This is a genomic window from Variovorax paradoxus (genome assembly GCF_029919115.1).
Classification (GTDB): domain Bacteria; phylum Pseudomonadota; class Gammaproteobacteria; order Burkholderiales; family Burkholderiaceae_C; genus Variovorax; species Variovorax paradoxus_O.
Genome location: NZ_CP123990.1, coordinates 3,130,546 through 3,356,142, shown reverse-complemented (window position 1 = coordinate 3,356,142; position 225,597 = coordinate 3,130,546). Strand labels below are relative to the sequence as shown.

Sequence of the window (225,597 nt, the reverse complement as noted above, 5' to 3'; positions counted from 1 at the left end):
AGATAGCAGCGGTCGTGTCGGCATCATCCCCGAGGTTGGTCGCTGTGAGCACGGCTTCCTCGAACGAATTCGTGTGCGCGAAGCACCAGAGCGCCGCCTCGAGCGACTCGACGCAGTAGCCCGAGCCCTTTATGTGCTCGGAAGATTTCGCCGCATATTCGCCGCGCGCCAAAGCCGCAACCTTGGTGCTCAATGGCTCCAAGGGAGTGGTTGCAAGAATAAAGGCCTTCTCTTGTCCAAGCAGCGCTGCGCGCAATTGCAAGGCAAAGAGGCGAGAGCATTCGATTGCTTCCAGTGCACCGTGCGTGGTTCGTGTGCTCTCTCCGGCTTGCTGCCATGTGGCCTCGGCGCTCGACCTGAAGAACATTGGGACAGGGGCAAGCCGCATCAATGCGCCGTTGCCGGCTGTGCGTGGGTCGGGGTCACCCGCGAACGGTTCGCCCGACGCGAGATAGCGGGTAAGGGCATTCGACACCGCAATTCCAATGTCGAAGCACCGCCCGTTGCTGCTCATGTAGCCTACGTTGCGCCAGTTGCAATAGCGGTTCATCTGATCGACGGCATCGAAGCCGCGACGGTAGATCAGGCTGGCTGCGAGGCACAACGCCATCGACGTATCGTCGGTCCATTCGCCGGGCTCCAGGTCGAAGGGGCCGCCGCCGTGCATGCCGGTCACCGGCGCGAAGCTGCCGCGCGGGCTGAATTCGACGCTCGTGCCCACGGCATCGCCGCAGGCCAAGCCGAGCAGGCAGCCTTGGTAGCGCGCGGCGCTCACCGTATGGTCCTCAGAACATCGCGCGCCGCCATGAGTGCGAAGCCCAACAAGTTGAGGCCGCGCCATTCGAGAGGGTTTTGGGCCGCGGGATCGGTGGCGGCACGGCCGATGCCCCAGATGGCGTCGACCGGACTGGCTTCCACCAGCACCTGATGGCCGGTGCCCAGCAGGAAGGCGCCAAGCGCAGCGTTCTGCGAGAACTTCTCGACATTGCCGTGCGTGACGATATCGAAACGTGCTTCGACCCACGCCGCTTCGTCGAAGTGGTGGATCTCGCGACCAAGCTTCTTGGCTTCGCCAGGTGTGCGCGCCGCGACGATGCGTTCGCAGGTTTCGGTGTCGCCGAACAGGCGTGCCTTGCCGGCCATCATGAAATGCTCCGCTGTGCGATACCTCACGCCGTCGACCGTGAACCCAGCCTCGAACCACTGGCTAAAGCAGCTTCTGTTCACGCCGCTCTGCGGCGCCTGGTGGCCCCAAAACAACAGGTACTCCGGGCGATAGCCGTGCGCGAAGTACGCTGGTAGGTCCTTGGCGCTACGCGGGGTCATGGGTGGATTTGTTGTCATCTTCTTTTCCTCGTGGCTCGATGTCGAGCGGATGCTCCACTGGCAATTGCAGCTCGGAGTTGTCGTCTTGCGCCAGCGGGCGCTGTGCCTCCACAAAGGCGCGCATGTCAATCACTTCGAGCAGCTCTTCTTTTGCGAACTCCGCAAGCGTACGGCCGCGCAGGCCGAGCTGGATCGCACGGCGTTCCAGTTTGTTGCCGCTCGGCGCATGGTCAGGGTCCCATTGCAGGCGCACCTCGGATCGCTCGACCGCCGCCTGCCACGCCTCGCGGCTCCGGAAGTGCGCGGAGTCGAAGGTCGAAGGAACGGCCTCCCGCACCACCCGCTCGAAGAATGCGCGGCGCAGCCGCAGGCCGAGCGTGACTTGCTGGCCTTCCTTGGTGCCCCAGCCGGAGCGATACATCATCCAGAGGAAGTTGGGCTTGATCCAGCTCATGCGCGAAAGACTGAAGTCCGGTCCGTCCAGGCGGCCGTGCCGGAGCGCGTATTCACCGATGGCAGGGCGGTAGGCCTGGTAGACGATGACTGACTGCGCATCGCAATGCGCCAGGATGTGCCTGCCGTTCTGCGGCCAGCGCTCGCGCTGGACCACGTGTCGCTCGGTGGGCAAGGGTGGGGTGGTGTTGTTCATTGTTCTTGGTCCTCTGGTTGTAGTTGTTCTTGATCTTTATTTGTGGCTTTGTGCAACTAATTAAGGGTTGTATAATACAACTAATAGATTCGGAGTCAAGCCATCGTTGTGAATACACCCAAGTCGAACTTTCCCTCGCTGGACTTTCCCCGTCCGTTGGTCACGGTCGACGTGGTGATGTTCACCGTGCTTGACGATGCCCTGCAGGTTTTGCTGGTGCGGCGGCCCCACAACACGGCCGAGCCGTTTCCGGGAAAGTGGGCGCTGCCTGGCGGGTTCGTGAATATCGACGACGATGCGAGCCTGCTCGACTGCGCGCTGCGCAAGCTGCGCGAGAAGACCGGCGTAGTGGCGCCCTATCTCGAACAGCTCGGCAGTTGGGGCGGCGCAGGGCGCGATCCGCGCGGGTGGTCGGCCACGCACTGCTTCTACGCGCTGATTCCGGCGCAGGCGATGCAACTGCGCAGCGGCGCCAATGCCGCGGACGTGGCATGGTTCAAAGTGGAGGCCGCATCGCGCAAGCGGCTGGCTTTCGACCACGGCGAACTGCTTGACGCCGCCATCGCGCGGCTGCGCAGCAAGGTCGAGTACACGTCGCTGCCGGCCTTCCTGCTCGAAGAGCCGTTCACGCTGCCGGCGCTGCAGCACACCTATGAGGTGGTGCTCGGCCGGAGCGTGGACAAGAGCGCCTTTCGCAAGCGCATGCTTGATGGCGGGTTCATGGAAGAGGCGGGCATGCTCACCGGCAGTCTCGGCCGGCCGGCCATGAGCTACCGGCTGCGCGACCGTTCGCAGGCGGCACTGTTTCCGCGGACCTTCAACGCGAAATGATGGGGCGCTCAGAGCCGCTCGGACATCCCATTGAGATATGCGCGCACTGCGGCGCTCGCGCTCAGGCCTATCGCGCGATCGAAGGCCTGGCGCGCGGCGGCACGGGCGCCGCCTGCCGCGAGCAGGTGGCCGCGGGCCGCCCAGAAGGGTTGGTAGCTTGCCACCTCGCCAGCCGCAATGGCATCGAGCGCCTGCAGGCCCACATCGTGGCCGCGCGCCCTGGCAATGGCGCAGGCACGGCTCACCTCGGCGCCGATGCCGGGGCGCAGCGCCAGCAGGTTGTCGTACAGCGCGACCATCGTTTCGGGCGCCACCGGTGCGCCGACGCGGCGCTCGCAATGGGCCGACTGGATGGCGGCTTCCAGTTGGCACGCACCGGGGCTGTTCATGGTCGTTGCCTGCCGCAGATGCTGCTCGGCCTGCGCGAGCAGGTCCGGATCCCAGCCCGCCATGTCCTGCTGGTCGAGCGGCACGTAGGTCCCGGTGTCATTCAGCCGTGCCGCCGCCCGGCTCTCGCTGAACAGCATCAACGCGAGCAGGCCCGGCGGCTCGGGCTCGTTCGGCATCAACCTGCACAAGATGCGGCCGAGCTCGATGGCTTCGGCGGCAAGGCCGCGAGGCAAGGTGTCGGCGCCGTCCACGTCGTCCCAGCCGTTGCCGTACACGGCATGGATGCCTTCGAGCACGTGCTGCAAGCGCTGCGGCAGTTCGCGCGCGTCGGGGTATTCAAAAGAAATGCCCGCGGTGCGGATGCGCGCCTTGGCCCGGACCAGCCGCTGCCCGAGCGTGGAAGGCGACGTGAGAAACGCTCCGGCCATGCGGCCCGCATCGAGCCCGAGCATGGTCTGCAGCATGAGCGGCGCTCGCGCGGCGGCATCGATGGCCGGATGCGCGCACACGAAGAGCAGCCGCAAGCGCTCGTCCGGCAGTGCTGCGGCGTCGACCGTGCCCACATCGACCTCGCCGGCCAGCAGCAGCAGGGCTTGCGTGGCGGCATCCTGGATGCGGGTATGGCGCCAGGCGTCGAGCTTTCGGTGTCGTGCCACGCCCAGCAGCCATGCATCGGGCTGGTCGGGAATGCCGTCGGAAGGCCAGCGCTCGAAGGCCCGCGCAAAGGCCTCCGCGAGCGCGCTTTCCGATGCGGCAATGTCGTGCGTGCGCGCTGAAAGGATCGCGAGCAGCCGCCCATACGATTCGCGCGCCACCCACTCGGCGGCTCGGGGAGCCGCCAGTTCGTTCACGATGCGCCCGGAGTTCCAGTTGCACCGAAGCTGAATTGCATGGTGTTTCTCCGTCGAGGACACGCCTGCCGAGCAAGATTGCTCACCACAATGACGGCTCGCAGCCGGTCATTTCGACATGCGACTTGCATGCCCAACGATTTATTCTTCCCCTGAATATGCGCCGGCGCAATGGCGAATGCCAAGGGCCGTGCGCCGATGAAACTGCCCGGCCCTGCTAGGCGGCCTTGGCCTGCGTGGACGGCGCGAACATCGCTTCCATTTCGGCGCGCAACTGGTAGGCGTGTGTCGAGGTGTCCATGGCAACGTCGGCCCAGCAAAGGCTCTGGCCCTTCTTTACTGCGCGCACCAGCTTGACGTTGTGCGCCAGCCCGAGCGGCAGGCCGCCCAGCCGCATGGAGCGCTCGGCTGGCAGCAGCTTGCCCCAGACGGTGTAGCCGCCTTCGCCATCGAGCATTTCGCCGGGCGCCAGGTCGCGCTTGGCGGTGGCGACCACGTCGGCGTTCCAGCAGGTTGCCACGCCGGTGGGTTCCCCGCGCAAGGCCACGCTGGCCACCGACATGCCGACTTCCAGGCCGATGAGGTGCCACCGCTTGTAGAGCGTGAAGTAGCGGCCGCTCGGGTCGGTGTGGGCGTTGTATTCCTCGAAGCAGTTCTTGATGTAGTCGGTCTCGGCCTCGACCGTGACCCACACACCCATGCGGATGTCGTAGGGAATCTTTCGCCCATTGGCTTCGAGCGACGAAATCACTTCAACCATGCCCTTGCGCTCCAGCACGCCGCCTTCGCTCTGCGGGCGAGTGACAAAGGGAATGTCCTCCACGCTCGCGGGCGGGTAGAGCAGGCCGTCAGAAGGCACGGTCAGGCCGGTGGCGTTGGCCACGGCCGAGCTTTCTATCGAAGGCTTGGAGCCGTCGAGAAAGCTGTTGAACATTTTCGGGTTGAGCCCGCCGCGCAGCGCCTGTTCGGGCGTGAGGCCGTAGTTGCCCCACACCGTTTCCGGCGTCGATTCGGTGAAGTGCGGAAGCCACTTGTGGCCGCGACCGGCCGCCACCACCGGAAAGCCGCAGGTGCGCGCCCAGTCGACCAGGTCGCAGATGAGCGCGGGCTGGTCGCCGAAGGCCAGCGAATAGATCAAACCCGCCTGCTGCGCCTTGCGCGCGAGCAGCGGGCCGCAGAAGGCGTCGGCCTCCACGGTCACGTTCACCACGTGCTTGCCGTGTGCAAAGGCATCCAGGCAATGATCGACCGCGGCCACCGGATTGCCGGTGCACTCGACCACGATGTCGATGGAAGGCTCGCGCGTCACGGCCTGCCAGTCTTCGGTGATCCAGGTGCTGCCGGTCTTCAGCGCCTCCTGCACCGAGCCCGCCCCAGCGCGGGCCGGGTCCCAGCCGACACGTTCGAGATTGACGCGCGCCGCGGCGGGCGAAAGATCGGCAATCGCCACCAGCTGCACGCCGGGCGTGCGCGGAATCTGCGCAAGATACATCGAGCCGAACTTGCCGGCGCCGATCAGGCCGATGCGGATGGGGCGGCCTTCGGCGGCGCGCTGCTGCAGGCGGGTGTAGAGGCTCATGAGCTCAGGCCTCCACGGTGTCGAGAGTTTCGAGTGAAGTCTGCAGCGCGCTTTCGGGCAGGCCGTTCTTCCACGGCACCTCGACCGGGTAGGGCTTCAGCAGGCAATCGTCGGGCAGCATCTCGATGGGCGTGAAGTCGCGGTGCGCGATGTACTCGGGCCGCTTGTGGCGCCGAATATGGTTGCTGACGGCGCACAGGCTCAGGTACACCGCCACGCGGTTGAAGGGCGAAAGGTTGCTGCCCGATGCGTGCACGAGGCAGCTGTGGAACAGGATCATCGAACCGGCGGGGCCCTTGGGCGAAACGATGCCGCCATGCTGGCCGCCGGCACGGTCCACCAACTGGCGGATCAGGTCGTTGTCGACCGTCCAGAGCGGGTAGCTCGTGGTCGTGAGGTCATGTTTCGCATCGACCACGCCCTTGCGGTGGCTGCCCGGAATGAACATCAGCGGGCCGTTGTGCTCGTTCACATCGTCCAGAAAAATGGCGACATTCATCGCGCGCTCGGAGGGCATCAGGTCGTCGTTGAGCCAGGTGCCGTAGTCCTGGTGCCACTGCCACACATCGCCCTCGAAGGCCATCTTGCCGTTGATCTTGAACTGGTGCATGTAGACCTGCTCGTCGAACAGGTCCATCACCGGCTCCACCATGCGCGGGTGGCGTGCCAGCCGCGCGAAGGGTTCGCTGATCAGGTGCGCGGCAAAGTTCGTGCGCACGGCGTCCGAGCCCTTCTCGCGCACGTTGAAGGCCTCTCGCCGGCTGTAGAGCTCGGGCACCGCATCGGTCAGCATCTTCGTCTCTTCGGGTGAAAAGTGGCCGGGAAAGAACAGGTAGCCGTCGCGCTCGAACTGCGCGCGTTGGTCGGGGCTCAACTTCATGCCTTGTCTCCTTTGCGGTGGGTGGTGTGATGGGTGGCCGATGCGGTGCGCGCCAGCTGCTGCGCGAGCCGCCGGCTCAATGCTTCGCTCGCCTGCGCAACGTGTTCTTCGCTCAGCTGCGCGGCACGTTGTGCGTTGCCTGCGGCAATGGCGTCGGCAATGGCCTGGTGCTCGTCCCACAGCGACTCGCGCTGAGGCTCGGCCTGCAGCACGGCGCCCATGGCGCGGCGCAGGTGGCGCCAATGCTGGCCGGCGCTCTGGCCGATGAGCGGATTGCCGGACGCCTCGTAGATGGCCTCATGAAAAGCCATGTCGGCGTCGATCATGGCTTCGACATTGCGCCCGCGCGCCGCGCGGCGGCCACGCTCCATCAGCTTGGGGTCGATGCGAAAGCGCTGTGCCGCGGCAAGCCGGGCGGCCAGCACGTCGAGCGCGCCGCGCACCTGGTAGACCTTGCGCATCCACTCGGCATCGAGCGGCGCCACCAGCACCCCGCGGCCGGGCGCATCGAGCACGAAGCCGTCTTTCTTGAGCAGGCGCAGCGCCTGCAGCACCGGCTGGCGCGACACCGAGAGGCGCTGCGCGATGTCTTCCTGCGTGATGCGCTCGCCGGGCGCGAGCGAGCCGCTGCTGATGGCGCCGAGCAGGGCGCGGTAGACCTGGTCGACGAGGTCGGGCGAGGCTTCGATGCTGACGAGGTGGGCTGGCATGACTGGCTTTCTCTGAACTCTGTATACAGAGTACAAAGATGCGGACTCGGCGTATCCCGGGTTTTTACCCATGGGCCCTGCAAAAAAACGTAAGCCGCCGCTAAGCTCTGCGCATGCAACTACCCACCTACGACGACGTCATTGCCGCGGCCGCGCGGCTCGAAGGCCATGCCCACCGCACGCCTGTGCTGCGCTCGACCACCGCCGACGAGCGCTGGGGCGCGCGGTTCTTCTTCAAGTGCGAGAACTTCCAGCGCATGGGCGCGTTCAAGTTTCGCGGCGCCTTCAATGCGCTCTCCAAGTTCGACGCTGCGCAGCGCAAGGGCGGCGTCATCGCGTTTTCTTCAGGCAACCATGCGCAGGCGATTGCGCTGTCGGCGCGGCTGCTGTCGATGCCCGCGGTGATCGTCATGCCCAAGGACGCGCCCGCCGCCAAGGTGGCGGCCACGAAGGGCTACGGCGCCGAGGTGGTGATGTACGACCGTTTCACCGAAGACCGCGAGGCGCTGACCAGGCAGCTCGCGCAGGACCGCGGCATGACGATGATTCCGCCCTACGACCATCCCGACGTGCTCACGGGCCAGGGCACGGCGGTGAAGGAGCTGATCGAAGAAGCCGGTCCGCTCGACCACTTGTTCGTGTGCCTGGGCGGCGGCGGGCTGCTCTCTGGCTCGGCGTTGTCGGCGCGCGCGCTGTCACCCGATTGCAAGGTCTACGGTGTGGAGCCCGAGGCGGGCAATGACGGCCAGCAGTCGTTTCGCGCGGGAAAGATCGTGCACATCGAAACGCCCAAGACCATCGCCGACGGCGCGCAGACGCAGCATCTGGGCGAATACACCTTCGGCATCATCAAGCGCGACGTGAACGACATCTTTACCGTGACGGACGATCAGCTCGTCGAAGCAATGCGCTTCTTTGCCGAGCGCATGAAGATCGTGGTGGAGCCGACGGGTTGCCTCGCCTTTGCGGGTGCCATTGCCGCGGGCAAGCTCATCGAGGGGCAGCGTGTCGGCATCGTGATCAGCGGCGGCAACGTCGACCTGTCGCGCTACGCAGCCTTGCTAGCCTAGCTCAGGCGCGGATTCCTTCGGCGGTCAGGTGCAGCAGCCGGTCTGCACGCGCTGCAGCGCTTTCGGAGTGCGTGACCAGCATCAGCGAGGCACCGTGTTCGCGCGTCTGGCCGATGAGCAGCTCCATCACCTTGGCCGCGGTGGTCGGATCGAGGTTGCCCGTGGGCTCGTCGGCCAGCAGCAGGGCGGGGCGGTGCACCAGCGCGCGGGCAATGGCCACGCGCTGCAGCTGCCCGCCCGAAAGCGTCTGCGGCAGCCGATCGCCCATGCCGGGCAGGCCCACCGCATCGAGCATGTGCGCGACACGGCTCTCATCGCGCTGCTGGCCGAGCAGCATCAGCGGCAGCGCCACGTTCTGCGCCACGTCCAGGTGCGGCAGCACGTGGAAGGCCTGGAACACAAAGCCCACATGGCGGCGGCGCCAGAGTGCGCAGGCCTCACCGTCGAGCTTGCCTATATCTGTGCCATCGTGCATGACGGTGCCCGCGTCCCAGCTGTCGAGCCCGGCCATGCAGTTGAGCAGGGTCGACTTGCCCACGCCCGATTCGCCCACGATGGCGACGAACTCGCCGGGCTCGACGGTGAGCGTCACGTTCTCGAAGACGGGCACGTCGCCGTAGTGCTTGGCAAGGTTGGAAATGCGCAGTGTCATGCGGCGGTTGCAATGCGTTGAACGGCGGTGCGCACCGCATCGGCCGCGTCGCAGGCGATGACGGTGCGCTCAGGCATGCTGCGCAGCCAGGTGATCTGCCGCTTGGCCAGCTGGCGGGTGGCGGCGATGCCGCGTTCGCGCAGCTCGGCCATGGCCTTGGTGTCGGGCCTCTCGTTGCCGCAGGCATCGAGCATTTCCCACGCTTGCCGGTAGCCCACGCAGCGCATCGAAGGAAGCTCCGTCGACAAGTCGCCGCGCGCGCGCAGGGCCTTGACCTCGTCGAGAAAACCGGCGGCGAGCATGGCGTCGAAGCGATCGGCGATGCGCGCATGCAGCCAGGCGCGGTCGGCGGGTTCGAGCGAGAAGAGTGCGCCGCCGGCCAGCCCTTTTGCGGCCTTGTTTTCACCCGCGTGAAAGCTGGACAACGGTTGCCCGCTGCTTTCCCACACTTCGAGCGCGCGCTGGATGCGCTGGCTGTCTTGCGGCGCAAGGCGCGCGGCCGTGACGGGATCGACCTGCGCGAGCCGCGCATGCAGGGCGGGCCAGCCGAGCGCGGCGGCTTCGGCGTCGATGCGTGCGCGCACCGCTGCATCGGCAGCGGGCATGGCGTCGATGCCGTCGAACAAGGCCTTGAAGTACAGCATGGTGCCGCCCACCAGGAGCGGCAGCGCGCCGCGCCCGCGAATCTCTCCGACGAGACGCGTCGCGTCGGCCACGAAAGCCGCTGCGCTGTAGCTCTCGGCGGGGTCGCGAATATCGATGAGGTGGTGCGGCACGCTCGCCAGTTCGGCCTTGCTCGGCTTGGCGGTGCCAATGTCCATGCCGCGGTAGATCAATGCGGAATCGACGCTGACGATTTCTACGGGCCGCAATTGCGCCACCGCGAGCGCCACCGCGGTCTTGCCGGAGGCAGTCGGCCCCGCGAGCGCTATGTATTTCAGGTTTTCAGGAGGGCCGGAAGCGGCAACGGAGGGCGGCATAAGCGCCCGAGGGTAACAACAAAATGAAGCCGGGACTCCGGCTCAGATTGCTTGTGCGCTTGCCGCCGCCTTGGCGCGTGCTTCTTGCGGCAGGGCGGGCGAATCCGCACGAGGCGCCGCCGGCAGCACCGGCACCGGCTGGGCGCCGCGCACGATTGGCGCACCTTCCGTTTGCCTGGAGGCCAGGGTGGCCTCGGGCTTCATGCGGAACAGCTGCGAAAGGGCCGAGCGGTACTGCGCTTCGCCGACCGAATTGGTGTTGTGGTGCGACCCGCCCTCCACCAGAACGAAGAGCTTGGGCACCGTGGCCGCGTTGTAGAGCTTGCGGCCCAGCGTGGGGTTGATCAGGCTGTCGGCCGTGCCGTGCACCACCAGGAGCGGCGCCCCGATGTCCTTGACCCGGTTGATCGCTTCGAAGCGCTGCGTGATGAGCGGACCGAACGGCAGCCAGCCCCACTTGAAGCCGCTCACCACGTCGGCAATGGAGGTGAAGGTGCTTTCGACGATGGTGCCGCTCTCGTCCTTGACGTTGGCCGCCAGGTCGATGCCGATGGCGCCGCCGAGCGAGTGGCCGAAGATGTAGCGGTGCTGGCGCGGGTGGCGGGCAGCGAGCCACATCCAGGCGGCGCGGGCGTCTTCACGCGCCGATTCTTCGGAGGGCAGGCCCTTGGAACTTTTGCCGAAACCGCGGTAGTCGATGGCCAGCACCGAAAAGCCCAGTTCGTGCATGCGCTGGATGCGCGGGGCCGAACCGGCCACGTTGTAGCGGGCGCCGTGCAGGTACAGCATCACCGGCCGGTCGGTGGTTTCGGGTTCACCGCCGAGCCAAAGGCCGTGCAGGCGCGCCGGTTCACCTGTAATGGACGACTGGAAGTCGATCCAGACGTCCTGCATGCCTTCGGTCATGCTGGCGGTATTGCCCCAACTGCGGTCGCTGGGCTGAAAAATCCATTCGCGCTGCTGTTCGTCGAATGTGGAGCAGCCGGCGGCCAGAAGGGCGCACAGCGAAATAACGGAGGCAAGCAGAGACCAGCGTTTCATGGGCTAGAGGGACAGCGAAGCCGGCAGAAAGTTCATACGCTTTCGACTGAAACGCGCCGACACTGCGCTTCAGGACCTCCCCTTGGGTGCCTCAGGTGGCACTTTGTTCTACACATGCAACGCCCGTGCCCGCTTCACGGATGACTGCAAAAAACTCCGTAAAAACCCTCAAAATGCCCCGTTTTGTTACCTGCCGCGCATAAAAAGCGCGTCCAGCTCGCGGATCGACAGCTGCCGCCAGGTGGGTCGGCCATGGTTGCACTGGTCCGAACGCTCGGTTGCTTCCATTTGTCGTAATAAAGCGTTCATCTCGTCGATGGTGAGCTTGCGGTTGGCCCGCACTGCGCCGTGGCAGGCCATGGTCGAGAGCAGTTCGTTTTGTGCGCGCTGCACCACCGTGCTGGCGTCGTGCTGGGCCAGTTCGGCCAAAACGCTGCGCGCCAGCTCCACCGGATCGCCGTCGGCCAGGGTGCCCGGCACTGCACGCACCGCAAGGGTGCGAGGCGAAAACGGCGTGATTTCAAGGCCCAGCGTGGGCAGCACCGCGGCGCAGGCCTCGGCGGTGGCCACTTCTTGCGGCGTGGCCGCAAAAGTGGCCGGAATCAGCAGCGGCTGGCTGGTGATGGCGGCGCCGTCCAGTTGCGTCTTGAGCCGCTCGTACACGATGCGCTCGTGCGCCGCATGCATGTCGACCACGATCAGCCCCTGGCTGTTCTCGGCCAGGATGTAGATGCCATGCAACTGGGCTACTGCGCGGCCGAGCGGCCATGCCTCTTCGTTGGTGGCCAGGGATTCGGCGGCCGCAGGGGCCGCAGGCAGCCCGACAGGCGCCCGGAACGACATGGGCGGCGTGCCGATCACGGGCCAGTGCGAGGTTTCTGCCCCGGAATGCTCCAGCGCCGATTCGTCGGCCCGTCGCGGCCACATGGCGTCGAAGTCGCCCACGCCGCGTTCTGCTGCCGTGAAATTGATGGCCGGCTGTGCCCAGGTGGCACCCGAGGCCGGCACATTCGGCTTGAAGAAGGGTTGCTGCGCCGCAACCGGCACGACTGCATCGCCCGCACGCGGCGCTGCGAGTGCGTTTTCGATGGCGTGGCGCACCGCCTGGTGCACCTCGCGCCCGTCGCGAAAACGCACCTCGATCTTGGTCGGGTGCACGTTCACATCGACCCGCGACGGATCGATTTCGAGGTACAGCGCGTACACAGGCTGGCGCTGGCCGTGCAGCACGTCTTCGTAGGCGCTGCGCACCGCATGCGAGAGCACCTTGTCGCGCACGAAGCGGCCGTTGACGTAGAAGAACTGCTGGTCGCCGCGCGACCGGGCCGCGTCGGGGATGCCTGCGCGGCCTACCACGCGCACTGCGCCGCCGATGTGATCGACGGCCACGCTCTGTGCCACGAAATCGTCGCTGAGTGCGTCGGCCAGCCGCTGTTCGCGCTTGTCTGCGGCGCGCCACTGCTCCATCAGCTTGCCGTCGTGCCACACCGAAAAGCCGACCTCGGGCCGCGCCAGTGCATGCCGGCGCACGGCCTCGATGCAGTGGGCCAGTTCGGTGGCGTCGGTCTTCAGGAACTTGCGGCGTGCGGGCGTTGCAAAGAACAGTTCGCGCACCTCGACGGTGGTGCCGATCGTGCGGGCCACCGGGCGCAGTTCGCCGGTGCGTCCGTCGAGCGCAAAGGCGCTGTCGGCGCCGGTAAAGCGCGAAAGAATGCTGAGTTCGGCAATCGCATTGATTGCCGCGAGCGCCTCGCCGCGAAAGCCCATGGTGCCGACCGTTTCAAGATCGTTGAGGCTGGCGATCTTGCTGGTTGCATGGCGGCGCAAGGCAACGGTGAGTTCTTCGCGCGGAATGCCCAGGCCGTCGTCTTCGACAGAGATCAGCCGGACCCCGCCCGAGGCCAGCCGCACCGTGACCTGGCTTGCGCCCGCGTCGAGTGCGTTGTCGAGCAGCTCGCGCACCACCGAGGCCGGCCGCTCGACCACTTCGCCGGCGGCAATCTGGCTGATCAGCTCGTCGGGGAGCTCGCGGATCGGCCGGCGTTCGAGGGAGGGAATGGAGGAGGGAAGGGCGCTCACGCGAGCATTCTAGAAGCCCGGCGGGATGTATCGAGCTGTCATCAGGGGTCTCTGAATCCATCACGGAAGGCCTGCAGGCATGCAGCAAGGATAATCCGCCACCATGGAAATCATCAGCTTTCTCGTCGACTTCATCCTGCACGTCGACAAACACCTCGAGGCCTTCGTTGTCGCCTACGGCCCCTGGGTCTACGCGCTGCTCTTCCTGATCGTGTTCGTGGAGACCGGCGCGGTGGTGATGCCGTTCCTGCCCGGCGACTCGCTGCTCTTCATTGTGGGCGCGCTCTGCGGCTTGGGACTCATGAGCTTTCCGATCGCGTGCACGGTGCTCATCGTTGCGGCCATTCTGGGCGACCAGTGCAACTACAGCATCGGCCGCTACTTCGGGCCCAAGGTGTTCCAATGGGAGAACTCTCGCTTCTTCAACCGCAAGGCCTTCGATCAGGCGCATGCGTTCTACGAGCGCTATGGCGGCATCACGATCGTGCTTGCGCGCTTCATGCCGTTCATTCGCACCTTTGCGCCTTTCGTGGCCGGCGTGGCTGAAATGAACCGGGCCAAGTTCACCATGTTCAATGTGGGCGGCGCGCTGCTCTGGGTGCTGGGCATTGCAACGGCGGGTTACTTCTTTGGCAACCTGCCGTTCGTTCGCGAGCATCTCGACAAGATCATCTGGGCGCTGATCTTCGTGCCTGGGCTGCTGGCGATCTTCGGCGCCTGGCGAGCCTCGCGCGCAGAAAAGGCGCGCGCGCAGGTGCCTTCGAAAGCTTGATTTCCGCGCCCATGAAAAAAGCGCGCCGGTGATGGCGCGCTTCAAGAACGGGTTGGTAGAAGGTCAGTAGGTCGGGCCATTGCGCGGGTAGTAGGTACCCGGCGGATAGGCACGCTGGCTCTCGTAGTAGTTGCGCTGGTTGCGTTCGTCGACGCTGCGGCCCACTTGATTGCCGATTACACCGCCGACGGCTGCACCGCCCAGCGTACTGGCCGTGTTGCCGCCAATGGCATGGCCCACTGCCGCGCCGCCGAGTGCGCCCACGCCGGTGCCCAGGTTCTGGTTGGGACCCGATGCGCAGCCTGCCAATGCCATGACCGAAGTTGCCGCCGCAGCGGTAATCCAGATGCGTGCTTTCATGATGTCCACCTTTCTAAAGTGATGGCTCATGATGGGCAAAAGCGGTCCGGCCCCAGTGTAGGAGCCTGCCGCGCCTGACTGTGCGGTGCCACGGGCCGCCCTGCGTGGGACAGCAGGGCGGCGCGCAAGGGTTTAAAGCTGACGGCTGCGCGCCAGCGGCGGGTTCTGCGCAAAGTAGCGCTGGATGCCGCGCATGAGCGCATCGGAGAGGCTTTCCTGGTAGCTGACGCTGCGCAGGTTCGCTTCTTCTTCAGGGTTGCTGATGAACGCAGTTTCGACCAGCACGCTTGGAATATCTGGCGCCTTGAGCACGGCAAAGCCCGCCTGCTCAACCTGCGGTTTGTGCAGCCGGGCGCCAATGCCGCGTATCTCGCCGAGCATGGCGCCGCCGAGCTTGAGGCTGTCGTTGATCTGCGCGGTGGTGCTCATGTCGAGCAACGCGCGCTGTACCTGCACTTCGTGGTTGCCGACGTTCACGCCGCCCACCTTGTCGGCATCGTTCTCTTTGTTGGCGAGCCAGCGTGCCGCGCTGCTCGAGGCACCGCTCTGGCTCAACGCAAAAACGCTGGCGCCGCGCGCGGCGGGCGTGGTGAATGCATCGGCGTGGATGCTCACGAAGAGATCGGCCTGCACGCGCCGCGCTTTTTGCACGCGCACGCCAAGCGGCACGAAGAAGTCGGCATCTCGCGTGAGAAACGCGCGCATCGGGTTGCCGCCGACGCTGCTTGCGTTGATGCGATCGCGCAGGCGATGCGCGATTTGCAGCACGATGTCTTTCTCGCGCGTGCCGTTCGGGCCGATGGCGCCCGGGTCTTCGCCACCATGGCCGGGATCGAGCGCCACGATGATGATGCGGTCGGTGCGGCTTGAGGTGGCGCCGCCGCGCGAGGCTGTGACGGGCGCGGGAGAAGGCGCCACTGCGACCGGAGGCGGAGGTGCCACGGGCGGCGGTGGCGGCGCGGTGGCACCGGGCCGCGTGGCTTGTTGCGCCATCAGTTCACCGAGCGGATCGGGCGCGGTGGCGGACGGAGGCATGGCCACCGAGATTGGTGGCCGCGCAGCAGGTGCGGCAGGTGCAGCAGGTGCAGCCGGTGCAGCAGGCATGGCAATGGCGCCAGGCGCAGGGCGAGGCGCGGGCACGTTGGGCGAGGGCCGAACGAGAATCGGCGGGCCTCCATCGGGTGCAAGCCGCGAAGTGGGCGCGGCAGGCGGCGGCACGGACGGTGCGCTGGCCACTGTGGTGTCGTTGTTGCCGCCATTGCTGCCGCGCGGTGCCTCGCGCAGGCGCTCGGTGATCAGCGCTTCCATCGGGTCGATGGCTTTTTCGGGGTAGAGATCGAGCACCAGCCGGTGCTTGTACGCGGCAATCGGCGCAAGCGAAAAGACCTGCGGCACCACGGCCTGCTTCAGGTCGAACACGATGCGCACGACCTTCGGCGCATTCTGGCCGACGCGCAGGCCGTTGATGTAGGGGTCGCCGGGCTTGATCTTGCCGACCAGCTCGCGCAGCTCGGGGTTGAGGTCGATGCCCTCGATGTCGACCGCCAGCCGCGGCGGGCTGCCCACCACCAGCTGCTGCGAATGGAGCCGCGCATCGGACTCGATGGTGACACGCGTGTAATCCGCCGCGGGCCACACGCGCACCGCGAGGATGGTGGCGCCGCGCGCAATCTGGTGCACGCCGAGCATCAGCGCAATGCTGCCGCCCTGGAGCAGCACGCGCCTTTTGAGGCCGCCCGCCTTCATGCGCCGGCGTGCGTCAGCAGGTCGCTGCCGCGGGGGGTGTTTGCAAGAAGGGTCACGCTGCGTGTGTCGTCTGTCATTGCTTCTATTTTAATAGCGAGGTCCGCAATTGGAGTGCGGCCCGCAGCGTTTTCGGGCCATTCGGCGAGCTTGAGCCCCGGTCCCGCGAAAATGTCACGGAAACCGGCGTCGTCCCACTCGCGTGGATCGTTGAAACGATAGAAATCGAAGTGGAAGATGGCCAGGCCGTCCGGCGCCTCATGCGGCTCGACCACCGCGTAGGTCGGGCTCTTGATGCGGCCCTGGATGCCGAGCGCGCGCAGCAGGTGCCGCACGAAGGTGGTCTTGCCGGCGCCAAGGTCGCCATGCAGCGCAATGAAGGCATCGCGCAATGCGGGCGCAGCCGCGAGTGCGCGTGCGAAGGCGTCGGTGTCCTCCTCGCTGCGCCAGCGCAGTGTGCGGCCGGCGTTCTTCGGCGTTTCTACAATCGGCAAGTGATCGTCAGCCATCCACTCGTTGCTCGTATTCAGGCATTGGCCCGGGAACTCGGATTCTCCCAAATCGGAATCGCGGGCGTCGATTTATCGAGCGCCGAGGAAGGTCTGATGCAATGGCTGGCCCATGGGTTCCATGGCGAGATGAAATACATGGCAACGCACGGCACGCGCCGCGCGCGGCCGGCCGAACTGGTGCCGGGTACGGTGAGCGTGATTACCGCACGCATGGACTACCTGCCGCGGGGCACACAGCTGGACGACTGGCAGGCTGTCGAGTTCGATCGGCTCGCGCGGCCCGGCGAAGCCATCGTCTCCGTCTATGCGCGTGGCCGCGACTATCACAAGGTGCTTCGCGCGCGGCTCGCCAGGCTGGCCGAGCGCATTGCCGAAGAGGTGGGCCCTTTCGGGCATCGTGCCTTCACCGATTCGGCGCCCGTGCTCGAAGCAGAGCTCGCATCGCGCAGCGGCCAGGGCTGGCGCGGCAAGCACACGCTGGTGCTGGACCGCAGCGCGGGCTCGATGTTTTTTCTTGGCGAGATCTACGTCGACATGGCGCTGCCCCAGAGCGAGCCGGTCACCGCGCATTGCGGCAGCTGCAGTGCCTGCATCGACGTGTGCCCGACGAAGGCGATCATCGCGCCGCACCGGCTCGATGCACGGCGCTGTATTTCGTACCTCACCATCGAGCACGGCGGGCCGATTCCGCTGGAGCTTCGGCCGTTGATGGCCAACCGCATCTATGGCTGCGACGACTGCCAGCTGATCTGCCCCTGGAACAAGTTTGCAAAGAAAAGCGCGCTGCCTGACTTCGACGCGCGCGAAGGACTCACAGGGCAGGCGCTGGCCTCGCTCTTCGCGTGGACCGAGGAGGAGTTTCTGCGCTACACCGAAGGCAGCCCGATCCGCCGCATTGGCCATGAGCGATGGTTGCGCAACATTGCCGTGGCTCTGGGCAATGCACTGCGCGCCGGCGAGAGCGGCGCCGCGGAGGCGCTTGCCACGCGGGCAGCGGATGCGAGCGAGCTGGTGCGGGAGCACGTGGCCTGGGCGCTGGCGCAGCGCCCCGAGGCAGCAAAAACCCCCTAGCGCGGCAGCGCCAGCGCAAACGGCAGGCTGGCCACGCCCAGCAGCGTGGACAGGGTCACCAACCCGGCCACATAGGGCCCGTTGTAGCCCATGCGCGCCGCGAGCACATAGGCGCTCGACGCCGTGGGTACGGCAGAAAACGCCATCAGCACGGAAGCATGCGTGGGATCGAGCCGCAGCGCACGAGACAGGCCCCATGCGACCAGCGGCAGCAGCAAGTGCCGAATCGACAACACCGAAACGGCCAGCACCTTGCCGCGCCCCAGGGTAGCGAACTGCATGCCCGCGCCCGCCGCCAGGAGGCCGAGCGCAAGCGATGCGGCGCCGATGCGCGTGAGCGTCGGCGTGGCCCAGCTCGGCACCGTGAAGCCCAGCAGGTTTGCCAGCAGCCCCGCCACCGTGGCAACGATCAGCGGATTGCGCACCAGCTGCCGCGCAAAGCCCGACTGCGCATGCCGCGCCATCGGCCACACGGCGGCAATGTTGAACATCGGCACGCACACGCCGATCAGCACCGCAATCAGCAACAGGCCCTCTGGGCCGGCCAGCCGCTCGGCAAGCGCAAGGCAGATGAAGGAGTTGAAGCGAAACCCGATCTGCGCGCTGGCTGCGTGGTCGCGGCGGTCTATGTGCGAGCGCAGGCCAGGCACGTAGGGCAGGGCGTAGGCCAGCGCAATGCCGCTGAGCCCCACGCCGACACCCGCCGTGAGCAGGCTCGAGGTGGCGCCAAAATCGAGCGGGCTGCGCACGATCGAATGGAACAGCAGCACCGGAAAAAGAAAGTAGTACACCAGGCTTTCGACCTGGTCCCACACGCGGCGGTCGAGCGCGGTGTAGCGGCAAAGCAGCCAACCGATGGCAATGAGCGAAAAGTCCGGGAAGAGCAGCTGGGCAAAGTTCACCGCTTCGAGCATAAACCGTCGGGGGCCATGGGTAATCCACAGCACCGGCGGCCAGCGAAGCGGCTAGCATCCGGGGCTTTGCTTTTTCGACATCAGTCAATCAAGGAGTTATAGATGCAACGTCGTCAATGGGGCGCCATGGTGGGTGCCGCCGCGCTGGTCGTGGCCGCGGGCCAGAGCTTCGCGCAGGGCTATCCCAACAAGCCGGTCGAACTGAGCGTGCCCTTTGCACCGGGCGGCACCACCGACATCGTGGCGCGCGTCATTTCCGATCCGCTGGGCAAGGTGCTCGGCCAGCCGGTGGTGGTGATCAACCGCGCCGGCGGCGGCGGCATTGTGGGTGCGGCAGAAACGGCACGCGCCACGCCCGATGGCTACAAGCTCGGCGTTGCCACCGTATCGAGCACGGCGGCCAACCCGGCCATCAACCCCAAGGTGCCGTATGACCCGGTGAACGATTTCACGCCCATCATCAACATTGCGGCCACCCCGAACATCATTGCGGTGAACCCGAGCTTCCCGGCCAAGAACTACGCCGAGTTCGTGGCCGAAATCAAGAAGAACCCCGGCAAGTATTCGTACGCCTCGTCGGGCACGGGCGGCATCGGCCACCTGTTGATGGAACTCTACAAGAGCCTCACCAATACCTTCGTCACGCACATTCCCTACCGCGGCGCAGGCCCCGCGCTGAATGACGTGGTGGCCGGGCAGGTGCCGATCATGTTCGACAACATTCCGTCGGCCATGCCTTTCATCCAGAGCGGCCGCCTGATTCCCATCGTGGTGTCGGCGCCCCAGCGCCTTGCCGCGCTGCCCAACGTGCCTACCTTCAAGGAAGTGGGGCTCGAGCCCGTCAACCGCATGGCGTACTACGGCATCCTCGGCCCCAAGGGCCTGCCGAAGGAAGTGGTCGACAAGATCAGCGCCGGCGTGAAGAAGGCGGTGGAAGATCCGGCCGTGAAGAAGCGCATCGAAGACACGGGTTCGCTCATCGTGGCCAACACGCCCGAGCAGTTCGCCGCGCAGATCAAGGCCGAATACGACGTCTACAAGCAGGTGGTCGCCAAGCAGAAGCTGAAGCTCGACTGATCCGCCTTCGCCCAAGCAAAGCCGCCCGCAACCGGGGCGGCTTTTTCTTTTTGTTATCTTGCACCGCATGACCGAGGCCGCTGCCGCACAAACTCCCGAGATCGACGATTTCATCGATGCCCTGTGGCTCGAGGACGGGCTGTCGAAGAACACGCTGGCTGCCTACCGGCGCGACCTGGCGCTGTTCGCGCAATGGCTTCGCAAGGAGCGCAGCGGCGCGGTGCTCGACGCCGCGAAGGAAAACGATCTGCAGGCCTACATGGGCGTGCGGCTTTCCACCAAGGGCAAGGCCACCTCGGCCAACCGGCGGCTCACCGTGTTCAAGCGCTATTACCGCTGGGCGCTGCGCGAGCGCCGCATCTCGGCCGACCCCAGCTTGCGCCTCGCCCCCGCACGGCAAATGCCACGCGCCATCAAGACCTTGTCGGAAAAGCAGGTGGACGACCTGCTGGCCGCGCCCGACGTGGAATCGCCGCTCGGGCTGCGCGACCGCGCCATGCTCGAGCTGATGTATGCGAGCGGGCTGCGCGTGAGCGAGCTCGTCGCGCTCAAGGCCATCGACATGAGCCTGAACGACGGCGTGCTGCGTGTGCTGGGCAAGGGCAACAAGGAGCGCCTGGTGCCGTTCGGCGGCGAGGCGCGGCGCTGGATAGAGCGCTACCTGGAGGAGTCGCGGCCCGTCATCCTCGATGGTCAGCAGACGCCCGACCTGTTCGTGACATCGCGCGGCGCGGGCATGACGCGCGTGATGTTCTGGGTGATCGTGAAGAAGCAGGCGGCGGCCGCGGGCATCCACGTACCGCTGTCCCCGCATACCTTGCGCCACGCGTTTGCCACCCACCTGCTGAACCATGGCGCCGACTTGCGCGCGGTGCAGCTGTTGCTGGGCCATGCCGATATTTCGACGACCACCATCTACACGCATGTGGCGCGCGAGCGGCTCAAGCAGTTGCATTCCCAGCATCATCCACGGGGCTGAGGGGCGGGCCGAATGAACCGCACGATGCCACTGCCGTCGCTGCGCATAGGTTGCGCGGGCTGGAGCCTTCCGCGCGGCCTGTGGCCGAATTTTCCGTCCGAGGGCTCGCACCTGGAGCGCTATGCACAGCGCTTCGACGCGGCGGAAATCGACACATCGTTCTATCGGCCGCACCGGCGCGAAACCTACGAGCGATGGGCTGCGAGCACGCCCGACGGGTTTCGCTTCGCGGTCAAGTTGCCGCAATCCATTACGCACGAAAAGCGGCTGCTCGATGCGATGCCCGAATTCGAGGCGTTCATTGCGCAGGTCGACGGCCTCCGCGCCAAGCTGGGCTGCCTCGTCGTGCAGCTTCCGCCCAGCCTGGCATTCGATGCCGGTACGGTGAAGCGCTTTCTCTCGGCGCTGCGGCGCCGCCACGGGGGACCGGTTGCGCTCGAGCCTCGGCATCGCAGCTGGTTCGCCCCCGAGGCCGAGTCGCTGCTGTCGCGCCTGCACGTCGCACGCGTGCTGGCCGACCCGGTGCTGTTCGACGAGGCGGCCGCGCCGGGCGGATGGCCCGGGCTCGTCTACCTGCGGCTGCATGGATCGCCGCGGCGCTACTGGTCTGCCTACGACGACGCGCTGCTCGAGCGGCTTGCGTCGCGGCTCCGGCTGGCGCAGGGCGAGGGTGCGGAGTGCTGGTGCATCTTCGACAACACGGCGGGCGGCGAGGCCGTTGGCAACGCGACGACGTTGGCGCGGCTGCTTCAGAATTGCTGATTCATCCGAGGAGACAGAACCATGAACTTCAAGAACAAACTCTGCGCCGGGCTGGCGCTGGCCGCAGCGGCCGGCCTTGCCGCTGCGCAAGCCTTTCCGACCGCCAAGCCCATCCGGCTGATCGTGGGCTATCCGCCCGGCGGCGGCATCGACTTTGCGGCGCGCACGGTGCAGGTGCCGCTGCTAGAGGCCCTCAAGCAGCAATTGGTGGTCGACTACAAGCCCGGCGCGAGCGGCATGATCGCAGCCACCGAGCTCACGCGCCAGCCGGCCGACGGCTACACGCTGCTGCTGGCCAACACCGGCCCCTTCGCCATTGCGCCGTACCTGCAGAGCAAGCCGCCGTACGACCCGATCAAGCAGTTCACCTATATCGGCCAGATCAGCCAAGGCAGCTACATCGCGGTGACGCGGCCGGACCATCCGGCAAAGAACCTCAAGGACTTTGTCGCCTGGGCCAAGGGGCAGCCGGGCAAGGTCAACTTTGCCTCGGGCGGCAATGGCACCTCGACGCACCTGAACGGCGAGCTCATGAACCAGGTAACCGGCCTGGACATGACCCATGTGCCCTACAAAGGCAGCGCACCCGCGGTGCAAGACCTGCTCGGCGGGCAGACGCAGATCCTCATCGACGCGGGCAGCGTGCTGCTGCCGCAGGTAAAGGGCGGCAAGCTCAAGGCATTGGCGGTGACCGGGCCGGTGCGCGATCCGCAATTGCCCGACGTGCCGACGGTGAAGGAACTGGGTCTTGCAGGCATGGAGTCCGTCGGCTTCCAGGGCCTGGTAGGGCCGGCCAACATGCCCAAGGACGTGGTCGAGCGGCTTTCGAGTGAACTGGCCCGCGTGCTGGCTCAGCCCGAGGTCAAGGCCAAGTTCGCGACCGCGGGCGCCGAGGTGCATCCGCTCGGGCCCGCCGAGTTCGCGGCTTTCGTCAAGGCCGACAATGAGAAGTGGTCCAAGCTCATCCGTGAGCGCAAGCTGCAACTCGACTGAATTTCTTTCCCGCGACCTGACCGTTACCCTGACCGACATGCATTTCTCGTCACTCAAGCCTTCGTGGCTGCTCGCCGCCGCTCTCTGCGCTTCAGCCGCCGCGCAGGCACAAACCGTTCCCAAGACCATTCGCCTCATCGTGTCGTACCCCGCCGGCGGAGTGAGCGACGTGGTTGCGCGCGCGCTCGGCGACAGGCTCGCCGCGCAATTGGGCACCACCGTGGTCGTTGACAACCGCGCCGGCGCGAGCGGCGCCATTGGCATGGATGCGGTAGCCAAGTCCGCGCCCGACGGCGCAACGCTGGGCTTCTCGGCGATCAGCCCGCTGGTGCTGAGCCCGCACCTGGGCAAGCTGCCCTTCGATCCGCTGAAGGACATCGCGCCGGTTTCGAGCGTGATGTATTCGCCGGTGCTGCTCATCGCCACGCCGGCCAGCAAGTCGAAGGATTTCCGTGCGCTCATTGCCGATGCCAAGGCGCAGCCGGGCGCGGTGCGCTGGGCTACCTCGGGGCCGGCATCGCTCGGCCACATCGTGCTGGAGCAGGTGAGGGCCAGCGCGGGCGTGGACATCACGCACGTGCCCTACAAGGGCGGCGGCCAGCAGCTCAACGATGCGCTGGGCGGGCAGTTCGAGATTCTGTCGACCAACGCGAGCCCCACGCTCTCCTCGCACATCCAGTCGGGCAAGCTGCGGCCGCTGGCGGTGGGCGCACCCGCGCGGCTCGAGAGCTTGCCGCAGGTGCCTACGCTGGGCGAACTGGGCTACAACGCCGCAAACATCAACTCGCTGTTCGGCGTGTTCGCGCCCGCCGCAACGCCGCCCGCGCTGATCGCGAAATACAACGCCGAGATCAACAAGGCGCTGGCCAGCCCCGAGCTGCGCGCCAAGCTCACCGCCACCGACAACGTGCCCACCGGCGGCACCCCTGCCGCCTTTGCAAAGGAAATTGCCTCGGAGTTCGAGAGCAACGGCCGGATCATCAAGGCGGCGAACATCAAGGCCGATTGACCCCGACGCTTGCAGGCCCGTTGTTCCCTACCTTATAGTAGGTAGATGTCCAGCGCCACAGCCCTTGCCACCGGCAGCACCCGCGAGCAGATCCTCGCGGTGGCGCGCTCGCTGATCGAAACGCGCTCCTACCTGGGATTCAGCTTCCAGGACGTGGCCGATGCAATCGGCATTCGCAAGGCGAGCCTCTACCACCACTTTCCCACCAAGGAAGCGCTGGGCATTGCGGTGATCCGCGAAGCCACCCAGCTCTTCAAGAATTGGGAAGCCGCAAGGGTGCGGGCGCCGAAAGACGCACTCGAATCGTATTTCCGCATGTACCGCAACACGCTCAAGGCGGGTTCGGGCATGTGTCCCGCAGGAGCGCTGACGCCCGGCTGGGACTGCATCAATGAGGAGCTGCGCCAGGCCGTGCAGGAGTTGCGCAACACGCAGGTGCTGTGGCTCACCGGCGTGCTCGGCGCGCTGGCGCCGGCCGGGCACAAGAAGGGCGCATCGGCGGCCTCGCTGGCGTCTTATGTGTTCTCGGTGTGCCAGGGCGCGCTGCTCGCGTCGCGCATGACGGGCCGCGTCGAAGACTTCGACGAAGCCATCGCGCAGCTCAGGAGTTCATTGCCCGGTTGACGCCGGGCGGATCGCAGGCACGCATCGACGTGCTTATTTTTTGAACCTGTTGCCTACCGATTGGATGGTAGGCATGCCATAAGGAGCACCTTCATGAAAGCAGTCATTTCCGCCTACGCCCGCTCGCCGTTCCACTTTGCGAAGAAGGGCGCGCTTGCAGAGGTTCGTCCCGACTCGCTGGCCGCCGGCGTGGTGCGCGGCCTGCTGCAGCGCACCGACCTCGACCCGGCGCTGCTCGAAGACATCGTGCTCGGCTGCGCCTACCCGGAGGCCTCGCAGGGCAACAACCTGGCGCGCGTCGTCGGGCTCCTCGCGGGGCTGCCGCACGAGGTGGGCGGCATGACGGTGAACCGCTTCTGCGGCTCGTCGATGCAGGCGGTGCACATTGCCGCGGCGCAGATCGAAGCGGGCATGGGCGAAGCCTTTCTGTGCGTTGGCGTGGAGTCGATGACGATGGTGCCGCAGGGCGGCTTCAACTTTTCGCCCAATCCGGAACTGAAGGAAAGCACCGACGCCTATATCTCGATGGGTGAGACGGCCGAGAACGTTGCGCAGCGCTGGAACGTGAGCCGTGCCGACCAGGAAGCCTTTGCGGTCGAGTCGCACCGCAAGGCCGCGGCCGCGCGCGCTGAGGGCCGCCTGGCAGGAGAGATCGTGCCGGTGCGGCTGGCATCCGGCGACGTGATCGATGCGGACGGCTGCATTCGGCCGAGCACCTCCGCCGAGGCGCTGGCAGGCCTGAAGCCGGCGTTCCGCCCCGATGGCGTGGTAACCGCCGGCACCTCGTCGCCGCTTACCGACGGGGCCGCGGTCGTTCTCGTGACCAGCGATGCCTTTGCCTCCAGGCACAACCTGCAGCCGCTTGCCCGCATCAAGTCTTTTGCGACCGTGGGCGTGGATCCGGCGATCATGGGCATCGGCCCGATCCCCGCAACGCGCAAGGCACTGGCCCGCGCGGGCCTCTCGGCCGCCGAGCTCGACGTGATCGAACTCAACGAAGCCTTCTCGTCGCAGGCGCTGGCCTGCATTCGAGACCTGGGGCTCGATCCGGCCAAGGTCAATCTCGACGGCGGCGGCCTGGCCATTGGCCATCCGCTTGGCGCGACTGGCGCGCGTATCACCGGCAAGGCCGCTGCCCTGCTGGCGCGCGAGAAGGGCCGCTACGCGCTGGCCACGCAATGCATCGGCGGCGGGCAGGGTATTGCCACCATCCTCGAACGCGTCTGAAGGTTGGAGAATGCGCGCAGGCACTACAAGGAACCCTCATGGCGGCACTCCCTGACCACACCGGCGCCGAACGCGCGCTGTACCTCGAAGACCTGTCGGTCGGCGACCGTTTCCAGAGCGGTGAGCACACGCTGGACGAAGCGCAGATCAAGGCGTTTGCGCTTCAGTTCGACCCGCAGCCTTTCCACACCGACGAAGAGGCTGCGAAGAACACCTTCTTCGGCGGGCTCGCAGCAAGCGGTTGGCACACGGCGGCGCTCACCATGAAGCTGCTGGTGGAGAGCGGCATTCCGCTGGCCGAAGGCATCATCGGATCGGGCGGTGAGCTTCAGTGGCCCAAGCCCACTCGGCCTGGCGATGTGCTGCATGTGGTGAGCGAGGTGCTGGACATCACGCCTTCGCGCTCCAAGCCCGGCCGGGCGATGGTGACGATGCGCTGCCGCACGCTCAACCAGCGCGGCGAAGTGCTCCAGTACTTCACGCCCAAGCTGGTGGTGCACGCCAGGCCTGCGTAGGCCTCGCTGTTCGTCTTCTACTCAGTCTTGGCGCCGGCCGAAAGCGCGCGCATTTCTTCGGCGCTGAAGCCGGCGCGTTCGCGTGCCTCGAAGTTGAAAGGCGGCTTCAGGCGCGGCGCTTCGTAGTGCGCGACCAGCTCCGGATAGGTCAGTTCGGGGTCGCGGCCGGCGCGCTCGCAAAGCCAGCGATACCAGCGGTTGCCGATGGCCACATGGCCCACCTCGTCGCGCAGGATGATGTCGAGAATCTCGACCGCGCGCAGCGCATCGGGGGTGTTGACGCGCTTGAGCTTGGCCTGGATGAGCGGAGTGGCGTCGAGTCCGCGCGCCTCGAGCGTGCGTGGCACCAGCGCCATGCGCGCGAGCACGTCGTCCTTGGTCTTCTCGCACATGCTCCAGAGCCCGTCGTGGCCCGGAAAGTCGCCGTAGCGGTAGCCCATGCCCTGCAGGTGCGCATGCAGCAGCGTGAAGTGCTGGGCCTCCTCGTCGGCCACGCGCAGCCAGTCGCGGTAGTAGGCCTCGGGCATGCCGTCGTAACGCCACACCGCATCGAGCGCAAGGTTGATGGCGTTGAACTCGATGTGGCAGATCGAATGGATCAGCGCGGCGCGGCCCTCGGGCGTGAAGGGCGAGCGCTTTTGCACGGCCGTGGCAGCCACGCGCACCGGCTTTTCGGGGCGGCCCGGCACGCCGAGATCGTCCCCTTCGGTGCGCAGGGGTTCAAGTGCTATGGAATCGGTAGCTGCATGTGCAGCTGTGGCGCGTGTCGCGGCAACCTTGGCTTGAGGGTCGGTCAGTCGCAGCGCGGCCAGCGCGCTCAATCGGGGGTGCATCCCTACAATTCTAGTTTTTGCCCCCGGAGACTCCACGATGGCCCTTTATGAACTCGACGGCGTTGCGCCGCAACTCGGCACCGGCGCATGGGTGGCCGACAGCGCGGAAGTGATCGGCAACGTGAAGTTGGGTGAAAACGCGAGCATCTGGTTTGGCGCGGTGCTGCGCGGGGACAACGAGACGATGACCATCGGCCGAAACAGCAATGTGCAGGACATGTCGATGCTGCATTCCGACCCGGGCAGCCCGCTGACCATCGGCGAGAACGTCACCATCGGCCACCAGGTCATGTTGCACGGCTGCACCATCGGCGACAACTCGCTGATCGGCATCCAGGCCGTGGTCTTGAATAACGCCAAGATCGGCCGCAACTCGATTGTCGGCGCCGGCAGCGTCGTGACCGAGGGCAAGGAGTTTCCAGACAACTCGCTGATCTTCGGTTCGCCCGCCAAGGTCATGCGCACGATCAGCGACGAAGACGCCGCCCGCTTGCGCCACGGCTCCGACCATTACGTACAGAACGCCGTTCGCTATGCGAAGGGCCTCAAGAAAATCGCCTGATTCCATTCAGGCACAACCGAAAGAAATCCGTTTTGAGCGAGCTGCACAAATTCCTGTTCGATGGCCTGCCGGTGCGCGGCGTGATCGTGCGCCTGACAGATGCGTGGCAGGAAATCCTGGCGCGGCGTGCCTCCAACACCACCACCGGCGCCTATCCGCCGCCGGTGGCCGAACTGCTCGGCGAAATGACCGCCGCGGCCACGCTGATGCAGGCCAACATCAAGTTCAACGGCTCGTTGATCCTGCAGATCTTCGGCGACGGTCCGGTCAAGGTGGCCGTGGCCGAGGCCAAGCCCGACCTGAGCCTGCGTGCCACCGCCAAGGTCATCGGCGAGCTGCCGGCCGATGCGCGCCTGCCCGACATGGTCAACGAGAACAACAAGGGCCGCTGCGCCATCACGCTCGACCCGAAGGACAAGCTGCCGGGCACCACGCCGTACCAAGGCGTGGTTCCGCTCTTCGACGACGATGGCGAGAAGCTCGGCAAGCTGAGCGACGTGCTGCAGCACTACATGCTGCAGAGCGAACAGCTCGACACCACGCTGGTGCTGGCAGCCGACGACAAAGTGGCGGCGGGCCTCTTGATCCAGCGACTGCCGGTCAAGGGCGAGGGCAACCTCGAAGGTTCGTCGGGCGGTACTTCCGACAAGGACCACGACCAGGCGAATGAAGACGAGATCGGCCGCAACGAGGACTACAACCGCATCTCGATTCTTGCGTCGACCCTGACGCGCGACGAGTTGCTGACGCTCGACGTCGAGACCGTTCTTCGCCGCCTGTTCTGGGAAGAAAAGCTGCTGCGCTTCGAACCGCAGATGGGCTTGCTCGGCCCGCACTTTGCCTGCACCTGCGGGCGCGAGCGCGTGGCGCAGATGATCCGCGGGCTCGGCGTGCAGGAGGCCGAGGAAATCCTGGCCGAGCGCGGCGACATCGAAGTGGGCTGCGACTTCTGCGGCAAGCAGTACCGCTTCGATGCGGTCGACACGGCGCAGATATTCACGCCGCCTGGCGACCAGGTGCCCGCGAGCCCCGTGGTGCAATAGGTCGCGGGGCCTTTCCTCGCTCCCGCTCAGGCGGGCTGCCGCAGCACCTTGATCATTGCGGCCAGGCGCTCGTTCGCAAAGCCTGCGCCCAGCGCACGGTCGAACAGGCCCATCAGGAAATCCGGAAAGCTCGCATCGAGCTTTGCTTCGCGCGCCTGCTTCACGAACAGCCGGCCCGAGCCCGCGCAGGTGGCCATCGAGCTTTCGGGTTCGCCGTAGCGGCCGGTGTGAATGGCCTCGCCCTCGGCGCTGATCATTTCGCCGAGCACCGGCGAGATCGCACCGATCATCTGCGAGAACTCGTTCACCTTCAGCCCTTCGGATTCACAGATGCGCGCGCCGTGGAAGAACCCGCTCATGGCGCCGAACATGCACGAGAGCGTGGCGAGATCCCAGGCCGCCGAGTTGCCGATGGGCTCGCCCATGTACAGGATGTTTCCTGCAATGGCTTCGAGCACCGGCCGGCAACTGGCCAGCGCGCGCTCTTCGCCGGAAATGAAAAGCGGCGTATCGGGCCGGCCGATCTGGCCGGGCGTGGCGAGCAGCGCGCCGTCGAGGTAGGCCACGCCGCTCAGGGCGGCCCAGTCGTCGCGTGCATCCTGCGGCGTGCCGGTGCTCAACTGCACCAGCACCTTGCCGCGCAGCGCATCGGCCACGCCGGGCGAGGCCAGGATCGACCGGGAGGCCGCATAGTCGGCCACGCAGATCAGCACCACGGGGCTGGCCTGAACAGCGGCGAGGGCGCTGGGCGCGAGCACGGTGCCTTGGTTGAGGATGGGCTTGGCGCGCTCGGCGGTGCGGTTCCACACCGTGAGCGTGTGCCCGGGTTGAAGCGCTCGCGCGAGCGCAATGCCCATGGGGCCGAGGCCGATGAGGGACACGTCGGTCATGTGTTCGTTCTTTCTTTTTGATTGCAATTCAAGTTCAGGCCGCGGCCGGCGTGAGGTTCTGGCCCAGCCCGCCATCGACCGTGAGCCGCGCACCGGTCGTGAAGGTCGCCTCGAAGGCGAAGAAGAGCACCGCGCGGGCCACCTCTTCGGCCGTGCCGTGGCGCCGCATCGGCGTGATCTGGTCGCCCAGGCGGATGAACTCGGCGCGCTCCTCTGCCGTCGCATCGGCGATGCCGAGCGTGGGCGTGTCGATGAAGCCGGGGCTCACCACGTTGACCCGGATGCCGCGTCCCACGAGCTCTGCCGCAAAGCCCGAGGCGAAGGAACGCAATGCGGCCTTGGTCGCGCTGTAGACGCTCAGGCCGTGCATGCCGCCCTTGTCCGCGATGGACGAGGTGACGACGATTGCGCCGCCGGCGCGCATCAGCGGCACGAGGCGCTGCACGGTGAAGAACGGGCCCTTGGTGTTGATCGCGAAAGCGCGGTCGTAGCCGGCTTCGGTCACCTGCTCGAAGGGCTCCAGCGTCGAGATGCCCGCGTTGATGTGCAGCAGGTCGATGTGGCCGAGCTTTTCGCGGGCGAGCGCCGCGAGTGCGTCGATGTCGGCCAGCGAGCCCGTGTCCGAGGCTACGACATGGGCACGAGGCCCCAAGGCGCGGCGCGCGGCTTCGAGGTTCTTCGGGTTCAGGCCTGTCACGAGCACTTCGGCACCGCCTTCGAGCAGCGCCTGGGCGGTGGCCAGGCCCATGCCGATGGTGCCGCCGGTAATGACGGCCTTCTTGCCAGCGTATTTGTTGTTCGCAGGGATGTGCATGGATCGGGGGTCTTGAGTGGTTGTGTTCATGGCAGCGGATGATCCGGAAAGCGGCCGACCCGGTCGCGCACATTCGGCCGCGGTGCAGCACGAACGGACGCAGGCGCGCGAGCATGCTTTGCCGGCGCGCCGGATAATTGCCCGATGAGCGATCACGCCCCCTCCGACACCCATCTGAACGTGCACGTGCGCCACACGCCCGGCGGCGTGGTCGGCTTCGAGGCCGTGCCCGACCACCGCATCAAGGTGCATGCGGGTGCGCCCGTCAACGGCGCCTGCAAGCTGCACAAGTTCCGCTACACGCGCGGTGACATCGACATCCTGCCCGCCGGCAGCTCCGACGTCTGGCACGAGGACGCGGCCAGCACGTCGCTGGTGGTGCACATGCCGCCTTCGCTGCTGCGGCGCACCGCCGACGAAATGGGCCTGCCGGCCGACCGTGCGAGCCTGGCAGAGCGCCATCAGCTGCGCGATGCGCATATCGAACATATTGCTTGGGCACTCGACGCCGAACGGCGCGCCGGCTTTCCCAACGGCACTCTCTACGCCGACAGCCTGGGCACCGCGCTGGCGGCGCACCTGCTCGGCGGGCACCGGCTCCATGAAACGGCGCCGGTGCAGGGGCTCACACGGCCGCAGTTGCGCCGCGTGACCGACTACATCGAAACCCACCTGGAGGGCGATCTCTCGCTGGCCAGGCTGGCCGAGGTGGCGGGCCTGAGCGCGTCGCACCTGAAGACGCAATTCAAGCGCTCCACGGGCCTGCCGGTGCACGAGTACGTGGTTCACCGGCGTGTCGACCGTGCGCGCGGCCTGCTGGTGCGCAGCGGCATGGCCGCGAGCCAGGTGGCGCTGGAAAGCGGCTTTGCGCACCAGAGCCACATGGCACGATGCATGCGCCGTGTGCTCGGCGCCACGCCCAGCGAGGTTCGGCGCGCCGGCTAGGCCGCGCTGCCAGTCATAGGCGCCCAGCGGGCGCGTCGATCAGCGCGGAACCGCGTCGTCGAAATCGCTGAACGAGATATCGGGTGCGCTCGTGTTGTGGCGCGAAGGCAGGCTGCGCCCAAAGCGCATTTGCGTGCCGCTCAGCGTCTTCACTTCAGGCAAAGGCAGCACCTGCTCCGCCGCATCGGGAGATTCCCGCCACCGCACTTCGCTCACGTCGGCGTTGTCCGCCGCAACGTACATCGAGCGCAGCACCGCAAAGGGCCGTGCATCGGCGGTCGGAGTCGAGAGCCTGACATCGAGCGCGGTGCGCGCGCGGCTGATTTCGGACACCTTGGCGACGGCGCTGCCGCCCCTGGCAAAGCGCAGGTGAATGGCCAGCGGCTTGGGCACGATGCGGATCGATGCGATGTCGACCACCGGCCGGCTGCCTTGCTCGACCGGGCCGAGCAGGAACGACGAGCCATACACGCCGTCGCCGAAGCGTTCTTCCGGCAGCGGCTTGATGCGCCAGTAGCCGTCTGCGGGGTAGAGCACCAGCGCCTCGAGCACCTTGCCTTCTTCCTTGCGGAAGATCTGCAGCAGGTGAAAGCCGCGGTCGGTGCGCGCACCCACGCGCACCGGCACCTGTTGCGGGCGCCAGAAGCTGGGCAGCGTCATGCCGACGATGCGCCACTGCGCGTCGTCGAGCAGCACCACGCGGCGCGGCTTGAACTTGTGCGCGGGATCGGTAGGGTGCGCACCGCCGTCGAAGTTGCAGCCCGAAAAGTCGGGCGCGGTGACGTCGTTGCCGATGCTGCCCAGATACGCCGGCTGCAGCGCCTCGATGCGCATGCGCCGGATGCCTTCGCCGCGCAGCACCAGCGAGACGTTGTCTTCCTCGGCGCAGGCGGTCGTCGTGGTGGCGTTTTCCACGGTGGCGGCAACCGGTGCCGCCGCAGCGGTGCCGGCTGCCAGCAGGGCCGGGCCGACGAGACAAAGAAGACAGGCGAGACGAGAGAAACCAAGCGGGAACATCAGATCTCCGAACGGGGGTTTGGCGGGTTGTCGCGGCGGCCGAGCAGGTCGCTGAACAGACGATGTTCGCATTCCGGGTCGGAGCATTTCTCGCAAGGCCATGACCAGGAGGTGGGTTTCGCGTCGCCGCGGCTTCCCCGTGCCCGGGCCTGGCCCTCGTTGCCGGCGATGGAGTTGATGGCGTTCCATGCATTGGAAAGCCTTTCGCCGCCGGTGCCATGCACCACGGCGAATGAGAGTCCGGCGCCCGAAAGCGCCGCGCGCACCAGCGTGTCCGTCGGCTCGCGCGCGTGGTCGCCGTCGCGCAATGCGTCGGCAACCCAGGGGATGTCGAGCGCAGTCAGCAGCGTGATGGCGTAGCGCCGCTGTGCGGCGAGCGCATCGGCGTAAAGGGAGGTGTCGCCGAACAGCTGCTCGCTGTACACGGCAGTCATGAGCGCCGTGGTGTCGGCCACCACCACGCCCGAGGCCGCCGCGGCGTCGATGCGGCGCGTCTGTTCGTCGGCGATGGCGCGCTGCTCGTCGGGGCGAGGCGTGCGGCCTTCGCGCTCGCACCACTCGCGCAGGTACTCGGCCACCAGCGTGGCCGCAATGCCGCGCTCCTGCAGGCGCTGCGTGAGCGCGCGCGCGAGTTCAGTCTTGCCCGTGCTCTCGGCGCCGAGCAGCGCAATGACGCAGCCGGTGGGCAGCGTGGGTGTCATGCGCGCGCAGCCTCGCTCTGCATGCGCGAGCGCCATGCAACAAAACCCGCCACGCTGAGCGCCGCGAACACAGCGTAGAGCCCGACGGTGAGCCACAGGCCCTTATGGATGAAAAGGCCCACGCTCACGATATTCACCGCCAGCCACACCAGCCAGTTCTCGATGAACTTGCGCCCCAGCAGGAACTGCCCGACCAGGCTGAGCCCGGTGGAAAAGCCGTCCCACCAGGGCACGTCGCTGTCGGTGAAGCGGTGCAGGAAGAGGGCGACCGCTGGCCATGCCACCGCGCAGGCCACTAGCGCAAACGCAATGCCGCGCGGCGAAAGCCGGCTGACCCGCAGTGCGCTGCCGTCAGCCCGATGGCCTCGCAGCCACTGTGCCCAGCCCCAGAGCGCGACGATAGCGAAGAACACCTGGAGCGAGGCGTCACCGTAGATTCGCGCCTCTGCAAACACGGCCACGTAGAGCAGCGAGCTGACGATCGCGAGCGGCCAGCCCCAATGGATTTCGCGCATGTTGCAGCCGACCATGGCCAGCGCCAGCACGGCAGCCACGAGTTCGAGCCAGCTGACCGGAGAGCCCCAGAGCGCAAAGGCGGGGGCCGAGAAGAACTCGGGCATCAGCGGAGTCAGGCGTCGAGCGCCGCCGGGCCGCCCCAAGGCGCGAGCGGCCCCCTCGGGGGGCAGCGAGGACACGCAGTGCCGAGCGTGGGGGCCATATTCAGTGGGTCACTTGAACGAACACTTCGTTGGGCTTGACCATGCCCAATTCTTGTCGGGCACGCTCTTCGACCATTTCGAGCCCGACCTTGAGGTCGTTGACCTCGGAGGCCAGCCGCTCGTTGGTGACGGCGGCCTTGGCATTGGCCTCTTTCTGCGCAGCCAGCTTGGTCTGCAGCTGCGACACATCGCGCACGCTGCCGCGCCCGTTCCACAGCTGCCACTGCAGGACGACCAGCAGCAGCAACAGCACGATGGGTGGAACGAGGCGCGAGCGCATGCCGCGGAGCCGGGCGCTACTTCAGGTTGTAGAACGCGCCGCGGCCAGGGTAGCTGGCGATGTCGCCCAGGTCTTCCTCGATGCGCAGCAGCTGGTTGTACTTGGCGATGCGGTCGGAGCGCGAGAGCGAACCGGTCTTGATCTGGCCGGCGTTGGTGCCCACCGCGATGTCCGCAATGGTGCTGTCTTCGGTTTCGCCCGAGCGGTGCGAAATGACAGCCGTGTAGCCCGCGCGCTTGGCCATCTCGATGGCGGCGAAGGTTTCGGTCAGCGTGCCGATCTGGTTGATCTTGATCAGGATCGAGTTGGCAATGCCCTTGTCGATGCCTTCCTGCAGGATCTTGGTGTTGGTGACGAACAGGTCGTCGCCCACCAGCTGCACGCGCTTGCCGAGGCGTTCGGTGAGCAGCTTCCAGCCGTCCCAGTCGCCTTCGTGCATGCCGTCTTCGATGCTGATGATCGGGTACTTGTCGACCCAGGTGGCCAGCATGTCGGCCCAGTTGCCGGCCGACAGCGTGAGGTTCTCGCCGGAGAGCACGTAGTTGCCGTCCTTGTAGAACTCGCTGGCTGCGCAGTCGAGGCCGAGCGCAATCTGCTCGCCCGCCACGAAGCCGGCCTTGTCGATGGCTTCGAGAATCAGCTGGATGGCCGCTTCATGGCTTTCGACGCTGGGTGCGAACCCGCCTTCGTCGCCCACCGCCGTGCTGATGCCGCGGTCGCCCAGGATCTTCTTGAGTGCATGGAACACCTCGGCGCCGTAGCGCACGGCTTCGCGGAAGCTCGGGGCGCCCACGGGGATGATCATGAACTCTTGCAGGTCGAGGCTGTTGTTGGCGTGCGCGCCGCCGTTGATGACGTTCATCATCGGCACGGGCAGCTGCATGCCGCCCATGCCGCCGAAATAGCGGTACAGCGGCAGGCCCGATTCTTCGGCCGCGGCGCGCGCCACCGCCATCGACACGGCGAGCGTCGCGTTGGCGCCCAGGCGGCCCTTGTTGTCGGTGCCGTCCAGGTCGATCATCGTGCGGTCGAGGAAAGCCTGCTCGCTGGCGTCGAGGCCGAGCACGGATTCCGAGATCTCGGTGTTGATGTTCTCCACCGCCTTGAGCACGCCCTTGCCGAGATAGCGCTTCTTGTCGCCGTCGCGCAGCTCGATGGCTTCGCGCGAACCGGTCGATGCGCCCGAGGGCACGGCCGCGCGGCCCATGGTGCCCGATTCGAGCAGCACGTCGCACTCGACTGTGGGATTGCCTCGGCTGTCGAGGATTTCGCGGCCGACGATGTCTACGATTGCACTCACTTATTGCCTTTCGTTTTGAACTGAATCTCAGACCGGGGCGGAAACGCCCTCGACCAGAACCATATTGAAGAATTCGGTCGTTCCGGCGCGTTTGGCGCGCGCGGCACGGTACAACTCGTCGTCGTAGAAAGCCTTGGCCTTCTCGTAGCTGGGAAAGCGCAGCATGGCGATGCGCGCGGGCTGCCAGTTGCCTTCCAGGGTTTCGAACTGGCCGCCGCGCACAAGGTACTCGCCGCCCGCCGCCTTTACCGCGTCGGGCGCAATAGCCATGTACTGCTTGTACTGCTCGGGGTCGGTGACCTTCATGTCGACGATGATGTAGGCGGACGCCATGTGTTCTCCAGTCTTGTTGTTGGGGCTCAGTTGAAAGAGTTTTCCAGGAAGCCGTTTTTCTTGGCGATGCGGTCCAGTTCGAGCAGCGTTTCCAGCAGTGCCTTCATGTGCTTGAGCGGCACGGCGTTGGGGCCGTCGCTCAATGCCTTGGCGGGGTCGGGGTGCGTTTCCATGAAAACGCCGGCCACGCCCACCGCAATGGCAGCCCGTGCCAGCACCGGCACCATTTCGCGCTGGCCGCCCGAGCTCGTGCCCTGGCCGCCCGGCAGCTGCACCGAGTGCGTGGCGTCGAACACCACGGGTGCGGCAGTCTCGCGCATGATGGCGAGCGAACGCATGTCCGACACCAGGTTGTTGTAACCAAAGCTCGCGCCGCGCTCGCAGGCCATGAAGCTGTCTTCGTCGAGCCCCGCTTCCTTGGCGGCCGCACGCGCCTTGTCGATCACGTTCTTCATGTCGTGCGGCGCAAGGAACTGGCCCTTCTTGATGTTCACCGGCTTGCCCGACTGGGCCACCGCGCGAATGAAGTCGGTCTGGCGGCACAGGAAGGCGGGCGTCTGCAGCACGTCGACCACCTTGGCGGCCTCGGTGATGTCGTCTTCGGTGTGAACGTCGGTCAGAACGGGCAGGCCGAGTTCGCGCTTCACCTTGGCCAGGATTTCGAGGCCCTTCTCACGGCCCGGGCCACGAAAGCTGGTGCCCGAAGAGCGGTTGGCCTTGTCGAAGCTGCTCTTGAAGATGAACGGAATGCCGAGCGAGGAAGTGATTTCCTTCAGCGTGCCGGCCGTGTCCATCTGCAGTTGCTCGGATTCGACCACGCAGGGGCCGGCAATCAGGAAGAAGGGCTGGTCCAGCCCGATGTCGAATCCGCAGAGTTTCATGCCACTGCCTTCAGGTTTTTTGTGCCGCCCGCGCTGCGGGCCTTGTGGTCGAGCGCCGCCTTGATGAAGGCGTTGAAGAGCGGATGGCCGCTCCACGGGGTCGACTTGAATTCGGGGTGGAACTGCACGCCCATGTACCAGGGGTGCACGTCTTGCGGCAGTTCGACGATTTCGGTCAGGTGCTCGCGCTGGGTAAGAGCCGAAATCACCAGGCCTGCGGCGCGCAGTTCGTCCAGGTAGTTGACGTTGGCTTCGTAGCGGTGGCGATGGCGCTCGGTCACCACGTCGCCGTAGATGCTGTGGGCCAGCGTGCCGGCTGTCACGTCGGAGCTTTGCGCACCCAGGCGCATGGTGCCGCCGAGGTCGGACTTCTCGTTGCGCGTCTTCACGGTGCCGTCGGCGTCCTTCCACTCGGTGATCAGCGCGATCACGGGGCAGGGCGTCTCGGGGTCGAACTCGGTGCTGTTGGCGTTCTTCAGGCCCGCCACGTGGCGTGCGTATTCGATGGTGGCCACCTGCATGCCCAGGCAGATGCCGAGGTAGGGCACCTTGCCTTCACGCGCGAAGCGGGCGGCCGAAATCTTGCCCTCGACGCCGCGCTGGCCGAAGCCGCCGGGCACCAGGATGGCGTCGTACTTGGCAAGACGCGAAACGTCTTGCGGCGAAATGGTTTCGGAGTCGATGTAGTCGATCTTCACGCGCGCATGGTTCTTCATGCCGGCGTGGCGCAGTGCTTCGTTCAGCGACTTGTAGCTGTCGGACAGGTCGACGTACTTGCCGACCATCGCAATGCTCACTTCCTGCTGCGGATGCTCGACTTCGTAGACCAGCTCGTCCCAGCGGTTGAGCTTGGCGGGCGGCGTGTTGATGCGCAGCTTGTCGCAGATGAGGCCATCGAGGCCCTGCTCGTGCAGCATGCGCGGCACCTTGTAGATGGTGTCCACGTCCCACATCGAAATGACGCCCCATTCGGGCACGTTCGAGAACAGCGAGATCTTGGCGCGCTCGTCGTCGGGAATCGGGCGGTCGGCGCGGCACAGCAGCGCGTCGGCCTGGATGCCGATGGCGCGCAGTTCCTTGGCGGTGTGCTGCGTGGGCTTGGTCTTGAGCTCGCCGGCGGCGGCAATCCAGGGCACGTAGCTCAGGTGCACGAAGGCCGAGTTGTTCGGGCCCATGCGCAGGCTCATCTGGCGCACGGCTTCAAGGAAGGGCAGCGATTCGATGTCGCCCACGGTGCCGCCGATTTCGACGATGGCCACGTCGACCTCATGCGGGGTGCCCAGGCCGGCGCCGCGCTTGATGTATTCCTGGATTTCGTTGGTGATGTGCGGAATGACCTGGACCGTCTTGCCGAGGTAGTCGCCGCGGCGCTCTTTTTCGAGCACGGTCTTGTAGATCTGGCCGGTCGTGAAGTTGTTGGCCTTGCGCATCCGCGTGGTGATGAAGCGCTCGTAGTGGCCGAGGTCGAGGTCGGTTTCGGCGCCGTCGTCGGTCACGAACACTTCGCCATGCTGGAACGGTGACATCGTGCCGGGGTCGACATTGATGTACGGATCGAGCTTGATGAGGGTGACCTTGAGGCCGCGCGATTCGAGGATCGCGGCGAGGGAGGCGGAGGCGATTCCCTTGCCAAGGGAAGATACGACACCACCGGTGACGAAGACAAATTTGGTCATGCCAGTTCCGGACCATAGATCCGGGCAGTGGGAAATTCCGATTATAGGTGTCCCCTTTGCGTCCCTTCGGCCAAGGGCCATCCCATTCCTGATCTTGCCGGTATGTGAGCAACAATATGACTCATGCAAGATCTCGCCGGCAAACACATCGTCCTGGGCCTTACCGGTGGTATCGCCTGCTACAAGTCGGCGGAGCTGTGCCGCCTGTTCGTGAAGGCGGGCGCCACCGTCCAGATCGTCATGACCGAGGCGGCCGGGCAGTTCATCACGCCAGTCACGATGCAGGCGCTTTCGGGGCGCACGGTCTACACCTCGCAGTGGGACGCGCGCGAGCCCAACAACATGCCGCACATCAACCTGAGCCGTGAGGCCGATGCCATCGTGCTCGCGCCCTGCAGCGCCGACTTCATCGCGCGGCTGGTGCAGGGCAGGGCCGACGACCTGCTGAGCCTGATGTGCCTGGCCCGCCCGATGGACCGCGTGCCGCTCCTGATTGCTCCAGCGATGAACCGCGAAATGTGGGCGCACCCCGCCACCCAGCGCAACCTCATGCAGGTGGCGGCCGACGGCGCCACGGTGCTGGGCGTGGGCAGCGGCTGGCAGGCCTGCGGCGAGACGGGCGACGGCCGCATGCTGGAGCCGGCGCAGCTGCTCGAAGACATCACCGCCTTCTTTGCCCCCAAGCTGCTTGCGGGCCACAAGCTGCTTGTGACCGCCGGGCCCACCTTCGAGCCGCTCGATCCGATACGCGGCATCACCAACCATTCGTCGGGCAAGATGGGCTTTGCCATTGCGCGCGCCGCGCACGAGGCCGGCGCCCAAGTCACGCTGGTGGCCGGCCCGGTGCATCTGCCGACGCCCCGCGGCGTGAGCCGCATCGACGTGCTCTCGGCGCAGGACATGCTCGACGCGACCCTGCGCGCGGCGCAGTCTGCTAGCATTTTTGTAGCCACAGCCGCCGTGGCCGACTGGCGTCCGGCCACGCACAGCGAACACAAGATCAAGAAGGACGGCAGCGGCAAGACGCCGGTGCTGAATTTCGTCGAGAACCCCGACATCCTGCTTGCCGTGGCAAAGAGCGAGCGGGCCCAATCGCGCAAGTTGTTCTGCGTGGGTTTCGCGGCCGAGAGCGAGAACCTGGCCGAGCATGCCAAGGCCAAGCGCCAGCGCAAGGGAATTCCGCTCCTGGTCGGGAACATCGGCCCGCTGACCTTCGGCCAGGACGACAATGCGCTGCTGCTGGTGGATGCCAACGGCACGCGCGAGCTGCCGCGCGCACCCAAGCTCACCCTGGCGCGCGAACTCATGACCGAGATCGCCGCACGCCTGCCTGACTGGAGGGTCTGATGAATCCGCAATGGAACACGCCGCCGAATGGCGATTTCGCGAGCTATGTGGAACGGCTGTCTGCGCAGGCTGCATTGCCCAGGCGGGCGCCGCATGAGGGCGACCATGGGCTGGACGTCGGCATGAACCCCACGCCGGGTGCGCCCGGTGCGCAGGGCGCCGCCGCGGTGCAGCGGCGTGCGGCCTCGAATGAAGACACCCCGTCGCAGACCGGGCCGTTCACGCCCGCGGTGCTCAAGGCTGTGGCCGTCGGGGGCGCGCTGGTGTTCCTGGTGCTGTGGTCGGCCGGCGTGCCAATCGTCGTGCTGGCGGTGCTATTTGGCGCGGCGCTGTGGCTCGCCAGCAAGTTGAAGGGGCTCAAGCTCTCGCCCGGCGTGGCCAAGTGGCAGCAGGTGCTCGAGGAAGCCGCCCGCAAGCAGAAAGAACAGCAACGCAAGCAAGGCCATCAAAAGTGAAAGTAGACGTTCGTATCCTCGATCCACGCATGGTGGATCAATTGCCAGCCTATGCCACGCCCGGCAGCGCGGGGCTAGACCTGCGGGCCTGCCTCGACGCGCCGATCACGCTGGAGCCCAATGCCTGGCAGCTCGTGGGCACGGGGATCGCAATCCACCTGGCCGATCCGGCCTACGCGGCGCTGATTCTTCCGCGCTCGGGCCTAGGCCACAAGCACGGCATCGTGCTGGGCAACCTCGTCGGCCTGATCGACAGCGACTATCAGGGCGAACTGAAGATCAGTGCCTGGAACCGCAGCGACACGCCTTTCGTGCTCCAGCCGATGGAGCGGCTTGCCCAACTCGTGATCGTCCCGGTCGTGCAGGCTCAGTTTCGGGTGGTCACAGAATTTGCAGCCACGCAACGCGGTGAGGGCGGCTACGGCTCCACCGGCAAGCACTGACGCCCGAGTTCGTATCGGGCCAGTAAAGATCCGGAACCGATCAGCTTGCGGCTTGCTCCTACATGCCGGTGTGTGTCGGGCGTCATCCCCCGTGCGGGAATGGCGTTAAACACAGGCCCAGGCTTGGTGCTTCCGGATGCTCCGGATGCACTGACTATTTCCGAGGAGCCATCAACATGAAAATCTCAACGCGCTTCATTTCCATTGGCGCTTCCGTGCTGGCACTTGCCACGCTGACGGCCTGCGTCGCTCCTGCGCCGGTCTATCACACCACGCGCTATCCCTACCAGGCACCGCCGCAGGCCGTTCCGTACCAGGAAGCGGCGTACGTCGAATACGGCCATGTGGCCAACATCGAAGTGCTGCGCAGCGAAACCAGGGGCACCGGCACCACCGGCGGTGGCGCCGTGGCGGGCGGTGTCGTGGGCGGTGTGGTGGGCAACCAGTTCGGCCACGGCAGCGGCCGCGCGGCGGCAACCGCCTTGGGCATTGTGGGCGGCGCCCTCCTGGGCAACACCATCGAGGCCCAGAACAACGGCCCGCGTGCCTACGAGAGCTATCGCATCTCGGTGCAAACCGACCGCGGCGGTTATCGTGCGTTCGATGTGCAGCATCCGGGCGACCTGCGCATCGGCGACCGCGTGCGCATCGACAACGGCCAGCTCTCGCGCATGTAGGCCGTTTTTCGAGGGACTTTCCACGAGCAGCAAAAAGCCGGGCAGTGCCCGGCTTTTTGCTGACTACTGCGGTTTTCCCGCTCGCTGATCAGTGCAGCAGATCGTTGCCGGGGGCGGTCGGCGGCACCTTGAAAAAGGCCGTGCCGGCCGTTCCGCGGCCGACTTCTTCTTCGGTTGCTTCGCGCACCGAACGCACCGTGATGTCGAGCCGGATCGCAATACCTGCCAGCGGATGGTTGCCGTCGAGCACCAGGTGGTCCGGGTAGATTTCGGCCACGGTGTAGATCACGTCCTTGGGCATGTCTTCGCTCACGCCCTTGGGCAGAGCGGCGCCGTCGAAGGTCATGCCTTCTTCCGTGCCTTCAGGGAACAGCGAGCGGGGCTCGAGAAAGAGCAGCTGGTCGTTGAAGTCGCCGAAGCCCTGCTCGGGCTCCAGCTGCAGTTGCACCCGGGCGCCGGGCTCATGGCCCTGCAGGGCGGCTTCGATCACGTCGAAGAGGTCGTCGCCTCCCACCATGAATTCCACGGGCTCATCGAGCACGTCGAGCACTTCGCCCAAAGTGTCTTTCATCGTCCAGGTCAGGCCGACCACGCATTGTTCAGAGATTTCCATTGCAGAATTCTCCCATGGAGACTACACAACCGCTGCCGTTGCTCGGCGGCCTGAGCGCCGCGCAGTTCATGCGGCGGTATTGGCAGAAAAAGCCCTTGCTCGTGCGCCAGGCCATACCTGCCATGGTGCCACCGATCGAGCGCAGCGCGCTCTTTGCCCTGGCCGAGCGCGAGGACGTGGAATCGCGCCTCATCCGACACGGCAAGACCGGCTGGACACTCAAGCACGGGCCGCTCGCGCGCCGCGCGCTGCCGCCGCTCAAGCAGCCCGAATGGACGCTGCTGGTGCAGGGCGTCGACCTGCATCACGACGGCGTGCATGCGCTGCTGCAGCAGTTTCGCTTCGTGCCCGATGCGCGGCTGGACGACTTGATGATCAGCTATGCCAGCGACAACGGCGGCGTGGGCGCGCATTTCGACAGCTACGACGTCTTTTTGCTGCAGGCCCAGGGTACGCGGCGCTGGTCGATCGGCAAGCAGAGCGATCTGCGCCTGCAGCAAGGCGTGCCGCTCAAGATCCTCGAGCATTTCGAGCCCGAGCAGAGCTTTGTGCTCGAGCCGGGCGACATGCTCTATTTGCCGCCGCGTTACGCGCACGACGGCGTGGCTGTCGGCGACGACTGCATGACGTGCTCCATCGGCCTGCGGTCTTCCGCCGCGGGCGAGCTCGGTGCCGACCTGCTGGCCCGCATGGCGCAGTCCTATTCGGAAGCCCTGGAAGACGCCGGCCCCGCCGAACTGACCCGCTACCGCGATCCGGCGCAGCCCGCGGTCGATGCGCCGGCCGCCATGCCCGCCGCGCTGCAGGCCTTTGCGCGCAAGGCGGTCGATGCCGCGCTGCGCTGCGCCGGCCGCCATGCCCGCCGCGCTGCAGGCCTTTGCGCGCAAGGCGGTCGATGCCGCGCTGCGCGACCCCGGCGCCATCGACCGTGCGCTCGGCGAATCGCTCACCGAGCCCAAGGCCAATGTCTGGTTCGATGAAGGCACTGAAGCGCCGAACGTGCTGCGCAGCGTGGCGCTCGACCGCCGCACGCGCATGCTCTACGACGCGCGGCACCTTTACATCAACGGCGAAAGCTTTCGCGCCGGCGGGGCCGATGCAACGCTGATGCGCAGGCTGGCTGACCAGCGTGCGCTCGGCCCGCGCGAACTGGCGCGCGCAAGCGACGGTGCACTCGCGCTGCTGGCCGAGTGGTGCGAAGCGGGGTGGCTCCATGCCGGATGAGCGTAGGGCAGGGGCGCAGCCCCTGCCGGAAGGCCGGTTCGACGGCCGCGAAGCCTTCGACGGCATCGTGCGGGCCGCGCTCTCGGCGGCCGCGCGGCAAGGCTGGAGAGAACTGGTCTTGAGCGACCCTGACTTTGCCGACTGGCCCTTGGGCGAACGCGCGAGCATAGAGGCGCTGCAGGCCTGGTCGGCCTCCGGCCGCCGCTTCGTCTTGCTGGCACAGCGCTTCGATGTAGTCGAACGTAACCATGCACGCTTTGTGCCTTGGCGCCGCATGTGGGATCACATCATCGAATGCCGCGTCGTGCGCGCAGAAGGCAGCAATGCGGTGCCAAGCGCCATCTGGACGCCCGAGTGGTGCGCCCACCGCACGGACCCGGAGCGCAGCCGCGGCGTGAGCGGCTTCGACCCGCGGGCCCGGCGCGAGTTGCGCGAAGCCATCGATGAGTCGTGGCGGGCGGGAAGGCCCGCATTTCCGGCATCGACACTGGGCTTGTAAGCCAATGCCGCGAATGAGGGCGCGAGACACAAACGGGCAGTAATGCGGGTCTAGAATTTTTTGGTCCAGACATTCATTGCAAAGGAGTTTCCATGAAGAAGCCGTCATCCGTCCTGCTGGCCTCGCTGATCGCCGCCGCCGCACTCGTGGCTTGCGGAAAGAAAGAAGACGCCGCGCCGGCGGTTGTGACCCCGCCTCCAGCTCCGGTGACCGAACCGGCTCCCGCACCGCCCGCGGCTGCTCCGGCACCCTCGACGACCACCGATCCGTCGGCTGCAACAACGCCTTCGCCGGGTGCTTCTTCGGCCCTCGATGCGGCCAATGCCGCCACCGAGGCCGCCAAGAAGAACGAAGCGCCGAAGCAGTAACGACGAACGCCCCAGCGGGCTTTCATTCAACCAGCAAAAAAGCCGCCTCACGGCGGCTTTTTGCATGGTGCCCCATAGCGGGCAAGCGCCGAACGATCAGACGTCCAGCCAGGGCGAACCTTCCGATGCACTGGCGGTGAGCATCTCGGCCTCGTGGCCCCCGAGGGCTTCGGCCATGAGGCGCCGCACGATGTCGGGGCGGTTGTTCTGCTCGCTCAGGTGCGCCGCGACCACGTGGCGCAGGCCCTCGTGCCGAACCGCGCGCGCAATGTCCGCGGCGGCTTCATTCGACAAATGGCCATGCTTGCCGCCGACCCGCAGCTTCAAGAAGGCTGGGTAGCCCGAATTGGCGAGCAGCTCGCTGTCGTGGTTGAACTCGAGCAGCAGCGCATGAACGCCGCTCAGCCTGGAGAGCACGTGAGCCGTGGCGTGCCCCAGGTCGGTGAGCACGCCCAGCGTTCGCGCGCCGTCGGAGCAGCGCAGCTGCAGGGGCTCGCGCGCGTCGTGCGGCACGGTAAAGGGCTGCACCGCAATGTCGCCGACCGCAAACTCTGCGTCGTCCCGTGCCAGGTTGAGCCGGCCTTCGAAGTCGCGCCCGCCCGTGGCAAGCCAGGTGCCTTCGCTCATCCATACGGGAATGCGGTTGCGCCGCGACAGCGAATGGGCGCAGCCGATGTGGTCGCCATGCTCATGCGTGACAAAGATGGCGTCGATATCGGTGGCTGCGAGGCCTGCCCTGGCAAGCCGAAGATCGAGTTGCCGCAGGCCGAAGCCGCAGTCGATCAGGAGCCTTGAGGTGCGGCCGCCGCTGGTCGCTTCGACCAGCGCGGCGTTGCCCGTGCTGCCGCTGCCGAGGCTTCGGAAGCGGAGCATGCGGGTTACTTCAGGTCGTCTGCAATGACCTGGACGATGCGTTGCGCATTGGCCGAGGTTTCGGGCGCGCCGGATTCGTTCAGCACCGAGACCGTGGTCGATTCGCCCTGGCCCTTCACGAGGATGCGGAACTTGATCGGTGCTTCGTTCTTGCTGGAGCTGCTGCCGAACAGCTTGCCGAAGAAGCCGGGTTCCTTCTTGTCGGCGTTGGGGGTTACGTAGCGCACGTAGTAGATGCCGGCGCTGCGGTCGCGGTCTTCCACGGTGAAGCCGGTGCGGTCGAGTGCCAGGCCCACGCGGCGCCATGCACGGTCGAAGCCTTCGTTGATCTGCACGACCGGCTGGCCGCCCGCGTTCGAAACGGTGGCGGTCTTGGTGGGCGCGGTGGTGGCGGCCAGGATCTTCGACTGCTCTTGCGAAACGCCGAGCTTGACCATCAGGCGGCGCAGGAACTCGGTTTCGAGTTCAGGGTCGCTCGGGCGAGGCTGCCACACGGTCTGGTCCTGGCGGCTGTTGTTGTAGACCTCTTGCATGCCGCGGTGGCTCACGAAGATCTCGGTGCCGTTGGGCGTGCGCTCCAGGCGGGTGCGGAAGCGGTCGAGTTCGCCGGTCGAATAGACCGAATCGACCAGCTTGCCCAGCGTGCCGCGGATGATGTCCTGCGGCAGCTTGGCGCGGTTTTCAGCCCAGTCGGTTTCCATGATGCCGAGGTTGCGCTGCTCGGTGGTCAGCAGGAAGCCGCTTTCCTGCCAGAAGTCTTTCACCGGATCCCACAGTTGGTCGGGCGAGCGGTTGATGACGATCCAGCGCTGCGTGCCCGAGCGTTCCATGCGCACGTCGCCGATGTTGGCCACCGCGGTGGGAATGCCAGGCGCGTTGGTTGCGCCGGCCTGGTAGGCGTTGGCCGTGACTGCGCCGCCCGGAACCGCATAGCGGTTCTCGCGCGAAAGCTGCGACAGGTCGGGCGGGACCTCGAGCGTGGGGGCCTTGCCTGCGCTCTTGTAGTCGATCTTGTCGCCCTCTAGAACGGAGCAGGCGGCGAGGCTGACAACAAGGGCCAGCAGTGCGAATCGCGAGATGTGCGAAAGGTTCTTCAACGTCGTCTTCCTTGTTGGAATGGGTTCGATCAATCTATGGGGCCGCATTGCCCGCACTCTCTGAGCACGGTTCAGGCAAAAGGTTGCGTAACCTCGATGCGGCGGGGAGAAAGAGATGGGTGTTTGGGGAAAGAAAGCGGGCTCAGCCCTTGAGCAGGCCGCAGGCGCGCAGGGCAGCCTCGACCACGGGTTGGTTGGTTTCAGCCAGTTCGGTGAGCGGCAACCGCAGGCTGCCGCCGCAAAGACCGAGCCTGGACATGGCCCACTTGAGAGGAATCGGGTTGGGTTCGACGAACAGGTTGCGGTGCAGCGGCATCAGCTCGAACTGGATCTGCATGGCCTTGCGCACGTCGCCCGCGATGGCCGCAACGCACAGTTCGTGCATCTTGCGCGGGGCAATGTTGGCTGTCACGCTGATGTTGCCTTGGCCGCCGCAGAGCATGAGAGCCACCGCTGTCGGGTCGTCGCCGGAATACACGGCAAAGTGCTTGGGCAGGTCGCGAATGAGCCACTGGGCACGCTCGATGTTGCCGGTGGCTTCCTTGATGCCGATGATGCCCGGCACCTGCGCGAGGCGCAGCACGGTGTCGTGCGCCATATCGGCCACGGTGCGGCCGGGCACGTTGTAGAGCACGGTAGGCAGGTCGCCCACGGCTTCTGCAATGGCCTTGAAGTGCTGGTATTGGCCTTCTTGCGTCGGCTTGTTGTAGTAGGGCACCACCTGCAGCTGCGAATCGGCGCCCACGCCCTTGGCGAACTTGGCAAGCTCGATGGCTTCCTTGGTTGAATTGGCGCCGCAGCCCGCCATTACGGGCACGCGGCCCTTGGCCTGCTCGACCGACACGCGGATGATTTCGCAGTGCTCTTCCACGTCGACCGTGGGCGATTCACCGGTGGTACCGACCACGCCAAGGCAATCGGTGCCTTCGTCGATATGCCAGTCGATCAGTCGGCGCAGGGCCGGGTAGTCGACACTGCCGTCTTCGTGCATCGGCGTGACGAGAGCGACGATGCTGCCTGTCAGTTGCTCCAAGGGGGAATCTCTCTGTCGGGTGGACGAAAGCGCCGATTCTACTTACTCCGGCGGCCCCGGAAACCGGCGCGGTGGTGGGGTCAGTTTCCCGGCAGGAGATGGCGTTCGGGCTCGCCGGACGCGGCGTTGCCGGCACGAACCGCGGCAATGCGCTGCACGAAGCGTTCCGGCTCGGCCAGAAAGCCGTCTTCGTACGCCACCACGCGCAGCTCCCGGCATGCGGCCAACAATTCGCCCGGCTGCAGCAGAAAGTCCGCGCGCGAGGGCTTGCCCACCGTTTCGTTTCCGGCGGCAAAGGTTTCGTAGAGCAGCACGCCGCCCGGCGCAACCGCGGCCACGATGTCGGCCATGCGCGGCCGCCACAGGTAGTTGGTGACGACCACCGCACCGAAAACCTGGCCCGAGAAAGGCCAGGGGCCGGCTTCGATGTCGGCGGTTACCGTGCCGCCAAATACGCGAGCGGCCTCGATTGCTTCGGTGGAGCGGTCGACGCCGGTCACCGCATGCCCACGCCCCGCAAGCCACTGCATGTGCCGCCCATGGCCACAGGCCACGTCGAGCACGGAGGTGGCCGGCGCGAGCAGGTGCGACCACCGCACGATCCATTCCGACGGCTTCAATCCGCTGTGCAATTTTGCTATGTCTTTCATAGCAGTCAAAAGCAGGACCAGACCTGGTTGGCCAGCGTGACGAGAAAGTCCGGATGAACGTAGAGCACGAAAACGCCGCCCAGCGCCGCCGCCGCGGCGGTGAGCCAGCCGGCATGCGCGAGGCGGTGGCGTGTTTGCGGAGTCATGGCCGCCATTGTCCGCCGCCGGATCAGCCCGGCACAACCGCGGGGCGTGCCGCCCGCGCAATCGCGCCTTCCTTCACCGGCAGGTTGATCAGCGCGGCGAACACGCCCAGGGCAATTGCGATGTACCAGACGATGTCGTAGCTGCCCGTGGTGTCATACAGGTAGCCGCCAAGCCACACGCCGATGAACGAACCGACCTGGTGGCTCAGGAACACGAAGCCGCTGAGCATCGACAGGTGCGCCACGCCGAAGATGCCCGCGATGATCGCGTTGGTTGCGGGCACCGTCGAAAGCCAAAGAAAGCCCATGGCCGCCGAAAACACATACACGCTGAGCGGCGAGATCGGCACCAGCAAGAAGAGCACGATGGAAACAGCCCGCGCAAAGTAGATGGCCGCCAGGATCTTGCGCTTGGCCAGCTTCTGGCCCAGCAGCCCCACGGTATAGGTGCCGAATACATTGAAGAGGCCGATCAGTGCCAGCGCATAGCCCGCCACTTCCACCGGCAGCTTCTGGTCGCGCAGGTAGGTCGGCATGTGGATGCCGATGAATGCCAGCTGGAAGCCGCACACGAAATAGCCTGCCATCAGCAGGCCGAAACTGGGGTAGCGGAACGCCTCGCCCACTGCCTGCAGCACCGATTGTTCGCGGTGCCCCGCCAATGCGCCTTGCCGCGGTTCGCGCAGCCCCAGGGCCAACGGCACGATCACCAGCACGAGTACCGCCACCACCGCCAGGGCGGTTTGCCAGCCCAGATGTCCGATCAACCGGCCCTCGATCGGCGCCATCAGGAACTGCCCGAACGAGCCTGCCGCCGCGGCCACGCCCATGGCCCACGAGCGCCGTTCGGCAGGAATCTGCCGCCCGATCACGCCGTACACGACGGCATAGGTCGTCCCGGCCTGCGCCGCGCCAATCAGCACGCCCGCGCTCAGCGTGAACAGCAGCGGTGTCGGCGAATACGCCATGCCCAGCAGGCCCAGCGCATAGAACACCGTGCCCGCCACAAGGACCCGGAACGCCCCGAAGCGGTCGGCCACCATGCCCGCGAACACCCCGAAGATGCCCCAGGAGAGGTTTTGCACGGCCAGCGCGAACGAGAAGGTCTGCCGGCTCCAGTCCTGCGCCTGCGTGATCGGCTGCAGCCACAAGCCGAAGCCGTGGCGAATGCCCATTGAGAGCGTGACGATCATGGCGCCGCAGATCAGCACCTGCTTGATCGAGAGAGTGGGGGAAGAGGCTTGCATGCCTGTGAATGTACCGATTTGCTACTTTGGCGGGCGGTGCAGCGGGTAAAGCCATTGATGATTTGTTGCGGCCACACCGATGCACCACGCGCATCAAAGCCGCAGTTTCCTCTCAGTTCGAGGTTGTTTGTAATTGGTTACATTTGCGTTTTCTCAACGCCACCTGACTGCAAGGATCCTGACCCATGAGAAGAGCCGTCCTGAAGTTCGCCGCCCTCGCAACGCTCGCGCTCGCAGTTGCCGGCTGCGCCAGCGACCCGACCGGCCCCAAGTTCCAGGAGATGGGCAACGTCATTCCCAAGCTCAAGCCGGGCAACGGCCGCATCTATTTCTTCCGTGCCGCCGGGCCTTTCGGCGCCTCGCTGCAGCCTGGGGTGCGCATCGACAAGCTGCGCGTCGGCTCGTCGAAGCCCGGCAGCTTCTTTTTTGTGGACCGTCCGGCCGGCACCTACCAGGCCGCCACGACCAGCGACTTGCGCAAGACGCTCGAAGTGCCGCTGGCAGACGGAGAGACGAAATACGTGCGCATGTCGCCTTCGTTCGGGCTCGCGGTCGGAAGCATCGTTCTCGATCTCGAGGCGCCCGAGAAGGCCCGGGCCGAAATGGGCTGGCTCACCTACGCGGGCCAGTTCATCGGCGACAAGTAGGTTGCGCGCCGGGCGGAGCGTCGGCGGGGGCGGATCGATGCTCCTGTATGGGTATCCAGTCATTTCGCATCGACTGACTACAATCCGCCCCCATGGCGACTCCCCCCAAGACTCCCCCCAGTTCATCGTCCGCGTCCTCCGGGTACTCGGAAGGTTCCATCCGCGTGCTCAAGGGCCTCGAGCCCGTGAAGCAGCGCCCGGGCATGTACACCCGGACCGACAACCCGCTGCACATCATTCAGGAAGTGCTGGACAACGCCGCCGACGAGGCGTTGGCCGGCCACGGCAAGAAGATCAAGGTCACCCTGCATGCCGACAACTCGGTCAGCGTCGAGGACGACGGCCGCGGCATTCCCTTCGGCATGCACCCTGAAGAAAAGGCCCCCGTGATCGAGCTGGTCTACACCCGGCTGCATGCGGGCGGCAAGTTCGACAAGGGCTCCGGCGGCGCCTACAGCTTCTCGGGCGGCCTGCACGGCGTGGGCGTGTCGGTCACCAACGCGCTATCCAAGCGGCTCGAAGTCACTTCGCACCGCGAAGGCTCGGCCGCCAGGCTGGCCTTCAGCGCCGGCGACGTGATCGAGGCGCTCGAGATCCGCAAGCTCGAAGCCGGCGAACGCAAGCAGGGCACCACCGTGCGCGCCTGGCCCGACGCCAAATACTTCGAAACCGCGGCCCTGCCCATGGGCGAGCTCACCCACCTGCTGCGCAGCAAGGCCGTGCTGATGCCCGGCGTGAGCGTGACGCTCACGATCGAGAAGACCAAGGAAACGCAGCAGTGGCTCTACAAGGGCGGCCTGAGCGACTACCTGATGCAGACGCTCAACGGCGACCCGGTGATTCCGCTGTTCGAAGGCAGCGGCCATGCCGACAAGAACGCCGACAACTTCGCCGAAGGCGAGGGCGCCGATTGGTGCGTGGCCTTTACCGAAGACGGCCAGCCGGTGCGCGAGAGCTACGTCAATCTCATTCCCACCAGTGCCGGCGGCACGCACGAAAGCGGCCTGCGCGACGGCCTGTTCACGGCCGTAAAGGGCTTTATCGAACTGCACTCGCTGCTGCCCAAGGGCGTGAAGCTCTTGCCCGAAGATGTGTTCGCACGCGCTTCGTATGTGCTGAGCGCCAAGGTGCTCGATCCGCAGTTCCAGGGCCAGATCAAGGAACGCCTCAACTCGCGCGACGCGGTGCGGCTGGTGTCGAGCTTCGTGCGCCCGGCGCTCGAACTGTGGCTGAACCAGCACGTCGACTACGGCAAGAAGCTCGCCGAACTGGCCATCAAGGCCGCGCAAACACGCCAGCGTGCCGGCCAGAAGGTCGAAAAGCGCAAGGGCTCCGGCGTGGCCGTGCTCCCCGGCAAGCTGACCGATTGCGAAAGCAAGGACACGAGCCACAACGAAGTCTTCCTGGTCGAGGGAGACTCCGCCGGCGGCAGCGCCAAGATGGGCCGCGACAAGGAAAGCCAGGCCATCCTGCCCTTGCGCGGCAAGGTGCTCAACACCTGGGAAGTGGAGCGCGACCGGCTCTTTGCCAACACCGAAATCCACGACATCTCGGTGGCCGTGGGCGTCGACCCGCACGGCCCCAACGACACGCCCGACATGAGCGGCCTGCGCTACGGAAAGATCTGCATCCTTTCCGATGCCGACGTGGACGGCTCGCACATCCAGGTGCTGCTGCTCACGCTGTTCTTCCGGCACTTTCCAAAACTCATCGAAGCCGGCCATGTGTATGTCGCAAAGCCGCCACTTTTCCGTGTCGATGCGCCGGCGCGCGGCAAGAAGCCGGCTTCCAAGGTCTATGCACTTGACGAAGGCGAACTGACCGCCACACTCGACAAATTGCGCAAGGACGGTGTGCGCGAAGGCGCCTGGAGCATCAGCCGCTTCAAGGGCCTGGGCGAAATGAGCGCGGAACAATTGTGGGAAACCACGCTCAATCCGGATACCCGGCGCCTCATGAAGGTGCAGCTGGGGCGCTTCGACTTCACGTCCACCCAGGGAGAGATCACCAAGCTCATGGGCAAGGGCGAGGCAGCCGCGCGGCGCGAACTCATGGAACTGCGCGCCGACGATGTCGATATCGATGTTTGACCACCCTCGTGAAAATTTCAGATTTCATGCGTCCGTTGCTCCTGGCCTTGCTGCTTTGCGCGCAGCAGGGGCTTGCGCACGCCGCTGACATCTACGGCTACATCGACAGCAAGGGCATCGCCCACTTCGCTTCCGAGAAGATCGATGAGCGCTATCAGATCTTCTTTCGCGGCGGCCAGAGCTTCGACACGGCCAAGGGAATTTCGCCGCTCGGCCGCGGCGGGCGCAGGCTCGACGGCAAGGTGCCGCCGGCGTCGCAGACATTGCTGGCGCTCTTCGAAGCCTCGCCAAGCTACAAGACCGCAAAGGCCGCACTGCGAGACGCGTCGAACAAGCATTCGATCGACTACGAGTTGCTGCAGGCGCTCATCGCCACCGAATCGGGCTTCGACGCGCAGGCCGTCTCGCCCAAGGGCGCAATGGGCCTCATGCAGCTCATGCCGGCCACCGCGCAGCGCTACGGCGTCTCCGCGGACAAGCGCGGCACCATCGAGAAGAAGCTGTTCGATCCGCGCGTCAACATTGCCGCCGGTTCGCGCTACCTGCGCGACCTGATCGCGATGTTCCCGGGGCAGATCGAACTGGCGCTTGCCGCCTATAACGCCGGCGAAGGCGCGGTGCAGCGCGCGGGCAACAAGATTCCGAACTACAAGGAAACGCAGAACTACGTGCAGACGGTGCTGCGGCTCTACGCTTATCTCAAGCCTTCGGCAGGCATGGCGGCGGACGGCGGCAGCACCGGCGGCACCGGCAATGCGCGTGGCGGCAAGGCACCGGGCCGCATTCGCATGGAACTGGTGGTTCCCAAGGGCGGGGCCGTGGGGCGTGGCAACATGCCGTCCGACTCGCCCGCCGGCATGCCGGCAATGCCCGGGATGTCCGAACAGCCGGGGGTGCCGGACGCTGCCATGGAAACGCCTGTGTCCTGATGCCGTACACCCGCCTTTCGCCGCCATCGCCAACGAAGGAGTCCGTCATGCAGCGGCGCAGCTTCGTTCTTGCGACTGCCGCTTGCGCGCTGGGCGGCGCTGCGCGCGCGCAGCATGCGGCCACGCACGACACGCTGCCGCCTGTGCCGTCGTCGAAAGAGCCGTATGCACGGCTGCAAGGCGGCGTTCCGCATCACATGACACCCGAGCAAGAGGCCCAGCGCGTCACGGACAGCCCGGCACCCGCCGGGCTCGCCGGGCGCTGGGTAAAGCGCGCGGCCCTGCCGATTCCGCGCAGCGAGATGGCCTGGGCCACCGCCGCGCAAGGGCGCATGCACGTGGTCGGCGGCTATGGCGAAGGCGCCGTCAACCGCGACTACCATCACATCTACGACCCCGCGGCCGACCGCTGGCTCGACGGTGCGCCGCTGCCGCGCGGCGCCAACCATGTGGCGGTTGCGGCCGACGAGGGCCGTGTCTACGCGCTTGGCGGCTTCGTCGAACAGAACCGCCGCTCCGACACCAACGCCTATGTCTACGACATTGCGGCCAACCGCTGGGCCACCATTGCGCCGTTGTCGCGCCCGCGTGGTGCAGCCGCGGCCGTGATGCTGGATGGCTCGCTGCACCTGATAGGCGGCGCCTCGGAGCCCGCGGCCGAACGCGCGAGCGTCGGCTGGCACGAGGTGTACGACCCCAAGGCCGACCGCTGGAGCACCCGCAAGCCGCTGCCCGGCGCACGCGACCACGTCGGCTGCGTGGCGCACGGCGGCCAGATCCACGTGATCGGCGGGCGCTTCAACACCTTCGAATACAACACCGACCTGCACCACGTCTACCTGCCCGCACGCGACACCTGGGAGCTGCGCGCGCCGCTGCCCACCAGGAACCCACCCTCCCCGCCCATGGCGAAGAGACGGCCCCGGTACACCACCAGGCCATGCCACCGACCTGCACCACGTCTACCTGCCCGCACGCGACACCTGGGAGCTGCGCGCGCCGCTGCCCACCGCACGCTCGGGGCATGGCCTGGTGGTGTACCGGGGCCGTCTCTTCGCCATGGGCGGGGAGGGTGGGTTCCTGGTGGGCGGCGTGCCGCGCCAGGCCAAGGTTTTCGGCCAGATGGAAAGCTACGACCCCGTGGGCGACACCTGGCAGCGCCATGCACCGATGACCACGCCGCGCCATGCCGTCGGCGCCGCGGTCATCGGCGACTGGATCTACGTGGCCGGCGGCGGCGCGGTGCTCGGCGGCTCCGTGCAGTCCGCTGTGCATGAGGCTTTCACACTAGGCTGAGCGCGCAAGCGCACGGCCAGCAACTGTTTCTCTTTCTCTCTTCTCCATGGACGACTCTCAACCTCCGCTCGATCTCCAGGGTCCCACCGACGGCGACACCACCCTCACCCTTGCCGATTACGCGCAAACCGCTTATCTCGAATACGCGCTGAGCGTGGTCAAGGGCCGCGCGCTGCCCGACGTATCCGACGGCCAGAAGCCGGTGCAACGGCGCATTCTCTATTCGATGTCGCGCATGGGCCTGGGCTTTGGCGGCGCCAACGGCACCGTGGGTGCCAAGCCCGTCAAGAGCGCACGCGTGGTCGGCGACGTGCTGGGCCGCTTCCACCCGCACAGCGACCAGGCCGCCTACGACGCGCTGGTGCGCATGGCGCAAGACTTCTCGCAGCGCTATCCGCTGGTCGACGGCCAGGGCAACTTCGGCAGCCGCGACGGCGACGGCGCCGCGGCCATGCGCTACACCGAGGCGCGCCTGGCCCGCATCACCAGCCTGCTACTCGACGAGATCGACGAGGGCACGGTCGACTTCATTCCCAACTACGACGGCAGCACCGAAGAGCCGCGCCTCTTGCCCGCGCGGCTGCCGTTCACGCTGCTCAACGGCGCAAGCGGCATCGCAGTGGGCCTGGCCACCGAAATTCCGAGCCACAACCTGCGCGAGATTGCAGACGCCTGCGTGGCGCTGATCAAGTCGAACGGCAAGCTCAGCGAAGAAGAGCTGCTGCAGATCGTGCCCGGCCCCGACTACCCGGGCGGCGCACAGATCATCAGCGGCCCTGCCGACATTGCCGATGCCTACCGCACCGGCCGCGGCTCGCTCAAGGTGCGCGCGCGCTGGAAGATCGAAGACCTCGCACGCGGCCAGTGGCAGCTGGTGGTCAATGAGCTGCCGCCAGGCGTCAGCACGCAGAAGGTACTCGAGGAAATCGAGGAAATCACCAACCCGAAGGTGAAGGCCGGCAAGAAGGCCTTGAGTGCCGAGCAGACGCAGCTCAAGGCCGCGATGCTGTCGGTGCTCGATGTGGTGCGCGACGAGTCGAGCAAGGACGCCGCCGTGCGCCTGGTGTTCGAGCCCAAGACGTCACGCATCAGCCAGGAAGAATTCATCACCACGCTGCTCGCGCAAACCTCGCTCGAAACCTCGTCGCCGATCAACCTCACGATGGTGGGCATCGACGGCAAGCCGACGCAGAAGTCGCTGCGCCAGATGCTCAACGAGTGGATCGCGTTCCGCGAGATCACGGTTGAAAAGCGATCGCGCTACCGCCTGAACAAGGTGATGGAGCGCATTCACATTCTCGAAGGCCGGCAGCTGGTGCTGCTCAACATCGACGAGGTGATCGCCATCATCCGAGCGGCGGAAGAGCCGAAGGCAGCGCTCATTGCGCGCTTCAACCTTTCGGAAGTGCAGGCGGAGGACATCCTCGAAATCCGTCTGCGCCAGCTTGCGCGGCTCGAAGCCATCAAGATCCAGCAGCAGCTCGACGAACTGCGCACCGAGCAGAAAAAGCTCGAAGACATCCTCGGCAGTCCGGCGGCCCTGCGCCGCCTGCTGGTGAAGGAAATCGAAGCCGATGCCAAGTCCTTCGAAGACCCGCGCCGCACGCTGATCCAGGCCGAGAAGCGCGCCGTGGCCGAAGTCAAGGTGGTCGACGAACCCGTGACCGTCATCGTTTCGCAGAAGGGCTGGGTGCGCGCGCAGAAGGGCTGGGCCAGCGAAAAGGCCGCGGGCAACGGTTCGGCCGCACCCGAATACAGCTTCAAGTCCGGCGACGCACTCTACGGCGCCTTCGAATGCCGCAGTGTCGACACGCTGCTGGTCTTCGGCAGCGCCAAGGACAAGACCGTGCGCGTGTACACCGTGCCCGTGGCCTCGCTGCCCGGCGCGCGCGGCGACGGCCAGCCCGTGACCACGCTCATCGAGCTGGATGCCGGCACGCACGTCACGCACTTCTTTGCAGGCCCGGTGGGTGCGAGCGTGCTGCTGGCCAATACCGGCGGCTACGGCTTCACCGCCACGGTCGAAAACATGATGTCGCGCCAGCGCGGCGGCAAGGCCTTCATCGACGTGGGCGAGGGCGAGCAACTCTGCCGCCCCTCGCTGGTGGGCGGTGCGAGCGGCGCCGAGCCGATGCCCGCCGCCACACATGTGGCCTGCGCCTCCACCGGCGGCCGCATCCTGACCTTCGATATCTCGGAGCTCAAGAGCCTGCCCAAGGGCGGCCGCGGCTTGACGCTCATCGACCTGGACGCCAAGGACACGCTCGCGGGCGCCGCGGCCTACACGCGCAGCGTGAAGATCGAAGGCATTGGCCGCGGCGGCAAGGAGCGCGACGAAACCCTGGAGATCCGCACGCTCAACAACGCGCGCGGCAGCCGTGCGCGCAAGGGCAAGGCGGCCGACCTCGGCTTCAAGCCGACGAGCATCGTTCGGGTCTTGTGATGGGCGGCATCGACTTTAGCATCATCGGCCTCGTGATTGCGGTGGTCACTGGCATCGGCAGCTTCTGGTTCGGACGCCAGATGCGCCTGAAGCGCGGGGCCAAGCAGCGCGAAAAAGACCGCATTGCGGCGCAAGCCAACGAAACCCGGCAACAGCGCCGCGCGCGCGAGCGCAAGGAACGCGGCTAGGCCCCGGCGGGCGGCGCACCTATTTGAGGCCGTCCCACCAACGCTCGTTGGTGCGGGCCTTTCCTACCGTCAGCACTTCGCCGATGATCGGCGTTGCCAGTTCGATGTTCTTTGCCTTCGAAAGGTTGGCGATGCGGTCCAGCGGATCGTGCCAAGTGTGAAAGGCGAGGTCGAAGGTGCTGTTGTGCACCGAATAGAGCACCTTGCCGCGCAGGTCTTCGAAAGCCTGCACGCTTTGCTCCGGCGTCATGTGCACGGCGGGCCAGTAGGCGTCGTAGGCGCCGTTTTCCATCAGCGCCAGGTCGAAACCGCCGAAGCGTTCGCCGATCTGCTTGAAGCCCGGAAAGTAGCCGGAGTCGCCGCTGTAGAAAATGCGCTGGCCGCCGCTTTGCACCACCCATGAGGCCCACAGCGTGCGGTCGCGGTCTGTCAGCGTGCGCCCCGAGAAATGCTGCGCCGGTGTGGCGGTGAGCTTCACGCCGTCGTGTTCGCCGCCCTGCCACCAGTCGAGTTCCGTCACGCGGTCGGCCGGCACGCCCATGGCCAGCAGCCGCGCGCGCACACCCAGCGGTACGAAGTAGCGCTGCACGCGCAGTGCAAGGTACTCGATGGTCGCCACGTCAAGGTGGTCGTAGTGGTCGTGCGAGAGGATCAGGCCTTCTATCGGCGGCAATTGCTCGAGCGTGAGAGGCGGCTTGTGGAAGCGCTTGGGCCCGGCGAAGCTGAACGGCGATGCCCGCTCGCTGAACACGGGGTCGATCAGCCAATATTTCCCCTGCAGCTTGAGCAGGTGGGACGAATGCCCGAGCCGCACCACGTGGTTGGCCTTGGGGTCGAGCGCCTCCAGGTCGGCGGTGCTCAGCATCTGCACGGGAATCGGATCAACCGGCACGGTGTCGACCTTGCTGCCGACGATAAAGCGCGACCAGATTCGCCAGGCGCTGGCGGAAGGCAGAACCTCCGGGTTCGGCAGGTTCTGGAAGCCGCAGCCCTTGAACTGCGGCGATGCGTCGTAGCGTGCCTCGCACCCGCTGCTGCTCACGCAGCCGGCTGCCAGTGCGCAGCTTGCAGCGAAGAGCGAGGTGCCGTAGCTGCGAAAGCGGCTCAAGAGGTGCTTCGGAGAGAACAGGGGGCGGGCAGCTTCATTCATGAATGCGGATGTTCGGGGTGTTTGCGGCGCGAGCTTAGCCGCGGCTTCGTTGCCAATGGTTTCAACGGCAGAAACATTCGGCGCAAAGGGGCTTTGCGCGCCGGTTGTCGTATGCCGTGCGTTCTATGGCCGGTAGCGGCGGCGCGCGGCACACTGAAAAGCGCCGAACCTCGCGGCCGTTGAAAGGGCAACACCCACCATGAGCAGCAATCGCTATCCCATCATCTACGTGCGCGGCTACGCCATGACCGAGGCCGAACGCGACGACACGGCGGCCGACCCGTTCTGCGGCTTCAATGTGGGCTCCACCGTGTACCGCGCCACCGTCAAGAAGGAAGCACCGGCACAGAAGTTCGTCTTCGAATCTCCGGTGGTGCGGCTCCTGGCGGACTTTCAATACCAGAGCGTCTACCAGAACGGCCTGGACATCTTGGACAACGACTGGAAGCCCTCGCCCGACGAAACCGGGAAGGACGTAGACGGCATTCCAGCGGCATCCATCGTCATCTACCGCTACTACGACAGCGGCTCGGAGCTGCTCGGCGACGGCAAGTCGCGCGACGTGAAGATCTACGCGCAGGGCCTCGGCAAGCTGATCCTGCGCGTGCGCGACCTGGTCGCGCTGCGCGAGGGTGCCGCGTTTTCGCCCGCGGACTTTCGCTGCTATCTGGTGGCGCATTCGATGGGCGGGCTGGTCGTGCGGGCCTTTCTGCAGAACCCCACGCTCGGCGACGCGGCGGCGCGCGCCTGTGTCGACAAGGTGTTCACCTATGCCACGCCGCACAACGGCATCGACCTGGGCGGCGTCAACGTGCCGGGCTGGCTCACGGCGAACGAGATGAACACCTTCAACCGCGACAAGATGTCGGAGTTCTTGGACACCGCACCGGTCGATGGCCGCATGGACTACCTGCCGGCCGCAGCCTTTCCGGCCGAGCGCTTCTTCTGCATGGTGGGCTCCAACCGCGGCGACTACGAAGCGGCCAAGGGCCTGTCGCGCATGTTCGCGGGCCACGGCAGCGATGGTCTGGTGCGCATCGAGAACGCCTCGCTCTGGTCCATCGACGAGGCAAAGCGCAGCAAGCCCGTGGCCACCGCCTACGCCTTTCGGTCGCACTCGGGCTACTTCGGCATCGTCAATTCCGAGGAGGCGTACCAGAACCTGGTGCGTTTCTTGTTCGGCGACGTGCGCGTCGATCTTTGGTTCGACGTCGACAGCGTGACGTTGCCGCCCGACCTGCCCAAGGACGCCGATGTCGATGCGCTCTACCAAGTCGAGCTGCTCGCCGCCCCGCGCGGCAAGCGCTGGTACCTGAGCCGGCGCGTGGCCGAGGAAGATTCGCCCGCCTGCCGCACGCACAAGGAGCTCACCGGTCCGGCCAAGCCCGAGCGGCGCTCGATCTATCTGTCGACCGTATTCCTGGCCAACAAGGCCCGCGTGAAGCAGGACAGGCCGACGCTGGCCTATGCCATGACGCTCGGGGTGCGCGTGCCCGACTACCAGGTCAACAAGAAGTTCTGGCTCGACGGGCACTACGAGGGCAGTTCGCTGTTCCGCGACACGCTGGTCATCGAGCTTTCCCCGCCCCAGGCGGACGACCCCGCGCAGAACTGGAACATCAAATACGGTTGGCAGACCGACACCGCGGGCAAGGCCTCGCTGCCGATGAGCTCGACGCAACTGGCCAACGGCAAGCAGCAGTGCATCGTGCCGCTTTCGAGCCTGGGCGCGGCAGCAGCGGCACCGGGCATCAGCGGCAAGGTGCGGCTCGAAGTCAGCGCCTGGAACTGAGGCGGCTGGGCGGGTAGCAGGGGCATACTCGGGGCGGCCCCGAGTCCTTGCCTGCTTTCCACTCCCATGAAAACTGCCGTTCTCGTCATCGACATGCAACGCGGCCTGTGCGACGACCCACCGCGTCCCTACGAAGCCGAACAGGTGATCCAGCGCATCAATGCGCTGACCGAGCGCGCACGCGCGGCCGGCGCACCGGTGGCTTTTATCCAGCACGAGAATGACGTCGACCTGGAGTTCGACTCCGAACGCTGGCAACTTGCCGATGCGCTGTACGTGGATGCAGGCGACACGAAGATCCGCAAGACCACGCCCGATTCGTTCCTGCGCACGCCACTCGAAGCATGGCTGACGGGGCATGCGGTACGGCGCGTGGTCATTTGCGGCTATTCGTCGGAGTTTTGCGTGGACACCACTGCGCGGCGTGCCGCAGCGCTGGGCTACGAGGTCACGCTTGCGGCCGACGCGCACACTTCGCACGACAAGCCGCACGCCACGGGCGCCTTCATTCGCGCGCACCACAATGCCACGCTGGCTGACATCACCAGCTTCGGCGTGCGCATCAGCGCCGTGGACAGCGCTCAGATCGCGTTCGGCGATTGAACCGGAAGCTCTAGGGCATGCGCCCGGTTGCGAGCGCATGGGCCCAGTCCGGCCGCCCGTTTTTCAGCGCCAGTGCCGCCATGGCCGTGTGGTCGTAGGGCACTGCAATCAGCCGGGACGACCATCCGCTTTCGTGCCGTTCCACGATGGCATAGCGCGCGTTCGGAGAGCCGGTTTCCACGGCGTGCGGATACGGATGAATGTCGTCGTAGGCCGGCAGGCCGACGCTGCCCGGATTGACGATCAACTGCCCGCCGGATGCATGCGCCACGCGCGGTACATGGGTATGACCGCAGGCGATCAGCTGTGCATCGACCTGGCCTAGGCGCGCATCAATTTCCGCCTGGGTCGCAGCGCGGAACACCGTGGGCTCCACGGTCTCCAGAAAGTATTCGAGATCGCTGGAAGGCGTGCCATGACAGAGCAGGACTTCCGGACTGAAGCGCAGGCTGTGCCCGAGCGACGCGATCCACTCGAACTCCTTCGCGCCGAGCCGCGCATGCGCGAACGCATCGGAGGGGCCGCGCTTTTCGGCAGGCATCGTTAGCAACTGACGTTCATGGTTGCCCGCGAGTTGAACCCAGTCTTGCGCCATCAGGAACTGCGCGGTCTCCAGCGGCATCAGCGGGCCGGAGAGGCTGTCGCCCAGGTTGACGATGATGTCTGCGCCGCGGCGGGCAATGTCTTCGACCACGGCTTCGAGTGCGGGGAGGTTTCCGTGGATGTCGGAGACTAGGGCTATGCGCATCTGACAGGGCTTTTTTTGAGGGGCGGAACGATCTTAGTCCTGAGGTGCGTTTGGGTCTTTGTTCAGGGCGGGTGCAAAGGCCACCGGGTGCTCCCCTCCGCGAATGTCCCCCGCCTTCGGCTCCTCCTTTATTTCGCTGGAGGCCGCAGGCCGGGGGACATTCGCGGAGAAAGGTACCCCGTCGGCGGGCGCGCCGCCCTGAACAACGCACACGTGAAGATCAATCAGCCCCAGACCGCCAGACCCGAGCCAGCGCACTGAGCTTCCCGCGAAACCCCAGCCGATCATTCGACAGCGCATCGATGAAGTCAGACAGGCGCTGCGATTTCACCATCGTGTAGATCGTGAGCCAGGTCGTGAAGACGAAGACCACGCCGAACCAGATCGCCTTGCGCCACAGCGGCGCGTCGGCCTCAGCCAGCAGGTTCATGCCCAGAAAGCCCGTGGTGACGGTGCCGATCAGGCCGAACAGCGTGACCACCGTGAGCCGCACCACGGTGCTTGCCTGCCGGCGCAGGCTGTCCGCATCGAGGTAGGTGTTCATGTCGGCGATGCGCGACTTGACCTCGTCATAGAGCGGATCGAGCCCGAGGTGCGTGGTGCACATGTGAGAGAGCGCGCGCACCTGCGCCTGCTCCGAAATCTCGTGGAACCAGTAGCGGTGGGTAAAGCGCAGAAAACGCTCGAAGCTCGAGCGGATGGCGCGCTTGAACTGCTTCACGCTGGGCGTACTTCGAATGTCGAGCCGCTTGAGCGCCTCCACCAGCTGGTCGGAGAACATCAGGAGCGATGCCTTCTGGAAATGCGCGATGAGAAACAGCAGGAAGTGCTGGTGCCTGAACTGCGCGAGCACGCCGCGGTCGCGGCAGCAGAAGAATTCGGAGCGCGCATCGCCCACCACGATCAGCGCATGGCCGTTGCACAGGTAGCGCGTGTTCGGCGCCGCGCCTGCGTCGACCCAGAAGCGGTCGTAGCAGTACTTGTGTTCAAAGTCTGCAAGGTGCTGCTCCGCATAGGGCAGGTGGGCATCCCGCGCTGCATCGGCCTCGGCAGCGCCGGTGACCAGGCCGAGCCGTATGAAATCGTTGCGCGAGAGGCGCTTCGGGTCGTCGAGCGAAAGGTATGCCATTACGGGCATGCGGTAGTACTCGATCTGCCGGTAGCGCAGCACGCCGGGGTCGTCGGAATGGTCGCTCACCAGCGGCTGCATCAGGTAGGCCCAGTGGGCCGAGATGCGCGGCGCGCGATGCTCGGCCACGTGCGAAAGAAATGCGTCGCGCTGCTGCGCATCCGATCGCGCGAGCACGCTGCCGTCGGCGGCCAGCCACTCGACGCTGGCCATGCAATGCAGTGCGCCGCCAGCGGCGTTCCAGCCAGCGGGGTAGGCACGGCCGAAGCGGTAGAGCAGGTCTTGCGCCTGCGCAAGGCTCAGGTTGTCCGCGCCGACTTCGAGGTTGAGCAGCACCACGTCGATGTCGAAGAAGAAATACAGGTCGCAATGCACCACGTCGAGCGTGATGGGCGCGTCGCCTGCCTGCGGCACCATCCGCACGGCTGCAATGTCGCGGCGGCGAAAGATGCGCATCGGCGAATCGCCATCGTTGCCGCCTTCTTCGCCGCTCTTGCCCTTGGAGCGGCCTTCGCCGTAGAGAAAGCGCTGCACATACGGCAGGAAGCTCACGAACTCGTTGTAGTGGCGCTCGTGAAAGCGGCTGCTGTCGCCGGTGTATTCGTCGATCTCTTCGCGCCAGGGCGAGGCGTCGCCCATCTCCCGCAGCACGTGCCAGGGGCCGTGGTGCGCGGGCGTGGCATCAGGTGCCGGCATGAGCCGCAACGGCCAGAGCAGGGCTTGCCTGAAATGCTGCACGGCAGGTGCTGGGGGTGTATTCAGCATCGCTGCAGTGTAGGCAGAAGGTGCGTGGAAAAGCTGACCTAGGGGAATCCCTAGGTCGTTCTGAAACCGGTTTCATATAAGCTGCAAGCATTGCTTTTGGGGCACGCGCACGGCAACGCCCGTGCTCGCAAACATGAACTACCAGTTTCAATTCGACGCCGTCTTCGCTGCCTGGCCGCTGCTGCTCAAGGGCACCTGGATCACGATTCAGCTTTCGCTTTCCGCCACGCTGATCGGCCTGGTGGTCGCCATCTTCTGTGCCTGGGGAAAAACGTCGGGGCCGGGCTGGCTGCGCTTTGTCATCAACGCGTACATCGAGGTCATCCGCAATACGCCGTTCCTCGTGCAGCTGTTCTTTTTCTTCTTCGCGCTGCCGGCCATCGGCCTGCGCTGGTCGCCGCAAACAGCTGCGCTGGTGGCCATGGTGGTGAATCTCGGCGCGTATGCGACCGAAATCATCCGCGCGGGGATCGAGTCGATTCCCAAGGGGCAGATCGAGGCGGGCAGGGCGCTCAACCTCAAGCCCTGGGAGATCTTCCGCTTCGTCATCATCAAGCCTGCGCTCAAGGCCATCTACCCGGCGCTCACGAGCCAGTTCATCCTGCTGATGCTGAGCTCGGCCGTGGTGTCGGTCATTTCGGCCGACGACCTGACCTCGGTGGCCGCCAACCTGCAGTCGCAGACCTTCCGCAGCTTCGAGATCTACATCGTGGTGGCTGCCATCTACCTCGCGCTGGCACTGGCCTTCTCGGCCATGTTCAAGCTGATCTACAAGCGCACGCTCAACTATCCGGACCGCCGGTAACAAGCCCCGGACGGAGCCAGAACCATCATGCGTACCTTCGGTTTTCCCGAATTCCTGTTCATTCTCGAAGCGGCCAAATGGACGCTGGCGCTCTCGGCCATTGCCTTCGTCGGCGGCGCAATCCTGGGGCTGATCATTGCGCTCATGCGCACGTCCGAATCGGCGTGGGCACGCGGCGTATCGACCACCTTCATCCAGATCTTCCAGGGAACGCCGCTGCTGCTGCAGCTGTTCCTTGTGTTCTTCGGCGCGCCGGTGCTGGGGCTGGACATCAACCCGTGGATTGCTGCGGGCGTGGCGCTCATCCTCAACAGCGCGGCCTTCCTGGGCGAAATCTGGCGCGGCTGCATCGAGGCGGTTCCGCGCGGCCAGTGGGAAGCCGCGGAGGCCCTGAGCCTCAAGTACAGCGCGCGCATGCGCGACGTGGTGTTGCCGCAGGCTTTCAAGATTGCGCTGGCGCCCACCGTGGGCTACCTGGTGCAGATCATCAAGGGCACCTCGCTCGCGGCCATCATCGGCTTCGTGGAGGTAACGCGCGCCGGGCAAATCGTCAACAACGCCACCTTCCAGCCGCTCATCGTGTTCTCGGTGGTGGCCGCCATCTACTTTGCGATCTGCTGGCCGCTTTCATTGCTGGCCGGGCGCATGGAGCGCAAGCGTGCACAGGCGCTCGCACGCTGATCGTTTTTCGTTTTCTCTCTTCTCGTCGCTTCCTTCTTAATTTCAGGAGACACATCCAATGACCCGTACCACCACCCGCCGCGTTGCCCTGGCAGCCCTTGGCCTTGGCGCCGCGCTCACCGTGTTCGCACCCTTCGCATCGGCCCAATCCGTGGCCGACATCAAGAAAAAGGGCGAGATCACCATCGGCATGCTGGTCGACTTTCCGCCCTACGGCACCACCAATGCGCAGAACCAGCCCGACGGCTATGACGCCGACGTGGCCAAGCTGCTCGCGAAAGAGTGGGGCGTCAAGGCCAACATCGTGCCGGTGACCGGCCCCAACCGCATTCCCTTCCTGCTGACCAACAAGGTCGACGTGCTGGTCGCTTCGCTGGCCATCACGCCCGAGCGCGCCAAGCAGGTGCAGTTCTCGCAGCCCTATGCAGCCGCCACCATCGTGCTGTACGGCGCCACCAAGACCCCCATCAAGGGCGCAGCCGACCTGAAGGGCCTGCGCGTGGGCGTGGCCCGCGCTTCGACGCAAGACGTCGCCGTGACCAAGGCCGCACCCGAAGGCACCGAAATCCGCCGCTTCGACGACGACGCCTCGGCCATGCAGGCGCTGATTTCGGGCCAGGTCGACGCCATCGGCTGCTCGGTGACCGTGGCCGCGCAAATTGCCAAGCGCGTGCCCGCCGGCAGCTACGAGAACAAGTTCACGCTGGTGCAGCAATCGATGGGCATTGCCATGCGTCCGGGCCAGGAAGAGCTGCACAAGGCGGTCAACGAATTCGTTGCCAAGAACACCGCCAATGGCGAGCTCAACAAGCTCTACCAGAAGTGGCTGCAGGCCGACCTGCCGAAGATGCAGTGAACCGCAAGGGCTGAAGAAGAAAAGGGAATCCTGGCATGACGACGGAATCGATCATCCGCATGGAAGCGGTCAACAAGTGGTACGGTGAATTCCAGGTGTTGACCGGCATCGACCTGTCGGTGCGCCAGGGCGAACGCATCGTGATCTGCGGGCCTTCGGGCTCGGGCAAATCGACGCTCATCCGCTGCATCAACCGGCTCGAAACGGTGCAGAAGGGCCGCATCGTGGTCGACGGCATCGACCTGACGGCCGGCGGCAAGAACGTGGACGCGGTGCGTGCAGAAGTGGGCATGGTGTTTCAGCAGTTCAACCTGTTTCCGCATCTCACCATCCTGGAAAACTGCACGCTCGCGCCGATGCGCTCGCGCGGCATGAGCAAGGCGCAGGCGGAAGAGGTGGCCATGAAGTACCTCACGCGCGTGCGCATTCCGGAGCAGGCCAACAAGTACCCGAGCCAGCTCTCGGGCGGGCAGCAGCAGCGCGTGGCCATTGCGCGCGCGCTGTGCATGACGCCCAAGATCATGCTGTTCGACGAGCCCACTTCGGCGCTCGACCCCGAAATGGTCAAGGAAGTGCTCGACACCATGATCGGCCTCGCCGAAGACGGCATGACCATGCTGTGCGTCACGCACGAAATGGGCTTTGCCCGCAGCGTGGCCGACCGGGTGATCTTCATGGCCGAGGGCAAGATCGTCGAGCAGGCGCCGCCGCAGGAATTCTTCAGCAATCCGCAGAACGAAAAAACGCGCCAGTTCCTCGGGCAGATCCTGAGTTCGCACCAGGCCCACTGATGTCTTTTCAGGTACTCGTTTCTCTGTCGTCCTTCGGTGCGGCCGAGGTGGGCCGGCATGGCCAGCTCTGGTGCTCGCAACTGGCGCTGGAGGCAGGCGCCGATTCGGTCGAGGTGCGCGGCGAAATGCTGCGCAACCCCGATGCGGAACTGCCTTCGCTGGCGGGGCTTGCCTCCGTGTATTCCAGCCCCGAAGGGCTGTGGGCCGAAGGGGGCTGGCTCGACAGCGCAGCGTTGGCACGCGGCATTGCCGCCGCAACGAAGCTCGGCGCCAAGCGGCTCAAGATGTCGATCGGCGACTTTCGTGCGTCGTCTCACGGGTCGCTGTGGGGCTTGAAGGTGCAGCTCGCGGAAACGCGCGTCGAACTGCTGATCGAAAACGACCAGACGGTGCGCGCCGGCACGCTACCGGCACTGCAGACCTTCTTCGACGTGGCCGACAAGGCCGGCGTCGAACTCGGCATGACCTTCGACATGGGCAACTGGCACTGGCTCGGCGAATGCCCGCTGCAGGCGGCCCAGGCGCTGGCCCGTCGCGTGCGCTACGTGCATTGCAAGGGCGCGCAGCGCCTGCCGCACAAGTGGGTGGCGGTGCCGCTGGGCGACTCGGCCGCGCCGTGGCGTACCGTGCTGCGCGCGTTGCCGGCCGATGTGCCGCATGCCATCGAATACCCTCTGGTGGGCGACGACCTGATGGCCGTCGCACGCACGCAAATCGATTTCATCCGCTCCGCGCGAGCCTAGAAATACATGACAGAACCGACCGCTTTCGACGTTGCCCTGTTCGGCGAGGCCATGCTGCTGCTCGTGGCCGACCGGCCCGGTCCGCTGGAAAACGCAGAGGCGTTCTACAAGCGCACCGCCGGTGCCGAGACCAACGTTGCCATCGGCCTTTCGCGTCTCGGCCTCAAGGTGGGCTGGGCCAGCCGGCTGGGCACGGACTCGATGGGGCGCTACCTGATTGCAACGATGAAGGGCGAGGGCATCGACTGCTCGCACGTGATCTGCGACCCCGCGCAGCGCACCGGCTTCCAGTTCAAGGGACGCGTCACCGACGGCAGCGATCCGCCGGTCGAATACCACCGCAAGGGCTCGGCCGCGAGCCACATGGGCCCGGCCGATGTCGACGAAGCCTGGCTGCGTTCGGCGCGCCACCTGCATGCCACGGGCGTGTTCCCGGCCATCTCCGACACCAGCCTGCAGGCCGCGCTCAAGACGATGGACGTGATGCGCGCGGCCGGCCGCACCATCTCGTTCGACACCAACCTGCGGCCTACGCTGTGGCCGTCGACCGACACCATGCGCCACTGGATCAACGAGTTGGCTTCGCGCGCGGACTGGGTGCTGCCCGGCATCGAAGAGGGCCTGCTGCTCACCGGCCATACCCAGCCCGAAGACGTGGCGCGCTTCTATCGGGAGCGCGGCGCGAAGCTGGTGGTCGTCAAGCTTGGTTCCGAAGGCGCTTACTACGACAGCGACGTGGCGGGCACCGGACGCGTCGACGGTTTTCCGGTGAAGGAAGTGATCGACACCGTGGGCGCCGGCGACGGTTTTGCGGCCGGCGTGGTGAGCGCATTGCTCGAAGGCAAGAGCGTGCCCGACGCCGTGCGCCGCGGTGCATGGATCGGCGCACGCGCGGTGCAGGTGTTGGGCGACACCGAAGGCTTGCCGACGCGCGCCGAGCTCGAAGAAGCAGGACTCTGAAATGACCGACAAGAAGAACGTGCTTGTGTTCAGGGCGCTGCCTGAAGACCAACTCGCGCGCCTCCAGGCCGCGCACCATGTGACCGTTGCCGATCCGCGCAAGGAGCCCGAGGCTTTTGCCGCGGCGCTCGGCATCGCGAACGGGCTGATCGGTTCGAGCTACAACATCGATGCCGCGCTGCTCGATGCGGCGCCCCAGCTCAAGGTGATTTCGAGCGTGTCGGTCGGTGTCGACAACTATCCGCTGGCGGAACTGCACAAGCGCGGCATCGTGCTGTGCCACACGCCTGACGTGCTGACCGAGACGGTGGCCGATACCGTGTTCGCGATATTGATGGCGACGCAGCGCCGCGTGGTCGAGCTCTCGAACCTCGTGCGCGAAGGGCGCTGGACCAAGAACATCGGCGAAGAGTTCTTCGGCACGGACGTGCACGGCAAGACGCTGGGTATTCTCGGCTTTGGCCGCATCGGCCAGGCCGTGGCCCGGCGCGCGGCGCTCGGCTTTGGCATGCCGGTGCTCTACCACTCGCGCCGGCCCGTCGACCTGGCCGCACAGGCGCCAGAGCTGCGAGGCCGCGCAACCCATACACCGCTTGACGAACTGCTCTCGCGCTCGGACATCGTGCTGGCGATGCTGCCGCTCACCGACGCGACGCGCGGCATGATCGATGCCGGCTTCTTCGCGCGCATGAAGCCGGGGGCGTCTTTCATCAATGGCGGCCGTGGCGCGACGGTGAACGAAACCGCATTGCTGCATGCGCTCGACCACGGCACGTTGCGCGCCGCGGGCCTGGACGTGTTCGCGAAAGAGCCGCTGCCGGCCGATTCGCCGCTGCGCACGCATCCGCGTGTCACGCCGCTGCCGCACATCGGGTCGGCGACGCATGAGACGCGGCACGCGATGGCTGAGCTGGCGACGACCAATCTTCTGCAGGTCTTGGCCGGCGAGAAACCGACGGCGCCGTACGACACGGCGGGCGCATGAAGCCCCCGAGGATTTTCTCTCTCCCCCGCTGGGGGAGGGCAGGGTTGGGGGCAAGCGGCGTACCCATTGCGCGCTCTGCCTGTCCCCTTCCCAACCTTCCCCCAAAGGGGGAAGGAGCAAATCCATGAACCCGAGCGGGCGCGCCACCATCGCCGACGTCGCCGAAGCCGCAGGCGTCTCCAAAGCCACCGTCTCGCGCTTTCTCAACCACCGCGAGCGCCTCTTGAGCCGCGACATCGCAGCGCGCGTCGAAGCAGCCATCGCCAAGCTGGCCTACACCCCCAGCCCCATGGCGCAAGCACTGAGCCACGGTCGCTCGCGCCTCATCGGACTGATCGTGGCCGACATCACCAACCCGTATTCAGTCGCGGTGCTGCGCGGCGCCGAGAAGGCCTGCCAGGACGCGGGCTACCTGGTGATGCTGTTCAACCTGGGCAACGAGAGCGAACGTGAGCGCGAGGCCATCGATGCGCTTGCGGGCTACCAGGTCGACGGCTTCATTCTCAACACGCTGGGGCGCGGCAGCAACGTGGTCGATGCGGTCACGCTGCACGGCAAGCCCGCGGTGCTGGTCGACCGGCGGCATGCCGGCATGCACACCGATTTCGTCTCGCTCGACAACCATTCGGCCATGCGCGACACCTGCGGCCATCTGGTCGAAGGCGGCTACCGCGAACTGCTCTACGTGACCGAGCCGCAAAAGGGCGTGAGCTCGCGGCGCGAACGCACTGCGGCCTTCGGCGCCTGCGTGGCTGCGCACGAGCCGCGCGTGGCGGGCGAGGTGTTCGAAAGCGTCGAGGGAGAGAGCGATGCGCTGGACGAAGCCTTGCGCGCCTTGCATCGGCGCGCAAAGCGCGGGCGCCGTGCGGCGGTGGTCGCGGGCAATGCGGTGGTCACGCTGCGTGTCGCACAGGCCATGGCGCGCCTGGGGTGGCAGTTCGGGCAGGAGCTGGGCTTTGTCGGCTTCGACGACCCGGAGTGGGCTTCGCTCATCGGCCCCGGCCTGAGCACCGTGGCGCAGCCCACCGACGCCATCGGCCGCTGCGCCGCTACGTGCCTGATCGAACGGCTGCAGGGGCTGGATGTAGCAGCACGTCAGTTGCTTCTGCCGGGGCAGCTGGTGGTGCGGGGCTCGTCTCAGCCGGCATAGCAGCCGGCTCAGCAGCGGCCAGGTCCGCAACACGAACGACTCGGCTGAGTTCGACCCGCTGGGCAAGCCAGCGCTGGAAATTCCGTTCGGCTTGCAGCTTGAACTCGTTGCGCGTGCGGTTGCAGATTGCGTGGGCAAGGCGCCGGTGCTTCTGCTTGCGAACGCCGCCCAGCGTCGAGTCGTTCAAGTGCTCGATGGTGGCCGAGTCAGGCGTGCTGCGAGGCTCCGCAAAATCCATCGGCAAGCCGCACCAGTGGCAGTTGTTGCCGAAGGAAGAGCGCAGGGCCTGCACGCTCATGGCTGTGGCTGCCTGCGCTGAAACCGGTCAGCCGACTTCGGCAACCAGGTCGATCTCGACGCAGGCACCCATCGGCACCTGTGCCACGCCGAACGCGCTGCGCGCATGCGACCCCTTTTCGGCGCCGAACACTTCGGCAAACAGCTCGCTGGCGCCATTGGTCACCAGGTGCTGCTCGGTGAAGGTGCCGACGGAGTTGACCAGGCTCATGACCTTGACGATGCGCGTGATCTTGTTCAGGTCGCCCACGGCCGCATGCAGCGTGCCCAGCAGGTCGATGGCAATGGCACGCGCGGCCTGCTTGCCTTCTTCGGTGCTGATGTTGGCGCCGAGCTGTCCGGTCCAGACCTTGCCGTCTTTCTTGGCGATATGGCCGGAGAGAAAAACCAGGTTGCCGGTGCGCACAAAGGGCACATAGGCCGCGGCAGGGGCGGCGACGGGGGGCAGGGTGATGCCGAGGCTGGAAAGCTTGTCGTAAACGCTCATTGGAGATCCTTGTCCGAGGGTTGCGATTGAATTTGGGATTGTGTCTGTGATTGCGTCTGCGATTGTGACTGCGCCGCTTGCGCAGCCTGCGTGCGAAGCTCTTCGATGGGTTGCACCGTCACGCCCACCTTGAGCGTATGGCGCGCGCCGCCGTGCAGCACGCCGCGCATGGGGGACACGTCGGAATAGTCGCGGCCGATAGCGAGCGCCACATAGTCCTCACCCGGCTGGCGCCCGTTGGTGGGGTCGAACTCGGCCCAGCCGCCGGCGCTTTCGGGGCCGTCGCCATTGCCGGGCAGGTACACCGACACCCAGGCGTGCGAGGCATCGGCGCCCACCAGCCGCGGCTGGCCGGGCGGCGGCTGCGTGAGCAGGTAGCCGCTCACGTAGCGCGCGGGCAGGCCCATCATGCGAAAGCAGGCAATCATGATGTGGGCGAAGTCCTGGCACACGCCCTTGCGCTGCGCGAGCGCCTCGACCGCGGGCGTGCTGATCTCGGTGCTGTCGGCCTCGTAGGCAAAGTCGCGGTACATGCGCTCGGTGAGGTCCATCGCCACGTCGAAAGTCGGCCGTTCAGGCGCGAAGCTTGCGCGCGCGTAGGCCGCGAAGTCGTCGTGGCGGGGCACGTAGGGCGACGGAAAAACGAACTCCGAAGCCGCATCGAAGGTGGCGTCCTTGCGGTAGCGGAAACGCTCGCGAACGGCCTCCCAGGGCAGGTCGCGCGCCACGGCCGGAGAAAGCACGGGCTCGGAGGTTTCGACCACGCTTTCGGCGGTGACCACGAGGCTGTCGTGCGTGGCTTCGAGCGCAAAGAACGCGCGGGTGTTGCCGTACACGTCGGGCAGCTCGTTGCGCTGCGCGGGCTGGGGTTCTATGGCGAGCTTGTGGCTCACCAGCCGCTGCGAAGAGGTGGCCAGCGGCTTCAGGTGGGCCAGGTGCTGCGCCGTTTCGACCGGGGGCGAATACTCGTAGCGGGTTTCGTGCGTGACGTGAAGAAGCATGGGGTTCCTGCTGGGAAGCTACTTCGGCGCGCCGCCGAAATGTGCCGCGTAGATCTTGTCGTAGCTGCCGTCGGCCTTGATGTCGTCGAGGCCCTTGTTGATCCTGGCCAGGAGCTCCGCATTGCCTTTCTTGACCGCAATGCCGTATTGCTCGACCGGAAAGGCCGCATCGCTCACCGTCTTGAAGCCGCCCCCAGGGTTGTTGGCAAGGTAGTGCTCCACCACGCCGTTGTCAGCCACCACGGCCTGTACGCCGCCGGCCTCGAGCTCCTTGAGCGCGAGCGGCGTGGACTCGAAGCGCTTGATGTTGCCGCTCGACTTGCCCTGCAGCTTGCCGACCACCTCGTCGCCCGTGGTGCCGTTCTGCACGCCGACCTTCATGGTCTTGATGTCTTCGAAACTGGCCACCTGCGCATCGCGCCTGACGGCGATGAGTTGCTTGGCTTCGAAGTACGGCTTCGAAAAGTCCATGGTCTGGCGGCGCTCTCCGGTGATGGTGATCGCCGACACCAGCAGGTCGCGGTCGCCCTGGTCGAGCGCGTTGAAGATACCTTCCCACGGCGTGTTGACAAACTTCACCTCGAAGCCCGCCTTGCCAGCGATCGCCTTGACCACCTCGATGTCGAAACCGACGATCTCGCCCTTTTCGTTCTGCGACTCGAAGGGTGTGTAGGCGGCATCGGTGCCGACCACCAGAACCCGTGCCGCCGGCGGCGGAGGCGCGGCCGTACCCACGGCGGTGGGCTCCTGCTTGCCGCAGCCGGCCAGCGCAAGAGCGGCAAGTCCGGCGGCGATCCAGGCGATGCGGCGGTTGGCAAGCATGTGGCGGCCTCCAGGGGAAAGAGCGTGTTCAGGCGCCGACCGAACGCAGCGATTCCGACGTGAGCGTGAAATAGCGCGTGCCGATGGCGTCGGACACATGGTAGGCCGCGGTTTCGCAGTTGGCGAGAAGCTGCACCAACGCAGGGTAGTCGGCATCGGCTCCGGAGGCGCACAGGTGCTCGAGCGTCCAGCTTGCGGGGTCTGGCAGTTCGTAAGACAGGGCGGTGAGCTTGCCGGGTGCGCTGCCCGCAAGGCGCGCAATGCGCCCGCGCAGCGTTTGCGTGACCCACGCCAGCGACCGGGGATTCTCGGCATCGAGCACCAGCAAATCGACCAGCGTGGCCACGTCGCGCCGCTGCTGGTAGCGCGCGTGAAAGGTAATGGTGCTGTCGAACAGTGCCACCATGGCCTCGAAGCCGCTCACCTCGTGCACGGCGCCGTTCTCGAAGCCGGCCTCCAGCGCATTCGACAGAAAGCCCAGCCGCTCGATGTGGCGGCCGATCGACAGCAGGCGCCAGGCGTCGTCGCGCGTCATGCGGTCGGTCTGTGCGCCGGTCATGGCGGCCAGCGCGGTGCTTGCGGATTCGAGCGCGCGCAATGCGGCGCCGGTGGCAAAGCTGCCTTCGCCGGCCTGCTCGGCGGCGCGCCGCAAGAACTCGGCCTCGGCGCGCACGATCTGGTTCCAGTTGTCCTGCGAGAGGCGCTCGCGCACCGCCGCGGCGGCCTGCCGGATGCAGCGCAGGCTGAAGCCGACGCTGCCGCCGCGCTCCACGTCGCCGAGCTCGGCAATCAGCGCGCGCTCGAACACGCGGCGCGACTGCGGCGCACTGGGCACGCCGGCCGGCACCAATGCATTGCGCAGGGCCATGCGATGCAGCCAATCGAGCAGCGTACGCGACGACTGGTCTTCGCTGCCCAGGAGGTTGAGCGTGAGGCGCGCGAGCCGCACCGCGTTTTCCGCCCGCTCGGTGTAGCGGCCGAGCCAGAACATGTTCTCGGCCGCGCGGCTGGTAACCGGCGCGCGGTGCCGCGCGAGCGAGGCCGGCGTGGCATGCGGCTGCAGCAGCGTGGTGCGGTCGACCTCGCCGTGCGTTTGCACCCACACGTCGGCGCTGCTGCCGCCGCGCTGCATGGAGGCGATCTGCGCATCGCGGCCCGCGAGCCGTGCCAGCCCGCCGGGCAGCACGCGCCACGACTGCGCGCCATCGCTCACGGCAAAAACGCGCAGCAGCACCGCGCGTGGCGCAATGTGGCCCGGGCCCAGGTCATTGGCCCACGTGGGCATTTGCGACAGCGGAAGGTAGCTCTGGATGGTGTGGGCTTCGCCGTCGCGCACGATGCGGCCGGCCCATTCGTCGAGTTGGCGCCGGCTCAGTTCGCTGCCGAGCACCGCGTCGAAGCTGGTCTGCCCGTCGAATCCGGGGTAGGTCGGCTTGATGGCGCATTCGCCCAGCTGCGGCAGCACCGCCTCGAGCGCGGCACGCTCGCCGCACCACCACGTTGGCAGCGCTGGCAGCTTGAGCTTTTCGCCGATCAGGCGGCGCGCGAGGCCCGGCAAGAAGCCCAGCAGCGCGGGGGATTCGAGAAACGCCGAACCGGGCATGTTGGCCACCAGCACGTTGCCGGCCCGAATGGCTTGCAGCAGGCCGGGCACGCCGAGTGTGGAATCCGGCCGCAGTTCGAGCGGATCGAGGAACTGGTCGTCCAGCCGCTTGATGAGCCCATGCACCGGTCGCAGGCCCTGCAGTGTCTTGAGATAGAGCCGCTGGTCGCGCACCGTGAGGTCGCTCCCCTCGACCAGTGTCACGCCGAGATAGCGCGCAAGGTATGCGTGCTCGAAGTAGGTCTCGTTGTAGGGGCCGGGCGTGAGCAGCGCGATATGGGGCGGCACGCCGGCCGGGCACATGCGCTGCAGGCCGTCCATCATGGCGCTGTAGGTGGCGGCCAGGCGCTGCACCTGCAGGGCCTCGAAGGCCTGCGGAAACTGGCGCGTAATGGCAAGCCGGTTTTCGAGCAGATAGCCCAGGCCCGAAGGCGCCTGCGTGCGCTGCGACACCACCCACCAGTTGCCATCGGGTCCACGGGCGAGATCGAAGGCCGCAATGTGCAGCCAGGTGTCGCCCGGCGGCTTCACGCCGTGCAGGGCGCGCAGGTAGCCGGGGTGCCCGCGCACGAGTGCCGGGGGCAAGAGGCCTTCGCTCAGCAGTTGCTGCGGGCCGTAGACGTCGGCCATGACGCGGTCGAGCACGCGCACGCGCTGCAGCACGCCGGCTTCGATCTGGTTCCAGCTTTCGGGCGAGACGATCAGCGGAAACAAGTCGAGCGACCAGGGGCGCTGCGGGCCATCGGCGTCGGCATAGACGTTGTAGGTAACGCCGTTGTCGCGGATCTGCCGCTCCAGGTTGACCGCCCGCCGCGGCAGGTCGCCAAAACCGCCCGGGCCGAGCTGCTCGAAGAATGCGTTCCAGGCCGGCGTGAGGGGCGGCTTCTCGTTGGAAGGCTGCGGTTGCTGGACAACCTGGGTCTGTGTCTGCGTCTGGGATTGGGCCTGCGACGGGTTCGGCAGGGGCGCGGGGCGCTCGGCCGCCGCATCGTAGAGCGTGGGTGGCGTGGCCAGCGCCGGGGCTGCGCCGGTGACCTGGCGCGGCGGCGCGGCGGACGTGGCTTGGCCGCGCAGTTCGTCGAAGTGGCCGGGCAGGGCGGCCGGGGCGAGCGCCGACGCCAGGGCGGCTGGAAATTCCAGCGCCTGGGCGTCGAACAGGGATTCGTTCAAAGGTTCCACAGGGGATGGATTGTCACATCGCCGTCACCGGGTGAGGTGGCGGGCGATGTGCTAAATGTCCCCTTGCGTGCCTTTAAGGCCTTTCACCGCCGCAAATCGAGGGTGAACGGGAATTCGCGGCTGCCCGCGAGCTCGATGGTGGCCGGCGGCGTGCGCATCAGGCCGGGCGTATGGCCCATGCGCGCAAAGCGCGACATGCGCCGGCTTTCCGCCTCATAGGCGTTCACAGGCAGGGTGTCGTAGTTGCGCCCGCCCGGGTGGGCCACGTAATACTGGCAGCCGCCCAGTGAGCGCTTCATCCAGGTGTCGACGATGTCGAAGGTGAGCGGCGCGTGGGCGCCAATGCTCGGATGCAGCGCCGAAGGCGGGTTCCAGGCCTTGTAGCGCACGCCCGCCACAAACTCGCCCACGGTGCCGGTCGGCTGCAGCGGCAGCACCTTGCCGTTGACGGTGATCACGTGGCGGCTTTCGTTCAGGCCCGTTACGCGCACCTCGATGCGTTCGAGCGACGAATCGACATAGCGCACCGTGCCGCCGGCCGAGCCCTCTTCGCCCATCACGTGCCACGGCTCGAGCGCGTTGCGCAGCGAAAGCTCCACGCCCATGGCTTGCACCTGGCCCACCAGCGGAAAGCGGAACTCGAAATGCGGCGCGAACCAGTCGATGTCGAACGCGAAACCGGCCTGGCGCATTTCGCTGATCACGTCGTCGAAATCCATCTTGACGAAGGTCGGCAGCAGGAAGCGGTCGTGCAGCTCGGTGCCCCAGCGCGTGACGGGCGCCTTGTAGGGCTCGTCCCAGAAGCGCGCCACCAGGGCGCGGATCAGCAACTGCTGCGCAATGCTCATGCGCGCATGCGGCGGCATTTCGAAGGCGCGCAGTTCGAGCAGGCCGAGACGGCCGGTGCTCGAGTCGGGCGAATAGAGCTTGTCGATGCAGAACTCGCTTCTGTGCGTGTTGCCCGACACGTCGATCAGGATGTTGCGCAGCGTGCGGTCGACCAGCCAGGCCGGCATGTTCTGGCCGTGGATCTCGCGGTTCCGCGCAATTTCCTTCAGGGCGATTTCGAGCTCGTAGACCTGGTCATTGCGCGCTTCGTCCACGCGCGGCGCCTGGCTCGTCGGGCCGATGAACATGCCCGAGAACAGGTAGCTCAGCGACGGATGGTTGTGCCAGTAGAGCAGCAGGCTGGCCAGCAGCTCGGGGCGCCGCAGGAAGGGGCTGTCGGCCGGCGTGGCGCCGCCCATCACAAAGTGGTTGCCGCCGCCGGTGCCCGTATGGCGGCCGTCGGTCATGAATTTTTCGGCCGACAGGCGGGTTTCGAACGCGGCGTTGTAGAGAAACTCGGTGTGGTCGACCAGTTCCTTCCAGCTGTGGGCCGGATGGATGTTGACTTCGATCACGCCCGGGTCGGGAGTGACGGCCAGCATTTTCAGGCGCGGATCGCGCGGCGGCGGATAGCCTTCCATCACGATGCGCATGCCGAGCTGCTCGGCCGTGGCTTCGACGGCCGCGACCAGGTCGAGATAGTCTTCCAGGCGCGCCAGCGGCGGCATGAAGACGTACAGCACGCCCGAGGCGCTGCCCTTTTTCTCGGCCGCCGGGCCGTTGGCGCGGCGCGGATCGCGCACCTCGACGCACAGCGCGGTGCGCGTGACCCAGTGGGCCGATTCGCCGCGCAAGGGCTGGCGGGTGGCCGGATTCGCAGAGCGGTCTGCGGTTTCGGCCGCCGCATCGCCCTTCGCCCCATCGCCGGTCGTGGTTGCGCTGGCGCCGGGCGACTGCATGCGCAAGGCGGCGGGCACCGCGGGCGGGGCACCGAAGTCATAGGGCACGGCGCCAAGGTCGGCGCCCGTTGCACCGCCCGCAGGCACCGCGTAACGCGCGCGGTAGTCGGCCGAAGTCGGCAACGCGGCGCGCGGTGCGGTCGGGTCGCGCTCGACCAGGTAAGGGTAGTCGCCCTTGCTGGCCCAGGGCTGCGAGTCGAGCGGCAGCCGGTAGCCCATGGGCGAATCGCCCGGAATCAGGTAAAGCCGGTCGTCGCGCAGGAACCAGGGGCCGGTTTTCCAGCCCGGGCCTGCAAGTGCGGGCGCATCGGCATCGGCGTTGCCCGGTTCGAGCGGCAGCATGTAGCCGATGACCGCGTCGAGCTTTTGCGTGAACACGCGGCGCAGGCGAACGCGCTCGAGCTCGTCGTCGAGCTTCGATTCGAACGGGTCGACGTTCACCGGCAACCTGCGTTCGCGCCACAGGTAGTAGTAGACGTCTTCATAGCCGGGCTGGACGTAGCGCTCGGTAATGCCGAGCTTGTGCGCCAGCACGGTGGTGAAGCGGCGTGCGTCTTCGCTCGTGTAGTGCGTGGGCACGCGCTCGTCGGCAAAGAGCTCGGGGTTGTGCCAGAGCGTCTGGCCGTCGGCGCGCCAGAAGATCGACAGCGCCCAGCGCGGCAACTGCTCGCCGGGGTACCACTTGCCCTGGCCGAAGTGGAGAAAGCCGCCCTGGCCGTATTCGGCGCGCAGCCTGTGGACGAGCTCGGTGGCGTAGCCGCGCTTCGTGGGGCCGAGCGCATCGGTGTTCCATTCGGGCGCGTCGCGGTCGCTGGTGGCCACGTAGGTCGGCTCGCCGCCCATGGTGAGCCGCACGTCGCCGGCTTTCAGGCGCGCATCCACCGCATCGCCGAGCGCGAGCACTTCGGCCCATTGCTCTTCGGTATAGGGCTTGGTGACGCGCGGCGATTCATAGATGCGCGTGACCTTCATCTCGTGGCCGAACTCGACCTCCGACTCGTCGACGCCGCCCTCGATGGGCGCTGCGCTCGAGGGCGTGGGCGTGCAGGCGAGCGGAATGTGGCCTTCGCCGGCCATAAGGCCCGAGGTGGCGTCCAGGCCGACCCAGCCCGCGCCCGGCAGGAACACTTCGCACCAGGCGTGCAGGTCGGTGAAGTCGACCGTGGTGCCGCTCGGGCCGTCGAGCGCCTTCACGTCGGGGGTCAGCTGGATCAGGTAGCCCGAGACGAAACGCGCCGCCAGGCCGCAATGGCGCAGCAGCTGCACCAGCAGCCAGCCCGAGTCGCGGCACGAACCGCTGCCGTTGGTGAGCGTTTCTTCCGGCGTCTGCACGCCGGGCTCCATGCGGATCAGGTAGTTGACGTCTTTCTGGACCTGCTGGTTGAGGCCGACCAGGAAGTCGATGGTGCGCTGTTCCTTGCGGTCGATCTTGTCGAGGTAGGCCGAAACGAGCGGCGTGGCTTCTTCGGTGACCAGGTAGGGCGCGAGTTCTTCGGCCTGCGAGGCGGTGTACTTGAACGGAAAGTTCTCGGCCTGCGGCTCGAGGAAGAAGTCGAACGGGTTGTAGACCGCCATCTCGACCACCAGGTCGACCGTGACCTTGAACTCGCGCGTCTTTTCGGGAAACACGAGCCGCGCCTGGTAGTTGGCGAACGGGTCCTGCATCCAGTTGACGAAGTGCTCGGCCGGCTCGACCTTGAGCGAATACGAGATGACGTTGCTGCGGCAGTGCGGCGCGGGACGCAAGCGCACGACCTGCGGGCCCAACTGCACCAGGCGGTCGTATTTGTAGTGGGTGACGTGGTGGAGTGCGGCGTGAATGGACATGCGTTTGTGTGCAGTACTGCGAGATTGCATCGAAAAGATGTCTCTTGTGAGACGCATACTAGCCCAGATACCAAGCAATTAACGCGCCATTGAGCGTGGGTCCGGGGAGGGCTTGCAGCATGTGTTCAGGAGTTTGCCGTTGACGCCGGCGCGGGCGTCTGGCGGCGTCGCGGCCGGATCGTGGGCCTTTGCCGCGCTGGGCGGAACCTTGGTCGGCGCGGCATTGCAGCTGCATCAGGCAACGTTGTGGAGCGCGGCGGCTTACGCCGCCTTGTTCTTCGCAGGCTTGGCGGGGTTGGCCGTGCTCTCCAGGCGGCGATCGTCCTATTTGCCGATGCTCGTTGCGCTGGCTTGCGGCGCCTTCACAGGCGGCGGCCTTGCAGGATGGCGGGCGGTTGACTACTCGGGCGGCGCCCTGGACACGGCGCTCGAAGGTCGCGATCTTCAGGTGGCCGGCGTGGTGGCGCAAATGCCGCAGCACAACGAAGGCGGCACGCGTTTCCAGCTCGACGTCGAATCTGTCCGATGGGCCGATGCGGGCGCTGAAACTCCGGTTCGTGTACCGGCGCGAATCGCGCTTGGCTGGTATCACGACGACACCAGCCGGTGGGGACGCGCTTCGCAAGCGAGTCCAGCCGTGCCGAAAGGTGACGCAGCCCCGCTGCATGCGGGCGAGCGCTGGCGCCTCACGGTGCGGCTGAAGGCCCCGCACGGCAACCTCAACCCGCATGGTTTCGACAACGAGCTGTGGATGTGGGAGCAGGGCGTGCGCGCCAGCGGCTATGTGCGAACGGGCGCCCACGATGCCGCGCCGGTACTTCTTCAATCCACATGGCTGCATCCGCTTGAGCGTGCGCGCGAGGCAGTGCGCGATGCGGTGTTCCAGCGCGTGGCCGACGCGCGGCAGGCAGGCGTGATTGCCGCGCTTGTCACCGGCGACCAGGGTGCCATCGACCGCAGCGACTGGGACATTTTCCGCGCCACCGGCGTGGCGCACCTGATGTCGATCTCGGGCCTGCACATCACCATGTTCGCCTGGCTCGCCGCGCACGCGGTAGGGGCCGCGTGGCGGCGCAGCGTGCGGCTCATGCTGCGCTTTCCCGCGCAGCAAGCTGCACTCGTCGGCGGCGTGCTGCTGGCCGGGCTCTATGCGCTTTTCAGCGGCTGGGGCGTGCCCTCGCAGCGCACGGTCTGGATGCTGGCCACCGTGGCGCTGCTGCGGCTCACCGGCCGGCGTTGGCCCTGGCCGCACGTCTGGCTGCTGATCGCGGCGGTCGTGGTGGCTATCGATCCTTGGGCGCTGATGCAGGCGGGCTTCTGGCTCAGTTTCGTCGCGGTCGGCGTCTTGTTCACCACCGGCTTCATGAAGCCTGCCGACGAGAAGACGGGGGCAGCGGCCAGGCTGCTGGCGTTTGCTCGCGAGCAATGGGTGATTACGTTGGCGCTCACCCCGTTGGGCCTGCTGCTCTTTCAGCAGGTGTCGGTGGTCGGCCTGCTGGCCAATGCGGTTGCAATTCCGTGGGTAACGCTCGTGATCACGCCGCTGGCCATGCTGGGTGCCGCGGTGCCGCCTCTATGGGACCTTGCCGCGTGGGCCGTGCAGGCGCTGGCTGTGCTGCTGAAGTGGCTTGCCGCCTTGCCATATGCCACGCTGTCGATGGCTGCTCCCCCAGTGTGGATGGCCGGTTTTGGCGTGGCGGGCGGCGTGCTGCTGGCCATGCGCCTGCCGTGGTCGCTGCGTTTGCTCGGCTTGCCGCTCCTGCTGCCGGTGCTGCTCTGGCAGGCGCCCCGGCCTCCCGCCGGACAGTTCGAGCTGCTTGCGGCGGACATCGGGCAGGGGAACGCGGTTCTCGTGCGCACGGCAACGCACAGCCTGCTGTACGACGCGGGGCCGCGCTACAGCCTGGAGAGCGACGCCGGCCACCGCGTGCTGGTGCCCTTGCTGCGGGCCCTGGGCGAACGGCTGGACATGCTTGTGCTGAGCCACCGCGACAGCGACCACACCGGCGGCGCGGCCGCGGTGCTTGCGATGCAGCCACAGGCCGAAGTCCTGAGTTCGATCGAAGCGACCCATCCGCTGCAGGCTGTCCGGCCGAACAGGCGTTGCGAAGCGGGCCAGCGCTGGACCTGGGACGGGGTGGATTTCGAAATTCTTCATCCCGCGCCGGCCGACTATCTTTCCTTCACCAAGCCCAACGCCATTTCATGCGTGCTGCGCATCGCGAACGGACGGGCCACGGCGCTGCTGGCCGGCGACATCGAACGCCTGCAAGAGGCTGCGCTGGTCGTGCGAACCCTGGAGCTTCGCGCGGACGTGCTGCTCGCGCCGCATCACGGCAGCAAGACCTCGTCGAGCGCGGCACTGCTCGAAGCGGTGCGCCCGCGCATTGCGCTGGTTCAGGCGGGCTACCGCAACCGCTTCGGCCATCCGGCCCGAGAAGTGGTCGAGCGCTATGCCGCCCATGGCGTGCGGCTCGTCGAAAACGTGTCTTGCGGCGCAGCGCTGTGGCGCAGCCAGGCGCCTGAAGAGGTTGGCTGCGAAAGAGAGCGCAACGCCCGTTATTGGCATCACCGCCTGCCCTGAAAAGCGGCTGATAGGGCGGAATCCGCGCCAACATAGGGCTTTCACTGGCCTCGAACTTGCTAAGCTATGGCTCAAGGAGATTGGTCGTTCCATGCACAAATTCGATGAGATGTATGAGCAGTTGCCCTATGCGGGGTCTGCAATCAGGCAGCACTACAAGCGCTACGACCAATGGCTTGCAAAGCAGCCCGGCGAGGTCATGCGGGCGCGGCGCGAAGAGGCGGAAATGATCTTCCGCCGGGTCGGCATCACCTTTGCGGTGTACGGCGCCAAGGACGAAGACGGTTCGGGCACCGAGCGGCTCATTCCGTTCGACCTGCTGCCGCGCATCATTCCCGCCCACGAGTGGGAGAGCATGGAAAAAGGGCTGGTGCAGCGCGTGACGGCGCTCAACCGCTTCTTGCATGACGTGTATCACGACCAGGAAATCATCAAGGCCGGCATCATTCCGGCCGAGCAGATCCTGAACAACGCGCAGTTCCGCCCCGAGATGATGGGTGTGAACGTGCCGCACAACGTCTACTCCAACATCTCGGGCATCGACATCGTCCGCGCGCCCGACGCACAGGGCAACGGCGAGTACTACGTGCTCGAAGACAACCTGCGCGTGCCCAGCGGCGTGAGCTACATGCTCGAAAACCGCAAGATGATGATGCGGCTCTTTCCCGAGCTGTTCAACCAGAACCGCATTGCGCCCGTCGCGCATTACCCCGACCTGCTGCTCGAAACGCTGCGCGCCAGCGCGCCGCCCGCCACGGCGGAACCCACCGTGGTCGTGCTGACACCGGGCATGTACAACAGCGCCTACTTCGAGCACGCCTTCCTGGCCCAGCAGATGGGCGTGGAGCTGGTCGAGGGGCAAGACCTCTTCGTGAGGGACGACTTCGTCTACATGCGAACCACGCGCGGGCCGAAGCGCGTGGACGTGATCTACCGCCGCGTCGACGACGATTTTCTGGACCCCGAGGTGTTCCGCCCCACGTCCACGCTGGGTTGCGCAGGCCTGATGCGCGCGTACCGCGAGGGCAACGTCGTCATCTGCAATGCGGTGGGTACGGGCGTGGCCGACGACAAGTCGATCTACCCCTACGTGCCCAAGATGGTCGAGTTCTACCTCGGCGAGCAGCCGATCCTGAAGAACGTGCCCACCTACATGTGCCGCAACAAGGACGAGCTGCAATACACGCTCGACAACATGAAGGACCTGGTCGTCAAGGAGGTGCACGGCGCCGGCGGCTACGGCATGCTGATCGGCCCGGCCGCCACGGTGGCCGAGATCGAGGAGTTCAAGAAGGCCGTGATCGCCAAGCCCGACGGCTACATCGCCCAGCCCACGCTGAGCCTTTCCACCTCGCCCACCTTCGTGGATGCCGGCATTGCGCCGCGCCACATCGACCTGCGCCCCTTCGTGCTCTCGGGCAAGGAAGTGCAGATGGTGCCCGGCGGCCTCACGCGCGTGGCGCTCAAGGAGGGTTCGCTGGTGGTCAATTCGTCGCAGGGCGGCGGCACCAAGGACACCTGGATCCTCGAGGCGGACCGCGGCGCCAAGCCCAAGGCGGGGCAATCGCAAAGCCAATCGCAGTCGGCCTGAGCGCAGCAGGCAAGCAAGCAAAGCAAGGAATCAGGAGAACAAGAATGCTGTCACGCACTGCCGATCACCTCTACTGGATGTCGCGCTACACAGAGCGCGCGGAAAACACCGCGCGCATGCTCGACGTCAACTACCAGACCTCGCTCCTGCCCCAGTCGGCCGAAGTGGCCAAGTACGGCTGGCAAGGCGTGCTTTCCATCAGCGAGTTGCTGCCGTCGTACAACAAGAAGTACGAGCAGATCACGCCCAACGAGGTGATGGAGTTCATGGTCAAGGACGAGAGCAATCCGTCTTCGATCGTCTCCTGCCTGAAGGCGGCGCGCGAAAACGCACGCGCGGTTCGCGGTGCGCTCACCACCGAGGCGTGGGAAACGCAAAACACCACCTGGCTCGAAGTGAATCGCATGCTGCGCGCAGGAGATTTCGAGCGCGATCCGGCGCAGTTCTTCGAATGGGTCAAGTTCCGCTCGCACCTGTCGCGCGGCGTCACGCTCGGCACCATGCTGCAGGACGAGGCCTTTTACTTCTCGCGCCTGGGCACTTTCCTGGAGCGCGCCGACAACACCGCGCGGCTGGTGGACGTGAAGTTCCACGCCCTCAACAGCGAGTTCTTCGGCACCGCTACCGAGGAAGACCAGGAGTACGACTTCTATCACTGGAGCGCCATTCTGCGCAGCGTCTCCGCCTTCGAGGTGTACCGCAAGGTGTACCGCGACGTGATCAAGCCTGAGCGCGTGGCCGAGCTGCTCATTCTTCGCGCCGACATGCCGCGTTCACTGCACGCGAGCCTGGTCGAGGTGGTGAACAACCTTGCCAAGGTGCAGAACGAGCAGAGCGCCGAAACCCAGCGCCGCGCCGGCAAGCTGCTGGCCGACCTGCAATACGCGCGGGTCGACGAAATCCTGGCGACCGGGCTGCACGCCTACCTCACGCAGTTTCTCGACCGGGTGAACGAGTTGGGCGGCCGGATCAGCCAGGACTTTTTGGTTCCGGCGCACTGAGCACGGCGAACGCGTGCGGCTAGTCGCCCATTCGCCGCGTGCCTTCTCGATCGAAGGCTTTCTCGAGCCAGAGGAGTGCGAAGAGCTGATCGCGCTTGCCGAGCGCGAAGGCTTCGCCTCGGCCGGCGTGCGCACCGCGGACGGGCCGAAGGCCATGCCGGCCATCCGCAACAACGAACGTGCGATGCTGCCTTCGGCGCACTGGGTTGCGCTGCTATGGGCGCGGCTCGGAACAGTCTCGCTGCCCGAAGTCGCCGGACATGTGGCGCGGGGGCTGCCGAGGGACCTGCGCTTCTACAAATACTCGCCCGGCCAGCGCTTCAAGATGCACAAGGACGGGCCGTGGCATGAGGACGGGCTTACGAGCCAACTCACGCTGTTGGTCTACCTGAACGACGGCTTCACGGGCGGTGACACCGACTTTCGCGAGTTCCGCGTGAGGCCCGAAGCCGGCGCCGCGTTGCTTTTCATTCACGACACTTGGCATGAAGGTGCGGCGATCGAAGAGGGCACGAAGTACGTGTTGCGCTCCGACGTGATGTACGGCCCCGGCGCCTGAGCGCGGGCGAGGCGATGCTCAGTTCGCCGTTGCCTGCCGCACCGCGCGCTCCCAGCGCGCCATCGATTCCTCGGCCTGCGCCCGGCCCATGGTGGGCATGAAGCGGCGCTCCACTTTCCACAGTTTCGACAACTGGCGTGCATCGCTGTACACGCCGGTCGACAGGCCTGCGAGGTAGGCTGCGCCCAGTGCCGTGGTCTCGATCACTTCGGGCCGTACCACGGGAATGCCGAGCAGGTCGGCCTGGAACTGCATCAGCAGGTCGTTCACGCTGGCGCCGCCGTCCACACGCAGTTCGGCCACGGGCGTGCCGCCGGCAGCGACCGCATCGCGGCTCATGGCCTGCAGCAGTGCGGCGCTCTGGTAGGCGATGCTTTCGAGCGCGGCCCGCGCAATGTGCGCCACAGTGGTTCCGCGCGTCAGGCCGGTGATGGTGCCGCGCGCATCGGCGTCCCAGTAGGGCGCGCCCAGGCCGGTGAAGGCCGGCACCATCATCACGCCGCCCGCGTCGGGCACGCTTTCGGCAAGCGACTGCACTTCGGCGCTGCCCTTGATGGCCTTGAGCCCGTCGCGCAGCCACTGCACCACGGCGCCGCCGACGAAGACGCTGCCCTCCATGGCGTACTGCGGCGTGGCGTCTGTCTGCGCGGCGCTGGTGACGAGCAGGCCGTTGTGGGAGGGCTGGAATGCCGCGCCCGTGTGCATGAGCAGGAAGCAGCCGGTACCGTAGGTGTTCTTGGCCATGCCGGCCGTAAAGCAGGCCTGGCCGAACAGGGCGCTCTGCTGGTCGCCGGCCACGCCGCCGATGGGCAGGGCGCGGCCGAGCAGCGCGGCGTCGGTGTCTGCAAAGTGGGAGCTCGACGGTTGCACCTTGGGCATGAGTGCGGCGGGAATGTCGAGCGCCTTGAGCAGGTCGGCATCCCATTCATTGCTGTGCACGTTGAAGAGCATCGTGCGCGAGGCGTTGCTCACATCGGTCACATGCACCTTGCCGCCGGTAAGCTGCCACATGAGCCAGCTGTCGACGGTGCCAAAGGCGAGTTCACCGCGCTCGGCCTGCGCGCGTGCGCCGGGTACGTTGTCCAGCAGCCAGCGCAGCTTGGTGCCCGAAAAATACGCATCGATGACCAGCCCGGTTTTCTCCTGGATGGTGCCTGTCATGCCGTCTTCGCGCAGCTTGGCGCACAACGGCTCGGCGCGCCGGTCTTGCCACACGATGGCGTGGTGCACGGGCTGGCCGGTCTTGCGGTTCCACAGCACGGTAGTTTCGCGCTGGTTGGTAATGCCGATGGCATGAATGTCAGAAGGCTGGAGCTTGGCCTTGACCAGCACTTCGCGCGCGGTGGCCAGCTGGCTGCGCCAGATTTCCATCGGGTCGTGTTCTACCCAGCCGGGCTGAGGGTAAATTTGTGTGAGCTCTTTCTGTGCGATGGCAACGATGTGGCCTTCGCGGTCGAACACGATACTGCGGGAGCTGGAGGTGCCCTGGTCGAGTGCTAGCAAGTAGGTCATGGCTTGGATGTTCCTTCGAGTCTGGTCATGCGACTTGTGTTCTTGGCGCTGTCGTTTTCGCGCCGTTGTTCCAGGGCGTGTGCAAAGGCCACCGGGTACTCCCCTCCGCGAATGTCCCCCGGGGCTGCGCCCCTCCTCGAGGAGGCCGCAGGCCGGGGGACATTCGCGGAGAAAGGTACCCCGTCGGCGGGTGCGCCGCCCTGAAACAAGCAGCGCTAAAACGAACGATCACCCCGGCTGAGCAATCAAAGCCAGCGCATCCGAAATCGACTTGCTGTCCTCCGGCCGCACCAGCTTCGCGACCTCCTTGCCGTCGCGCATGAACACCAGCGTGGGCCACAGCCGCACGTTGAACGAGCGCCCCAGCGGACGGCCGCTGCCGTCCTCGACCTTGATGCGGGGGATATCCGGATACTTGGCAAAAGCTTCTGCGATATTGGGTTGCGCGGCCTTGCAGATGCCGCACCAATTGGTACCGAACTCGACCACCGCGGGGCCCTTCAGGGCGTCGATCTCAGCGCGGGCCGGTTGCTCGGTCTTGTATTCGGAAGTCATGGCGATCTGGCTCCTTTCTTGGGTTGCTTGGCCCATTGCACCAAAATTTTGCGGGCTTGTTCGCGGCAGGGGCTTGGTTTTTTCGGCCTGCTTTTTCAGGCGGGCTGCATGCCATGCGAGGCAAGCAGCGCGGGCAGGTCCCGCATGTCGCTGAACACCTGCAGCGCGCCGACACTGCGCAGCGCCTCGGGTCCGCTGTGGCCTGATTCGCCGGTGCTGTAGCCGAACACCGTGGCGCCCGCCGCCACGCCGGCCATGGCGCCTGTGACGGTGTCTTCGACCACCGCGCAGCGCTTCGGATCGACGCCCAGAGCCTCGGCGGCGGCAAGGTACACCTCAGGGTGCGGCTTGGAACGCGGCATTTCGTGGCCGCTGAAGATACGGCCCTGAAAGCAATCCAGCAGCCCCACCTTCGCCAGTTGAAGCTCGACCTTGTGGCGGTCGGCACCCGAAGCGCAGGCGATGCGGCCCTTGAGCCGTGCATGAATATCGCGGATGGCCGCCGGAGCGTGGGGAATGGCGGTCAGCTCGCGTTCAAGAGCTTCGTTGCGGCGAGCCCTGAACGCCCTGAGCCACTCTTCGGTAATCCGGACGCCGGTCTTGGATTCGATGAGGTCCGTTTCGTCCTTCACGGCCTTGCCGGTGAAGGTGTTCATCGACTCTTCGGTGGTGAGATGCCACCCGAGCTCGCCGAGCATTTCGGCAAGTACGCGGTTGGTGATGGGTTCGGAGTCGACGAGAACGCCGTCGCAGTCGAAGAGGACTGCGGCGAAGGGAAATGGGGTCATTGCACTGGAAGGGGTTCGGGGATAGCCCCTCATGGTAGCAACGACCCCAGGCGCGCTCAGGCCACGGGCCGTATCGGGATGTAGATCTCCCCGCCGCCCGCCATGAACTCCTTCGACTTTTCCTCCATGCCCTCGGCCATGGCTTCGGCCTCCGCCACGCCCTTCCTGGCGGCGTATTCGCGCACTTCCTGCGTGATCTTCATCGAGCAGAACTTGGGCCCGCACATCGAACAGAAATGCGCCACCTTGCTCGAATCCTTGGGCAGCGTCTCGTCGTGGAATTCGCGTGCCGTGTCGGGGTCGAGCCCCAGGTTGAACTGGTCTTGCCAGCGGAACTCGAAGCGCGCCTTGCTCAGCGCATCGTCTCGCGAACGTGCCCCCGGGTGCCCCTTGGCCACATCAGCCGCATGCGCGGCGATCTTGTACGCAATGATTCCCTGCTTCACGTCGTCGCGGTCGGGCAGGCCCAGGTGCTCCTTCGGCGTCACGTAGCACAGCATCGCGGTGCCGGCCCAGCCGATCATCGCGGCGCCGATGGCGCTGGAGATGTGGTCGTAACCGGGGGCGATGTCGATCGTCAGAGGGCCGAGCGTGTAGAACGGCGCCTCGTGGCAGTGCTTGAGCTGCTCGTCCATGTTGGCCTGGATCATGTGCATCGGCACATGGCCCGGCCCTTCGATCATGGTCTGCACATCGTGCTTCCAGGCGACTTGCGTCAGCTCGCCCAGTGTTCGCAGTTCGGCAAACTGCGCTTCGTCGTTCGCATCTGCACCCGAGCCCGGGCGCAAGCCGTCGCCGAGCGAAAAGCTCACGTCGTACGCCTTCATGATGTCGCAGATGTCCTCGAAGCGCTCGTAGAGAAAACTCTCCTTGTGGTGCGCGATGCACCACTTGGCCATGATCGAACCGCCGCGCGAGACGATGCCCGTCATGCGGTCGGCGGTCAGGTGAATGAACGGCAGCCGCAGGCCCGCATGAATGGTGAAGTAGTCGACGCCCTGCTCGGCCTGCTCGATCAGCGTGTCGCGGTAGATCTCCCATGTGAGGTCTTCGGCCACGCCGCCCACCTTTTCGAGCGCCTGGTAGATCGGCACCGTGCCGATCGGCACCGGCGAGTTGCGCACGATCCAGTCGCGTGTGGTGTGGATGTTCTTGCCGGTCGAAAGATCCATGACGTTGTCGGCGCCCCAGCGAATCGCCCACACCAGCTTTTCCACTTCTTCCTCGATGCTCGAAGTGACGGCCGAGTTGCCGATGTTGGCGTTGATCTTCACCTTGAAGTTGCGGCCGATGGCCATCGGCTCGACTTCGGGATGGTTGATGTTCGCCGGAATGATCGCGCGGCCGCGCGCCACTTCGTCGCGCACGAACTCGGGCGTGATGATGCGCGGAATGCTCGCGCCCATCGGGTTGCCGGCCACGCGCTTGGCGCGCTCCTCGTTGGCCAGGTACTCGGCCATCCACTCGCGCTTGCCGTTCTCGCGCAGTGCCACGTACTCCATCTCGGGGGTGACGATGCCGCGGCGGGCATAGTGCATTTGCGTCACGTTGGCGCCGGACTTGGCGCGGCGCGGCGTGCGCTGCAGGGCCGACGCGCCGGCGCGCAGTTCGGCCAGGCGCTGGGCGTCGCGGTCCTCGTTCTTGGCGCCGTCGTCCAGCGCGTGGTGGGTGCGGCCCTCGTAGCTTTCGGTGTCGTTTCGCTCGATCACCCATGCACCGCGCACGTCGGGCAGGCCGCGGCGCACGTCGATCTCTACCTTGGCGTCGGTGTAGGGGCCCGAAGTGTCGTAGAGCGAAACGGTCTCGCCGTTGGTCAGCAGAACGTCGCGCACCGGGACGTTCAAGTCGGGCCGGCTGCCCGGAATCAGGCACTTGTGCGAGGCGGGAAACGGCTCGCGCGTGAGCGAGAGCAGGGAGGTGAACTTGTCGGGGGCATTCATGCGGGGCACTCCTTGTTGAGGGAAAGGTGCTCCGCAATCGCTCTGAGGACTTTGGGCCGCCACGGTGGGTGGGTGGGTGGCGGGACCGGAGTCAGGGAGTGCAGCTCTTCTTACGCCGGTATGACCCGGATCAAGTTCGCGGGTCGGCAACTTTGCCATCTCAGCACGCCACATGCGTGCACCCCGGAGCGAGGCCGATTGTGCGAGCCCCGGCCCGCCGAGTCAACCAGGAGTCTGCAAGTCGCCTTCGAGGTAGAACCAGCGATCGCCTTCCCGCACGAAGCGGCTGCGCTCGTGAAGCCGCGTGGCGGTGCCGGTGCTGCTGCGCTGCCGCGCGACGAATTCGACCTCTGCGTGGTCTGCGTCGAGCACCGATCGCGAGCGGATGTCCAGGCCCAGCCATTTCACGCCGGGCTCGAACTCGATCGAAGCCGGCCGCTTCGACGCGTGCCAGGTGGCCAGCAGGTAGGGCCCCCGCTCCAACACGAAGGCGGTATAGCGCGAACGCATCAGCGATTCGGCATCCGGTGCGGGCGTGCCCTCGAAGTCTTCGAGGTAGCGGCCGCAGCACAATGCGTAGCCGATGGGCTTGTCTCGACGGTCCGTGCGGCCGCAGGGGCAGGGTCCGGTGGTGGGAACAGTGGCGCTCATGAAGGCCTCTATTGGAACACCTCGCGGCCCTGCCCCCGATGGGGCAACCCCGGGGCGTCTCCGGAGATCCACCCTTGGCGCAGTGCTTGCTAGCCGTTAGCCTTGTTTCTGCACACGAAAAGAGCGAGGCGGCGATGTACCTGACAGGCTCCGAACAGCAGGCGCTGCGCGGCGTTTTCACGCTGCTGGCGGAAGACCGAGGCGAAGGCGACATTCGCGAGCGACTCGGCCGGGCGCTGCTCGACCTGCTGCATGCGGACCAGTTCGCCTCCTTCGTCTGGAATGCCGAAAGCGGCCGATTCGATGGCCGGGTGGCTCTGAACATGGACCCCGCCAACCTCGACCGCTACGGCGAATGGCACCAGCACCACGACCCGATCACCTTCGTGCTGCAGTCGCATCGCCGCGCCACGCGCGTGACCGACGTGATGCCGCAGCGTGAACTGATGCACACAGAATTCTTCACCGACTTTCTTTCGCGCGACGGACTGCACTGGGGCATGAACCTGCATGCCTTCGAAGGCAACCGGGCGCTGGGCGACCTCCGCATCTGGCGGCGCAAGGGCCGCGGCGATTTCAGCGACCACGAGAAGGCGCTGCTCGACCTGATCGAGCCGGCTTTCATCGGTGCGCTGCGGCGTGCGCAGCGCACGGCGGCTGTGGCGCAAATGCCCGCCGAAGCCCCGTGGAGCGCCTTGAGTGCACGCGAGCAGCAAGTCGCAAGCGCTGTTTGCGAGGGCCTGACCGACAAGGAGATCGCGCGCCGCATGGCGGTGGGCGTGCCGACGGTGCGCACCTACCTGCGGCGCATCTTCGACAAGCTCGGCATCGAACGCCGCTCGGCGCTGGCCGGCCTGGCCCAGCGCTGACACGGCCGGACGCGCCCTACTTCGACTTCGGAGCCGGCAGGCGGCCCAGTACGTTTTCCACCGCAAGGCCCACGGCGAGCAGCTTTCGATCGCTGCCGGCGGGCCCGTCGAGCTCCAACCCCACAGGCAGGCCGCTCGCCGCGCCAAGACCCGAGGGCAGCTGCACGCCCGGAATACCGGCGTTGCTGCCCGGGTCGGTGTTCTGGATGAGCGCGCTGAACGTCTCGGGGCTGCTGGCCTCGGGTGCAGCCGGCGGAGCCGCCCGCGGCACGGTGGGAAACACCAGCGCATCGAGCCGGTGCTGCGCGAAGGTGTCGCGGTAAAGCTTCTGCAACGCGGGCCGGGCGACGTGCATTGCGTTGTCGTAGGCCGGCTTGGCGTCGACCATGCCGTTAGGCGCGGGCAGCTTGCGTGGAATCACGAAGGCTTCGAATGTGGCCTTGACGTCCGGGCTCGCAATGCCGGCCGTCAGCTGCGCGATGTCGATGCCGGTGCGGTATTTCGCGAGGTAGGACACCATGTCGTCGTGCGCCTCATAGAGCGCCACCGGAAAGCCGACGGCGCCATTCAGTTCCATGAGCTTCGGCATCTCCACGTCCACCAGCGTGGCGCCTGCCGCGCGCAGCTTGGCCAGCGCCGCGTCGGTCGCGGCCCGCGTGTCGGCGTCGAGGTTGGCGTAGAAAGCCGGCACCACGCCGAGCCGCACGCGCTTCAGGTCGGCGGGCTTCAGCGGGGCGCCTCCCGCGATCACGCTGTCGAGCAATCCGACGTCGGCCATCGACTGCGCCATCGGCCCGGCGGTGTCGCGGGTGTGCGAGATCGGCGCGATGCCCCGCTGCGAATAGCGGCCCATGCTCGGACGCAGCGAAGCGCAGCCGTTGAATGCGCACGGAATGCGCACCGAGCCACCGGTGTCGGTGCCCAGTGCCGCCGGCGCCATGCGTGCGCCTAGCGCCGCGCCGTTGCCCGACGACGATCCGCCGGCCACGCGGCTGGCGTCATAGGCGTTGCGCACGCCCACCTCGGGGCCGGTCTGGAATGCGGGGTTGTAGCCTGTCACGCCGAAGGCCAATTCGTGCATGTTCGTCTTGCCGAGAATGACGGCGCCCGCCGCGCGCAGCTTGGCGACCACCGGCGCATCGGCCTTGGGAACAAAGCCCTTGAGCGCCGGCGACCCGGCCGTGGCGGGCAGGCCCTGCACCTGGATGTTGTCCTTGATGACCACGGGCAGCCCGGCCAGCGGCTTGCAGGCGCCGCCGCGCTTGCGAGCGGCATCGGCGGCGCGCGCGGCGTTCAGCGCGCCGGTCTCGTCGAGGGTGATGAAGGCGTTGAGGTTCGCCCATTCCTTGGCCTTCGCAAGGTAAGCCGTCACGAGCTGCTCACTGGTCAGCGTGCCCGCACAGAGCTGTTGCACGGCGTCGCTCGCAGTCAGCGGGGCAACATCAGCGGCGGCGGGCTGCGCCTGTGCGGATGCACCCAGGCACAGCAGGGCCGCGGCAAACGAGACGGGCTTGGAGAAAATGGACATGGCAAGGACCTTCGACGAAGAGGCGCCATGCTGCACCGACGGCGCGGTCTTGTCTGTCATCAGAAACGATGACACGGCATCAACGCCTTACCGGAACATCACCCACTCGGGCCGCATGTTGAAGCGCACCGGAAGAATGCTCACGCCCAGGCCGCTGGTCACGTACACGCGCTTGTCCTTGTGCGCGATCCAGCCATAGGCCCATTCGCGCGGTGCGCGCCCCGGCACCACCAGGGCGCCGTAGCCCGGCAAGCTGATCTGCCCGCCGTGCGTGTGCGCGGCCACCACCAACCCACGGGTGGGCGGCATCGTCGCGAAGCTGAACGGGTCATGCATCATGACCAGCGTGGCGGCGCCCTTCGGCACGCCGGCCAGTGCCTTGTCCGGCTGTGAATGTCCCGTCGAGTCGTCGCCGATACCGGCCACCCAGATGTCGTGGCCAGGCAGGCGCACCGAGGCGTTTTCGAGCACGCGGATGCCCTGTGCGGACAAGGCCCGCGCCGTGCGCTCGCCGTCGTGCCACCAGTCGTGGTTGCCGAGCACCGCGTACACGCCCTGCGGTGCTTTCAGGCGGCCCAGCACGGTAGCCATCTCCTCGATCGACAGGTCTTCGTCGCCACCTGAACCCGCAAGAAAGTCGCCGGGCAGCAGGATCACGTCGGGCTGCGCGGCGTTGATCTGGTCGACGATGCGCGCGGCGCGCTCCACGCTGGTGATGCGCCATGCCGAGCGCGTGGTGAGATGCCAATCGCCCGCCATGGCCACCTTGAGCCCGGCGGGCGCCTGCCATTGCGCGGAACTCAGCGGCTCGACGCGTGCCGCGACCCACCGCGGCTCGATGGCCACCGTCCAGACGGCCAGCGCAAGCAGCAGGACCGCCGCCGCAATCCGGAACACCGGCAGCCGGCGGCGCGTGCCGGTGCTCACGCCAGCGCGCGTTGAATGAGCAGCTTCTGGATGTCCGACGTGCCTTCGTAGATCTGGCAAACCCGCACATCGCGGTAGATGCGCTCGAGCGGAAAGTCGTTCACGTAGCCGTAGCCGCCCAGCGTCTGGATGGCGGCGCTGCACACGCGCTCGGCCATCTCGCTGGCGAACAGCTTGGCCATGGCCGCTTCCTTCAGGCACGGGTGGCCGGCGTCTCGCAGGCTGGCTGCATGCCAGATCAGCTGGCGGGCGGCTTCGAGCTGCGTGGCGCATTCGGCCAGGCGAAAGCCCACGGCCTGCTGCTCGAAGATCGAACCGCCGAAGGCCTGGCGCTCCTTGGCGTAGGCCAGCGCCACCTCGAACGCGCTGCGCGCCATGCCCACGCTCTGCGCCGCAATGCCGATGCGACCACCTTCGAGCGCGCCCAGCGCGATCTTGTAGCCCTCGCCCTCCGCACCGATCAGGTTTTCCGCCGGAACGCGGCAGCCGTCGAAATTGATCTGTGCGGTGTCGCTGCTGTGCTGGCCGAGCTTGTCTTCGAGGCGCGCGACGCTGTAGCCGGGCGCATCGGTGGGCACGATGAACGCGCTCATGCCGCGCTTGCCCGCGCCCTTGTCGGTCACGGCGATGACGATGGCGACCTGGCCGTTCTTGCCGCTGGTGATGAACTGCTTGACGCCGTCGATCACGTAGCCGTCTGCGTCTTTCCGCGCCGTGGTGCGCAGGCTCGACGCATCGCTGCCGGCCTGCGGTTCGGTCAGGCAGAAGGCGCCGAGCATCTGCCCTTGCGCCAGCGGTTCGAGCCACTGCTTCTTCTGCTGCGCATTGCCGTAGCGCATGAGAATGGCGTCGACCGGGCAGTTGGTCACGCTGATGGCGGTGCTGGTGCCGCCGTCGCCGGCCGCGATTTCTTCGAGCACCAGCGCGAGCGTGAGGTAGTCGAGCCCCGCGCCGCCGTGCTCTTCCGGCACGCAGATGCCGTAGGCGCCCAGTGCCGCAAGGCCCTGGTGCGCTTCCTTCGGAAAGCTGTGCTCGCGGTCCCACTTCGGGGCATTGGGCCAGAGTTCGGCCTGCGAAAAATCGCGTACCGCGTCGCGGATGGCTTCCTGGTCGGGGGTAAGCAGCATGGCGTGTCTCCTGTTCTTTTTGTTCTTGCGTGCTTACTTGCCGGCGCCCAGGTCCATGATGAGCCGCGCGGCCATGTACAGGCGCCGTGGAATCGCGCTGATGTCGACGTATTCAGCCTTGTCGCTGTGATAGCCGAAGCCCGGCAGGCCCAGGCTTTCGATCACCGGCTTGCCCGAGAGCGCTGCGTAGGCCGCATCGGTGCCGCCGCCAGTGCGTTCTTCCACGCCCAGCGTGCCGCCGGCTTCCTTGTAGAAAGCCACGGCCTTTTCGACCAGCTTCTTGCCGCCTTCGCCCGCGTTGAAGGCCGGACGGCCGCGCGTGACCAGCACCTTGACGTCGGATTCAGGTAGCTTCTTCTGCTGCGCCTTTTCTTCCAGCGTCTTCATGGCGGCCTCGAAGTCTTCGTTCTGCGCGTAGCGCACGTCGGCATTGAGCGTGGCGCTGGCGGGAATGATGTTCGACACGCTGCCGGCCTTGGCAATGGTCCAGTTGAAGCGCAGGTGCTTGGCCTTGTCGTCGATGCTCATGGTGCGCAGCACCAGGTCGGACGCCTCCACGAGCGCGTTCACGCCCAATTCGGGCGCGGCACCGGCGTGCGACGCCTTGCCCGTGATGTTGACCTGTACGTAGGCAATGCCCGAAGTGCCGAGCGAAAGTTTCTCGTCGCCGGCTGCCGTGGGTTCGAAGGAAAGCACGTAGTCGGCCTGCTTGGCTTCTTCCTGGATCAGGTCGCGCGAGCCAAAGGAACCCTTTTCCTCGTCTGTGTTGAAGAGCACGGTGATGGTGCCGTAGTCGCGCACGCCGTAGTCCTTGAGCAACTTCAGCGTGTGCAGGATGACGGCGTTGCCGCCCTTGTCGTCCGCAATGCCGGGACCGTAGGCCTTGGTGCCCTCGACGCGGAACGGCGCCTTCGCGAGCGTGCCCTTGAGGTACACGGTGTCCATGTGCGACATCAGCAGCAGGTTCTTGCCGCCCCGGCCCTTGATCTTGCCGACGATGTTGTCGCCCACCACGAGGCCGGCCGACTTGCTGCGCGTGACGGTGAAGCCGAGGTTCTTGAGTTCGGCCTCGAGATAGTTGCCGGCGGCCGCAATGCCTTCGGCATCGCCCGTGCCGGTTTCGATGTTGACGAGCTGCTCCAGCGTCTTGAGCACCGCGGGCTGCGCATCGGTCGCGGCCTGGAAAAGCACGTTGTCGCGTTTCTGCGCCCAGCCGGCGGCGGGCGCAAGAAAAGCGCCGGCGAGCAAGGCCGTCATGACGGTACGTTGGATGGATGGGCGCATGAAGAACCTCCTGGCGTCTGCGATATTTTTGAAGAAGAACCACGAAGCGCTCCGGCAAGGGGCGCTTGTGGCGGTCGTTTTTATCAGAGCAATTCGAGTGCCACGGCGGTGCCTTCGCCGCCGCCGATGCACAGCGTGGCCACGCCGCGCTTCTTGCCGCGCGCCTTCAGCGCGTGGATGAGCGTGACCATGATCCGCGCGCCGCTGGCGCCGATGGGGTGGCCCAGCGCACAGGCGCCGCCGTTCACATTGACGATCTCGTGCGACACGTCGAGCTCATGCATCAGCGCCATGGGCACTACCGCGAAAGCTTCGTTCACTTCCCACAGATCGACGTCCTTGACCGACCAGCCGGTCTTCTTGAACAGCTTGGCCACGGCGCCGACCGGCGCGGTGGAAAACCACTCGGGCTGCTGCGCATGCGTGGCATGGCCGACGATGCGTGCGATGGGCTTGGCGCCGATCTTCTTCGCGTGCGACTCGGTCATCATCACCAGCGCCGCGGCGCCGTCGTTGATCGACGAGCTCGATGCGGCGGTGATGGTGCCGTTCTCTTTCTTGAACGCGGGCTTGAGCGTGGCAATCTTGTCGAGCTTGACCTTGCCCGGGCCCTCGTCGATGGAAATGACGGTGTCGCCGCCGCGGCCCTTCACGGTGACGGGCGTGATCTCGTCCTTGAACGCGCCGGACTCGGTGGCCGCCTTGGCGCGCTGTACGCTGGCAATGGCAAAGGCGTCTTGCTGCTCGCGCGTGAACTTGTACTTGGCGGCGCAGTCTTCGCCGAAGGTGCCCATCGAGCGGCCCGGCTGGTAGGCGTCTTCGAGGCCGTCGAGCATCATGTGGTCATAGATCTTGTCGTGGCCCATGCGGTAGCCGCCGCGGCCCTTGAGCATCAGGTAGGGCGCGTTGGTCATGCTCTCCATGCCGCCCGCCACCATCACCTCGTGCGTGCCGGCCAGCAGCAAATCATGCGCAAGCATGGCGGCCTTCATGGCCGAGCCGCACATCTTGCTGAGCGTGACCGCGCCCGCGCTGTCGGGCAGGCCGCCCTTGTAGGCCGCCTGGCGCGCCGGCGCCTGGCCTTGGCCGGCCATGAGGCAGTTGCCGAAAAGCACTTCGCCGACGCTGTCGGGTGCAATGCCGGCGCGCTCCACGGCGGCCTTGATGGCGGCGCCGCCGAGGTCGTGCGCGGAGAGGGAAGAAAAGTCGCCCTGGAAGCTCCCCATGGGAGTGCGGGCGGCGCCGACGATGACGATGGATTCGGACATGGGGGTCTCCTTCGAAAAAGTGAAAGGGGTGGCTGTGGACAGTGGCTCAATCAAAAATGCGTTGCATGTCCGTCGTGCGGAAAGCGCTGCGCTTCTTCGTACGGGAACACATCGAGCATCTGCCCGGCCTGGATGCGTTCCTTGTGGTGCTGCCAGAAGGCGGCGTCAAGCAGGTCGGCGTGGTGCGCCATGAAGGCTTCGCGCACCGCGTCGTTGCCCAGCAAAAAGGGGCCGAAGGTTTCGGGAAACACGTCCTTCGGGCCGACCGAATACCAGACCTCGCCGCTCATCTCGTCTTCCTCGTTGCGCGCCGCGGGCACCTTGCGGAACTGGCAGTCGGTGATGTATTCGATTTCGTCGTAGTCGTAGAAAACGACCTTGCCTCCGCGCGTGACGCCGAAGTTCTTCCACAGCATGTCGCCGGGAAAGATGTTGGCGGCCACCATGTCCTTGATGGCGTTGCCGTATTCGACGACCGCGTGCTCCAGTTGCTCCTGCGCGCGCTTGGCATGCGCCGGGCTTTCGGGGTTGGCCAGCGTGTCGAAGGCCTCTTGCAGAAAGATGTTGAGCGGGATCATGCGGCGCTCGATGTAGACGTGCTTGAGCACCAACTCCATCTCCCCGTTGCCGTCGCGGTCGGCAATCTCGAGCTGGCTGGGCGCGAACTTCCGGATTTCCTCGATCAGCTCGGGCTCGAAGCGGTCGAGCGGAAAACCCACGTCGCTGTACTCCAGCGTGTCGGCCATGCGGCCGACGCGGTCGTGCTGCTTCACCAGCAGGTACTTGCCCTTGATCTGCTCGCGCGTGGTGTCTTTCTGCGGCGGATAGAAGTCCTTGATGACCTTGAAGACGAACGGAAACGAAGGCAGGTCGAACACCAGCATGACCATGCCCTTGATGCCCGGCGCAATGCGGAAGCGGTCGCTCGAATAGTTGAGGTGCGAAAGAAAGTCGCGGTAGAACAGCGTCTTGCCCTGCTTTGCAAGGCCCAGCGCGTTGTAGATTTCGGCGCGCGGCTTGCGCGGCATGAGCGAGCGCAGGAACTGCACGCACGCCGAAGGCACTTCCATGTCGACCATGAAGTAGGCGCGCGCAAAGCTGAAGAGCATCTGCAGGTCGTCTTCGCCGAAGAGCGCCGCATCCACATAGAACTTGCCATGCCTGTCGTGCAATATGGGCAGCGAGAACGGCAGCTCGACAAACCCGTTCATGATCTTGCCGACCACGTAGGCGCCCTTGTTGCGGTAGAACAGCCCCGACAGCACCTGGATCTGGAAGTTGGCGCGCAGCTTCACCTGGTGAAAGCGCCCCATGATCGCGTGCGCCACCCTCTCGGAATCACGCCGCTTGTTGGCAAAGCTGCCCTGCAGGCCATAGTCGTCCAGCATCTGCTCGATGGTGTCGGCCAGCGTGTCGTGCGATGGGTAGTAGGGCCTGTACGTGGGCGCGCCGCGCGGCTCGATGTATTCGGTGCTGATGGCCGGCCGAACGAAGATGAAGTCGTTCTGGAAGTAGGCGCGGTGCAGGATCTTGGTGGTTACCGAGTTGAAGAAGCTCTCGGCCAGCTCGGGCTGGTGGTGGTCCACCAGAAGGCCGATGAAGTGCAGCTTGACCTGGTGCCACACCTCCATCGGCTGGTCGCCGGCCTTGAACTCCTTCTCGAGCCGGGCCACGGCTTCGTTCACCCGCAGGTCATAGAACTCGATGCGCTCGCGCTGCGCGCGCTGCTGGCCGTGCCAGTCGGCCGTTTCGAAGCGGTGCTTGGCACGGGCCGATTCGGCGCGGAAGAGGCTGTAATGGCGATTGAACCCATCGATCATCGCCTTGGCGATGTCGTAAGCCAGCGGCGAATCGAGGCGCTGCGGGAACATGCGTTCAGCCGGTTTTCGTTTCGCTGCCTGCGGCGGCCTGAACGACCGGAATAGCCGGAATGGCTTCAGGAGCGATTCCGTCCGCACCTGCCTGGCCGGACGGCGAGGCGCCCAGCGGCTTGCTCCACTTGTAGCGAATGCGCTGAACCGCCGCCTTGTACACCGCGTCGAGCGGCTTGGCGCCGTCGACGTTCAAGCCGAGGTCCTGCAGCAGGCCGTCGTGCACGCCGAAGGTCCAGCCATGGATCTTGACCTTCTGGCCGCGGCCCCAGGCATCGACCATGACGGTGCTGACGGCCACGTTGACCACCTGCTCGGCCACGTTGAGCTCGCACAGCGCGTCGACGCGCACGTCTTCGGGCAGGCTGTCGAGCATGACGGCGTGGCGGTCGCGCACGTCCTGGATGTGGCGGATCCAGTTGTCGGCCAGGCCGATGCGCTTGCCGCTGAGCGCCGCCTTGACGCCCGCGCAGCCGTAGTGGCCGACCACCATGATGTGCTCGACCTTCAGGTGCTCTACGGCAAATTGAATCGCCGAGAGCGCGTTCAGGTCGGAATGCACCACGATGTTGGCAACGTTGCGGTGCACGAACACCTCGCCGGGCTCGAGGCCGGTGATCTGATTGGCGGGCACGCGGCTGTCGGAACAGCCGATCCACATGTAGCGCGGCGTCTGCTGCTTCACCAGGCTGGTGAAGAAGCCGGGCCGGTCGCGTTCCATCTGTGCGGACCAGGCACGGTTGTGGGCAAAGAGGTCATCAAGAGTGTCGGACATGGGCGTGATTGTCGATGAGTCGTGATTCGGATGCGGTATATCAGTGGCCCCTGGGTCAGGCCGCCTTGGCCGCCCGTTGGGCCTTGGCCAGCGCCGCGCGGCCTTTTTTCTCGTGCTCGCGTACTTCGGCCAGGTTGGCCTGCAGTTCGGCAAGCTGCTCTTCCAGCTGGGCGCGGTGCGCGCCCAGCACGCCGAGAAACTTCTGCAGCTGCGCCACGGTGTCGCGCGGGCTGTCGTACATGTCGAGGATTTCCTTGGCCTCCGTCAGGCTCAGGCCCAGGCGCTTGGCGCGCAGCGTGAGCGTGAGCCGCGCCCGGTCTCGCGCGCTGTAAACGCGCTGCATGCCGGCCCGCTCCGGCGTCAGCAGCCCCATGTCTTCATAGAAGCGAATGGCGCGCGTCGTCAGGTCGAACTCCTTCGCGAGCTGGCTGATGGTGAAGGTTTGCGCGGACATGTATGTCTGAAATCGGTCGAAGAGCCGTCTGGAGGGGCGTTGCGGTGGCGACAGCAGGTTTGCCCCGGTCTCCCTACAATGATGCCCTTAACCCATGACGTTTACGTAAACGTCAATCTTACATGAACCTCCTCGAACGCGAACTCCACTACCCCCTGGGCGACACCCTGCCCGCGCCCGGCGAAGCACTGGAAGTCGCGCCGGGCGTGCGATGGATCCGCATGCGGCTGCCGTTTGCGCTCGACCACATCAACCTCTGGCTGCTGCGCGACAGCCTCGACGGCGTCGAAGGCTGGACGGTGGTCGACTGCTGCATTGCCCACGACGAAGCCCGCGCGCAATGGGAGCAGGTGTTCGAAACGCAACTGCAGGGCCTGCCGATCCTGCGCGTGATCGTCACGCACATGCATCCCGACCACATCGGCCTGGCCGACTGGCTGTGCAAGCGCTGGAACGCGCCGCTGTGGATCAGCTCGACCGACTACCACGTGGCGCGCGTGCTGACTTCCGCCGGCGACACGCTGGCCGGCGGCGACCAGGCCGCCAACTTCTTTGCGTCGCACGGCCTGACCGATCCGGAGGCAGTGGCCAAGATTCGCGCCCGCACCAACTACTACGCCAACATGGTGCCGTCGGTGCCCGATCGCTTCACGCGCATGATGGACGGCGACACGGTCACCATCAACGGCCACGCCTGGCGCTGCATCAGCGGCTACGGCCATGCGCCAGAGCACATCGCGCTGTACTGCGACGAATTGAAGCTGCTGCTTGGCGGCGACATGATGCTGCCGCGTATTTCGACCAACGTGAGCGTGCATTCGGGCGAGCCAGAAGCCAACTCGCTGCGGCTCTTCCTGGACAGCATCGACAAGTTCAAGGCGCTGCCCGCAGACACGCTGGGCCTGCCTTCGCACGGCAAGCCGTTCACCGGCATTCACCGCCGCGTCGACCAGTTGCAGGAGCACCACCGCGACCGGCTGGCCGAACTGCTCGAAGCCTGCACCGCCCGCCCGCTTACCGCAGCCGAGGGCCTCCCGATCCTGTTCAAGCGCGAACTCGACCTGCACCAGATGACCTTTGCCATGGGCGAAACGGTGGCGCACCTGCACCTGCTGTGGTTTTCGGGCCAAGTCAGGCGCGAACTGGGCAAGGACGGCGTCTACCGCTTCGGAGGCCGCAGCGCCGTCTAGCCAGGGATTTAGACTTGCCGGATGGACACGCTGGCTGAGCTGCGCGCCGGCCGGCTGGCTGGCGCCAAACGAATCGACCTCTCGTGCGGACTCACCGAGTTTCCGCGCGAGATTTTCGACCTTGCCGATTCGCTCGAGGTATTGAACCTTTCGGGCAACGCGCTCGATGCGCTGCCGGACGATCTGGACCGGCTGCACCGCCTGCGCGTGCTGTTCTGCTCCGACAACCGCTTTACGCAGTTGCCCGAACCGATCGGCCGATGCCAGGGCCTGGAGATGGTCGGCTTCAAGGCCAACCGCATCCGCACCGTACCCGCTGCCGCGCTGCAATTACCTTCGCTGCGCTGGCTGATCCTGACGGACAACCAGGTCGAGGCATTGCCCGAGGCGATTGGCCAGTGCGCGCGAATGCAGAAGCTCATGCTCGCCGGCAATCAGTTGCACGCACTGCCGGAATCGCTGGCGGCCTGCGACCAGATCGAGCTGCTGCGCATCTCGGCCAATCGCTTCGAGGCTCTGCCCCAATGGCTGCTCTCGTTGCCGCGGCTTTCTTGGCTTGCGGGCGCGGGCAACCCTTTCGATGCGCAAGCCGAAGACGCGGCCATTGCCGCGCAATCGGTGCCGCGCGTCGACTGGCGCGAGCTGGCGCTCGGCAAAAAGCTCGGCGAAGGCGCCTCGGGGGTGATCTACCGGGCGACGCTCGGCACGACATCGAAGCCCGTGGCCGTCAAGCTGTTCAAGGGCGCGGTGACGAGCGACGGTTGGCCGCACAGTGAAATGGCCGCGAGCATCGCGGCCGGCGCGCATCCGACATTGATTGCCGCGCAAAGCCGGGTCGGCGGGCATCCGGAAGGGACCGAAGGCCTGGTCATGGCGCTGGTGGACCCATCTTTTCGCACGCTCGCGGCCCCCCCGAGCCTGGCGTCGTGCACACGCGACGTCTACGCGGCCGACGCGCAATGGACTTCCGGCGTGGCGTTGCGCATGGCGCGCGACATCGCTTCTGCCATGCAGCATCTGCATGCGCGCGGCATCTTGCACGGCGACCTCTACGCGCACAACATCCTGTGGAGCGCACAGGGCGGCGGGCTGCTCGGCGACTTTGGCGCAGCCTGGATGACGGGCGCGCTCGACCCGGTGCAGATCGAAGCCTTGCAACGGCTGGAGATGCGCGCCTTCGGCTGCCTGCTGGAAGAGCTGCTCGACCGCTGCAGCGATGCACCGCCAGACGCCATGGCCGCATTGAAAGACCGCTGCATGCAACCCGACATTGCCGCGCGGCCGTCGTTTGCCGAGGCGCTGTCGCGGCTCCAGGGCGAGCTCTCGCAATGACGAGCCCGCGCTTGCCGCTGCCCACGCGCGATGGGGTCGGCCCGAGCTGCGTCGGCTTGCCGCAGGGCCACTGGCCCACCATCGTCGAGTTCTTGATCGAACGCTTTCCGGCGATCACTCCCGACGCATGGATGGCCCGCATCGAAGCCGGCGACGTGATCGACGAGCACGGCGTACCCGTGACCGCCCAGCGCCGCTACCAGGCGCCGCTGCGGGTGTACTACTACCGCACGCTCGACACAGAGGTGCGCATTCCGTTCGACGAGCAGGTGCTGTTCCAGGACGACCACCTCGTGGTGGTCGACAAGCCCCACTTCCTGCCCGTGACGCCCACGGGCAAATACCTGCAGGAAAGCCTGCTGGTGCGGCTCAAGCGCAAATTGAAGCTCGACGACCTGGTGCCGTTGCATCGTATCGACCGCAGCACGGCGGGGCTGGTGCTCTTTTCGGTGCGACCCGGAACCCGGGGCGCCTACCAGGCCATGTTTCCCGAGCGCCGCATCGCCAAGCACTACGAAGCCGTAGTGCCGTGGCAACCGGGCGTGTCGTCGGTGCCCGGCACCTACTGCAGCCGGCTGGTCGACGACGAGCATTTCATGCGCGTGAAGGAAGAAGCCGGCGAGCCGAATTCGGAAACGCGCATCGTCGTGCGGCAGGCGGCCGATGGCTACGCCCTGCTGGAACTTTCGCCGGTGACGGGCCGCAAGCACCAGCTGCGGGTGCATTGCATGGCGCTGGGCATGCCGATCGTCAACGACCCGATCTATCCCACGCTTCTGCCGCCCGATACCGACGACTTCGAAAAGCCGTTGCAGCTGCTGGCAAAGTCGGTGGCATTTCAGGACCCGGTGAGCGGCGAGCTGCGCAGCTTCACAAGCCCCCGGAGCCTGTCGCTGCCGCCAAGGTGACGCGCTGCGCGCACGCGGCGCACTAAGCTCGTTTCCTGAAATCTTTCATTCAGGAGACACCTGCACCATGGACACCACCCAACTCTTCTCGCTGAAGGGCCGCAGCGCCTTGATCACCGGCGGCTCGCGCGGCATCGGCCGCATGATTGCCGAAGGCTTTCTGGCCCAGGGCGCGCGCGTGTACATCTCGGCCCGCAAGGCAGCCGCATGCGACCAGACCGCCAAGGAGCTTTCGGCCTTCGGGCAGTGTGTGTCCTTGCCGGCCGACGTGTCGACACTGGAAGGTGCGCAGGCGCTGGTCGATGCGTATGCCAAGCATGAAAGCTCGCTCGACATCCTGGTGAACAACGCCGGTGCGGCGTGGGGCGCGCCGTATGACGAGTTTCCCGAGAGCGGCTGGGACAAGGTGGTGGACCTGAACCTGAAGACGCCCTTCTTCTTGACCAAGGCGCTGACGCCGATGCTCAAGAAGGCGGCGACCGATCACTTGGCGAAGGTCATCAACATTGCCTCGATCGACGGCATTTCAGTGAATCCGCAGGAGACCTATTCGTATGCGGCGAGCAAGGCCGGGTTGATTCAGCTGACTCGGCGGATGGCGCTGAGGCTCGCGCAAGAGCGGATTGTGGTGAGTGCGATTGCGCCGGGGGCGTTTGCTTCGGACATGAACAAGCTGGCGCGTGATCATGGAGATGAGGTGAAGGAGCGGATTCCTGCGGGGCGGATTGGGGTGCCGGAGGATATGGCGGGGGCGGCTATTTATTTGGCTTCGCAGGCGGGGGACTATGTGATGGGGTCTACGTTGGTGGTGGATGGGGGGGTTACGCACGCGCGCTGAGTCGTTTGCTTGGTTGCTTCTGAGGACGCGGGCTTTGTTTGGGTTCCGAGGCCGGGCCTCCGCTCCTCGGCGCATACAGAGGGGCTTGGAAACCGAACGGGCCTTTGCTTCGCTCGGCCACCAGGCCACCGCGGCGCTGCGCGCCGCAGTGGTCGGCATTGAGTCTGCTGTTGGTATTGGCTGTTGGGGCCGAGCGAGCCCCAAGTCCAACAGCCGATACCAACCACTGCGGCGCGCAGCCGCGGTGGCCTGGTGGCCGAGCGAGAGCGAAGGCTGCCCGCTCCCCACCCCTTCTGTATGCGCCGAGGAGCGCAGATGGAGGCGGGATCAGGGCCGCAGCTGTTTGAGCGAAGCGAGTTCTGCGGACCCCCGCCGGAGTCGAGCACCGCAGGTTTCCCGTAGCGAAGCGAAGGGACGCAGACAGTAGGGGTCGCCTTTCTTTGCTTACTTTCTTTGGCGAAGCAAAGAAAGTGAGTCGCCCGCCGGGGCGACACCCGGCCCCGGGAAACAAAACAAAGCAAGGAGTTCATTCCCCCTCCCCCACAAACAAAGCCTCGAACTCCCCACCCAAAGGCAACCCGACAACAACCATCCGAGCCCCCTCTTCAGAGCCAGGATCGCCAAGCCACAAAGACCCCCCCGCCCCAGGCAAAGCCAGCAACTCCATTCCCCCCTCGCGCCCCACACCACCTTGCGTCGCAACAAACAACCGCTCAAGCAAAGCATCGAACCCCAGCGCATCCATATCCCCCTCAAGCCCCTCCAACGCAGCCTGCGTCCCCCGCTCCCACCACAGCAGAAGCCCCCGCAGCGCGTCGCCCCCCAACGTCTCGCCGACAGATGCATCGAACTCGACAGCCAGCGTGATCGGAAAGTACCGCCCCACCCCATCGACCGAAGGCATCATCACGCCGATCCACGCACCTTGGCCCGCCACGCCCGGCCCCAGCGCAAAGCACCACACCGGCGCCTGCAGGTAGTGCGAAATCCAGTCTTCATGCCGGTCCTTCAGCCGCGCCAGGCCGCGCTGCAGCCAGTGGTCCCACTCAGAACGAAACGACTCGGGCAGTCGCCGGTGCGCAAAGTCCCCCATGCCGGGCAACTTGCCGAACCATCCGGGCAACGCAGCAGAAGGAAAAACAACCGCGTCGGTCACAACCCCTCCGGACAGGAGAACTCGCGCAGTTCCTTCAAGCGGATCGGATGCTGCACGCTGTTGGTCGTGACCTCGAAGCGCGTCTTGCGCGGGCCGACCTGGAAGGTGATGAAGAATTTTTCAGGCGCATCGCCGGCTTCCAGCTGGCCGTCGTCGAGCGCGCGGAACAGCGCCCACGGCCCATCGACTGCGGAGCCGGAGCTGCCGGTGGTCGAAGGCGGGCTCACCTGGATGCGCACCTGGTTGCTGCCCTTGGGGCCCGGCCATTGCACGGCCATGGGCACCACGGGGCCGTGCGCGTATTTCACGAGCTGGCCGTCCACGTCGAGAATGAACTGCGTAATGCCGGCATCCATCTCCACCGGCTTGAAGTCCAGCCGCATCGACGGGCCTCGGCCGCCGCCGCGGAAGAAGATGTCCTTGATGCGCGCGGCACGCTCGAACTGCGCCAGCGCCTGCGTGGTAACGGCGCCGCGCTCGGCCACGGGCTTGTAGCGCCACGGCTTGGTGCTGGTGTCGACCAATGCGGCCAGGCGTTTCTGGAAGAAGTCGTCCATCAATCCGCCGGCACCGAACATCTGGCCGAAGTCTTCGGGCAGCACGTCGCGCTTGCTGTTCCCCACAAAGGGGTAGCGGCCTGCAATGGCGCGGTTGCAGAACTCGGTCACGGGGCGCAGATCCTGGCTCAGGTTGCCGCGCTCGGCCACCTGGGCCTGCGCCGCGCCCGACTGGCTCAGGTTCTCGACCATGGTGCGCACGGGCTCTGGCAGCCGGCCGGCGTCCGACTTGAGCTTGCCGGCCACGTCGCCGGGCGGCGGCGAGGTGCGGCCCTTCACGGCCGTGTCTACCGCGTTGAGGTACACGTACACCTCATTGAACAGCTTGAGCGCGTCGTCGATGGGCGCGGGCTGGTTGGGTGCAACCGGCGTGACCAGGCGGCGCAGCGCCTCGAAGCGGTCGTCCACGATGCTCTCGATGCGCTTGCCGCTGGCGACTGCCTTGTTCGGATCGCCGCCGAACAAGTCTTCGAGGCCCTTGCGCGTGCTGGCGACGGTGGCGGTCGCCTTGCTCACCACATCCTTGGGCTGGTCGGCGGGAATGAGCGTGGTTTCCTTCACCACTGCGCGCAAGAAGTTGGCAAGCGGCGAGCCCACGCCCGAAAGAATGCGCGCGGCCTCGATGTTCTTCTCGAGCCCGGTGGCGCGAATCAGCCGCACGTCGGCCAAGAGCGTCTCCCACACCTTGACGTATTCCGCCAGGTAGAGCCGACGCACGCGGTCGGTCAGCGCGCCGAGCGCGGCCACGTCGCGCATGCGGTCGGTGGCGCTGCGGTCTTGCCCCAGCACCCATGGGTCTTCCTGCGCAAGCAGGCCGGTGAGCACCGTCACCTCGTTCTGAAAGCGCTTGTGATAGCCGTCGTAGGTGAACATGCCCGGCACGCCTTCGGTCAGCGGCTTGCCGCTGATGCGCTCGAACACCAGCGGCGCGGAAGGGCCCGCGGCGGTGGCGATGCTGAATGCCGGAATGTCCTTGGTGGCGCGCTGGCGCTTGAGGCGGCTGAACACGCGTTGCTCCAGCGGATAGCTCGCCAGCACGGCGCGCACGCTGCGCACCAGGTTCTCGTCCATCTTGAGCGGCGAGCGCGGCGGGCCCTGGGCAATGAGCACGTCGAGCTGGTCTTCGAGCGCCTGGCGCTGGTCTTCGGGAATGCCGCGGTCCAGGCTGCGCGCCCAGTCGAGCGTGATCCACGCCTTGAGCGCCTCGGCATCGAAGTGCTCGGGCTGGTAGAGCATGAGGTAGCTCTTGAGCGCCTCGTACGTGTACTCGAGGTTGTCCTTCTGCGCGGTTCGCAGCTGGTCCTCGATGCGCTTGGCAATCTGCGGCAAGAAGGCGTCGTTGAGAGCGCGCTGGTGCGTGAGCATGGCGGCCGCGTCGAGCTTGTCGCCCTGGTAGAGGCCGAGCGTCATCGACAGCGGCTCGTCGCCCTGGCGGTTGTCGGGCGTCTTCCAGATGTCGCGCAGGCCCTGCAGCACGGGCGCGACCTCGACCAGGTTCTGCACACGCGAGGGCAGCGCCGCAAGGGTCTGGCGTGCGGGCTCTACACGCGCCTCGACCGACTTCAGGTAGTTGACGTTCTGCAGCGTGCTGTAGCCCCAGCCGGCCAGCAGTGCGAGCGTGACCAGCGTCATGGCCGCCACGCCGGCCATGCGCAGCGCATGGCGCCGGCGCTCCAGCTTCACGTTGGCACCGGCCAGGCGCTGTTCCGGAAACACCACCTCGCGCAGCAGCGCGGTGAGAAAGTAGCTGCGGCCACTCGACTTCTGCGGCGCGAGCATGGCGCGCTCCAGGCCGAAGCTGCGGGCAAGGCTGCCCATCACGCGGTCGATTGGGCTGCCCTCTTGCGTGCCGCTGGTGAAATAGACGCCGCGCACCCACGGCGGCTGCGCAAAGCGCGAGCCGGTGAACACCTGGTCGAGCAGGTCGGACAGCATCGAGCCGATGGAGCCGAACTGCGCCGGAAAGCCAAAGATCGCCGCGCGCCGCGTGCCATCGGTCTCGCGCTGCATGCGCGCAATGAGTCCGTCGTTGACGCGGTTGTGCAGCAGCGCGAACTCGCGGTTGAAGGCGGTGGAAAGGCCCTTCTCGTCGGCTTGCACATTCTCGTCGGCCGGCAGCGTAAAGCCGAACACCTGCGCGCGCTGCTCTTTGCCAAGGTCGTCGAAGTAGTCGGTAAAGCCGTAGAGCAAGTCGCTCTTGGTGACGAGCACGTACACCGGCAGCCGCGTGGTGAGCTTCGCATCCAGCTCGAGCAGCCGCGCGCGAATGGAAGCGGCCAGCTGCGTGCGCTGCTCGGGGCCCTGGCTCAGCAGGTCGGCCACGCTCACCGTGAGGAACACGCCGTTGAGCGGCCGGCGCGGGCGCGCCTTCTTGAGCAGGCCCAAAAAGCCTTCCCATGCGCTCTTGTCTTCCGACTGGTGGCTGTCTTGCGTGGTGTAGCGGCCGGCGGTGTCGATGAGCACGGCTTCGTCGGTGAACCACCAGTCGCAGTTGCGCGTGCCGCCCACGCCGCGGATGGCGCCGGGGCCGAACTTCTCGGCCAGCGGGAACGAAAGGCCGGAGTTGACCAGCGCCGTGGTCTTGCCCGCGCCGGGCGCGCCGATGAACACGTACCACGGCAGGTCGTACAGATAGCTGCCGCCGGAGATGGAGAGCCAGTCGCGCCAGCCGGGCTTCTTGCCCGCGGCGTGCAGACGCATCTGCTTGAGCGTGGCCACGGCTTCGCTGAAGCGCGTATCGAGGATCTTCTGTTCGCCGTTGACCGGCGCGTCCGTCTTCGCGGCCGGCGCCTTCATCAGGCCGTCTGTCAGGTGCTGGCTCGCACGGCGCGCGCGCCAGCGGCGGTAGATCGCGCGCAGCACCACGATGAGCACGATGGCGCCGATCAGCAGCGCCCGCACAAGTTCGCTTTCGAGCGGCGCCCATGCGCCGATCTTCACCAGGGGGCCGATCCACCAGATCAGCAGCGAGACGATGACCAGCGCGAGGATGGTCAGCAGCAGCGGGCTGAACAGGAAGCCGAAGATTTTCTTGATCATTTCGTCACTCCCGCCGAAGCCACCCGGTCGGGCTCGGACAACAGCACGATGTCGACACGCCGGTTGCGCGCGCGGTTTGCGGGTGTGTCGTTGGCGGCCACGGGCTCGGCGTCGGCCTTGCCGTCGGAGCGCATGCGCGCCGGCTCCACCAGCGTGGTGAGCGCGCCCTTCACCGCATCGGCGCGCGCGGCCGACAGGTGCCAGTTGGACGGATAGCGCAGCGAGCGGATCGGCTGGTTGTCGGAGTGGCCGGTGATCAGCACCTCGCCTTTCACCTCGGCAAGCGCCTGGCCGATGCGGCGCAGCACCGGCAGCGATGCGGCCATGGGCTCGGCGCTGCCGGAGCCGAAGAACGAGTCGCCGCGCAGGCGCACCACGCTTCGGTCGGCCTCGTCGGTCACGGTGACCAGGCCCTGCTTGATCTCGGGCTCCAGAAAGCGCGCGAGCCGCGGCGTCTTGGCCGGCGCGGCGGGCGGCGCAATCTGTATGTTGGGCACGCGCAGGCCCGACACCGCGGCATAGGTGGTGTCGGAGCGGTAGTTGAGCGTGAGCCGCAGGCCAAACCATGCCAGCGCAAGCAGCAAGGCAAAGCCCGCTGCAAACACCCACAGCGGCAGTGATTCGCGCAGCCGCACGGTGCCCGCGCCCTGGCCGCGCCAGTGCGGAGAAAGCTCGGCCTCGACCGGCGGGCGGTCCTTGGCGATGAGGTCTGCCAGGCGCTGGCGCACCGAATCGAGCTGCGCGCGGCCGTTGTCGACCACGCGGTAGCGGCCTTCGAAACCGAGTGCGAGCACGCTGTAGATCAGCTCCAGCAGCTGGCGGTGCGTGGGCACGTCCTGCGCGAGCTTGGCGAGCAGCTGGAACACTTTTTCGCCGCCCCAGGTCTCGTTGTGGAACTGCACCAGCAGGCTCTGCTTGTTCCACCCGGCCTGCACGCCCCAGGGCGTGTTGGCCACGGCTTCGTCGAGCGCCGTGCACAGCACATAACGCGCAGCCAGAACCGATTCGTTGCTTACACCGGCGCGGCGCGCGGTGGCGTCGAACTGGTTCACCGCTTCAGCGGTGGAGGCGCGCAGGGCCGGCACGTTGGGCGGCTGCGCAAGATTGCGAAGCTTGCCGATCAGCACCAGCAGCTTGCCCGCGGCCGATACCAGCGGATTGAGCAGGCCGATCTCGCCGACTTCGGCAGCAGGCGTCGGATCGGCACCGCCGAAGAACGGCGCAGGTGCCGCGGCGGGCGGCGGCGGCGTGCCGGCCGGCGTGCGCGGCTTGGGCTTGATGACCGTGCGCTCCGACTCGAAAGCGGCGAAGGGGTCTGGTGTGGTCATGATGGTGTTCCGTTTCCGTCGGCCCGATGGGGCTAGGAACGAATGGCCCAGAACGCGAGGTCGAGGCCGGGAAAGTCGCCCGCGATGTGCATTGCGATGCCGCCCGATTGCTCCAGCTGGCGCCACAGGTCGCTGTTGCGCGTTTCGAGCTCGAAATAGTTGGCGCCGGTATGAAAGGGAATCTGGCGCGGGGCCACCGGCATCGGCGTGAGCGTGACGCCCGGCAGCGCCAGATTCACCAGGTCGCGAATGCGCTCGACCGGGCCGATCTTGACCTGCGTGGGAAAGCGCGCGCGCAGCGCCTCGCTCGGCATGTTGGCGTTCACTGCAAGCACGAAAGTCGCCTTGCGCTGCAGTTCTACATCGGTGACCACCGCCACGCGCACGCCGTGCTTGCGGTCGTGCAGTTCGATGCGGATGGCCGACTGCTCCAGCACCATCGAGAGGCTGCGGCGCAGGTCGTCCATCACCGGGCGGAAGCTCATCGCCAGGTCGTCGTGGATGTAGGGTCCGAAGTGCGTGACGCGGCGTGAATCGCGAAAGCTTGCAAGATCGCCCGCCAGCCCGAGGGCATGCTCGAAGAAATGCAGCGGGTGCAGCATGGCGCTCTTGGCCAGGTGCGCGAACACGGCCTCGTTGCGGTTGACCGTCTGCAGCAGCATGAAGTCCGCGATCTCGGCCACGCCGCCCGTTCCGCCTTGCGTCATGCGGCCGGCCAGCGCCTCGCCGCGCTGGCGCAAGAGGCCCAGCAGTTCGTCGAGCCAGGAGCGGATCACGGCATGGCCCGCCACGTCGAGCAGCGGCGGAAGCATGGCGCGGTCGAGCTGCACCTGGTTATCTACACGGCGTTCGACCACGCGCGCCACGCCCAGCGTCGTCCAGGCATCGGTCGCTTCGCTGGCGCGCATCAGGCGGGTATGAAGCTGGCCCAGTTGCAGCATGGCCGTGCGCTCGCCGGCGGTGTTGGAGTCGGGCACCTCGGACTCGAGCACGCGGTGGCGCACCAGCTCTTCGTATTCTTCGGCGTCGGCTTCGCGGGCACCGGCGCGGCGCAGCGGCAGCGCAAGCATCACGGCCTCGTCGCGCATGGTGGGCGGAATGTCGATGGGTTCGGGCAGCGGATCGACCGCCGGCATGTCGAACACCGTGCCGTCGCCAAAGATGCCTACAGCGCGCACCAGCGCGAGCTTGCCCAGCGTGAGCGCCGCCTGGTCGATCTCGATCTCCGCGAAACCCCAGGCATACGGCGTGGTCGAGCGCAAAAGCACATGCCGCGCATGGTCGCCATGACGCTCGCTCTGCTGCAGGTGCTGGGGCTGCAGCAGCATCCCCTCGCTCCAGACCACTTTTGTTCGCCAACTCATCCGCACTCCGTCAAAGGCAAGGGCTGCCCGAAAGAAGCACGGAGTTTCCGGCGCGCAAGGCCGGCGGCAAATCCGCCTAACGGCCTAGGCGGGGGGATTTGGAGCTACGGCGAAGGGCCTAGGCGGCAGCCCGCGGCGCGGTGCTCAACGCGCGGCCGCAGACGCCGCCCGCAATGTCTCAACCTGCTCCTTGTAAGCCTGCTCGATCCGCCGCAGCCGCTGCTCGCGCGCCGCATCGTTCACCCACGCAGCCGCCATCGCGTTCTGCTTGCCCAACTGATACTCAAGCGTGGCCTCGGGCAGCAGCGCACTGTCGTCGGCCGGCGCATAGCCGTAGGCCGCGCGCAGGGTCTTGAGCACTTCGCGTTCGGCATCGGCGCGGGGGCCTTTGCCTTGGCCGTAGCCGATGAGGAAAGCCTGCAGCTTGGCCTGGAACGCCGGCGGGTAGTCGCGCCGCACCACCATCTGCGCGCCGGGCGGCGGCTCCGATTCCCACACCACGTGCAGCCGCGCAGCCTCGACGGGAAACTGCTCCCTGAAGCGCTCGAAGTCGGTGGTGTTGTTGGTAGCCACGTCGGCATCACCGTTCGCAACCGCGAGTGCGGTGGCCTGGTGGTTGCCGACGATCTCGCCGCGGAAGCGGGTTTCCATCTGGATATTGCGCGGCAAGAACAGCTGGCTCTGCGGCATGAGAAAACCGGTCACCGAACGGCTGTCTCCACGCGCGAGCCGCCAGCGCTCGGGTTCGGCAAGCACCGCTTCCAGCGTGTTGGGTGCGCCGGTCTTTCGGGTGAGCAGCACGGCGCGGTGGGTGGGCATGCCGGGCCGGCGCGCGATTTGCGCGACCACTTTCATGCGCCGCTGCATCACTGCTTCGAGCGCGATCTTGGCCGAGAGGAACGCCATGTCGACTTCATCGCGCTTGATGGCGCGGTCGAGTTCTTCATACGACGCCACCGAATAAGCGGTCACCGGCATGCCGATGGCCTGGCTCATGTCGGCCAGCAGGGGCATCCACAACGCACGCGACTCGACCGCGCCCCCCAGCGGCAGCACACCGAAGCGCACGGGCTGGCTGGGCACGGCCGCTTTTTCGGCCGCGGCCGCGCTGTTCGGCGCGAGCAAAGCGGCGGCGGCAACAAGCACGGGCAGCAATGCCGCGGCAAGCCACCGGACAGCGCGAGGAGGCTCCCGGGCAGGCATGTCAGGGCGACAGGTCCCTGAGGACGGTGGCCTGCTCCACGTAGCCGCTTTCGATGCGCTTCAGGCGCGCCTGCCGCGCCTCGTCGTTGACCCATTGCGCGGTCATGGCGTTTTGCCTGGCCAGCTGATAGGCGAGCTTGGCGGCCGGTTGCAGCGAGCTGTTGTCCGCCGCCACGAACCCCGCAAGGTCGTGCAGCGACTTGAGCACTGTGCGCTCCGCATCGCCCTTGGGCCCCTTGGCGCGCCCGTAGCCGACCAGAAAGGCTTGCACGCGGCCGCGCAGTTCGGAGGAATATTCGCGCCGCACCACGATCTGCGCATGCGGAATGAGCTCGGACTCCCACAGCACCTGCAGCCGCTGGGCCTCGGCCGGAAAGCGCTGCTTGAAGCGCTCGAAGTCCGCCGTGTTGTTGGTGGCCACATCGGCCTCGTTATTTGCCACGGCCAGGGCGGTCGCCTGGTGGGTGCCGACGATCTCGCTCAGGAACCGGGTTTCCATCGCGATGTGATTGGGCAGGAAGAACTGCAGCTGCGGCACGATGAAGCCCGACACCGACTGCCGCTCGCCGCGCGCAAGACGCCAGCGCTCGGGTTCGCCGAGCAGGCTCTTCCGGGTGTTGAAAGGCGGCGCCTTGCGGGTGAGCAGCAAGGCGCGGTATCCCGCGAGGCCGTCGTGCCGCACCACCTGGGCCACCACTTTCATGCGGCGCTGGGTCACGGCGTCGAGCGCCATCTTTCCGGACAGGAAGGCCATGTCGACCTCGTCGCGGCGAATGGCCTGCTCCAGCGCTTCATACGAGTTGACGGAAAGCACGCTCACCGGCCGGGCGATGGCCCGGCTCAGCTCGGCCAGCAACGGGTCCCAGTCGCTGCGCGATTCGAAAGCACCGCCGAGCGGCAGGATGCCGAAGCGCACCGGGGCGTCGGGCTGCAGTGCAGGCTGGGCCACCGCCAGCAGCGGCAGGCCGGCGAGCAGAGTCAGCACGAGGGCGCTGCGGCGCGCCACAACAGCGGCGGCTCGCCTGAACCGCGTGCAGCGGCGCGGGGCACCAAGGGCATCAGTAGCGCCGGAAGCCTTCCGGACGCAGCTCGGGGAGGCCTGCATTTTGAACACGGGGCATGGGCCGCTGCGGGATCAGCGGGACTAACATGGACAACGCGGACACGATTAGATATCAAATACAAGCCATTTTTGTGATGTTTTTCCCATCTTTCGCTCCGTAACCAGGGCCCTTAAGCTCGCTCTTCATGCGCCACACGCCCCCATGAACTGGAACTTCCGCGTCCTCCGGGGGCTCGCGCGCCTCACGTTTGCCCAGCAACTGATCTTGCTGGCATTGGTGCCGGCCACCGCGGCCACGCTGGCAGCCATTGCGGTGTTGACGCGGCAGCACCTGGACAATCTCACCGAGCTGATGCGCGCCAATGCGCAGACGGTGGCAATGCAGGTGGCCACCGCGGCGCAAGCACCGCTGCTGCGCATGGACCGCCGCATTCTTCAGCGCACGGCCCAATCGGGTACCTACCAGCCGCACGTGCAGCAGGTGCAGATCTGGTCGGACGACGGCGAGATCGTCGCCAACTCCGAAACCGTCGACCGCGCCCGGGGTGACGGCCTGCAAGTGGTCGTGCCGATCGTGAGCGAAGACGGCAAGCACAGCGGCAAGGTCATGGTGGAAATGAGCCTGAACGCCGTGCAGGACGCGCGGCGCTCGGTGTGGCTCAACGTGGTGCTGGTGCTGGCGACCAGCCTCGTGGGCGTGGGGCTGGCGGGCTGGTGGGCCGCGCGGCGCATCAGCGAGCCGATTCGCGCACTGGGCAAGGCGGTCGACCGGCTGGGCGCCGGCGAGGCCGCGAGCGTTGCCATCGAAGGCACCTCCGAGGTGCGGCACCTGCAGCACGGCTTCAACCAGGCGGCGCGTGCCCTGGCCGAAAGCCACCGCCTGCTGCAAAGCCGCATCAGCGAGGCCACGGCCGAGCTCGCGCGCAAGAACCAGCAGTTGGAGGTTGCAAGCCAGGCCAAGACCCGCCTGCTGGCCGCCGCCAGCCACGACCTGCGCCAGCCGCTGCATGCGCTCACGCTGTTCTCCGACGGCTTGGCCAACGGCGAGACCGACCCGGTGCGCCTGCAGCGCATCGGCCACATCCGCGAATGCGTCGATTCGCTCGACCGGCTGTTCTCGGAGCTGCTCAATCTTTCGCAGCTCGATGCCGGCGTGCTGCAGCCGCAGTGGGCGGACTTTCCGCTCGACCAGCTGTTCGACGAAATCAGCCGCAACTTCCGTCCCGTGGCCGAGCAGCAGGGCCTGCGGCTGGTGGCCCGCAAGACCGACCTCTGGGTGCGCTGCGACTACGTGATGCTCTCGCGCATTCTCAACAACCTGGTGTCCAACTCGCTGCGCCACACCCTCGAAGGCGGCGTGCTGATCGGCGCCCGGCGGCGCGGCAAGGGCGTTCGCATCGACGTGGTCGACACCGGCGTGGGCATTGCCGTGCAGCACCAGGCGCGTGTGTTCGAAGAGTTCTACCAGGTGGAGGCCACGGGGCGCCAGGCGCCTCGCGGCCAGCGCGGCATGGGCCTTGGCCTTGCCACGGTGCAGCGCCTGACGGAGCTGCTCAACACGCGCGTCGAGCTGACGTCCCGGCCGAACAAGGGCACCTGCGTGCGGGTGCTGGTGCGTTCGGCGCCGGCTGCGCTGCCTGCCCCGGACGCGACCCCGGCCGTCGGCGCCGCCGAGGAAGAACCGAACCTCGAGCAGCTGCGCATCCTGGTCATCGACGACGAGCGCACCATCCTGGAAGGCTTGTCCGTGGTGCTCACCAACTGGGGCGCCGAGGTGCAGGCGGCGCAAACCCGCGCCGAAGCACTGGCGCTGGCCGACGCATGGGAGCATCCGCCCGACGTGGTGGTGAGCGACCTGCTCCTGCAGGGCGGCGACAACGGGCTCGACGTGATTGCCGCGCTGGAGCGCCATCCGCGGGGCATTGGCCCCGGCACGGCGCGCCTGCTGGTCACCGGAGAAACCAAACCCGACCGCCTGCGCGAAGTGGCCAGCGCGGGCATTGCCGTGCTGTACAAGCCGGTTTCCCCGCGCGTGCTGCGCCAGGCCATCCAGGCACAGCGCGCGGCCGCCTTGCTCAACGCCGAAGCCTAGTCCATCGGACATAGGCCAAGCAGCCGCCGCACTGTGCACTTCGTCACGCCGGCAGGCGGTGGCGGGCGCCGACATAAGCCCTCCGCCTTATCGCGCGATGAAGGGGGCTTCCGTACATTGGTACTGCCCTTCCTTGCTGCGGAAAGCAGTCCATGTTTGTTGCCGTGAACCCTTTCAAATTGCTCCTCCGGAAACGGCTGCACTACGGCGTGCGTGCCGCGCTGGCGCTGGTGACGGGCCTTGTCGCAGCACAGTTCGTCGTTGCCGATGCATCGGCGAGCAGCCTCACGGTGCTGATGGGCGACGACCTTGCCGCCCACTCGGAGTTCGTGCAACACCTTCGCACGGGCCAGGAGCCCGGCGGCCGCTTCGAGCTGGTGCGGCTTTCGCCAAGCGGCGTGGGCGGCCAGCAAACCGCCGAAGCCGCCAGCACCGAACCCGAACGCGTTGCCAATGCCGGCGTGCGCACGCGCGGGCTGCGCAGCCCGCCTGTGGACATGGGCCTGACCCTCGCAGTGGGCGTGCCGGCCGCGCGCGCCGCGCTCGACCGGCCCGGCCAGCAACCGCTGGTGCTTGCCATGCTGAGCCGGCTCGACTACGAGACCCTGCGCGCCAGCAGCCCGGCACTGCGCCGCGGCGACCGGCCCGTGGGCGTGCTGCTGCGCGACCCCGCCATGGCCGACCAGCTTGCGCTGGTGGGCGCGGTGCTGCCGCAGAAGCACCGCATCGGCGTGGTCGCCACGCCCGAATCGGAACCGCTGGTGCGTGAGCTGCAACGCGCGGCGCAAGGCGCAACCCCGGCGTGGGATGTGCAGGTGGAATACGCGCCCGATGCCAGGTCGCTGGCTTCGGCGTTGCACCTGGTGGTCCCCCGCAGCGATGCGCTGATGGTGCTGCCCGACCAGATCGGCGACAGCCAGGCGGCCACGCTCGCGGTATTGCGTGCGGGTGCCGGAGCGGGCTTGCCGGTATTCGGTGCCAGCGAGGGCCTGGTACGTTCGGGCGGGCTTGCAGCGGCGGTTTCCACACCGGCGCAGCTGGCCCGGCAGGCGCGGCTGCTCGGCCAGAAACTCGCTGACGCCAGCGGCGGACCGCTGGTTGAAGCGGCCACGCCCGCCACCGTGCGCGTCAACATGACCGTGGCGCGCGGACTCGGACTGCGCTTGCCGGAGGAGCGGGAACTGACCGAGCGGCTCACCGTGACGCGATGAGCGACAAGGGGACGACACCCGAAGGCGCGCGCGCAGATCCGCCGCAGTCGCAGCCTCCTTCCACGCCCACGCTGGTGGTGCGCGGCAACCTGCAGCGCGACCTGTTTCGGCTTGGCGTGGTGCCGTGCGCAGCGGTGGCTCTTGCACTCACGGGCTGGTTTACGCACAACCGCCTGCAAACGCTCGAAGCGGCCTTCGACGCGGAGGGCCAGGCCGTGGCGCGCCAGGTGGCCGCCATGTCCGACCTGAGCCTTTATGCCGGCGACCTGCCGGCGCTGCAGAACGTGGCCAATGCGGCGTTGCGCGGCGGGCAGGTGATGCGGGTCGAAATCAGCAACAGCGCCGGCGTGTTCGTCACCGCCGGGCCCAAGGCGTCTTCTCTTGCGCAGTTGCGCATGTTCACCTCGCCGGTCACGCTGCGCGAAGCTTCGCGCGCCAGCGCCTTTGCGCCCGCGGGCTCCACCGCGGCGGGCGAAACACCCATCGGCCTGGTGCAAACCTTTCGTGACACCACCGCCTACGCGCGCGAACGCAGCCGTTCGCTCATGGCGGGCATCGGCATTGCAATGGTTGCGTTGCTTGCGGCATGGGCCTCGGTGCGCCACATGGCACGCACGGTGGCACGGCCGCTGCGCCGCGTGTCGCGTACGGTGGCAGCGCTGGAGGCCGGGCACTTCGAAGCGCGCTGCGATGTGGTCGAAGAGGGGTCGCGGAGCACACCGGCGCCGCCCGGCAAAGGCCACACGCACGAGCTGGCCGTGCTCGCGCATGACATCGACCGCCTCGCAGAGCGGCTGCAGCGCAACCGCCAGGTCAGCGAGGAGCGCGTGCGCGAGGCCACCGCCGTGGCGCTGCAGCGCATGGCCGAAGCCGAGCAGGCCGCACTTTCCCGCGCACGGTTCCTGGCGGCGGCCAGCCACGACTTGCGCCAGCCGCTGCATGCCATGGGCCTGTTCATCGACGGCCTGCTGCCGAGCGCCACCGAAGCACAGCGCCCGGCGGTGCTGCGCCTGCAGGAGAGCACCGAGTTCATGGGTGTGCTGCTCGACGACCTGCTCGAAATCTCGCGGCTCGACGCGCAGGTGCTGACGCCGGCGATCACCAAGGTGCCGTTGGCCTCGCTCTTCGACCAGCTCGATGCGCAGCACGCCCCCACCGCTTCCGAAACCCGCGTGCGGCTGCGCTGGAGCGACCGCGGCCTTGCGGTGCGCACCGACGCGGCGCTGCTGCAGCGCATCGTGGGCAACCTGGTCGCCAATGCGCTGCGCCATGCGCCGCCGGGGGGCACCGTGCTGGTGACCGCGCGCCGCAGCCGTGCCGACGGCGACAACGTGCGCATCGAAGTGCGCGACAACGGCGTGGGCATTGCGCCCATCCACCAAGGCCGGATCTTCGAAGAGTTCTACCAGGTAGCCAACACCGAGCGCGACCGGCGCCGCGGCTTCGGCCTGGGCCTTGCCATCTGCGCGCGGATTGCCGCTCTGCTGGGCACGCGCATCACGGTGCGATCGGCGCTGCAGGCGGGCAGCACCTTTGCGCTCACGCTGCCCGCCGCCCATGCCGCCGAAGCCGCGGCGCCCCAAGCCCCGCCCCGTGCGCTCACGCCGCTGGCGGGCCTGCACTGCATGGTGGTCGACGACGACCCCGCCATTCTCGACGGCAGCCGCGCGCTGCTGGAGCAATGGGGTTGCCAGGTCGAATGCATTGCCACCGGCGCCGAGGCCATTGCGCGGCTGGGCACCGGCGACCTGCACTTCGATGCGGTGCTGTGCGACTTGCAACTGGCCGGCGCCGACGACGGCATGGACGTGATCACGGCTGCCAAGCGCTTGCAGCCGGACGCACTCGCCGTTCTCATATCGGGCGCCACGGGGCCCGAAGTGCTGCAGCGCCTGCGCCATGGGGGCGTGATGCTGCTGACCAAGCCGGTTGCGCCCGCCAAGCTGCGCGCGCTGCTTTCCACGCGGCGGCACGCTGCTTCGCCGGCCTGAGCGCCGCACACACCACACATACAGACCACCGGCCGCCGCGCCTGCCGACAGGAACTCTCCGATGCTCGACATTGCCGCCCTGAAAGACATCCGCCCCTTCGTTGCAACGCCAAGCTACGGCGGCGCCCTGGCATCGATCTACGTGCGCAGCCTCCTCGGCCTGGTGAACCTCGCGTGGACACACGGCTTCTCGATGCAGACGCGCTTCCTCGACGGCGACAGCCTGATTCCGCGCGCGCGCAACCGGCTGGTGGCCGAGTTCATGGCCGACACACGCTGGACGCATCTGTTCTGGATCGATGCCGATATCGGCTTCGAGCCCGCTGCGGCGCTGCGGCTGCTGCTGGCGGACCGCGACGTGGTGGCCGGCGTCTATCCGCTCAAGGAAGACGGCTGGCCCGCCGAGGGCCTGCGCGAGGCCCTGCCCGCGGGCAGCACGCGTGCCGATTTCGAGGCACGGCATGCGCGCTTTCCGGCCAACGCATGGGCCGGTGCGCATGAGGTCGATGCCGACGGGTTCGTGGAGGTGCTCGACGCGCCCACCGGCTTCATGCTGATTGCGCGCCCGGTGTTCGAGCGCCTGGCCGAGGCCATGCCAGAGTTGCGCTACACGCCCGATCGGTCGCGCGATGCCGCAGCCCAGGCGTGGCTGCACTACCGCTTCTTCGACCTGCTGGCCGAGCCCGGCAATGGCCGCTACCTGAGCGAAGACTATGCGTTCTGCCGCCGTTGGCAGGCGCTTGGCGGCAAGGTCCACATCGATGCGCACTCCAACCTGGCGCACCAGGGCCTGCGCACCTACACGGGCCGCTTCGGCGCTGCGGGCCAGTCCTGAGCCGGCCGCCAGCCTCTAGAAGTCGGCGCAGCCGTTGCGCTTCTCGGTGTCGACGCAGCTCGTGAGGTTGGGCCGCGAGCGCACGCGCGACCATTCGCGCGCCAGCACGTCGTTGCCCTGCGAGGCCCGGTCGCCTTCGAGCGGACCGGTCGCAAAGCAGATCGGCGGCGGTCCGATGTTGCGGTCGTACAGCCACGTGGTCGGTAGCTCGCGGATCACATCCACCTGCGGAATCTGCGGAAAGCCGCCGACCGTGAGCGTGCCCGGCACCACGTTGACCAGGTAGCCCTCGGCCGAGGTGAAGCTGCCATTGATCGCGTAGGCGCCGGGCGGGCTCGACCGCGTGGCGCCGGTGCCCACCGTGCCGCTGAAGCCGGCGCCGGTGTCGCCCAGGATCAGGCCCGTGATGCTCCACGTGAAGAGCGGATTGTTCAGGCCTGCGGGCCGCGATGCATTGCCGATCACGACGGTCGCGGTCGGCCGCTGCGCATAGATGAAATGGTTGTCGCCGGGCGACACGCCCACGCCGCACAGGCCCAGGTAGGCGCAGTTGTACAGATTCGGCAGCAGGCCCGAGCCGGCGACGCCGCCACGCGTTTCGCCGATCCAGGTGTTGGCCCACACGCGCCACGGCGCGCCGGCCAGGCTGGCACCGCCCACGTTCTGGAACCGGGCCGCGGCCACCAGGTCGGCGCCGGAGGTGCTGCTCACCGCCGTGCCCAGCTGCAGGTCGCCGCTCAGCGTGCGCACAAACACCGTGTCCGCCGCCATGGAGCCGGCCGACACCACCTGCGGCGCGTTGCCCGCCGCGTCGTAGCCGATGACAGATACCGGGCCCACGCGCAGCTCGTCCACGTCCTGGTAGCGGAACGCACCTGCAGCGCCGCCGCCCAGCGTGTTCGCACTCACGTTGTTGGCCGCCTGGTCGAGCAGCACGCTGCCGCCGCTCGAGCGGGCCAGCAGCGTGCCGGCCGTGATCGGCGCGGCCGCGGTCTGCGTGATGTTGCCCGCGGACACCAGCCCCACGCGCAGCGCCGTGATGGGCGCCTGCAGCACGATGTTGCCGCCGCCTTCGTTCTGCAGCGTGAGGCCCGAGGCCAGCGCGAGTGGACCGACCACATTGATATCGGCCGCATGGGCGTTGCTGCCGGCCACGATCGCATTGCCGGCCGAGATGCGGGAGAACTCGTCGGCAGACACCGCGAAGCCCGTGTTGGCCGTGCCGCCGAGCGTGATCGGCGTTGCGACCTGGTCGAACGCCGTGCCGTCGGCCGCCACGCCGCCGGGACGAAGGTTGACGACGTTGCCCGCACTCACGGTGCCGTCGATCACCAGCGCGTCGGTAGTGCCGCCGTTGCCTGCGCGCAGCACCACGTTGCCACCGGCCGAAGAGACGGAGACACCTGCGAGCACCGCAGGAAACAAGCCCGGCACCGGCGCTACCGGGCCGAGGCGCACGCCAGCGCCGCCGCCGTCGGCCTGGCCGGTGAGTTCGATGTTGCCGCTGCCGGTGGCCGCAATCCGCGAGCCGTTGCGCAGCAGCACGCCGTCGCCGCCCGTGCCCGGGTCTCCGGCACCCGACTGGCGCAGGCCGGTCACCGCGATGTTGCCGTCGACCGAGCGAAGCACCGCGTTGTTGAGCACCACGCCATGGCCCGGGATCTCGCTGCTGTTGCCAGTGAAGTTGCCCACCCCGGTCACGTTGATGTTGCCGCTGGTGGTTGATATGTCGGTCTGCCGGTTCGCAAAGCCTGTGCCCGTGAAGCGCGAACTGAGCCGCACGCCGCTGGTGTCGGTGCCGGTGCCGGTAATGTCGACGTTGCCGGTCGAGGTGGAGATCTGCACGCCGTTGATGTAGACCGCTGCTTCCGTGAAGCCGCCGCCCGAAGGCCCGGTGCTGTTGCCGTTGATCGTCACCGAGCCGCCAGCCCCGGCATCGGTGCGGCCGACGCGCGTGTCGATGACGTTGCCGTTGAGGCTCACGCTCGGCCCTGCCCCCGATGCGGACCAGGCGCCGTTCATCACTACATTGCCGCCGTTGGTGTAGATGTCGCCGCTGTAGCTCACCTGGCCGCCGCCGGTTGCGGCACCGCCGCCATTGACGTCGGTGTTGAACACCACGTTGAGCGGACCGCCTGCGCCCGAAGATTCGATCACCACGTTGTTGTCGCCGCGCACGCTGCGGTGGGCGTCCAGCTGGAAGGTCAACGGGCCGTTGGCCGTGTTGTAGTTGATGCGCACACCATTGAACATGCGGATGTCGCCATCCGTGGGCGAGCCCGCGCCGGGGTCGCCGGTGGTGATGCGCACGCTGGTGCCGCCGTTGAGGGCGGCGTTGATGTCGCCGTCCTGGATGGTGCTGGCCGCGAGCGGCTCGAAGGGATTGGTCGGCAGCGTGCCGGCCGCGGCGCCGGGAACGATGTCGACATTGAACGGGTCGATGAGCCAGGTGCCCGCGCTGCCCGCGGGTGCGGCAGCGTCCACGCGCAACCCGTCGATGCTGAAGCCGCCGCCCAGCCCATCGTCCGGTGCTGCAAACCCGCCCGAAGTTTCGATGAAACCGCCGTTGCCACCACCCGCGCCGCCGCGGGCCGAGATGCTTCCGTACGCACGCAGGGTGCGTTCGGCCAGTACGCGAACATCGCCGCCGTTGCCCGAGGCGACGGCATCCGCGCGCAGGATCGAGCCGGCGCCGAGTGCAATGGCGCCGGTGTCGCCAAGCTCGCCCACCGCGTTCGCGTAGACGCGGATCCGCCCGCCGCCGGCATTGCCGCTTGCGTCGATGACCCCGCGGTCGTCGTTTCCGGGCGGCGGCGGCGGGGGTGCAACGGGCGCCGAAACGTCGATGATGAGCGGAGGCGCGTAGGGCACGAGCCCGATCGCGCGGCCCTTGATGTCGATGGTGCCGCCCGTGAGGCCAGCGCCGTTGCCCGCCGCGGACACCAGGCCGCCTGTCATGCGCACGCCCTCGGACGACAGCCCGCTGTCCAGGATGATCTCGCCGTTGCGCGAAACCATGGAGTCGGCCCGCAGCACGCCGCGAAAATTGACCACGCCGTTCGACACTTCCGAGCCGCTCGTCGCCAGCAATGCCACACGGCCGCCGTTGGCCTGCATGGTGCCGCTGTTCCCCACGCCGCTGTAGATGCCGGGCGTCACCCGAAGCGTGGTGAGCCCGTCGCCGGCAAAGTCGAGCGTGACTGTTTCGCCAGAGGCGAGCGCGGCCGTGCCGCCGTCGGCAACGATGCTGCCGCTGTTGAGCACCTGCGGTCCGATGAGCGCCGCAGTGCCGCCGCTGCCTACGAGCGTGATGTTGCCCTGGTTGTCCACGGTGCCGAATGTGCCGTCCGGCCGCCTGAATTCGAGCTTGGCGGCGCCGGCCATGAATGCCTCGTTGCTGGTGGACATGTCCAGTGTCGATGCAACCAGCCCGCCTACGCTGACCGAGGAGCCTTTCGAAAACGTCACGCCGGCCGGGTTGACCAGGAAGACGCGGCCATTCGCATTGATCGATCCGGCGATGGTCGAGGGCTCTCCACCGATCACGCGGTTGAGCAGCACGCTGCTGGCACTCGGCTGCGCCACATTGACCGTCGCGCCCGTCGAAATGGAGAAGGTGTTCCATTGCGCGATGGCGCGCGCCGTCGTCTGGTTGATGTTCATCGTCGCGGCGTTCGGCGTCGCAGCGGTCACGCCTCCGGCAATGGCCGAGAACCCGGTGGGCAGGGTCTGGGCCAGCGCAGGCGCCAGGCCCATGCACACCAGTGCCAGTGCGACCGGACGCAGTTCGAGCTGCGGCTGGAATCTAGAGGAGCGGTTGTGCATTGCCATGTCAGAACACCTTTTGCGCCTGCACATACAAACGCGGGTTGCGGCCGCCGCCATCGGTTTGCGCCGGCCGTGTGCCGTCCCGCCAGGCAAGCGTCGCGCTGATGGAAAAGTCGCCGGGCCGCGACCACGAAAGGCCAATGCCGAAGCCCCGAAGGCTGTGGCGGTTGGCGGAGGTGTCGAACGGCGAGGGATCGCGCACGATCTTTCCCCGCGCGGCGTCGTAGAACACGAAGGGCGTGAACTCGGCGTTGTAAGACCAACGCCATTCGACGGTGCCGATGGCACCTTCGTCCACCAGCAGTTCACCGGACGGATAGGCGCGCACCGCGCGCGCACCGCCCAGCGAAAGCTTTTCGGAAGCGTCGAGGTTCTTGCTCGCCCATTGGCCGCCTACCGACACATAGAGCGAGTGGTTCGGAACGATGGCCTGCAGCCGCGAAAGCTGGAAGCTCAGCTTGGTGTAGCCGCCCTCGGTGTGGTGGCCCGCAACGCTCTGGTCGAACGCACGGCTTTGCTCATCGCGAATCGACAGGTCGCCGCGGTAGAGCGTGCCTGAGCTGGCCCAATAGCCGCCGCCGAGCACCTCGTCGCGCCGCTCCCAGGTCCAGCCAAGGCCTAAGCCGTGCACGCGCTTCTTCGAGGCGAAGTCGACCGCATTCATCTCGTCGGTCAGGTTCTTCACGTCGACACCCAGGCGCAAGAACAGGTTCTGCTGGCGCTGGCGGATCAACGGATAGTTGAGCGAAAAATCGAGCACGTCGGCCCTGCCCTGTGCGCCAAGCTCCGCAAACTCGCCGCCAAGCTCGTAGTTGACGCGCGCAAGCCCGACGCCGGCGCGCAGGCCGCTGGTGCCGATGGGTGCCTCGTAGGCCACGCGGCCGAACTGCAGTGCGTTGCTGTTGGACACCATCGCGCGCACGTCGAGGTTGTCGCCGATGCCGAGGGGACTGAGCCAGCGCGCGGTGCCGCCGACACGAAAGCGGCCCGATTCCTTGGTGCCATGGTTGTCGGCCTCGGCGGTAAAGGCCCAGCGCGGCCCGGCGGCGACTTCGACCGAAAGGTCGGTGGTGCCGCCCTGCGTGCCCTCCTGCAGCCCCGACGTGACGCGGATGCCGGGCTGGTCCGACAGCAGCAGCATCGCGCGCTCATAGGCGGGCGCGCTCACGGCTTCTCCGGGCTGCAGGGGCGCGAGGAAGCCACGTACACGGGCCTCGCTGATGGGCGCGTCGGGCGCAACAGTGACGTCGACTTTGCCGAGCCGGCCTTCGATGACGCTGATTTCCACAATGCCGTCGCGCACGGTCTGCACGGGCACCACGGCCTGCGCAAGAAAGTAGCCATGCTCCTTGTAGCGCGCTGTGATCGCCTGGGCCAGGCTTTCGAGGTCGCCGAGCGTGACGTCGCGCCCGATGTAGGGAGCGGTAATGCTTTGCAGCTCTTCGTTGGTCAGTGCCTTGACGCCGTTCAGGCGCAGGTCGTTGAGCTTGAACGAAGCGGCGGGCGCCTGGGGCGCGGCTGGAAGGCTTTGCGGCGCAACGGTGCCGGCGGCCTGGGCGAGCGGGCGGTCGCAGGTGCCGCAGGGGTCTTTGGTGGGAAGCAGCGCGTTGGTGTCTGCCTCTGCTGCGTGGGTGCGCTGGGCCGCTACCAGTAGCGCAGCCCCCACCAATGCGGAGACAGCAAGAGCAATCGGCGTTGAGCTTTGACGGGCGCGCATCTCGGTGCTCCACCATGTGTTCATTGTTTTGCAAGCGCTCATGTCAGCTCCCCACCGTGAGACGCCAGTTGCCGATCAGGTTGAACGGCGCCCAGAAGAAGGGATGGGACATCTTTGGGTCTTTCAGCACTGCCAGCTGCCCCGCCTGCATCGCCTTCTGCAGATCACGCCCCTTGGCGAGCTCGCCGTAGAGCGTGCCCATGAGCACGGCGGTTGCGTCGTCGGAAACGGGCCACAGCGATGCGATCAGGCTCGAGCTTCCGGCGGAGAGAAAGGAGCGCGTGAAGCCCAGCACCTCGTCGCCCTGCGCAATGCGGCCCAGGCCCGACTCACAGGCCGAGAGCGTGACAAGCGCCGTGCCGTCCATCGGCAACGCGAGAATTTCGTGTGCTTCCAGGAAGTTTTGCTTGCCGCCTTCGTTGGCCAGCAGGATGCGCGAGTACAGCGGGTCGACCGCATCGGCCTCTGCGTGGGCTGCAACGTGCATCAGCGGCGAGCGTGCGGCCACGTCGCGGAACTGCGTCTTGGTGGCTGCCGCGCCCATGTACACCGTGTTGCGCGGAAAGAGCTGCGCCAGCTGCTTCACTTCGACTTCGGCGCCGGGCAGGTCGTACTTGTCTTCGATTCGCGGATTGCCGAAAGCCGTGAGCGATGCGCTCACGCGCGGCGTGCGTTGCGCGAGCTGCACCGCAATGCTGATCGAAGGCGCCACCGCCACGGGGTGCGACTCGATCACGTAGCGGCCATTGAGCCGCAACGCCTGGAAGGGCAGGTAATGCAGCGGACCATGGGGCACGACGACCAGCCGCTGGCCGTCCGCCAAGCCCAGTGGGCCGAGCAGCGCGGCCCCCAGCTTGTCGGCGTTGGCAATGGCCGCGCGTCGGCCGCGCACGATGGAGTTGCGGAACACCTCCACCAGTTCGGTGAGCTCTTCGCGGCGCACCGCCACGGTCTTGGCCTCGATGCCGGCGGGGCCGACGACCCACACCAGCAGGCGGTCGGGCAACGCATGGAACTGCACCACGCGCTCATCGGGCGCCAGCGTGCCTTGCAGCGTGGCCAGGTCGACCGTGTGCGCTGCGCGTTCGTTGATTTTTGCGCGGCCGCGCACTGCATCGAGCAGCGCACGCGAACGGCTGCGCTCGCTCACTTCGAAGGCCTGGCGCGCATCGCCTGCGTCGCTGTAGATGGACACGCCACGCTCGAACACCGATTGCAGGTCCGAGAAGAGGCCCATCTTGAATTCTTCGCTGCGGAACCTGGCGCGCACCTGGTCGACGCTGCCGAGCGCACGGGCCACGGCTTCGGCCGCGGCGTCTTTCTGGCCCAGCGCCAGTTCGCTGCGCGCCACGCCGTCCCAGGCCCAGAGGCGGTAGTACTCGGTGTCGGTGCCCACCTGCCGCGTGGTGAGTGCGCGGTACAGGTCGCGCGCCTCGGCGGGCTTGTTCTCGGCCAGCAGCAGCCGGGCGCGGGTGCGGTCGAGCTGTGCCGTGAGCGGCGCGTCCCTGGGTGCGGGCATGCCGCCGAGCACAGAGCGCGCCCTTGCGGCATCGCCCGCCTCGATGAGCGCATTGACGAGCGACGCCTGCACCAGCGGGGCATAGCGCGCCGAGCTGTTGGCCAGCGCCTCGTCGTAGCTGATGACGGCGCCGGCGTAGTCGCCGCGGCGGGTGCGCACGTCGCCGATCACTTTTTGCACCGGGCCGACCACCAGCTTGGGGTCGCGCGCCGGGTGCTTGAGCGCCTCGCGTGCAAATTCCTCGGCCTTCTCGAGCTGGCCCGAATAGCTGTAGACGATGGCCAGGTCCCTGTTGGCCATGGCCATCAGGTTGGGGTCGCGCGTGGCATTGGCCAGGTGCAGCGCCTTGCTGGCGGCGCGCACGCTTTGCCTGAACTCGCCGGCCTCGGCCAAGGCAACCGCCTGGCTGCAGTATTGGTAGCCGGAGAGCTTGACCGCGTCTTGCCCGTAGAGCACCGCGCCCTCGCTGGTCAATGCCAGCAAGGTGTCGGTGTCGGCAAGCCGGGCCTGCTCGGCCTTGCTGGCCGCCGCCTCGGCGTTGGGCGCCTGCTGCTGCGCCAATGCCACCGGCCCGTGCGCCAGCAAGAGAATGCCAGCCAGCCCGAGAGCACCCGCGACGCCTGCACGACGTGCCGAGCGCTCCCATCTCGTTCTCGAAAACCACGTCATTGGACCCCCGCGCGCGGCCCGTGTGCCCGCGGTTGCGGGGGTCGACGCCGCGGAAGTGCGCGCCGTTCAGGCCTCGTGGGGAAAGTCTAGGAGCGCCCTCCCGCGGCGGCTATTCGCAAGAAGGCCTAGCGCAAACGGACTACTTGAGTGCCTGCCTGCTTCAGGCCGGAACCGACTCGATGTCGGCCCGGTCCCAGTGGCGATGCCTGGCAATGGCCGCGACGAAGTCCTGCGCAATCTGCGTGGCCGCGGTGTTGTCACCCAGGTTGGTGACAGGCGTGGCCGCCACCACGACCCCCGGAGGCAAGTCGCCGGGTTGCGCGTCGGCGGCAATGCCGAGCTTCGACAGCAGCTGTACGCCCTCGCCCACCGTGCAGATCGCCTTGCAGTGCTTGTACGCCTCGAGCACGAAGTGCACGGCATCTCCGGTGGCCGCAAGGGCTGCCGCGCCCACGCTGCCGCCGGGCACCAGCACGGCGTCGAACATGACCGACGGTGCGTTGCTGAAGGTCATGTCGACATCGATCTGCCGCTTCGATGCGCTGGCAATGGTGCCCAGGCGCGGGCCGACCACCTTGCAGCGCGCGCCGGCCTGCTCGAGCGCATCGCGAACCGGCTTGAGCGAGGCGGAGTCGATGCCGTCCGCCACCAGGATGGCGATCTTGCGCGTGCGGATCGTGCCGTCGCCGGTATCGGCCATGCTGAGCGCTGGAGACTCGGAGATGGGCAGCGTCATGCGGTGTTCGCGGTAGCCCGCGCGGCCTGCAGCGGCCTTGGCATCGGGCGCGCCGATACCGAGCGGCTCCGCCACGCGGCGCGCGAGCTTCTCGTCCACGTGCGCCAGGTTGTCGACCATGCGCTGGCGAATGGCCGGAACATCGACCTTCGAGAGCTCGAAGCGGAAGCCCGCGACGATGTGCTCTTTCTCGGCCGCGCTCTGGCTGTTGAAGAACAGGCGCGCCTGCGTGAAGTGGTCGTCGAAGGTCGGGCTGCGCCGGCGCACCTTGGGCGATTCCATCTCTTCGGGGTAAGACTGGAAGCCGACGCTGCCGCCGTCGACACGGAACTCCTTGCCGTCGCCCAGCGAGTTGGGCTCATAGGCCACCTGGCCGCGCGCGATGGCCTGGCGGTGCATGCCGTCGCGCTGGAAGTTGTGGAACGGGCACACGCTCTTGTTGATGGGCAACTCGTGGAAGTTGGCACCGCCCAGCCGCGAGATCTGCGTGTCGGTATACGAGAACAGGCGCCCCTGCAGCAGCGGGTCGTTGCTGAAGTCGATGCCGGGCACCACGTGTCCTGGGTGGAACGCTACCTGCTCGGTTTCGGCAAAGAAGTTGTCGGGGTTGCGGTTGAGCACCAGCCGGCCGATGCGCTGCACCGGCACCATCTCTTCGGGAATGAGCTTGGTCGGGTCGAGCAGGTCGAAGCCGAGCGACTGCGCCTTGTCTGGCGCAATGAGCTGCACGCCGAGCTCCCATTCGGGGAAGTCGCCGTTTTCGATGGCTTCCCACAGGTCGCGCCGGTGAAAGTCGGGGTCCTTGCCGGCGATCTTCTGCGCCTCGTCCCACGCCAGGCCATGGATGCCGAGCTTGGGCTTCCAGTGGAACTTGACGAAGTGGCTCTCGCCGCGGTGGTTGACGAAGCGGAAGGTGTGAACGCCGAAACCTTCCATCATTCGGTAGCTGCGCGGAATGGCACGGTCCGACATGGCCCACATCAGCATGTGGGTGCTCTCGGGCATGAGCGAGGCAAAGTCCCAGAAGGTGTCGTGCGCGCTCGCGGCCTGCGGCATCGCGTGGTGCGGCTCGGGCTTGACGGCGTGGACGAGGTCGGGAAACTTCATCGCGTCCTGGATGAAGAACACCGGGATGTTGTTGCCCACGAGGTCGTAGTTGCCTTCTCGGGTGTAGAACTTGACCGCGAAGCCGCGCACGTCGCGCACCGTATCGGCCGATCCGCGTTCGCCGGCCACCGTCGAGAAGCGCACGAAAACGGGCGTCTTCGCATCGGGGTCCTGCAGGAAGTCGGCCGAGGTGAACTGCGACATCGACTTGTAGACCTGGAAGAAACCGTGCGCCGCCGAGCCGCGGGCGTGCACCGCGCGCTCGGGAATGCGCTCGTGGTCGAAGTGCGTGATCTTCTCGCGCAGGATGAAGTCTTCGAGCAGCGTGGGCCCGCGCAGTCCTGCCTTGAGCGAGTTGTGGTTGTCGGGAATCTGAAGACCCTGGTTGGTCGTCAGATTGGGCGCATGATCGGTCGCGAAGCCTTCGAGTTGCTGCTGCTTGGCGTTGGTGCCGTCCGTGGCCTTCGATCGGCGTCCGGCGGCGGCCTTGTTCTGTGGCGTCATCGAGGATCTTTCATGGGGGGGTCAACTTCGTTATCGAGAAAAAGGTCCAGCACGTTCACCAACGCGATCAGGCAGATGAAACCCGCCACTGCGGCCACCACCCAGAACAGGATTTCATCCCCCCAAGTACCGGTGAGTGAATCGAACAACGCAGAGATATCCATGATTCGCTCCAGCAGAACAGATTGAACAAGACGTGATGCTTGCGCTGCAGCCGGTAAGGGCAATGAGAGCCGATTTGAAGGCGTTGCGAGCGATTCGAAAGGTTATGTTTGCCGCAGTCTGTTACCCGTAGTGACGCCTCGCCCTCGCTTGTGGGAGAGGTGATGCGCACAAGGTAGGAACGCGCCGACAGCACCGGGCTGGCACCTACGCGGCTTTGCGCCTCTGCCCGCATGCTGCGGCGCGGGGGTGCCGATAGCATCAACAAAGGAGGCACGAAGCCTGCTTGCGCACTTGGACAGAACACATACTCGGCCCACAGGGAAGAACGACATGCAGATAGAGATCGGTTTCGACATTGAACTCGCCGTTACGGCACCCACGGCGCTGATCTACATGCTGCAAGTGCATCCGTCGCGCGCGGCGGACCTGCAGGACGGCGAGCACATCACCATCAGCCCGCCGCTGCATACCGACTACTACATGGACGCCTTCGACAACCACTGCGCGCGGGTGCGGATTCCAGCGGGGGTTGAAAGCGTGCGGCTGCGCAACCATGCCGTGGTGTTCGATCCCGGCTGGACCGACCCGGTGGACTACAGCGCCGTGGAGCACGCAGCCGCCGACCTCCCGGTATCGACGCTGCCCTTTCTGCTGCCGAGCCGCTACTGCGAAGTCGACAGCGAGCTGCTGCAGTTTGCGTGGAACAACTTCTCCCGCGTGACGCCGGGCTGGCATCGGGTGCAGGCCATCTGCGACTTCGTGCACGCACACCTGCGCTTCGACTACCAGACAGCGCGGGCCACGCGCACGGCGCTCGAGGGCTTTCGCGAGCGCACGGGCGTTTGCAGGGACTTTGCGCACCTGGCCATCACGCTGTGCCGCTGCATGAACATTCCGGCGCGCTACGCCACCGGCTACCTGGGCGACATCGGCATTCCGCCCGTGCCGTACCCCATGGACTTCAGCGCCTGGTTCGAGGTGTACCTGGGCGACCGCTGGTACACCTTCGATGCGCGGCACAACGTGCCCCGCATCGGCCGCATCGTGATTGCACGCGGGCGCGATGCGGCCGACGTGCCGATCACCATGGTGTTCGGCGCCAACTCATTGCAGCGCTTCGAAGTGACGACCAACGAAGTGCTGCAATAGGCGGGCGGTCCGGCAAGGCGCGCCGGCTTCGCTTCACTGGGGCATGTAGCCCATCGTTTGCATGGCGGCGCGAAGGCCCGTGCGGCTGCCCTCCATGGCGTCCCACGGCGTGTTTCCCACGGCAAGGCGATCGGCAATGTTGGCCACCGTCCAGTGGGCGGCGCTGTCCAGATCGGGCAGTTCTTCCCACGCCAGCGGCACCGACACGCCCATGCCCGGCCGCGCACGTGCCGACCAGGCACTGGCCGTGGTTGCGCCGAAGCCGTTGCGCAGATAGTCCGCAAAGATCTTGCCGACGCGGTTGCGCGGACCGCTCTTGGCCACGAAGCGGTCCGGAACAATGCGCGCCAGGTGCTCGACGATGGCCCGCGAAAAGCCCCGCACCTCGTCCCAGCCAAGCTCGCGCTTGAGCGGCACCACCACGTGCAGCCCCTTGCCGCCGCTGGTCTTCAGGAACGAGGGCAGGCCGAGTTCGTCGAGCAGCACATGCACCAGCAGCGCCGCCTCCTGGATCTGCTGCCAGTCGACGCCCTCGCCGGGGTCGAGGTCGAAGGTCATGCGGTCGGGCTTGCCGATGGCACGCGAAGTCGCGTTCCAGGTGTGCAGCTCGATGGTGTTGTATTGCGCCGCGCCGATCAGCGCCCGGGCGGTGTCGATCTGCAGCAGCGGGTCGTGCCCCGGGTCGAGCGCGGGGTCGAGCAGCTTGATGCCCGCGATGTCGCTGTGCTGCGCATGCTTCTGGAAGAACAGCTCCCCGCCCACGCCCTCGGGTGCACGCACCAGCGCCACCGGGCGGCCCTTCAGGTGCGGCAGGATCAGCGGCGCCACGGTGGCGTAGTAGGCCGCGAGGTCGCCTTTGGTGACGCCGCTGGCGGCGTCGATCAGGCGTTCCGCATGGGTGATGCGCGGTGCCTGGGCCTCCATTCCGCCGCTCTCCCGGCCGTTCATGCTGCGCGGCGCCGGGCGGGGGCGGTCTTGGCGGCACTGCGCTTGCCGGCGGCACTGCCGCTGGTGCTTTTTGCAGCGGTCTTGGCGTGGGCCTTGGTCTTCGGCTTGGCCTTGGCGGTGGTCCTGCTCTTCGCGGACGGCTTGGCAGGCTCTTCTTCGTCGTCGTCGTCTTCGCCCGCGTCGGCGGCCTTGGTGGACGCCTTGGCACCGCCGCCCTTGCGCAGGCTGCGCTGCAGCAGCTCGGTCAGGTCGATGATCTTTGCGCCGCGGCCTTCCACTGCCTGTCCCTCTTCGGGCTCGGGTTGCGTCACCGTCTCGGTCTGGCCCGCGGCCACCTTGCGGTCGACCAGCCGCAGGATCTCGTCCTTGAACTCGTCCTTGTATTCGTCGGGGTCCCAGTCGGCGCTCATGTCCTCGACCAGCTGCTCGGCCATCTTGATCTCGCGTTCGTTCAGACCGGCCTTCTTCGCGTCTTCCGAAGGCAGCGGCAGCTCGGTCCACGGCCGGATGTCGGTGCCCCAGCGCAGCAGGTTCAGCACCAGCCCCGGGCCCACGGGCACCAGTGCGGCCAGGTGCTGCTTGGTCTGGATCACCACCCGCGCCACGCCGATGCGGCCGCTGCGCTGCAGCGTTTCGCGCAGCAGCGCATACACCTTGGCGCCGCGGTTGATGGGGGCCACGTAATACGGGCGCTCGAGGTAGAGAAACGGAATGCCGTTGGCTGGCACGAAGGTCTCGATCTCGATAGTTTGCGTGGTCTTGGGGTACGCGTCGGCAATTTCCTTGTCGCTCAGCACCACGTATTCGCCGTCTTCGTATTCAATGCCCTTGACGATGTTCTCGCGCGCAATCTCCTTGCCGGTCTTCTTGTTGATGCGCTTGTAGCCCACGGGGTCCATCGTGCGCTTGTCGAGCCAGTCGAAGTCGATGCTCTGGCTGGTGGTGGCCGAGTACAGCGCCACCGGGATGTGGACGAGGCCGAAGCTGATCGCGCCTTTCCACAGGACGCGCGGCGCGGGTACTTTTTTCGAGACTGCCATGGACACACTCCTTCAGGCTCGAGACTTTGCGCCAAGGGCGGCCCGCCGGTGTAGGAGTGCTGCGGCGCCTGCCGTAGGGATCGTAGGCATTTCTCCCTCCCCTTCCGGGGGAGGGCCGGGGTCGGGCAAGCGGCGTGTGTATTTGGGCGCTCTGCCCGCCCCCATTCCAGCCTTCCCCCAGAGGGGGAAGGAGCAGATGCTTCAGGCCACAGAATCGAGCACGCGCTCGCTCGGCCGCGCAAAGTAGAACCACTCGGCGCCCGGCAGCGCCAGCGCGTTCGGAAAGACTATGAATCCATCGTCCGGCGCGCTCACCAGCGTGCCGTCGTGGCGCATGCCGACGGGCTCGCCGCGCTGCACCGCGTCGAAGGTGGCCCAGTCGCGCACAAAGCTGTCTTCTTCATGAAGCCGGTCGGTCACGCTTGCCAGCCGCAGCAGCTGGGGCGGGCTGGGCGGCGCGGCTGGCATGCCTTGCGGCAGCTCCGCCATGCCGAGCAGCGCCAGCGCGCGGCGAATGGCGCGCCACGCCACCTCGGGGGCCTGCGGATCCCGGTGCTGGCCGCATTCGAGCGTGACGCCGTAACCGCCGCAATTGCGGATGTATTCGTTGGTGCCGCGGCCGAAGTCGATCACGTCATCGCCTACTGCAACTCCGGCGGAACGCTGTGCCAGCCCGGCGGCATAGATGTCGAGCCAGCCCTCCACCACGACGGGAGTTCCCAGGTGCAATGCGAGCAGCCCCTCTTCGGCGGCTCGGGCAAACGGCTCCAGCTGGCCGGCGTTGTCGCGCGGGCCGATCATCGCGAACGCCTCCCCCTCACTCTGGAATGAGTGCAGGTCGAGCAGCACGTCGTGCCGCTCGATGAGCGGGCACAGCACATTGGTCACCCGGCCTTCGTAGTCGGCCGGCGCCTCGCTGGGCTTGAACAGGCGATTGAGGTTGCGCTCGCCCTCGCGCTGCAGGCGCCGCCGCGCGAGCGGATTGGCCACGGGCAGCAAGGTGAGCTGGCCGCGCAGCAACCGGAGAGCGCCGCTGTCGAGTTCGGCCAGCACGCGCTCGATGCCCACGGTGCCGCAGGTTTCGTCGCCATGCACCCCGCCCATCACCAGCAACCGTGGGCCGGGGTTCAGCGAAGCGAAGGTGTGGATGCGCAGGCTGTCGGTTGCGGCGCCGGCAAAAGGATCATCGGAAGACATCCGGCCGATTATTGCGGAGGGGTTCCCCTGTGCGCAAAGACGCTACTGGTTTCATAGCGGCGCGGCACGCCTACAGGGCCCGCCTCGCCTGTCCTACCGGCGCCGCCGGTCCGGCGATGCACGCTCGACTCATCAGACCGATACCGAGAGGAACACGCCATGAGCAGCAGCAAGCCCCGTTCGAAAGACCCCGGCACACCGGACGACCCGGTGCGGGACGCCGGCGGCGGCAACACAAAGGTCGAGCAAGGGGGAGATTCGGCGCCGCGCCTGCCGCATGAGCGCGACCAGTCTTCCGACAGCCAGGAGGCGCAGGACGGGCAGCCGAGCGAGGTAGGCCGCAAAGGCCATGACGACATCGAACGCGGCGCCGTCGATACCGATCGCGGCCCCGTGACGGACCGCGTCTACAACGACAAGGTCAAGCGCTGAGCCAGGCTTACTTCTGCTTGCCCACGCCCGCGAGCTGGTCGCGCATGGACGAGATCACCGCGCCGTAGTCCTTGGCGTTGAAGATCGCGCTGCCGGCCACGAAGGTGTCGGCGCCCGCGGAGGCCACGCGCGCAATATTGTCGGCCTTGATGCCGCCGTCCACCTCCAGGCGGATGTCGCGGCCGCTTTGCTCGATGCGCTTGCGCGCCAGTTCGATCTTGCGCAGCGCCGAGTCGATGAAGCTCTGGCCGCCGAAACCCGGGTTCACCGACATGATCAGGATCAGGTCGATGTCGTCGATGGCCCAATCCAGCGCCTCCAGCCCCAGGCCCGGGTTGAACACCAGCCCGGCCTTGCAGCCCGCGCCCTTGATGGCCTGGATGCTGCGGTTGACGTGAGGCGATGCGTCCGGGTGAAAGCTGATGTAGTCGGCACCCGCTTCCGCAAAAGACGCAGCCAGTGCGTCGACGGGCTGGATCATCAGGTGCACGTCGATTGGCACCGGCTCGCCGTCCGCCGTCTTGGCGTAGGGCTTCAGGGCCTTGCAGATCATGGGGCCGAAGGTGAGGTTCGGCACGTAATGGTTGTCCATCACGTCGAAATGGATCCAGTCGGCACCGGCGGCGATGACCTTGGTCAGCTCGTCGCCAAGATGCGCAAAATCGGCGGAAAGAATGGAGGGGGCGATGCGGAACGGCGTGCTCATGCGCCGATTGTCGCAGCCGCCGCAAAACCCGGAAAGCGGTGCGAAAGAAGGCTCCAGTTACCATCGCGCGCATGTCACACAGCCCTTTCAGCGTCCAGGTCGAGCCCCGATACCTGGCCGACCAGTCCTCCGCCAAGGACAACATCTACACCTTCTCGTACACGATCACCATCACCAACGTGGGCCAGGTTGGTGCGCAGCTGATCGCGCGCCGCTGGCTCATCAACGATGCTTCCGGCCATGCGCAGGAAGTCAAGGGGCTTGGCGTGATCGGCCAGCAGCCGCTGCTGGCGCCGGGCGAATCGTTCCGCTACACCAGCGGCTGCCGCCTGCAGGCCCCGAGCGGCACCATGCACGGCAGCTTCTTCGTGGTGACCGAAGAGGGCGAGCGCTTCGACGTGCCGGTTCCGATGTTCGTGCTGGAGGCCGACATCGGCGGCGCACCCGTCTCGCGCGTGCTGCACTAGTCACGCACTAGTTCACGCACTGCCCAGCAACAGGCGCTCGGGGGCCGGCTGCTCAGAAAACGCCTTTGTCCTGCACGGGCAGGACACCGCCATGCGTTACAAACCCCGCATCGGCGCTTTTCCGGGCGCCGCCCCGTGCCCGCCGCTGGGCCACCTTCATGCGCACACACCTCTCGGGCTTCGCTTTCAACACTCCGCTCGGACTCCTGCCTGGCCTGCAGCCCGCATTCGCGGGTTTGCTCGGGCTTAGCCTGGGCGTGCGCCACGTGACACTGTCGGCCGGCCAAATAGCGGCGGCCACAAGCTTTTTTCTACCTGCATGAATTTGACGAGTTTCATCAACGACCTGCTCGGCTTCTGGTCCGAGTGGCTGCGCCCCTCGGCGGGGCTGCCCACCGTGCTGTGGTCGCTCCTGCTGGCCGCCGCGGCGGCCTCCGGCCACCTGGTGCAGCGCTACCTGGGCCTGCCCAAGGTGGTCGGCTATTCGATCGTGGGCGCGGTGGTCGGCTTTGCCGGCTTCGAGGGCGCCATCTGGCCGTTGCGCGGCATCAGCCTGTTCCTGCTGGAGCTGGGCGCCGCCGTGGTGCTGTTCGAAGCCGGCGGCCGCCTGCCGCTGCGCTGGTTCCGTCACAACCCGATGGTGCTGGGGCAAAGCCTGCTGGAAGCCACGCTCACCTACTTTGGCGTGCTGTGGACGCTGCAGCTGCTGGGCCTGCCCGACCCGGTAGCCAACCCCATCGCGCTGATGGCCATCGTCGCATCGCCGGCGGTGCTGAGCCGCGTGATCATGGACACGCGAGCCTCGGGCCCGGTGACCGAGCGCGCCATGACGCTGGCCACGCTCAACACCTTCTATGCGCTGGCGCTCGGCTATGCGCAGGCCGGCCTCATCGAGCGCGCCCCGCAGACCCTGCTGCAAAAGCTCTATCCGGTGGCGGTGGTGCTCGGCCTTTCTTTCGTGATCGGCGCCATCCTGGCGCTGGCGCTTCGCACGGCGTTGCGGTTCATGAGCCCGACGAGCGAGAGCACCTCGATCCTGCTGCTCGCGCTGATTGCGGCGGGCGCCGCCCTCACGGCGCACGTCGGCGGCTCCGCGCCGCTGGCCGCGCTGATCGGCGGGGTGCTGCTCAAGACGCTCAACCCCAAGCCCTGGGCCTGGCAGCGGCAGTTGGGCACGGCCGCATCGCTGCTCACCATGCTGATGTTCGTGCTGGTGTCCATCGTGGCAGCGCAGGCCGACTGGACCCTGCCCGTTGCCAGCGTGGTGCTGGCGGTGATCGGCGTTCGGCTGTTCGCCAAGATCGCCGGAGTGGCCATTGCCAACCCCGGCAGTGGCGCGAGCTGGAAGCAGGCTTTCTGGGTTGGCTGCGCGATGTCGCCGCTGTCGGCGATCGCGCTGTTGATCGCATCGAACTTCACCACCGCCTCGCCACTGCTCGGCACCATGATCACGCAGGTGGCCCTGCCTTCGATTCTCCTGATGGAGGTGATGGGCGCCGTGCTCGCCACCCTGGCCATTCACGCGGTAGGCGAAAGCTCGGTGCCGTGGGCACCACAGGCTTTCAGCACCACGGAGGACACGCAGCGATGACCGCGTCCATTGGCTTTCCAGACAGCTCCAACGCTCCCCTCGTTTCCAGCACAACGGGCAGCGACGACTTCCGCTCGCCGGCGCTTCCCGCAGACCCGGCAAGCCGCGTGGTCAAGCTGGAGCCCTTCAACCGCTCCGAAGCGCTGTCGCTGGGCGTGGAGCTGGAGCTTCAGCTCGTCAACACGCACGACTACGACCTGGCACCCTATGCCGAGGACATGCTCCGGCTGATGGCGCAAACGCCGCTGCCCGGCAGCGTGGTGCCCGAGATGACCTCGAGCATGATCGAGATCTCGACCGACATCTGCCATTCGGCGCAAGACGTGATCACGCAGCTCTCGCCCATTCGCGAGGCGCTGATCAAGAACGCCGACAAGCTCAACATTGCGGTAGTGGGCGGCGGCACGCATGCGTTCCAGCAATGGCACGAGAGGCGCATCTACGACAAGCCGCGTTTTCGCGAGCTGTCGGAGCTGTACGGCTACCTGAGCAAGCAGTTCACCATCTTCGGCCAGCACGTGCACATCGGCTGCCCCGATGCCGACGCGGCGCTGCTGATGCTGCACCGCATGTCGCGCTACATACCGCACTTCATCGCGCTCTCGGCCTCGTCGCCTTTCGTGCAGGGGCAAGACACGCAGTTCGACTCGGCCCGGCTCAATTCGGTGTTCGCGTTTCCGCTCTCGGGGCGCGCGCCCTTTACCTTGAGCTGGAAAGAATTCGAAGCCTACTTCGAGCGCATGACCCGCACCGGCGTCGTGCGCAGCATGAAAGACTTCTATTGGGACATCCGGCCCAAGCCGGAGTTCGGCACCATCGAGATCCGCGTGTTCGACACGCCGCTCACGGTGGAGCGCGCCGCGGCGCTTGCGGGCTACGTGCAGTCGCTTGCCGCATGGTTCCTGCAAGAGCAGCCCTTCGAGCCGACCGAGGACGACTATCTTGTCTACACCTACAACCGCTTCCAGGCCTGCCGCTTCGGGCTCGACGCGGTCTATGTGGACCCGGCCAGCGGGCAGCACATGCCGCTGCGCGACCACATCCTCATGACCATGACGCAGCTCGAATGGCACAGCGAGGCGCTCAACGCCACGCAGGCGCTCGGCGAGTTGCGCACCAGCGTGGAAGCCAACCGCAACGATGCGCGCTGGCTGCGCGAGAAGCAGGGCAAGGAGCGCCTGCTGGCCGAGGTGGTGCGACAGGCGGCGCTGCGCTTTCGCGGCGCCGCCTGAGCCTGAACCCGCTGCTGCCGGCGGAACCGTTCAGCCGGCCACTGCTTCTTGCGAGAACTGCCTGCGGTACGCCGTGGGCGAAATCTTGAAGGCCGCGACAAAGTGCTTCCGCAGCGACACCGCTGAGCCGAAACCTGCGTCCGTCGCCACGCGCTCGACCGGCTTGCCTGTGGTCTCCAGCAGCCGCTGCGCGAGCGCCAGGCGCTGGTTCTGCAGCCATTGGCCAACCGTGGTGCCGGTGGCTTCGCGAAACCGCCGCGTGAAGGTACGCCGGCTCATCAACGCACGCCGGGCAAGGCTGTCCAGCTCATGCGGGGTGTGCAAATGCCGGCCCAACCATTCGAGCAGCGGCGCAAGGCGGTCGCTTTCCGCGGCGGCGGGCACCGGCCGCTCGATGTACTGGGCCTGCCCGCCCTCGCGGTGCGGCGCAACCACCATGCGCCGCGCGGCGCGGTTTGCCGCCTCGGCGCCGTAGCGCACCCGCAGCAGGTGCAGGCAGCAGTCGATGCCTGCGGCGGTGCCGGCGGAAGTGAGCACGTTGCCGTCGTCGACATACAGCACCTCGGGCTGCAGCGTGACCTTCGGATATTGCCGGGCGAAAACCTCCGCCAGGTTCCAGTGCGTGGTGGCCGGGCGGCCGTCGAGCAGGCCCGCTTCGGCCAGCACGAATGCGCCCAGGCACAGCCCCACCACGACCGCGCCGCGCCGATGCGCCGCCTGCAGCGCGCGGATCAGCGAGGGCGGTGCGGGCCGCCTGTCATCGCGCCACGACGGAACGATCACGATTTGCGCCCTTCGGATGGCCTCCAGGCCGTGCGGCACCGTCAGCGTAAAGCCGGCCGTGGTGCGCAGGGGCCCCGGTTCGACGCCGCACACCAGCAGGCGAAAGCGCGGATCGCCCGCCTCGGTGCGGTCTTCGCCGAAGACCATGCAAGGCACCGACAGGTGAAAGGGGCTGATGCCGTCGAAGGCGACGACGGCGATGGTTTCCGGAGGTTTTCTGGCCATGGCCCGATTTTATCGATGAATGGCTTTCGGGCCACTTTCTCGGACACGCCCGAGAGGGAAGAATCAACCCATCCCAACACAACCATCGCCAGGAGCAACACACCATGAGCAACCCCGCACCGCGCCGCGCCCTCGTCGTGATCGACGTGCAGAACGAGTATTTCGAAGGCGGCGGCCTGCCGATCGAATATCCGCCGGTCGAGCAGTCGCTGCCCAACATTGCCAAGGCAATGGATGCGGCCCACGCCGCGGGCACGCCGGTGGTGGTGGTTCGGCACCACGCACCCAAGGGTGCGCCGGTGTTCCAGGCCGGCACCCACAACGGCGAACTGCATCCTGAGGTTGCCAAGCGCCCGCGCGACCACCTGGTGACCAAGGCCTTTCCCAGTGTTTTCACCGGCACCGACTTTGCCGACTGGCTCGCGCGCCATGAGATCGACACGCTCAGCGTGGCTGGCTACATGACGCAGAACTGCGATGCGTCCACCGTGTTCGAGGCCATGCACCGCGGCCTGAACGTGGAGTTTCTTTCGGATGCCACCGGCGCACTGCCGTACGAGAATGCGGCCGGCAAGGTGAGCGCCGAGGAAATCCACCGCGTGTTCAGCGTCGTGTTCCACAGCAATTTCGCGGCCGTGACGAGCACCGAGGCATGGATTGCCGCCCTGCAGGCCGGAACGCCGATCGAGAAGGACAACGTGGTGATGTCGAACCGCCGCGCGCGGGGGTAAGCGCCGCCCGTGGAGATCAATACAAGTCACGTCGGCTCCTGCGTGCTGATACGCGGACTGTCTCCCATTCCTTTCCGAAGATCGAGAGAAAGCAAAGCATCGGCGGCGACACTAATCGGAATGGACCACGCGGCCAAGGCCGCGTGCGAACGACGCAGCAAAAAACATTCGCTCAACGGAGCGGCTCGCTCACAGGGGTTCTGGACGCCAGTGCGACGCTCACTCACCACGAGGCTGCAAAAAGAAACCCGCCAGGACGAGGTTCGTCGAGGCGGGTCAAAAAGGTAGCCTCACTCAGGGAGGAGGGATTCGTGACTCGTGGCTACCGGCCGAAATCGTAGCCGCCGAGTCACATCGATGACTACTTAATGATTCATCTCCACTGGTTGCGCGTGTGCGATATGTGGCGCTTTTCGGCTCAATCTGCGCACCTTCAGATTCGTTAGCACTTCTGGCGGCATCTCGAACCCAGAATCCGGGCCTGCCGACGTAGACGTCGGCAATTCAACATGCCGCCTGCGCGCTGTGTGTTGTCGCTGTCACCGGATCGATCAGGGAAGAAGAACGAGATGAATAAGCATTTTTTTAGAGTGATATGGAGCGCGGCGCGCGCAATGCGGGTTGTCGTTCACGAGGCGGCGGCCACCACCGGCAAAGGCGCTTCCAAGGCCACCACAGTAGTGGCCGGTTCCGCAGCCTTTGCGCCCATGCTCGTGGGCGCCGCGCTCGCGGGCATGCTGTCAGCCTCGCCCGCTCAAGCCCAGATCGTCGGCGCCCCCACCGTTCCCGGCAACCTGCGGCCCACCGTGATGGTCGCGCCCAACGGCGTGCCGCTCGTCAACATCCAGACGCCCAGCGCCGCCGGTGTTTCGCGCAATGTGTACCAGCAGTTCAACGTGGCCCCCAATGGCGCCGTCCTGAACAACAGCAGAACAAATGTAGGCACGCAGCTCGGCGGCATCGTCCAGGGCAATCCGTATCTCGCGACCGGCCCCGCACGCATCATCGTCAACGAGGTGAACGGCGGCAGCCCCAGCCAGCTGCGCGGCTACATCGAAGTCGCGGGGCAGCGTGCCGAAGTAATCATCGCCAATCCTGCAGGCATCAGCATCAACGGCGGCGGCTTCATCAATGCCAGCCGCACCACGGTGACCACGGGCACGCCGCAATTCAACGCCATCGGCGGCCTCGATAGCTTCCTCGTGCGAGGCGGCACCGTCACCATCGATGGTGCGGGCCTGGATGCCAGCAAGACCGACTACGCGGCCATCCTCGCGCGCGCCGTGCAGGTCAATGCAGCCATCTACGCGACCGACCTCAAGGTGGTCACAGGCGCGAACCAGATCAGCGCCGACCACAGCCAGATCACGCCAACCAGCGGCACCGGAACGGCACCCACCTTCGCCCTGGACGCGGCCGCGCTCGGCGGCATGTACGCCGGCAAGATCACCCTCATCGGCACCGAGGCCGGCCTCGGCGTGCGCAATGCCGGCAGCATCGGCGCGAGCAATGGCAATCTCATCGTGACCGCAGCTGGACGGATCGAGAACACCGGCACCCTCGAAGGCACGCGCCTCGAGCTCGCCAGCGCCGGCGACATCGACAACCGCGGTGGAACGATCCGCCAGACCAGCAGCGTGGGGCTCGCGATCACGGCACCGGTGCTGTCCAACACGAACGGCGGGGTCATCGGCATCGAGCCGGCGCCAGCACCGGGAACCACCGGCACCAGCGGCGGCATGAGCACCGGAACCGGTACAGGCGCGGCCGGCACCGGAACGACGACCACCGGCGCCACTTCCGGCACCAGCGGCACAGCCTCACCCGCACCGGCGCCGTATGTGCCCACATCGCCCGGCACCCTCACCGCGGCAGGCGCCATCCTCAATGACGGCGGCAAGATCTACGCTGGCGGCCCGGTCACACTGAACACCCCGCAGATCAACAATGCGGGCGGCTCGCTGTCGGTGGCCAGCATGGCGGTCACGGGCCCGACCTTCAGCAACGCGGGCGGGACGCTCAACGTCAGCAACAGCTTCAGCGCCAACGTGGGCCAGCTGGACAACACCGGTGGGACGCTGAACGCGGGCAGCCTGAACATTGCGACCACGGGCGATCTGGTCAATGTCGACGGCAAGCTGACCAGTGCGTCCGACGCCACCCTGACCGTGGGCGGCCAGGCCGACAACACGCGCGGAACGATCTCGGCCACAGGCGCACTGACCGCGAACGTGGCGGGCGCGGTGAACAACACCGCCGGCACGCTGGCCTCGAACCAGGGCCTGACCGTCACCGGCCAGTCCCTGAACAACAGCCAGGGCACGATCCAGTCGGCCGGCGGCAATGTCCAGGCCACCATCGGCCAGCAGCTGTTGAACACCGACGGTCACATTGGGAGCGGTGCGAACCTCACCATCCAGACCGGCAGCCTCGAGGGCACCAAGGGATCGCTGCAAAGCACGGGCGACCTGAATGTCACGGCGGCTCAAGGGTTGACCTCCACAGGCACCAACGCCGCCGGCGGCAAGCTGGCGTTGCAGGGCGCCTTTGTCGACCTCTCCGGCAGCCAGACGGGCGCCGCCCACATCGCCGTCACCGCCACCCAGGGCGACGTGACCACCAGCGGGGCCACCGTGGCCACCCCCGGCACCTTGGCCATCACGGCCAATGCGCAGCCCGGCCAGACGCTCGTGAACAGCGCCGGCCAGCTGAACGCCGCCCAACTGCAGATCAGCGTCTCGAACCTCGCCAACACGGACGGCGGCGAGATCGTGCAGACCGGCACGGGCGCAACGACCATCGCCACCGGCGGCACCCTGAACAACGACGGTGGCCGCATCGCCAGCAACGGCCAGGACCTCACGCTGCAAGGCACCAGCATCACCAACGCAGCCGGCAAGATCGAGCATGCCGGCGCCGGCACGCTCGCCGTCGCGGGCGGCAGCTACAGCAGCACCGACGGCCAGATCACGGCCAACGGCGCATTGACGGTCGCCATGTCGGGCGCCTTCAGCCAGGATGGCACCAAGGCCGCGATCAGCGCCAAGCAGATCACCATCGACGCCGGGTCGCTCGGCAACCGCACTGGTGCCCAGATCGTGCAGACCGGCACCGACGCCACGCGCGTCACGGTGGTGGGCGCCGTGGACAACAGCGGCGGGACGCTGGCCAGTAACGGCAACACGACCATCGCGGCCGGCAGCCTGGTCAACCAGGGCGGCACCATTCGGGCTGCCGAGACTTCCGATCTCGGCCTGACCGTGGGCGGCTTGCTCGACAACAGCAACCAGGGCGTGATCGGCGCGGGCGGCAGCACCACCATCGCGGCGGGCAGCCTGAACAACAACGCGGGCAGCGTGACCGCGGTCGGCGACCTGAGCGCCACCATCGGCGGGGCGGCGACCAACGTGGGCGGCACGCTGGCCGCGAACGGCAACACGACGCTGACCGCGGCCAGCCTGGACAACAGCGCAGGAACAACCGCCGCCGTCACCGGCAACCTGAATGTCACGACCACCGGCGCGACGACGAACAACGGCGGCACCCTGCAAGCCGGCGGCGCGACCACGTTGAGCAATGGCGGCCTGACCAACCAGTCGGGCAAGGTCTTCGGCAACAGCCTGTTGGTGGATACGCACGGCAATGCACTGGACAACAGTGCGAAGGGCACGTTGGCAGCAACCACCACCGTCGACGTGAGGTCCGGTGCGCTGAACAACGACACAGGCCTGCTGCAAAGCGGCGCCGCCATGACCATCAATACGAATGGTCAGGTGCTCACCAACACCAACGCGTCCGGCTATACCAATGGCCAAGGCGGCATCACCAGCGGCGATACGCTCGCGCTGACCGTCGGGGCGGTCAACAACAACGCCGGCTTCATCGGCGCGAAGAACGCATTGATCGCCGATACGCAGGCCTTCTCCAACACGGGCAAAGGCCAGGTGCTCGGCCAGTCCACGGTGGCAATCGACACCAACGGCGCAGGCTACGACAACACCGGCGGCGAGACACTGGCGGTGGGAAACCTCGGCATCAACGCGGGAACGCTGACCAATACCAAGGGCCTGATCCGCTCGGCAGCCACGACGACGCTGAACGCCGGCAGCATCGTCAACACCAATACCCTCGGCACCAACCAAGGCATCGAAGGCCGGAACGTGGTCATCGGCGCGGGGAACCTTGACAACACCTCGGGTGCCATCCGCGCCGACGTCAACGCCACCCTCACCAGCGGCGGCACCGTCAACAACACGAATGGATTGATCTCGGCGGGTGACACGCTCAAGATCGTCGATCCCAACACGGCCAACCCCGGCGCCAAGACGCTCAACCTGGTGAACACCGGCGGCACGCTGGTGGCCGACAAGAGCCTGCAGATCGACGCCGCCACCTTCAGCGGCGACGGCAAAGCTGTCGCGGGCCAGGACCTGGGCATCGCGCTCACCCAGGACATCGTGAACAACGGCGAGGTGGCCGCCAATGGCAACCTGAGCTACACCACCACCGGCAACTTCACGAACAACGGCAAGCTGCTGGCGGGCCAGACGCTCACCATCGGCGGCAACAACGTGGACAACACGGCCAATGCGGAGATGTCGGGGACGGACACCGTCGTCAATGTCGCGGGGACATTGACCAACCGCGGCCTGATCGACAGCCAAGGCGCCACGCAGATCGATGCGGGCACGCTGAACAACATCGGCACCGGCCGCATCTACGGCGATGCGATTTCCATTGCCGCGGGCACGCTCAACAACGAAGCCGAGATGGTCAACGGCGTGACCAAGGCCGGCACCATCGCCGCACGCGACACCCTGGACATCGGCGCGGGCACCATCAATAACCGCGAGCACGCGCTGATCTTCAGCGGCGGCCTGGCCGCAGGCTCGATGAACATCGGCGGAGCGCTCGACGCCAATCGCCAAGCCACCGGCCAGGGCGCCGTGCTCAACAACCTGAGTGCGGACATCGAGTCCCTGGGCGACATGTCGATCGCGATGGCGCAGATCAACAACAAGGACACGCACATCAAGCTGGGGCCGCAGACGACGACCCCACTGGCCTATGACACGATCAATATCGAAGGGGTGGGCATCTTCTTGCCCGAGGACGTCATCGCCATCCAGGGGCAGACCTATGTGTGGGCACGCAATCCCGACGGCAGCCAGGGCGCCTTGCTGAACCCGGGTGGCAATGTCTGGGGCACCTGGAAGCACGCGGCCACGGTCACGGCCGACACCGCAGTCGACGCGGCCCCTGCGCGCATCGTCGCGGGTGGCGACATGAACGTGAATGGACACTTGTACAACGAGAACAGCAAGGTACTCGCGGGCGGCACCATCTATGCCAACGACTATGAAGCGGGTCCGCAGCTGACCGGTCAAAGCACCACGCTGGATGTGGCGGCCGTGTATGACCGCTTCGGAGTTTTTCAGGAGACGGTCGTCCTTCCAATGCCGCCGCAGCAGATTCCCCTGGGTGGTTATGAGTACAAGTCCAACCTCAACGCCACGAAGGGCTACAACGCGGGGGCTGCGCCCATCGGCGGCGCAAATGCCAATGCGGGCGCCACCGGCGGCGTCAATGGCGCCGGTGGTGCAGAGGTCATCGTCCAAGTGCCTGCCAATGTCGGCGGGGTTGCACCGACCTCGGGCACCGCGGCAGGCGCGGCCGGCGGGACCGCAGGCGCAGGCGCCCAGACCGTCCCCATGGTCGTGCGCACCAGCCTGCCGAACACGCGCCTGCCCAATGCCAGCCTGTTCGGCATCCACGCCGGGCCCGGCGGCTACCTGATCGAGACCGACCCGCGGTTCGCGAACTACCGCCAGTGGCTCAGCAGCGACTACCTGCTGAACAACCTCGGCCAGGACCCCAACAACATCCTCAAGCGGCTGGGCGACGGCTTCTACGAGCAGAAGCTCATCCGTGAACAGGTCGCGCAGCTCACGGGCTACCGTTACCTCGACGGATTCAACAACGACGACGACCAGTACACTGCGCTGATGAACGCCGGCGTGACCTTCGCCAAGGAATACGGTCTGCGTCCTGGCGTCGGCCTGAGTGCGGCGCAGATGGCGCAGCTGACTAGCGACATCGTGTGGCTGGTCGAGCAGACGGTGACCTTGCCGGATGGGACGACGCAGCAGGTGCTGGTGTCTCAGGTCTATGTCCGCGTGCGGCCGGGCGACATCGATGGATCGGGATCGCTGCTGAGCGCCGATGCGACCGTCATCAAGAGCACGGGCGACCTTGTCAATACCGGCACGATCGCTGGCCGCAGTCTGGTCAAGATCGACGCCGAAAACGTCAACAACCTGGGCGGCCGGATTGTCGGCGGCAGCATCGGCATCAATGCCCGCAACGACCTTAACAACATTGGCGGCAGCATCACGGCACGAGACTCCGCCGTGCTGACGGCCGGGCGTGATATCAACATCCGCACGACCACGCAAAGCGCGAGCGGTGCGGGTGGACTGGTCAGCACCACCACCATCGACCGCGTGGCGGGCGTCTATGTGACGAACCCCGGCGGAACTCTGATCGCGTCAGCCGGACGAGACGTCAACCTGATCGGCGCCGCATTGGTCAGCGGGGGCAGTGCCGCGGTGGGCGCGGGCCCGCGACATCAACATGGGGACTGTGACCGAGTCTAGTGCCATGGCGCACACAGGCAAGCAGACAGCTGTAGCCGCCTCGCAAAGCCGGGAAGTCGGTTCGGTCATCCAGGGGCAGGACAACGTGCGCCTCGCGGCCGGCAATAACCTGAACATCCGCGCGAGTGCCGTTCAGAGCACCGACGGCGCCTTGGTTGCCACGGCCAAGAACGACATCAACCTGACCGCGGGCCAGACCACCACCAGCGTTGCGACGGCCACGCAGAAAACTTCCAACGGCCTGTTCAGGAAGAGCAGTTCCAGCACCCTCGACAGCACCACCACCACCGAGGTGCTCTCCAGCAGCCTGAGCGGCAAGGCAGTGGCTGCAGTGGCCGGCAACGACATCAACCTGCAGGCCGCACAGCTTCACTCTGATGAAGCCATGAGCCTGTCGGCCGGCCGCGACATCAATCTCACGACCGCCACCAGCAGCAGCACCGAACTGCACGCCAGCCAGCAGCGCACCAGCAGCACGGCCTTGTCGCGCGCCTGGGCCTTGGCCTCCGATGCCGGCGGGCCGGTCGGCGGCTACGGCAACCGCAAGAATTCGGGCAACAGCACCAGCGTTGATATCACGACCCAAGCGGTCGGCACCACCATCTCGGCCGGCAACCTGCAGACCGTCAGCGGGCGCGACACCACCTTGCAAGCGGCGACCGTCGTGGCCGACGGCAACATCACCATGCTGGCCGGTCGCAACCTCACCATCGAGAGCGCCCAGAACACCGAGTTCAGCAGCAGTTCCTCGGCCAACGCCAAGAGCGGCTTTATCGGTTCCTGGTCGCAGCCTGGGTTGGGCCACATCAAAGACTTCGGCGCCCAGACCACCAGCCGCACCACCCAGCAGGCCAGCCAGGTGGCCAGCCTGACGGGTGACATCACGCTGGTGGCCGGCAACGAATACCGCCAGACCGCCAGCAGCGTGATGGCTGCGGGACAGGCCGGCCCGCTCGCAGGCGGCGACGTCAACATCCTTGCGAAGAACGTCACCATCAACGAGGCCTTCAACACCGAGCAGAGCATGACGATGCAGCGCAGTTCCAGCAGCAAGCTGGGCGGCAGCGCGAGCTTCATGGGCATCAGCACGGACACGCTCAGAGGTGGCTCCAACACCATCAAGGCCATGGGCGACACCGGCGATGGCCGCATGCAGGCCCTGGGTGCCGTCAACCTGGCCATGAGCGGCAAGCAGGCCTACGACGCTGCCAGTGCGCTCGCAGGCGGAGCCGGCGGGCTGAGCTACGGGGTGAGCGTGAGCGTCAGCCGCAACACCAGTCAGGCGACCAGTTTCAGCAACAGCAGCGAGGCCGTGGGCTCCAGCGTAGTGGGCTCGAACAACGTCAACATCGTGGCCACGGGCGGCGGCAAGGACTCCAACATCCGCGCCGTGGGCTCCACCATTGCGGCAGGCAATACCGTCAACCTGGCGGCCGACAACGACATCTCGCTGGAGGCCAGCAAGAACACCAGCGCGACGGTCGGCCAGAACTCCAGCCATGGCGCCAACGTGGGCGTCACCTTCGGGGCCGGCGCGCAGAACGGCTTCAGCATCCAGTTGGGCGTGAGCAACGGCAAGGGCAAGAACAACCAGAACGAGACCAGCTACAACGCCACGCAGGTCAGCGGCGGCAAGGCCGTCAACATCGTCTCGGGCGGCGACCTGAACATGCGCGGCGGCATCGTCGAAGCCAACCGGGTCACGGCCGACGTGGGCGGCAACCTGAACATCGAGAGCCTGCAGGACGCGAGCGTGGGCCAGTCGCGCCAAAGCAGCTCGGGCTTCAACCTGAGCTTGTGCATTCCGCCGATCTGCTACGGCGTGGTGGCCACCGTGGGGGCCAGCGCCGCCGGGGCCAAGGCGGACGGCATCTTCATCAGCCCGGCCGTGCAGTCGGGCATCAAGGCCGGCGATGGCGGCTTCGACGTGAAGGTGGCGGGCAACACCGACCTGAAGGGGGCGGTGATCGAGAGCACGCAGGCGGCCATCGATGCAGGCAAGAACAGCTTCAGCACGGGCGGTACGCTCACCATGAGCGACTTGCAGAACGTGAGCCAGTCGAGTGGCAGCAGCTATTCGGTCAGCGGCAGCGTTGGCATTGGCTACACCACGGCACCGCAGGCTGCGACGGCAACGACACCCGCCACGGAGATGAACTCGGCGTGGTCGGGACCGAACAGCCGGCCCGGTGGCAGTGCGGGCGCGGGCAGCGTCAGCGGCAATAGCCAGACCAGCGTCACGAGGTCCGGCATCTCGGGAATTGCGGGCGACCAGAGCGTCAGGACCGGGGACAACAGCAGCACCGGCACGCTGATCAAGGACTGGAACACGCAGACCATCATCAAGGACGTGCAGGCGCAGGCGCAGATTACGGCCGAGTTTGGCCAGAACGCTTCACGGGAAGTCGGAGCCTACGCCAACCGCAAGCTGGACGAATCCAAAGCTCTGTACGAGCAGGCAGCCAAGGCAACTGACCCCGCCACCAAGGCCACGCTGTATGCACAGGCTGACGAGATCGCGAGCAACTGGAAAGAAGGCGGTGCATACCGCATCGCTGCGCATGCAGTGGTAGGCGGGCTCACTGGTGGCGCGGCGGGTGCGGCTGGTGCGGCGGCGTCGAGCGTTGCCATTCCGATGATCGGCGAACAGATCGCTGGGCTCGACATTCCCGTGCCGGTCAAGCAGGCAATCGTCATGGCCATGGGGGCAACGATAGGCGCCGCTGCGGGTGGTTCGGCGGGCGCGGCCAGCGCATTCAACGAGACGACCAACAACTACCTCACTGCCGCCAACCTGCTCAGCCGAGATCAGAAGATCAAGGCCTGCCAAGCTTCCGGAGACCCGGCATGCGAAGTGCGGATCTTGCAGGAATACGACGTTACGAGCGCCAAGAACACCGGTGAGCTCAAGCGGAGTTCCCTCATCGAGAAGCAGTATCTCGAACAGATGCGCGGAGATCTCGAACAGTTGCTCTTGAATCCGAACGTTAGCGAGGAAACCAAACAGCAGGCGAGGAAGAGCATCAATGAGATCAACACCGCGGTCAACGTGATCGAAAAGGCACCGGTGATCAGGGATGCCGCAGAGGTGGGCCTGATCGCCGTTGATGTGGCGCTACTGGGTGAACTTGCCGTCGCGCGGACATTGACTACTGCAGTTGTGAAGGAATTCGTGCTGAAACGCACGGGAACCAGCATGTCAGACTCTGCTGCGGCGAAGCTGACCAATGATTTTTATCGAGATGGTGTTGATGCCACCGCTTGGACCGTTGGCAAAGCTGGCAGCATGGAAAATAATGCGACAGGCCATTGGATTAAGCATGGTACTGAATTCCCTGAATTTCCTTCATTGGCTCAATATGCCGAAGCCGCGCAGAATTTTGTGGTTAATCCCCCAATAGGCACCCTTACAAAGACCGCAAGAAATGGCGACGTACTTCTCTATGACGTTAGTACAAACACGTTTGCAGTTCGCACAGCTGACGGGGTTCCAAGAACGATGTTCAGGCCAGATCCGGCAGCACATGGTTTTAGATCAAATATAGATTTTTGGAATTCAAAATGATTGACAAACGATCGCTGTGTCGTGTCTGTGGCTTCGACTGTTTCCCACTCTTTCCTTGGGGTGAGGATGGTAAAACCCCATCCTATGCTTTATGTCCAAATTGCAATGTTGAATTTGGATATGAGGATGTTACTGATCGAGGAATAGATTTGTATCGAAAATCGCACTCCATTGCCTACGATCGAAAAAGCAGCGAAGAGGGTAGTTCATGACTGCGAAGGTGATAGCCCATGGAAACATCGAATTCCCGGCCCCAAGAGCGAACAACATTGAATGATGAAAATAGGTCAATTATCCGTTCGCGATGAGACGGCTGAAGATGATGCTGTTTTAGGACTCGACCTGATTCAAGGCCTCCCGGAGTTTGCGGGAGACGGCGATTTTGGCGGGGGGAATTTGATTATCTCACTTCACGGCCTCAAGCTGCCTTATGTCGGATTCACGCTTCCTGATGGCCGTGTATTTTCATTGCTCATCGATATAAATGGCCGGCCCATTCAGGTTGCCAATTTCTATTGCGTCAAACTTCTTTCCACCCAAAATGATGTCCATCGATATTTGATGCAAATAGGTCGAACGAGCTTGCGGAAATTGAGAATTTTTGAAGCTTGGGCCGATGGCAATTCCTTAAGCTGGCAGGATCTTGATGGTCGATATTCTGATTTTTGGATTGAGGCCTGCATGGATTTGGTAAGTTCAACCAATTGGATTCAAGATTGTGTTGCTAATGAAGTAATTAATCTTAATCTTGATGGTCTGCGTTCTAAGGCGGATTTCTATTGCCTTCTGGGGGAGAGTATTTTTGGATATCGAGGGTATGCGGGTGGCAATCTGGATGCGCTATTCGAGGTACTGACGGTCAATAGGGTCAAGAAGAAGTTTTTATTTGAAGATGAGGAGAAGTTCTCGGATTTCTTGGGCGTGATTTCTGGCGAGGCGGATTATTTTTCGAAGTTCAAATCTGTCTTAGTGGAGTCAGGCTCCAGTTTCGTTGAAGGTGCTTAGTCAAATTTGTTTAGAGCGATATCAATGAAACGATCACACATTTCCCCTCACCGCATCGCCGCGTTGACCGCCCTCGCTGCGGGCCTCCTCCTCCTCCTGTCCGGCTGCGCCACCAAGCTGACCCAACCCATCACCGGCTACACCTGCTGCAACCTGCGCCCCGACTACGGCTGGGTCTCCAGCACCAACATGCTGGGCGGCCCCATCGTGCCGTTCGGCGAGCCCGCGGTGCTCGACACCATGAAGCGGGACCTCTACCTCTACGGCACCATCGGCAGCGACTACGTCTCGCTGCGCGACGACACATCGCGCAGCAGGGACGACATGCTGCGCTGGGCGCGCCAGATCGTGGTGCCCACTGATCCCCGGGTGACGCTCGCCAGCTGGAGTCCCGAGGTGCAGAAGGCCGTCTATTCCGCCAAGGTCGTGGTCGGCATGACCCGGCCCCAGGTGCTGATGGCGCTGAGCTATCCCTCGCGCAATGACACCAAGGACCTGAACGCCAATACTTGGCGCTACTGGACGGTGCAGGAAGACGAGCCGGTCGATGTGCTCTTCGGCGCCGACGGCACCGTCAGCGGCTTCTCCGGCAAACCGTCGGCGGTTCGCACGGTCGAATTCAGGCGCTGATCACCATGGTGCACTCCTCGGTCGTGCCTCGGCGCACGCGCATGGCGCTGGCCGTGGCCCTCGCCGCTTCTCCGTTGTGGGGGGTCGCGCAGCAGACGCCGACGACGCCTCAAGCCTTCATCGAACAACAACGCCAGCAAGAGCGCGAGCGTGCTTTGCGCGAGCAGAACGAGCGCACCGTCGACCAGCGCCCGCAGGCCGCACCACCCGCACCGGTGGCCCGCATTCCCGAGACCGAGGCCCCGTGCTTCCGCATCGACCGCGTGCTCTTGCTCGGCGAGCAGTCCGAATTGTTCCAGTGGGCGGTTTCCGATCTCTCGGGCCCCGAGGGCAACGATTCCCCCCTCGGCCGCTGCCTGGGCACCGCAGGCGTGAACGTGGTGCTCGCCCGCGCCCAGCAGGCAGCCATCGCGCGCGGCTTCGTCACCACCCGGGTGCTGGCCGCGCCGCAGGACCTGTCCACCGGCACCCTGACCCTCTCGCTGGTGCCCGGGCGCATCGCGGCCATCCGCCTGACGCCGGATTCGTCCGCGACGCTGCTGGGCAGCGGCGCCTTGCTGGGTTCGGCCATTCCGGCCCGTCCGGGCGATCTGCTGAACCTGCGCGACATTGAGCAGGGATTGGAGAACTTGAAGCGCGCCCCCACGGCCGAGGCCGACATCCAGATCGAGCCCTCGACCGCGCCCAACGCCAGGCCGGGCGACAGCGACCTGGTGGTCAAGTACGTGCAGACCCGGAAGTGGCGCGTGGCCCTGAGCCTGGACGACAGCGGCACCCAGGCCACCGGCCGCTACCAGGCCGGCGCCACGGTGTCGTTGGACAACCCCTTCGGGCTGAACGATCTGTTCTACCTGAGCGCCAACCACAGCATCAACAGCCACTTTCTCTCGGAGCCGAGCTACGGCACCGAGGGCCAGACGGTGCACTACTCGCTGCCGTACGGCTACTGGATGCTGGGGTTCACCGCTTCCAACAGCCAGTACCACCAGAGCGTGGAAAGCTTCAACGGGCCCATCACCTACGCCGGCAAGTCCAACAACGCCGAGGTCAAGCTCTCGCGCCTGCTGTACCGCGACCAGAGCCGCAAGACGACGCTGGCGCTCAAGGGCTTCCGCCGGGAGTCGCGCAGCATCATCGAGGACACGGAAGTGCCGGTGCAGCACCAGGTGGTGGGCGGCTGGGAGCTGGGCCTGAACCACAAGGAGTTCATCGGCGAGGCCACGCTGGAGGGCACGCTGGCGTTCAAGCACGGCACGGGCGGCTTTGGCGCCCGGACCTCGCCGCAGGAGATCTACCACCGCGACAACCCCGCCGAGCCGCTGGACGGCACCTCGCGCATGAAGCTGTACACGGCCGAGGTGAGTCTGAATGCGCCGTTCAAGCTGGGCGAACAGAAGCTGCGCTATTCGGGGCTGATCCGCGCGCAGTGGAACCGCACGCCGCTGATGTCGCAGGACCGGTTCGCCATTGGCGGGCGCTACACGGTGCGCGGCTTCGACGGCGAGACGAGCCTGATGGGCGAGCGGGGCTGGCTGATCCGCAATGACATCGGGTGGGCCATGGGACAGAGCGGAGCGGAGCTGTATGTCGGCGCCGACTACGGGCATGTCGGCGGGCGCTCGACGGCCGACCAACTCGGCCGCAGCCTGGCCGGCGCGGTGGTCGGGGTGCGGGGGCAGTGGAGCAAGTTGAGCTATGACTTCTTCATGGGGGCGCCCATCAGCAAGCCGGAGGGGTATCGCACGGCAAGGACCACCTTTGGGTTTAACCTCAATGCGAGCTTTTGAACCTCAAAAGGAATTGGAAAAGATCAAGCAGGCGCCTGCCACACCCCACCGATTCATCTGGTGCTTCTGAACGTCAGCACCCGATCACAACCACTGTCTGAACAAAACACCATGCATCCATTTCTCGCCAAAACCTTCGGCGGATTGACCCCCGCCTACTACTTCCGTCAGTTCCTGTTCGGCTTGTGCTTTGCGGCATTCTTCGTTTTCTTTGCCAGCCGCTCACCCCACATCATGTCGCTCGGGATGGCGGTCTTCCTGGTCGCGAACACGTTTCTCTACCCCTATTCGCGCTTCGTCTACGAGGGCGTGATCAATTTCTTGCTGGGCGCGAACACGTTCTATGTGAATGCCATCCTCATGCTCTTCGTCAAATTGTTCACGATGCTGGTGTGCTGGACCTTCGCCATCTTCATCGCGCCCGTCGGCCTGATCTATCTGTACGTTCATCACAGCAGGGCGACGCGTCAGAGCTGAACAGACTACCCCTTCAATCGCAGCCGCAGACCTCGTGCCCAAAGGAACCGCGAATCCGCAGCCGCTGCGCTGCCTTGTGCGCTCGTCCGACGGATGGTGGGTGCAGTTGTCGCGCAACGGCATCGAGCATCGCCACCTGTTCAAGTTCGGGGCGATCCGCAGCGAGCCGGAGGCGCTGGCCCTGGCCCAGGCCAGGCGCGACCAGCTCATGCAGGAGCATCCGGAGATTGCCCGTTGGCGCACCATCGAGCGCGCGATCTGCAACGGCAAGCCCGGCGGTGTCGTCTACGTGGCGGGGCCGGACAAACAGTCCAGCTGCTGGTGCGCTGAAACCCCGATGGCCGACGGCACGGTCATGCGCGAGACCTTCAGCATTGCTCGCTTTTCAAAGACGGCCAAGCAGCTGGCCATTGCCGAGCGCGAGCGGCAGTTGAACTTGATGGTCGCAGGCTTCGCCGTGAAAGCCGAACTGGATGCGGCGAGCAACCGCTTGGGCAACGGCCAGAACGACGCCGCCATGTACGGCATCGTTCGCCACAAGACCTATTGGCTGGTCAAGCTGGAACGCAGCCGGCAACGTTTCAGCAAGACATTCTCGTTCGCGAAGCTTGGCGGCGTTCAAGACGCATTGGCGCAGGCGCAGGCCTGGCGCGATGACATCGTCCGGCAGCATCCGCCGGTCATGCGGCAGCAAAGAGCCAACAAGTTACGCAGCAACAACAAGACAGGCATTGTGGGCGTCACTTGCGTGTTGGGACCCGATGGCCGGCCGCGCCAATGGTCGGCGCACACCTACATCGGGCCCGGCCAGCTCCTGCAGAAGACGTTCAGCGTCTACCGCCACGGCGAGGATGCGCAGACGCTGGCGATCGCCGAGCGGCAGAAGCAGCTGGCGCAAATGGAGGGCCGGGCGCGGTTGCATCCGGTCGAAGAGCAGGTGCGCAGTTCTTCTACAAGAAGAGCATCGCGGCAGTCTGTCAGGACCAATGGCCGGTCGAGCGATGGTGCTCGCTCGGGCGCACGGGCGGTGAGCGCAGAAGTCGCCGACAGCCATGAAGCCTGCCCCCGCAACGCAGAAGATGCCTGACCTGAGATATCCAAGCACCCATCTCTAGCGCGGCCCACGCGGCACGCTATTTCAGTTTCAGACCTGGTCGTAACCAAGGCATGCCTCGCGTAAGCAGGGCTGCCGTGCCTCTGAAGGACGCCGCAGCGCTTATGCTCGCCCCATGGGTGAATTCGACCTGATCGCAAGCTACTTCAAGCGCCCCGCCAAGCGTTCTCCGCTCGGTGTGGGCGACGACTGCGCATTGCTCGCGCCCGCGCCGGGCATGCAGCTGGCGGTGTCCTCCGACATGCTGGTCGAAGGCCGCCACTTTCTTTCGACGGTCGATGCCGCGCGGCTTGGCCACAAGGCGCTGGCGGTGAACCTCAGCGATCTTGCGGCCTGCGGCGCCAGGCCGCTCGCCTTCACGCTCGCGCTGGCGCTGCCCGGCGTCGACGAGCACTGGCTCGAAGGCTTTTCGCGCGGCCTCTTTGCGCTGGCCGATGCGCATGGATGCGAGCTTGTGGGCGGCGACACCACGCGCGGCCCGCTCAACATCTGCATCACCGTGTTCGGTGAAGTGCCGGCCGGCGCGGCGCTGCTGCGCTCGGGTGCGCGCGCGGGAGACGACATCTGGGTGAGCGGTACGCTGGGCGATGCGCGGCTGGCACTCGAGGTGTTTCGCGGCACGCTCGCATTGCCGGCCGATGTCTTCTCGCAGGCGCGCATGCGCATGGAGCAGCCCACGCCGCGCGTCGCGTTGGGCCAGGCACTGCGCGGCACCGCGTCTGCGGCGGTGGATGTGAGCGACGGGCTCGTGGGCGACCTGGGCCACATCCTCACGGCCAGCCGGGTGGGCGCAACGCTCGATGCCGACGCCGCCACGAGCACGGTGGCCGCCGCATCCACGCCAGGCCTGAGCATCGAGGCGCTGCGCACCTGCGCGCTCTCGGGCGGGGACGACTACGAACTGGTTTTTACCGCCGCGCCTTCTGCGCGCGCCGCGGTCGAGCAAGCGGGCAAGGAGAGTTTCACGCGCGTGACCCGCATCGGCCGCATCGAGGCCGAAGCCGGCCTGCGCATCGTGGACGCGAACGGCTCACCCGTTGCACAGCGCTTCGGCTCGTTCGACCACTTCGTCTGATCAGCCCCCGCGCACCATTGCCTGCATTTTGGTTTGCGCGGCATTGATGGCCTTGGAGTGGCCGTTGAGGTCCTGCAGCATCTTGTTGAGCTGCGCCTGCACGGCCGGGTCGGTCACGGCCACGGTCGAGCCCGAGACCTGGACCTTCGACTTGTTCTGCTCGAGGAAGTCGCCCACGGCGAGCGCACCGTCGAACACCGCGTCAAGCGCTGGAAACACTTCCTTGAAAGTAGCGGCCGGTGTCGACACGGTCTTGTCATAGGCCTTGTCGTAGACCTGCTTCAGGTCGTCGGGCTGCTTGAGCTTGGCGCGCGCTGCGTCGGCCTTGGCAAGCTCCTGGTCGAGTGCGGTGCGCAAGCCGCCCAGGCCGTCCTTCGCGGCCTTGAGGTCGTCGCGACGCGCTGCTAGGTCGGCAACGGAGCGCAGCGAGCCCTTGGCCATGACCTGGGTCATCGGCTGGCTGACGGACTTGTTCATGCCTTCATTGAAGTCGGCAATCACCGCGTAGTGCTGCGCGTAGTCGCCGAAAGAGGCTTTCTCATCGGCAGTGAGCGTGGGCACTCGCAGGCCCGGCTTGTCGAGTATGCGTGTCTGCAGGAAGCCGATGAATGCTGTGCGCTGCTCGGCCTCCTTGTTGCCGCAGGCCGCCAGCAAGAGACTGAATGCGAGGCAGAGCCACAACGCGTTGAAACGGATCAGGGTTTTTTTCATGATGATTGATGGCTTTCGCGCTTGAATGAGGCGCCAAGCATACGGCCGACTCAGGGCGCCAACACACGCGAACCGCGCTCGCACGAGCACGAAGAAGAAAGGCCTACAGCGATTGCTTCAGCACATCGATGAAGCTGCACGCCGCCGCCGAAAGCGAATGCCCGCGCTTGGTGACCACGGAGATGTCGCGCACCACGCGCGGCGCGCTGAGCACCTTGATCACCAGCGACGGATCGCCCGCGGCGCGCGCGAACGCCGAGGGCATGATCGACGCGCCCATGCCGCTGGCGGTCATCCACAGCGCGGTTGAAAGAAACGACACCTCGTTCACCACGTCGAGCACCACGCCGGCCGCGGCAGCGGTGCCGTCGATGAGCGGCCGCACGCCATAGCCCGGCCTCACGGTAATCACCGGGTGCCGCCCGAGATCGCTCCAGCGCACCACGCGCGCCTTGGCAAGCGGATGGTCGTTGCGGCACACCAGCGCCAGGTGGTCGCGCATGAGCCGCTGCGTCTCGACCTCGGGGCCGGGCCGCTCGGGCGTGCCAATGCCGAAATCCACATGCTCGCCGAGGATGCGCGAAATGAACTGGTCGGGCGCGCAATCGTTGACCAGCACGCGCACCTTCGGGTGCTGCTCCGAGAAGACGCGAATCGCATCGGGCAGCAGCAGCGCCGCAAGCGTGGGTGTGATGGCCAGCGTGACGCGCCCGCGCTCGAGCGTGCTGAGTTCGCGGAAATCGGCCGAGAGCGAATCGACATCGCGCAGCACGCGCTCCACGGTCGAAAGCATTTCTTCCGCAGCGGCAGTGGGCTTGAGCGAACGCGTGGTGCGGTCGAACAGGCGCGTGCCCAATCCTTCTTCCAGTTGCCGGATCAGCATGCTCACCGCCGATTGCGTGACGAAGAGCTTTTGCGCCGCTGCGCTGAGTTGGCGCAGTTGGTACACGGCAAGAAAAGCACGCAACTGGCGCAGCGTAGGACTGAAGTTCGCGTTCATTAGAAAAGATGATATTTGATACGGAATTCCTTGATTTACGGATAAATGCTGGCATCGTCCAATCGGCATCAAACAAGACCAATATTCAAGGAGTGATTCGATGACTACAACCATGGCCCACCGGCCCCATGCGCCCCGCCGGCAGCTACTGCTGCTGGGCACGGCCTGCGCACTGCTCGCCAGCACCGCACTGGCACAGCCCGCCGCCGGCGAGTTTCCCGACAAACCCATTCGCGTGGTGGTGACCTTTCCGCCCGGCGGCAGCGCCGACGGTGTGGTGCGCATGCTGGTGCCGCGCATGAACGAGAAGCTCGGCCAGCAGGTGGTGGTGGACAACCGCCCCGGCGCCGGTGGCAACGTGGGCCTTGCCTTGGTGGCCAAGGCGCCTGCCGACGGCTACACGCTGGGCGTGGGCGCGGCCGGTGCGCTGTCGGCCAACACGAGCCTGTATCCGCAGATGCCTTTCGACCCGCTGAAAGACTTCAAGCCGGTGGGCATGCTCGCGGCCATTCCGTTCGTGATCGTCGGACACCCTTCCGTGGCCGCAAGGACGCAGCGCGAATTGATTGCACTTGCAAAAGAAAAACCAGCCTCGCTTTCCATCGGCCATGGCGGCAACGGCACGGCCATGCATCTTTCTGCCGCGCTCTTCTCGCAGATGGCGGGCATCAAGCTGGTGGAGGTGCCGTATCGCGGCTCGGGGCCTGCGGCACTCGACGCACTGGCGGGCCAGATACCGCTCGCGGTGGTCGACCTGCCTTCATCCCTGCAGCAGATCAAGGCCGGCAAGCTGGTTGCATTTGCCGTGACAAGCCCGGCGCGGCTCCCCATGCTGCCCGAGGTGCCGACCGTGGCCGAGGCAGGGCTGCCCGGCTACGACTCGACCGGCTGGTTCGGCGTGGTGGCGCCCGCGGGCACACCGGCGCCGGTGGTGGCAAGGCTCAACGCCGAGATCAACGCCGCGCTGGCCGACGAGCAGAACAAGGCCTCGATGCGCAACCTTGGCGTGGAGCCCTCGCCGGGCACGCCGGAGGCCTTTGCCGCCTACATCCGCACCGAAACGAAGAAGTGGGCCAAGGTCATCCAGGACGCCCACATCAAGCTTGACTGAAAGGGTTGGACCAACCATGACGGACAAGACATTCGATGCCGACGTGCTGGTGGTCGGTGCGGGGCCGGTGGGCCTCACGCTGGCAATGGACCTGGCTTCGCACGGCCTCTCGGTCATCATTTGCGAAACCCGCCGGTTCGCGGAGCCGCCGAGCGTGAAGTGCAACCACGTGTCCTCGCGCACCATGGAGCAGTTTCGGCGCCTGGGCGTGGCGCAGAAGCTGCGGGGCGCAGGGCTGCCGGCCGACTATCCCAATGACGTGGTGTTTCGCACCAGCGTAACGGGCATGGAGCTCGCACGCATTCCCATTCCGTGCCGGCGCGACCGCTACACCGAAACCGAGGGGCCCGATGCGCGGTGGCCCACGCCCGAGCCGCCGCACCGCATCAACCAGATCTATCTGGAGCCGATCCTGCTCAGGCATACGGCGGCGCTGCCCGGCGTGTGGTTGCTGAACCGCACGCAGTTCACCTCGCTCACGCAGGACAGCGGCGGTGTGAGCGCCACCGCCCTCAATCTGGACAGCCACGAAACGCACACCATCCGCTGCCGCTACATGGTGGGCTGTGACGGCGGCAGCTCCTCCGTGCGCAAGCAGATCGGCGCGCAACTGGAAGGCACGGCCGTGATCCAGCGCGTGCAGTCGACCTTCATTCGCGCACCGCAGCTGCGCGCGTTGATCCAGGGCAAGCCGGCCTGGTCTTGCTACGCGATGAACCCGCGCCGCTGCGGCACCATGTTTGCCATCGACGGTCAGGAAACATGGCTGGTGCACAACCACCTGAATGCCGACGAGCCCGAGTTCGATTCCGTCGACCGCGACAAGTCGCTGCGCGAAATCCTGGGCGTGGGGCCCGATTTTTCCTACGAGATCATCAGCAAGGAAGACTGGGTGGGTCGCCGACTCGTGGCCAACCGCTTCCGCGAAGGCCGCGTGTTTCTTGCGGGCGATGCGGCGCATCTGTGGGTGCCCTATGCGGGCTACGGAATGAACGCGGGCATTGCCGATGCGCTCAACCTCTCGTGGCTGCTCGCGGCCTGCGTGCGCGGCTGGGGCGACGACGGCATTCTGGACGCGTACGAAGCCGAGCGCCTGCCGATCACCGAGCAAGTGTCGAACTTTGCAATGGAACATGCGCAGAAGATGATTCGCGCGCGCCGCGCCGTGCCGCAGGACATCGAGGCGCAGGGCCCGGAGGGCGATGCGCTGCGCGCCGAGATCGGCCGCGAGGCGTACGAACTCAACGTGCAGCAGTTCTGCTGCGCGGGCCTGAACTTCGGCTATTTCTACACCGGCTCGCCGATCATCGTGGCCGATGGCGAGCACACCGCGCCGGCCTATTCGATGGGCGGTTTCACACCGTCGACCGTGCCGGGCTGCCGCGCGCCGCATTTCTGGCTGGGCGATGGCAGGTCGCTCTACGATGCGTTCGGGCCGGGCTATACGCTGCTGCGCTTCGATCGCAGCGCGGATGTTTCTGCGCTCGAACGCGCGGCACGCGCCTACGACATGCCGCTCACCGTGGTCGACATCGACGCTGCCGAGGTGCCTTCCGCGTACATGCACCGCCTGGTGCTCTGCCGCGCCGACCAGCACGTGGCCTGGCGCGGCGCCCATGTGCCGTTCGACGCTTACGAGCTGGTAGCGCAGCTGCGCGGCGAGAGACGGCATCTTCAGGGGCGCAGGCGGCTGCTGAGGTGGGAAGGCGTGATCGCCTGAGCCGCACCGCACGCGCTCTCATCGACTGCGTGCGGCGGTCGCGAACCGGGTAACGAGCCAAGCCGCGAGCGCCGGTGCGAGCGCGAAGCTCGCGAACAGCCAGAAGGCAGCCGAGCGCGCGCCCGCCACGCCGCCCGGAGCGGTGAGGCCGGCGGCGTTCGCCACCAGCCCCGCCACCGCCGCGCCCACCGCCATGCCGTAGAGCTGCACGGTGGTGATGGAGGCGGAAGCCAGGCCTTCCTGCCCCGGCGGCGCAAGCGACATCACGCGCGTGACCAGGTGCGGCCAGCCAATGCCCACGCCCAGCCCGACGGCGCCCAAGGCGATCGCGACCAGCAGTGTTTCGGCACCCGCACCAAGGCGGCCATGCCCCGGCATCAGCGCGGCCAGCGCCACCAGGCCCAGCGTGCAAGCCACCGGTCCGGCACGCAGCATCCGGTCGGCGCCCGTGCCGCCGCGCCCTGAGGACAACAGCGAACCCGCGCTCCAGCCGCCGGCCATTGCCGCCGTGAGGTAGCCCGCCAGGAGCGGCGAATGCCCGTGCAGCAATTGCAGGAAGTACGGCACGAAGATTTCGGTGGTGGTGCCGATCATCAGCAGCGCCACGCCGGCATACATCGCACCCAGCGGCGTGCGCACCGCGTAGGCACCGGTGGGCAGCAACCGCACAGCCGCACGTTCGTCCACGCGAGTCGCCGCCACACCAAGTCCGAGCCCCACCGCCACCCCGGCGGCCTGCCAGGCCAGTGCGGGTGCGAACTCGCTCGCGGCGATCAGCAGCACCGACGCCGCCAGCAGGCCGATCTGCAACGCGGGAATGCGCGGCATGCCCACCGGCCGCTCGTGCCGCACGCCGGCAGCGGGCCGCAGCTGCACCGCCACCAGCAGTGCCTGCAATGCCGCCAGCGGCAACAACGACCAGAAGGCCCAGCGCCAGTGCCCCGCCTGCGCGAACAGGCCACCGACCGCCGGGCCGCAGAGCGTGGCCACGCCCCACATGCCCGACACCAGCGCCACCGCGCGAGGCCACAGCCGTGGCGCAAACACGAGCTGGATGAGCCCATAGCTCAGCGCGGCCAGCAGACCGCCGCCCACCCCCTGCACCGTACGGCCTGCAAGCAGCCACGGCATGGCCGGTGCCAGGGCACAGCCCATCGAGCCGGCGGTGAATGCCGCCAGCGCCGCAAGGCATGCACCGCGCGGCCCCAGCGCGGCGAGCAGGCGCACCGAGAGCGTGGCACCGACGATCGACCCAACCACGAAGAGCGTGGTGCTCCAGGCATACCAGTCGAGCCCGCCGATTTCGGCGACGACCGAGGGCAGCACCGTGGTCACGATGTGCACGTTGACCGCGTGCAGCGCGACGCCGCCTGTCAGGGCGAGAGCGCGCCAGCCGTTGCGGCCCCGGAACAAGTCGCCCCAGGCAGCAGTGGCGGGGCTGGAAACCGGCGAAGCGGAATCGGCGTCGGAGACGGGTGCGGCGGGCATCTGGTCGGCGCCTCGAAGAAGGAGGCGAATGTCGAAGGAGGGTCCGATACTAGGCCGCGCCCGCCATTTAAACAAGATAGTTCTTTGATTAATAGGGTCTTCGAGCTGCGTGTGGATGCGCGACACTTCGCTGTGATGCAAGCCGTTCCTCCGCCTCCTTCTTCTTCGTCGTCCCCTTCATCGCCCGGTCCCATTCCGGTGGGCGCGCCGCGCCGGCCTACCAAGGCTTTTCTGCTCTCGCACCCGGCACACTTCATTGCCCTTGGGTTCGGCTCGGGGCTGCCGCGCGTGGCGCCCGGCACGGTCGGCACGCTCTGGGCCTGGGCGGCTTTCGTGGTCATGCAGCTGTGGTTCACGCCGGCCACCATCGGTTGGGTGATCCTCGCTTCGCTCCCCATCGGGTGGTGGGCCTGCAGCGTGACCGCACGCCACATGGGCGTGGCGGACCCGGGCAGCATCGTGTGGGATGAAGTGGTCGCGTTCTGGATCGTGCTCTGGCTGGTGACGCCGGCCGGCCTGCTGGCGCAGGCGGTGGCGTTCGGACTGTTCCGCTTCTTCGATGCCGCCAAGCCGGGGCCGGTGGCCTGGGCGGACGGGCTGTTCAAGCAGCGCGATGCCACCGAGGTGCGCTGGTGGCGCGCGGGCTTCGGCATCATCCTCGACGACCTGGTGGCGGCGTTCTGCACGCTGCTGGTCATTGCGCTCTGGCGCGCATGGTGAACTTGATGGAATCCTCGGTCCCCTCCAACTTTCTGGCCGACCTGGACACGCCCGCCCTGGTTGCGGCCACCGCCGGGCTGCTGCTGACAAAGGGCTGGATGCTCGCCACGGCCGAAAGCTGTACCGGCGGGCTCATTGCCGGCGCCTGCACCGAACTGGCGGGCTCCAGCGCCTGGTTCGAGCGCGGCTTCGTCACCTACTCGAACGCGGCCAAGACCGAGTTGCTGGGCGTCGATGCGGCGCTGATCGAAGCCCACGGCGCAGTCAGCGAGCCCGTGGCGCGCGCCATGGCCGCAGGGGCCGTCGCGCATTCGGCAGCCCGCGCGGCGGTGGCCGTGACCGGCGTGGCCGGGCCCACCGGCGGCAGCCCCGGCAAGCCGGTGGGCACCGTGTGGTTCGGCTGGTCGATCGACGGGCAGGTGCGCACCGAGCGGCGCCGCTTCGACGGCGACCGCGCGGCGGTGCGTGCAGCCACGGTGCACTACGCACTGCAAACGCTGGCCGGCCTGCTTGGCCCCTAGAGCGGAACGCGCGCCGCGAATGCCGCCGTCTATGATTTCGCGCTACGCGGCATTTCGGCCACGCAGCCATCGCACGTCATCCATAAGAAAGACACCTCAATGACAGCAGCAGCCAATGCCCAGACCATCGAGCGTTTCTACGAGGCGTTTGCAAGGCTCGACGCCGCCGCCATGGCCGCCTGCTATGCAAGCGATGCGCAGTTCGACGACGAAGCCTTTTCATTGCGCGGCCGCCAGCAGGTGGGCGGCATGTGGCGCATGCTCTGCAGCGCAACCAAGGCCGGCGGCGCCGACGTGTGGAAGCTGACCTGGCGCGACGTGCATGCAGACGACACCAGCGGCCAGGCGCACTGGGATGCCCACTACCGCTTCAGCGCCACCGGACGGCTGGTCGACAACAGCATCGACGCGCGCTTTGGCTTTACGCCCGACGGGCTGATTGCCACGCACCGCGACAGCTTCGATTTCTGGGCCTGGTCGCGCCAGGCGCTGGGCGCCCCCGGACTCCTGCTCGGATGGACGCCGATGCTGCGCAAGAAAGTGCGCGCCACCGCGGCCACAAATCTCGTTACCTATCTCGCACGCCAACCATGAGCAACAGCAACAACCTCGCCATCACCAACAACGAAGCCCAGCACCGCTACGAAGCCGCGCTGGAGGGCCAGCTTGCGGCCTACGCCGAATACAACCTGCTGACCGACGCCATCATGTTCACCCACACCGAGGTGTTGCCCGAGCATGAAGGCAAGGGCGTGGGCTCGGGCATTGCGCGGCATGTGCTCGACGAGGCGCGCGCCAGGGGCCTGCACGTGATTCCGGTGTGCCAGTTCATTGCGGGCTACATCCGCAAGCACCGCGAGTACGCGGAGCTGGTGCGGCCGGACATCCAGCGCGCCTTCAAGATCTGAAGGCAGCGTGCGGCGCCTGGGTCAGGCGCCGTGGCACTTCTTGTACTTCTTGCCGCTGCCGCAGGGGCACGGGTCGTTGCGGCCCGGCTCCGCTTCCTTGCGGATGGTCTCGACCTTCGGGCCCAAGCTCTTCCAGAGCTGGCGCAGGTCGTACACGGCCCAGATGGCGGCGCCGAAATCGTCGAGCCGCTGCTGGCTCAGGCTGGGCGGGGCATCGTCGCTGTACATCGAGAGCGTGGGCTTGGCCTTGTCGTCCTCGGTGAGCGCAACGATGTTGTCGAGCGCATCGTTCAGCATTTGCGCGGCTTCCTTGTCGCGCGGCGCGGCCCAGTCTTCGGGCCAGTTTTCTACCGCGTACATGAAGCCCAGCGCCCACACCTGGGCGAACGAGGGGATTTCCTCGCCCTCGATCTCGGCGCGTTCTTCCTCGGGCAGCGACGCAATCGCGCCGCGGGTGTCGAGCACCTCGGGCTGCCAGCTGCGCTCGTCCTCGAGCGACTCCACGTCGGCGTCCAGGCCTTGCTCGATTTCGAGCCAGCGGCGCTTCCAGTTCCAGACAAACTCCATGTGCTGGGCCGGAACGAAGCCGTCGCCCAGCAGCACAGGCCAGTATTCAGAGGGGTCGATGGGCCGGCGGGTGCAGATCAGCGCGGCCATGAAGCCTTCGCAGAACTCCCATTGGGGAATTTCCTCGTCATGCTCGCGCATGGCGTCGAGCGCCTGGTCGAGAGCATCGAAATCATCAGGGCCGAGGGGCGTGGAGGCAGGCGCTGCGGCCTGGGGGGTGTCGTTGGTGGTGGTCATGGCAAGTTCCGGGCAGCCCTCTATGATGCAGCAGGCTCCGGCAGTCATTTCACCCCATGTCCACGATTATTCCGTTTCCGACGCGTTACAGCGCCTTTGCCCTGTGCGTGGCGGGCCTCGTTGCCAGCCTGGCCGCCGTTCTGGTCTCCCCGCACCTTTGGTTTGCCTGGGTGGCGCTGGTGGTTTTCGGGGCGCTCAGCGCCACCGGCGTGCACGACTTGCGGCAAACACGCCATGCCATCCTGCGCAACTACCCGGTCATTGGCCACCTGCGCTTTCTGCTGGAATTCATCCGGCCGGAAATGCGGCAGTACTTCATCGAAAGCGACTCCGAGGCCGCGCCGTTCTCGCGTGCACAACGTTCGCTGGTATACCAGCGAGCCAAGGGCGACCCCGACAACCGGCCCTTCGGCACGCAGCTCGACGTGACCATTGCGGGCTACGAGTGGATCAACCACTCGATGCAGCCGACCAAGCTGGACAACCACGACTTCCGCATCGTGATCGGCGGCACGCCGCAGCCGGCGGAGGCCAACCCGGCCCAGGTTTGCACGCAGCCTTACAGCGCGAGCGTGTTCAACATCTCGGCAATGAGCTTCGGCGCACTGTCCGCCAATGCCATCCTCGCCCTTAACCAGGGCGCCAAGATGGGCGGCTTTGCGCACGACACCGGCGAGGGCTCCATTTCGCAGCACCACCGCGTGCACGGCGGCGACCTGATCTGGGAAATAGGCTCGGGCTACTTCGGCTGCCGCAACGACGACGGTACCTTCAACGCCGAGCGCTTCAGCGCCAATGCGCGCGACCCGCAGGTGAAGATGATCGAGATCAAGCTGAGCCAGGGCGCCAAGCCCGGGCACGGCGGTGTGCTTCCGGCACCCAAGGTCACGCCCGAAATTGCGGCAGCGCGCGGCGTGCGGGTGGCGGTCGACTGCATCTCGCCCTCTTCGCACAGTGCGTTCACCACGCCCATCGAGATGATGCATTTCATCGCCAGGCTGCGCGAGCTTTCGGGCGGCAAGCCCACGGGCTTCAAGTTCTGCCTGGGCCACCCGTGGGAGTGGTTCGCCATCGTCAAGGCCATGCAGGCGACCGGCATCACGCCCGACTTCATCGTGGTCGACGGTGCCGAGGGCGGCACGGGCGCCGCGCCGGTGGAGTTCAGCGACCATGTGGGCGCGCCGCTGCAGGAAGGCCTGCTGCTGGTGCACAACACGCTTATCGGCGTGAACCTGCGCCACCGCATCAAGCTGGGCTGCGCGGGCAAGGTGATCACGGCCTTCGACGTCGCCCGCATGATGGCGCTGGGCGCCGACTGGTGCAATGCGGCGCGCGGCTTCATGATGGCGCTGGGCTGCATCCAGGCGCAAAGCTGCCACACGGGCCATTGCCCCACCGGCGTGACCACGCAAGACCCGGTGCGCCAGCAGGCGCTGGTGGTGCCGGCCAAGGCCGACCGGGTACGCAACTTTCACCGCAGCACCCTGCATGCGCTGCAGGAGCTGGTGCAGGCCGCGGGCCTCGACCATCCGCAGCAGATCACCGCGCACCACATCGTGCGGCGCATCTCCGACACCGAGGTGCGCCTCTTGAGCAACCTGGTCATGCAGGTGCAGCCGGGCGCCCTGCTCGGCCCGCTCGACAAGCAGCACAACGTGTTCCGAACCTACTGGCCGCTGGCCAGCGCCGAGAGCTTCCAGCCCGTGACACAGGGGCCGCACGGCCTGGTGTCGAGTCTCGCGCTTGCCGCATGAACCCCTTGCGACGCGGCGGGTCGGCGCGATTGCAAAGCGCCAAGGGTGCGGCCTCGGCGCCTGCGCCGCTGGACACGCAGCCTTTTGTGCCGGGGCCGGGCGACTACGCCGAGTTCTTGCGCGCGGCCTTGCCCAAGCAGCAGAAAAACGTGGCCAGCCACCGGCTGGGCAGCGAACGCGTGTGGCTCAAGAAGGCCGGTCCGCGCCACGGCAAATGGGGCTACCGCGTGATGGCTGCGGTCGCGCGCATGGCGCGGCTGGACATCATCAAGCCGGTGCCCAATCCGGGTGGCGAGGCGGCCATTGCCACCGAGGCCCGGCGCCTCCGCCAACTGGCGGCCGCGGGCCTTCGCGTGCCCGCGGTGCTGGCGCAGCAGCCCGACGGCCTGCTGATTTCCGACCTGGGCCAAAGCGGCCGCAACACCGTGGTGCTGCAGGAAAAGCTCGACCAGGCCGCCTCGGCCGGGCCGGCCGCGCTGCTGGCCGTGTGGCGCGAGGGGCTGGCCGCCATTGCCAGGGTGCATGTGCACGGCCAGCACCTGAGCCAGGCTTTCGACCGCAACCTGGTGCAGTGCCCCGACGGGGTCATCGGCTACATCGACTTCGAGGACGACCCTTCCGAAGTCATGACGCTGGCCGAATGCCAGGCGCGCGACTGGCTCAGCTACCTGCACTCCACGGCCATGATGCTCGAGGCCGCAGCGCCCGAAGCTGCCGGCGTGCACTGGCACGCCGCGCTGGCAGAGGTAGGCGATGAAGTTCGCGCGCGCATCGCCGAGGCGGCCCGGCGCATGAAGTGGGCGCAGCGCCTGCCCGCCAGCCGCCGCTGGGGCCGCGACACGCAGCGCGTGCGCGCGGTGGCCCGGCTCCTGGGGCGGTGGCACGGCGCCGGGGCGGCTTCTTCGGGCAGCCGCAGGTCCTAGTGGGTTCTAGCCGCTAGAACGCCAGCACCGCCTGCACCACCACGCCTTGCGCAGCGAGCCGCTTGCGCATCGTCAGCACGGCCTGGTCCTTGCTGAGCAGCCTTGCCCGCCGGGCGACCGCCAGGTCGATGAAGACCTGGTCGTCCGGGTCCTTGCACACGCACGGTGCGCGCGGAGGCGTTTCGGCAACCAGTAGCACGCGCTCATCGAAAGCCGCCAGAACGCCCTGGGGGGCGATGCCCCGGCGCGCCAGGCGGGCTGCAATAAGCGGATAGCCGAGCACCCGCTCGAGCTCGTCGCGCATGGAAGCGGTGGCCAGCCAGCGCAGCTCGCTGGCGGCAAGGGCTGCGGCCAGCGGCAGGCAATCGGGGTTGTCGAACACCAGCAGGTCGAGCGCGATGTTGGTGTCGATCACCACGAAGGCGCCGGGCGCGGCGTTTGCTTCTGCCGGAGAAATGGAAATTTGTGCGTTTGGAATAACCCCGATGTTGCACCATGCGCTATCGCAAACGCAAACGGTGCAGTCCATTCACAATCTGCTCGCCGACCGTGCGCGGTGCCCTCCAACCCTGACCATGAAACGACTTTCCCTGCTGCTGCTCGCCCTTTGCACCGGTCCGCTCGCCCATGCGGAATGGCTCACCCTGGCGGGTTCGCCCGGGGAAGCGGCCAACACCTATGTGCAGGTCGACCCGACCAGCGTGGTGGTCGATGGGAGCAAGCGCCTGGTGGCGGTGCGGATCAGCCTGGCCGAGCCCCGAGCAGGCCAGGACGGCCTCAAGTTCCGGTCTGTCACGGCAAAGGCGAGCGTCGATTGCGAAGCCCGCAAGGCGCGCTATGCGAGCGCCACCTACTTCGCCGAGCCGAACTTCGTCGGGCCGCCGTTGGCTGTGCGCGAGTTCGACGAAGGCGACGTTCGTCCGATGAATTTTGCCGGCCTGCCGGGCGACCTGGCAGCGCGAACGGTGAACGCGGCATGCGGCGTGGGCGCCAAGTAGCCCCCACGGCGCCGCCTGGCCGCGGCTACTTCCGGGCCGAACCCGCCACCATGTCGAAACGGAACAACCGGCACTCGATGGGGCCGTTCCACATGGGCACGCGGCGCGACTCCTTGAGCCGCATCTGCCGGGGCAGCTTCAGGTCGGGCGTGAGCACCCAGGCGGTCCAGCCGGCGTAGTTTTTCTTCCAGTGCGTGGCAAGCTGCGGAAAGAACTCACCGCCGTCACCGCCTTGGCCACCTTCGCCGCCTGCTGAACTGCCGGGCGTCTGTGCGGCTTCGCGGGCGCCGAAGCGCGCGACCCCGCCCACCTCGATCCGCTCGCCGTACGGCGGGTTGAGCATGATCACGCCGCCCTCGGCCGGCGGCATGCGCTGCAGCGCGTCGCCGCCGCGGAATTCGATGGCGTCGGCAACACCGGCGCGTTCCGCGTTGCGCTCGGCAAAGTCGACCATGCGGTGCGAAACGTCGGAGCCGAAGATCGCAACCTCGCGCACGGGCGCAGTCGACTGGGCAGCCTTCTTGATGGCATCCCACACGTGCGCCTGGAACGGCAGCAGCTTTTCGAAGCCGAAGCGCCGCAGCGACCCCGCCGGAATGCCGCGCGCGATTTGCGCCGCCTCGATCGCAATGGTGCCGCTGCCGCAGCACGGGTCGTAAAGCGGTTCGGCGGCCACCGCGCCGGTTTCGGGATTCCACCAGCCGCTGGCGGCCAGCATGGCGGCGGCCAGGGTTTCTTTAAGGGGTGCATCGCCCTTGTCCTGCCGCCAGCCGCGCTTGAAGAGCGGCTCGCCCGACGTATCGATGTAGAGCGTGCAGTGGTCGGTGGTCAGGTGGGCGAACACGCGGCAGTCGGGCCACTGCGTTTCGATGCTCGGGCGCACGCCGTTGGCCTTGGCGCGAAAACGGTCGGCAATGGCGTCCTTGATGCGCAGCGTTGCAAAGTTCAGGCTCTGCAGCGGGCTGTGCTGGGCCGTGGTCTCGATCTTGAAAGTCTGCCTGGGCGTGAACCAGATCTCCCAGGCCACGCCGCTTGCGATGGCGTACAGGTCGTTTTCGCTGCGATACGGTGCGTGGGCCAGTTCGACCAGCACGCGCTGCGCGAGGCGGCTGTGCAGATTGAGCTTGAGCGCGTCGCGCCACTCGGCGCGCACCCGCACGCCGCCGCGCAGCGTGAGCAGGTCTTGCCCCACGCGGCCGGTGAGCGCATGGACTTCCTGCGCCAGGAGTTCCTCGACGCCGGCGGCGCAAGGCAGGAAAAGGGAGAGATCGTTCACAAGGGGTCCGCCATCGTCATCGGCTGCTGGGAAACGCCATTGTCGCCGCGCTTGGCACGGCTCGTGCGGTGCCTTCGTCTCTTCCGATATATGCTCCGCGCACAGGCCGCTGGTCCTGCTTCGATGCCCGCCGACACACCCCTACCTTCCGCCCCAGCCGCAGCTGCCCATGCACGCCTGCCCGCCCCGCAGGAACCGCGCTACGGCCCGGTTGCCATCACGCTGCACTGGCTGCTTGCGGCAATGATCGTCGCCTCGCTCGGCGTGGGCCTCTACATGACCGGCCTGCCGCTCTCGCCCGCCCGCATCAAGCTCTACAACTGGCACAAATGGGCCGGCGTGACCATCCTCCTGCTGTCGGCCTTGCGGCTGCTCTGGCGGCTGCGCCACGCCCCGCCGCCGCTGCCGGCATCCTCGGCGGCGGCCATGCCGAGCTGGCAACGCGCCGGCTACCTGGCGAGCCACGCGCTGATGTACCTGCTGTTTATTGCGGTGCCGCTGTTCGGCTGGGCCTACAGTTCGGCCATGGGTTTTCCGGTCGTGTGGTTCGGCCTGCTGCCGCTGCCCGACTTCATGCCGGTGGACAAGGAACTGGCCGAGGCCGTGCTGAAGCCCCTGCACAAGGGCGGCGCGTTCACGCTGGCCGCCCTGGCGCTGCTGCACGTGGCGGCAGTGCTCAAGCACCACTGGATCGACCGCGACGGCATCTTGAAACGCATGTGGCCCGCGCCACGCAAGGAATCTTCCCAATGAAGCGCATTCTTCGCTTGTTCCTTGCGGCCGCGGCGCTCGCCGCCCTGGCGCCCGCGGGCGCCGAGCCGGCGGGGCCGGTCCGGCTCGTGGCCGACAAAAGCCAGATCGCCTTCGTCAGCAAGCAGATGGGCGTGCCCGTGGAGGGCACTTTCAAGAAGTTCGACGCGCAGGTGGCCTTCGATCCAAGAAAGCCCGAGGGCGGCACCGTCGCGCTGCAGATCGACACGGGGAGCGCATCGCTCGGCGTGCCGATGAGCGATGCCGAACTGCCCAAGCCGCCGTGGTTCGACACCGCGCATTTTCCGCAGGCCAGCTTCCAGTCGAACGCCATCAAGGCACTGGGCGACGGCCGGTTCGAGATGGCGGGCAAGCTCACCATCAAGAACATTGCCCGGCAGGTCACCGTGCCGGTCTCCATCGCGCCGGCCGGCGGCTACGCGGTGGCCACCGGAAGCTTTACGATCCAGCGGCTCGACTACAAGGTGGGCGACGGCGAATGGACCGACACCTCGGTGGTCGGCAACGACGTGCAGGTTCGCTTCAAGTTCACGCTCGCGGGCCTTAGTCCGCTTTGAGCAGCCGTTTCTTCTTCCCAAACCGTTTTTTTCACGAGCACGCCCCACGCCCCTTTGCCATGAAGAAGCTCTCCATTGCTGCCGCGCTTTCTGCCGCGGTTCTTGCCGCTCCGGCCCTTGCGCAGGAATACACCGCGCCACCCGTGGCCGCCAAGCCCGCGGGCGGCCCGGTCAAGAATGCCAGCTACGTGATCGACCCGACCCACACCTTCGTGATGTACGAAATGGGGCACTACGGCACCACCACCAACCGCGGGCGCTTCAGCACCAAGGACGGCACGGTGCAGATCGACGCCGCCGGCACCAGCGGCAAGGTCGACATCACCATGGACATCAGCTCCATCAACACCGGCGTCGACCTGCTCAACCGCCATGTGCAAAGCAAGGACTTCTTCAACGTGGCCGAGTTTCCGACCGGCCGCTTCGTGGCGGACCGCATCGATTTCAACGGCGACAAGGTGGCCGACGTGCCGGGCACGCTCACGCTGATGGGGCAGACCAAGCCGGTCACGCTGAAGGCCGTGCGCTTCAACTGCTACCTGAATCCGCTCATCAACCGCCAGGTCTGCGGCGGCGATTTCGAGACCACGGTGCAGCGCAGCGACTGGGGCATCACCTGGGGCCTGAACTTCGGCTTCGAGAACAAGGTGAAGCTGCTGGTGCAGGTCGAAGCGGTCAACGTGCAGCAATAAAGGCAGACCCGGGAGGCGGGCTACAGCAGGCTCTCGGGCGTCAGCGGCGCCAGCAGTTCGAGCATCGCGCGGCCCCAGAAATCGGAGTCGGGCTCCTCGTTCAGCACCGTGGTCTTGCCGGCCTCCTCGCTGATCCACTCGATGCGCGACTTGCTGCCGTCCCCGGCAAAGCGCAGCCGGTAGGCGCCCTGCTGCTTGAGCACGTCGATGAGCTTGAGCGCCTGCTGCGCCATCTCGGGGCTGCGGATGAAAAGGCCGATTTCGGTGTTGTGCGTTTCGGAGCGCGGATCGAAGTTCATCGAGCCGACGAAAAGTATTTGCCGATCGATCACCGCCGACTTGGCATGCAGCCGGCCCACGGAGGTGCCGAAGAGCCCCAGCCGCACGCTGCGGCGGGTGCGCGTGGTGCTCAGTTCGTACAGGTCGGCCCCCAGCTCCAGCATGTCGGGCCGGTAGCGGCGGTAGGCGGTGTGCACCAGCGGCTCGTCGGTGGCAGCCAGCGAATTGGTGACCACGCTGATCTTCACGTTGCGCCGGCGAATCTCGCGCATCACCTCAAGGCCGGCCTCGCCTGGGATCAGGTAGGGCGAGACGATGGTCACTTCGGAGCGCGCGCGCCGCATCTGCTCGACCACGTTGTAGCGCACGCTGTCGACGTCGAGCAGCGGCACGCCGCCGTACGACGCGGTCTTGCCGATCACGCGGTCGGGCGAATCGGCATAGGCCTCGGCAAGGGCCCAGATCAGGCCGAGCTTGCCGGCGGCAAGGTCTTCGGCGATCGGGCTGTAGCCGAGCAGATCGTTGGGCGCGGGTCGGGGCGGCGGCGGCGTGGTGTCGGGGCCGGTGGCGGCTTCGAAGCGCTTTTGGAGTTCTTCAGGCGCGAGGCCGGTGGGCACCACCGACTGGATCGGCCGCACGTAGGGGCTGTTCCAGTATTGGTCGAACAGGGTGCCGAGGCGCGGCACCAGCGCGCCGGTCACGAAAGTGTCGAGGTCGAGAAAATTCTCGCCCGCGGTGCGCCTGAAATACTGGTTGCCGATGTTGCGCCCGCCCGCCACGGCCATGGCGCCGTCGGCAATGAAGAGCTTGTTGTGCATGCGCCGGTTGACGCGGCTGAAGTCGAACAGCGAGGCGGTGAAGCGCTTGAGCAGGCTGGCGCGCCCGGCGGGAAACGGATTGAACAGGCGCAGCTCGACGTTCGGCGTGGCGGCAAGCCCCAGCAGCAGGTCGTCCTCGCCCGAGGTGTAGAGGTCGTCCATCAAGAGGCGCACGCGCACGCCGCGCACCGCCGCGTCGCGCAGGGTGCGCAGCAGGTAGCGGCCGGTTTCGTCGTTCTCGATCTGGTAGTACTGCACGTCGAGCGTGCGCTGGGCGCGGCGCGCGAGCTGTATGCGCGTGTCGAAGGCAAAGTCGCCGCCCGGCATCAATCGAAAGCCGCTCAGGTCGGGGGCGGGCTGCGAAGCCAGCGCGATCTTGCCGAGCGCGGTGTCGGCCGATACCGCCATGGCCTTGGTGGGCGCGCGCGGCGCCTCGTCGGGCAAGGTGGCGCAGCCGCCGATCAGCAGTGCAGCCGCCGTGGCCAGAAGCCATTGCCCACAGCGCGACGGCAAGCGGCGGCGGGCCATTGCGGCTTTCTACAGCGCCTTGCGAAGGTTGGCGGGGGCGATGCGCAGGGCTTCGCGGTACTTGGCCACCGTGCGCCGCGCGCATTCGATGCCCTGCTCTTTCAGCATCTCGGAAATCTGGCTGTCCGACAGCGGCTTCTTGATGCTTTCGGAGCTCACGAACTGCTTGATCAGCGCGCGCACGGCGGTGCTCGACGCATTGCCGCCGGTCTCGGTGCCGAGCGCGGAGCCAAAGAAATACTTGAGCTCGACCGTGCCGAAGGGCGTGGCCATGTACTTGGCCGTGGTCACGCGAGAGATGGTCGATTCGTGCAGGCCGAGCTCGTCGGCAATCTCGCGCAGCACCAGCGGCCGCATGGCAAGCTCGCCGTGCACGAAGTAGCTCTTCTGCCGCTCGACGATGGCATTGCTCACGCGCAGGATGGTGTCGAAGCGCTGCTGTATGTTCTTGATGAACCAGCGCGCTTCCTGCAGCCGCTGCGACAGGGCCTGGCTGCCTTCGCCCTTGTGCGACTTGAGCGCGCCGGCATAGATGTCGTGCACGCGCAGGCGCGGCATGACCTCTGGGTTGAGCATGACGCGGAACTTGACGTTGGTGCCGCGGCCGACCTTGGTAACGATGACGTCGGGAATCACGATGTTGCGCTCGACGTCGACAAAGCGGCGGCCCGGCTTGGGCTCGAGGCGCGAGATGACCTGCAGCGCCGAGCGCACCAGGTCTTCGTTGGTGCGGGTGAGCGTGGCCAGGCGCTTGAAGTCGCGCCGCGCGAGCAGTTCCATCGGCTGCTTGCAGATGGCGATGGCGGTCTTGCGGACCAGCGCCTGCTCTTCGGTTTCGTCCTTGCCGGCCAGGGCGCGCAGCTGGATGCTCAGGCATTCGCCCAAGTCTCGCGCGCCGACGCCGGCGGGCTCCAGGCTTTGGAGCAGGCCGAGCGCCACCTGGAAGTGGTGGACCAGTTCGTCGAACTGGTCGTTGTCGTCGCCTGCAAGGCCCGAGGCCAGGGCGGGCAGCGAATCTTCGAGGTAGCCGTCGTCGTTCAGCGATTCGATCAGGAAGCGCAGCGCGGCACTGTCGTTCTCGTTCAGGCGCAGGCTGAGCGCCTGACGGTGCAGGAAGGACTGCAGCGACTCCTGGCTGCGCGCGAGTTCGGTGGCGTCGGCGCGCTCGTCGTCGCCAAGGTTGTTTTGCCGCGCGGGCGCGTCGCCGCCCCACTCGCTGTCGTCCGGGGCCATGTCGACGGTGCCGTCGCCTTCCCAGTCGGGCTCGCGCTCGGCAATGTCGGCGGCGGGGGTGTCGGCCTCGGTGGTGGGGGTTTCGGACGCAGGGGTGGTCGCGCTGCTGGCCGGAAGCGAGGCGAATTCGCCTTCGCCGGCCTCCGCCGCTTCATCGCGCGGAGCCGGGGTGTCGACGGCGTCGAGCCCGAATTCCTCGCGCGCCGCTTCTTCCGCGGTGCGCTCGAGGAACGGGTTTTCGTCGAGCATCTGCTCCACTTCCTGGCTCAGTTCGAGCGTGGAAAGCTGCAGCAGCCGGATCGACTGCTGCAGCTGGGGCGTGAGCGCCAGGTGCTGCGAGACGCGAAGGGACAGCCCTTGCTTCATGGAGACCGACTCCTCCCTTACATCCGGAAGTGCTCGCCGAGGTACACCCTGCGTACTTCGGCGTTGTCGACGATCTCCGAGGGTGTGCCTTGTGCCAGCACATGCCCGTCGCTGATGATGAACGCGTGATCGCAGATGCCCAGCGTTTCACGCACGTTGTGGTCGGTGATGAGCACGCCGATGCCGCGCTCTTTCAGGAAGCTGATGATCCGCTGGATTTCGATCACCGCGATGGGGTCGATGCCGGCAAAGGGCTCGTCCAGCAGGATGAAGCGCGGCTGCGTGGCCAGGGCGCGGGCAATTTCGACCCGGCGCCGTTCGCCGCCCGAAAGCGCGAGCGCCGGGGAATCGCGAAGGTGGTCCACCCGCAGGTCGGCCAGCAGCCCCGAGAGGCGCTCTTCGATGCGCTGCTTGGTCAAAGGAGCTGGCTTGCCGTTGCCGTCGGGTTCGCGCTGGAGCTCGAGCACGGCGCGCACGTTTTCCTCGACGCTGAGCTTGCGGAAGATCGACGCTTCCTGCGGCAGGTAGCTCAGGCCCATGCGGGCGCGGCGGTGAATCGGCATGTGCGCGATGGGTTCGCCGTCGATGGTGATCTCGCCGGCATCGGCGCGCACCAGGCCCACGATCATGTAGAACGAGGTGGTCTTGCCGGCGCCGTTGGGGCCGAGCAGGCCCACGACCTCGCCCTTTTGCACGTCGAGCGAAACGTCCTTGACGACCTTGCGGCTGCCGTAGCTTTTTTGCAGGCCGCGCACCACCAGGCGGCTGCCCGGCGTGCCATCGGCGTTGTGGTGTCCTGCGGTTTCGATCACTTGCGCCCTTCCCCGTCGGTATCGAGGGTGGTGCTCGGGCGCAGGCCGGTTCCGGGCGCCGGCTGGGGCGCCGCGGGGGCGGGCCGTGCGCCGGCGGCGGGCGCCGGAGCGCCCGGTGCTGCTGCGGCGCTCTTGGGCGTGAGGATGGTCCTGACCCGGCCGCCCGATGGCGCATTCACCCCCGCATTCGGCGGCACGCTGGAGCCGTTGACGGTGTAGGTGTCGTTGCTCTGGTCGTAGACGATGAGCGCACCGCTGCTTTCGTCGTTGGGCGTGGCGCCGATCAGGCGACGCATGACGGCATTGCGGATGAACTTGACGTTGTCGGCGCGGCTGTCGTACTCGATGACTTCCGATTCGCCCTCGATCCACTCGTCGGGCGCGTTGCGCTTTTGCTTGTAGTAGGCCCGCTTGCCCGGCGCGGCGGTAACCACGCCGTACTGGTAGCCCTCGGCGTCCTGGCGCACGTCGATCCGCGCGCCGCGGATGATGATGGTGCCCTTGGTGACCAGCACGTTCCCGGTGAACACGCTGGTCTGCTTGAGGTCGTCGTAACGCATGGCGTCCGACTCGATGTTCATCGGCTTGGTGCGGTCGGCGGTTTCAGCCAGGGCGCCGGAGACGGCACCGGCCAGGCACAGCGCGCCAATGCAGAGGCGGGCCAGGCGGCCGGCGCAACCAAGAAGAGGAGTGGTGTTGGAGTAGGAGTGCGATGTCATAGAGGCACGAAACTTGCTCTGCATTGTATGCGGCGGATCGCGCCAGCCCGGCGCGCACAGATGAAAAAGCCCGCCAAAGCGGGCTTGACATCCATCCGGGAACACTGCGGAACCGGCATTGCCGGCACCGCTGTTTTGCCCCTGAAGGGCGGGTCAGCCCTTCTTGGCTTCGCCGATCAGGTAGTTGGTGACCTGCAGCGCCTTGGTCATGTTACCGGCCAGTTCGCCGTCCACGTACCAGCGGCCGCCCACGGCCAGCGCCGGAACCCCGGCCACCTTGTAGGCTTCGGTCAGCTGCGTGGCGCGCTTGGCCTTGCTGGCCACGCTGAACGAGGTAAACACTTCCTTGAACTTGGCGCCATCCAAGCCGTTGGCCGTGGCCCAGGCAATGATGTTGGCATCGCCGTTGACGTTCTGGCGCTGCTTGTGGATGGCGTTGAAGACCTTCGGCTGGAATTCCTCGACCTTGCCCATGGCTTCGAGCGCGTAGTACAGGCGCTGCTTGGATTCGACGTCGTTGCCCACGAAGGGCACCGGCACGCGACGGAAAGCCACTTCCTTGGGGGTCGTCTTGAGCCAGGCGTCGAGCTGCGGCTCGAAATCGTTGCAGTGCGGGCAGTTGTACGAGAAGAACTCGATCACCTCGACCTTGCCGGCGGGCGCATCGACGGGCACGCGCTTGTCGAGCACCAGGTACTCGGTGCCGGCCTTGGGCGCGCGCGCCTGGGCATGCGCCGTATTGCCAGCCAGCGAAATCAGACCGAGCGAAGTGGCGGCCAGCGAAAAGTCACGACGTTTCATTGAAAAAGTTCTCCTGTTGGGTACGGCAGACAGAGCCGGAGCGCCGCGCGGAGTTCCCGCATGCGGCATGCCCAGGGCCAATCCTGGCGGCGGCCCGTGCCGCGAAGCTTAGAGATTATTCATGACGGCTGCCGAAAGGCCGCTGCCGCCCGACAGATAAACCTCAGCGCTGCACGCGAACGAGCGCCGATTCGAGGCCGCCGCTGTCGAGCCGCTCTTTCAGGCGATCGGCGTCGTCCTTCTTGTTGAACGGGCCCGCGCGTACCCGGTAAACCGTGCGGCCTGCCTGTTCGCGCTCGGTCACCCGGGCTTCGACGCCCATCAGCGACAGCTTGGCGCGCTGGGCCTCCGCGTCGTCGGTGGTGCGGAACGCGCCAGCCTGCACAAAATACATGAACGGATCGGGGCCGGACGACGGCGCCGCGCTGCTGTTGCTGCTTGGCGCGGCGGAGGCCGTGGTGGTGCTGCCGCTGTTGCCGCCGGCCCGCGCGCGGGCCAGATCGCCCAGCGGATCGTTGGACGGCGGCAGCGGATTGGCTTCGGCCGGCACCGGCGCCGGACGCGACGGCTTGGGCGCCACGACCACCGGCACTGGCGGAGCAGGCGGTGCGGCTCCGGGTGCCACGGCCGTGTTGTCGTCGCCGGCGGGAGCCACCGGACCGGTAGCGGCCGCGGGCGGCTTGGCCGGCGTGCCGGGCTTGCCCGCGAGCGGTGCGTTCGGATCCCAGTCGCGGTTCTTGCGGGCCTCGGCTTCGTCCTGCTCGGCACCGCCGCGCTGGGTCTTGGTTACGAACGGAATCGGCACCTTGGTCACGTAGACCGCAATGCCCAGCGCGACCCCCAACCCCAGCACCAGGCCGATGATGAGGCCGATGACGATGTTGCCGCGTTGTCTGGTTGTCTTCTTCATGGTGTTTTCACATCTTGCTCGGCGCACTGACGCCGAGAATCGCGAGGCCATTGTGCAGCACCTGCGCAGTGGCGGCGACGAGCGCAAGCCGCGCAAGCTTCACCGGCTCTTCGTCGACCAGGATGCGCTCGGCGTCGTAGTAGCTGTGGTAGCTGGCGGCGAGTTCGCGCAAATAGAAAGTCACGTCGTGCGGGGCGAAATCCTTCGCCGCGGCGGTCAGCATGGCGGGGTACTTGGCAAGCAGCAGCATCAGCGCCTGCGCGGCCGGGCTTTCAAGTGGCGACAGGTCGACATTCTTGAGCGTGGCGGCGTCGCCGCCCCAGCCTGCCAGCACCGAGCAGATGCGCGCATGCGCGTACTGCACGTAGTACACCGGGTTGTCGTTGTTCTTCGTCACGGCGAGGTCGACGTCGAAGGTGTATTCGGTGTCGGGCTTGCGGCTCAAAAGGAAGAAGCGCACGGCGTCGGTGCTGGTCCATTCGATCAGGTCGCGCAGCGTGACGTAGCTGCCCGCGCGCTTGCTGATCTTGACCTCTTCGCCGCCCTTCATCACGCGCACCATGGTGTGCAGCACGTAGTCCGGGTAGCCCTCGGGAATGCCGACGCCCGCCGCCTGCAGGCCGGCGCGCACGCGGGCGATGGTCCCGTGGTGGTCGGTGCCCTGGATGTTGACCACCTTGTGGAAGCCGCGCTCCCACTTGGCGATGTGATAGGCGACGTCGGGCACGAAGTACGTGTAGGTACCGTCCTGCTTCTTCATCACGCGGTCCTTGTCGTCGCCGTAGTCGGTCGACTTGAGCCACAGCGCGCCGTCCTGCTCGTAGGTCTTGCCGGCAGCGACCAGCTTTTGCACCGCGGCCTCGACCCGGCCGCTGGTGTAGAGGCTGGACTCGAGGTAGTAGTTGTCGAAGCGCACGCGGAAGGCCTGCAGGTCGAGGTCCTGCTCGCGGCGCAGGTAAGCCACGGCAAATTCGCGGATGGAGTCGAGGTCGTCGATGTTGCCGCTCGCGGTGTATTCGCGGTCATCCGACTTGACGGTCTTCTTCGCCTTGAAGTCTTCGGCGATGTCGGCGATGTAGTCGCCGTTGTAGGCTGGGGCCTTTTCGCCGCTCGGCCATTCGGGGTCGCCGGGCTTGAAGCCGCGGGCGCGCAGCTGGGTGCTGTTGGCCAGCGTCTGGATCTGCACGCCGGCGTCGTTGTAGTAGAACTCGCGCCACACGGTGTCGCCCTGCGAGGCGCGCAGGTTGCAGATGGCGTCGCCAAGCGCCGCCTGGCGGCCGTGGCCGACGTGCAGCGGCCCGGTCGGGTTGGCCGAGACGAACTCGACCAGCACCTTTTCGCCGGTGGCGGGCTGGCGGCCGAAGGCATCGGCCGCATTCAGCACCTCGCGCACGATCTGCTGCTTGGCGGACGTCTTCAGGCGGATGTTGAGAAAGCCGGGGCCGGCAATCTCGATGGCTTCGACCCACCGGCCGAAAACGGGGGTGGCGAGCAGCGCGGCGCTGAGCTCTTCGGCCAGTTCGCGCGGCTTGCGGCCGAGCGGTTTGGCGAGTTGCATGGCCGCCGTGCTGGCGAAATCGCCATGGGCGGCGACCTTGGGCGACTCGAACGCGGCTTTGGAGCCAGCGCCGGGCGAGAGGGATTCGAGCGTGTTCGCGAGCGCCGCGAGCAGCTCCTGTTTGACCAATAGCATCTGCGGATTTTACCGGGGGCAAACCCGGGCGGCGGCGGCAACGGTCATCGAATGCATGTGTCCGCCCGTTAGGATGGGCGACCCCGGGGCGGGGCACCTGTCACAACCCAAGCTTGCAAGGACATATCACCATGAAAAAGCTCCTTTCCCTGGTTACCCTGGGCGCCTGTCTCTCCTTTGGCGCCGCACAGGCACAAGACAAGGCCCCGGCGCCGGTCGTCGTCGCTCCGGCCGCCAAACCCGCCACGCCGGCAACGCCAGCCATGCCGGCGGCCAAGGCCCCCACCGCCCAGCAAAGCAAGATGACCACCTGCAACCAGGAAGCAGGCGACAAGAAGGGCGACGAGCGCAAGGCCTTCATGAAAAGCTGCCTGAGCGCCAAGCCGGCCATGACGGCCAAGCAGACGCAGCAGCAGAAGATGAAGACCTGCAACGCGGACGACAAGGCCAAGACCCTCAAGGGCGACGCACGCAAGGCATTCATGAAGGACTGCCTCAGCGCCAAGGCCTGATACCGCCGGCCTTTCGCCGAAAAGCCCCGCACGGCCACGCGCCGGCGGGGCTTTTTCCTGGGCGTTACCTGAGCGCGCCCAAGAGGTTGTTGAAGTCGTCCGTCCAGGGGCGGTTGCTTGCCGGAAGCACGATGGGCGAAGCCGCGCCGCGCAGCGCCCCGCGCGCCAGCACACCCGGCTCGCGCGCAACCAGCACCCAGTCGGTCGAGTTGAGCCACTTCGAATCCTTGGCGTCGTCGCTCACGAGCACGGCACTCAAGCCTTTCAGCTGCGCGATTTGCGCGACCACGGGGGCAAGCTCGAGGTAGCGGTTGGACACATGAAAAGCCACGATGCCGTCGGGCTTCATGTGGCGCACGTAGACATCCATCGCCTCCGCCGTGAGCAGGTGAACCGGCACCGCGTCGCCCGAGAAAGCGTCGACCGCCAGCAGATCGAAGCCTTGCGGCGGCTCGCGCTCCAGTGCCAGCCGCGCGTCGCCCAGCACGCGCTCGATGTGTGCGGCGCTGTCGCGCAGAAAGGTGAACTCGCTGTCCGCCAGCTCGAATACCTGCGGATTGATCTCGTAGATGCGATAGGCGTCCCCGGCGCGGCCGTAGCTGGCGAGCGTGCCCGCCCCCAGGCCGATCAGCCCGACGCGGCGCGGCCCGGCGGGCGCGGCAGCCATGGCCCGGCCGATGCCCGAGGTGGCGCCGTAATAGGTGGTGGGCTCGCGCCGCCTGAGCGGGTCGAGAAACTGTTCGCCATGCTTGATGGAACCATGCGACAGCAGCCGCACGTAGCTTGCGGGATCGGTGCGCCGAATGTCGAAGGTGATCAGCGCACCGTAGAAATTGCGCATCAAATGGCGCGAGTTGTCCGTATCGCTGCGAATCTGCACAACCAGAAAATAGGCGCAACAGGCAGCCAAGGCCACGCCCGAAACTCGCAGCCAGGTGCGGTGGCGCAGAACCGCCACCGCCACGAGCGCCGTCAGCGCAAGCCCGATGCCCAGCTCGTAGTACGCGGGCAGCACGTGCGGCGCAACCAGCCCGACCAGTGCGCCGCCGACGGCACCACCCAGGGAGAGCATCAGGTAGAAGCGCGTGAGATAGCGCGGCGCCGGACGCAGCCTTGCGGTTTCTCCGTGCAGGAACATGCACAGCACGAACAGGCCGCCCACGTAGATCGGCAGCCCGGTGCGCACATCCGAGCCGATGTGGTGCTGCAGGCCGAAGGCGCACAGCACCAGCACGCCCGCCGCCAGCGGCAGGAAAACGCCGCGCCGGTACCAGCGGTCGCTTTCAAAACACAACACAAAGGTGAACAGGTACAGCGAGAGCGGCAATATCCACAGAAACGGAACCGCTGCGATGTTCTGGCTGATATGGTTGGTCACAGCCAGCAGCAGCCACGACGCAAGGGCCGGCAGCGACAGCCACAGCAATACGTCGGGCCAGCGCGGCGGCTTCGCTTCGTCCGCCGCCAAGGCCTGGCCCGGCCTCTCCGGCACCCCCGGCCAGCGGTATGCCACGAGCAAGGTCGTGCCCGCACACAGCACCGCGAACAGGCCGTAGCCCCACGACCATCCCTGCGCCTGCTGCAGCAGCGAGCTGCGCGGCTCGATCAGCACCGGATAGCTCAGGAGCGACAGCAGCGAGGCCAGGTTCGACAGCGAGAAGTACCGGTACACCCGCGCGCTCCAGGGCGTGCGCGCCACCCATGACTGCACCAGCGGCCCGGTGGTCGAAAGCAGAAAGTACGGAAGGCCGATCGTCGCGAGCAGCAGGCCCAGGATCAGCCACGTGGGGTCTTCGGCGCCCGTGGGCTTCCAGCGCGCGGCCACCACCAGCGGCAGGAAGGCCAGGCTCGCAAGCAGGAGGCCCACATGCAATGCGGCCTGCATTCGCACACGGAGGTGGCGCGTCACCCAGTCCGAGTAGGCATAGCCCGCGAGCAGCACGGCCTGGAAGAACACCATGCAGATCGACCACACGGCGGCCGAGCCGCCGAACCAGGGCAGGATCTGCTTGGCGATGAGTGGCTGGACCAGAAACAGCAGGAACGCGCTGCTGAAGATGGTGCCGGCAAACAGGAGCTGGATGCCGGCGCGTTCCATGCCGGCCCTACTTGCCGAAGCCGCGCGCGAGGAACACGGCGACCAGCGGAATCACCGCAATCAGGTGGGCCTGCACCATCACCAGCTTGCGCGTTTTCCGCACATCGTCTTCGGCCGGCAGCGTGCCGTTGGCGCGCAGCGCCTTGCGCCAGCGAAAGTAGGTGAGCGTCGGAAAAATCGACAGCACGCCGATGATGATGAACAACCCAAGCTTCACGTGCAAGAGCGGGTTGGTCCAGTACCAGGCCGTGCCCTTCACGCCCCACACCGTGCGGGCAATGCCGGTCGCGAGCACCGCAATGGCGGCAATGCCGTAGACCATGTCGACCTTGGCGAGCCGCTCGACCACGGCGGCGTTGAGCCACTGCACGCGGCACAGCGCCGCTTCGCTCGAAATGAACACGACCATCGTGAGGATGGCAAGCAAGTGCAGGTAGGCAAGGATGGCTTCGAGGGTCATCGAACGGCTTTCTTCTTCAGTGGGGTTGCAAATGCTTGCGCATTGTGCCGCCGCCAGGGCGGCTTTACCCTCTTCCGCCCCAGAATTCGGGGCGTCCGTATTGCTCCTTGAGGAAATCAAGCCACAGCCGCACCCGCAGCGGCAGGTGCTTGGTGCCCGTGAACACGGCGTAGATGCCGTTGGGCGGCGCAGCGAATTCGTCGAGCAGGGGCACCAGCAAGCCCGCGTCTATCTCGGCCTCCACCTCCCAGGTGCTGCGCCAGGCGATGCCGTGGCCGGCCAGGCACCAGTCGTGCAGCACCTGGCCGTCGGAACAATCGAGCGGGCCTTCGGGGCGCAGGTAGATCAGTTCTTCGCCGCCCTCGCCCCCTTCGGCCGGCAGGCGGAAAGCCCAGCCGCGCGTCTGCGAGGCGTCGCTCGACAGCGTGAGGCAGGCAAAGCGCGACAGCTCGCCCGGGTGCTTGGGCATGCCGTGCCGGCGCACGAACTCGGGCGTGGCGACGCAGCGGCGCCGGTTGTCGGCCAGCCGCACGCTGACCAGCGACGAATCGGGCATGTCGCCCACGCGCACCGCGCAATCGAAGCTCTCGCCGCGCACGTCGACCACGCGGTCGCTGAGGTTGAGAGAGATGGTGACCTCGGGGTGCATGGCATGGAAGCGCGGCACCAGCGGCGCCACGTGGCGGCGGCCGAAGCCCGCCGGCGCAGTGACGCGCAGGTGCCCGCTGGCCTTGATGCCCCCGGCGCTCACGCTGGCTTCGGCATTGGCGAATTCGGTCAGCAGGCGCTGGCAGTCCTCGAGAAAGGCGCTGCCTTCGTGCGTGAGCGTGATGCGCCGCGTGGTGCGCACCAAGAGCTTCACGCCCAGCCTGGCCTCCAGCGCGTCGAGCCGACGGCCCATGATGGCGGGCGCAACGCCCTCGGCCTTGGCCGCGGCCGTGAGTCCGCCGCGGGTCGCCACCGAGACGAAGGATTCGAGTTGCTTCAGGCGGTCCATGGCGGCGGAACTATAGCCCGCGGCGCCTCGGGCATGGGCCGGCGCCCGCCGCCGCTATTTTCGCGCCCGCGGGTCCGAGGAGTGCGAATAGAGCGGCGCTCCACCCACCGGCAGCTCGGCTTCCAGCACGCTGCCGGTGGCCGAATCGGTGAGCACCAGTTGGCGCGTGCCCGGCCGGAAGGCAACGTTGGTCACTGTCTGACCGGCCGGGCTACGGACCAGGTGCGTGACCTCGCCGCGCGCATTGAGCACAAAGGCACCGCCCAGACTCGCATGGGCGACGACCAGCCCGCCATCGGCCGTGAGCGCGAGCCCGTCGGGCCCGCTGGTTCCAAAGAAGGTCTGCAGCGCGCCGACCTTGGAAAGGCTGCCATCGGGCAGCAGCGGCGCCCGCCAGACCTGGTTGCCGCGGGTGACCGCCACGAACAGCACCTTGCCGTCAGCGCTCGTCGACACGCCATTGGGACTGGGCGCGTTGGCGAGCAGCAGATCGAGGCGGCCATCGGCATCCCACCGGTAGACGCGGCCGGTGGGATCGTGCAGTCCGGTCTGGCCCTGGTCGGTGAAATAGAGCCGTCCTTCCAGGTCGAAGACGAGGTCGTTCACGCCCTTGAAAGATTCGCTGTTGCGGTGCCCGAGCACCGTCTCGACCGCGCCACCGGCCGCATCGAGCCGCAGGATGCCCCGCCGGTAGTCGGCGATCCAGAGGCTGCCGTCGGCGTGGATCGCCAGTCCGTTGGGCCAGCCGTCGTAGGTCGCCACGAGCTGCCATTCGAGCGACGACGGCGCGATCCTGAAGATGCGGCCGTAAGGAATATCGGTGAGGTACAGGTTCCCTGCCCGGTCGAACGCGGGGCCTTCCAGGAAGCTGTCCATCACGTGGCCGGGCTTGTTGGCGTCGACCCAGTCGGTGCGGCGCGGCGTTCGAAACACATCGGGCAGGCGCGTGAGCACACGCGCTTCGATGATCTCGGGAGGTTGGAAGCTCAGGTTCCACATGGCTGCACGATCTCCGGCGGGGTCACTCGGGCTGCACGTTTGCGGCCTTGATCACCTGTCCCCAGGCCTGGGTCTGGCTGAGGACGAACTTGCCGAAATCGGCCGAGGACAGGCCGCCCGGGCTTGCGCCCTGCTCCGCAAAGCGCTTCGCGAGGTCGGGCGATGCGAGCGCCTTCTTCACCTCGGCCTGCAGCTTATCGACGATCGGCTGCGGCGTGCCCTTGGGCGCCGCAATGCCGAACCAGTTGGTGGCAGTGAAATCCTTCAGGCCGGCCTCGGCGCTGGTGGGCGCCTCGGGCAAGGCGGCAAGGCGCTGCGGCGAGGTCACGAGCAGCGCGCGCACCTTGCCGCCCTTGACCTGCGGAATGGCCGTGGGCGCGGCGGTGACCAGCACGTCGACCTGCCCGGACACCACGCCCAGCATCGCTTCGCCCGCTCCCTTGTAAGGCACGTGGGTCAGCCCGAGCTTGCCGTTCTGCTTGAGCAGCTCGCCACCCAGGTGGGTGGAGCTGCCCACGCCGCCCGAGCCGAAAGTCAGCTTGCCGGGGTTCTTGCGGGCCTCGTCGATCAGCGCCGTCACGCTTTTGTAGGGCGAGTTCGCGCCCACTACGACGACGAGCGGCGCATCGACGATCGTCGTCACGGGCACCAGGTCGGCGGGCTCCCACGGCAGCTTCCTGAAGAGGTGCGGCAGCATCGCGTAGGTGGTGTCGTTGATCAGAAAGGTGCCGCCGTCCGGCGCGGACTTGGCCGCTAGGCTGGAGCCGATCGTGCCGCTCGCGCCGGCCTTGTTCTCCACATAGAAGGAGATGCCGGTTTGCTCGGTGAGCTTCTGTGCGATCTGGCGCGCGGCGTAGTCGGTGGTGCCGCCAGGCGCGTACGGAACCACCAGTCGCACCGGCCTGGCGGGCCACGCCGCGTCAGCCGCCAGTGCGGGAAGGCAAGCCGCGGTCGCGGCGCAGAGGAACAAGACGGGCAAGGCGCGCCGCGGGATCGAAGGCATTGAGTCAGTCTCCAAGGATGATGTTGCGTGTCTTGAGGGCGGCGATCTCCTCGTCGCCATAGCCCACCTCCCTCAGCAGCTCGCCCGTGTGCTCGCCAATGTTCGGCGGCTGCAGGCGAATGCCGGGGCGCTCGCCATCGAGCGTGAACGGCATGAGCGGCACCTTGGCCATGTGGCCGTCGTTCATGCGCACGGGGGCGAGGCCGCCCGTGGCGTTCAGGTGCGGGTCATCGAACAGCTGCTGGGGCTTGGTAATGGGCGCGAAGGGCAGCTCGTTCTGCTCGAAGACCGCGCTGAGCTCGGCGGCGCTGTAGCCGGCCAGGTGCGAGCGCAGGATCGGCATCATCCACTCGCGTGCCAGCACGCGGTCGTTGTTGGTCTTCAGGCGCGGGTCGGCCAGCATTTCTTCCAGCCCGAAGGCCTTGCAGAAGATCGCCCACTGCTTGTCGCTCACGGCCGCGAGAAAGATCTGCTCGCCGTCCTTCACGGTGAACACGTCGTACACGGCCCAGGCCGAGATGCGGCTGGGCATCGGGTCGGCCGCCTTGCCAGTGGCGGCGAACTGCATCATGTGCTGCGCGACCAGGAACACGTTGTTCTCGAAGAGCGCGGACTGCACCTCGCAGCCCTTGCCGGTGAGCTCGCGCTGGCGCAGCGCGGCCATGGCGCCAATGGCGCCGAACATGCCGCCCATGATGTCGTTCACGCTGGTGCCCGCACGCAGCGGGTCGCCGGCGCGGCCGGTCATGTAGGCCAGGCCGCCCATCATCTGCACCACCTCGTCGAGCGCGGTGCGATGGTCGTACGGGCCGGGCAGAAAGCCCTTGTGGCTCACGTAGATGAGGCGCGGGTTGAGCTGCTTCAGGCTGTCGTAGTCCAGCCCCAGCTTCTTCATGGTGCCGGGCTTGAAGTTCTCGCTCACGATGTCGGCCGTGGCAACGAGGCGCAGCGCGGCCTCCACGCCCTCTGGCGTCTTGAGGTCGAGCGCGATGCTCTTCTTGTTGCGGTTGAACGTGGGAAAGAAGCCCGAGCCCGAACCGAGCAGGCGGCGCGTGCTGTCGCCCTCGATGGGCTCGACCTTGATGACTTCGGCGCCGAGGTCGGCCAGCAGCAGGCCGCAGGTCGGGCCCATGACCATGTGGGTGAATTCGACGACGCGGATGCCGGCGTAGGGAAGCCGAGTGGATTCAGGCATGTGGGTTGGTTTCCTGGACAGGGCCTTGGACAAAGCCCTTGGGCAGGCCGGCTTCGGGCGTCATGCCGTACACCGGTTCGCCCGGCAGGCCGGCCATGAGCGGCGCGCGTGCCGCAATGAGTTTCTCGATGTCGATGCCGGTGCGCACGCCCATGGCCTCGAACATGAAGACGAGGTCTTCCGTGACGGCGTTGCCGGAGGCCCCAGGCGCATAAGGGCAGCCGCCGAGTCCGCCGAGCGAGGCGTCGAAGGTGCGCACGCCCTCGTCCCATGCCGCAAGGCAGTTCGCAATGCCCAGGCCGCGCGTGTTGTGCATGTGGGCCGCGCCTGCGTGCTCGCCAAGTTCAGCCCGCAGCCGCTTGAAAAGCCGGCGCACCTGCGCCGGGTTGGCGTAGCCCACGGTGTCCGAAAGACCGGCCTCTTCGGCGCCCGCCTCGATGCACTGCGCGGCAAGGCGGATCACGTCGTCTTCGGGCACCAGCCCCTGCAGCGTGCAGCCGAAGGCGGTGGAAATGCCGACCTCGAGCAGCACGCCCGGCGCCGATTCGCGGCGCAGCTCGGAGATGGCACGCACTTCGTCGACCATTTCGGCCGGCGTCTTGCGCACGTTGGCCAGCGAGTGCGCCACGCTGGCCGACACGGGCATGGTGAGCTTGTGCGCGCCGGCTTCCAGCGCGGCCTGCGCGCCCTTGCGGTTGGGCACGAGCGCCATCACCGTAAGGCCCGGCAGCGTGATGGCATGGCGCACCACCTCGGCGGCGTCGGCCATTTGCGGCAGCAGCTTCGCGGGCACGAAGGAAGCGACTTCGATCTCGCGCACGCCGGCGGCGTAAAGCGCGTCGATCCAGCGCAGCTTGTCGGCCGTGGGCATGGTGGCCTTGACCGATTGCAGGCCGTCGCGCGGGCCGACTTCGCTGATCACAACATCGGGGGGTGTCATCGACTCTTGTCTCCTTGGAGCGATCGGCTTGCAATCGGCCGATTCGCTTGACAGTTCTATCTTGCAGAACTAAATTCCATTAAACAGAATTAAACCGCCGAACGACTTTCCCTGTCAAGCCAACGCCATGCCCCGCAAAGCCCAGACCGAATCGGTTTCAGACCTCAACGCCGCCCCCGGGGGCGCCGCAGCGGTCGACCGCGCGCTGAGCCTTCTCTCGGCTTTTCAGCCCGGCGATGAGGCGCTGTCGCTCGCGCAATTTGCAGGGCGCACGCAGCTCTACAAGAGCACGGTGCTGCGCCTCCTGGCTTCGCTCGAACATGCGCGGCTGATCCGCCGCCAGGACGACGGGCGCTATGCGCTCGGCGCCGAGATCGCTCGCCTGCACGGCCTTTACGCGGCGTCGCTCTCGCTCGACCGCATCGTGCTGCCGGTGCTGCGCACGCTGGCTGCAGCCACGGGCGAAAGCGCGGCGTACCACGTGCGGCAGGGCCAGGGCGAAAGCTGGGTGCGGCTGTGCCAGTTCCGCGTCGATTCGTCGCATGTGGTGCGCGACCACGTGCGCGCGGGCGACCTGCTGCCCAATGACCGCGGCGCCGGTGCGCGCGTGCTGATCGCCTTCGGGCCCGAAGCCGAACAGCCGCGCAGCCCCGAGGAGCGAAAGCTGTACGACGCCATTCGCGCGCAGGGCTACTGCGCGCTGGTGGGCGACCGCACGGCCGAGCTGGCGGGCATTTCGGCGCCGGTGTTCCATGCCGATGGCCGCTTGGCCGCGGCGGTCACGCTGACGATGCCTGCGCACCGCTACGACGCGCGCCACATCGAGCCCGTGCGCGCCGCGGCCCGCCAGCTCAGCGGAGCCTTCTGACAAGAACCCTCTAACAAAAGAAGGAAGAAAACGCCGGGCCTCCTGCGATTACCTTCACTTTTGTCACCGATAAATGCCGATCCCGGTTATTACCAATCGGCAAGGTATCGAATAAAGTCCAAGTTATGGATCAACCCGGCGCAGTCCTCTTCGATGCCTACGGCACCCTGTTCGACGTCTACAGCGTCGGGCAGACGGCCGAGCGGCTGTTCGCCGGACACGGGCAGGCACTGGCCGCGGGCTGGCGCGACAAGCAGATCGAATACACACGCCTGGTCACCACCAGCAATCACGGCGCGCACTACCGGCCCTTCGGCGAACTCACGCGCGCCGCGCTGCGCTACACCTGCAAGCGGCTGGGCCTCGACTTGTCCGGCGCGGCCGAGCAGCAGCTGATGGACCAGTACCGCACGCTCACGGCGTTTCCCGAATGCCGCGAAGTGCTTGAGGCACTCAAGGCGCGCGGCGTGGTCACCGGCATTCTCTCGAACGGCGATCCCGGCATGCTCGACGCTGCCGTGCGCAACGCCGGGCTCGACGGTCTGCTCGACCATGTGCTGAGCGTCGACGGCATCCGCAAGTACAAGACCCATCCCGATGCATACCAACTCGGCGTGACCGCCACCGGCCTGCAGCCCGGCCGGATCGCGTTCGTCAGCTGCAACGCCTGGGACGCGCTCGGCGCCACCTGGTTCGGATTCCGCACGCTCTGGGTCAACCGCTACCAGCTCCCGTTCGAAGAACTCGGCACGCAGCCCGAACGCATCGGCAGCAGCCTGCGCGACGTGCTTGCGTTCTTCTGACAGACACCGCACCTCAATTCATTCAGCATTGCACCGTTCTCAAGGAGAGAAAAACATGACCGCCCGAACCACCGCCCACGGACTCCAGGTCGCGACCGAGTTGCACCGTTTCATCGAAGAAAAGGTCTTGCCCGCCAGCGGTGTGGCCAGCGATGTTTTCTGGAAGGGCTTCGACGCCATCGTGAGCGACCTTGCGCCGAAGAACATTGCGCTCGTGGCCGAACGCGACCGCCTGCAAACCGAGCTCGACGCCTGGCACAAGAAGAACCCCGGCCCGATTTCCGACATGCCGGCGTACCGCGCATTCCTCGAAAAAATCGGCTACCTGCTGCCGCAGCCCAAGGGCGCCAAAGCCACCACGGCCAACGTCGACTCCGAGCTCGCACTGCAGGCCGGCCCACAGCTGGTGGTGCCCATCCTGAACGCGCGCTACGCACTCAACGCCGCCAATGCGCGCTGGGGCTCGCTGTACGACGCGCTCTACGGCACCGATGCCATTCCCGAAACCGATGGCGCAGAAAAGGGCAAGGGCTACAACCCCGTGCGCGGTGCCAAGGTCATCGAATTTGCGCGCAACGTGCTCGACCAGGCCGCGCCGCTCGAAAACGGTTCGCACAAGATGGCGACCGGGTACAGCGTGAAGGACGGCCAACTGCACATTGCGCTGCAAAGCAGCAGCACCACGCTGCGCGACCCGGCCGCCTTCGTGGGCTACCAGGGCGATGCGGCGTCGCCTTCGTCGGTGCTGCTCAAGCACAACGGCATTCACCTTGACATCCGCATCGACCGCAGCACGCCCATCGGCAAGACCGATCCGGCCGGCGTGAGCGACCTGGTGCTCGAAGCCGCGCTCTCGACCATTCTCGACCTCGAAGACTCGGTGGCCGTGGTCGATGCCGCCGACAAGGTGCTCGCGTATGCGAACTGGCTCGGCATCGTGCAGGGCACGCTCACCGAAGAAGTGGTCAAGGGCGGCAAGACCTTCACGCGCGGCCTCAACCCCGACCGCGAATACACCGGCGCCGACGGCAAGCCCGTGAAGCTGCACGGCCGCTCGCTCATGTTCCTGCGCAACGTGGGCCACCTGATGACCAATCCCGCCGTGCTGTACGCGGACGGCAAGGAAATTCCCGAAGGCATTCTCGATGCCGTGGTCACCACCACCATCGCCATGATCGACCTGAAGCGCAAGGGCAACTCGCGCACCGGCAGCATCTACATCGTCAAGCCCAAGATGCACGGCCCGGCCGAAGTGGCCTTTGCCAGCGAGCTGTTCAGCCGCGTCGAGCAACTGCTCGGCCTGCCAGCCAACACCGTGAAGCTGGGCATCATGGACGAGGAGCGCCGCACCAGCGTCAACCTCAAGGCCTGCATTGCCGAAGCCGCCGCGCGCGTGGCCTTCATCAACACCGGCTTCCTCGACCGCACCGGCGACGAGATGCACACCGCCATGCACGGCGGCCCGATGATCCGCAAGGGCGACATGAAGTCCAGCGCGTGGATCGGCGCGTACGAAAAGAACAACGTCCTGGTCGGCCTCTCGTGCGGCCTGCGCGGCAAGGCGCAGATCGGCAAGGGCATGTGGGCCATGCCCGACCTCATGGCCGCCATGCTCGAACAGAAGATTGCGCACCCCAAGGCCGGTGCCAACACTGCCTGGGTGCCTTCGCCCACCGCTGCCACGCTGCATGCGCTGCACTACCACCAGGTGAGCGTCACGGCGGTGCAGCAAGAGCTTGAAAAGATCGATGCCGACGCCGAACGCGACAACATCCTGAACGCGCTGCTGCAAGTGCCCATTGCGTCCGAAGCCAAGTGGACCGATGCCGAGAAGCAGCAGGAAATCGACAACAACGTGCAGGGCATCCTCGGCTACGTGGTGCGCTGGATCGACCAGGGCGTGGGCTGCTCCAAGGTGCCCGACATCCACAACGTGGGCCTGATGGAAGACCGCGCCACGCTGCGCATCTCGAGCCAGCACATCGCCAACTGGCTGCTGCACGGCGTGGTGACCAAGGCGCAAGTCGACGAAGCCTTCCAGCGCATGGCCAAGGTGGTCGACGAGCAGAACGCGGGCGACCCGGTGTACCAGCCGATGGCCGGCAACCTCGACACCTCGGCCGCCTACAAGGCCGCGCAAGACCTCGTGTTCAAGGGTATCGAGCAGCCGAGCGGGTACACCGAGCCGCTGCTGCATGCGTGGCGCCTGAAGGTGAAGGCGGGCGCCTGAGACACCAGTCGTCCTACAGCTGACCGCGCGGCCCACCGACCGCACGGGCGTGTACCAAGGCTAGCTTGAGCATCGGTTGCTCCATCGAGCGATCGATTCACTCATTCCATCCAAGGAGATACACATGACCCGTTCGATCAAGATGACCATGGCCGCCATTGCCCTGACCAGCGCCGCAGGTTTTGCCATTGCACAGGGCAACCCGCCGAACACCAGCTCGCCGAACCCGGCCACCGCTGCCGGCCAGCAGACGCAGCAGAACACCCCGATGGGCACCACCGGCACGCCTGCCACCAATCAAGGCACGATGTCGGGCTCGACCGGCAGCACCACGACGAACCAGGCGACAACGTCGCCCAGCACCAGCCAGGACATGAGCGCCCAGGGCGATACGCAGCGTACGACCCGCGTGGCACGTGCCGACCGCAACTGAACGCGCGATGTGGACTTGCTCTGAGGGCCGCCGCGGCGGCCTCTCTTGCGGCATTGCCATTGCTGCGCTCGCTTCATTGCTGAGCGTGGCACCGCCGGCGCTTTCGTCGCCGGCGGTTTCGCGCGACACCGAAACCGTGGCCGGCTGGATTCGCACCACCGGCGACAACCAGGGCACGCCATTCGCGATCGTCGACAAGAAAGCCGCCGTGGTCCACATCTTCGATGCGGACGGAAAACGGCGGGCGTCCTCGCCCATTCTTCTGGGCCTTGCAAAGGGCGACCATTCGGTGCCCGGCATCGGCGAACGCCAGATGGCCGACATCCGCGACGACGAGCGCACCACGCCCGCGGGCCGCTTCGTCAGCGAGCCGGGCCGCAATCTTTCAGGCGAGGACATCGTCTGGGTCGATTACGACGCGGCCGTGTCGATGCACCGCGTGCGCGCGACCAACAAGGCCGAGCGCCGGCTCGAACGCCTGGCCACGCCGACTGCGGCGGACAACCGCATCTCCTATGGCTGCATCAACGTGCCCGCGGCGTTTTACGACGCGCATGTGAAGCCGTCGTTCGGCACCGCGAAGGCAGTGATCTACGTGCTGCCGGAGACGAGGCCTGCAAGCACGCTGTTCGAGACTTCGACCGCCCGGGCCCAGGCGCCCCAGGCGCGCTGATCCTTTTCGGCGCGTCACTCCTCGCGCCCGAGGCTGCGTGCAGCCTTCTGCAATGCGACCTTCTGCGCACGCCGCTCCGCGCGATGCGTGCGCAAGTGGCGGCCTGCCTTCTGGTTGGCCTCGCCGCGCGCAATGGCAGCCAGAACGGGGTTGCGAGGTGCCGCGCCCGGCACCGAAAAATAGAACCGGCCCAGACGCTTCTCGTCGTCGCGGGCCTTTCGTTGAGCACTCATGTGCGCACACTCCAAAAACAAAAAGGCCCCGGCGAATGGCTGCGCGGGGCCTTTGTCGATGGGCCTCGGCGGATGCATGGATGCACGTCCGGCCGGGGCGGTCGGTGTGCGGATCAGGTGTTCAGGAAACGGTTCATTGAGTGGGTTGCCGCCCGGGAGGTTGGTCGTCGCCGGACGCGAATAAAAAACTGTTGCTGAAAAAGGAAGGGCGGATTCTGGCGAGCACGCGTGCGGCGCGCAAGTGCCGCACGCGCCGATGTGGCGCAAAGCCCACGTGAATCCAAATGCGCGCACGCGCCGTATAGGTGTCGAGCGCATCGCGCCTCCGAGCTGCCGGCGGTTTCCACAGCTGTCTTCCAGAACATTCTTACCAGGAGTCCTCAATGAAAAAACTCGTGATCGCAATCGGCGTTTCGGTTCTGCTTGGCGCTTGCGCGGGCGGCATGGGCATGAGCGGCGCCACCACGCCCAACCCCATGGTGGGCGGTGCCGCGATGTACCCGACGAAGGACATCGTCGACAACGCCGTGAATTCGAAGGACCACACCACGCTGGTGGCCGCGGTGAAGGCCGCGGACCTGGTCGGCACGCTCAAGAGCCCCGGTCCGTTCACTGTGTTTGCGCCGACAAACGCAGCCTTCGCGGCGCTGCCGGCGGGCACGGTCGACACGCTGCTGAAGACAGAGAACAAGCCCACGCTCACCAAGGTGCTCACCTACCACGTGGTGCCGGGCAAGATGGACGGCGCGGCGCTCATGAGCGCCATCAAGGCAGGCGGTGGCAAGGCCACGCTGAAGACCGCGAGCGGCGGCACGCTGACGGCCACGATGAGCGGCAGCAACGTGGTCGTGAGCGACGCCACGGGCGGCACGGCAACGGTGACCATTGCCAACGTCTACCAGTCGAACGGCGTGATCCACGTGGTCGACAAGGTGCTGCTGCCGGGCTGATCACCTCGCACTCGGCGGCCTCGTCATCAGCCTCGCTGCGCCGCCTCGGCTTCCTCGCGCAGCCATTGCGCGAACTCCAGCGCGTCGGGGTTGCCCGCGGCGCGCCTCGAGGTTTCGATGAAGTAGCCGCGGTGCGAGGCCACGCCTTCACCGAGCGGCGCGACGAGCCGGCCCGCCTGCACCAGATCGCGCAGCAGCGGCAGGCGGCCGATCACCACGCCCTGGCCTGCCACCGCGGCGGCCACGGCATCGGTGTACAGGGTGAAGCGCAGCGTGCTCTTCATGCGCAGCTGGTCGAGCCCCATCACGCGAAGCCAGGGCTCCCAATCGACAGTGGGGGCCTCGCCGTGGTCGGGATAGTCCACGGTCAGCAAGGTGAGCTTCGAAAAATCGGACGGCTCGCGCAGCGACGCGGCGAGTTGCGGCGAGCACAGCGGGATCACCGATTCCTCGAACAGCGCCGTGCCGATGCCGCGGCCGATCGGCACGAAGCGCACGGCCAGGTCGATGCGGCTGCTCTCCAGATCAAGCACCTCGAGCGTGGCCGACACGCGAACGTCGACCTGCGGATGGCTGCCGGTGAAGCGCGCCAGCCTTGGAATGAGCCAGAACGACGCAAAGCCGGGCGTGCTGGTGATGGCCACCTGCCGTGGCGCGGAGGTCGCGCGCAGCCGCGCCGTGGCGTCGCGCAGGCGCTCCAGGCTGTCGGTGACGGCGCGCTGCATCACGCCGCCCGCCTCGGTGAGCGCCAGTGCGCGATGGCGGCGCTCGAACAGCAGCACGCCCAGGCTGGCTTCGAGCTGCTGGATCTGCCGGCTCACGGCCGACTGCGTGAGGTGCAGCTCGCCGGCTGCCAGGGTGAAGCTCAGCCGGCGCGCCGCGGCTTCGAAGCTGCGCAGCAGTTCCAGCGGCGGGAGCTCGCCGCCCAAGGTTCCATGGGTCTTCGCATTCTCTGGATGCATGCAACGAGTTCCGAATCACCGCGTGTAAGAGGAGGATCGACTCACTATATTCATTCGTATCACGAATGCAATGGAGCTTGCCATGAGCACCCAACCCCTTTCTTCCCGCTTTCACGTCAGCCTGCCCGTCCGTTCCATCTTTGCCGTTCCCGATGGCGCCGGGGTGGGCATCGAATGCCGCAGCGGCTCGGTCTGGGTGACGCTCGACAACGACCGGCGCGACATCGTGCTCGCGGCGGGCGAGCGTTTCGAAGGCACCGACCACCGGCGCGTGCTGGTCTCGGCGCTGGAGTCTTCGTGCATCACCGTCTCGGACGCGCAGCCGGCCGCCATGCCGCTGCCAGCGCCGTCGGGCCGCCGGTCGCCTTGGCGACTGCCATCGCTCGGGTTGTCCCCGGCTTGACCTGAGCGCGCCCGGCATCGAACCTCGATGCCATGGAAATTCCAAGCATTGAACGCCGCCGTGGTGACGGGCGGCTTTTTTGCTTTGGGCGCGCGGTTCGCGCTGTTTTCTTTTGAGGAAGGACATGACCATGGCAGAGGCATACATCGTGGCCGCAGCGCGCACGGCCGGCGGACGGCGCGGTGGCAAGCTGGCGGGCTGGCATCCGGCCGACCTGGCGGCGCAGGTGATCGACGCGCTGGTGGCCAGGAGCGGCATCGACCCGGCGGCGGTGGAAGACGTGATTCTTGGCTGCGTGAGCCAGGTGGGCGAGCAGGCGACCAACGTGGCGCGCAATGCGGTGCTTGCGTCGAAGCTGCCTGAATCGGTTCCGGGCACCTCGGTCGACCGGCAGTGCGGATCGTCGCAGCAGGCGCTGCATTTCGCGGCGCAGGCGGTGATGTCGGGCAGCATGGACGCGGTGATTGCGGGCGGCGTCGAAAGCATGACGCGCGTGCCGATGTTCACGCCCAATGCGCTGCCCGCCAAGGCGGGCCTCGGCACCTACATGAGCCCGGCAATGAGGCAGCGCTACCCGGGCGTGGAGTTCAGCCAGTTCACGGGCGCCGAGATGATTGCGAAGAACTACGGCATCGACAAGGAAGAGCTTGACCGCTACGCGCTCGAAAGCCATCGGCGCGCAATTGCGGCAAGCCGCGAAGGCGCCTTTCTCGACGAGATCGTGCCCATCGAGATCCTGCTGGCCGACGGCGCGCGCAGCGGCGAAAGCCATACAGTGGACGAAGGCATCCGCTTCGACGCCACGCTGGAGGGCATCGCGGGCGTGAAGCTGATTGCCGAAGGCGGCCGTTGCACCGCCGCCACCGCAAGCCAGATCTGCGACGGCGCGAGCGGCGTGCTGGTGGTGAACGAACGCGGCCTGAAGGCGCTGGGCGCGAAGCCGCTCGCGCGCATCCACCACATGAGCGTGATGGGGCACGACCCGGTGATCATGCTGGAGGCCCCGCTGCCCGCCACGCAGCGCGCGCTGAAAAAGGCCGGCATGCGCATCCAGGACATCGACCTGTACGAAGTGAACGAAGCCTTCGCGCCCGTGCCCATCGCCTGGCTGCAGGCGCTCGACGCCGATCCAGCGCGGCTCAACGTGAACGGCGGCGCGATTGCGCTCGGCCACCCGTTGGGCGCCTCGGGCACCAAGCTCATGGCCACGCTGATCCATGCACTCGGCCGGCGCGGCAAGCGCTATGGCCTGCAGACGATGTGCGAAGGCGGCGGCATGGCCAACGTCACCATCGTGGAAAGGCTCTGATGACCGCGCAGCAACCCTATGTGCTCTACGAACTGGCCGAAGGCATCGCCACGCTTACGCTGAACCTGCCGGCCAAGCTGAACCCGATTGCGCGCGAGCTGCAGATCGAACTGCGCGACACGCTGGAGCGCATCCGCGACGATCGCGAAGTGCGCGCTGTGATCCTGACCGGCGCCGGCAAGGCCTTTTGCGTGGGCGCGGACCTGAGCGCCATGACGCCTGGTGAAGAAGGCAAGTCGCTCGGCGACCAGACGGCCGAATGGATGCAGTCGCTCAGCAATCCGCTCATCGAAACGCTGCGCACGCTGCCTGTGCCGGTGGTGGCCGCGGTCAATGGCGCCGCGGCGGGCGCGGGTGTCGGGTTGGCACTGGCGGCCGACGTGACGATTGCGGCGCGCAGCGCCTACTTTTACCTGCCCTTCCTGCCCAAGCTCGGCATCGTGCCCGACCTCGGCTGCACCTGGGCCATTCCGCGGCGGGCCGGCAAGGCACGGGCCATGGGCATGGCGCTGCTCGATGAGCGCCTGAGCGCCGGCCGCGCGGTGCAGTGGGGCCTGATCTGGGCCTGCGCCGACGACGAACAGCTGCTCGAGGAAGCACGCGCGATTGCGCAGCGCCTCGCACGCCTGCCGGCCCACGCGGTGGTTGAAGCACGCGCAGCCTTCGAGGCCGCCGAGCGCCACACGCTGCCCGAACAGCTGCACTACGAAAGCGAGCGCCAGCGCGAGCTGATCGACCGGCCGAGCTTCCGCGAAGGCGTGAGCGCCTTCCTGCAGAAGCGCCCGCCGACGTTCCCGGGGCGCTGAGCATGATCGAACGCACGCTTTTCAGCGCCGACCACGAGGCCTTTCGCGACAGTTTCCGCCGCTTCATGGACAAGGAGATCGCGCCCTTCCACGAGGCGTGGGAAGAACAGGGCTATGTGGACCGCGGCGTGTGGTCCAGGGCCGGCGAGAACGGCTTTCTCTGCATGGCGCTGCCCGAGGAATACGGCGGCGCCGGCGCCGACCTGCTCTATTCGGTAATCCAGTTCGAGGAGCTCTGGGCGCGCGGGTTTACAGGCATCGGCTTCGGCCTGCACAGCGAGATCGTGGCGCCGTACATCCTGCGCTACGGCACCGAAGCGCAGAAGCGGCACTACCTCCCCAAGCTCGCGAGCGGCGAGATGGTCGGCGCCATCGCGATGAGCGAGCCCGGTGCGGGCAGCGACCTGCAGGCGGTCAAGACCAGCGCCATCCGGCAGGTCGACGGCAGCTACCTGCTCAACGGCAGCAAGACTTTCATCACCAACGGCTGGCATGCCGACCTGGTGATCGTGGTGGCCAAGACCGACCCGGCCGCGGGCGCAAAGGGCACCAGCTTGTTCCTGGTCGAGCGCGGCATGGCGGGCTTCGAAAAAGGCAAGCGGCTCAAGAAGCTGGGACTCAAGGCGCAGGACACGTCGGAGCTGTTCTTCAACGACGTGCGGCTGCCGGCCGATGCACTGCTCGGCGATGCCGCGCAGCTGAACCGCGGCTTCGTGTGCCTGATGGAGCAACTGCCCTGGGAGCGGCTGCAAATTGCGATCAGCGCGGTGGCCGCATCGCAGGCCGCCATCGACCAGACCGTGGCCTATGTGAAAGACCGCAAGGTGTTCGGCCAGCCCGTGGGCAACTACCAGAACACGCGCTACACGCTGGCCGAACTGCAGACCGAGGTGCAGGTGGCGCAGGTGTTCGTCGACAAATGCATCGAACTGCTGATGGCCGAAAAGCTCGATACCGCCACCGCCAGCATGGCCAAGTACTGGACCACCGACCTGCAGTGCAAGGTGATGGACGAGTGCGTGCAGCTGCACGGCGGCTACGGCTTCATGTGGGAGTACCCGATAACCCGCGCCTACGCCGATGCGCGGGTGCAGCGCATCTATGGCGGCACCAACGAGATCATGAAGGAAGTGATCACGCGTTCGATGGGGCTGGGCGGGCGCTGAAAGCGGCGCCACTGGCGCCCGGCGAAGGCCTGCGGGAGAATGGCCGCATGCCCATCCTCAACGCCTTCTACGCCCAGTCGGGCGGCGTCACCTCGGTCATCAATGCGTCGGCCTGCGGCGTGATCGAGACGGCACGAAAACACCCGGACCGCATCGGCAAGCTCTACGCCGGGCGCAACGGCATCATCGGCGCGCTGACCGAAGAACTCATCGACACCGGCGCCGAGCCGGCCGAGGCGATTGCGGCGCTGCGCACCACGCCTTCGGGCGCATTCGGCTCGTGCCGCTACAAGCTCAAGTCGCTCGAGAAGAACCGGCGCGAATACGAGCGGCTCATCGAAGTGTTCAAGGCGCATGGCATCGGCTACTTCTTCTACAACGGCGGCGGCGATTCGGCCGACACTTGCTTCAAGGTGAGCCAGCTGTCGCAGTCGCTCGGCTATCCGTTGCAGGCCATCCATGTGCCCAAGACCATCGACAACGACCTGCCGCTGACCGATTGCTGCCCGGGCTTCGGCTCGGTGGCCAAGTACGTGGCGGTGTCCACGCTCGAAGCCTCGTTCGACGTGCGTTCGATGGCGGCCACCTCCACCAAGGTGTTCGTGCTCGAGGTGATGGGGCGCCATGCGGGCTGGATCGCGGCGGCGGGCGGGCTTGCTGCGGACCACGGCATTCCGGTGGTGGTGCTGTTCCCCGAGATCGAGTTCGACAAGGCGCGGTTTCTGGCACGCGTGGACGAACTGGTGAAGCAGCACGGTTACTGCTCGGTAGTGGTGTCCGAAGGTTGCCACTACCCCGACGGCACCTTCCTGGCCGAGCAAGGCACGCGCGACGCTTTCGGCCATGCGCAGCTCGGCGGCGCAGCACCGGTGGTGGCGCAAATGGTCAAGGACGCGCTGGGCCACAAGTTCCACTGGGCCGTGGCCGACTACCTGCAGCGCGCGGCGCGGCACATTGCCTCGGCCACCGACGTGCGGCAGGCCTATGAGCTGGGGCAGCGTGCGGTCGAGCTGGCGCTGGAAGGCCACAACGCGGTCATGCCGACCATCGAGCGCACCTCCGATGCGCCCTACACCTACCGCATCGGCAGCGCACCGCTCGACGCAGTCGCGAATGTCGAAAAGCCGATGCCGCGCGACTTCATTTCGGATGATGGGTATGGCATTACCGACAAGTGCCGCCTTTACCTGCTGCCGCTGATCGAGGGCGAGGACTATCCGGCCTATCGCAACGGCTTGCCGGTGTACGCGACGCTGCGGAACGTGGCGGTGGCAAAGAAGCTGCCGGCTTTCGAGCTCGCCTGACGACCATGGCGGCAGTTATTTTCGACACGATGGACGCCACGCGCTGCCCGCTCTGCGGCGAGCAGAACCGCTGTGCGATGGAAGTTGCGCGCGAAACCGGAGAGCCGCAACCGCCCTGCTGGTGCATGGCAACGGACTTTCGCAATGCGCCGCTGGCGGCGGTGCCGCAGCAAATGCGCGGGAAGGCCTGCATTTGCGCGCGCTGCGCCGCGGGCACACCTGGCGGCTCCTAGTTTTTTAGAACTGCGCCGCGTTCTGTTGCTGGCTTTGCATCTGCGTCTGCGACTGTGACTGGTCGGGTTCCGGCCCGTTTGCAGGCCCGTTTGCGGGCTCGTTCACCGGCTCATTCGGCGGTTCATCCGCCGGTTCATTCGCTGGCACAGGAGGCTGCGAACCCTCCGGCAGCGGCACCGTCGGCGCGGCCGCCGTGGACGACGGGCGGTCGCGCTGCTCGGTCACCACGCAGTGGATGAACTGCAGCTTGCCCACGGCCGCACGCGGCAGCACGAAAGGGTAGTAGTCTGGCTGGCCCATGCTGCGCGACAACTCGTTCAGCACATTGGTGAGCAGCACCCAGCCATTCAGAAAGTCCAGGAACTTGGCTGCGCCGGGATGCTCGGGCCGCCACAGGTCTTCGAGCGTGAACAGGTCGCTCGCGAGTTCGACGTTGGTGGCATCCACGCCGAAGCTCATCGCCGTGTCGGTGGTGTCGGCCATGTGCAGGTAGTGCGCCCAGGTTTCGGCCCAGTCTTCCCACGGATGCATGCTCGCGTAGCTGCTCACGAAGTGAATCGACCAGTCGGGCGGCGGCCCTTGCTCGTAGTGCCGCTGGAGTGCTGCGGTGTAGTCGGCGCGCTCGTCGCCGAAGAGCACGCGAAACTCGTCCAGCCACGCCGTGGGCTGCACCAGCAGGTCCCAATAGTAGTGGCCGATTTCATGGCGAAAGTGGCCGAGCAACGTCCGGTAGGGCTCGCGCATCTCGGCGCGGATGCGTTCACGCACGGCATCTTCGGCCTCTTCGGCGTTGAGGGTGATCACGCCGTGCTCGTGGCCGGTCATCACATGCGGGCTGCCGGGCATGTTGCTCAGAAAATCGAAAGCCAGGCCGTGCGCCGGGTCGGCGTGGCGGCTCACCACCGGCAGCCCCAGCGCCAGCAGCTGCGAAATGAGCCGGCGCTTCGCGTGCTCCAGCTTGCGCCAAAGCTCGCCGTTGCTTTCCACGGAAAGGTCGGGAATGGTGCGGTTGACGCTGCATGCCAGGCAGTAGCCGGGCGCGAGGCCGTCGGTGTTGAACGCGGGATCGTCGCCCTCGCGCGGGGCCGGCACCATCCAGTTGCAGCTGGCGGCGGTCATGAGGTTGGCGCAGCGGCGGTACCTCTTGCCGTCCGGATTGCCGAACACGGTGAAGGTGCCGGGCAAGGGTTGCTCGCCCTCCGCCTGCGCCTGGTTGTCGCCAGCCTCTTCGACGGGCGCCAGCGGCACCACGCCGAGCCGCTCGATCACATACCCGAGCGGTGTGTGGCAGGCCAGGCACTGGCTGTTGCGCAGGAACACCGGGCGGCCGCACTGGCAGCGGTAGGCGCGGCTGACGGTGGGCGCGGCCAGTTCGGCCGCGAGGTTGGGCGCCGCCTGCGCGGTGTTCTGATCGGCTGCGCCGGCCTGGTTGCCGGTTTGCGCACCGGGTTGATCGGATTGGGGAGCCATGTCGTTTTTGGTTTTCTCGAAAGCAGTGCGGGACAGCCTGTCCATTGTGCGACCGTTGCATCGGCGCCCATTCGCGCAAAGACCGATATGCTTGTAGGACGACGGACCCGCACCCCGAGCCGAGCCGCCGCCTCACGATGCCCACTCCCCAGCCCGAAGCCGCACAGCCGGCACCGCCCACCCTCGGCACGATGCGCGAACGCTACGGTCCGCGCTACCGCTGGTACCTGCTGCTCTCGGTCATGGTGGGCGTGATGGCGTCGATCATGTCGTCGACCATCGTCAACGTGGCGATTCCGGGCATGAGCCACCACTTCTCGCTCGGGCAAGAGCGTGCGCAGTGGGTGAGCTCGGGTTTCATGGTGGCCATGACCGTTTCGATGCTCACCACCCCCTGGCTGCTGTCGCGCTACGGCTACAGGCGCACCTACGCGGGCACCATGGCGCTGCTGCTGGCGGGCGGGGTGGCGGGCGGGCTGGCCAATAATTTTTCGCTGGTGCTGCTGGCTCGCGTGGCCGAAGGGCTGGCGGCAGGCGTGGTGCAGCCCATTCCGGCCATCATCATCCTGCGCGCCTTCGAGCCGCGCGAGCAAGGCCGTGCGAGCGGCATCTTCGGCATGGGCGTGGTGCTGGCGCCGGCCATCGGCCCGAGCATCGGCGGGGTGCTGGTCGACCTTTTCGGCTGGCGCTCCATCTTCTTCATGGTGGTGCCGTTTTGCCTGGCGTCGCTCTGGCTGGCCTACAAGTTCGTGCCCACCACGGCGCCCGGCGGGGTGGCGGCCACGCGCGGCAGCGGGCTCGACTGGCGCGGCCTGGCCCTGGGCACGGCCGGCACGCTCTGCCTGCTGAACGGGCTGGTCGAGTTGCGAGGCGATTCGCCGCTGCAGGCGGCGCTGCTGCTGGGCGGCGCGCTGGTTGCCTTTGCGGCTTTCATATGGTGGCAGCGCCGGTTTGCGGCTTCGGGCGGCACGCCGCTGATGAACCTGGGCCTCTTCCAGTACCGGCAGTTCGCCATGGGCAGCGTGGTCGCCTTCATCTACGGCACGGCGCTGTTTGGCTCCACCTACCTGCTGCCGGTGTACATGCAAGTGGGGCTGCAGCTGTCGGCCTCGCACGTCGGCACCATCCTGCTGCCGGCGGGCATTGTGCTGGCCATCACCATTGCAGGCGTGGGCCGGCTGGCCGACCGGCAACCGACATGGCTGCTGGTGAGCATCGGCTTGGCGCTGCTGGCGGCCTCTTTTGCACTGATGGTGGTGGTGAGGCTCGACAGCGCGCTGTGGCTGCTGGTGGCGTTTGCCATCATCGGACGCGTCGGGCTGGGCTTCATCCTGCCTTCGCTCAACCTGGGCTCGATGCGGCCGCTGGCCAAGCCGCTGATTCCCCAGGGTGCCAGCGCCATCAACTTTTTGCGCATGCTCGGCGGTGCGGCCGGCGTGAGCCTGTGCGCCATCGTGCTCGAGTGGCGGCTGGCGGCGCACGGCGATTCGCTTGCCAACCCGACGACCAGCCCGGCGCGGCTGGCGGCGTTCGACGAGGTGTTCCTGATGCTGGCCGCGCTCTGCGCAATCGCCATCTGCGCGGCGTGGCAACTCCGGCAGTCGGAACCCCGAGGGTAAGCCCCAAGTAATACCTAAGCATCCATCGTTTCTAATTGTTAATATTGTTAGACATTGATGGAATGGGCTCCGTATGCAACGCAGAAGTTTTGTCGCTTCGTCGGCGGTTTTGGCTGCGGGCCTGGCCCGTTTGTCGTCGGCAAGTGGCGCCGAAATGGGCGTTAGCGACACGGAGATCGTGCTTGGCAGCTCGGCCGTTCTGAGCGGGCCGCTCGGCTCGCAGATCAAGGTTGTGCACAACGGCGCCGCGCTGGCATTCGACTCCGTCAACGAGCAAGGCGGCGTCAACGGACGCAAGATCAAGCTGGTGGCGCTGGACGACGAGCTGAAGCCCGAGAAAGCGCTGGAGAACTACGGCAAGCTGCTGAACGACCACCGCGTGTTCGCGTTCTTCGGCTGCGTGGGCTCGGGCACCACGTCCGCCGCGGCCAAGCTGCTGCAGCAAAGCGGCGCACCCAGCGTGGGCGGCTACGGCGTGGGCGACAGCGCCCGTGAACGCGTGGCGGGCTCGGCTTACTTCGTGCGCGCAAGCAATGCCCGCGAGGCGCAGGCGCTGGTCGAGCACCTGTCGACCATCGGTGTGAGCAGGATCGCCATCGCGCACCTGGACAATCCCGGCGGTCTCGAGGCGGTCAAGCTGATCGAGGCGGCCATGGCCACCCACAAGCAGGCGCCCACGGTGGTGGTCGCGGTGAAGGGCGACGGCTCTACCTCTGCCGCCGCCGGCAAGACGCTTGCCGACAGCCAACCCCAGGCCGTGCTGATGTACCTGGCCGGCACGGTCACGGGCGAAGTGATCAAGGCCATGTATGCCGCGGGCAGCAAGCCGATGTTCTACGGCATGTCGGTCGTCTCGGGCGAAGTCACGGCCAAGGTGGTTCCGCTGCAGGCCGGCGGGCTGGCCATTTCGCAGGTCACGCCGTATCCGTGGGGCGAGGTCGAAGTGGTGACGCGCGACTACCGGCGCCTGGCCGAACGCGCGCAGGTGCCCGTGGGCTACGGCAGCTTCGAGGGCTACCTGAACGGGCTGGTGATGATCGAGGCGCTCAAGCGCACCGGCCGCGACCTGACCCGCGCCCGCCTGCATGCCACGCTGCGGGCGCTCAAGCTGCGCCTGGCGGGCATGGACATCGATTTTTCGACCGGTGCCACCACCGGCTCTCGCTTCATCGAAATGGTGCGCGTCACGCCCGAAGGCCGCTTCGTTCGCTGAGCGTTGGGCGGGTTCGCCCGCGGCGGCTGCGCTCGCGCTTTAATAGCGCCATGTGCCAACTGCTCGGAATGAACTGCAACACGCCCACGGACGTGACCTTCAGCTTTACGGGCTTTGCCCAGCGTGGCGGCCGCACCGACCACCACGCCGACGGCTGGGGCATCGCCTTTTTCGAAGACCGGGGCCTGCGCCACTTCGTCGACCACATGCCCGCGAGCGAATCGCCGGTGGCCGAGCTGATCCGGCGCTACCCCATTCAAAGCCGCAACGTCATTGCGCACATCCGCAAGGCCACGCAGGGTGCCATCAACCTGCAGAACTGCCACCCCTTCGTGCGCGAGCTGTGGGGCCGCTACTGGGTGTTTGCCCACAACGGCGACCTGAAGGACTTTCGCCCACGCCTGCACGGCAACTTTCATCCGGTGGGCAACACCGACAGCGAGCATGCCTTCTGCTGGCTGATGCAGGAGCTGGCCAAGTCGCATGCGGGCGTGCCGAGCATCGAGGAGCTCACGCTCACGCTGCGCGAACTGGCGCCGCAGCTCGCCCGCCACGGCACCTTCAATTTCATGCTCTCGAACGGCCAGGCGCTCTGGGCCCATGCCTCCACCAACCTCTGGTACGTGGAGCGCCGCCATCCCTTCGTCACCGCGCAGCTCGCGGACGAAGACCTCGAGATCGACTTTGCGCGGCACACCACGCCCAACGATCGCGTGGCGGTGGTGGTGACCGCGCCGCTCACGAGCAATGAAAGCTGGACGCCCTTCGTGCCGGGCGAGCTGCATGTGTTTGTGGACGGTAAACGGCTGGGGCACTGAGGCGTTTCTACTGACACTTTTTCGCAACATTGAGAGAAAGTATCGGCAAACCGGCTCGACGGGGTAACAATAATGGTTCTCATTTGCGCCCCTTTCGAACCTTTCAATGTCTTCTTCCTCCCCTTTTCTGCGCGCCAGCCTGCGCCCGACGGTTGCCGCCACGCTGCTCGTTCTCAATGCCTTGGCTGCCTCGGCCCAGACCGCCGCGCCGGTTGAAGCCGCCGGCACCCTCGGCACCGTTACCGTCGAAGCCAGCGCCGACGCCTCGGCCGAAGGCCTGACCAAGCCCTTTGCCGGCGGCCAAGTGGCCCGTGGCGGGCGCGTGGGCATCCTGGGCAACCAGGACATGATGAGCTCGCCGTTCTCGAGCACCAACTACACCAACGAGCTCATCCAGGACCAGCAGGCCAAGAGCGTTGCCGACGTGCTGCTCAATGATCCGTCGGTGCGCCAGGCGCGCGGCTTCGGCAACTTCCAGGAGCTTTATGTGGTGCGCGGCTTCCCCGTGTACTCGGACGACGTGGCCTACAACGGCCTGTACGGCATGCTGCCGCGCCAGTACATCGCCTCTGAATTCTTCGAGCGCGTGGAAGTGTTCCGCGGCGCCAACACCTTCCTGAACGGCGCCGCGCCCGGCGGCAGCGGCATCGGCGGCGCGATCAACCTGCTGCCCAAGCGGGCGTCCAACGAGCCGCTCACGCGCGTCGGCTTCGGCGTGCAGACCGGCGGACAGGGCTACGTGAACCTCGACCTGGCGCGCCGCTTCGGCCCCGACGACAGCTTGGGCGTTCGCATGAATGCCGTGCGCCGCGAAGGCGGCACCGGCGTCCATAAAGAGAGCCAGCAGCTCAGCGCCTTTGCCGTCGGCCTGGACTGGCGCAACCGCAACGTGCGCCTGTCGGCCGACTTCGGCTACCAGGACTACGACCTGAAGGACGGCCGCCCGAGCCTCACGCCCTCGTCGGCGCTGCCGATTCCGCGTGCGCCCGACGCCAGCACCAACTTTGCGCAGCCTTGGACCTATTCGAAGGAGAAGGATAAGTTCGCCACCTTCCGCGGTGAAGTCGACATCACCGACAACATCACCGCCTGGGCCGCGGGCGGCGTGCGCCGCAGCGACGAAGACAACGTGCTGGCGAACCCGACGCTCGCCGACGCGTTCGGCAACACCAGCGGCACGCGTTTCAGCAACACCCGCAAGGACCGCATCGGCACGGCCGAGATCGGCGTGCGCGGCAATTTCGTGACCGGACCGGTGAAGCACGCGGTGGTGGCTTCGGCCGCCACATACAGCAACGACCGCGACAACGCCTACACGATCTCGCGCGGCAGCCTGCGCAACAACATCTATGCGCCGTACGCGTCGCCCTTCCCGGTCGCCAATAACTTCACCGGCAACACGCTGGAAGACCCGCGCCTGACCGACAAGATCAAGACCTCGAGCGTTGCAGTGGCCGACACCATGTCGTTCATGGACGACCGCCTGCTGGTCACGCTCGGCGTGCGCCGGCAGACGATCGAGCAGACCAGCTTCGCCTACAACACGGTCAAGGAAACGAGCGCCTACGACAAGAGCAAGACCACGCCGGTGGCCGGCGTCGTGTTCAAGATCACGCCGAGCACCTCTGTCTACGCGAACTACATCGAAGGCCTCGTCAAGGGCAACGTGGCACCCGGCACGGTCAACAGCCGTCCGGTCACCAACGCCGGCGAGGTGTTCGCGCCGTACCAGGCCAAGCAGAAGGAAGTCGGCGTCAAGTACGACGGCGGCACCGTCGGTGCAAGCGCGGCCTTCTTCACCACCGACCAGCCCACGTACCAGTACGAGGGCCAGACCTACGGCCTGTACGGCAAGCAGCGCAACCAAGGCCTGGAGTTCTCGGTGTTCGGCCAGCCTGCCAAGGGGCTGCGCCTTCTGGGCGGCCTGACGCTGCTCGACGCCAAGCAGAAGGACACGCAAGGCGGTGCCACCGACGGCCGCACGGCCATCGGCGTTGCCAAGCAGCAGGCCAACCTGGGCGCCGAATGGGACGTACCGGGCGTGCGCAACCTGTCGCTGAACGCGCGTTTGCTCTACACCTCCAAGCAGTACGCCAACGCGGCCAACACGCAGCAGATCCCGGGCTGGACGCGCTTCGACATCGGCGCGCGCTACCTGGTCGACCTGGGCAACGGCCGCGCACTCACGCTGCGCGCGCGCATCGACAACCTGTTCAACAAGTCGTACTGGGCGTCGGTGGGCGGCACGCAGGGCTCCAACTACCTGGTCCTCGGCGCACCGCGCACCTTTGCGGTCAGCGGCACCATCGACTTCTGAGATGCGCGCCTTCGCGACGACAGTGCACCGCTGGGCGGGCCTCGCGGTTGCACTGTTCCTCATTGTCTCGGGCCTGACCGGCGCCGTGATCTCGTGGGACCACGAGATCGACGGCTGGCTCAACAGCGAGCTCTACGACACCGAATCGCGCGGGCCGTTCCGCGATCCGTTCGACCTGGCGGCCGCGGTCGAGGCGCACGACCCGCGCGCACGCGTCGCGTACATGCCGCTCGGGTTCGAGGAAGGCCACGCGGCCGGCTACTTCGTGCAGCCGCGCACCGACCCCGCCACCGGCAAGCCCTACCAGCTCGGCTACAACCGCGTGTACGTCGATCCAGTGACGGCCGAGATCCGCGGCCGGCGCGACTCGACCGCGATCTCGCTCAAGCCCGAGACGCTGATGCCGTTCCTGCGCAAGCTGCACTACACGCTGCATGTGCCGGCCGTCTGGGGCACCGACCGGCTGGGCTACTGGATCATGGGCGGCGTGGCGCTGGTGTGGCTGCTCGACAGCTTCGTTGCGCTGTACCTCACGACGCCGCGGCGCCAGCGCCGGGCCGCGCACCCCGAGCACCGCGCTGCGCGCGAATGGTGGCGCCGCTGGAAGCCGGCCTGGGCCGTGCGATGGGCGGCCGGCGGCTACAAGCTCAACTTCGACCTGCACCGCGCGGGCGGGCTGTGGATGTGGGCGCTGATCATCCTCATCGCCTTCACGTCGTTCTCGCTGAATCTCTACAAGGAAATCTTCCACCCGATGCTGTCGCTGGTGTCGAAGACCACGCCCGGCCCCTCGGCACTGGTGCCGCTTGCACCGCTGGGCACACGCATCGAACCCACCATAGGTTTTCGCCAGATCGTTGCGGACGCCGAGGCCGAAGCACGCCGGCGCGGCTGGACCACGCCGCTGGGCGGCGTGTTCTACAACCAGCGCGGCGGCTTCTACAACGTGTCGTTCTTCGACCATGCCTCGCACGACGACAGCGACGGCATGGGCTTGTCCAACCTCTACCTGGACGGCCGCGACGGCCACATCATCAGCAGCAACCGGCCATGGCACGGCACGGCGGCCGACGTGTTCGCGCAGCTGCAATTGCCGCTGCACGGCGGACGCATCCTGGGGCTGCCGGGACGCATCCTGATGTCGCTCATGGGGCTGGCGGTGGCGGGCCTGTCCATCACGGGCATCGTGATCTGGTGGCGCAAGCGGCGCGCGCGGCTGCTGCAGACACGGCGGCAGCGCGAGGCGCTACCCGAGGAACTCAGCGCGGTGCGGCAAGGTGCGCCTCGAGCGCATCGATGAACATCTTCGGCACGTCGAAGCCGGTCTGCTCGGTGATCTCCTGGAAGCAGGTCGGGCTCGTCACGTTGATCTCGGTGACCGAGTCGCCGATCACGTCGAGCCCGATCAAGAGCAGCCCGCGCGGCGCGAGCACCCGGCCAATGGCCTCGGCGATCTCGCGGTTGCGCGCCGTGAGCGGCTGGGCCACACCCTTGCCGCCGGCCGCCAGGTTGCCGCGCACCTCGGTGCCTTGCGGAATGCGCGCCAGCACAAAGGGCGCGGGCTCGCCCGCAATGATCAGGATGCGCTTGTCGCCCTGAACCACCTCTGGCACGAAGCGCTGCACCATGATGGTTTCGGCGCCGTTCTTGTTGAGCGTCTCGACGATGGAGCCGAGGTTCAACGCGTCCTGCTTCACGCGGAAGATGCCCATGCCGCCCATGCCGTCGAGTGGCTTCAGGATGATGTCGCCATGCTCGGCATGAAAGTCGCGCACGGCCTGCGCGCTGCGCGTGACCAGCGTGGGCGTGACGAACTGCGGAAACTCCATGATCGCGAGCTTCTCGGGGTGGTCGCGCAACGCGCTCGGCTTGTTGACCACGCGCGCGCCTTCGCGTTCGGCCTGCTCGAGCAGGTGCGTGGCATAGATGTATTCGGCGTCGAAGGGCGGGTCCTTGCGCATCAGCACGGCGTCGAAGTCCTTCAGCGCCTTGGCCTCGCTGATATCGACGCGGTACCAGTCCCTTGCGTCTCCGGTGAGCGTGATCTGCTGCACCGTGGCGGTGACCTGCCCGCCCGACTTCCACTGGATGTCCTGCGGCAGGCAGGCCGCGATGCGATAGCCGCGGCGCTGGGCCTCGCGCATCATCGAGAAGGTCGTGTCCTTGTAGATCTTGAAATGATCGAGCGGATCGGCGACGAAGAGGATGTTTTTCATCAGGGAGTCTTTCCGGCGCCAGGTGTGGCCGCCATGTTGCTGCTGTCTGGCGCGATGTTGCCGGAAGCGGCGATGTCCTTGCCGGCGGAGGCCTTTGTCTTCGTGCGTCCGGCCTGCTGCACCGCCAATGCCAGTGCACCGGCCACCACGCCCCAGAACGCCGAGCCAATGCCCAGGATGGCCACGCCCGAGAGCGTGACCAGGAAGGTGATGATCGCGGCCTCGCGGTGCGGCTCGTCGCGCACCGCACCCGCCAGCCCGCTGCCGATGGTGCCCAGCAGCGCCAGGCCGGCGATGGCGGCGACCAGCTCTTTCGGAAACGCCGTGAGCAGCCCGGTGACCGCCGCGCCGAAGAATGCGATCACCACGTAGATGGCGCCGCAGCTTGCGGCCGCCGTGTAGCGCCGCGCCGGGTCTTCATGCGCCTCGCGGCCCATGCAGATGGCGGCGCTGATGGCGCCCAGGTTCAGTGCAAAGGCACCGAAGGGCGCCAGCACCAGCGTTGCCAGCCCGGTGACGGTGATGAGCTTGCTCACCGGCAGGTCGCCGTAGCCCGCCGCACGCATCGTCGCCACGCCCGGCAGGTTCTGCGACGCCATGGTGACGATGAAAAGCGGCAAGGCCAGGCTGACGATGGCCTGCCAGCTGAACACCGGCATGGTGAACACGGGCCATGTGAGCGAGAAGTGCACCGTCGACCAGCTCAGCTCGCCGCGCGCGGCCACGAAGGCAATGGCAACCAGCAGCGTGAGCGGCACCGCATAGCGCGGCAGCAGGCGCTTCGCGACCAGGTAGGTGCCGAGCATCAGAAGCACCAGCGGCAGCGCGGTCTTGGCGGCAATGAACGCATCCAGCCCGAAGCGCGCGAGCACGCCGGCAAGCAGGGCCGAGGCGATCGCCATCGGAATCCTGTTCATGACCCGCTCGAACCAACCCGTAGCGCCCGCCAGCACGATGAGCACGGCGCAGGCGATGAAGGCGCCGACCGCCTCGCCCATGCCGTAGCTGCCCGCAGCCACGGCAAGCACGGCGGCGCCCGGCGTGCTCCAGGCAATCATCACCGGCTTGCGCCACCACAGCGACAGCACGATGGATGGCAGGCCCATGCCGATGCCCAGCGCCCACATCCACGAGGCCGCGATCTCGGGCGTGGCGCCGAAAGCCTGTGCGGCCTGGAACACGATGGCCACCGAGCTCGTGAAGCCCACGAGCACGGCGACGAAGCCGGCGGTGAAGGCGGAAAGGCTCAGATCCTTGAAGAAACGCATCGGCCAATTGTGCCGGGACACCAAGGCTTCAGTTCCGGCCCATCGGCGCGGGAATTGCTATGGATTGTCTTGTCTGGCCATGCACCGCGTGGCCTCATGCCCGGAGGACCCCATGGATCCACTCGCTTCGCCCGACGAACCTGCATTGCAGGGCCCTGCCACGCCCGCCGGAGTCGTCGACGAATTTCTTCGCCTGGTGATGATTCCCGATCCCCAAGCGGCCTCACGCTTCACCGCGCCCGACATCCGCATCCGCTTTACAGGCAACCGCCCGATGCATGCGCCCGGTGACACCTCGGCGTTCAATGCCAAGCGCTATGCGTGGGTAAAGAAGAAGATCGAGCGCACCGAAACCGTGGCCGGCGGCACGCCGGAGGAAACGGTGGTCTACAGCCTCGGCACGCTCTACGGCGCCTGGCCAGACGGCACAGCCTTCGAAGGCAACCGCTATGTCGACCGCTACGTGGTGCGCAACGGGCTCATCGTGCAGATGGATGTATGGAACGACAGCGCCGAATGGCTCCTGGTGCGCGCCGGGCTGGCGGTGCTGTGAGGCACGGCACATGACGGCGCGCTGGCCCGAACGGCTTCCCACGCACGGCCGCTTCGGCTACAGCCCCATCACCCGGCGGCCCGGCTACGCATGGCCGAACGGCTCGCGGCTGGCGGTGTACATCGGCTTCAACATCGAGCACTTTGCATTCGGCGACGGCCTGGGCGCATGCATTGGACCGGCCTCGCCGCAGCCCGATGTGCTGAACCACGGCTGGCGCGACTACGGCAACCGCGTGGGCGCGTGGCGCTGCCTGGAGCTGTTCGATTCGCTGGGGCTTCCCTCCGGTGCGCTCATCAACACGGCGCTTTACGACCATTGCCCGGAGCTGGTACAGGCTTGCGTGGCCCGCGGCGACGAGCTCATCGGCCACGGCCACAGCAACGCCGAACGCCAGGGTAGCTGGCACGAAGACGACGAACGCGCGCTGCTGGTGCGTTGCCGCGAGCGCATGCGGCAAGAGAGCGGCCAGGCGCCGGCCGGATGGCTGTCACCGTGGATTTCGGAAAGCGCGGTCACGCCCGACCTGCTGGCCGAGACCGGCTATGGCTACACGCTCAACTGGTGCCACGACGACCAACCGGTGCGCATGCGCACGCGCGGCGGCGCCTCGATCTGGTCGGTGCCGTATCCGCAGGAGCTCAACGACATTCCGATGATCATGGGCCGCCTGATGGATGCGAAGGACTTCAGCGCGATGGTGATCGACAACTTCGACGAAATGCTCGGGCAGTCGCGCGCGCAGCCGCTGGTCATGGGGCTTGCGCTGCATCCGTACATCGTGGGCCAGCCGTATCGGCTGCGGCACTTGCGAACGGCGCTGTCTCACCTGGCGCGTGCACGCGACCGGGGCGAAATCTGGCTCACCACGCCGTGCGCGATTGCATCGCATGTGCAGCAGCTTGCGGCGGACCGGCCGGCGGACTTCGCTTGAGCGAAAGCCGCGGGGCCCGCACGCACGCCGGCTTCAAATCTCGATCTTCGAGCCCAGCTCCACCACCGCGTTGTTCGGCAGCCCCAGGAACGCGGCCGCACCGCTCGCGTTGTGGTGCATCTGCGCAAACAGCTTTTCGCGCCACGGCGCCATGCCGCTGCCGAGCGTGGGAATGACGACGTCGCGCGAGAGGAAGTAGCTCGTCGCCATGGGCTCGAGCTGGCAGCCGCGCAGGCGCGCGTGGTCCAGAGCGCGGGGCAGGTCGACGTCGTTCTTGAAGCCGTAATGCACGATGATCTGCCAACAATGGTGGCCGAGCGCCTCGATCTCGATGCGCTTGTCCATCGGGATCCAGGGCACTTCGTGGTTGCGCACGGTGACGAACATGTTCTGCTCGTGCAGCACCTTGTTGTGCTTCAGGTTGTGCAGCAGTGCGTTGGGCAGCACGCCCGGCTCCGCGGTAAGAAACACCGCCGTGCCTTCCACCCGCGCCGGCGGGCTTTCGAACACGGAATCGAGAAACGCCTTGAGCTCGATCGCATCGGCGCGCTGCACCTCGCCCATCAGGCGGCGGCCTTCCTTCCAGGTGATCATCAAGGTGAACACGGCGCCGCCGATCACCAGCGGGAACCAGCCGCCTTCGAACAGCTTGAGCAGGTTCGACGCGAAGAACAGGAAGTCGACCACGAAGAAGACCGCCGTGGACGCAATGCACAGCGCCAGCGGCAGCTTCCATGCATAGCGGATCACGAAGAAGGTCAGCACCGTGGTGATGAGCATGTCGGTGGTCACCGCAATGCCGTAGGCCGCGGCCAGGCTGCTCGACGAGCGGAACATGACAACCGCCAGCACGATGGCCACGAACAGGCCCCAGTTGACCAGCGGAATGTAGATCTGCCCGGCAGTGCGCACGCTCGTGTGCTCGATGTTCAGGCGCGGCAGGTAGCCCAGCTGGATGACCTGGCGCGTGACGCTGAAGGCGCCGGTAATGAGTGCCTGCGACGCAATGACCGTGGCGGCCGTGGCCAGCAGCACCAGCGGAACGAGTGCCCATTCGGGCGCCATCATGAAGAACGGGTTCTTCACGGCCTCCGGGTTCTCGAGCAGCAATGCGCCTTGCCCGAAGTAGTTGAGCGTGAGCGCCGGCATCACCACCGTGAACCACGCCAGGCGGATCGGCCGCTTGCCGAAGTGGCCCAGGTCGGCGTAGAGCGCCTCGGCACCCGTGACGCACAGCACCGTGGCGCCCAGCAGGATGAAGCTGGTGCCCGGGTTGTCCCACATGAACTTCAGCGCGAACCAGGGGTTCAGCGCTTTGAGAATCTCGGGGTGGTGAACGATCTGCGACACGCCAAGCACGGCAATGGCCAGGAACCACACCAGCGTGATCGGGCCGAAGAACTTGCCGATGCCCGCGGTGCCGCGCTTTTGCACCACGAAGAGGCAGAACAGCACCAGCAGCGTGACCGGCAGCACATAGTGCTTGAAGTGGGGCGACACCACCTCGAGGCCCTCGACCGCCGAAAGCACCGAAATGGCGGGCGTGATGACGCCGTCGCCATAGAAGAGCGAGGTACCGAAGATGCCCACCAGCAGCAGCACATTGCGCAGCCTGGGCTTGTCGGCCACCGCGCGCGAGGCCAGCGCGAGCATGGCAACCAGGCCGCCCTCGCCTTCGTTGTCGGCCCGCAGCACCAGCACCACATATTTGATGGACACGATGACGGTGAGCGTCCAGAAGAACATCGACAGGATGCCGTAGACGTTCTCGATGGTGAAAGGAAGGTGGCCGTGGCCGAACACTTCCTTGACTGCATACAGCACGCTGGTGCCGATGTCGCCATAGACGACACCGATGGTGCCGATGATCAAGGCGGCGGCGGAGGAAGATTTGGGAGGTGACACGAAGTCGATGGGAAAAAGAGCGAACTGCAAACGCGTAACCAGGTGTCACACGCCCCGGGATGCCGCCGCGCCGGCGTTTTCAGCCGTTTGCGCGCACCCTCCGCCCTTTTGTTTCCTTTACTGTGGGGCCGCTATTTTGCCGCCGACCGCCCCTGCCGCAACCCACCCCGGAAAATCATTCGTAGATTTCCGCGTCCGGATCGGTGGCTTCCATCTCGTAGCTGGCTGCCACCATGGCCAGGCGGCCCACCACGCCATACATGTAGAAGCGGTTGGGCGCGCTCGCGCCGGGCTTGGCGCCGGGCTGCGGCAGATGCGCGCTTTCCGAAAAAGCCAGGGGCACGAAGCTCGCGCCGGGAGACTTCAGGTTTTCGTCCGGGGCGCGCTCGGCATGCACGCGGTAGAACCCCCCCACCACGTAGCGGTCCATCATGTAGACCACCGGCTCGGCCACGCCGTTGTGCACGCGCTCATTGGTCAGCACGCCTTCCTGCACGATCACCTCGCCGGGCCCGCGCAGCTCCCTGGCCGCGGCGGCCTTGCTGCCCGCTGCGGCGCGCGGCTTTCCGACGAGGCCTTCGACCTCTTTCGCGTCGTGCACCGTCATCACGCCCGGGCCGTCGCTGCCGGTCTGGCCCTTGACGATCACGAAGGGCTTCTCGTTGATGCCGTATTCCTTGTACTTGCGGCGCACCTTGGTCAGCACCGCGTCCACATGGCTGGTCAGCACGTCGATGCCGCGGCCTTCGGCAAAGTCGATGCCTTCGGCGCGCGCATAGATCGGGTTGATGAGCCAGGGGTCGATGCCCAGCAGCTTGCCGAAGCGCTTGGACAGCTCTTCATAGCTGTGCAGGTGGTTGCTCTTGCGCCGCACCGACCAGCCGGCGTGCAGCGGCGGCAGCAGGTACTGCTCGTGCAGGTCTTCCAGAATGCCCGGCGTGCCGGCCGACAGCTCATTGTTGAGCAGGATGGTGCAGGGGTCGAAATTCTTGAGGCCGAGGCGGCGCTTGCTGCGCACCACGGGCTCCAGGCACACGGTTTCGCCGTTGGGCAGCTCGATCTTCTTGGGCGACTTGATGGCCGGGTCGATGGAGCCCACCCGCACGTTGAGTCCCGCCATGTGGAAGATGCGCACCAGCTGCGCAATGTTGGCAAGGTAGAAGGTGTTCTTCGAGTGGTTCTCGGGAATGACCAGCAGGTTGCGCGCCTCCGGGCAGATCTTCTCGATGGCGGCCTGCGCGGCCTGCACCGCGAGCGGCAGCATTTCCTTGGTGAGATTGTTCCAGCCGCCCGGAAAAAGATTGGTGTCGACCGGCGCAAGCTTGAAGCCGGCATTGCGGATGTCGACCGCGCTGTAGAACGGGGGCGTGTGTTCCATCCATTCGAGCCGGAACCAGCGCTCGATGGCGGGCGTGGAGTCGAGTACCCGCTGCTCCAGTTCGTTGATCGGGCCGGTCAGGGCGGTGACTAGATGCGGAACCATGCGGCGGCCTTATTGGATTTGTACTTGAAGGTATAGCGGAATTGTAGGATTTGGGGGTGGCCGCCCCAATGACAAGACTACGTATACCGGACTTGGTTCAGTCCGCCGCGTTCCAGGTCTCAGGTGCGCACTTCGCCCTGCCCCAGCACCACGTACTTGAGCGAGGTCAGCCCTTCGATGCCGACCGGCCCGCGCGCATGGAATTTGTCGGTGCTGATGCCGATCTCGGCCCCCAGGCCAAACTCGAAACCGTCTGCGAAGCGTGTACTCGCATTGACCATGACGCTGGCCGAATCGACCTCGCGCAAAAAGCGCTGCGCATGCACATGGTCGCGCGTGACGATGGCGTCGGTGTGATGGCTCGAGTAGCGGTTGATGTGCGCGATGGCTTCGTCGACGCCTTCGACCACCTTGATGCTGATCACCGCGGCAAGGTATTCCTCGGACCAGTCGGACTCGACCGCATCGACGATTCTTGCGTTTGAACCTGCGGCATCGTCCGCTCGCAGGATGCGCGCTGCAGCCGGGTCGCAGCGCATTTCCACGCCCTTGGCCGCAAAGATGGCCCCAATGCGGGGCAGGAAGTCTTCGGCCACCGCGGCCGACACCAGGAGGCCTTCGGCCGCGTTGCAGGGGCTGTATTTCTGGGTCTTGGCGTTGTCGACGATGCGCAGCGCCATTTCAAATTCGGCCGAATCGTCCACATAGACGTGGCAATTGCCGTCCAGGTGCTTGATGACCGGCACCTTGGCGTCGCGGCTGATGCGCTCGATCAGGCCCTTGCCGCCGCGCGGAATGATCACGTCCACGAACTCGGGCATGGCAATGAGCTGGCCCACGGCCTCGCGGTCGGTGGTTTGCACCAATTGCACCGCATCGACCGGCAGGCCGGCTTCGGCGAGTGCCTCGGACACCAGCAGCGCCAGCGCCTTGTTCGACTCGATGGCTTCCGAACCGCCGCGCAGAATGGCCGCGTTGCCGCTCTTGATGGCGAGGCTCGCAGCCTCGATGGTCACATTGGGGCGGCTCTCGTAGATCATGCCGAACACGCCGATCGGCACGCGCATCTGGCCGACGCGAATGCCGCTGGGCTGCTGCTTCATGCCGATGATCTCGCCGATCACGTCCGCCATGCCGGCGAGCTGCTCGCAGCCCTGGGCCACCGTCTCGATGACCTTGGGCGTGAGCTTGAGGCGATCGACCATCGGCGCCGGCAGGCCCGCGGCCGTGGCACGCTCCAGGTCCCTCTGGTTGGCCTCCGAAAGGCTGAGGCCGGCTTCGCGCAGGCGCTTGGCCAAGGCCTTCAATGCTCTGTTTTTGGTAGCTGCATCCGCACGGGCCATGAGGAATGCGGCGGATTTGGCTTGCAGGCCGAGGGCCTGCATGTGCTCGCTGACGTTGAACGCGTTCATGTCGGCATTTTCCTGCATTTGGATCAACCCCGGGCTTTGCACCCCTTGGGCGTTGTCCTTTCTCCCTCAGCGAGAGGGAACCGGGCCACTGCTGCAAGCGCGGCACAGCATCAGCGCCAGACGCTGCAGCGCCTGCCAGCCGCTGGCGGGCCAATCGGGCTGCTTGAGGCCCTTGCAAATGCCGTCCACCACATGCGCGGCGCGCAGCAGCCGGGCCAGCATGCGGTCGTCGAGCCTTGGCAGCACGCGCTCGAAGGCACGTTCGCGCGGGCCCCAGATGCGGTTCTCGCGCAGCGCCATGGGCAGCGGACGGCCCGAGGCCATCGCATCTTTCACGCGCTTCAGTGCCCGGATGTCCTCGGCAATCGTGTAGTGCACCAGCACTTCGGCCTCGCCTTCGGCCTGCAGGCCGTCGAGCATGCGCGCCACGCGCTGCGGATTGCCCGCAAGCACGGCCTCCGACAGCTTGAACACGTCATAGCGCGCCACGTTGTTGACCGCGGCCTCCACCTGCTCCCAGCTCAGTTCGCCCGCCGGATGCAGCAGGGCGAGCTTCTGGATTTCCTGGTGCGCCGCAAGCAGGTTGCCTTCGACGCGGTCGGCAAAGAATTGCAGCGTGCGCTGGCCCTCATCGCCCGGCATCACGCGCTGGCCCTGCAGGCCCAGCCGCTGCGCAATCCATTGCGGCAGCGCGGCACGTTCGATGGGGTCGACCTGGATGCTCGCGCCGTTGTTCTCCAAGGCCGAGAACCAGGCGCCCGTGCGCGTGGCCTTGTCCAGCCGCGGGAGCATCACGAGCGTGAGCGTGCTGTCGTTGCCCTGCGCCGCTTCAGCCAATTGCTGCAGCGCCGTGCTGCCGTCCTTGCCGGGCTTGCCCGAGGGAATGCGGATCTCGACGATTTGCTTGTCCGCGAAGAGCGAGAGCGAACCGCCCGCCGCAAGCACCGCGCTCCAGTCGAAGTGCGCGCCGGCCACGGTGTACGAACTGCGCTCGGTATAGCCCTGGGTGCGCGCCGCGGCGCGAATGGCATCCGCGGCCTCTTGCGCGAGCAACGGTTCGTCGCCGTGGATCGTGTAGAGAGACTTCAGCCCCTTTTGCAGATGGGGCCCGAGCTGGGCGCTGGCAAGTTGCATGGGATCGCGGCAGGCGCAGGCTCGCGCCTAGAGTTCCTTGACCGCAGCCAGGCGGCGCATCAGCTGCTGCGCGATGTCGGCCTGCATGTCGCGGTACAGCAGCTCGGCCTCGCCGTCTTTCGCAAGCGCATTGGTTTCGTTGAAGCTCAGGTCGCGCGTCTGCGAAACCTCGGTTGCCGGCAGCAATGTCTTGCCGCCGGGCGTGCGCAGCGAGAAGCGCACGCGCAGCTGCAGCTGCAGTTCGCGCAGCGCGCCTGCGGAGTTGGTCGAGATCACGAAGCGGTCGCGGCTCTCGTTGAGAATCTCGAGAATCGCGTCGGCCGTCTGCGCGTCGGCGGGCGGCACCAGCGTCACGGTGCCGGCCGCGCGCATTTCGCGGCGCAGCCGGTTGATGAGCTCCGAATTGCCCGACACGGCCAGCGTCTTGAACGCGAACACGGGCGCCTTGCGCAGCTCGAACCCGCAGCCGGCCAGCGCGAGGCTTGCGCCCGCGGCGGTCAGGCCCAGTAGAAAGCTGCGGCGCGGCAGCGAGGCAATTCGATTGTTCATGCTTGAGTCGTTATTCAAATGACCACGTTGACCAGGCGGCCGGGCACCACGATGACGCGCTTGGCCGGCGCACCTTCAGCGAACTTGACGAAGTCGTCGCAGGAAAGCGCGAGCTGTTCGATCTCGGCCTTGGAAGCGCCGGCCGGCACGCGCAGCGCGCCGCGCAGCTTGCCGTTGACCTGCAGCATGAGCTCGATCTCGTCCTGCTCGAGCGCAGCCAGGTCCACCACCGGCCACGGTGCGTCGAGCAGGCCGCCCAGTTCCTTGTCGTAGCCGAGCTGCTGCCAGAGCTGGAAGGCGATGTGCGGCGTGGCGGGGTAGAGGCAACGCAGCAGAATGCCGAAACCTTCACGCAGCGCGGCAGCGTCGCCGGCGCTGCCGTCTGGCTTGAAGCCTTCGAGCGCGTTGAGCAGCTTCATCGCACCCGACACCACCGTGTTGTATTGCATGCGCTGGTAGTCGTAGTCGACCTGGCGCAGCACGGTGTGCACCTCGCGGCGCAGCGCCTGGGCGTTCTTGCCGAAAGACTGGCCGCCGACGGCCACGGGCTGTACGTCGGCCTGCGCCACGCCGAAGTTCCACACCCGGCGCAGGAACCGGTAGCTGCCTTCGACGGCCGCGTCGTTCCACTCGAGCGTGGCTTCCGGCGGCGCGGTGAACATGGTGTACAGGCGCGCGGTGTCGGCGCCGTACTTCTCGATCAGGTCTTGCGGGTCGACGCCATTGCGCTCGCTCTTGCCCATCTTGCCGACACCGCCGTACTCGACCTTCATGCCGTCGGCGGTGGTGCCTCCGACGATGCGGCCCTGCGCGTCGAGCACGGGCGTTACCTCCAGCGGCGGGTGGTAGTTCTTGCCGCCTTTTTCGTCGCGGTGGTAGTAGATGTGGTTCAGCACCATGCCCTGCGTGAGCAGCTTGCTGAAGGGCTCATCGGCCTTCACAAGGCCCAGGTCGCGCATCACCTTGGTCCAGAAGCGCGCGTACAGCAGGTGAAGAATCGCGTGCTCGATGCCGCCGATGTACTGGTCCATCGGCATCCAGTAGTCGGCACCCTCGGCCACCATCGCCTGGTCGTTCTTCGGGTCGCAGTAGCGCATGAAGTACCACGAGCTGTCGACGAAGGTGTCCATGGTGTCGGTCTCGCGCCGCGCGGGCTTGCCGCAGACGGGGCAGACCACGCCGGCATGGAAGCCTTCGTGCTTGGCGAGCGGGTTGCCCGAACCGTCGGGCACGCAATCGGTCGGCAGCACCACTGGCAGGTCCTTCTCGGGGACCGGCACCGCGCCGTGTTCGTCGCAATGGATGATCGGGATCGGCGTGCCCCAGTAGCGCTGGCGGCTCACGCCCCAGTCGCGCAGGCGCCAGGTGGTCTGCATCTCGCCAAGGCCCTTCTGGCCGAGCGCATGCGCCACGGCGGCCACGGCCTCCTTGTGGGTCATGCCGCTGAAGTTGTCGGAGTTGATGGTGACGCCGCGCTGCTTGTCGCCATACCAGTCCTGCCACTTGTGATAGTCGAAGTGCGGCTCGTCGTCGACCAGCACCACCTGGATGATCTCGATGCCGTACTTGTTGGCAAAGGCAAAGTCGCGCTCGTCGTGCGCGGGCACACCCATCACGGCGCCGTCGCCGTAGTTGATGAGCACATAGTTGCCCACCCACACCGGCACCTGCTCTTCGGTGATCGGGTGCGTCACGGTGAGTCCCGTGGGCACGCCCTTCTTTTCTTGCGTGGCAAGCTCGGCCTCGGTGGTGCCGCCGGCCTTGCATTCCTCGATGAAGGCCGCGACCTTGGGGTCGAGCGTGGCGGCGTGCGCGGCCAGCGGATGCTCGGGTGCCACGGCGCAGAAGGTCACGCCCATGATGGTGTCGGCGCGCGTGGTGAACACGTACATGCGGCCGTCCTGGATCAGCTGGCCGCTCGCGTCCTTGATGTCGTGCGTGAAGGCGAAGCGCACGCCCTCGCTCTTGCCGATCCAGTTCTCCTGCATCAGCTTGACGCGTTCGGGCCAGCCCGGCAGCTTGTGCTGGGTGTGCTCGAGCAGTTCTTCGGCGTAGTCGCTGATCTTCAGGTAGTAGCCCGGGATCTCGCGGCGCTCGACCGTGGCGCCGGTGCGCCAGCCCTTGCCGTCGATCACCTGCTCGTTGGCGAGCACGGTCTGGTCGACCGGGTCCCAGTTGACGACCTGGGTCTTGCGGTAGGCAATGCCCTTTTCGAGCATCTTCAGGAACAGCCACTGGTTCCATTTGTAGTAGCTCGGGTCGCAGGTGGCGATCTCGCGGCTCCAATCGATGGCCAGGCCCATGGCCTGGAGCTGCCCGCGCATGTAGTCGATGTTCTCGTACGTCCACTTGGCCGGCGGCACGCCGTTCTTGAGCGCCGCGTTCTCGGCCGGCAGGCCGAAGGCGTCCCAGCCCATGGGCATGAGCACGTTGTAGCCGCTCATGCGCAGGTAGCGCGTGAGCATGTCGTTGATGGTGTAGTTGCGCACATGGCCCATGTGCAGCTTGCCGCTGGGGTACGGCAGCATCGAGCAGGCGTAATACTTTTTACGGCTCGCGTCCTCGGTGACGCGGTAGGCATCGGCGGCGCTCCATTGCGCCTGGGCAGCGGACTCGACGTCGCTGGGTTTGTAGCTGGGGTTCATGACGGTTCGGCAGGAGCCCGGCTCGGAGCGGCCGGGGAAGGCGGATTATCGCGCCGGACTAGACTCGCCCCCAGAAATGCGGGACTTCCTGCCACCTGACGCAGATCGGAAAAAGCCATGAAACTGCTTTGGAAACCCCTCGCTCTGGGCCTAGCGGCCTGCCTTGCCACTGCCACGCCGCTGTGGGCGCAGCAGGCCAACAACGACAAGCCGCTGCGAATCGTCGTGCCCTTCGCCCCGGGCGGCGCGCAGGACGTGATTGCCCGATACCTGGGCGCCAAGCTGACCGAAAAGCTGGGCGGCACCGTCATCGTCGACAACAAGGCGGGTGCTGGCGGCATCGTGGCGGCCGATGCGGTGGCCAAGGCGACCGACGGCGCCACCGTGCTCCTGGCCACCGGCGGCGCCATCACCATCACCCCCCACCTGCAGGCAAAGATGCCGTACGACCCGGCGCACGACCTCGCGCCCGTGGCCCTGGTCGGGGACACGCCCATGACGGTGGCCGTGCGCACCGAAAGCCCCTACAAGACCTTGGCCGACCTGCTGCGCGACGCCAAGGCCAAGCCCGGCCAAGTCACCTACGCATCCACCGGCAACGGCACGGTGTCGCACCTGACGGGCGCGCTGCTGGCGCAGGCGGCCGGCGTGAACCTGCTGCATGTGCCGTATCGCGGCGCGGCCCCGGCGCTCACCGACCTGCTCGGCGGGCAGGTGGCGCTGATCGTGACCAGCGCAGCCTCCATCGAGCCGATGGTCGCAAGCGGCAAGGCCCGCGTGCTCGGCACCTTCTCGCGCGCGGCGCTGCCCAGCCTCGGCACCCCGCCGACGGTGGCCGAGGCAACAGGGCTGCCAGGCATGGACGTGCCGGTCTGGGTCGGCGTGATGGCGCCGGCACGCATGCCCGCGGCCGGCATCGAAAAGCTGTCGGCAGCGCTGGTCGAGGTGTGCAACCTGCCCGAAACGAAACAGCGTTTTGCACAGCTCGGCGCCGTGAACACCTGCGGCGCCGGTCCGGCGCTGGCCAAAGTCATTTCGGAAGACAGCCAACGCTGGGAGAAGGTGATCAAGCAGGGCGGGATCAAGGTTGACTGAGCCGGCGGGAAAGCGCTACCAGGTAGGCATTGCCGGCGCTGGCGCTATCGCGCTCGCCAGCGCCGCGTGGCTCAGGCAGGCGGGGCACGGCATCACGCTCTGGTCGCCCGGCGGGCAGGGCGCCGACGCGCTGCGCACACAGCCGCTCGAAGCCAGCGGCGTGCAGCCGTGCACCGTCACCGTCGAGGTGGCGAGCGATGCGGCCGAGCTTTGCGATGCCTCGGATGTGCTGCTGATCGCACTGCCGGTGAACGGGCACAGGCGCGTGATGGATGCGCTGCGGCCCTTTCTGCGCGATGGGCAGACGGTGATCGTCAGCTCGATGGCCTCGCTGTCTTCGCTCTATCTCTACGAAAGCGCCCTTCGTGCGGGTCTGCGGATCACCGTCGCGAGCTTCGGCACCACGGTGCTGACCGCGCGCCGCGAGTCGGGCACGCAGGTCAAGGTGATGACGCGGCGCAAGGCGGTCGGCGTGTCCGCGCTGCCGGGCGTCAACCTCGAGGAGGCCGTTGCCCTGTGCACCGCCCTGTTCGGCAACGGCTTCTTTCCGCAGCAAAACACGCTGGCCAGCGCACTCGCGAACGTCAATCCGCAGTCCCACGGCCCGCTCGCCATCTTCAACTGGAGCCGCATCGAGCGTGGGGAAAACTGGCCGCAGTACCACTGCATGACCCCCGGCGTGGCCCGTGCGATCGAGGCGCTGGACCTCGAACGGCGGGCCGTGGCCAAGGCCTTCGGCATCGAACTCGGGCCCATCGAGGAACACTTTGCGCGATCGTTCGGCACCGAATCGGCGCGGCTCGAAGACATTGCGGCCGAGCTGCATGCCAAGCGCGGCGGCCCGCCGGGGCCTGTGCGCACCGACACCCGCTATGTGACCGAAGACATGCCCTACGGACTGGCGTTCATCGAGGCGCTGGGCCGGATTGCCGGCGTGCCCACGCCAGCGACGCGCACCATCGTGGATGCCGCCTCGCTGGTGGGCGGCACCGACTTCCGGCAGCAGAACGACCTGCTGGTGCCCCTGAATCTGTCCGCTGAAACCGTGCCCGGGCTGCTCGCCCGCCTATGAGGTTGCGGTTGCCTCGGGAAAGACCGGCTCGCCCAGGTTGAGCATCAGCCGGTTGGCCCAGGCAAAAAGCGCCACCGAGTGGATCAGGTCGAGGATCTCGAGTTCGGTCAGCCCCACCTCTTTCAGCGCTTTCACGTCTTCCGCCGAAAGCTTGTCGGGCTCGGCGCCCAGGCGCATCGAAAATTCGACGATGGCCTTTTCGCGCGGCGTCGTGCCCGCGGAAGCCGGCTCCTCGAACACCTGCGAGATCACGTCGTTGCGCTTGGCCAACTGCTCGAAACGCTGCGCATGCACCGAGGCGCAGTACACGCAGCCGTTGACGCGCGATTCGACCGTGGCGCCCAGCTCGCGCTCGGCCCGCGGCATGCCGCCCGGCGCAAACATGATCGCGTTGAAGGCAATGGAGCGCTGCAGCAGCATCTCGGGCTGATGCGCCAGCACCAGAAAGTAAGGCGACGTACGCGCCTGCGGGCTCATCTCGTCGAGCGCGGCCAGTTGCGCCGGCGTGGCGGAGGCAACGTCGACTGGGTCGAGCCAGGGCTTCCAGCCCAGCACCTCGTTGGTAAAGCCCTTGATGCGGATCGGCGTGGTCATTGCGATACCTCCGAAGCTGCGAGCGCCTGCAGGCCCGCGACCATGCGTATCTGGTAGGACAAGAAGGCGATCAGTTGCCCGAGCGCGACGATGGCCGGTGTCGAAAGGCCCGCTTGGGCCAGCGCCTCGACCGAGGCCTTGTCGCCG

202 protein-coding genes, 2 pseudogenes and 1 riboswitch (2 of these 205 cut by a window edge) are annotated in these 225,597 nt (G+C 66.6%); of the genes and pseudogenes, 101 read left to right on the top strand and 103 right to left on the bottom strand.

The genetic code is table 11. The annotated features are described in order from the left end of the window. The 3 genes in view from QHG62_RS16190 to QHG62_RS16180 are tightly spaced (each overlapping or abutting the next) and all read right to left on the bottom strand, a layout consistent with a single transcriptional unit that may run on beyond the window. On the bottom strand, positions 1-775 hold the 5' portion of the coding sequence (locus tag QHG62_RS16190) for an ADP-ribosylglycohydrolase family protein (RefSeq protein WP_281146643.1). It extends 122 nt beyond the left edge of the window; 775 of the gene's 897 nt are visible here — the first part of the coding sequence; the start codon lies at positions 773-775; the stop codon falls past the left edge of the window. Next, positions 772-1,326 (bottom strand): NADAR family protein, encoded by a 555-nt coding sequence (locus tag QHG62_RS16185; RefSeq protein ID WP_281146642.1) that lies wholly within the window; start codon positions 1,324-1,326, stop codon positions 772-774. Before QHG62_RS16185 ends, QHG62_RS16190 begins: the two co-directional genes overlap by 4 nt. Continuing rightward, positions 1,313-1,975: a DUF4291 domain-containing protein gene (locus QHG62_RS16180; RefSeq protein ID WP_281146641.1), complete on the bottom strand. Its 663-nt coding sequence runs from the start codon at positions 1,973-1,975 to the stop codon at positions 1,313-1,315. Before QHG62_RS16180 ends, QHG62_RS16185 begins: the two co-directional genes overlap by 14 nt. A 177-nt stretch (positions 1,976-2,152) precedes the next feature. Between QHG62_RS16180 and QHG62_RS16175 the strand changes: the two genes are divergently transcribed. Continuing rightward, positions 2,153-2,806 (top strand): NUDIX hydrolase, encoded by a 654-nt coding sequence (locus tag QHG62_RS16175; protein WP_281151675.1) that lies wholly within the window; start codon positions 2,153-2,155, stop codon positions 2,804-2,806. Between the two features lie 8 nt (positions 2,807-2,814). On the opposite strand, the gene QHG62_RS16170 is transcribed toward QHG62_RS16175, so the two are convergent. The 4 genes from QHG62_RS16170 to QHG62_RS16155 form a co-directional block, all read right to left on the bottom strand. Then, positions 2,815-4,047: an RNA polymerase sigma factor gene (locus QHG62_RS16170; protein WP_281146640.1), complete on the bottom strand. Its 1,233-nt coding sequence runs from the start codon at positions 4,045-4,047 to the stop codon at positions 2,815-2,817. Positions 4,048-4,264: 217 nt separating this feature from the next. Next, complete coding sequence (locus QHG62_RS16165; protein ID WP_281146639.1) at positions 4,265-5,626, bottom strand: NAD(P)H-dependent oxidoreductase; 1,362 nt, start codon at positions 5,624-5,626, stop codon at positions 4,265-4,267. Positions 5,627-5,630: 4 nt separating this feature from the next. Then, positions 5,631-6,506 (bottom strand): phytanoyl-CoA dioxygenase family protein, encoded by an 876-nt coding sequence (locus tag QHG62_RS16160; protein ID WP_281146638.1) that lies wholly within the window; start codon positions 6,504-6,506, stop codon positions 5,631-5,633. After that, positions 6,503-7,216 (bottom strand): GntR family transcriptional regulator, encoded by a 714-nt coding sequence (locus tag QHG62_RS16155; RefSeq protein WP_281146637.1) that lies wholly within the window; start codon positions 7,214-7,216, stop codon positions 6,503-6,505. The genes QHG62_RS16160 and QHG62_RS16155 overlap by 4 nt, the downstream gene beginning before the upstream one ends. Before the next feature lie 113 nt (positions 7,217-7,329). Between QHG62_RS16155 and QHG62_RS16150 the strand changes: the two genes are divergently transcribed. Beyond that, entirely contained in the window at positions 7,330-8,286 is a 957-nt protein-coding gene (locus QHG62_RS16150; RefSeq protein ID WP_281146636.1) for a threo-3-hydroxy-L-aspartate ammonia-lyase, read from the top strand. 1 nt (position 8,287) lies between these two features. Here the strand turns inward: QHG62_RS16150 and QHG62_RS16145 are convergent, their stop codons facing one another. The 4 genes from QHG62_RS16145 to mutL form a co-directional block, all read right to left on the bottom strand. Continuing rightward, positions 8,288-8,938, bottom strand: a complete 651-nt coding sequence (locus tag QHG62_RS16145; RefSeq protein ID WP_281146635.1) for an ABC transporter ATP-binding protein — start codon at positions 8,936-8,938, stop codon at positions 8,288-8,290. Continuing rightward, entirely contained in the window at positions 8,935-9,918 is a 984-nt protein-coding gene (miaA, locus tag QHG62_RS16140; RefSeq protein ID WP_281146634.1) for a tRNA (adenosine(37)-N6)-dimethylallyltransferase MiaA, read from the bottom strand. Before miaA ends, QHG62_RS16145 begins: the two co-directional genes overlap by 4 nt. A gap of 42 nt (positions 9,919-9,960) precedes the next feature. Continuing rightward, positions 9,961-10,959, bottom strand: a complete 999-nt coding sequence (locus QHG62_RS16135) for an alpha/beta hydrolase (protein WP_281146633.1) — start codon at positions 10,957-10,959, stop codon at positions 9,961-9,963. 186 nt (positions 10,960-11,145) lie between these two features. Then, positions 11,146-13,038 (bottom strand): DNA mismatch repair endonuclease MutL, encoded by a 1,893-nt coding sequence (mutL, locus tag QHG62_RS16130; RefSeq protein ID WP_281146632.1) that lies wholly within the window; start codon positions 13,036-13,038, stop codon positions 11,146-11,148. Positions 13,039-13,141: 103 nt separating this feature from the next. On the opposite strand from mutL, the gene QHG62_RS16125 reads away from it, so the two are divergent. Continuing rightward, a complete protein-coding gene (locus QHG62_RS16125; RefSeq protein WP_281146631.1) occupies positions 13,142-13,810 on the top strand; it encodes a DedA family protein in 669 nt (222 codons plus the stop codon). Between the two features lie 63 nt (positions 13,811-13,873). Here QHG62_RS16125 and QHG62_RS16120 read toward each other — a convergent pair whose 3' ends face one another. The 3 genes from QHG62_RS16120 to tsaE form a co-directional block, all read right to left on the bottom strand. Continuing rightward, positions 13,874-14,170: a glycine zipper domain-containing protein gene (locus QHG62_RS16120; protein WP_126748955.1), complete on the bottom strand. Its 297-nt coding sequence runs from the start codon at positions 14,168-14,170 to the stop codon at positions 13,874-13,876. Positions 14,171-14,302: 132 nt separating this feature from the next. Continuing rightward, complete coding sequence (locus QHG62_RS16115; RefSeq protein ID WP_281146630.1) at positions 14,303-15,916, bottom strand: N-acetylmuramoyl-L-alanine amidase; 1,614 nt, start codon at positions 15,914-15,916, stop codon at positions 14,303-14,305. Next, positions 15,913-16,422 carry a tRNA (adenosine(37)-N6)-threonylcarbamoyltransferase complex ATPase subunit type 1 TsaE gene (tsaE, locus tag QHG62_RS16110; RefSeq protein WP_281146629.1) on the bottom strand — a complete coding sequence of 170 codons (510 nt, stop codon included), beginning with the start codon at positions 16,420-16,422 and terminating at the stop codon, positions 15,913-15,915. The genes QHG62_RS16115 and tsaE overlap by 4 nt, the downstream gene beginning before the upstream one ends. On the opposite strand from tsaE, the gene queG reads away from it, so the two are divergent. After that, on the top strand, positions 16,408-17,496 hold the full coding sequence (queG, locus tag QHG62_RS16105) for a tRNA epoxyqueuosine(34) reductase QueG (protein WP_281146628.1): 1,089 nt from the start codon (positions 16,408-16,410) through the stop codon (positions 17,494-17,496). The genes tsaE and queG overlap by 15 nt on opposite strands. On the opposite strand, the gene QHG62_RS16100 is transcribed toward queG, so the two are convergent. Next, a complete protein-coding gene (locus QHG62_RS16100; protein WP_281146627.1) occupies positions 17,493-18,410 on the bottom strand; it encodes an AEC family transporter in 918 nt (305 codons plus the stop codon). The two genes, queG and QHG62_RS16100, sit on opposite strands and share 4 nt — an antisense overlap. Positions 18,411-18,512: 102 nt before the next feature. Between QHG62_RS16100 and QHG62_RS16095 the strand changes: the two genes are divergently transcribed. From QHG62_RS16095 to QHG62_RS16060, 8 genes are all read left to right on the top strand, one after another. After that, complete coding sequence (locus QHG62_RS16095) at positions 18,513-19,487, top strand: tripartite tricarboxylate transporter substrate binding protein BugE (RefSeq protein ID WP_281146626.1); 975 nt, start codon at positions 18,513-18,515, stop codon at positions 19,485-19,487. A 67-nt stretch (positions 19,488-19,554) separates the two neighbouring features. After that, complete coding sequence (gene xerD / locus QHG62_RS16090; protein WP_281146625.1) at positions 19,555-20,466, top strand: site-specific tyrosine recombinase XerD; 912 nt, start codon at positions 19,555-19,557, stop codon at positions 20,464-20,466. 12 nt (positions 20,467-20,478) lie between these two features. Then, a complete protein-coding gene (locus QHG62_RS16085; RefSeq protein ID WP_281146624.1) occupies positions 20,479-21,228 on the top strand; it encodes a DUF72 domain-containing protein in 750 nt (249 codons plus the stop codon). A gap of 21 nt (positions 21,229-21,249) precedes the next feature. Next, a complete protein-coding gene (locus tag QHG62_RS16080; RefSeq protein ID WP_281146623.1) occupies positions 21,250-22,221 on the top strand; it encodes a Bug family tripartite tricarboxylate transporter substrate binding protein in 972 nt (323 codons plus the stop codon). 37 nt (positions 22,222-22,258) lie between these two features. Beyond that, positions 22,259-23,230: a Bug family tripartite tricarboxylate transporter substrate binding protein gene (locus QHG62_RS16075; RefSeq protein ID WP_281151673.1), complete on the top strand. Its 972-nt coding sequence runs from the start codon at positions 22,259-22,261 to the stop codon at positions 23,228-23,230. A 45-nt stretch (positions 23,231-23,275) separates the two neighbouring features. Beyond that, positions 23,276-23,854, top strand: a complete 579-nt coding sequence (locus QHG62_RS16070; protein WP_281146622.1) for a TetR/AcrR family transcriptional regulator — start codon at positions 23,276-23,278, stop codon at positions 23,852-23,854. 93 nt (positions 23,855-23,947) lie between these two features. Further along, a complete protein-coding gene (locus tag QHG62_RS16065; RefSeq protein ID WP_281146621.1) occupies positions 23,948-25,081 on the top strand; it encodes a thiolase family protein in 1,134 nt (377 codons plus the stop codon). Between the two features lie 38 nt (positions 25,082-25,119). Continuing rightward, the gene (locus QHG62_RS16060) at positions 25,120-25,596 is read left to right on the top strand and encodes a MaoC family dehydratase (RefSeq protein WP_281146620.1); all 477 of its coding nucleotides are present in this window, start codon (positions 25,120-25,122) and stop codon (positions 25,594-25,596) included. Between the two features lie 17 nt (positions 25,597-25,613). On the opposite strand, the gene QHG62_RS16055 is transcribed toward QHG62_RS16060, so the two are convergent. Next, entirely contained in the window at positions 25,614-26,429 is an 816-nt protein-coding gene (locus QHG62_RS16055; protein WP_281146619.1) for a ferritin-like domain-containing protein, read from the bottom strand. Between the two features lie 37 nt (positions 26,430-26,466). Here QHG62_RS16055 and QHG62_RS16050 point away from each other — a divergent pair, with 37 nt between their 5' ends. Further along, positions 26,467-26,991: a gamma carbonic anhydrase family protein gene (locus QHG62_RS16050; protein ID WP_157614698.1), complete on the top strand. Its 525-nt coding sequence runs from the start codon at positions 26,467-26,469 to the stop codon at positions 26,989-26,991. Between the two features lie 32 nt (positions 26,992-27,023). Then, positions 27,024-28,034 (top strand): Hsp33 family molecular chaperone HslO, encoded by a 1,011-nt coding sequence (locus QHG62_RS16045; protein WP_281146618.1) that lies wholly within the window; start codon positions 27,024-27,026, stop codon positions 28,032-28,034. 26 nt (positions 28,035-28,060) lie between these two features. Here the strand turns inward: QHG62_RS16045 and QHG62_RS16040 are convergent, their stop codons facing one another. Both QHG62_RS16040 and QHG62_RS16035 read right to left on the bottom strand, forming a co-directional pair. Beyond that, the gene (locus QHG62_RS16040; RefSeq protein ID WP_281146617.1) at positions 28,061-28,924 is read right to left on the bottom strand and encodes an NAD(P)-dependent oxidoreductase; all 864 of its coding nucleotides are present in this window, start codon (positions 28,922-28,924) and stop codon (positions 28,061-28,063) included. 34 nt (positions 28,925-28,958) lie between these two features. Next, the gene (locus QHG62_RS16035) at positions 28,959-29,768 is read right to left on the bottom strand and encodes an SDR family oxidoreductase (RefSeq protein WP_281146616.1); all 810 of its coding nucleotides are present in this window, start codon (positions 29,766-29,768) and stop codon (positions 28,959-28,961) included. Positions 29,769-29,882: 114 nt separating this feature from the next. On the opposite strand from QHG62_RS16035, the gene QHG62_RS16030 reads away from it, so the two are divergent. Next, positions 29,883-30,683, top strand: coding sequence for an AraC family transcriptional regulator (locus tag QHG62_RS16030; RefSeq protein WP_281146615.1), 801 nt, complete (start codon positions 29,883-29,885; stop codon positions 30,681-30,683). Positions 30,684-30,722: 39 nt separating this feature from the next. On the opposite strand, the gene QHG62_RS16025 is transcribed toward QHG62_RS16030, so the two are convergent. The 8 genes from QHG62_RS16025 to QHG62_RS15990 form a co-directional block, all read right to left on the bottom strand. Next, entirely contained in the window at positions 30,723-31,700 is a 978-nt protein-coding gene (locus QHG62_RS16025) for a hypothetical protein (RefSeq protein WP_281146614.1), read from the bottom strand. After that, the gene (locus tag QHG62_RS16020) at positions 31,700-32,401 is read right to left on the bottom strand and encodes an ATP-binding protein (RefSeq protein ID WP_281146613.1); all 702 of its coding nucleotides are present in this window, start codon (positions 32,399-32,401) and stop codon (positions 31,700-31,702) included. The genes QHG62_RS16025 and QHG62_RS16020 overlap by 1 nt, the downstream gene beginning before the upstream one ends. Continuing rightward, positions 32,398-33,021, bottom strand: coding sequence for a nicotinamide riboside transporter PnuC (pnuC, locus tag QHG62_RS16015; RefSeq protein WP_281146612.1), 624 nt, complete (start codon positions 33,019-33,021; stop codon positions 32,398-32,400). The genes QHG62_RS16020 and pnuC overlap by 4 nt, the downstream gene beginning before the upstream one ends. A 100-nt stretch (positions 33,022-33,121) precedes the next feature. Then, complete coding sequence (ftsB, locus tag QHG62_RS16010; RefSeq protein WP_281146611.1) at positions 33,122-33,400, bottom strand: cell division protein FtsB; 279 nt, start codon at positions 33,398-33,400, stop codon at positions 33,122-33,124. 16 nt (positions 33,401-33,416) lie between these two features. Then, complete coding sequence (eno, locus tag QHG62_RS16005) at positions 33,417-34,700, bottom strand: phosphopyruvate hydratase (RefSeq protein WP_012748543.1); 1,284 nt, start codon at positions 34,698-34,700, stop codon at positions 33,417-33,419. Positions 34,701-34,727: 27 nt separating this feature from the next. Continuing rightward, positions 34,728-35,033 (bottom strand): DUF1330 domain-containing protein, encoded by a 306-nt coding sequence (locus QHG62_RS16000; RefSeq protein ID WP_281146610.1) that lies wholly within the window; start codon positions 35,031-35,033, stop codon positions 34,728-34,730. A 26-nt stretch (positions 35,034-35,059) separates the two neighbouring features. Beyond that, positions 35,060-35,914, bottom strand: coding sequence for a 3-deoxy-8-phosphooctulonate synthase (kdsA, locus tag QHG62_RS15995; protein WP_281146609.1), 855 nt, complete (start codon positions 35,912-35,914; stop codon positions 35,060-35,062). Next, positions 35,911-37,590: a CTP synthase gene (locus QHG62_RS15990; RefSeq protein WP_281146608.1), complete on the bottom strand. Its 1,680-nt coding sequence runs from the start codon at positions 37,588-37,590 to the stop codon at positions 35,911-35,913. Before QHG62_RS15990 ends, kdsA begins: the two co-directional genes overlap by 4 nt. A 123-nt stretch (positions 37,591-37,713) precedes the next feature. Between QHG62_RS15990 and coaBC the strand changes: the two genes are divergently transcribed. The 4 genes from coaBC (at position 37,714) to QHG62_RS15970 (ending at position 40,512) form a co-directional block, all read left to right on the top strand. Continuing rightward, on the top strand, positions 37,714-38,937 hold the full coding sequence (gene coaBC, locus QHG62_RS15985) for a bifunctional phosphopantothenoylcysteine decarboxylase/phosphopantothenate--cysteine ligase CoaBC (protein WP_281146607.1): 1,224 nt from the start codon (positions 37,714-37,716) through the stop codon (positions 38,935-38,937). Next, entirely contained in the window at positions 38,937-39,392 is a 456-nt protein-coding gene (locus tag QHG62_RS15980; RefSeq protein WP_281146606.1) for a hypothetical protein, read from the top strand. Before coaBC ends, QHG62_RS15980 begins: the two co-directional genes overlap by 1 nt. Next, positions 39,389-39,835, top strand: coding sequence for a dUTP diphosphatase (dut, locus tag QHG62_RS15975; protein WP_281146605.1), 447 nt, complete (start codon positions 39,389-39,391; stop codon positions 39,833-39,835). The genes QHG62_RS15980 and dut overlap by 4 nt, the downstream gene beginning before the upstream one ends. A 176-nt stretch (positions 39,836-40,011) precedes the next feature. After that, positions 40,012-40,512: a glycine zipper 2TM domain-containing protein gene (locus QHG62_RS15970; RefSeq protein WP_281146604.1), complete on the top strand. Its 501-nt coding sequence runs from the start codon at positions 40,012-40,014 to the stop codon at positions 40,510-40,512. A gap of 88 nt (positions 40,513-40,600) precedes the next feature. On the opposite strand, the gene QHG62_RS15965 is transcribed toward QHG62_RS15970, so the two are convergent. Further along, a complete protein-coding gene (locus tag QHG62_RS15965; RefSeq protein WP_281146603.1) occupies positions 40,601-41,125 on the bottom strand; it encodes an FKBP-type peptidyl-prolyl cis-trans isomerase in 525 nt (174 codons plus the stop codon). A gap of 14 nt (positions 41,126-41,139) precedes the next feature. Between QHG62_RS15965 and QHG62_RS15960 the strand changes: the two are divergent. From QHG62_RS15960 to QHG62_RS15950, 3 genes and pseudogenes are all read left to right on the top strand, one after another. Beyond that, positions 41,140-42,349: pseudogene (locus tag QHG62_RS15960) on the top strand (JmjC domain-containing protein). Further along, entirely contained in the window at positions 42,339-42,848 is a 510-nt protein-coding gene (locus QHG62_RS15955; protein WP_281146602.1) for a hypothetical protein, read from the top strand. The pseudogene QHG62_RS15960 and the gene QHG62_RS15955 overlap by 11 nt, the downstream one beginning before the upstream one ends. Positions 42,849-42,940: 92 nt before the next feature. After that, on the top strand, positions 42,941-43,216 hold the full coding sequence (locus QHG62_RS15950) for a hypothetical protein (RefSeq protein ID WP_157614681.1): 276 nt from the start codon (positions 42,941-42,943) through the stop codon (positions 43,214-43,216). A gap of 96 nt (positions 43,217-43,312) precedes the next feature. On the opposite strand, the gene QHG62_RS15945 is transcribed toward QHG62_RS15950, so the two are convergent. The 6 genes from QHG62_RS15945 to QHG62_RS15920 all read right to left on the bottom strand — a co-directional run bounded on the left by QHG62_RS15945 (position 43,313) and on the right by QHG62_RS15920 (position 48,262). After that, positions 43,313-44,089: an MBL fold metallo-hydrolase gene (locus tag QHG62_RS15945; protein WP_281146601.1), complete on the bottom strand. Its 777-nt coding sequence runs from the start codon at positions 44,087-44,089 to the stop codon at positions 43,313-43,315. Positions 44,090-44,094: 5 nt separating this feature from the next. Then, complete coding sequence (bamC, locus tag QHG62_RS15940) at positions 44,095-45,186, bottom strand: outer membrane protein assembly factor BamC (RefSeq protein ID WP_281146600.1); 1,092 nt, start codon at positions 45,184-45,186, stop codon at positions 44,095-44,097. Positions 45,187-45,328: 142 nt separating this feature from the next. Continuing rightward, on the bottom strand, positions 45,329-46,219 hold the full coding sequence (gene dapA / locus QHG62_RS15935) for a 4-hydroxy-tetrahydrodipicolinate synthase (protein ID WP_281146599.1): 891 nt from the start codon (positions 46,217-46,219) through the stop codon (positions 45,329-45,331). 80 nt (positions 46,220-46,299) lie between these two features. Then, positions 46,300-46,869 carry a class I SAM-dependent methyltransferase gene (locus QHG62_RS15930; RefSeq protein WP_281146598.1) on the bottom strand — a complete coding sequence of 190 codons (570 nt, stop codon included), beginning with the start codon at positions 46,867-46,869 and terminating at the stop codon, positions 46,300-46,302. Positions 46,870-46,874: 5 nt separating this feature from the next. Further along, positions 46,875-47,015: a hypothetical protein gene (locus tag QHG62_RS15925; RefSeq protein WP_281146597.1), complete on the bottom strand. Its 141-nt coding sequence runs from the start codon at positions 47,013-47,015 to the stop codon at positions 46,875-46,877. Positions 47,016-47,038: 23 nt separating this feature from the next. Then, positions 47,039-48,262 carry an MFS transporter gene (locus QHG62_RS15920; protein ID WP_281146596.1) on the bottom strand — a complete coding sequence of 408 codons (1,224 nt, stop codon included), beginning with the start codon at positions 48,260-48,262 and terminating at the stop codon, positions 47,039-47,041. A gap of 185 nt (positions 48,263-48,447) precedes the next feature. On the opposite strand from QHG62_RS15920, the gene QHG62_RS15915 reads away from it, so the two are divergent. The 7 genes and pseudogenes from QHG62_RS15915 to QHG62_RS15885 all read left to right on the top strand — a co-directional run bounded on the left by QHG62_RS15915 (position 48,448) and on the right by QHG62_RS15885 (position 55,855). Next, complete coding sequence (locus tag QHG62_RS15915; protein ID WP_281146595.1) at positions 48,448-48,909, top strand: DUF2846 domain-containing protein; 462 nt, start codon at positions 48,448-48,450, stop codon at positions 48,907-48,909. Positions 48,910-49,001: 92 nt separating this feature from the next. Then, positions 49,002-50,999 carry a DNA topoisomerase IV subunit B gene (locus QHG62_RS15910; RefSeq protein WP_281146594.1) on the top strand — a complete coding sequence of 666 codons (1,998 nt, stop codon included), beginning with the start codon at positions 49,002-49,004 and terminating at the stop codon, positions 50,997-50,999. Between the two features lie 26 nt (positions 51,000-51,025). After that, positions 51,026-51,928, top strand: coding sequence for a lytic transglycosylase domain-containing protein (locus tag QHG62_RS15905; protein WP_281146593.1), 903 nt, complete (start codon positions 51,026-51,028; stop codon positions 51,926-51,928). Next, a pseudogene (locus tag QHG62_RS27735) lies at positions 51,928-52,494 on the top strand (Kelch repeat-containing protein); the annotation flags it as partial. The gene QHG62_RS15905 and the pseudogene QHG62_RS27735, both read left to right, overlap by 1 nt. Positions 52,495-52,987: 493 nt before the next feature. Next, positions 52,988-53,224 (top strand): kelch repeat-containing protein, encoded by a 237-nt coding sequence (locus QHG62_RS15895; protein WP_281146592.1) that lies wholly within the window; start codon positions 52,988-52,990, stop codon positions 53,222-53,224. Between the two features lie 46 nt (positions 53,225-53,270). Then, a complete protein-coding gene (gene parC / locus QHG62_RS15890; RefSeq protein WP_281146591.1) occupies positions 53,271-55,667 on the top strand; it encodes a DNA topoisomerase IV subunit A in 2,397 nt (798 codons plus the stop codon). Beyond that, complete coding sequence (locus QHG62_RS15885; RefSeq protein WP_281146590.1) at positions 55,667-55,855, top strand: hypothetical protein; 189 nt, start codon at positions 55,667-55,669, stop codon at positions 55,853-55,855. The genes parC and QHG62_RS15885 overlap by 1 nt, the downstream gene beginning before the upstream one ends. A 19-nt stretch (positions 55,856-55,874) precedes the next feature. Here QHG62_RS15885 and QHG62_RS15880 read toward each other — a convergent pair whose 3' ends face one another. Continuing rightward, complete coding sequence (locus QHG62_RS15880) at positions 55,875-57,005, bottom strand: MBL fold metallo-hydrolase (RefSeq protein WP_281146589.1); 1,131 nt, start codon at positions 57,003-57,005, stop codon at positions 55,875-55,877. Between the two features lie 199 nt (positions 57,006-57,204). Between QHG62_RS15880 and QHG62_RS15875 the strand changes: the two genes are divergently transcribed. Both QHG62_RS15875 and QHG62_RS15870 read left to right on the top strand, forming a co-directional pair. Continuing rightward, positions 57,205-58,797 carry an esterase/lipase family protein gene (locus tag QHG62_RS15875; RefSeq protein ID WP_281146588.1) on the top strand — a complete coding sequence of 531 codons (1,593 nt, stop codon included), beginning with the start codon at positions 57,205-57,207 and terminating at the stop codon, positions 58,795-58,797. A 66-nt stretch (positions 58,798-58,863) separates the two neighbouring features. Continuing rightward, a complete protein-coding gene (locus QHG62_RS15870; RefSeq protein ID WP_281146587.1) occupies positions 58,864-59,400 on the top strand; it encodes a cysteine hydrolase family protein in 537 nt (178 codons plus the stop codon). 10 nt (positions 59,401-59,410) lie between these two features. Here the strand turns inward: QHG62_RS15870 and QHG62_RS15865 are convergent, their stop codons facing one another. Both QHG62_RS15865 and QHG62_RS15860 read right to left on the bottom strand, forming a co-directional pair. Further along, entirely contained in the window at positions 59,411-60,148 is a 738-nt protein-coding gene (locus QHG62_RS15865; protein ID WP_281146586.1) for a metallophosphoesterase family protein, read from the bottom strand. Between the two features lie 220 nt (positions 60,149-60,368). Continuing rightward, positions 60,369-62,042, bottom strand: a complete 1,674-nt coding sequence (locus QHG62_RS15860) for a hypothetical protein (RefSeq protein WP_281146585.1) — start codon at positions 62,040-62,042, stop codon at positions 60,369-60,371. A gap of 133 nt (positions 62,043-62,175) precedes the next feature. Between QHG62_RS15860 and QHG62_RS15855 the strand changes: the two genes are divergently transcribed. The 8 genes from QHG62_RS15855 (at position 62,176) to QHG62_RS15820 (ending at position 69,013) form a co-directional block, all read left to right on the top strand. Beyond that, complete coding sequence (locus tag QHG62_RS15855; RefSeq protein WP_126749056.1) at positions 62,176-62,847, top strand: amino acid ABC transporter permease; 672 nt, start codon at positions 62,176-62,178, stop codon at positions 62,845-62,847. A gap of 27 nt (positions 62,848-62,874) precedes the next feature. Then, the gene (locus tag QHG62_RS15850) at positions 62,875-63,528 is read left to right on the top strand and encodes an amino acid ABC transporter permease (protein ID WP_281146584.1); all 654 of its coding nucleotides are present in this window, start codon (positions 62,875-62,877) and stop codon (positions 63,526-63,528) included. A 58-nt stretch (positions 63,529-63,586) separates the two neighbouring features. After that, positions 63,587-64,384: a transporter substrate-binding domain-containing protein gene (locus QHG62_RS15845; RefSeq protein ID WP_281146583.1), complete on the top strand. Its 798-nt coding sequence runs from the start codon at positions 63,587-63,589 to the stop codon at positions 64,382-64,384. Positions 64,385-64,419: 35 nt separating this feature from the next. Then, positions 64,420-65,175, top strand: a complete 756-nt coding sequence (locus tag QHG62_RS15840) for an amino acid ABC transporter ATP-binding protein (protein WP_281146582.1) — start codon at positions 64,420-64,422, stop codon at positions 65,173-65,175. Beyond that, positions 65,175-65,918, top strand: a complete 744-nt coding sequence (locus QHG62_RS15835; protein ID WP_281146581.1) for a sugar phosphate isomerase/epimerase family protein — start codon at positions 65,175-65,177, stop codon at positions 65,916-65,918. Before QHG62_RS15840 ends, QHG62_RS15835 begins: the two co-directional genes overlap by 1 nt. A 6-nt stretch (positions 65,919-65,924) precedes the next feature. Further along, entirely contained in the window at positions 65,925-66,878 is a 954-nt protein-coding gene (locus QHG62_RS15830; RefSeq protein WP_281146580.1) for a sugar kinase, read from the top strand. A gap of 1 nt (position 66,879) precedes the next feature. Beyond that, complete coding sequence (locus QHG62_RS15825) at positions 66,880-67,863, top strand: 2-hydroxyacid dehydrogenase (protein ID WP_281146579.1); 984 nt, start codon at positions 66,880-66,882, stop codon at positions 67,861-67,863. A gap of 124 nt (positions 67,864-67,987) precedes the next feature. Next, a complete protein-coding gene (locus QHG62_RS15820) occupies positions 67,988-69,013 on the top strand; it encodes a LacI family DNA-binding transcriptional regulator (RefSeq protein WP_126749009.1) in 1,026 nt (341 codons plus the stop codon). A gap of 325 nt (positions 69,014-69,338) precedes the next feature. Here the strand turns inward: QHG62_RS15820 and QHG62_RS15815 are convergent, their stop codons facing one another. From QHG62_RS15815 to QHG62_RS15795, 5 genes are all read right to left on the bottom strand, one after another. Then, positions 69,339-69,797, bottom strand: coding sequence for a RidA family protein (locus tag QHG62_RS15815; protein ID WP_281146578.1), 459 nt, complete (start codon positions 69,795-69,797; stop codon positions 69,339-69,341). After that, positions 69,794-70,798, bottom strand: coding sequence for a transglutaminase family protein (locus QHG62_RS15810; RefSeq protein WP_281146577.1), 1,005 nt, complete (start codon positions 70,796-70,798; stop codon positions 69,794-69,796). Before QHG62_RS15810 ends, QHG62_RS15815 begins: the two co-directional genes overlap by 4 nt. A gap of 18 nt (positions 70,799-70,816) precedes the next feature. Continuing rightward, positions 70,817-71,620, bottom strand: coding sequence for a basic amino acid ABC transporter substrate-binding protein (locus QHG62_RS15805; protein ID WP_281146576.1), 804 nt, complete (start codon positions 71,618-71,620; stop codon positions 70,817-70,819). 28 nt (positions 71,621-71,648) lie between these two features. Beyond that, on the bottom strand, positions 71,649-74,402 hold the full coding sequence (locus QHG62_RS15800; protein ID WP_281146575.1) for a circularly permuted type 2 ATP-grasp protein: 2,754 nt from the start codon (positions 74,400-74,402) through the stop codon (positions 71,649-71,651). Between the two features lie 83 nt (positions 74,403-74,485). Beyond that, positions 74,486-78,016 (bottom strand): DUF2126 domain-containing protein, encoded by a 3,531-nt coding sequence (locus QHG62_RS15795; RefSeq protein ID WP_281146574.1) that lies wholly within the window; start codon positions 78,014-78,016, stop codon positions 74,486-74,488. 139 nt (positions 78,017-78,155) lie between these two features. Between QHG62_RS15795 and QHG62_RS15790 the strand changes: the two genes are divergently transcribed. The 4 genes from QHG62_RS15790 to QHG62_RS15775 all read left to right on the top strand — a co-directional run bounded on the left by QHG62_RS15790 (position 78,156) and on the right by QHG62_RS15775 (position 83,751). Continuing rightward, complete coding sequence (locus QHG62_RS15790; RefSeq protein WP_281146573.1) at positions 78,156-80,600, top strand: DNA internalization-related competence protein ComEC/Rec2; 2,445 nt, start codon at positions 78,156-78,158, stop codon at positions 80,598-80,600. Between the two features lie 91 nt (positions 80,601-80,691). Continuing rightward, positions 80,692-82,191 carry a circularly permuted type 2 ATP-grasp protein gene (locus tag QHG62_RS15785; RefSeq protein ID WP_258508487.1) on the top strand — a complete coding sequence of 500 codons (1,500 nt, stop codon included), beginning with the start codon at positions 80,692-80,694 and terminating at the stop codon, positions 82,189-82,191. A gap of 44 nt (positions 82,192-82,235) precedes the next feature. After that, complete coding sequence (locus tag QHG62_RS15780; protein ID WP_157614652.1) at positions 82,236-83,192, top strand: alpha-E domain-containing protein; 957 nt, start codon at positions 82,236-82,238, stop codon at positions 83,190-83,192. 13 nt (positions 83,193-83,205) lie between these two features. Beyond that, entirely contained in the window at positions 83,206-83,751 is a 546-nt protein-coding gene (locus QHG62_RS15775; protein WP_281146572.1) for a prolyl hydroxylase family protein, read from the top strand. Between the two features lie 18 nt (positions 83,752-83,769). Here QHG62_RS15775 and glpK read toward each other — a convergent pair whose 3' ends face one another. From glpK to QHG62_RS15750, 5 genes are all read right to left on the bottom strand, one after another. Beyond that, positions 83,770-85,263, bottom strand: coding sequence for a glycerol kinase GlpK (glpK, locus tag QHG62_RS15770; RefSeq protein WP_281146571.1), 1,494 nt, complete (start codon positions 85,261-85,263; stop codon positions 83,770-83,772). Between the two features lie 228 nt (positions 85,264-85,491). Continuing rightward, on the bottom strand, positions 85,492-85,818 hold the full coding sequence (locus QHG62_RS15765; protein WP_281151671.1) for a thioredoxin family protein: 327 nt from the start codon (positions 85,816-85,818) through the stop codon (positions 85,492-85,494). Positions 85,819-85,913: 95 nt separating this feature from the next. Further along, positions 85,914-86,606 (bottom strand): HAD family hydrolase, encoded by a 693-nt coding sequence (locus tag QHG62_RS15760; protein WP_281146570.1) that lies wholly within the window; start codon positions 86,604-86,606, stop codon positions 85,914-85,916. A gap of 56 nt (positions 86,607-86,662) precedes the next feature. Next, entirely contained in the window at positions 86,663-88,546 is a 1,884-nt protein-coding gene (gene thiC, locus QHG62_RS15755) for a phosphomethylpyrimidine synthase ThiC (protein ID WP_281146569.1), read from the bottom strand. A 90-nt stretch (positions 88,547-88,636) separates the two neighbouring features. Then, a riboswitch (TPP riboswitch) is annotated at positions 88,637-88,742 on the bottom strand. A gap of 26 nt (positions 88,743-88,768) precedes the next feature. Further along, positions 88,769-89,197 (bottom strand): YchJ family protein, encoded by a 429-nt coding sequence (locus QHG62_RS15750; RefSeq protein ID WP_281146568.1) that lies wholly within the window; start codon positions 89,195-89,197, stop codon positions 88,769-88,771. Positions 89,198-89,331: 134 nt separating this feature from the next. Here QHG62_RS15750 and QHG62_RS15745 point away from each other — a divergent pair, with 134 nt between their 5' ends. Further along, the gene (locus QHG62_RS15745; RefSeq protein WP_281146567.1) at positions 89,332-90,066 is read left to right on the top strand and encodes a helix-turn-helix transcriptional regulator; all 735 of its coding nucleotides are present in this window, start codon (positions 89,332-89,334) and stop codon (positions 90,064-90,066) included. A 16-nt stretch (positions 90,067-90,082) separates the two neighbouring features. Here the strand turns inward: QHG62_RS15745 and iaaH are convergent, their stop codons facing one another. The 8 genes from iaaH to QHG62_RS15705 form a co-directional block, all read right to left on the bottom strand. Beyond that, the gene (iaaH, locus tag QHG62_RS15740; protein WP_432445618.1) at positions 90,083-91,594 is read right to left on the bottom strand and encodes an indoleacetamide hydrolase; all 1,512 of its coding nucleotides are present in this window, start codon (positions 91,592-91,594) and stop codon (positions 90,083-90,085) included. Positions 91,595-91,681: 87 nt separating this feature from the next. Beyond that, a complete protein-coding gene (locus QHG62_RS15735) occupies positions 91,682-92,521 on the bottom strand; it encodes a metallophosphoesterase (protein WP_281146565.1) in 840 nt (279 codons plus the stop codon). Continuing rightward, entirely contained in the window at positions 92,518-93,648 is a 1,131-nt protein-coding gene (locus QHG62_RS15730; protein WP_281146564.1) for an acyl-CoA dehydrogenase family protein, read from the bottom strand. Before QHG62_RS15730 ends, QHG62_RS15735 begins: the two co-directional genes overlap by 4 nt. A 33-nt stretch (positions 93,649-93,681) precedes the next feature. Next, positions 93,682-94,932 (bottom strand): glutamate carboxypeptidase, encoded by a 1,251-nt coding sequence (locus QHG62_RS15725; protein ID WP_281146563.1) that lies wholly within the window; start codon positions 94,930-94,932, stop codon positions 93,682-93,684. Positions 94,933-95,015: 83 nt separating this feature from the next. After that, a complete protein-coding gene (locus QHG62_RS15720) occupies positions 95,016-96,200 on the bottom strand; it encodes an acetyl-CoA C-acyltransferase (protein WP_281146562.1) in 1,185 nt (394 codons plus the stop codon). Positions 96,201-96,250: 50 nt separating this feature from the next. After that, positions 96,251-98,071: a bifunctional isocitrate dehydrogenase kinase/phosphatase gene (gene aceK, locus QHG62_RS15715; protein WP_281146561.1), complete on the bottom strand. Its 1,821-nt coding sequence runs from the start codon at positions 98,069-98,071 to the stop codon at positions 96,251-96,253. A 4-nt stretch (positions 98,072-98,075) separates the two neighbouring features. Next, positions 98,076-98,846 (bottom strand): carbonate dehydratase, encoded by a 771-nt coding sequence (gene can, locus QHG62_RS15710; RefSeq protein WP_281146560.1) that lies wholly within the window; start codon positions 98,844-98,846, stop codon positions 98,076-98,078. 55 nt (positions 98,847-98,901) lie between these two features. Next, a complete protein-coding gene (locus QHG62_RS15705; RefSeq protein ID WP_281146559.1) occupies positions 98,902-99,300 on the bottom strand; it encodes a MerR family transcriptional regulator in 399 nt (132 codons plus the stop codon). A gap of 122 nt (positions 99,301-99,422) precedes the next feature. Here QHG62_RS15705 and QHG62_RS15700 point away from each other — a divergent pair, with 122 nt between their 5' ends. The 4 genes from QHG62_RS15700 (at position 99,423) to QHG62_RS15685 (ending at position 103,568) form a co-directional block, all read left to right on the top strand. Next, entirely contained in the window at positions 99,423-100,490 is a 1,068-nt protein-coding gene (locus QHG62_RS15700) for an MBL fold metallo-hydrolase (RefSeq protein ID WP_281146558.1), read from the top strand. A 21-nt stretch (positions 100,491-100,511) separates the two neighbouring features. After that, positions 100,512-101,822 (top strand): leucine-rich repeat-containing protein kinase family protein, encoded by a 1,311-nt coding sequence (locus tag QHG62_RS15695; protein WP_281146557.1) that lies wholly within the window; start codon positions 100,512-100,514, stop codon positions 101,820-101,822. Then, positions 101,819-102,730, top strand: coding sequence for a pseudouridine synthase (locus tag QHG62_RS15690; protein ID WP_281146556.1), 912 nt, complete (start codon positions 101,819-101,821; stop codon positions 102,728-102,730). Before QHG62_RS15695 ends, QHG62_RS15690 begins: the two co-directional genes overlap by 4 nt. Positions 102,731-102,797: 67 nt before the next feature. Continuing rightward, positions 102,798-103,568: an SDR family oxidoreductase gene (locus QHG62_RS15685; protein ID WP_281146555.1), complete on the top strand. Its 771-nt coding sequence runs from the start codon at positions 102,798-102,800 to the stop codon at positions 103,566-103,568. A gap of 526 nt (positions 103,569-104,094) precedes the next feature. On the opposite strand, the gene tagF is transcribed toward QHG62_RS15685, so the two are convergent. The 6 genes from tagF to phnD all read right to left on the bottom strand — a co-directional run bounded on the left by tagF (position 104,095) and on the right by phnD (position 113,221). Continuing rightward, positions 104,095-104,724: a type VI secretion system-associated protein TagF gene (tagF, locus tag QHG62_RS15680; RefSeq protein WP_281146554.1), complete on the bottom strand. Its 630-nt coding sequence runs from the start codon at positions 104,722-104,724 to the stop codon at positions 104,095-104,097. Beyond that, positions 104,721-108,320: a type VI secretion system membrane subunit TssM gene (tssM, locus tag QHG62_RS15675; protein WP_281146553.1), complete on the bottom strand. Its 3,600-nt coding sequence runs from the start codon at positions 108,318-108,320 to the stop codon at positions 104,721-104,723. The genes tagF and tssM overlap by 4 nt, the downstream gene beginning before the upstream one ends. Then, positions 108,317-109,648 carry a DotU family type VI secretion system protein gene (locus tag QHG62_RS15670; RefSeq protein WP_281146552.1) on the bottom strand — a complete coding sequence of 444 codons (1,332 nt, stop codon included), beginning with the start codon at positions 109,646-109,648 and terminating at the stop codon, positions 108,317-108,319. The genes tssM and QHG62_RS15670 overlap by 4 nt, the downstream gene beginning before the upstream one ends. Positions 109,649-109,680: 32 nt before the next feature. Then, complete coding sequence (gene tssK / locus QHG62_RS15665; RefSeq protein WP_281146551.1) at positions 109,681-111,012, bottom strand: type VI secretion system baseplate subunit TssK; 1,332 nt, start codon at positions 111,010-111,012, stop codon at positions 109,681-109,683. A 144-nt stretch (positions 111,013-111,156) separates the two neighbouring features. After that, complete coding sequence (locus QHG62_RS15660; protein ID WP_281146550.1) at positions 111,157-112,215, bottom strand: phosphate/phosphite/phosphonate ABC transporter substrate-binding protein; 1,059 nt, start codon at positions 112,213-112,215, stop codon at positions 111,157-111,159. Position 112,216: 1 nt separating this feature from the next. Continuing rightward, on the bottom strand, positions 112,217-113,221 hold the full coding sequence (phnD, locus tag QHG62_RS15655) for a phosphate/phosphite/phosphonate ABC transporter substrate-binding protein (RefSeq protein WP_432445533.1): 1,005 nt from the start codon (positions 113,219-113,221) through the stop codon (positions 112,217-112,219). A 259-nt stretch (positions 113,222-113,480) separates the two neighbouring features. On the opposite strand from phnD, the gene QHG62_RS15650 reads away from it, so the two are divergent. From QHG62_RS15650 to QHG62_RS15635, 4 genes are all read left to right on the top strand, one after another. Next, complete coding sequence (locus tag QHG62_RS15650) at positions 113,481-115,370, top strand: ATP-binding response regulator (protein WP_281146548.1); 1,890 nt, start codon at positions 113,481-113,483, stop codon at positions 115,368-115,370. 179 nt (positions 115,371-115,549) lie between these two features. Further along, positions 115,550-116,581, top strand: a complete 1,032-nt coding sequence (locus QHG62_RS15645; protein ID WP_281146547.1) for an ABC transporter substrate-binding protein — start codon at positions 115,550-115,552, stop codon at positions 116,579-116,581. Further along, positions 116,578-118,572: an ATP-binding response regulator gene (locus QHG62_RS15640; RefSeq protein WP_281146546.1), complete on the top strand. Its 1,995-nt coding sequence runs from the start codon at positions 116,578-116,580 to the stop codon at positions 118,570-118,572. The genes QHG62_RS15645 and QHG62_RS15640 overlap by 4 nt, the downstream gene beginning before the upstream one ends. 61 nt (positions 118,573-118,633) lie before the next feature. Beyond that, complete coding sequence (locus QHG62_RS15635) at positions 118,634-119,407, top strand: hypothetical protein (protein WP_281146545.1); 774 nt, start codon at positions 118,634-118,636, stop codon at positions 119,405-119,407. Between the two features lie 15 nt (positions 119,408-119,422). On the opposite strand, the gene QHG62_RS15630 is transcribed toward QHG62_RS15635, so the two are convergent. The 5 genes from QHG62_RS15630 to QHG62_RS15610 form a co-directional block, all read right to left on the bottom strand. Next, entirely contained in the window at positions 119,423-123,238 is a 3,816-nt protein-coding gene (locus tag QHG62_RS15630; protein ID WP_281146544.1) for a beta strand repeat-containing protein, read from the bottom strand. 1 nt (position 123,239) lies between these two features. Then, positions 123,240-124,952: a ShlB/FhaC/HecB family hemolysin secretion/activation protein gene (locus QHG62_RS15625; RefSeq protein ID WP_281146543.1), complete on the bottom strand. Its 1,713-nt coding sequence runs from the start codon at positions 124,950-124,952 to the stop codon at positions 123,240-123,242. A gap of 43 nt (positions 124,953-124,995) precedes the next feature. Beyond that, entirely contained in the window at positions 124,996-127,056 is a 2,061-nt protein-coding gene (locus QHG62_RS15620; RefSeq protein ID WP_281146542.1) for a CHAT domain-containing protein, read from the bottom strand. A gap of 244 nt (positions 127,057-127,300) precedes the next feature. Then, positions 127,301-129,487, bottom strand: a complete 2,187-nt coding sequence (gene katE / locus QHG62_RS15615; protein WP_281146541.1) for a catalase HPII — start codon at positions 129,485-129,487, stop codon at positions 127,301-127,303. After that, positions 129,484-129,651: a hypothetical protein gene (locus QHG62_RS15610; RefSeq protein ID WP_281146540.1), complete on the bottom strand. Its 168-nt coding sequence runs from the start codon at positions 129,649-129,651 to the stop codon at positions 129,484-129,486. Before QHG62_RS15610 ends, katE begins: the two co-directional genes overlap by 4 nt. Positions 129,652-129,982: 331 nt before the next feature. On the opposite strand from QHG62_RS15610, the gene QHG62_RS15605 reads away from it, so the two are divergent. Continuing rightward, complete coding sequence (locus tag QHG62_RS15605) at positions 129,983-130,801, top strand: transglutaminase-like domain-containing protein (protein WP_281146539.1); 819 nt, start codon at positions 129,983-129,985, stop codon at positions 130,799-130,801. A 33-nt stretch (positions 130,802-130,834) separates the two neighbouring features. Here QHG62_RS15605 and ligD read toward each other — a convergent pair whose 3' ends face one another. The 3 genes from ligD to QHG62_RS15590 all read right to left on the bottom strand — a co-directional run bounded on the left by ligD (position 130,835) and on the right by QHG62_RS15590 (position 133,986). Continuing rightward, positions 130,835-131,725, bottom strand: coding sequence for a non-homologous end-joining DNA ligase (gene ligD, locus QHG62_RS15600; protein ID WP_432445532.1), 891 nt, complete (start codon positions 131,723-131,725; stop codon positions 130,835-130,837). 20 nt (positions 131,726-131,745) lie between these two features. Further along, complete coding sequence (locus QHG62_RS15595) at positions 131,746-132,789, bottom strand: Ku protein (protein WP_281146538.1); 1,044 nt, start codon at positions 132,787-132,789, stop codon at positions 131,746-131,748. Positions 132,790-132,990: 201 nt separating this feature from the next. Beyond that, positions 132,991-133,986, bottom strand: a complete 996-nt coding sequence (locus QHG62_RS15590) for a succinylglutamate desuccinylase/aspartoacylase domain-containing protein (RefSeq protein ID WP_281146537.1) — start codon at positions 133,984-133,986, stop codon at positions 132,991-132,993. A gap of 159 nt (positions 133,987-134,145) precedes the next feature. Here QHG62_RS15590 and QHG62_RS15585 point away from each other — a divergent pair, with 159 nt between their 5' ends. Beyond that, positions 134,146-134,418, top strand: a complete 273-nt coding sequence (locus QHG62_RS15585) for a hypothetical protein (protein ID WP_258503755.1) — start codon at positions 134,146-134,148, stop codon at positions 134,416-134,418. Between the two features lie 7 nt (positions 134,419-134,425). Here the strand turns inward: QHG62_RS15585 and rpe are convergent, their stop codons facing one another. Further along, entirely contained in the window at positions 134,426-135,124 is a 699-nt protein-coding gene (gene rpe, locus QHG62_RS15580; protein WP_281146536.1) for a ribulose-phosphate 3-epimerase, read from the bottom strand. 71 nt (positions 135,125-135,195) lie between these two features. Between rpe and apaG the strand changes: the two genes are divergently transcribed. From apaG to QHG62_RS15560, 4 genes are all read left to right on the top strand, one after another. Further along, a complete protein-coding gene (apaG, locus tag QHG62_RS15575; protein ID WP_281146535.1) occupies positions 135,196-135,591 on the top strand; it encodes a Co2+/Mg2+ efflux protein ApaG in 396 nt (131 codons plus the stop codon). A 158-nt stretch (positions 135,592-135,749) separates the two neighbouring features. Next, on the top strand, positions 135,750-135,914 hold the full coding sequence (locus tag QHG62_RS27730; RefSeq protein ID WP_348638666.1) for a hypothetical protein: 165 nt from the start codon (positions 135,750-135,752) through the stop codon (positions 135,912-135,914). Beyond that, positions 135,911-137,182 carry a cation:proton antiporter gene (locus QHG62_RS15565; protein WP_281146534.1) on the top strand — a complete coding sequence of 424 codons (1,272 nt, stop codon included), beginning with the start codon at positions 135,911-135,913 and terminating at the stop codon, positions 137,180-137,182. Before QHG62_RS27730 ends, QHG62_RS15565 begins: the two co-directional genes overlap by 4 nt. Next, complete coding sequence (locus tag QHG62_RS15560) at positions 137,179-138,414, top strand: YbdK family carboxylate-amine ligase (protein ID WP_281146533.1); 1,236 nt, start codon at positions 137,179-137,181, stop codon at positions 138,412-138,414. The genes QHG62_RS15565 and QHG62_RS15560 overlap by 4 nt, the downstream gene beginning before the upstream one ends. A 30-nt stretch (positions 138,415-138,444) precedes the next feature. Here QHG62_RS15560 and QHG62_RS15555 read toward each other — a convergent pair whose 3' ends face one another. Then, a complete protein-coding gene (locus tag QHG62_RS15555) occupies positions 138,445-139,422 on the bottom strand; it encodes a GlxA family transcriptional regulator (protein WP_281146532.1) in 978 nt (325 codons plus the stop codon). 104 nt (positions 139,423-139,526) lie between these two features. Between QHG62_RS15555 and QHG62_RS15550 the strand changes: the two genes are divergently transcribed. The 9 genes from QHG62_RS15550 to thiL all read left to right on the top strand — a co-directional run bounded on the left by QHG62_RS15550 (position 139,527) and on the right by thiL (position 156,462). Further along, the gene (locus QHG62_RS15550; protein ID WP_281146531.1) at positions 139,527-140,153 is read left to right on the top strand and encodes a cysteine hydrolase family protein; all 627 of its coding nucleotides are present in this window, start codon (positions 139,527-139,529) and stop codon (positions 140,151-140,153) included. Between the two features lie 614 nt (positions 140,154-140,767). Then, the gene (locus tag QHG62_RS15545; RefSeq protein WP_281146530.1) at positions 140,768-146,809 is read left to right on the top strand and encodes a filamentous hemagglutinin N-terminal domain-containing protein; all 6,042 of its coding nucleotides are present in this window, start codon (positions 140,768-140,770) and stop codon (positions 146,807-146,809) included. A 4-nt stretch (positions 146,810-146,813) separates the two neighbouring features. Then, a complete protein-coding gene (locus QHG62_RS15540; protein ID WP_281146529.1) occupies positions 146,814-150,374 on the top strand; it encodes a hemagglutinin repeat-containing protein in 3,561 nt (1,186 codons plus the stop codon). Positions 150,375-150,647: 273 nt separating this feature from the next. After that, on the top strand, positions 150,648-151,379 hold the full coding sequence (locus tag QHG62_RS15535; protein ID WP_281146528.1) for a barstar family protein: 732 nt from the start codon (positions 150,648-150,650) through the stop codon (positions 151,377-151,379). 24 nt (positions 151,380-151,403) lie between these two features. Then, positions 151,404-152,009 carry a hypothetical protein gene (locus tag QHG62_RS15530; protein ID WP_281146527.1) on the top strand — a complete coding sequence of 202 codons (606 nt, stop codon included), beginning with the start codon at positions 151,404-151,406 and terminating at the stop codon, positions 152,007-152,009. A 41-nt stretch (positions 152,010-152,050) separates the two neighbouring features. Beyond that, a complete protein-coding gene (locus QHG62_RS15525) occupies positions 152,051-153,796 on the top strand; it encodes a ShlB/FhaC/HecB family hemolysin secretion/activation protein (RefSeq protein WP_281151669.1) in 1,746 nt (581 codons plus the stop codon). Positions 153,797-153,856: 60 nt separating this feature from the next. Then, on the top strand, positions 153,857-154,273 hold the full coding sequence (locus QHG62_RS15520) for a hypothetical protein (protein WP_348638665.1): 417 nt from the start codon (positions 153,857-153,859) through the stop codon (positions 154,271-154,273). 34 nt (positions 154,274-154,307) lie between these two features. Next, positions 154,308-155,360 (top strand): hypothetical protein, encoded by a 1,053-nt coding sequence (locus QHG62_RS15515; RefSeq protein ID WP_281146526.1) that lies wholly within the window; start codon positions 154,308-154,310, stop codon positions 155,358-155,360. Between the two features lie 142 nt (positions 155,361-155,502). Beyond that, complete coding sequence (gene thiL / locus QHG62_RS15510) at positions 155,503-156,462, top strand: thiamine-phosphate kinase (RefSeq protein ID WP_281146525.1); 960 nt, start codon at positions 155,503-155,505, stop codon at positions 156,460-156,462. Here the strand turns inward: thiL and QHG62_RS15505 are convergent, their stop codons facing one another. Both QHG62_RS15505 and QHG62_RS15500 read right to left on the bottom strand, forming a co-directional pair. Continuing rightward, complete coding sequence (locus tag QHG62_RS15505; protein ID WP_281146524.1) at positions 156,463-157,173, bottom strand: DUF3053 domain-containing protein; 711 nt, start codon at positions 157,171-157,173, stop codon at positions 156,463-156,465. Positions 157,174-157,276: 103 nt separating this feature from the next. Next, positions 157,277-158,173 carry a LysR family transcriptional regulator gene (locus QHG62_RS15500; protein WP_281146523.1) on the bottom strand — a complete coding sequence of 299 codons (897 nt, stop codon included), beginning with the start codon at positions 158,171-158,173 and terminating at the stop codon, positions 157,277-157,279. A gap of 100 nt (positions 158,174-158,273) precedes the next feature. On the opposite strand from QHG62_RS15500, the gene QHG62_RS15495 reads away from it, so the two are divergent. Together QHG62_RS15495 and QHG62_RS15490 are read left to right on the top strand one after the other, a co-directional pair. Continuing rightward, complete coding sequence (locus QHG62_RS15495; RefSeq protein ID WP_281146522.1) at positions 158,274-159,284, top strand: Bug family tripartite tricarboxylate transporter substrate binding protein; 1,011 nt, start codon at positions 158,274-158,276, stop codon at positions 159,282-159,284. A gap of 16 nt (positions 159,285-159,300) precedes the next feature. Further along, on the top strand, positions 159,301-161,004 hold the full coding sequence (locus QHG62_RS15490; RefSeq protein ID WP_281146521.1) for an FAD-dependent oxidoreductase: 1,704 nt from the start codon (positions 159,301-159,303) through the stop codon (positions 161,002-161,004). 18 nt (positions 161,005-161,022) lie between these two features. Here QHG62_RS15490 and QHG62_RS15485 read toward each other — a convergent pair whose 3' ends face one another. After that, positions 161,023-162,492, bottom strand: coding sequence for an MFS transporter (locus QHG62_RS15485; RefSeq protein WP_281146520.1), 1,470 nt, complete (start codon positions 162,490-162,492; stop codon positions 161,023-161,025). A 135-nt stretch (positions 162,493-162,627) separates the two neighbouring features. Here QHG62_RS15485 and QHG62_RS15480 point away from each other — a divergent pair, with 135 nt between their 5' ends. The 4 genes from QHG62_RS15480 to QHG62_RS15465 all read left to right on the top strand — a co-directional run bounded on the left by QHG62_RS15480 (position 162,628) and on the right by QHG62_RS15465 (position 164,641). Then, complete coding sequence (locus QHG62_RS15480) at positions 162,628-163,212, top strand: phosphatidylglycerophosphatase A family protein (RefSeq protein WP_281146519.1); 585 nt, start codon at positions 162,628-162,630, stop codon at positions 163,210-163,212. Beyond that, positions 163,206-163,733 (top strand): CinA family protein, encoded by a 528-nt coding sequence (locus QHG62_RS15475; protein ID WP_432445531.1) that lies wholly within the window; start codon positions 163,206-163,208, stop codon positions 163,731-163,733. The genes QHG62_RS15480 and QHG62_RS15475 overlap by 7 nt, the downstream gene beginning before the upstream one ends. 99 nt (positions 163,734-163,832) lie before the next feature. Then, the gene (locus QHG62_RS15470; RefSeq protein WP_281146517.1) at positions 163,833-164,327 is read left to right on the top strand and encodes a nuclear transport factor 2 family protein; all 495 of its coding nucleotides are present in this window, start codon (positions 163,833-163,835) and stop codon (positions 164,325-164,327) included. Further along, the gene (locus QHG62_RS15465; RefSeq protein ID WP_281146516.1) at positions 164,324-164,641 is read left to right on the top strand and encodes a GNAT family N-acetyltransferase; all 318 of its coding nucleotides are present in this window, start codon (positions 164,324-164,326) and stop codon (positions 164,639-164,641) included. Before QHG62_RS15470 ends, QHG62_RS15465 begins: the two co-directional genes overlap by 4 nt. A gap of 21 nt (positions 164,642-164,662) precedes the next feature. Here QHG62_RS15465 and QHG62_RS15460 read toward each other — a convergent pair whose 3' ends face one another. After that, positions 164,663-165,445 carry a UPF0149 family protein gene (locus QHG62_RS15460; RefSeq protein WP_281146515.1) on the bottom strand — a complete coding sequence of 261 codons (783 nt, stop codon included), beginning with the start codon at positions 165,443-165,445 and terminating at the stop codon, positions 164,663-164,665. A 56-nt stretch (positions 165,446-165,501) separates the two neighbouring features. On the opposite strand from QHG62_RS15460, the gene QHG62_RS15455 reads away from it, so the two are divergent. Together QHG62_RS15455 and QHG62_RS15450 are read left to right on the top strand one after the other, a co-directional pair. Continuing rightward, positions 165,502-167,199, top strand: coding sequence for an FMN-binding glutamate synthase family protein (locus tag QHG62_RS15455; protein ID WP_281146514.1), 1,698 nt, complete (start codon positions 165,502-165,504; stop codon positions 167,197-167,199). Next, positions 167,196-168,122 carry a hypothetical protein gene (locus tag QHG62_RS15450; protein ID WP_281146513.1) on the top strand — a complete coding sequence of 309 codons (927 nt, stop codon included), beginning with the start codon at positions 167,196-167,198 and terminating at the stop codon, positions 168,120-168,122. Before QHG62_RS15455 ends, QHG62_RS15450 begins: the two co-directional genes overlap by 4 nt. A gap of 13 nt (positions 168,123-168,135) precedes the next feature. On the opposite strand, the gene QHG62_RS15445 is transcribed toward QHG62_RS15450, so the two are convergent. Beyond that, positions 168,136-168,651 carry a putative toxin-antitoxin system toxin component, PIN family gene (locus QHG62_RS15445; RefSeq protein ID WP_281146512.1) on the bottom strand — a complete coding sequence of 172 codons (516 nt, stop codon included), beginning with the start codon at positions 168,649-168,651 and terminating at the stop codon, positions 168,136-168,138. A 46-nt stretch (positions 168,652-168,697) separates the two neighbouring features. Here QHG62_RS15445 and QHG62_RS15440 point away from each other — a divergent pair, with 46 nt between their 5' ends. Beyond that, a complete protein-coding gene (locus QHG62_RS15440) occupies positions 168,698-169,120 on the top strand; it encodes a surface-adhesin E family protein (RefSeq protein WP_281146511.1) in 423 nt (140 codons plus the stop codon). A gap of 25 nt (positions 169,121-169,145) precedes the next feature. Here the strand turns inward: QHG62_RS15440 and QHG62_RS15435 are convergent, their stop codons facing one another. After that, positions 169,146-170,396, bottom strand: a complete 1,251-nt coding sequence (locus tag QHG62_RS15435; protein WP_281146510.1) for a THUMP domain-containing class I SAM-dependent RNA methyltransferase — start codon at positions 170,394-170,396, stop codon at positions 169,146-169,148. Positions 170,397-170,519: 123 nt separating this feature from the next. Between QHG62_RS15435 and QHG62_RS15430 the strand changes: the two genes are divergently transcribed. From QHG62_RS15430 to QHG62_RS15420, 3 genes are read left to right on the top strand one after another with little or no spacing between them, the layout of a single operon-like run. Continuing rightward, a complete protein-coding gene (locus QHG62_RS15430; protein WP_281146509.1) occupies positions 170,520-171,149 on the top strand; it encodes a cytochrome b in 630 nt (209 codons plus the stop codon). Then, a complete protein-coding gene (locus QHG62_RS15425) occupies positions 171,146-171,724 on the top strand; it encodes a YceI family protein (protein WP_281146508.1) in 579 nt (192 codons plus the stop codon). Before QHG62_RS15430 ends, QHG62_RS15425 begins: the two co-directional genes overlap by 4 nt. A gap of 59 nt (positions 171,725-171,783) precedes the next feature. Then, positions 171,784-172,416, top strand: a complete 633-nt coding sequence (locus QHG62_RS15420) for a YceI family protein (RefSeq protein ID WP_281146507.1) — start codon at positions 171,784-171,786, stop codon at positions 172,414-172,416. Positions 172,417-172,436: 20 nt separating this feature from the next. On the opposite strand, the gene QHG62_RS15415 is transcribed toward QHG62_RS15420, so the two are convergent. From QHG62_RS15415 to argS, 7 genes are all read right to left on the bottom strand, one after another. Then, positions 172,437-174,041, bottom strand: a complete 1,605-nt coding sequence (locus QHG62_RS15415) for a phospholipase D family protein (protein ID WP_281146506.1) — start codon at positions 174,039-174,041, stop codon at positions 172,437-172,439. Between the two features lie 9 nt (positions 174,042-174,050). Beyond that, positions 174,051-175,640, bottom strand: a complete 1,590-nt coding sequence (gene rpoN, locus QHG62_RS15410) for an RNA polymerase factor sigma-54 (RefSeq protein WP_281146505.1) — start codon at positions 175,638-175,640, stop codon at positions 174,051-174,053. A gap of 17 nt (positions 175,641-175,657) precedes the next feature. Beyond that, positions 175,658-176,452, bottom strand: coding sequence for an LPS export ABC transporter ATP-binding protein (lptB, locus tag QHG62_RS15405; protein WP_281146504.1), 795 nt, complete (start codon positions 176,450-176,452; stop codon positions 175,658-175,660). After that, positions 176,449-177,171, bottom strand: a complete 723-nt coding sequence (lptA, locus tag QHG62_RS15400; protein ID WP_281146503.1) for a lipopolysaccharide transport periplasmic protein LptA — start codon at positions 177,169-177,171, stop codon at positions 176,449-176,451. The genes lptB and lptA overlap by 4 nt, the downstream gene beginning before the upstream one ends. A 153-nt stretch (positions 177,172-177,324) precedes the next feature. Beyond that, positions 177,325-177,972, bottom strand: a complete 648-nt coding sequence (locus tag QHG62_RS15395; protein ID WP_281146502.1) for a thiol:disulfide interchange protein DsbA/DsbL — start codon at positions 177,970-177,972, stop codon at positions 177,325-177,327. A gap of 163 nt (positions 177,973-178,135) precedes the next feature. Beyond that, positions 178,136-178,882: an SPOR domain-containing protein gene (locus QHG62_RS15390; protein WP_281146501.1), complete on the bottom strand. Its 747-nt coding sequence runs from the start codon at positions 178,880-178,882 to the stop codon at positions 178,136-178,138. 7 nt (positions 178,883-178,889) lie between these two features. After that, the gene (argS, locus tag QHG62_RS15385) at positions 178,890-180,575 is read right to left on the bottom strand and encodes an arginine--tRNA ligase (RefSeq protein WP_281146500.1); all 1,686 of its coding nucleotides are present in this window, start codon (positions 180,573-180,575) and stop codon (positions 178,890-178,892) included. Positions 180,576-180,706: 131 nt separating this feature from the next. Between argS and QHG62_RS15380 the strand changes: the two genes are divergently transcribed. Next, a complete protein-coding gene (locus QHG62_RS15380; RefSeq protein WP_281146499.1) occupies positions 180,707-181,087 on the top strand; it encodes a PsiF family protein in 381 nt (126 codons plus the stop codon). Positions 181,088-181,151: 64 nt separating this feature from the next. Here QHG62_RS15380 and QHG62_RS15375 read toward each other — a convergent pair whose 3' ends face one another. The 7 genes from QHG62_RS15375 to QHG62_RS15345 form a co-directional block, all read right to left on the bottom strand. Then, positions 181,152-183,185: a spermidine synthase gene (locus tag QHG62_RS15375; RefSeq protein ID WP_281146498.1), complete on the bottom strand. Its 2,034-nt coding sequence runs from the start codon at positions 183,183-183,185 to the stop codon at positions 181,152-181,154. A gap of 7 nt (positions 183,186-183,192) precedes the next feature. Beyond that, on the bottom strand, positions 183,193-183,645 hold the full coding sequence (locus QHG62_RS15370; protein ID WP_281146497.1) for a DUF2214 family protein: 453 nt from the start codon (positions 183,643-183,645) through the stop codon (positions 183,193-183,195). Between the two features lie 64 nt (positions 183,646-183,709). After that, complete coding sequence (locus QHG62_RS15365) at positions 183,710-184,642, bottom strand: LysR family transcriptional regulator (RefSeq protein ID WP_281146496.1); 933 nt, start codon at positions 184,640-184,642, stop codon at positions 183,710-183,712. 54 nt (positions 184,643-184,696) lie between these two features. Further along, on the bottom strand, positions 184,697-185,641 hold the full coding sequence (locus tag QHG62_RS15360) for an SMP-30/gluconolactonase/LRE family protein (RefSeq protein WP_281146495.1): 945 nt from the start codon (positions 185,639-185,641) through the stop codon (positions 184,697-184,699). A 22-nt stretch (positions 185,642-185,663) separates the two neighbouring features. Beyond that, positions 185,664-186,644 carry a Bug family tripartite tricarboxylate transporter substrate binding protein gene (locus QHG62_RS15355; RefSeq protein ID WP_281146494.1) on the bottom strand — a complete coding sequence of 327 codons (981 nt, stop codon included), beginning with the start codon at positions 186,642-186,644 and terminating at the stop codon, positions 185,664-185,666. Between the two features lie 4 nt (positions 186,645-186,648). Beyond that, a complete protein-coding gene (locus QHG62_RS15350; protein ID WP_281146493.1) occupies positions 186,649-187,839 on the bottom strand; it encodes a CaiB/BaiF CoA transferase family protein in 1,191 nt (396 codons plus the stop codon). Then, positions 187,832-188,779, bottom strand: a complete 948-nt coding sequence (locus QHG62_RS15345) for a hydroxymethylglutaryl-CoA lyase (protein ID WP_281146492.1) — start codon at positions 188,777-188,779, stop codon at positions 187,832-187,834. The genes QHG62_RS15350 and QHG62_RS15345 overlap by 8 nt, the downstream gene beginning before the upstream one ends. A 127-nt stretch (positions 188,780-188,906) precedes the next feature. On the opposite strand from QHG62_RS15345, the gene QHG62_RS15340 reads away from it, so the two are divergent. From QHG62_RS15340 to QHG62_RS15320, 5 genes are all read left to right on the top strand, one after another. Continuing rightward, positions 188,907-189,647 (top strand): IclR family transcriptional regulator, encoded by a 741-nt coding sequence (locus QHG62_RS15340; protein ID WP_281146491.1) that lies wholly within the window; start codon positions 188,907-188,909, stop codon positions 189,645-189,647. 125 nt (positions 189,648-189,772) lie between these two features. Further along, a complete protein-coding gene (locus QHG62_RS15335) occupies positions 189,773-190,450 on the top strand; it encodes a haloacid dehalogenase type II (protein ID WP_281146490.1) in 678 nt (225 codons plus the stop codon). Between the two features lie 55 nt (positions 190,451-190,505). Then, the gene (locus QHG62_RS15330; protein ID WP_281146489.1) at positions 190,506-192,680 is read left to right on the top strand and encodes a malate synthase G; all 2,175 of its coding nucleotides are present in this window, start codon (positions 190,506-190,508) and stop codon (positions 192,678-192,680) included. A gap of 124 nt (positions 192,681-192,804) precedes the next feature. Continuing rightward, entirely contained in the window at positions 192,805-193,113 is a 309-nt protein-coding gene (locus QHG62_RS15325; protein ID WP_281146488.1) for a proteophosphoglycan ppg4, read from the top strand. A 7-nt stretch (positions 193,114-193,120) separates the two neighbouring features. Beyond that, the gene (locus QHG62_RS15320) at positions 193,121-193,786 is read left to right on the top strand and encodes a L,D-transpeptidase (protein WP_281146487.1); all 666 of its coding nucleotides are present in this window, start codon (positions 193,121-193,123) and stop codon (positions 193,784-193,786) included. Between the two features lie 14 nt (positions 193,787-193,800). On the opposite strand, the gene QHG62_RS15315 is transcribed toward QHG62_RS15320, so the two are convergent. Then, positions 193,801-194,019 (bottom strand): hypothetical protein, encoded by a 219-nt coding sequence (locus QHG62_RS15315; RefSeq protein WP_281146486.1) that lies wholly within the window; start codon positions 194,017-194,019, stop codon positions 193,801-193,803. A 443-nt stretch (positions 194,020-194,462) separates the two neighbouring features. Here QHG62_RS15315 and QHG62_RS15310 point away from each other — a divergent pair, with 443 nt between their 5' ends. After that, complete coding sequence (locus QHG62_RS15310) at positions 194,463-194,969, top strand: fasciclin domain-containing protein (protein ID WP_281151665.1); 507 nt, start codon at positions 194,463-194,465, stop codon at positions 194,967-194,969. Positions 194,970-194,995: 26 nt separating this feature from the next. On the opposite strand, the gene QHG62_RS15305 is transcribed toward QHG62_RS15310, so the two are convergent. After that, a complete protein-coding gene (locus tag QHG62_RS15305; RefSeq protein ID WP_281146485.1) occupies positions 194,996-195,931 on the bottom strand; it encodes a LysR substrate-binding domain-containing protein in 936 nt (311 codons plus the stop codon). A gap of 82 nt (positions 195,932-196,013) precedes the next feature. Between QHG62_RS15305 and QHG62_RS15300 the strand changes: the two genes are divergently transcribed. The 6 genes from QHG62_RS15300 to QHG62_RS15275 all read left to right on the top strand — a co-directional run bounded on the left by QHG62_RS15300 (position 196,014) and on the right by QHG62_RS15275 (position 201,152). Further along, entirely contained in the window at positions 196,014-196,334 is a 321-nt protein-coding gene (locus QHG62_RS15300; protein ID WP_281146484.1) for a DUF2917 domain-containing protein, read from the top strand. Between the two features lie 130 nt (positions 196,335-196,464). Next, positions 196,465-197,643, top strand: a complete 1,179-nt coding sequence (locus QHG62_RS15295; RefSeq protein ID WP_281146483.1) for an acetyl-CoA C-acetyltransferase — start codon at positions 196,465-196,467, stop codon at positions 197,641-197,643. Further along, complete coding sequence (locus QHG62_RS15290) at positions 197,643-198,449, top strand: enoyl-CoA hydratase-related protein (RefSeq protein WP_281146482.1); 807 nt, start codon at positions 197,643-197,645, stop codon at positions 198,447-198,449. Before QHG62_RS15295 ends, QHG62_RS15290 begins: the two co-directional genes overlap by 1 nt. Positions 198,450-198,451: 2 nt before the next feature. After that, the gene (locus QHG62_RS15285; protein WP_281146481.1) at positions 198,452-199,615 is read left to right on the top strand and encodes an acyl-CoA dehydrogenase family protein; all 1,164 of its coding nucleotides are present in this window, start codon (positions 198,452-198,454) and stop codon (positions 199,613-199,615) included. A gap of 47 nt (positions 199,616-199,662) precedes the next feature. Continuing rightward, positions 199,663-200,919, top strand: a complete 1,257-nt coding sequence (locus tag QHG62_RS15280) for a 6-phosphofructokinase (RefSeq protein ID WP_281146480.1) — start codon at positions 199,663-199,665, stop codon at positions 200,917-200,919. Positions 200,920-200,924: 5 nt separating this feature from the next. Continuing rightward, entirely contained in the window at positions 200,925-201,152 is a 228-nt protein-coding gene (locus QHG62_RS15275; protein ID WP_281146479.1) for a cysteine-rich CWC family protein, read from the top strand. A gap of 4 nt (positions 201,153-201,156) precedes the next feature. Here QHG62_RS15275 and QHG62_RS15270 read toward each other — a convergent pair whose 3' ends face one another. Next, positions 201,157-202,623 (bottom strand): zinc-binding metallopeptidase family protein, encoded by a 1,467-nt coding sequence (locus QHG62_RS15270; RefSeq protein ID WP_281146478.1) that lies wholly within the window; start codon positions 202,621-202,623, stop codon positions 201,157-201,159. Between the two features lie 137 nt (positions 202,624-202,760). Here QHG62_RS15270 and QHG62_RS15265 point away from each other — a divergent pair, with 137 nt between their 5' ends. From QHG62_RS15265 to QHG62_RS15245, 5 genes are all read left to right on the top strand, one after another. Beyond that, complete coding sequence (locus QHG62_RS15265; protein ID WP_281146477.1) at positions 202,761-204,242, top strand: MFS transporter; 1,482 nt, start codon at positions 202,761-202,763, stop codon at positions 204,240-204,242. Positions 204,243-204,396: 154 nt separating this feature from the next. Beyond that, positions 204,397-205,455, top strand: coding sequence for an ABC transporter substrate-binding protein (locus QHG62_RS15260; RefSeq protein ID WP_281146476.1), 1,059 nt, complete (start codon positions 204,397-204,399; stop codon positions 205,453-205,455). 50 nt (positions 205,456-205,505) lie between these two features. Next, positions 205,506-206,273: a class II glutamine amidotransferase gene (locus tag QHG62_RS15255; protein ID WP_281146475.1), complete on the top strand. Its 768-nt coding sequence runs from the start codon at positions 205,506-205,508 to the stop codon at positions 206,271-206,273. Positions 206,274-206,379: 106 nt separating this feature from the next. Next, a complete protein-coding gene (locus tag QHG62_RS15250; protein WP_281146474.1) occupies positions 206,380-208,590 on the top strand; it encodes a TonB-dependent receptor in 2,211 nt (736 codons plus the stop codon). A 1-nt stretch (position 208,591) separates the two neighbouring features. Then, positions 208,592-209,890: a PepSY-associated TM helix domain-containing protein gene (locus QHG62_RS15245; RefSeq protein WP_281146473.1), complete on the top strand. Its 1,299-nt coding sequence runs from the start codon at positions 208,592-208,594 to the stop codon at positions 209,888-209,890. Here QHG62_RS15245 and gshB read toward each other — a convergent pair. Further along, positions 209,850-210,806, bottom strand: a complete 957-nt coding sequence (gshB, locus tag QHG62_RS15240; protein ID WP_281146472.1) for a glutathione synthase — start codon at positions 210,804-210,806, stop codon at positions 209,850-209,852. The genes QHG62_RS15245 and gshB overlap by 41 nt on opposite strands. After that, positions 210,806-212,095 (bottom strand): benzoate/H(+) symporter BenE family transporter, encoded by a 1,290-nt coding sequence (locus QHG62_RS15235; RefSeq protein ID WP_281146471.1) that lies wholly within the window; start codon positions 212,093-212,095, stop codon positions 210,806-210,808. Before QHG62_RS15235 ends, gshB begins: the two co-directional genes overlap by 1 nt. Positions 212,096-212,186: 91 nt before the next feature. On the opposite strand from QHG62_RS15235, the gene QHG62_RS15230 reads away from it, so the two are divergent. Next, the gene (locus QHG62_RS15230; RefSeq protein WP_281146470.1) at positions 212,187-212,627 is read left to right on the top strand and encodes a nuclear transport factor 2 family protein; all 441 of its coding nucleotides are present in this window, start codon (positions 212,187-212,189) and stop codon (positions 212,625-212,627) included. 10 nt (positions 212,628-212,637) lie between these two features. Further along, a complete protein-coding gene (locus QHG62_RS15225) occupies positions 212,638-213,561 on the top strand; it encodes a polysaccharide deacetylase family protein (protein WP_281146469.1) in 924 nt (307 codons plus the stop codon). Positions 213,562-213,594: 33 nt separating this feature from the next. Here the strand turns inward: QHG62_RS15225 and QHG62_RS15220 are convergent, their stop codons facing one another. The 6 genes from QHG62_RS15220 to leuS form a co-directional block, all read right to left on the bottom strand. Then, complete coding sequence (locus tag QHG62_RS15220) at positions 213,595-215,466, bottom strand: potassium transporter Kup (RefSeq protein ID WP_281146468.1); 1,872 nt, start codon at positions 215,464-215,466, stop codon at positions 213,595-213,597. 175 nt (positions 215,467-215,641) lie between these two features. Beyond that, the gene (gshA, locus tag QHG62_RS15215; RefSeq protein WP_281146467.1) at positions 215,642-216,949 is read right to left on the bottom strand and encodes a glutamate--cysteine ligase; all 1,308 of its coding nucleotides are present in this window, start codon (positions 216,947-216,949) and stop codon (positions 215,642-215,644) included. 119 nt (positions 216,950-217,068) lie between these two features. Continuing rightward, entirely contained in the window at positions 217,069-218,361 is a 1,293-nt protein-coding gene (locus QHG62_RS15210; RefSeq protein ID WP_281146466.1) for a glutamate-5-semialdehyde dehydrogenase, read from the bottom strand. Positions 218,362-218,427: 66 nt separating this feature from the next. Then, positions 218,428-219,495, bottom strand: a complete 1,068-nt coding sequence (gene holA, locus QHG62_RS15205) for a DNA polymerase III subunit delta (protein ID WP_281146465.1) — start codon at positions 219,493-219,495, stop codon at positions 218,428-218,430. A 27-nt stretch (positions 219,496-219,522) separates the two neighbouring features. Next, positions 219,523-220,044 (bottom strand): LPS assembly lipoprotein LptE, encoded by a 522-nt coding sequence (lptE, locus tag QHG62_RS15200; RefSeq protein ID WP_281146464.1) that lies wholly within the window; start codon positions 220,042-220,044, stop codon positions 219,523-219,525. Between the two features lie 14 nt (positions 220,045-220,058). Continuing rightward, complete coding sequence (gene leuS, locus QHG62_RS15195; RefSeq protein WP_281146463.1) at positions 220,059-222,689, bottom strand: leucine--tRNA ligase; 2,631 nt, start codon at positions 222,687-222,689, stop codon at positions 220,059-220,061. Between the two features lie 117 nt (positions 222,690-222,806). On the opposite strand from leuS, the gene QHG62_RS15190 reads away from it, so the two are divergent. Next, positions 222,807-223,784 (top strand): Bug family tripartite tricarboxylate transporter substrate binding protein, encoded by a 978-nt coding sequence (locus QHG62_RS15190; RefSeq protein ID WP_281146462.1) that lies wholly within the window; start codon positions 222,807-222,809, stop codon positions 223,782-223,784. Next, on the top strand, positions 223,777-224,856 hold the full coding sequence (locus QHG62_RS15185; RefSeq protein ID WP_281146461.1) for an NAD/NADP-dependent octopine/nopaline dehydrogenase family protein: 1,080 nt from the start codon (positions 223,777-223,779) through the stop codon (positions 224,854-224,856). The genes QHG62_RS15190 and QHG62_RS15185 overlap by 8 nt, the downstream gene beginning before the upstream one ends. Here QHG62_RS15185 and QHG62_RS15180 read toward each other — a convergent pair. Together QHG62_RS15180 and QHG62_RS15175 are read right to left on the bottom strand one after the other, a co-directional pair. Further along, entirely contained in the window at positions 224,851-225,450 is a 600-nt protein-coding gene (locus QHG62_RS15180) for a peroxidase-related enzyme (RefSeq protein WP_281146460.1), read from the bottom strand. The two genes, QHG62_RS15185 and QHG62_RS15180, sit on opposite strands and share 6 nt — an antisense overlap. Then, on the bottom strand, positions 225,447-225,597 hold the final stretch of the coding sequence (locus tag QHG62_RS15175; protein ID WP_281146459.1) for a CMD domain-containing protein. 374 nt of this gene lie beyond the right edge of the window; 151 of the gene's 525 nt are visible here — the last part of the coding sequence; its start codon lies off the right edge, out of view — the gene reads right to left on this strand; its stop codon occupies positions 225,447-225,449. Before QHG62_RS15175 ends, QHG62_RS15180 begins: the two co-directional genes overlap by 4 nt.

What these genes read in the sequence shown, in the direction of transcription:
- QHG62_RS16185 (WP_281146642.1), bottom strand. Translation starts at nt 1,326, where the DNA reads ATGACCCCGCGTAGCGCCAAGGACCTACCAGCGTACTTCGCGCACGGC.
- QHG62_RS16180 (WP_281146641.1), bottom strand. Translation starts at nt 1,975, where the DNA reads ATGAACAACACCACCCCACCCTTGCCCACCGAGCGACACGTGGTCCAG.
- QHG62_RS16175 (WP_281151675.1), top strand. Translation starts at nt 2,153, where the DNA reads ATGTTCACCGTGCTTGACGATGCCCTGCAGGTTTTGCTGGTGCGGCGG.
- QHG62_RS16165 (WP_281146639.1), bottom strand. Translation starts at nt 5,626, where the DNA reads ATGAGCCTCTACACCCGCCTGCAGCAGCGCGCCGCCGAAGGCCGCCCC.
- QHG62_RS16160 (WP_281146638.1), bottom strand. Translation starts at nt 6,506, where the DNA reads ATGAAGTTGAGCCCCGACCAACGCGCGCAGTTCGAGCGCGACGGCTAC.
- QHG62_RS16155 (WP_281146637.1), bottom strand. Translation starts at nt 7,216, where the DNA reads ATGCCAGCCCACCTCGTCAGCATCGAAGCCTCGCCCGACCTCGTCGAC.
- QHG62_RS16150 (WP_281146636.1), top strand. Translation starts at nt 7,330, where the DNA reads ATGCAACTACCCACCTACGACGACGTCATTGCCGCGGCCGCGCGGCTC.
- QHG62_RS16145 (WP_281146635.1), bottom strand. Translation starts at nt 8,938, where the DNA reads ATGACACTGCGCATTTCCAACCTTGCCAAGCACTACGGCGACGTGCCC.
- miaA (WP_281146634.1), bottom strand. Translation starts at nt 9,918, where the DNA reads ATGCCGCCCTCCGTTGCCGCTTCCGGCCCTCCTGAAAACCTGAAATAC.
- QHG62_RS16135 (WP_281146633.1), bottom strand. Translation starts at nt 10,959, where the DNA reads ATGAAACGCTGGTCTCTGCTTGCCTCCGTTATTTCGCTGTGCGCCCTT.
- QHG62_RS16125 (WP_281146631.1), top strand. Translation starts at nt 13,142, where the DNA reads ATGGAAATCATCAGCTTTCTCGTCGACTTCATCCTGCACGTCGACAAA.
- QHG62_RS16120 (WP_126748955.1), bottom strand. Translation starts at nt 14,170, where the DNA reads ATGAAAGCACGCATCTGGATTACCGCTGCGGCGGCAACTTCGGTCATG.
- QHG62_RS16115 (WP_281146630.1), bottom strand. Translation starts at nt 15,916, where the DNA reads ATGAAGGCGGGCGGCCTCAAAAGGCGCGTGCTGCTCCAGGGCGGCAGC.
- tsaE (WP_281146629.1), bottom strand. Translation starts at nt 16,422, where the DNA reads ATGGCTGACGATCACTTGCCGATTGTAGAAACGCCGAAGAACGCCGGC.
- QHG62_RS16100 (WP_281146627.1), bottom strand. Translation starts at nt 18,410, where the DNA reads ATGCTCGAAGCGGTGAACTTTGCCCAGCTGCTCTTCCCGGACTTTTCG.
- QHG62_RS16095 (WP_281146626.1), top strand. Translation starts at nt 18,513, where the DNA reads ATGCAACGTCGTCAATGGGGCGCCATGGTGGGTGCCGCCGCGCTGGTC.
- xerD (WP_281146625.1), top strand. Translation starts at nt 19,555, where the DNA reads ATGACCGAGGCCGCTGCCGCACAAACTCCCGAGATCGACGATTTCATC.
- QHG62_RS16085 (WP_281146624.1), top strand. Translation starts at nt 20,479, where the DNA reads ATGAACCGCACGATGCCACTGCCGTCGCTGCGCATAGGTTGCGCGGGC.
- QHG62_RS16080 (WP_281146623.1), top strand. Translation starts at nt 21,250, where the DNA reads ATGAACTTCAAGAACAAACTCTGCGCCGGGCTGGCGCTGGCCGCAGCG.
- QHG62_RS16075 (WP_281151673.1), top strand. Translation starts at nt 22,259, where the DNA reads ATGCATTTCTCGTCACTCAAGCCTTCGTGGCTGCTCGCCGCCGCTCTC.
- QHG62_RS16070 (WP_281146622.1), top strand. Translation starts at nt 23,276, where the DNA reads ATGTCCAGCGCCACAGCCCTTGCCACCGGCAGCACCCGCGAGCAGATC.
- QHG62_RS16065 (WP_281146621.1), top strand. Translation starts at nt 23,948, where the DNA reads ATGAAAGCAGTCATTTCCGCCTACGCCCGCTCGCCGTTCCACTTTGCG.
- QHG62_RS16060 (WP_281146620.1), top strand. Translation starts at nt 25,120, where the DNA reads ATGGCGGCACTCCCTGACCACACCGGCGCCGAACGCGCGCTGTACCTC.
- QHG62_RS16055 (WP_281146619.1), bottom strand. Translation starts at nt 26,429, where the DNA reads ATGCACCCCCGATTGAGCGCGCTGGCCGCGCTGCGACTGACCGACCCT.
- QHG62_RS16050 (WP_157614698.1), top strand. Translation starts at nt 26,467, where the DNA reads ATGGCCCTTTATGAACTCGACGGCGTTGCGCCGCAACTCGGCACCGGC.
- QHG62_RS16040 (WP_281146617.1), bottom strand. Translation starts at nt 28,924, where the DNA reads ATGACCGACGTGTCCCTCATCGGCCTCGGCCCCATGGGCATTGCGCTC.
- QHG62_RS16035 (WP_281146616.1), bottom strand. Translation starts at nt 29,768, where the DNA reads ATGAACACAACCACTCAAGACCCCCGATCCATGCACATCCCTGCGAAC.
- QHG62_RS16030 (WP_281146615.1), top strand. Translation starts at nt 29,883, where the DNA reads ATGAGCGATCACGCCCCCTCCGACACCCATCTGAACGTGCACGTGCGC.
- QHG62_RS16025 (WP_281146614.1), bottom strand. Translation starts at nt 31,700, where the DNA reads ATGTTCCCGCTTGGTTTCTCTCGTCTCGCCTGTCTTCTTTGTCTCGTC.
- QHG62_RS16020 (WP_281146613.1), bottom strand. Translation starts at nt 32,401, where the DNA reads ATGACACCCACGCTGCCCACCGGCTGCGTCATTGCGCTGCTCGGCGCC.
- pnuC (WP_281146612.1), bottom strand. Translation starts at nt 33,021, where the DNA reads ATGCCCGAGTTCTTCTCGGCCCCCGCCTTTGCGCTCTGGGGCTCTCCG.
- ftsB (WP_281146611.1), bottom strand. Translation starts at nt 33,400, where the DNA reads ATGCGCTCGCGCCTCGTTCCACCCATCGTGCTGTTGCTGCTGCTGGTC.
- QHG62_RS16000 (WP_281146610.1), bottom strand. Translation starts at nt 35,033, where the DNA reads ATGGCGTCCGCCTACATCATCGTCGACATGAAGGTCACCGACCCCGAG.
- kdsA (WP_281146609.1), bottom strand. Translation starts at nt 35,914, where the DNA reads ATGAAACTCTGCGGATTCGACATCGGGCTGGACCAGCCCTTCTTCCTG.
- QHG62_RS15990 (WP_281146608.1), bottom strand. Translation starts at nt 37,590, where the DNA reads ATGACCAAATTTGTCTTCGTCACCGGTGGTGTCGTATCTTCCCTTGGC.
- coaBC (WP_281146607.1), top strand. Translation starts at nt 37,714, where the DNA reads ATGCAAGATCTCGCCGGCAAACACATCGTCCTGGGCCTTACCGGTGGT.
- QHG62_RS15980 (WP_281146606.1), top strand. Translation starts at nt 38,937, where the DNA reads ATGAATCCGCAATGGAACACGCCGCCGAATGGCGATTTCGCGAGCTAT.
- QHG62_RS15970 (WP_281146604.1), top strand. Translation starts at nt 40,012, where the DNA reads ATGAAAATCTCAACGCGCTTCATTTCCATTGGCGCTTCCGTGCTGGCA.
- QHG62_RS15965 (WP_281146603.1), bottom strand. Translation starts at nt 41,125, where the DNA reads ATGGAAATCTCTGAACAATGCGTGGTCGGCCTGACCTGGACGATGAAA.
- QHG62_RS15955 (WP_281146602.1), top strand. Translation starts at nt 42,339, where the DNA reads ATGCCGGATGAGCGTAGGGCAGGGGCGCAGCCCCTGCCGGAAGGCCGG.
- QHG62_RS15950 (WP_157614681.1), top strand. Translation starts at nt 42,941, where the DNA reads ATGAAGAAGCCGTCATCCGTCCTGCTGGCCTCGCTGATCGCCGCCGCC.
- QHG62_RS15945 (WP_281146601.1), bottom strand. Translation starts at nt 44,089, where the DNA reads ATGCTCCGCTTCCGAAGCCTCGGCAGCGGCAGCACGGGCAACGCCGCG.
- QHG62_RS15930 (WP_281146598.1), bottom strand. Translation starts at nt 46,869, where the DNA reads ATGAAAGACATAGCAAAATTGCACAGCGGATTGAAGCCGTCGGAATGG.
- QHG62_RS15925 (WP_281146597.1), bottom strand. Translation starts at nt 47,015, where the DNA reads ATGACTCCGCAAACACGCCACCGCCTCGCGCATGCCGGCTGGCTCACC.
- QHG62_RS15920 (WP_281146596.1), bottom strand. Translation starts at nt 48,262, where the DNA reads ATGCAAGCCTCTTCCCCCACTCTCTCGATCAAGCAGGTGCTGATCTGC.
- QHG62_RS15915 (WP_281146595.1), top strand. Translation starts at nt 48,448, where the DNA reads ATGAGAAGAGCCGTCCTGAAGTTCGCCGCCCTCGCAACGCTCGCGCTC.
- QHG62_RS15910 (WP_281146594.1), top strand. Translation starts at nt 49,002, where the DNA reads ATGGCGACTCCCCCCAAGACTCCCCCCAGTTCATCGTCCGCGTCCTCC.
- QHG62_RS15905 (WP_281146593.1), top strand. Translation starts at nt 51,026, where the DNA reads ATGCGTCCGTTGCTCCTGGCCTTGCTGCTTTGCGCGCAGCAGGGGCTT.
- QHG62_RS15895 (WP_281146592.1), top strand. Translation starts at nt 52,988, where the DNA reads ATGGGCGGGGAGGGTGGGTTCCTGGTGGGCGGCGTGCCGCGCCAGGCC.
- parC (WP_281146591.1), top strand. Translation starts at nt 53,271, where the DNA reads ATGGACGACTCTCAACCTCCGCTCGATCTCCAGGGTCCCACCGACGGC.
- QHG62_RS15885 (WP_281146590.1), top strand. Translation starts at nt 55,667, where the DNA reads ATGGGCGGCATCGACTTTAGCATCATCGGCCTCGTGATTGCGGTGGTC.
- QHG62_RS15880 (WP_281146589.1), bottom strand. Translation starts at nt 57,005, where the DNA reads ATGAATGAAGCTGCCCGCCCCCTGTTCTCTCCGAAGCACCTCTTGAGC.
- QHG62_RS15875 (WP_281146588.1), top strand. Translation starts at nt 57,205, where the DNA reads ATGAGCAGCAATCGCTATCCCATCATCTACGTGCGCGGCTACGCCATG.
- QHG62_RS15870 (WP_281146587.1), top strand. Translation starts at nt 58,864, where the DNA reads ATGAAAACTGCCGTTCTCGTCATCGACATGCAACGCGGCCTGTGCGAC.
- QHG62_RS15865 (WP_281146586.1), bottom strand. Translation starts at nt 60,148, where the DNA reads ATGCGCATAGCCCTAGTCTCCGACATCCACGGAAACCTCCCCGCACTC.
- QHG62_RS15860 (WP_281146585.1), bottom strand. Translation starts at nt 62,042, where the DNA reads ATGCTGAATACACCCCCAGCACCTGCCGTGCAGCATTTCAGGCAAGCC.
- QHG62_RS15855 (WP_126749056.1), top strand. Translation starts at nt 62,176, where the DNA reads ATGAACTACCAGTTTCAATTCGACGCCGTCTTCGCTGCCTGGCCGCTG.
- QHG62_RS15850 (WP_281146584.1), top strand. Translation starts at nt 62,875, where the DNA reads ATGCGTACCTTCGGTTTTCCCGAATTCCTGTTCATTCTCGAAGCGGCC.
- QHG62_RS15845 (WP_281146583.1), top strand. Translation starts at nt 63,587, where the DNA reads ATGACCCGTACCACCACCCGCCGCGTTGCCCTGGCAGCCCTTGGCCTT.
- QHG62_RS15840 (WP_281146582.1), top strand. Translation starts at nt 64,420, where the DNA reads ATGACGACGGAATCGATCATCCGCATGGAAGCGGTCAACAAGTGGTAC.
- QHG62_RS15835 (WP_281146581.1), top strand. Translation starts at nt 65,175, where the DNA reads ATGTCTTTTCAGGTACTCGTTTCTCTGTCGTCCTTCGGTGCGGCCGAG.
- QHG62_RS15830 (WP_281146580.1), top strand. Translation starts at nt 65,925, where the DNA reads ATGACAGAACCGACCGCTTTCGACGTTGCCCTGTTCGGCGAGGCCATG.
- QHG62_RS15825 (WP_281146579.1), top strand. Translation starts at nt 66,880, where the DNA reads ATGACCGACAAGAAGAACGTGCTTGTGTTCAGGGCGCTGCCTGAAGAC.
- QHG62_RS15820 (WP_126749009.1), top strand. Translation starts at nt 67,988, where the DNA reads ATGAACCCGAGCGGGCGCGCCACCATCGCCGACGTCGCCGAAGCCGCA.
- QHG62_RS15815 (WP_281146578.1), bottom strand. Translation starts at nt 69,797, where the DNA reads ATGAGCGTTTACGACAAGCTTTCCAGCCTCGGCATCACCCTGCCCCCC.
- QHG62_RS15810 (WP_281146577.1), bottom strand. Translation starts at nt 70,798, where the DNA reads ATGCTTCTTCACGTCACGCACGAAACCCGCTACGAGTATTCGCCCCCG.
- QHG62_RS15805 (WP_281146576.1), bottom strand. Translation starts at nt 71,620, where the DNA reads ATGCTTGCCAACCGCCGCATCGCCTGGATCGCCGCCGGACTTGCCGCT.
- QHG62_RS15795 (WP_281146574.1), bottom strand. Translation starts at nt 78,016, where the DNA reads ATGTCCATTCACGCCGCACTCCACCACGTCACCCACTACAAATACGAC.
- QHG62_RS15785 (WP_258508487.1), top strand. Translation starts at nt 80,692, where the DNA reads ATGCACAAATTCGATGAGATGTATGAGCAGTTGCCCTATGCGGGGTCT.
- QHG62_RS15780 (WP_157614652.1), top strand. Translation starts at nt 82,236, where the DNA reads ATGCTGTCACGCACTGCCGATCACCTCTACTGGATGTCGCGCTACACA.
- glpK (WP_281146571.1), bottom strand. Translation starts at nt 85,263, where the DNA reads ATGACCTACTTGCTAGCACTCGACCAGGGCACCTCCAGCTCCCGCAGT.
- QHG62_RS15765 (WP_281151671.1), bottom strand. Translation starts at nt 85,818, where the DNA reads ATGACTTCCGAATACAAGACCGAGCAACCGGCCCGCGCTGAGATCGAC.
- QHG62_RS15760 (WP_281146570.1), bottom strand. Translation starts at nt 86,606, where the DNA reads ATGACCCCATTTCCCTTCGCCGCAGTCCTCTTCGACTGCGACGGCGTT.
- thiC (WP_281146569.1), bottom strand. Translation starts at nt 88,546, where the DNA reads ATGAATGCCCCCGACAAGTTCACCTCCCTGCTCTCGCTCACGCGCGAG.
- QHG62_RS15750 (WP_281146568.1), bottom strand. Translation starts at nt 89,197, where the DNA reads ATGAGCGCCACTGTTCCCACCACCGGACCCTGCCCCTGCGGCCGCACG.
- QHG62_RS15745 (WP_281146567.1), top strand. Translation starts at nt 89,332, where the DNA reads ATGTACCTGACAGGCTCCGAACAGCAGGCGCTGCGCGGCGTTTTCACG.
- iaaH (WP_432445618.1), bottom strand. Translation starts at nt 91,594, where the DNA reads ATGTCCATTTTCTCCAAGCCCGTCTCGTTTGCCGCGGCCCTGCTGTGC.
- QHG62_RS15730 (WP_281146564.1), bottom strand. Translation starts at nt 93,648, where the DNA reads ATGCTGCTTACCCCCGACCAGGAAGCCATCCGCGACGCGGTACGCGAT.
- QHG62_RS15725 (WP_281146563.1), bottom strand. Translation starts at nt 94,932, where the DNA reads ATGCGCCCATCCATCCAACGTACCGTCATGACGGCCTTGCTCGCCGGC.
- QHG62_RS15720 (WP_281146562.1), bottom strand. Translation starts at nt 96,200, where the DNA reads ATGTCCGAATCCATCGTCATCGTCGGCGCCGCCCGCACTCCCATGGGG.
- aceK (WP_281146561.1), bottom strand. Translation starts at nt 98,071, where the DNA reads ATGTTCCCGCAGCGCCTCGATTCGCCGCTGGCTTACGACATCGCCAAG.
- can (WP_281146560.1), bottom strand. Translation starts at nt 98,846, where the DNA reads ATGTCCGACACTCTTGATGACCTCTTTGCCCACAACCGTGCCTGGTCC.
- QHG62_RS15705 (WP_281146559.1), bottom strand. Translation starts at nt 99,300, where the DNA reads ATGTCCGCGCAAACCTTCACCATCAGCCAGCTCGCGAAGGAGTTCGAC.
- QHG62_RS15700 (WP_281146558.1), top strand. Translation starts at nt 99,423, where the DNA reads ATGAACCTCCTCGAACGCGAACTCCACTACCCCCTGGGCGACACCCTG.
- QHG62_RS15695 (WP_281146557.1), top strand. Translation starts at nt 100,512, where the DNA reads ATGGACACGCTGGCTGAGCTGCGCGCCGGCCGGCTGGCTGGCGCCAAA.
- QHG62_RS15690 (WP_281146556.1), top strand. Translation starts at nt 101,819, where the DNA reads ATGACGAGCCCGCGCTTGCCGCTGCCCACGCGCGATGGGGTCGGCCCG.
- QHG62_RS15685 (WP_281146555.1), top strand. Translation starts at nt 102,798, where the DNA reads ATGGACACCACCCAACTCTTCTCGCTGAAGGGCCGCAGCGCCTTGATC.
- tssM (WP_281146553.1), bottom strand. Translation starts at nt 108,320, where the DNA reads ATGATCAAGAAAATCTTCGGCTTCCTGTTCAGCCCGCTGCTGCTGACC.
- QHG62_RS15670 (WP_281146552.1), bottom strand. Translation starts at nt 109,648, where the DNA reads ATGACCACACCAGACCCCTTCGCCGCTTTCGAGTCGGAGCGCACGGTC.
- tssK (WP_281146551.1), bottom strand. Translation starts at nt 111,012, where the DNA reads ATGAGTTGGCGAACAAAAGTGGTCTGGAGCGAGGGGATGCTGCTGCAG.
- QHG62_RS15660 (WP_281146550.1), bottom strand. Translation starts at nt 112,215, where the DNA reads ATGCCTGCCCGGGAGCCTCCTCGCGCTGTCCGGTGGCTTGCCGCGGCA.
- QHG62_RS15650 (WP_281146548.1), top strand. Translation starts at nt 113,481, where the DNA reads ATGAACTGGAACTTCCGCGTCCTCCGGGGGCTCGCGCGCCTCACGTTT.
- QHG62_RS15640 (WP_281146546.1), top strand. Translation starts at nt 116,578, where the DNA reads ATGAGCGACAAGGGGACGACACCCGAAGGCGCGCGCGCAGATCCGCCG.
- QHG62_RS15635 (WP_281146545.1), top strand. Translation starts at nt 118,634, where the DNA reads ATGCTCGACATTGCCGCCCTGAAAGACATCCGCCCCTTCGTTGCAACG.
- QHG62_RS15630 (WP_281146544.1), bottom strand. Translation starts at nt 123,238, where the DNA reads ATGGCAATGCACAACCGCTCCTCTAGATTCCAGCCGCAGCTCGAACTG.
- QHG62_RS15625 (WP_281146543.1), bottom strand. Translation starts at nt 124,952, where the DNA reads ATGCGCGCCCGTCAAAGCTCAACGCCGATTGCTCTTGCTGTCTCCGCA.
- katE (WP_281146541.1), bottom strand. Translation starts at nt 129,487, where the DNA reads ATGACGCCACAGAACAAGGCCGCCGCCGGACGCCGATCGAAGGCCACG.
- QHG62_RS15610 (WP_281146540.1), bottom strand. Translation starts at nt 129,651, where the DNA reads ATGGATATCTCTGCGTTGTTCGATTCACTCACCGGTACTTGGGGGGAT.
- QHG62_RS15605 (WP_281146539.1), top strand. Translation starts at nt 129,983, where the DNA reads ATGCAGATAGAGATCGGTTTCGACATTGAACTCGCCGTTACGGCACCC.
- ligD (WP_432445532.1), bottom strand. Translation starts at nt 131,725, where the DNA reads ATGGAGGCCCAGGCACCGCGCATCACCCATGCGGAACGCCTGATCGAC.
- QHG62_RS15595 (WP_281146538.1), bottom strand. Translation starts at nt 132,789, where the DNA reads ATGGCAGTCTCGAAAAAAGTACCCGCGCCGCGCGTCCTGTGGAAAGGC.
- QHG62_RS15590 (WP_281146537.1), bottom strand. Translation starts at nt 133,986, where the DNA reads ATGTCTTCCGATGATCCTTTTGCCGGCGCCGCAACCGACAGCCTGCGC.
- QHG62_RS15585 (WP_258503755.1), top strand. Translation starts at nt 134,146, where the DNA reads ATGAGCAGCAGCAAGCCCCGTTCGAAAGACCCCGGCACACCGGACGAC.
- rpe (WP_281146536.1), bottom strand. Translation starts at nt 135,124, where the DNA reads ATGAGCACGCCGTTCCGCATCGCCCCCTCCATTCTTTCCGCCGATTTT.
- apaG (WP_281146535.1), top strand. Translation starts at nt 135,196, where the DNA reads ATGTCACACAGCCCTTTCAGCGTCCAGGTCGAGCCCCGATACCTGGCC.
- QHG62_RS27730 (WP_348638666.1), top strand. Translation starts at nt 135,750, where the DNA reads ATGCGCACACACCTCTCGGGCTTCGCTTTCAACACTCCGCTCGGACTC.
- QHG62_RS15565 (WP_281146534.1), top strand. Translation starts at nt 135,911, where the DNA reads ATGAATTTGACGAGTTTCATCAACGACCTGCTCGGCTTCTGGTCCGAG.
- QHG62_RS15560 (WP_281146533.1), top strand. Translation starts at nt 137,179, where the DNA reads ATGACCGCGTCCATTGGCTTTCCAGACAGCTCCAACGCTCCCCTCGTT.
- QHG62_RS15555 (WP_281146532.1), bottom strand. Translation starts at nt 139,422, where the DNA reads ATGGCCAGAAAACCTCCGGAAACCATCGCCGTCGTCGCCTTCGACGGC.
- QHG62_RS15550 (WP_281146531.1), top strand. Translation starts at nt 139,527, where the DNA reads ATGAGCAACCCCGCACCGCGCCGCGCCCTCGTCGTGATCGACGTGCAG.
- QHG62_RS15545 (WP_281146530.1), top strand. Translation starts at nt 140,768, where the DNA reads ATGCGGGTTGTCGTTCACGAGGCGGCGGCCACCACCGGCAAAGGCGCT.
- QHG62_RS15540 (WP_281146529.1), top strand. Translation starts at nt 146,814, where the DNA reads ATGGCGCACACAGGCAAGCAGACAGCTGTAGCCGCCTCGCAAAGCCGG.
- QHG62_RS15535 (WP_281146528.1), top strand. Translation starts at nt 150,648, where the DNA reads ATGATGAAAATAGGTCAATTATCCGTTCGCGATGAGACGGCTGAAGAT.
- QHG62_RS15530 (WP_281146527.1), top strand. Translation starts at nt 151,404, where the DNA reads ATGAAACGATCACACATTTCCCCTCACCGCATCGCCGCGTTGACCGCC.
- QHG62_RS15525 (WP_281151669.1), top strand. Translation starts at nt 152,051, where the DNA reads ATGGCGCTGGCCGTGGCCCTCGCCGCTTCTCCGTTGTGGGGGGTCGCG.
- thiL (WP_281146525.1), top strand. Translation starts at nt 155,503, where the DNA reads ATGGGTGAATTCGACCTGATCGCAAGCTACTTCAAGCGCCCCGCCAAG.
- QHG62_RS15505 (WP_281146524.1), bottom strand. Translation starts at nt 157,173, where the DNA reads ATGAAAAAAACCCTGATCCGTTTCAACGCGTTGTGGCTCTGCCTCGCA.
- QHG62_RS15500 (WP_281146523.1), bottom strand. Translation starts at nt 158,173, where the DNA reads ATGAACGCGAACTTCAGTCCTACGCTGCGCCAGTTGCGTGCTTTTCTT.
- QHG62_RS15495 (WP_281146522.1), top strand. Translation starts at nt 158,274, where the DNA reads ATGACTACAACCATGGCCCACCGGCCCCATGCGCCCCGCCGGCAGCTA.
- QHG62_RS15490 (WP_281146521.1), top strand. Translation starts at nt 159,301, where the DNA reads ATGACGGACAAGACATTCGATGCCGACGTGCTGGTGGTCGGTGCGGGG.
- QHG62_RS15485 (WP_281146520.1), bottom strand. Translation starts at nt 162,492, where the DNA reads ATGCCCGCCGCACCCGTCTCCGACGCCGATTCCGCTTCGCCGGTTTCC.
- QHG62_RS15480 (WP_281146519.1), top strand. Translation starts at nt 162,628, where the DNA reads ATGCAAGCCGTTCCTCCGCCTCCTTCTTCTTCGTCGTCCCCTTCATCG.
- QHG62_RS15475 (WP_432445531.1), top strand. Translation starts at nt 163,206, where the DNA reads ATGGTGAACTTGATGGAATCCTCGGTCCCCTCCAACTTTCTGGCCGAC.
- QHG62_RS15470 (WP_281146517.1), top strand. Translation starts at nt 163,833, where the DNA reads ATGACAGCAGCAGCCAATGCCCAGACCATCGAGCGTTTCTACGAGGCG.
- QHG62_RS15465 (WP_281146516.1), top strand. Translation starts at nt 164,324, where the DNA reads ATGAGCAACAGCAACAACCTCGCCATCACCAACAACGAAGCCCAGCAC.
- QHG62_RS15460 (WP_281146515.1), bottom strand. Translation starts at nt 165,445, where the DNA reads ATGACCACCACCAACGACACCCCCCAGGCCGCAGCGCCTGCCTCCACG.
- QHG62_RS15455 (WP_281146514.1), top strand. Translation starts at nt 165,502, where the DNA reads ATGTCCACGATTATTCCGTTTCCGACGCGTTACAGCGCCTTTGCCCTG.
- QHG62_RS15450 (WP_281146513.1), top strand. Translation starts at nt 167,196, where the DNA reads ATGAACCCCTTGCGACGCGGCGGGTCGGCGCGATTGCAAAGCGCCAAG.
- QHG62_RS15445 (WP_281146512.1), bottom strand. Translation starts at nt 168,651, where the DNA reads ATGGACTGCACCGTTTGCGTTTGCGATAGCGCATGGTGCAACATCGGG.
- QHG62_RS15440 (WP_281146511.1), top strand. Translation starts at nt 168,698, where the DNA reads ATGAAACGACTTTCCCTGCTGCTGCTCGCCCTTTGCACCGGTCCGCTC.
- QHG62_RS15430 (WP_281146509.1), top strand. Translation starts at nt 170,520, where the DNA reads ATGCCCGCCGACACACCCCTACCTTCCGCCCCAGCCGCAGCTGCCCAT.
- QHG62_RS15425 (WP_281146508.1), top strand. Translation starts at nt 171,146, where the DNA reads ATGAAGCGCATTCTTCGCTTGTTCCTTGCGGCCGCGGCGCTCGCCGCC.
- QHG62_RS15420 (WP_281146507.1), top strand. Translation starts at nt 171,784, where the DNA reads ATGAAGAAGCTCTCCATTGCTGCCGCGCTTTCTGCCGCGGTTCTTGCC.
- QHG62_RS15415 (WP_281146506.1), bottom strand. Translation starts at nt 174,041, where the DNA reads ATGGCCCGCCGCCGCTTGCCGTCGCGCTGTGGGCAATGGCTTCTGGCC.
- rpoN (WP_281146505.1), bottom strand. Translation starts at nt 175,640, where the DNA reads ATGAAGCAAGGGCTGTCCCTTCGCGTCTCGCAGCACCTGGCGCTCACG.
- lptA (WP_281146503.1), bottom strand. Translation starts at nt 177,171, where the DNA reads ATGACATCGCACTCCTACTCCAACACCACTCCTCTTCTTGGTTGCGCC.
- QHG62_RS15395 (WP_281146502.1), bottom strand. Translation starts at nt 177,972, where the DNA reads ATGAAACGTCGTGACTTTTCGCTGGCCGCCACTTCGCTCGGTCTGATT.
- QHG62_RS15390 (WP_281146501.1), bottom strand. Translation starts at nt 178,882, where the DNA reads ATGAAGAAGACAACCAGACAACGCGGCAACATCGTCATCGGCCTCATC.
- argS (WP_281146500.1), bottom strand. Translation starts at nt 180,575, where the DNA reads ATGCTATTGGTCAAACAGGAGCTGCTCGCGGCGCTCGCGAACACGCTC.
- QHG62_RS15380 (WP_281146499.1), top strand. Translation starts at nt 180,707, where the DNA reads ATGAAAAAGCTCCTTTCCCTGGTTACCCTGGGCGCCTGTCTCTCCTTT.
- QHG62_RS15375 (WP_281146498.1), bottom strand. Translation starts at nt 183,185, where the DNA reads ATGGAACGCGCCGGCATCCAGCTCCTGTTTGCCGGCACCATCTTCAGC.
- QHG62_RS15370 (WP_281146497.1), bottom strand. Translation starts at nt 183,645, where the DNA reads ATGACCCTCGAAGCCATCCTTGCCTACCTGCACTTGCTTGCCATCCTC.
- QHG62_RS15365 (WP_281146496.1), bottom strand. Translation starts at nt 184,642, where the DNA reads ATGGACCGCCTGAAGCAACTCGAATCCTTCGTCTCGGTGGCGACCCGC.
- QHG62_RS15360 (WP_281146495.1), bottom strand. Translation starts at nt 185,641, where the DNA reads ATGTGGAACCTGAGCTTCCAACCTCCCGAGATCATCGAAGCGCGTGTG.
- QHG62_RS15355 (WP_281146494.1), bottom strand. Translation starts at nt 186,644, where the DNA reads ATGCCTTCGATCCCGCGGCGCGCCTTGCCCGTCTTGTTCCTCTGCGCC.
- QHG62_RS15350 (WP_281146493.1), bottom strand. Translation starts at nt 187,839, where the DNA reads ATGCCTGAATCCACTCGGCTTCCCTACGCCGGCATCCGCGTCGTCGAA.
- QHG62_RS15345 (WP_281146492.1), bottom strand. Translation starts at nt 188,779, where the DNA reads ATGACACCCCCCGATGTTGTGATCAGCGAAGTCGGCCCGCGCGACGGC.
- QHG62_RS15340 (WP_281146491.1), top strand. Translation starts at nt 188,907, where the DNA reads ATGCCCCGCAAAGCCCAGACCGAATCGGTTTCAGACCTCAACGCCGCC.
- QHG62_RS15335 (WP_281146490.1), top strand. Translation starts at nt 189,773, where the DNA reads ATGGATCAACCCGGCGCAGTCCTCTTCGATGCCTACGGCACCCTGTTC.
- QHG62_RS15330 (WP_281146489.1), top strand. Translation starts at nt 190,506, where the DNA reads ATGACCGCCCGAACCACCGCCCACGGACTCCAGGTCGCGACCGAGTTG.
- QHG62_RS15325 (WP_281146488.1), top strand. Translation starts at nt 192,805, where the DNA reads ATGACCCGTTCGATCAAGATGACCATGGCCGCCATTGCCCTGACCAGC.
- QHG62_RS15320 (WP_281146487.1), top strand. Translation starts at nt 193,121, where the DNA reads ATGTGGACTTGCTCTGAGGGCCGCCGCGGCGGCCTCTCTTGCGGCATT.
- QHG62_RS15315 (WP_281146486.1), bottom strand. Translation starts at nt 194,019, where the DNA reads ATGAGTGCTCAACGAAAGGCCCGCGACGACGAGAAGCGTCTGGGCCGG.
- QHG62_RS15310 (WP_281151665.1), top strand. Translation starts at nt 194,463, where the DNA reads ATGGGCATGAGCGGCGCCACCACGCCCAACCCCATGGTGGGCGGTGCC.
- QHG62_RS15305 (WP_281146485.1), bottom strand. Translation starts at nt 195,931, where the DNA reads ATGCATCCAGAGAATGCGAAGACCCATGGAACCTTGGGCGGCGAGCTC.
- QHG62_RS15300 (WP_281146484.1), top strand. Translation starts at nt 196,014, where the DNA reads ATGAGCACCCAACCCCTTTCTTCCCGCTTTCACGTCAGCCTGCCCGTC.
- QHG62_RS15295 (WP_281146483.1), top strand. Translation starts at nt 196,465, where the DNA reads ATGGCAGAGGCATACATCGTGGCCGCAGCGCGCACGGCCGGCGGACGG.
- QHG62_RS15290 (WP_281146482.1), top strand. Translation starts at nt 197,643, where the DNA reads ATGACCGCGCAGCAACCCTATGTGCTCTACGAACTGGCCGAAGGCATC.
- QHG62_RS15285 (WP_281146481.1), top strand. Translation starts at nt 198,452, where the DNA reads ATGATCGAACGCACGCTTTTCAGCGCCGACCACGAGGCCTTTCGCGAC.
- QHG62_RS15280 (WP_281146480.1), top strand. Translation starts at nt 199,663, where the DNA reads ATGCCCATCCTCAACGCCTTCTACGCCCAGTCGGGCGGCGTCACCTCG.
- QHG62_RS15275 (WP_281146479.1), top strand. Translation starts at nt 200,925, where the DNA reads ATGGCGGCAGTTATTTTCGACACGATGGACGCCACGCGCTGCCCGCTC.
- QHG62_RS15270 (WP_281146478.1), bottom strand. Translation starts at nt 202,623, where the DNA reads ATGGCTCCCCAATCCGATCAACCCGGTGCGCAAACCGGCAACCAGGCC.
- QHG62_RS15265 (WP_281146477.1), top strand. Translation starts at nt 202,761, where the DNA reads ATGCCCACTCCCCAGCCCGAAGCCGCACAGCCGGCACCGCCCACCCTC.
- QHG62_RS15260 (WP_281146476.1), top strand. Translation starts at nt 204,397, where the DNA reads ATGGGCGTTAGCGACACGGAGATCGTGCTTGGCAGCTCGGCCGTTCTG.
- QHG62_RS15255 (WP_281146475.1), top strand. Translation starts at nt 205,506, where the DNA reads ATGTGCCAACTGCTCGGAATGAACTGCAACACGCCCACGGACGTGACC.
- QHG62_RS15250 (WP_281146474.1), top strand. Translation starts at nt 206,380, where the DNA reads ATGTCTTCTTCCTCCCCTTTTCTGCGCGCCAGCCTGCGCCCGACGGTT.
- QHG62_RS15245 (WP_281146473.1), top strand. Translation starts at nt 208,592, where the DNA reads ATGCGCGCCTTCGCGACGACAGTGCACCGCTGGGCGGGCCTCGCGGTT.
- gshB (WP_281146472.1), bottom strand. Translation starts at nt 210,806, where the DNA reads ATGAAAAACATCCTCTTCGTCGCCGATCCGCTCGATCATTTCAAGATC.
- QHG62_RS15230 (WP_281146470.1), top strand. Translation starts at nt 212,187, where the DNA reads ATGGATCCACTCGCTTCGCCCGACGAACCTGCATTGCAGGGCCCTGCC.
- QHG62_RS15225 (WP_281146469.1), top strand. Translation starts at nt 212,638, where the DNA reads ATGACGGCGCGCTGGCCCGAACGGCTTCCCACGCACGGCCGCTTCGGC.
- gshA (WP_281146467.1), bottom strand. Translation starts at nt 216,949, where the DNA reads ATGGTTCCGCATCTAGTCACCGCCCTGACCGGCCCGATCAACGAACTG.
- QHG62_RS15210 (WP_281146466.1), bottom strand. Translation starts at nt 218,361, where the DNA reads ATGAACGCGTTCAACGTCAGCGAGCACATGCAGGCCCTCGGCCTGCAA.
- holA (WP_281146465.1), bottom strand. Translation starts at nt 219,495, where the DNA reads ATGCAACTTGCCAGCGCCCAGCTCGGGCCCCATCTGCAAAAGGGGCTG.
- lptE (WP_281146464.1), bottom strand. Translation starts at nt 220,044, where the DNA reads ATGAACAATCGAATTGCCTCGCTGCCGCGCCGCAGCTTTCTACTGGGC.
- leuS (WP_281146463.1), bottom strand. Translation starts at nt 222,689, where the DNA reads ATGAACCCCAGCTACAAACCCAGCGACGTCGAGTCCGCTGCCCAGGCG.
- QHG62_RS15190 (WP_281146462.1), top strand. Translation starts at nt 222,807, where the DNA reads ATGAAACTGCTTTGGAAACCCCTCGCTCTGGGCCTAGCGGCCTGCCTT.
- QHG62_RS15180 (WP_281146460.1), bottom strand. Translation starts at nt 225,450, where the DNA reads ATGACCACGCCGATCCGCATCAAGGGCTTTACCAACGAGGTGCTGGGC.